The organism is Aquabacterium sp., assembly GCF_016195855.1.
In the GTDB taxonomy this organism is placed as follows: domain Bacteria; phylum Pseudomonadota; class Gammaproteobacteria; order Burkholderiales; family Burkholderiaceae_C; genus Aquabacterium.
Genome location: NZ_JACPYU010000003.1, coordinates 516,717 through 747,402, shown reverse-complemented (window position 1 = coordinate 747,402; position 230,686 = coordinate 516,717). Strand labels below are relative to the sequence as shown.

General features: G+C 64.5%; 183 protein-coding genes, 1 tRNA gene, 1 pseudogene and 1 riboswitch (2 of these 186 only partly in view). Of the genes and pseudogenes, 104 read left to right on the top strand and 81 right to left on the bottom strand.

Annotated elements, in window-relative coordinates; all coding sequences use genetic code 11:
* The 3 genes in view from prmC to hemA are tightly spaced (at most 13 nt apart) and all read right to left on the bottom strand, a layout consistent with a single transcriptional unit that may run on beyond the window.
* Positions 1–423, bottom strand: partial view of a peptide chain release factor N(5)-glutamine methyltransferase gene (gene prmC / locus HY019_RS04830; RefSeq protein WP_290688782.1) — the 5' portion only. Its footprint begins 432 nt before the window's first position; only the first 423 of its 855 coding nucleotides appear in the window; it begins with the start codon at positions 421–423; its stop codon lies beyond the left edge, outside the window.
* Positions 424–436: 13 nt separating this feature from the next.
* Positions 437–1,363, bottom strand: coding sequence for a peptide chain release factor 1 (locus HY019_RS04825; protein WP_290689171.1), 927 nt, complete (start codon positions 1,361–1,363; stop codon positions 437–439).
* 8 nt (positions 1,364–1,371) lie between these two features.
* Positions 1,372–2,745, bottom strand: coding sequence for a glutamyl-tRNA reductase (gene hemA / locus HY019_RS04820; RefSeq protein WP_290688781.1), 1,374 nt, complete (start codon positions 2,743–2,745; stop codon positions 1,372–1,374).
* 130 nt (positions 2,746–2,875) lie between these two features.
* Between hemA and HY019_RS04815 the strand changes: the two genes are divergently transcribed.
* The 5 genes from HY019_RS04815 to bioD all read left to right on the top strand — a co-directional run bounded on the left by HY019_RS04815 (position 2,876) and on the right by bioD (position 6,463).
* Positions 2,876–3,145 carry a hypothetical protein gene (locus HY019_RS04815; RefSeq protein WP_290688779.1) on the top strand — a complete coding sequence of 90 codons (270 nt, stop codon included), beginning with the start codon at positions 2,876–2,878 and terminating at the stop codon, positions 3,143–3,145.
* A gap of 1 nt (position 3,146) precedes the next feature.
* Entirely contained in the window at positions 3,147–3,809 is a 663-nt protein-coding gene (gene queE / locus HY019_RS04810) for a 7-carboxy-7-deazaguanine synthase (RefSeq protein WP_290688778.1), read from the top strand.
* A 36-nt stretch (positions 3,810–3,845) separates the two neighbouring features.
* Positions 3,846–4,217 carry a 6-carboxytetrahydropterin synthase gene (locus HY019_RS04805; RefSeq protein ID WP_290688777.1) on the top strand — a complete coding sequence of 124 codons (372 nt, stop codon included), beginning with the start codon at positions 3,846–3,848 and terminating at the stop codon, positions 4,215–4,217.
* Between the two features lie 68 nt (positions 4,218–4,285).
* Complete coding sequence (gene bioA, locus HY019_RS04800) at positions 4,286–5,677, top strand: adenosylmethionine--8-amino-7-oxononanoate transaminase (RefSeq protein WP_290688775.1); 1,392 nt, start codon at positions 4,286–4,288, stop codon at positions 5,675–5,677.
* A 33-nt stretch (positions 5,678–5,710) separates the two neighbouring features.
* Positions 5,711–6,463: a dethiobiotin synthase gene (gene bioD / locus HY019_RS04795; protein ID WP_290688774.1), complete on the top strand. Its 753-nt coding sequence runs from the start codon at positions 5,711–5,713 to the stop codon at positions 6,461–6,463.
* Here bioD and HY019_RS04790 read toward each other — a convergent pair.
* The 3 genes from HY019_RS04790 to HY019_RS04780 are packed head-to-tail and all read right to left on the bottom strand — an operon-like array spanning position 6,432 to position 8,090.
* Complete coding sequence (locus HY019_RS04790) at positions 6,432–6,896, bottom strand: OsmC family protein (RefSeq protein ID WP_290688772.1); 465 nt, start codon at positions 6,894–6,896, stop codon at positions 6,432–6,434. The genes bioD and HY019_RS04790 overlap by 32 nt on opposite strands.
* 49 nt (positions 6,897–6,945) lie before the next feature.
* The gene (locus HY019_RS04785) at positions 6,946–7,401 is read right to left on the bottom strand and encodes a GNAT family N-acetyltransferase (RefSeq protein ID WP_290688770.1); all 456 of its coding nucleotides are present in this window, start codon (positions 7,399–7,401) and stop codon (positions 6,946–6,948) included.
* Entirely contained in the window at positions 7,398–8,090 is a 693-nt protein-coding gene (locus HY019_RS04780; protein ID WP_290688768.1) for a pyridoxamine 5'-phosphate oxidase family protein, read from the bottom strand. The genes HY019_RS04785 and HY019_RS04780 overlap by 4 nt, the downstream gene beginning before the upstream one ends.
* 98 nt (positions 8,091–8,188) lie before the next feature.
* On the opposite strand from HY019_RS04780, the gene HY019_RS04775 reads away from it, so the two are divergent.
* Positions 8,189–9,685 carry a PLP-dependent aminotransferase family protein gene (locus HY019_RS04775; protein ID WP_290688766.1) on the top strand — a complete coding sequence of 499 codons (1,497 nt, stop codon included), beginning with the start codon at positions 8,189–8,191 and terminating at the stop codon, positions 9,683–9,685.
* Here HY019_RS04775 and HY019_RS04770 read toward each other — a convergent pair.
* Positions 9,673–10,959 (bottom strand): sugar ABC transporter substrate-binding protein, encoded by a 1,287-nt coding sequence (locus HY019_RS04770; protein ID WP_290689169.1) that lies wholly within the window; start codon positions 10,957–10,959, stop codon positions 9,673–9,675. The two genes, HY019_RS04775 and HY019_RS04770, sit on opposite strands and share 13 nt — an antisense overlap.
* A gap of 128 nt (positions 10,960–11,087) precedes the next feature.
* Here HY019_RS04770 and HY019_RS04765 point away from each other — a divergent pair, with 128 nt between their 5' ends.
* Positions 11,088–13,478, top strand: a complete 2,391-nt coding sequence (locus HY019_RS04765; RefSeq protein ID WP_290688764.1) for a hybrid sensor histidine kinase/response regulator — start codon at positions 11,088–11,090, stop codon at positions 13,476–13,478.
* Here HY019_RS04765 and HY019_RS04760 read toward each other — a convergent pair whose 3' ends face one another.
* Positions 13,479–15,125, bottom strand: coding sequence for a GMC oxidoreductase (locus HY019_RS04760; RefSeq protein WP_290688762.1), 1,647 nt, complete (start codon positions 15,123–15,125; stop codon positions 13,479–13,481). It abuts the gene before it with no gap.
* Between the two features lie 186 nt (positions 15,126–15,311).
* Here HY019_RS04760 and HY019_RS04755 point away from each other — a divergent pair, with 186 nt between their 5' ends.
* Complete coding sequence (locus HY019_RS04755; RefSeq protein WP_290688760.1) at positions 15,312–16,439, top strand: nitronate monooxygenase; 1,128 nt, start codon at positions 15,312–15,314, stop codon at positions 16,437–16,439.
* Between the two features lie 15 nt (positions 16,440–16,454).
* Here HY019_RS04755 and HY019_RS04750 read toward each other — a convergent pair whose 3' ends face one another.
* From HY019_RS04750 to HY019_RS04740, 3 genes are all read right to left on the bottom strand, one after another.
* Positions 16,455–17,438: a PEP-CTERM sorting domain-containing protein gene (locus tag HY019_RS04750; protein ID WP_290688758.1), complete on the bottom strand. Its 984-nt coding sequence runs from the start codon at positions 17,436–17,438 to the stop codon at positions 16,455–16,457.
* Between the two features lie 156 nt (positions 17,439–17,594).
* Positions 17,595–18,230: a Bax inhibitor-1/YccA family protein gene (locus HY019_RS04745; RefSeq protein ID WP_363302369.1), complete on the bottom strand. Its 636-nt coding sequence runs from the start codon at positions 18,228–18,230 to the stop codon at positions 17,595–17,597.
* A 97-nt stretch (positions 18,231–18,327) separates the two neighbouring features.
* Positions 18,328–18,723 (bottom strand): hypothetical protein, encoded by a 396-nt coding sequence (locus HY019_RS04740; RefSeq protein WP_290688754.1) that lies wholly within the window; start codon positions 18,721–18,723, stop codon positions 18,328–18,330.
* Positions 18,724–18,824: 101 nt separating this feature from the next.
* Here HY019_RS04740 and nhaR point away from each other — a divergent pair, with 101 nt between their 5' ends.
* Positions 18,825–19,730 carry a transcriptional activator NhaR gene (gene nhaR, locus HY019_RS04735; RefSeq protein ID WP_290688752.1) on the top strand — a complete coding sequence of 302 codons (906 nt, stop codon included), beginning with the start codon at positions 18,825–18,827 and terminating at the stop codon, positions 19,728–19,730.
* A gap of 23 nt (positions 19,731–19,753) precedes the next feature.
* Here the strand turns inward: nhaR and HY019_RS04730 are convergent, their stop codons facing one another.
* A complete protein-coding gene (locus tag HY019_RS04730) occupies positions 19,754–21,205 on the bottom strand; it encodes a PLP-dependent aminotransferase family protein (protein ID WP_290688751.1) in 1,452 nt (483 codons plus the stop codon).
* Positions 21,206–21,312: 107 nt separating this feature from the next.
* On the opposite strand from HY019_RS04730, the gene HY019_RS04725 reads away from it, so the two are divergent.
* From HY019_RS04725 to bioF, 3 genes are read left to right on the top strand one after another with little or no spacing between them, the layout of a single operon-like run.
* Entirely contained in the window at positions 21,313–22,332 is a 1,020-nt protein-coding gene (locus HY019_RS04725; protein WP_290688749.1) for a DMT family transporter, read from the top strand.
* Entirely contained in the window at positions 22,329–23,555 is a 1,227-nt protein-coding gene (locus tag HY019_RS04720; RefSeq protein ID WP_290688747.1) for a PLP-dependent aminotransferase family protein, read from the top strand. Before HY019_RS04725 ends, HY019_RS04720 begins: the two co-directional genes overlap by 4 nt.
* Before the next feature lie 35 nt (positions 23,556–23,590).
* Positions 23,591–24,823, top strand: coding sequence for an 8-amino-7-oxononanoate synthase (gene bioF / locus HY019_RS04715; RefSeq protein ID WP_290688746.1), 1,233 nt, complete (start codon positions 23,591–23,593; stop codon positions 24,821–24,823).
* On the opposite strand, the gene HY019_RS04710 is transcribed toward bioF, so the two are convergent.
* The 3 genes from HY019_RS04710 to HY019_RS04700 form a co-directional block, all read right to left on the bottom strand.
* Positions 24,808–25,926, bottom strand: coding sequence for a hypothetical protein (locus tag HY019_RS04710; protein WP_290688745.1), 1,119 nt, complete (start codon positions 25,924–25,926; stop codon positions 24,808–24,810). The two genes, bioF and HY019_RS04710, sit on opposite strands and share 16 nt — an antisense overlap.
* A gap of 126 nt (positions 25,927–26,052) precedes the next feature.
* A complete protein-coding gene (gene miaB / locus HY019_RS04705) occupies positions 26,053–27,456 on the bottom strand; it encodes a tRNA (N6-isopentenyl adenosine(37)-C2)-methylthiotransferase MiaB (RefSeq protein WP_290688744.1) in 1,404 nt (467 codons plus the stop codon).
* 30 nt (positions 27,457–27,486) lie between these two features.
* On the bottom strand, positions 27,487–27,999 hold the full coding sequence (locus HY019_RS04700) for a hypothetical protein (RefSeq protein WP_290688743.1): 513 nt from the start codon (positions 27,997–27,999) through the stop codon (positions 27,487–27,489).
* 119 nt (positions 28,000–28,118) lie between these two features.
* Between HY019_RS04700 and HY019_RS04695 the strand changes: the two genes are divergently transcribed.
* The 5 genes from HY019_RS04695 to HY019_RS04675 all read left to right on the top strand — a co-directional run bounded on the left by HY019_RS04695 (position 28,119) and on the right by HY019_RS04675 (position 34,403).
* Positions 28,119–29,153, top strand: coding sequence for an SPFH domain-containing protein (locus HY019_RS04695; RefSeq protein WP_290688741.1), 1,035 nt, complete (start codon positions 28,119–28,121; stop codon positions 29,151–29,153).
* Between the two features lie 16 nt (positions 29,154–29,169).
* A complete protein-coding gene (locus HY019_RS04690; protein ID WP_290688739.1) occupies positions 29,170–30,783 on the top strand; it encodes a DUF4178 domain-containing protein in 1,614 nt (537 codons plus the stop codon).
* A gap of 31 nt (positions 30,784–30,814) precedes the next feature.
* Positions 30,815–31,039, top strand: a complete 225-nt coding sequence (locus tag HY019_RS04685; protein WP_290688737.1) for a DUF350 domain-containing protein — start codon at positions 30,815–30,817, stop codon at positions 31,037–31,039.
* A 91-nt stretch (positions 31,040–31,130) separates the two neighbouring features.
* Positions 31,131–32,663: a polyamine aminopropyltransferase gene (locus HY019_RS04680; protein WP_290689167.1), complete on the top strand. Its 1,533-nt coding sequence runs from the start codon at positions 31,131–31,133 to the stop codon at positions 32,661–32,663.
* A gap of 9 nt (positions 32,664–32,672) precedes the next feature.
* Positions 32,673–34,403, top strand: a complete 1,731-nt coding sequence (locus tag HY019_RS04675) for an NAD(P)/FAD-dependent oxidoreductase (protein ID WP_290688736.1) — start codon at positions 32,673–32,675, stop codon at positions 34,401–34,403.
* On the opposite strand, the gene speD is transcribed toward HY019_RS04675, so the two are convergent.
* From speD to HY019_RS04655, 4 genes are all read right to left on the bottom strand, one after another.
* Entirely contained in the window at positions 34,361–34,840 is a 480-nt protein-coding gene (gene speD / locus HY019_RS04670) for an adenosylmethionine decarboxylase (protein ID WP_290688734.1), read from the bottom strand. The two genes, HY019_RS04675 and speD, sit on opposite strands and share 43 nt — an antisense overlap.
* Before the next feature lie 19 nt (positions 34,841–34,859).
* Positions 34,860–35,594, bottom strand: a complete 735-nt coding sequence (gene murU, locus HY019_RS04665; protein WP_290688733.1) for an N-acetylmuramate alpha-1-phosphate uridylyltransferase MurU — start codon at positions 35,592–35,594, stop codon at positions 34,860–34,862.
* Between the two features lie 35 nt (positions 35,595–35,629).
* Positions 35,630–36,727, bottom strand: a complete 1,098-nt coding sequence (locus HY019_RS04660) for a fatty acid desaturase (RefSeq protein WP_290688732.1) — start codon at positions 36,725–36,727, stop codon at positions 35,630–35,632.
* An 85-nt stretch (positions 36,728–36,812) separates the two neighbouring features.
* Entirely contained in the window at positions 36,813–37,874 is a 1,062-nt protein-coding gene (locus tag HY019_RS04655; protein WP_290688731.1) for an AraC family transcriptional regulator, read from the bottom strand.
* Positions 37,875–38,392: 518 nt separating this feature from the next.
* Between HY019_RS04655 and HY019_RS04650 the strand changes: the two are divergent.
* Positions 38,393–39,418: pseudogene (locus tag HY019_RS04650) on the top strand (methyl-accepting chemotaxis protein); the annotation flags it as partial.
* 313 nt (positions 39,419–39,731) lie between these two features.
* Positions 39,732–40,406, top strand: coding sequence for a hypothetical protein (locus HY019_RS04645; RefSeq protein WP_290688729.1), 675 nt, complete (start codon positions 39,732–39,734; stop codon positions 40,404–40,406).
* Positions 40,407–40,500: 94 nt separating this feature from the next.
* Here HY019_RS04645 and HY019_RS04640 read toward each other — a convergent pair whose 3' ends face one another.
* Complete coding sequence (locus HY019_RS04640; RefSeq protein ID WP_290688727.1) at positions 40,501–40,815, bottom strand: DUF4031 domain-containing protein; 315 nt, start codon at positions 40,813–40,815, stop codon at positions 40,501–40,503.
* A gap of 112 nt (positions 40,816–40,927) precedes the next feature.
* Between HY019_RS04640 and HY019_RS04635 the strand changes: the two genes are divergently transcribed.
* On the top strand, positions 40,928–41,263 hold the full coding sequence (locus tag HY019_RS04635; RefSeq protein WP_290688725.1) for a hypothetical protein: 336 nt from the start codon (positions 40,928–40,930) through the stop codon (positions 41,261–41,263).
* Here the strand turns inward: HY019_RS04635 and HY019_RS04630 are convergent.
* The 4 genes from HY019_RS04630 to HY019_RS04615 form a co-directional block, all read right to left on the bottom strand.
* Positions 41,242–41,436 carry a hypothetical protein gene (locus HY019_RS04630; protein WP_290688724.1) on the bottom strand — a complete coding sequence of 65 codons (195 nt, stop codon included), beginning with the start codon at positions 41,434–41,436 and terminating at the stop codon, positions 41,242–41,244. The genes HY019_RS04635 and HY019_RS04630 overlap by 22 nt on opposite strands.
* Positions 41,437–41,623: 187 nt before the next feature.
* Entirely contained in the window at positions 41,624–42,103 is a 480-nt protein-coding gene (locus HY019_RS04625; protein ID WP_290688722.1) for a nuclear transport factor 2 family protein, read from the bottom strand.
* Between the two features lie 45 nt (positions 42,104–42,148).
* Complete coding sequence (locus HY019_RS04620) at positions 42,149–42,403, bottom strand: hypothetical protein (protein WP_290688721.1); 255 nt, start codon at positions 42,401–42,403, stop codon at positions 42,149–42,151.
* Positions 42,404–42,895: 492 nt separating this feature from the next.
* A tRNA-Met gene (locus HY019_RS04615) sits at positions 42,896–42,972 on the bottom strand.
* Positions 42,973–43,176: 204 nt separating this feature from the next.
* Here HY019_RS04615 and htpG point away from each other — a divergent pair.
* Positions 43,177–45,066, top strand: a complete 1,890-nt coding sequence (gene htpG / locus HY019_RS04610; protein ID WP_290688719.1) for a molecular chaperone HtpG — start codon at positions 43,177–43,179, stop codon at positions 45,064–45,066.
* A gap of 8 nt (positions 45,067–45,074) precedes the next feature.
* Here htpG and HY019_RS04605 read toward each other — a convergent pair whose 3' ends face one another.
* Entirely contained in the window at positions 45,075–45,821 is a 747-nt protein-coding gene (locus tag HY019_RS04605; protein ID WP_290688717.1) for a DUF2726 domain-containing protein, read from the bottom strand.
* Positions 45,822–45,915: 94 nt separating this feature from the next.
* Entirely contained in the window at positions 45,916–46,635 is a 720-nt protein-coding gene (locus tag HY019_RS04600) for a GNAT family N-acetyltransferase (RefSeq protein ID WP_290688715.1), read from the bottom strand.
* 451 nt (positions 46,636–47,086) lie between these two features.
* Here HY019_RS04600 and rplM point away from each other — a divergent pair, with 451 nt between their 5' ends.
* Together rplM and rpsI are read left to right on the top strand one after the other, a co-directional pair.
* Entirely contained in the window at positions 47,087–47,515 is a 429-nt protein-coding gene (gene rplM, locus HY019_RS04595) for a 50S ribosomal protein L13 (protein WP_290639065.1), read from the top strand.
* Positions 47,516–47,526: 11 nt separating this feature from the next.
* Positions 47,527–47,919 carry a 30S ribosomal protein S9 gene (gene rpsI, locus HY019_RS04590; protein ID WP_290674131.1) on the top strand — a complete coding sequence of 131 codons (393 nt, stop codon included), beginning with the start codon at positions 47,527–47,529 and terminating at the stop codon, positions 47,917–47,919.
* 121 nt (positions 47,920–48,040) lie between these two features.
* Here the strand turns inward: rpsI and HY019_RS04585 are convergent, their stop codons facing one another.
* Positions 48,041–50,212, bottom strand: coding sequence for a S8 family peptidase (locus HY019_RS04585; protein WP_290688713.1), 2,172 nt, complete (start codon positions 50,210–50,212; stop codon positions 48,041–48,043).
* Between the two features lie 269 nt (positions 50,213–50,481).
* Here HY019_RS04585 and argC point away from each other — a divergent pair, with 269 nt between their 5' ends.
* The 4 genes from argC (at position 50,482) to erpA (ending at position 53,197) form a co-directional block, all read left to right on the top strand.
* Positions 50,482–51,519, top strand: a complete 1,038-nt coding sequence (gene argC, locus HY019_RS04580; protein ID WP_290688711.1) for an N-acetyl-gamma-glutamyl-phosphate reductase — start codon at positions 50,482–50,484, stop codon at positions 51,517–51,519.
* Positions 51,520–51,566: 47 nt separating this feature from the next.
* Positions 51,567–52,238: a DUF6776 family protein gene (locus HY019_RS04575; RefSeq protein WP_290688709.1), complete on the top strand. Its 672-nt coding sequence runs from the start codon at positions 51,567–51,569 to the stop codon at positions 52,236–52,238.
* A gap of 119 nt (positions 52,239–52,357) precedes the next feature.
* Positions 52,358–52,798: a polymer-forming cytoskeletal protein gene (locus HY019_RS04570; RefSeq protein ID WP_290688708.1), complete on the top strand. Its 441-nt coding sequence runs from the start codon at positions 52,358–52,360 to the stop codon at positions 52,796–52,798.
* A gap of 21 nt (positions 52,799–52,819) precedes the next feature.
* On the top strand, positions 52,820–53,197 hold the full coding sequence (gene erpA / locus HY019_RS04565) for an iron-sulfur cluster insertion protein ErpA (RefSeq protein ID WP_290688706.1): 378 nt from the start codon (positions 52,820–52,822) through the stop codon (positions 53,195–53,197).
* Between the two features lie 57 nt (positions 53,198–53,254).
* Here erpA and HY019_RS04560 read toward each other — a convergent pair whose 3' ends face one another.
* A complete protein-coding gene (locus HY019_RS04560; RefSeq protein ID WP_290688704.1) occupies positions 53,255–54,415 on the bottom strand; it encodes an anhydro-N-acetylmuramic acid kinase in 1,161 nt (386 codons plus the stop codon).
* Positions 54,416–54,444: 29 nt separating this feature from the next.
* Positions 54,445–55,863 carry a M23 family metallopeptidase gene (locus tag HY019_RS04555; protein ID WP_290688702.1) on the bottom strand — a complete coding sequence of 473 codons (1,419 nt, stop codon included), beginning with the start codon at positions 55,861–55,863 and terminating at the stop codon, positions 54,445–54,447.
* Positions 55,864–56,018: 155 nt separating this feature from the next.
* On the opposite strand from HY019_RS04555, the gene tyrS reads away from it, so the two are divergent.
* From tyrS to HY019_RS04530, 5 genes are all read left to right on the top strand, one after another.
* Positions 56,019–57,275, top strand: coding sequence for a tyrosine--tRNA ligase (tyrS, locus tag HY019_RS04550; RefSeq protein WP_290689166.1), 1,257 nt, complete (start codon positions 56,019–56,021; stop codon positions 57,273–57,275).
* 253 nt (positions 57,276–57,528) lie between these two features.
* Positions 57,529–58,275: a PEP-CTERM sorting domain-containing protein gene (locus HY019_RS04545; protein ID WP_290688700.1), complete on the top strand. Its 747-nt coding sequence runs from the start codon at positions 57,529–57,531 to the stop codon at positions 58,273–58,275.
* Positions 58,276–58,644: 369 nt separating this feature from the next.
* Complete coding sequence (locus HY019_RS04540; protein ID WP_290688697.1) at positions 58,645–59,397, top strand: PEP-CTERM sorting domain-containing protein; 753 nt, start codon at positions 58,645–58,647, stop codon at positions 59,395–59,397.
* A gap of 225 nt (positions 59,398–59,622) precedes the next feature.
* A complete protein-coding gene (locus tag HY019_RS04535) occupies positions 59,623–60,762 on the top strand; it encodes an OmpW family outer membrane protein (protein WP_290688696.1) in 1,140 nt (379 codons plus the stop codon).
* Between the two features lie 30 nt (positions 60,763–60,792).
* Positions 60,793–61,416, top strand: coding sequence for a hypothetical protein (locus HY019_RS04530; protein WP_290688694.1), 624 nt, complete (start codon positions 60,793–60,795; stop codon positions 61,414–61,416).
* 55 nt (positions 61,417–61,471) lie between these two features.
* Here HY019_RS04530 and HY019_RS04525 read toward each other — a convergent pair whose 3' ends face one another.
* On the bottom strand, positions 61,472–62,116 hold the full coding sequence (locus tag HY019_RS04525) for an NTP transferase domain-containing protein (RefSeq protein ID WP_290688693.1): 645 nt from the start codon (positions 62,114–62,116) through the stop codon (positions 61,472–61,474).
* A 168-nt stretch (positions 62,117–62,284) separates the two neighbouring features.
* Here HY019_RS04525 and pdxH point away from each other — a divergent pair, with 168 nt between their 5' ends.
* Positions 62,285–62,905, top strand: coding sequence for a pyridoxamine 5'-phosphate oxidase (pdxH, locus tag HY019_RS04520; RefSeq protein ID WP_363302264.1), 621 nt, complete (start codon positions 62,285–62,287; stop codon positions 62,903–62,905).
* Here the strand turns inward: pdxH and msrA are convergent.
* Positions 62,883–63,470: a peptide-methionine (S)-S-oxide reductase MsrA gene (gene msrA, locus HY019_RS04515; protein ID WP_290688690.1), complete on the bottom strand. Its 588-nt coding sequence runs from the start codon at positions 63,468–63,470 to the stop codon at positions 62,883–62,885. The two genes, pdxH and msrA, sit on opposite strands and share 23 nt — an antisense overlap.
* A 129-nt stretch (positions 63,471–63,599) precedes the next feature.
* Between msrA and HY019_RS04510 the strand changes: the two genes are divergently transcribed.
* Positions 63,600–64,469, top strand: coding sequence for a YdcF family protein (locus HY019_RS04510; protein WP_290688689.1), 870 nt, complete (start codon positions 63,600–63,602; stop codon positions 64,467–64,469).
* A 195-nt stretch (positions 64,470–64,664) separates the two neighbouring features.
* Here the strand turns inward: HY019_RS04510 and ubiD are convergent, their stop codons facing one another.
* A complete protein-coding gene (gene ubiD / locus HY019_RS04505; RefSeq protein WP_290688687.1) occupies positions 64,665–66,254 on the bottom strand; it encodes a 4-hydroxy-3-polyprenylbenzoate decarboxylase in 1,590 nt (529 codons plus the stop codon).
* Positions 66,255–66,744: 490 nt separating this feature from the next.
* On the opposite strand from ubiD, the gene HY019_RS04500 reads away from it, so the two are divergent.
* From HY019_RS04500 to nrdR, 3 genes are all read left to right on the top strand, one after another.
* Positions 66,745–67,611: a lytic transglycosylase domain-containing protein gene (locus tag HY019_RS04500; protein WP_290689165.1), complete on the top strand. Its 867-nt coding sequence runs from the start codon at positions 66,745–66,747 to the stop codon at positions 67,609–67,611.
* 24 nt (positions 67,612–67,635) lie between these two features.
* Positions 67,636–67,774, top strand: a riboswitch (ZMP/ZTP riboswitch).
* A 61-nt stretch (positions 67,775–67,835) separates the two neighbouring features.
* Positions 67,836–69,086, top strand: a complete 1,251-nt coding sequence (gene glyA / locus HY019_RS04495; RefSeq protein ID WP_290688685.1) for a serine hydroxymethyltransferase — start codon at positions 67,836–67,838, stop codon at positions 69,084–69,086.
* A gap of 95 nt (positions 69,087–69,181) precedes the next feature.
* A complete protein-coding gene (gene nrdR / locus HY019_RS04490) occupies positions 69,182–69,658 on the top strand; it encodes a transcriptional regulator NrdR (RefSeq protein WP_290688683.1) in 477 nt (158 codons plus the stop codon).
* 76 nt (positions 69,659–69,734) lie between these two features.
* On the opposite strand, the gene HY019_RS04485 is transcribed toward nrdR, so the two are convergent.
* The 6 genes from HY019_RS04485 to HY019_RS04460 are packed head-to-tail and all read right to left on the bottom strand — an operon-like array spanning position 69,735 to position 76,825.
* Positions 69,735–70,184, bottom strand: coding sequence for a type IV pilin protein (locus HY019_RS04485; RefSeq protein ID WP_290688681.1), 450 nt, complete (start codon positions 70,182–70,184; stop codon positions 69,735–69,737).
* A complete protein-coding gene (locus HY019_RS04480; protein ID WP_290688679.1) occupies positions 70,181–74,005 on the bottom strand; it encodes a PilC/PilY family type IV pilus protein in 3,825 nt (1,274 codons plus the stop codon). The genes HY019_RS04485 and HY019_RS04480 overlap by 4 nt, the downstream gene beginning before the upstream one ends.
* 26 nt (positions 74,006–74,031) lie before the next feature.
* Positions 74,032–74,541: a hypothetical protein gene (locus HY019_RS04475; protein ID WP_290688677.1), complete on the bottom strand. Its 510-nt coding sequence runs from the start codon at positions 74,539–74,541 to the stop codon at positions 74,032–74,034.
* Between the two features lie 6 nt (positions 74,542–74,547).
* Positions 74,548–75,510, bottom strand: a complete 963-nt coding sequence (locus tag HY019_RS04470; protein WP_290688675.1) for a PilW family protein — start codon at positions 75,508–75,510, stop codon at positions 74,548–74,550.
* Positions 75,507–76,067, bottom strand: a complete 561-nt coding sequence (gene pilV, locus HY019_RS04465; RefSeq protein ID WP_290688673.1) for a type IV pilus modification protein PilV — start codon at positions 76,065–76,067, stop codon at positions 75,507–75,509. The genes HY019_RS04470 and pilV overlap by 4 nt, the downstream gene beginning before the upstream one ends.
* Positions 76,064–76,825, bottom strand: coding sequence for a GspH/FimT family pseudopilin (locus tag HY019_RS04460; protein ID WP_290688671.1), 762 nt, complete (start codon positions 76,823–76,825; stop codon positions 76,064–76,066). The genes pilV and HY019_RS04460 overlap by 4 nt, the downstream gene beginning before the upstream one ends.
* A 7-nt stretch (positions 76,826–76,832) precedes the next feature.
* Between HY019_RS04460 and ribD the strand changes: the two genes are divergently transcribed.
* The 6 genes from ribD to HY019_RS04430 all read left to right on the top strand — a co-directional run bounded on the left by ribD (position 76,833) and on the right by HY019_RS04430 (position 82,460).
* On the top strand, positions 76,833–77,969 hold the full coding sequence (gene ribD, locus HY019_RS04455) for a bifunctional diaminohydroxyphosphoribosylaminopyrimidine deaminase/5-amino-6-(5-phosphoribosylamino)uracil reductase RibD (RefSeq protein WP_290688669.1): 1,137 nt from the start codon (positions 76,833–76,835) through the stop codon (positions 77,967–77,969).
* Positions 77,970–78,093: 124 nt separating this feature from the next.
* Positions 78,094–79,209 carry a bifunctional 3,4-dihydroxy-2-butanone-4-phosphate synthase/GTP cyclohydrolase II gene (gene ribBA, locus HY019_RS04450; RefSeq protein ID WP_290688668.1) on the top strand — a complete coding sequence of 372 codons (1,116 nt, stop codon included), beginning with the start codon at positions 78,094–78,096 and terminating at the stop codon, positions 79,207–79,209.
* A gap of 98 nt (positions 79,210–79,307) precedes the next feature.
* Positions 79,308–79,772: a 6,7-dimethyl-8-ribityllumazine synthase gene (gene ribH, locus HY019_RS04445; protein ID WP_290688667.1), complete on the top strand. Its 465-nt coding sequence runs from the start codon at positions 79,308–79,310 to the stop codon at positions 79,770–79,772.
* Between the two features lie 38 nt (positions 79,773–79,810).
* Positions 79,811–80,305 (top strand): transcription antitermination factor NusB, encoded by a 495-nt coding sequence (gene nusB, locus HY019_RS04440; protein ID WP_290689164.1) that lies wholly within the window; start codon positions 79,811–79,813, stop codon positions 80,303–80,305.
* Between the two features lie 84 nt (positions 80,306–80,389).
* Positions 80,390–81,937 (top strand): serine/threonine-protein kinase, encoded by a 1,548-nt coding sequence (locus HY019_RS04435; protein ID WP_290688665.1) that lies wholly within the window; start codon positions 80,390–80,392, stop codon positions 81,935–81,937.
* Positions 81,938–81,959: 22 nt separating this feature from the next.
* Positions 81,960–82,460, top strand: a complete 501-nt coding sequence (locus tag HY019_RS04430) for a TssQ family T6SS-associated lipoprotein (RefSeq protein ID WP_290688663.1) — start codon at positions 81,960–81,962, stop codon at positions 82,458–82,460.
* Between the two features lie 39 nt (positions 82,461–82,499).
* On the opposite strand, the gene HY019_RS04425 is transcribed toward HY019_RS04430, so the two are convergent.
* Complete coding sequence (locus HY019_RS04425; RefSeq protein ID WP_290688661.1) at positions 82,500–84,056, bottom strand: Ppx/GppA phosphatase family protein; 1,557 nt, start codon at positions 84,054–84,056, stop codon at positions 82,500–82,502.
* Positions 84,057–84,135: 79 nt separating this feature from the next.
* On the opposite strand from HY019_RS04425, the gene HY019_RS04420 reads away from it, so the two are divergent.
* A complete protein-coding gene (locus HY019_RS04420) occupies positions 84,136–84,912 on the top strand; it encodes a ZIP family metal transporter (RefSeq protein WP_290688659.1) in 777 nt (258 codons plus the stop codon).
* Positions 84,913–84,965: 53 nt separating this feature from the next.
* Here HY019_RS04420 and HY019_RS04415 read toward each other — a convergent pair whose 3' ends face one another.
* Together HY019_RS04415 and HY019_RS04410 are read right to left on the bottom strand one after the other, a co-directional pair.
* Positions 84,966–85,829, bottom strand: coding sequence for a DMT family transporter (locus HY019_RS04415; protein WP_290688658.1), 864 nt, complete (start codon positions 85,827–85,829; stop codon positions 84,966–84,968).
* A gap of 36 nt (positions 85,830–85,865) precedes the next feature.
* Entirely contained in the window at positions 85,866–86,990 is a 1,125-nt protein-coding gene (locus HY019_RS04410) for an aromatic ring-hydroxylating dioxygenase subunit alpha (RefSeq protein WP_290688657.1), read from the bottom strand.
* A gap of 401 nt (positions 86,991–87,391) precedes the next feature.
* On the opposite strand from HY019_RS04410, the gene HY019_RS04405 reads away from it, so the two are divergent.
* The 3 genes from HY019_RS04405 to dxs are packed head-to-tail and all read left to right on the top strand — an operon-like array spanning position 87,392 to position 90,493.
* A complete protein-coding gene (locus HY019_RS04405; protein WP_290688656.1) occupies positions 87,392–87,646 on the top strand; it encodes an exodeoxyribonuclease VII small subunit in 255 nt (84 codons plus the stop codon).
* Positions 87,646–88,572, top strand: coding sequence for a polyprenyl synthetase family protein (locus tag HY019_RS04400; protein WP_290688655.1), 927 nt, complete (start codon positions 87,646–87,648; stop codon positions 88,570–88,572). Before HY019_RS04405 ends, HY019_RS04400 begins: the two co-directional genes overlap by 1 nt.
* A 31-nt stretch (positions 88,573–88,603) precedes the next feature.
* Positions 88,604–90,493 (top strand): 1-deoxy-D-xylulose-5-phosphate synthase, encoded by a 1,890-nt coding sequence (dxs, locus tag HY019_RS04395; protein ID WP_290688653.1) that lies wholly within the window; start codon positions 88,604–88,606, stop codon positions 90,491–90,493.
* A gap of 82 nt (positions 90,494–90,575) precedes the next feature.
* Here the strand turns inward: dxs and HY019_RS04390 are convergent, their stop codons facing one another.
* Together HY019_RS04390 and HY019_RS04385 are read right to left on the bottom strand one after the other, a co-directional pair.
* Entirely contained in the window at positions 90,576–91,364 is a 789-nt protein-coding gene (locus HY019_RS04390; RefSeq protein WP_290688651.1) for a PEP-CTERM sorting domain-containing protein, read from the bottom strand.
* A gap of 177 nt (positions 91,365–91,541) precedes the next feature.
* Positions 91,542–92,042, bottom strand: coding sequence for a hemerythrin domain-containing protein (locus tag HY019_RS04385; RefSeq protein ID WP_290688649.1), 501 nt, complete (start codon positions 92,040–92,042; stop codon positions 91,542–91,544).
* Between the two features lie 173 nt (positions 92,043–92,215).
* Between HY019_RS04385 and HY019_RS04380 the strand changes: the two genes are divergently transcribed.
* Positions 92,216–92,611: a GtrA family protein gene (locus HY019_RS04380; RefSeq protein ID WP_290688647.1), complete on the top strand. Its 396-nt coding sequence runs from the start codon at positions 92,216–92,218 to the stop codon at positions 92,609–92,611.
* A gap of 6 nt (positions 92,612–92,617) precedes the next feature.
* Here HY019_RS04380 and argH read toward each other — a convergent pair whose 3' ends face one another.
* A complete protein-coding gene (gene argH / locus HY019_RS04375; RefSeq protein ID WP_290688645.1) occupies positions 92,618–94,033 on the bottom strand; it encodes an argininosuccinate lyase in 1,416 nt (471 codons plus the stop codon).
* An 81-nt stretch (positions 94,034–94,114) separates the two neighbouring features.
* Here argH and HY019_RS04370 point away from each other — a divergent pair, with 81 nt between their 5' ends.
* A complete protein-coding gene (locus tag HY019_RS04370; RefSeq protein WP_290688643.1) occupies positions 94,115–95,278 on the top strand; it encodes a histidine kinase in 1,164 nt (387 codons plus the stop codon).
* Complete coding sequence (locus tag HY019_RS04365; RefSeq protein ID WP_290688641.1) at positions 95,275–96,051, top strand: LytTR family DNA-binding domain-containing protein; 777 nt, start codon at positions 95,275–95,277, stop codon at positions 96,049–96,051. The genes HY019_RS04370 and HY019_RS04365 overlap by 4 nt, the downstream gene beginning before the upstream one ends.
* 40 nt (positions 96,052–96,091) lie before the next feature.
* On the opposite strand, the gene HY019_RS04360 is transcribed toward HY019_RS04365, so the two are convergent.
* The 10 genes from HY019_RS04360 to HY019_RS04315 all read right to left on the bottom strand — a co-directional run bounded on the left by HY019_RS04360 (position 96,092) and on the right by HY019_RS04315 (position 105,405).
* Positions 96,092–96,751: a protein phosphatase CheZ gene (locus HY019_RS04360; protein ID WP_290688639.1), complete on the bottom strand. Its 660-nt coding sequence runs from the start codon at positions 96,749–96,751 to the stop codon at positions 96,092–96,094.
* A 14-nt stretch (positions 96,752–96,765) separates the two neighbouring features.
* Positions 96,766–97,164: a chemotaxis response regulator CheY gene (gene cheY, locus HY019_RS04355; RefSeq protein WP_290688637.1), complete on the bottom strand. Its 399-nt coding sequence runs from the start codon at positions 97,162–97,164 to the stop codon at positions 96,766–96,768.
* A gap of 57 nt (positions 97,165–97,221) precedes the next feature.
* A complete protein-coding gene (motB, locus tag HY019_RS04350; RefSeq protein WP_290688636.1) occupies positions 97,222–98,181 on the bottom strand; it encodes a flagellar motor protein MotB in 960 nt (319 codons plus the stop codon).
* Between the two features lie 3 nt (positions 98,182–98,184).
* On the bottom strand, positions 98,185–99,042 hold the full coding sequence (gene motA, locus HY019_RS04345) for a flagellar motor stator protein MotA (RefSeq protein ID WP_290688634.1): 858 nt from the start codon (positions 99,040–99,042) through the stop codon (positions 98,185–98,187).
* A 334-nt stretch (positions 99,043–99,376) separates the two neighbouring features.
* Positions 99,377–99,913, bottom strand: a complete 537-nt coding sequence (gene flhC, locus HY019_RS04340) for a flagellar transcriptional regulator FlhC (protein WP_035035991.1) — start codon at positions 99,911–99,913, stop codon at positions 99,377–99,379.
* 54 nt (positions 99,914–99,967) lie between these two features.
* Complete coding sequence (flhD, locus tag HY019_RS04335) at positions 99,968–100,288, bottom strand: flagellar transcriptional regulator FlhD (RefSeq protein WP_290688632.1); 321 nt, start codon at positions 100,286–100,288, stop codon at positions 99,968–99,970.
* Positions 100,289–100,529: 241 nt separating this feature from the next.
* On the bottom strand, positions 100,530–101,714 hold the full coding sequence (locus tag HY019_RS04330; protein WP_290688631.1) for an acyl-CoA desaturase: 1,185 nt from the start codon (positions 101,712–101,714) through the stop codon (positions 100,530–100,532).
* Between the two features lie 141 nt (positions 101,715–101,855).
* Positions 101,856–103,010 (bottom strand): acyl-CoA desaturase, encoded by a 1,155-nt coding sequence (locus tag HY019_RS04325; RefSeq protein ID WP_290688630.1) that lies wholly within the window; start codon positions 103,008–103,010, stop codon positions 101,856–101,858.
* Between the two features lie 48 nt (positions 103,011–103,058).
* The gene (locus HY019_RS04320; protein ID WP_290688629.1) at positions 103,059–104,210 is read right to left on the bottom strand and encodes an acyl-CoA desaturase; all 1,152 of its coding nucleotides are present in this window, start codon (positions 104,208–104,210) and stop codon (positions 103,059–103,061) included.
* Between the two features lie 7 nt (positions 104,211–104,217).
* Positions 104,218–105,405, bottom strand: coding sequence for a ferredoxin reductase (locus HY019_RS04315; RefSeq protein ID WP_290688628.1), 1,188 nt, complete (start codon positions 105,403–105,405; stop codon positions 104,218–104,220).
* A gap of 308 nt (positions 105,406–105,713) precedes the next feature.
* Between HY019_RS04315 and HY019_RS04310 the strand changes: the two genes are divergently transcribed.
* From HY019_RS04310 to HY019_RS04270, 9 genes are all read left to right on the top strand, one after another.
* Positions 105,714–106,442 (top strand): transposase, encoded by a 729-nt coding sequence (locus HY019_RS04310; protein WP_290688626.1) that lies wholly within the window; start codon positions 105,714–105,716, stop codon positions 106,440–106,442.
* Positions 106,443–106,697: 255 nt separating this feature from the next.
* Positions 106,698–111,377: a glutamate synthase-related protein gene (locus HY019_RS04305; protein ID WP_290689163.1), complete on the top strand. Its 4,680-nt coding sequence runs from the start codon at positions 106,698–106,700 to the stop codon at positions 111,375–111,377.
* Between the two features lie 21 nt (positions 111,378–111,398).
* Complete coding sequence (locus HY019_RS04300) at positions 111,399–112,862, top strand: glutamate synthase subunit beta (RefSeq protein WP_290688625.1); 1,464 nt, start codon at positions 111,399–111,401, stop codon at positions 112,860–112,862.
* Positions 112,863–113,000: 138 nt separating this feature from the next.
* Complete coding sequence (locus tag HY019_RS04295; protein WP_290688624.1) at positions 113,001–113,828, top strand: ABC transporter ATP-binding protein; 828 nt, start codon at positions 113,001–113,003, stop codon at positions 113,826–113,828.
* The gene (mlaE, locus tag HY019_RS04290; protein ID WP_290688622.1) at positions 113,825–114,610 is read left to right on the top strand and encodes a lipid asymmetry maintenance ABC transporter permease subunit MlaE; all 786 of its coding nucleotides are present in this window, start codon (positions 113,825–113,827) and stop codon (positions 114,608–114,610) included. Before HY019_RS04295 ends, mlaE begins: the two co-directional genes overlap by 4 nt.
* Before the next feature lie 27 nt (positions 114,611–114,637).
* Positions 114,638–115,120, top strand: a complete 483-nt coding sequence (mlaD, locus tag HY019_RS04285) for an outer membrane lipid asymmetry maintenance protein MlaD (RefSeq protein ID WP_290688620.1) — start codon at positions 114,638–114,640, stop codon at positions 115,118–115,120.
* Complete coding sequence (locus HY019_RS04280; protein WP_290688618.1) at positions 115,120–115,983, top strand: VacJ family lipoprotein; 864 nt, start codon at positions 115,120–115,122, stop codon at positions 115,981–115,983. Before mlaD ends, HY019_RS04280 begins: the two co-directional genes overlap by 1 nt.
* Positions 115,984–116,073: 90 nt before the next feature.
* Positions 116,074–116,760, top strand: a complete 687-nt coding sequence (locus HY019_RS04275) for an ABC transporter substrate-binding protein (RefSeq protein ID WP_290688616.1) — start codon at positions 116,074–116,076, stop codon at positions 116,758–116,760.
* Between the two features lie 5 nt (positions 116,761–116,765).
* Complete coding sequence (locus HY019_RS04270) at positions 116,766–117,053, top strand: STAS domain-containing protein (RefSeq protein WP_290688614.1); 288 nt, start codon at positions 116,766–116,768, stop codon at positions 117,051–117,053.
* Between the two features lie 13 nt (positions 117,054–117,066).
* Here HY019_RS04270 and zwf read toward each other — a convergent pair whose 3' ends face one another.
* Positions 117,067–118,533: a glucose-6-phosphate dehydrogenase gene (gene zwf, locus HY019_RS04265; RefSeq protein WP_290688612.1), complete on the bottom strand. Its 1,467-nt coding sequence runs from the start codon at positions 118,531–118,533 to the stop codon at positions 117,067–117,069.
* A 200-nt stretch (positions 118,534–118,733) separates the two neighbouring features.
* Here zwf and tal point away from each other — a divergent pair, with 200 nt between their 5' ends.
* From tal to HY019_RS04250, 3 genes are read left to right on the top strand one after another with little or no spacing between them, the layout of a single operon-like run.
* Positions 118,734–119,690: a transaldolase gene (gene tal, locus HY019_RS04260; protein WP_290688610.1), complete on the top strand. Its 957-nt coding sequence runs from the start codon at positions 118,734–118,736 to the stop codon at positions 119,688–119,690.
* An 11-nt stretch (positions 119,691–119,701) separates the two neighbouring features.
* Entirely contained in the window at positions 119,702–121,342 is a 1,641-nt protein-coding gene (gene pgi, locus HY019_RS04255; protein ID WP_290688608.1) for a glucose-6-phosphate isomerase, read from the top strand.
* Positions 121,343–121,375: 33 nt separating this feature from the next.
* On the top strand, positions 121,376–122,020 hold the full coding sequence (locus HY019_RS04250; RefSeq protein ID WP_290688606.1) for an HAD family phosphatase: 645 nt from the start codon (positions 121,376–121,378) through the stop codon (positions 122,018–122,020).
* Positions 122,021–122,040: 20 nt separating this feature from the next.
* Here HY019_RS04250 and rpoH read toward each other — a convergent pair whose 3' ends face one another.
* Positions 122,041–122,967 (bottom strand): RNA polymerase sigma factor RpoH, encoded by a 927-nt coding sequence (rpoH, locus tag HY019_RS04245; RefSeq protein WP_290688604.1) that lies wholly within the window; start codon positions 122,965–122,967, stop codon positions 122,041–122,043.
* Positions 122,968–123,490: 523 nt separating this feature from the next.
* On the opposite strand from rpoH, the gene HY019_RS04240 reads away from it, so the two are divergent.
* The 7 genes from HY019_RS04240 to HY019_RS04210 all read left to right on the top strand — a co-directional run bounded on the left by HY019_RS04240 (position 123,491) and on the right by HY019_RS04210 (position 129,177).
* A complete protein-coding gene (locus HY019_RS04240) occupies positions 123,491–124,096 on the top strand; it encodes a TetR/AcrR family transcriptional regulator (RefSeq protein WP_290688602.1) in 606 nt (201 codons plus the stop codon).
* A gap of 110 nt (positions 124,097–124,206) precedes the next feature.
* The gene (locus tag HY019_RS04235) at positions 124,207–125,208 is read left to right on the top strand and encodes an NADP-dependent oxidoreductase (protein WP_290689161.1); all 1,002 of its coding nucleotides are present in this window, start codon (positions 124,207–124,209) and stop codon (positions 125,206–125,208) included.
* Between the two features lie 83 nt (positions 125,209–125,291).
* On the top strand, positions 125,292–125,996 hold the full coding sequence (locus tag HY019_RS04230) for an SDR family oxidoreductase (RefSeq protein WP_290689159.1): 705 nt from the start codon (positions 125,292–125,294) through the stop codon (positions 125,994–125,996).
* Positions 125,997–126,020: 24 nt separating this feature from the next.
* Complete coding sequence (locus tag HY019_RS04225; protein ID WP_290688600.1) at positions 126,021–126,989, top strand: alpha/beta hydrolase; 969 nt, start codon at positions 126,021–126,023, stop codon at positions 126,987–126,989.
* A gap of 41 nt (positions 126,990–127,030) precedes the next feature.
* The gene (locus HY019_RS04220) at positions 127,031–127,855 is read left to right on the top strand and encodes an SDR family oxidoreductase (RefSeq protein ID WP_290688598.1); all 825 of its coding nucleotides are present in this window, start codon (positions 127,031–127,033) and stop codon (positions 127,853–127,855) included.
* 37 nt (positions 127,856–127,892) lie between these two features.
* On the top strand, positions 127,893–128,738 hold the full coding sequence (locus HY019_RS04215) for an alpha/beta hydrolase (protein ID WP_290688596.1): 846 nt from the start codon (positions 127,893–127,895) through the stop codon (positions 128,736–128,738).
* 55 nt (positions 128,739–128,793) lie between these two features.
* Complete coding sequence (locus HY019_RS04210; protein ID WP_290688594.1) at positions 128,794–129,177, top strand: helicase; 384 nt, start codon at positions 128,794–128,796, stop codon at positions 129,175–129,177.
* Positions 129,178–129,184: 7 nt separating this feature from the next.
* Here the strand turns inward: HY019_RS04210 and HY019_RS04205 are convergent, their stop codons facing one another.
* On the bottom strand, positions 129,185–130,096 hold the full coding sequence (locus tag HY019_RS04205; protein WP_290688592.1) for a LysR family transcriptional regulator: 912 nt from the start codon (positions 130,094–130,096) through the stop codon (positions 129,185–129,187).
* Positions 130,097–130,191: 95 nt separating this feature from the next.
* Here HY019_RS04205 and HY019_RS04200 point away from each other — a divergent pair, with 95 nt between their 5' ends.
* Positions 130,192–130,521, top strand: a complete 330-nt coding sequence (locus HY019_RS04200) for a DUF962 domain-containing protein (RefSeq protein WP_290688590.1) — start codon at positions 130,192–130,194, stop codon at positions 130,519–130,521.
* A gap of 65 nt (positions 130,522–130,586) precedes the next feature.
* Here HY019_RS04200 and HY019_RS04195 read toward each other — a convergent pair whose 3' ends face one another.
* The 3 genes from HY019_RS04195 to HY019_RS04185 are packed head-to-tail and all read right to left on the bottom strand — an operon-like array spanning position 130,587 to position 136,272.
* Positions 130,587–133,685, bottom strand: coding sequence for an efflux RND transporter permease subunit (locus tag HY019_RS04195; protein ID WP_290688588.1), 3,099 nt, complete (start codon positions 133,683–133,685; stop codon positions 130,587–130,589).
* Complete coding sequence (locus HY019_RS04190) at positions 133,685–134,797, bottom strand: efflux RND transporter periplasmic adaptor subunit (protein WP_290688586.1); 1,113 nt, start codon at positions 134,795–134,797, stop codon at positions 133,685–133,687. The genes HY019_RS04195 and HY019_RS04190 overlap by 1 nt, the downstream gene beginning before the upstream one ends.
* A complete protein-coding gene (locus HY019_RS04185; RefSeq protein ID WP_290688585.1) occupies positions 134,794–136,272 on the bottom strand; it encodes a TolC family protein in 1,479 nt (492 codons plus the stop codon). Before HY019_RS04185 ends, HY019_RS04190 begins: the two co-directional genes overlap by 4 nt.
* A gap of 117 nt (positions 136,273–136,389) precedes the next feature.
* On the opposite strand from HY019_RS04185, the gene HY019_RS04180 reads away from it, so the two are divergent.
* From HY019_RS04180 to HY019_RS04145, 8 genes are all read left to right on the top strand, one after another.
* On the top strand, positions 136,390–137,022 hold the full coding sequence (locus HY019_RS04180; protein WP_290688583.1) for a TetR/AcrR family transcriptional regulator: 633 nt from the start codon (positions 136,390–136,392) through the stop codon (positions 137,020–137,022).
* 491 nt (positions 137,023–137,513) lie between these two features.
* Positions 137,514–138,458 carry a DUF2157 domain-containing protein gene (locus HY019_RS04175; RefSeq protein ID WP_290688581.1) on the top strand — a complete coding sequence of 315 codons (945 nt, stop codon included), beginning with the start codon at positions 137,514–137,516 and terminating at the stop codon, positions 138,456–138,458.
* Positions 138,455–139,390 carry a DUF4401 domain-containing protein gene (locus HY019_RS04170; RefSeq protein WP_290688579.1) on the top strand — a complete coding sequence of 312 codons (936 nt, stop codon included), beginning with the start codon at positions 138,455–138,457 and terminating at the stop codon, positions 139,388–139,390. Before HY019_RS04175 ends, HY019_RS04170 begins: the two co-directional genes overlap by 4 nt.
* Positions 139,387–139,881, top strand: a complete 495-nt coding sequence (locus tag HY019_RS04165; protein ID WP_290688577.1) for a GDYXXLXY domain-containing protein — start codon at positions 139,387–139,389, stop codon at positions 139,879–139,881. Before HY019_RS04170 ends, HY019_RS04165 begins: the two co-directional genes overlap by 4 nt.
* Positions 139,882–140,121: 240 nt before the next feature.
* Positions 140,122–141,369, top strand: coding sequence for an acyl-CoA dehydrogenase (locus tag HY019_RS04160; protein WP_290688575.1), 1,248 nt, complete (start codon positions 140,122–140,124; stop codon positions 141,367–141,369).
* 43 nt (positions 141,370–141,412) lie between these two features.
* Positions 141,413–142,528 (top strand): DUF5938 domain-containing protein, encoded by a 1,116-nt coding sequence (locus tag HY019_RS04155; protein WP_290688573.1) that lies wholly within the window; start codon positions 141,413–141,415, stop codon positions 142,526–142,528.
* A gap of 14 nt (positions 142,529–142,542) precedes the next feature.
* Entirely contained in the window at positions 142,543–143,781 is a 1,239-nt protein-coding gene (locus HY019_RS04150; RefSeq protein ID WP_290688572.1) for a thiolase family protein, read from the top strand.
* A gap of 33 nt (positions 143,782–143,814) precedes the next feature.
* Positions 143,815–145,425, top strand: coding sequence for an AMP-binding protein (locus HY019_RS04145; protein WP_290688571.1), 1,611 nt, complete (start codon positions 143,815–143,817; stop codon positions 145,423–145,425).
* 18 nt (positions 145,426–145,443) lie between these two features.
* On the opposite strand, the gene HY019_RS04140 is transcribed toward HY019_RS04145, so the two are convergent.
* Positions 145,444–148,107, bottom strand: coding sequence for a LuxR C-terminal-related transcriptional regulator (locus tag HY019_RS04140; RefSeq protein WP_290688569.1), 2,664 nt, complete (start codon positions 148,105–148,107; stop codon positions 145,444–145,446).
* A gap of 196 nt (positions 148,108–148,303) precedes the next feature.
* Between HY019_RS04140 and HY019_RS04135 the strand changes: the two genes are divergently transcribed.
* From HY019_RS04135 to HY019_RS04120, 4 genes are read left to right on the top strand one after another with little or no spacing between them, the layout of a single operon-like run.
* Positions 148,304–149,098: a hypothetical protein gene (locus HY019_RS04135; RefSeq protein WP_290688568.1), complete on the top strand. Its 795-nt coding sequence runs from the start codon at positions 148,304–148,306 to the stop codon at positions 149,096–149,098.
* A gap of 60 nt (positions 149,099–149,158) precedes the next feature.
* Positions 149,159–151,030 carry an FAD-dependent oxidoreductase gene (locus HY019_RS04130; protein WP_290688567.1) on the top strand — a complete coding sequence of 624 codons (1,872 nt, stop codon included), beginning with the start codon at positions 149,159–149,161 and terminating at the stop codon, positions 151,028–151,030.
* A gap of 20 nt (positions 151,031–151,050) precedes the next feature.
* A complete protein-coding gene (locus HY019_RS04125) occupies positions 151,051–151,890 on the top strand; it encodes an acetoacetate decarboxylase family protein (RefSeq protein ID WP_290688566.1) in 840 nt (279 codons plus the stop codon).
* A gap of 31 nt (positions 151,891–151,921) precedes the next feature.
* The gene (locus HY019_RS04120) at positions 151,922–153,289 is read left to right on the top strand and encodes an aminotransferase class V-fold PLP-dependent enzyme (protein ID WP_290688565.1); all 1,368 of its coding nucleotides are present in this window, start codon (positions 151,922–151,924) and stop codon (positions 153,287–153,289) included.
* A gap of 44 nt (positions 153,290–153,333) precedes the next feature.
* On the opposite strand, the gene HY019_RS04115 is transcribed toward HY019_RS04120, so the two are convergent.
* From HY019_RS04115 to HY019_RS04105, 3 genes are read right to left on the bottom strand one after another with little or no spacing between them, the layout of a single operon-like run.
* Complete coding sequence (locus HY019_RS04115) at positions 153,334–154,497, bottom strand: FtsX-like permease family protein (protein ID WP_290688564.1); 1,164 nt, start codon at positions 154,495–154,497, stop codon at positions 153,334–153,336.
* 22 nt (positions 154,498–154,519) lie between these two features.
* Complete coding sequence (locus tag HY019_RS04110; RefSeq protein WP_290688562.1) at positions 154,520–155,269, bottom strand: TetR/AcrR family transcriptional regulator; 750 nt, start codon at positions 155,267–155,269, stop codon at positions 154,520–154,522.
* 28 nt (positions 155,270–155,297) lie between these two features.
* Entirely contained in the window at positions 155,298–183,971 is a 28,674-nt protein-coding gene (locus HY019_RS04105; protein ID WP_290688560.1) for a non-ribosomal peptide synthetase, read from the bottom strand.
* Positions 183,972–184,254: 283 nt separating this feature from the next.
* Here HY019_RS04105 and HY019_RS04100 point away from each other — a divergent pair, with 283 nt between their 5' ends.
* The 3 genes from HY019_RS04100 to HY019_RS04090 are packed head-to-tail and all read left to right on the top strand — an operon-like array spanning position 184,255 to position 188,606.
* Positions 184,255–185,106, top strand: coding sequence for a methylated-DNA--[protein]-cysteine S-methyltransferase (locus HY019_RS04100; RefSeq protein ID WP_290688558.1), 852 nt, complete (start codon positions 184,255–184,257; stop codon positions 185,104–185,106).
* 1 nt (position 185,107) lies between these two features.
* Positions 185,108–185,869 carry a transporter substrate-binding domain-containing protein gene (locus tag HY019_RS04095; RefSeq protein ID WP_290688556.1) on the top strand — a complete coding sequence of 254 codons (762 nt, stop codon included), beginning with the start codon at positions 185,108–185,110 and terminating at the stop codon, positions 185,867–185,869.
* Between the two features lie 13 nt (positions 185,870–185,882).
* Positions 185,883–188,606, top strand: coding sequence for a response regulator (locus HY019_RS04090; protein ID WP_290688554.1), 2,724 nt, complete (start codon positions 185,883–185,885; stop codon positions 188,604–188,606).
* 40 nt (positions 188,607–188,646) lie between these two features.
* Here HY019_RS04090 and HY019_RS04085 read toward each other — a convergent pair whose 3' ends face one another.
* The 3 genes from HY019_RS04085 to HY019_RS04075 form a co-directional block, all read right to left on the bottom strand.
* The gene (locus HY019_RS04085) at positions 188,647–189,348 is read right to left on the bottom strand and encodes an START domain-containing protein (protein ID WP_290688552.1); all 702 of its coding nucleotides are present in this window, start codon (positions 189,346–189,348) and stop codon (positions 188,647–188,649) included.
* A gap of 153 nt (positions 189,349–189,501) precedes the next feature.
* Positions 189,502–190,254, bottom strand: a complete 753-nt coding sequence (locus tag HY019_RS04080) for a hypothetical protein (protein WP_290688550.1) — start codon at positions 190,252–190,254, stop codon at positions 189,502–189,504.
* Positions 190,255–190,369: 115 nt separating this feature from the next.
* Positions 190,370–191,248, bottom strand: coding sequence for an SDR family oxidoreductase (locus tag HY019_RS04075; RefSeq protein WP_290688548.1), 879 nt, complete (start codon positions 191,246–191,248; stop codon positions 190,370–190,372).
* Between the two features lie 165 nt (positions 191,249–191,413).
* Here HY019_RS04075 and HY019_RS04070 point away from each other — a divergent pair, with 165 nt between their 5' ends.
* Complete coding sequence (locus tag HY019_RS04070) at positions 191,414–192,568, top strand: acyl-CoA dehydrogenase family protein (RefSeq protein ID WP_290688546.1); 1,155 nt, start codon at positions 191,414–191,416, stop codon at positions 192,566–192,568.
* A gap of 124 nt (positions 192,569–192,692) precedes the next feature.
* The gene (locus tag HY019_RS04065) at positions 192,693–194,507 is read left to right on the top strand and encodes a phosphodiesterase (protein WP_290688544.1); all 1,815 of its coding nucleotides are present in this window, start codon (positions 192,693–192,695) and stop codon (positions 194,505–194,507) included.
* Between the two features lie 3 nt (positions 194,508–194,510).
* Here HY019_RS04065 and HY019_RS04060 read toward each other — a convergent pair whose 3' ends face one another.
* Positions 194,511–195,410, bottom strand: a complete 900-nt coding sequence (locus HY019_RS04060) for a DMT family transporter (protein WP_290688542.1) — start codon at positions 195,408–195,410, stop codon at positions 194,511–194,513.
* A 149-nt stretch (positions 195,411–195,559) separates the two neighbouring features.
* Here HY019_RS04060 and HY019_RS04055 point away from each other — a divergent pair, with 149 nt between their 5' ends.
* The 3 genes from HY019_RS04055 to HY019_RS04045 are packed head-to-tail and all read left to right on the top strand — an operon-like array spanning position 195,560 to position 201,083.
* Positions 195,560–198,604: a type VI secretion system Vgr family protein gene (locus HY019_RS04055; RefSeq protein WP_290688540.1), complete on the top strand. Its 3,045-nt coding sequence runs from the start codon at positions 195,560–195,562 to the stop codon at positions 198,602–198,604.
* Positions 198,601–200,034: a hypothetical protein gene (locus HY019_RS04050; RefSeq protein ID WP_290688538.1), complete on the top strand. Its 1,434-nt coding sequence runs from the start codon at positions 198,601–198,603 to the stop codon at positions 200,032–200,034. The genes HY019_RS04055 and HY019_RS04050 overlap by 4 nt, the downstream gene beginning before the upstream one ends.
* Entirely contained in the window at positions 200,031–201,083 is a 1,053-nt protein-coding gene (locus tag HY019_RS04045; protein ID WP_290688536.1) for an Imm72 family immunity protein, read from the top strand. Before HY019_RS04050 ends, HY019_RS04045 begins: the two co-directional genes overlap by 4 nt.
* 208 nt (positions 201,084–201,291) lie before the next feature.
* On the opposite strand, the gene HY019_RS04040 is transcribed toward HY019_RS04045, so the two are convergent.
* On the bottom strand, positions 201,292–203,604 hold the full coding sequence (locus HY019_RS04040) for an NADP-dependent malic enzyme (protein ID WP_290688534.1): 2,313 nt from the start codon (positions 203,602–203,604) through the stop codon (positions 201,292–201,294).
* A gap of 184 nt (positions 203,605–203,788) precedes the next feature.
* Here HY019_RS04040 and HY019_RS04035 point away from each other — a divergent pair, with 184 nt between their 5' ends.
* Together HY019_RS04035 and epsE are read left to right on the top strand one after the other, a co-directional pair.
* The gene (locus tag HY019_RS04035) at positions 203,789–206,161 is read left to right on the top strand and encodes an EAL domain-containing protein (RefSeq protein WP_290688532.1); all 2,373 of its coding nucleotides are present in this window, start codon (positions 203,789–203,791) and stop codon (positions 206,159–206,161) included.
* A 180-nt stretch (positions 206,162–206,341) separates the two neighbouring features.
* Positions 206,342–207,160, top strand: a complete 819-nt coding sequence (gene epsE / locus HY019_RS04030; RefSeq protein WP_290688530.1) for a polysaccharide export protein EpsE — start codon at positions 206,342–206,344, stop codon at positions 207,158–207,160.
* A gap of 30 nt (positions 207,161–207,190) precedes the next feature.
* Here the strand turns inward: epsE and HY019_RS04025 are convergent, their stop codons facing one another.
* A complete protein-coding gene (locus HY019_RS04025; RefSeq protein ID WP_290688528.1) occupies positions 207,191–208,456 on the bottom strand; it encodes an RsmB/NOP family class I SAM-dependent RNA methyltransferase in 1,266 nt (421 codons plus the stop codon).
* Positions 208,410–209,372 (bottom strand): sterol desaturase family protein, encoded by a 963-nt coding sequence (locus HY019_RS04020; protein ID WP_290688526.1) that lies wholly within the window; start codon positions 209,370–209,372, stop codon positions 208,410–208,412. The genes HY019_RS04025 and HY019_RS04020 overlap by 47 nt, the downstream gene beginning before the upstream one ends.
* Positions 209,373–209,551: 179 nt before the next feature.
* Here HY019_RS04020 and HY019_RS04015 point away from each other — a divergent pair, with 179 nt between their 5' ends.
* The 4 genes from HY019_RS04015 (at position 209,552) to HY019_RS04000 (ending at position 213,476) form a co-directional block, all read left to right on the top strand.
* Positions 209,552–210,550 (top strand): AraC family transcriptional regulator, encoded by a 999-nt coding sequence (locus HY019_RS04015; protein WP_290688524.1) that lies wholly within the window; start codon positions 209,552–209,554, stop codon positions 210,548–210,550.
* Positions 210,547–211,566 carry a DUF2804 domain-containing protein gene (locus HY019_RS04010; RefSeq protein WP_290688522.1) on the top strand — a complete coding sequence of 340 codons (1,020 nt, stop codon included), beginning with the start codon at positions 210,547–210,549 and terminating at the stop codon, positions 211,564–211,566. The genes HY019_RS04015 and HY019_RS04010 overlap by 4 nt, the downstream gene beginning before the upstream one ends.
* Before the next feature lie 126 nt (positions 211,567–211,692).
* Positions 211,693–212,262: a hypothetical protein gene (locus HY019_RS04005; protein ID WP_290688520.1), complete on the top strand. Its 570-nt coding sequence runs from the start codon at positions 211,693–211,695 to the stop codon at positions 212,260–212,262.
* Between the two features lie 20 nt (positions 212,263–212,282).
* Positions 212,283–213,476 (top strand): glycosyltransferase, encoded by a 1,194-nt coding sequence (locus HY019_RS04000; protein WP_290688518.1) that lies wholly within the window; start codon positions 212,283–212,285, stop codon positions 213,474–213,476.
* Positions 213,477–213,495: 19 nt separating this feature from the next.
* Here HY019_RS04000 and HY019_RS03995 read toward each other — a convergent pair whose 3' ends face one another.
* Positions 213,496–214,536 (bottom strand): aliphatic amidase, encoded by a 1,041-nt coding sequence (locus tag HY019_RS03995; protein WP_290688516.1) that lies wholly within the window; start codon positions 214,534–214,536, stop codon positions 213,496–213,498.
* A 107-nt stretch (positions 214,537–214,643) separates the two neighbouring features.
* Positions 214,644–215,684, bottom strand: a complete 1,041-nt coding sequence (locus tag HY019_RS03990; protein WP_290688515.1) for an AraC family transcriptional regulator — start codon at positions 215,682–215,684, stop codon at positions 214,644–214,646.
* Positions 215,685–215,846: 162 nt separating this feature from the next.
* Here HY019_RS03990 and HY019_RS03985 point away from each other — a divergent pair, with 162 nt between their 5' ends.
* Positions 215,847–217,523, top strand: a complete 1,677-nt coding sequence (locus HY019_RS03985) for a carboxylesterase/lipase family protein (RefSeq protein ID WP_290688513.1) — start codon at positions 215,847–215,849, stop codon at positions 217,521–217,523.
* A 22-nt stretch (positions 217,524–217,545) separates the two neighbouring features.
* On the opposite strand, the gene HY019_RS03980 is transcribed toward HY019_RS03985, so the two are convergent.
* From HY019_RS03980 to HY019_RS03965, 4 genes are all read right to left on the bottom strand, one after another.
* Complete coding sequence (locus tag HY019_RS03980) at positions 217,546–218,151, bottom strand: glutathione S-transferase (RefSeq protein WP_290688511.1); 606 nt, start codon at positions 218,149–218,151, stop codon at positions 217,546–217,548.
* Positions 218,152–218,240: 89 nt separating this feature from the next.
* Positions 218,241–219,473 carry a GGDEF domain-containing protein gene (locus HY019_RS03975; RefSeq protein WP_290688509.1) on the bottom strand — a complete coding sequence of 411 codons (1,233 nt, stop codon included), beginning with the start codon at positions 219,471–219,473 and terminating at the stop codon, positions 218,241–218,243.
* Between the two features lie 157 nt (positions 219,474–219,630).
* Positions 219,631–220,761, bottom strand: a complete 1,131-nt coding sequence (locus HY019_RS03970; RefSeq protein ID WP_290688507.1) for an NAD(P)/FAD-dependent oxidoreductase — start codon at positions 220,759–220,761, stop codon at positions 219,631–219,633.
* Between the two features lie 2 nt (positions 220,762–220,763).
* Positions 220,764–222,254, bottom strand: coding sequence for an NAD(P)/FAD-dependent oxidoreductase (locus HY019_RS03965; protein WP_290688505.1), 1,491 nt, complete (start codon positions 222,252–222,254; stop codon positions 220,764–220,766).
* Between the two features lie 272 nt (positions 222,255–222,526).
* Here HY019_RS03965 and HY019_RS03960 point away from each other — a divergent pair, with 272 nt between their 5' ends.
* The 7 genes from HY019_RS03960 (at position 222,527) to HY019_RS03930 (ending at position 227,584) form a co-directional block, all read left to right on the top strand.
* Positions 222,527–223,792 (top strand): pectin acetylesterase-family hydrolase, encoded by a 1,266-nt coding sequence (locus HY019_RS03960; RefSeq protein ID WP_290688504.1) that lies wholly within the window; start codon positions 222,527–222,529, stop codon positions 223,790–223,792.
* A gap of 30 nt (positions 223,793–223,822) precedes the next feature.
* A complete protein-coding gene (locus tag HY019_RS03955) occupies positions 223,823–224,569 on the top strand; it encodes a hypothetical protein (protein WP_290688503.1) in 747 nt (248 codons plus the stop codon).
* 162 nt (positions 224,570–224,731) lie between these two features.
* On the top strand, positions 224,732–225,304 hold the full coding sequence (locus tag HY019_RS03950) for a hypothetical protein (protein WP_290688502.1): 573 nt from the start codon (positions 224,732–224,734) through the stop codon (positions 225,302–225,304).
* Positions 225,305–225,398: 94 nt separating this feature from the next.
* Positions 225,399–225,851: a hypothetical protein gene (locus HY019_RS03945; protein WP_290688500.1), complete on the top strand. Its 453-nt coding sequence runs from the start codon at positions 225,399–225,401 to the stop codon at positions 225,849–225,851.
* A gap of 64 nt (positions 225,852–225,915) precedes the next feature.
* Positions 225,916–226,494 (top strand): HD domain-containing protein, encoded by a 579-nt coding sequence (locus tag HY019_RS03940; protein WP_290688499.1) that lies wholly within the window; start codon positions 225,916–225,918, stop codon positions 226,492–226,494.
* 102 nt (positions 226,495–226,596) lie between these two features.
* Complete coding sequence (locus tag HY019_RS03935; RefSeq protein WP_290688498.1) at positions 226,597–227,109, top strand: DUF1269 domain-containing protein; 513 nt, start codon at positions 226,597–226,599, stop codon at positions 227,107–227,109.
* 31 nt (positions 227,110–227,140) lie between these two features.
* The gene (locus HY019_RS03930) at positions 227,141–227,584 is read left to right on the top strand and encodes a CBS domain-containing protein (protein ID WP_290688497.1); all 444 of its coding nucleotides are present in this window, start codon (positions 227,141–227,143) and stop codon (positions 227,582–227,584) included.
* Between the two features lie 27 nt (positions 227,585–227,611).
* Here HY019_RS03930 and HY019_RS03925 read toward each other — a convergent pair whose 3' ends face one another.
* The 4 genes from HY019_RS03925 to urtD all read right to left on the bottom strand — a co-directional run.
* Positions 227,612–227,965: a zinc ribbon domain-containing protein gene (locus HY019_RS03925; protein WP_290688496.1), complete on the bottom strand. Its 354-nt coding sequence runs from the start codon at positions 227,963–227,965 to the stop codon at positions 227,612–227,614.
* Positions 227,966–227,982: 17 nt separating this feature from the next.
* The gene (fmdA, locus tag HY019_RS03920; protein WP_290688494.1) at positions 227,983–229,212 is read right to left on the bottom strand and encodes a formamidase; all 1,230 of its coding nucleotides are present in this window, start codon (positions 229,210–229,212) and stop codon (positions 227,983–227,985) included.
* 105 nt (positions 229,213–229,317) lie between these two features.
* Positions 229,318–230,007: an urea ABC transporter ATP-binding subunit UrtE gene (gene urtE, locus HY019_RS03915; protein WP_290688493.1), complete on the bottom strand. Its 690-nt coding sequence runs from the start codon at positions 230,005–230,007 to the stop codon at positions 229,318–229,320.
* An 11-nt stretch (positions 230,008–230,018) separates the two neighbouring features.
* Positions 230,019–230,686, bottom strand: partial view of an urea ABC transporter ATP-binding protein UrtD gene (urtD, locus tag HY019_RS03910; RefSeq protein WP_290688492.1) — the 3' portion only. Its footprint extends 91 nt past the window's final position; only the last 668 of its 759 coding nucleotides appear in the window; its start codon lies beyond the right edge, outside the window; it ends in the stop codon at positions 230,019–230,021.

The following is a 230,686-nucleotide window of genomic DNA, read 5'->3' as shown; positions in this document are numbered from 1 at the left end:
GCGCTGGTGCTGGATGGCCAGGGCGATGGCGCCGCTGCCCGTGCCCAGGTCCAGCACCGTGGTGATCACTTGTTCAGGAATCAGCTCGAGCGCCCATTCGACCAGGGTTTCAGTATCGGGCCGGGGGATGAGCACGTCGGGTGACACGGCCAGGGTCAGGCCAAAGAAGGCCTTGTCGCCCAGGATGTAGGCCAGGGGCTCGCCGGTCGTGCGGCGTGCCAGCCCGCTGAGAAAACGGGTTTGTTGCGCGGGGGGCAGCACGTCGCCGCCATGCGCCAGCAACCAGGCATGGCTTTGTTGCACAGCGTCGCACAGCAGCAGTTGGGCGTCCAGGCGGTCCAGGCCTTGTTGGCGCGCGTGCTGCATGGCTTGCGCAACCGTCAGGGGTGTGTTCAGGGGCTCAGTCGCCTGCGTGAGGGGCATGTGGGGGCTGGCGTCAGACACCGGTGGCCGCTTCCAGTTCGGCCAGCTGGTCGGCGGCCTGGGCGCTCAGGAGGGCCGCTACCACGTCATCCAGCTCACCTTCCATGATGGCCAGAAGCTTGTAGAGCGTGAGGTTGATGCGGTGGTCGGTCAGGCGGCCCTGGGGGAAGTTGTAGGTGCGGATGCGGTCGGAGCGGTCGCCGGAGCCCACCAGGCTCTTGCGCAGCGCCGCTTCCTTGGTGGCACGGAAGGTGTCGATGCGCAGGTCGGCCGGGTTGAGCTTGATGGCCTCGGTTTCGTCTGGCTCGGGCATCACGGCCACGGTGCAGGCGCTGGTGTGGATGCGGCCTTGCGTTTCGGTGGCCGGCACGCGCTGGACGCGGTGGCCGCCGGACTCGAACTTGAGCCGGCCGTAGACGTTGTTGCCTTCAAAGCGCAGCACGACTTCCTTGTAGCCGCCCAGGTCGGACTCACTGGCCGACATGATCTCGGTCGTCCAGCCCATGCGTTCGGCATAGCGGGTGTACATGCGGGCGAGGTCACCCGCAAACAGGGCGGATTCATCGCCGCCCGTGCCGGCGCGGATTTCGACAAAGGCGTTGCGGGCATCGTCGGGGTCCTTGGGCAGCAGGGCGGTCTGCAACTGCGTTTCCAGCTGGGTCAGGTCGGCTTCGGCCTGGGCGATTTCTTCCTGGGCCATGGCGCGCATGTCGGCGTCGTCACCGGCTTCGTCCAGCATCTGTTTTGCCCCGGCCAGGTCCTGCTGGCGGCGGGTGTGGCGCTGGGCCAGGTCGCACACGCTGCTGACTTCGGCGTGCTCGCGTGACAGATCCCGAAAGCGCTTGTTGTCCGCGGCGATGACCGGGTCGGACAGGGCTGCATCCAGCTCTTGCAGGCGGCGGGCCAGGCGGTCGAGCGAAGAGGCAAGGGAGGGCGCCAGACCGGCGCTCACGCCTTGTCCCCCTGGGGATCATGCCGATTGGCTTGCCCCGGCTCGGCCTTGTCGGGCGGGCTGCTGGCCGTGGTGTTGCGCCCGGGAACCAGCTCGCCGCGCAGGAACAGGCGCGACAGGGCCGCGGCCACCTGCGGGCGCTGGCCGGCGTCGGCGCTGTGCAGCTCGGCCATGGCGCCGTGCAGCATCTTTTGCGTGAGGCCACGCGACATGGCTTCCAGCACGGCTTCGATGTCTTCGCCCTTGGCCAGCAGCTTGCGGGCGCGGGCCATCTCGGCGGTGCGCCAGGCGTCGGCCTGACTGTGCAGGGCCTGGATCAGGGGCACGGTGGTGCGCTGGTCCAGCCAGTGCACAAAGCCTTGCACGCCGGTTTCGATGATGGCTTCGGCCTGGGCGACGGCGGCCTGGCGCTTCTCGCCAGCGGTCTGCACCATGGTGGACAGGTCGTCCACGGTGTAGAGGTAGACGTCATCCAGGCGTGCGACCTCGGGTTCGATGTCGCGCGGCACGGCCAGGTCGACCATGAAGATGGGGCGGCGCTTGCGGGCCTTCAGCGCTCGCTCGACGGCACCCAGGCCGATGATGGGCAGGGTGCTGGCCGTGCAGGACACGACGATGTCGAACTCGTGCAGGCGCTGGGGCAGGTCGGCCAGGCGCATGGCTTGCGCGCCCAGGTGGGTGGCGAGCTTTTCGCCGCGCTCCAGCGTGCGGTTGGCCACGGCCATGGTGCGCGGGTTGCGGGCGGCAAAGTGCGTGGCGGTGAGCTCGATCATCTCGCCGGCGCCCACGAACAGCACCTTGGTGCGGCCCAGGTCTTCAAACAACTGCGAGGCCAGGCGCACGGCCGCGGCGGCCATGCTGATGGAGTGCGCGCCGATCTCGGTGGAAGTGCGCACCTCCTTGGCCACGGCAAAGCTGCGCTGGAAGAGCTGGTGCAGGGTTGTGCCCAGCGTGCCGGCGGTGTCAGCCTCGCGCACGGCCTGCTTCATCTGGCCCAGGATCTGGGGTTCGCCCAGCACCATCGAATCCAGCCCACTGGCGACGCGGAAGGCGTGGCGCGCCGCCTGGCCGCCTTCCAGCACATAGGTGTGGCGCATCAGCTCTTCGCTGGAGACGCCGCCGATGCCGGACAACCAGTCCACCGCCGCATGGCGCAGGGCGTGCACCGGGCCGCCCAGACCGCCTGCGGCGCAGTACAACTCGGTGCGGTTGCAGGTGGACAGCAGGGCCACTTCAGCGTGCGGGGAGCCGGTCAGGCGCTGGTGGACCGTCTTGAGGGTGGGGGCCAGTTGGTCCACCGCAAACGCGAATCGGCCACGCAGGTCGACAGCGGCGGTGGTGTGGTTCAAGCCCAGGGTCAAGACAGTCATATCAGAAGATTATAAAATCCTACCCTTTGCCTGGGTTGACGCGGGAAATGCGACTTCTCCAGATTTGATGCAGCGCAAGGCCGGCAAAGCTCGCAAAAGCAACGGTATCACGCGCTGCCTGAGGAGCCCCATGGGTTTTCTGGACGGCTTGAACCACGCTTTGAACTTCTTTTTGCCTGCTTTGGGCATGGCTTTGCTGGTGCCCAGCCTGGCCCGCCTGATGTGGTGGAGGGCTTTGAGCAGTGCGGGCTGGTTGCGCCAGGTGAAATGGGCTTCGATCGTCAATGCCGCCGTGTTGATCGTCGGGTTGTTGATAACCGGCCGGGATGGTGCCATGTTGACCTACACAGGTCTGGTGCTGGCCTCGGCCTTGACGGTTTGGTGGACAGGACTGCGTTGACATGACTTACAGCGTCAAAGAGATTTTCTATACCCTGCAAGGCGAGGGCACCCATGCCGGGCGCCCGGCCGTGTTCTGCCGCTTTGCGGGCTGCAACCTGTGGACGGGCCGCGAGGCCGACCGGGCCACGGCTGTCTGCCAGTTCTGCGACACCGACTTCGTGGGCACCGATGGATTGGGTGGTGGCAAGTTCGACACGGCGCAAGCTCTGGCCGAGCGCATCGCCTCGTTCTGGCCAGCCACCGAGGCAGGCGCCCAGGGCCCCCGTTTTGTCGTGATGACCGGTGGCGAACCGCTCTTGCAGGTGGACGCGGCCTTGATCGACGCCCTGCATGCGCAAGGGTTCGAGCTGGCTGTGGAGACCAATGGCACGATCGCCGCGCCGGCCGGCCTGGACTGGGTCTGCGTGAGCCCCAAGGCCGGCTCGACGCTGGTTCAGCAATCGGGGCATGAGTTGAAGGTGGTGGTGCCGCAAGCCGGGTTCACCGAGGCCGACTTGCTGGCCTTCGAGAAGCTGGACTTCAAGCAGCTGCGTGTGCAGGCCATGGACAGTGCCCAGCCGCAGGACCGGAAAAAAGCCATGGAATGGGCCGTTCAATGGTGCCTGGACCACCCGCGCTGGTTGCTCAGCGTACAGACCCATAAGACACTGGGTATTCGCTGAAAGAAGCGCTGAAAGAGCGCTGAAGGATCGTTGTTGATGTTCGAGTTGAGCCAGACCTTTTCATTTGATGCCGCGCACACGCTCAAGCGCAAGGTGTCTGCCGAGGAAGCCGCGGGCAGCCGCCGCATCCATGGCCACACCTACTCGGCCGAGATCTTCGTGCGTGGCGAGCGCCAGCCCGAATCGGGCATGGTGGTGGACCTGGCCGTGCTGCGCGAGGTGATCGCCGGCATCCGCAGCCAGCTGGACCATCACTTCCTGGACGAAGTGAGCGGCCTGGGTGCGCCCACCCTGGAGAACCTCTGCGTGTTCATCTACGCGCAGGCTCGCCTGCACATCCCGCAGGTGTCGAGCGTGGCGGTGTCGCGTGCCGCCGGTGACCGCTGCGTCTATCGGCCCACGGCTTGATGCCCCGCTTTCGGCCGCTTTTGATTGCGTGACGTCGCGCTGAGCCGCTCGCGGCATACTTGCGCCCCATGACTTCTCCAAACTGGGCCGAGCGCAGCCGCCAGGCCGTCTGGCATCCGTGCACACAGATGAAGGTGCACGAGCATTTTCCGCCGCGTGCCATCGTGTCCGCCGAGGGCCCCTGGCTGATCGATGATCAGGGCAAGCGCATTCTGGATGCGGTGTCCTCATGGTGGGTCAACCTGTTTGGCCACAACTTCGGCCCGATCCGCGACGCGATCACGGACCAGCTGGGCAAGCTCGATCACATCATGCTGGCGGGGTTGACGCACCCGCCGGTGGTCGAGCTGTCCGAGCGCCTGTCGGCCTTGACCGGCCTGGGCCATGCGTTTTACGCCAGCGATGGGGCCAGCGCCACCGAGATCGCGCTGAAGATGAGCGTGCACAGCTGGCGCAACCGCGGCCGCGCGCAGAAGAACCAGTTCATCGGCCTGCAAGGTGGTTACCACGGTGAAACGGCCGGTGCCTTGTCCGTGACGGACATCCCGCTGTTCCGCGAAGCCTATGCGCCCTTGCTGCGCCTGAGTGCCACGCTGCCATCACCCGACCCGCGCCATGCGGCGCCCGGTGTGTCGGCCCAGGCGCACACGCAAGCTGCCATTGACGCGCTCGCCGCTTACCTGGCCGAGCACCATGCGCACACCGCAGCCTTGATCCTGGAGCCCTTGGTGCAAGGCGCCGCAGGCATGGCCATGTACGCGCCAGACTACCTGCTGGCCGTGCGCCGCCTGTGCGATCAATACGAGGTGCACTGGATCGCCGACGAGATTGCCGTGGGCTTTGGCCGCACCGGCAAGCTGTTTGCGCACCAGCATGCCGTGCTGCCCGATGGTGGCCACGTCCGGCCCGATTTCATCTGCCTGAGCAAGGGCCTGACCGGTGGTGTCTTGCCCCTGTCTGCCGTGCTGACGACGGACGATGTGTACGCCGCCTTCTGGGACGACCGCGTGGTGCATGGCTTCCTGCATTCGCACTCGTACACGGGCAACCCGCTGGCCTGCCGTGCGGCGCTGGCTGTGCTCGACACCTTTGCCGCGCGCGACGCGCAGGGCCTGGATGTGCTGGCGCGCAACCGCGTGGCCGCCGAGCGCTTCACCCAACTGGCCGAGCCTTTGACGCGCCACCCGCGCATCAAGGCATCGCGCCACATCGGCATGATCTGGGCCTGGGACGTGGACACGCCAGAGCCCACGTTCGCCTCGCGCTACCACCGTGCAGCCATGGAGGCGGGCTTGCTGTTGCGCCCCATTGGTTCTACCCTGTACGTGATGCCGCCCTATGTGCTGGGCGAGCCGGAGCAGCGCTTCCTGGCCGAAGGTGCCTTGCGGGTGCTGGATGCGGTGCTGGCCGACATCGACCGCTTGCCTGCATCGCCTGCGCCCATCGTGCCCGTGCCCTGATGCCTTTTTCCTGCGCCTGATCCACGTCGTCTCATGTCCGCCTATTTCATCACCGGTACCGATACAGGCGTGGGCAAGACCCGCGTCAGCACCACCTTGATCCATGCCTTGCGCAATGCAGGCTACAACCGGGTGGTGGGCATGAAGCCCGTGGCCGCGGGCTGTGACTGGGTGGAGGGGGCCAATGGCCACGATGGTGAATGGCTTAACGAGGACGTGGCGGCCTTGCGCGCAGCATCCAGCCTGCATGTGCCCTCGTCGTTCGACAACCCCTATGCCTTGCCGGCCGCCGTGTCGCCGCACATCGCGGCGAAGCTGGCCGACACCGTGATCGACCTGTCCCACATCGAAGCGAGCTTCCATGCCTTGCAGCAGCATGCGGACGCGGTGGTGGTGGAAGGGGCCGGGGGCTTCATCGTGCCGCTGTGCGAGCAGGCCGGTGTGTTCGAGACCAGTGCCGATCTGGCGCAGCGCCTGTGGCTGCCGGTGATCATGGTGGTGGGTTTGCGCCTGGGCTGCCTCAACCATGCGCTGTTGACGCAGGAGGCCATCCTGGCCCGTGGCCTGACCCTGGCCGGTTGGGTGGCCAATGTGGTGGACCCGCAGATGCCCGAGCAGGCGGCCAATCTGGCCACCTTGCAGGCCCATCTGCAGGCACCCATGCTGGCCCATTGGGGTTGGGATGCCAGGCCACGCCCGAGCAACTGGCCAGCTCGCTGCGCCTGCCCTGACACGGGGGCGCACCAGCGCGACGTCAGCGCGGTTCGACCACGATCTCGGTCTTGACCGAGTTGGCGATGAAGCAGGCTTCATGCGCCTCATGGTGCATGGTGGTGATCTCATCCGCCGTGGGGAGCCGGATGCCCGAGAACACGATCTGTGGCCGCAGCGTGACGTGCGTGACCGCCACCTTGCCTTGCGCATTGCGCTTCATGAGGCCTTCGGCCTGGTCGTGATAGCGGTCGACCACATGGCCGCGTTCGGCGGCCATGCTCAGGAACCACAGCATGTGGCAGCTGGAGATGGCCGAGACAAAGGCCTCTTCCGGGTCGACGGCGGCCTCAATGGACATGGGCAAGGGCACCACCTGCGGTGAGGCCGACCCCGGCACCTCGATGCCGCCATCAAAACGCAGCAGGTGCTGGCGGCTATAACGGTTGTCACTGAAGGCCTGATCGCCTCGTTCCCAGATGGTTTCGGCCGTGTAGAGGTGTGCCATGGTGGTGTCCTGTAGCGGGTGCCCGGTCAGTGAGCACGTTGGCGGGGTGTCAAAGGGTTGTGGGCAGGTGGTAGACGAAGAACTGCTCATCGCGCTGCCAGCCATTGGCCGCATAGGTGGACTGTGCCACGGTGTTGCCCTTGGCGGTGCTCAGGCTCAGCCGGATGGCGCCCAGTGTTTGCGCATGGGCCTTGGCTGCTGCCATCAAGGCGCTGCCCACGCCGCGCTGGCGATGGGTCGCGGCTACGAACAGGTCGTTGAGGATGACGGTGCGCGCCAGCGACACCGATGAGAACGAGGGGTAGAGCTGCGTGAAGCCGATGCCGGTGTCACCATCGTGCGCGATGAACAGGATGGATTGCCCATGTTCGAAACGCGCCAGCAGGAAGGCCCGGGCAGCAGGCAGGTCGCTGTCACGCCCGTAGAACTGGCGGTAGGCGTCGAACAGGGGCGTCAGCGCGTCCAGATCGACCAGGGTGGCCTGGCGAACAGTCAGTTGGCTCATGGTGTGGTGATGGCTGTCTGGATTTGGTCTTGGTCTTTGGTTTGCGGCTGAGACCAGCTTTGCGCATAGGCCGGCAGCGGGCCCTCGTGCCCGGGCTCGCTGATGGCGGGCAAATGCTGTTGCCGCAAGGGCAGCACGCCTGCCCAGAAGGGCAGGGCCAGGTCTTCTTCGCTGTCCTTGGGGCCCCAGTTGCGGATCTTGGCGGAGGCCTCGTGCAAGGAGATGCCCAGCACGGTGGTGGCCTTGAGTTCGTTGGCATCGGGTGGGCGCGAGTCCTGCGCGCGCCCTTTGGCGATGTGCTCCATCAAGGCGGCGAGCACGGCGGGCTTGGCGTCGTCGGCCACCGCGGTGAAGCCACCATGGATGACCACCGATCGGAAGTTCATCGAGTGCGAAAACGCCGAGCGCGCCATGACCAGGCCGTCCAGGTGCGTGATGGCCACGCAGGCCGGGGCGCCGCTGGCCAGGTGCTTCATCATGCGGCTGCCGTTGGAGCCATGGATGTAGAGCTGGTCGCCCACGCGCCAGCAGGCCGTGGGCAGGCACAGCACGTCGGGGCAGGCAAAGGCCACGTGGCAGAGCCAGGCATCGTCCACGATGGCGCGGATGGTGGCTGCGTCGTAATGCCCCCGATCAGCCGAGTGCCGGATGCGGGCGCGTTCGCTGGGTGGCTTGTTGTGGTCTTGCATGGTGGGGCCTCGTGATTGAGTCGAATGCGGTAACGATAGAGAAGTTCTGGCACCATGAACAGAACCACGATGAAAACATTTCATGGAGCCACGAATTCATGGCCGATCTTCACTTTCTGCTGGATGCCAGGCGCTTGAAGGCGATGGCCAAGGCGCGCGGGCAAGCCTTGCAACGCACGCTGTATCAGGCCTTGCAAGAGGCCATTGCACAGGGGCGTTTGCAGGCAGGGGCCGTGCTGCCCTCCAGCCGCGATCTGGCGCGTGACCTGGGTATGGGGCGCAATGGGGTCATCCATGCGTATGAGCAACTGGCCGCTGAAGGCTATGTGCAACCCAACCGGCAAGGCACGGTGGTGGCGGCGTTTGCCGCCGTGTCTTCGGCCTCCACGCCGCACAGCCAGCGTGCGGTGCCATCCAACGCCACAGTGTCGCAGCGTGTGGCCGGCTGTGATCGCCGCCGCACGCCAGAGGACGACCTGCGGCCCTTCATGCCAGGCATGCCCGCACTGGACGCCTTTCCCTTTGCCACCTGGCAGCGCTTGTGCGACAAGGCCTTGAAGCAGGGCAGCACGCTGGATCTGGGTTACCGGCATGCTGTGGGCGAGCCGGAGTTGCGGCAAGCCATCGCCACCTATCTGCGCGCTGCGCGGGGCGTGCGTTGCGATGCCGATCAGGTCACGGTGACCGATGGCACGCAGCACAGCCTGGAGTTGTGCGCCCACATCCTGGCTGATGTGGGGGACACCGCCTGGATCGAGCACCCCGGTTATGGCGGGGCCAGAACGGCCTTGCAGCAAGCGGGGCTCCTGGTGGTGCCGGTGACCGTGGATGCCGATGGCATCGCGCCGCCTGAGGCCTGGTGGCATGACAAGCCACCCAGGATGATCTACACCACGCCATCTCACCAGTACCCCTTGGGCTCGGTGCTGAGCCTGCCGCGCCGCCTGCGCCTGATCGAGCAGGCCCGCCAATGCGGCGCCTGGATTCTGGAGGATGACTACGACAGCGAGTTTCGCCATGAAGGGCCACCGCTGGCCGCCATGCAGGGGCAGGTGGACGACGCGCCCGTGGTCTATCTGGGGACCTTCAGCAAGTCCATGTTCCCGGCCTTGCGCCTGGGCTTCATCGTGTGGCCACAGGCGCTGGCCGACCGCGCGCTGGGCGTGGTCGGCGACCTGGTGCGGCGTGGTCGACCGTTCGAGCAGCGCGCCCTGGCCGCCTTCATCGACGAGGGGCATTTCACCCGGCACCTGCGCAAGATGCGCAAGCTCTATGCCTTGCGGCAGGCGGCCTTGCGTGAGGCGATCTCAAGCCAATGGCCGCTGCCCGGTGAGGTCCTGGGCGGCCAGGCTGGCATGCACCTGGTGCTCAGCCTGCCTGCAAGCGGCCCGCATGCGGTGCTGGACATGGCGCTGGCCCGGTGCGCGTATGAGCAGGGTGTCAGCCCCCGGCCGCTGAGCATGTATGGCACCGGCGGCATCGCAGGCTTCAACGGTCTGGTCATGGGTTACGCCAACACGCATGAAGACCGCATGGCCCCCGCCCTGGGCCAGGTGGTGAACGCCTTGAGCCAGCTGAAGGCTCAGCGCAAGTAGCCGGCCTCGCGCATCTTGCGCTCGCTGATCTGCTGGGATTTGTCCAGCACCTCGCTGACGCTCACAGGCTCCTGCAACAGGCGGCTGATCTGCTGCCCGACCGCCGTGCCAATGGCCTGGAACTCCGGTATCGAGGCCCACTGGATACCGGTGTAAGGCGATTTGGGCAAGGTGGCGTCATGCGGGTTGGCTGTGGCAATGGCCATGCGCTCGACACTGGCGTGGGCGTTGGCCTGCTTGAAGGCGGGCTCTGCATAGGTCGATTCACGGGTGCCGGAGGGCACGGCGGCCCAGCCCTCGCGCTTGGCCACCAGCTGGATGTAGGCCTTGGACGTGGCCCATTCGATGAAGACCTGAGCGGCTGCGGCTTTCTGCGAGCTCACGGGGATGGCCAAGGCCCAGGTCCACAGCCAGTGCGCACCCTTGGGTGTCGATCCCGTTGGCGCTTGCAGGAAGCCGACCTTGCCCGCGACCTTGGATTGATCGGCCTGGTTCACGAAGGAGCCCGCCACCGTGGCGTCAACCCAGATGGCGCAACGCCCGGCCATGAACAAGGCCAGGTTCTCGTTGTAGCCATTGGCCACGGCCCCGGGCGGCCCCGCGTACTTGAGCAGATCCGCATACAGCGACACGGCACGGTGCCATGCGGGCGTGGTCAGCTGGGGCTTCCAGTCCATGTTGAACCACTGCCCGCCAAAGGTGTTGACCATGGTGGAGATCAAGGCCATGTTCTCGCCCCAGCCGGGCTTGCCCCGCAGGCAGATGCCATAGACGTCCTTCTCCGGTGCGTGCAGGCGTTCGGCGGCGTTCCGGATCTGCTCCCAGCTGGGGGTGGGGCCCAGTCGGATGCCGGCCGCCTTGAGCAAGTCGGTCCTGACCATGGTCATGGAGCTTTCGCCGTAAAAAGGCAGGGCATAGAGTTGCCTGTTCACGCTCAGCGACTGGCGGATCGAGGGCAGCAGGTCGGCCACCTCGTACGACGGGCCGGGCGTGATCGGCCGCAGCCAGCCCAGCTTGCCCCAGATCGGCGCTTCGTACGCGCCGATGGTCATCACATCGAACTGCCCGGCCTTGGTGGCCACATCGCGGCTGACCTGTTGCCGCAGCTTGCCTTCTTCCAGCGTGATCCACTTCAGCTCGATGTCGGGGTGCTGACGTTCGAACTCGCCCGACAGCTTCTGCAGGGTGATCATGTGGCCGTTGTTCACCGTGGCGATCACCAGCTCTTCAGCCATGCAAGTCAAGGGGACGAGCAATCCGGCACAAGCGGCCATGGTGGAAAGACGACGCGCAGACATGCACAGGCTCCGAGTGTTTATGATGGGCTTGAGCTACCTTACCCCTGGTTTGATCTCAGCATAGCGGATGGCCATACGTCGTCATGACAGCCCTTGAACGTTTGATGCCTTTGTTGCCACATCGCAGTGTGCGTGCACGTTTTGCCTGGGCGACCGGGCTCAGCGGGGTGCTGTTTGCCATTGTGTTCTCGGTCTGGCTTGCGCAAGACCAGCGGCAGCAATTGCAACAAGCTGTGAGTGATGCGGCAAGGCGTGAGGCCAACGTACTGGGTCAGATCGTGTCCATGGCCCTGGCCGAGCGCCAGAGGGATATCCAGCAGTTGGCCGCGCAGCCCGATGTGGCCAGTGGCCTGGTCGATGCCGGGGCCATGCGCCTGGCGCTGGAGCGCATCCGGGTCAGCCATCCTGAATTTGAATGGCTGGCCCTGACCAATGCCCGCGGCGTGGTGACGACGGCCACCGGGGCCCGTCTGGAGGGGCAGGATTTCTCAGCGCAGCCCTGGTTCGTGTCGGGCATGCTGGCACCCTGGCTGGGCAAGCCCCAGACCGCAGGCCCGCTGGCGCGCTTCCTGCCCCGCGATGTAGACGGCAGGCCGGTGCAACTCATCGACATGGCGGTCCCCGTGGTGGACTATGAAGGCCACAAGGTTGGTGTGATCGTGGGCATGCTCAACTGGCGCTGGATCAAGGACATCCACAGCACGATGGTGGCGCAGGACGACAGCCTGCTGCACACCTTGCTGCTGACGCCCTCGGGCGAGGTCACGGTCGGCCCGCCAGGCCTGCTGGGCCGGACGCTTAACCCTTTGGGCTTCGAGGAATTGCGCCAGGGCGGCTCGGCCCAGGTCATCGCCTGGCCGGACCTGGGTGACCAGTTGACGGCGGTGGCGCCCGTGAGGTGGTTCGAGCGCGAAGGCAAACCCCCTTTGCTGATGGTGCTGCGCCAGGACCCGGACGGGGTCTACGGCCCGGCCAACAAGCTCTGGCACCGCATGCTGTTTCTGGGCATGCTGGCATCAGGGTTGTTCGTGGCGCTGAGCTGGTGGCTGGCTGGCCGCATCACCCGGCCTTTGCACCATCTGGCCCGGGCCGCGGCCACCTTGCGTGAAGGCGAGCCTTCGCCGTTCGACCTGGGGCCCAGCCAGACCGACGAGATCGGCGCGCTGTCGCAGGCCCTGCACGACATGCACACCCGCCTGCAGGCGCGCTTGAGCGAGCTGGCCACCTACCGCGATCACCTGGAAGAAACGGTCGGGCAACGCACCGAGCAGTTGCAGGCCGCGCGTGACAAGGCCGAAGCCGCGACGCGGGCCAAGAGCGCCTTCATCGCCAACATGAGCCACGAGATCCGCACGCCCATGAACGCCATCATGGGCGTGAACTACCTCATCCAGCAAGGGCCCTTGTTGCCGGGTCAGGCCGAGCGGCTGCGTACCGTGCAGGAGGCCGCCGAGCACCTGCTGGACATCATCAACAACGTGCTGGACCTGTCCAAGATCGAAGCGGGCATGTTCACCTTGTCGCCCGCTGATTTCGATTTGCCGGAGCTGCTGCACAAGGCCATGGCACTGGTGGCCGACAAGGCCCGCGAGAAGAACCTGTCCTTGGTGGTGGACGACCAGGGCTGCCCATCACGCCTGCATGGCGATGCCATGCGCCTGTCGCAGATCCTGATCAACTTGCTGAGCAACGCCGTCAAGTTCACCGAGCAAGGGCAGGTGACGCTGAAGGTGCGGGCAGAGCCGCGTACCGATCACGAGGTGCAGCTGCACATCGAGGTGCAGGACACCGGCGTGGGCATCTCATCCGAGCAGGCGAGCAAGCTGTTCAACGCTTTTGTGCAGGCCGATGACTCCACCACCCGCCGCTTTGGTGGCACGGGCCTGGGCCTGGCCATCACACGCAGCCTGGTCGAGTTGATGGGCGGGCGCATCGGGGTGCGCAGCCAGGCGGGTCATGGCAGCGTGTTCTGGTGCCTGTTGCCCCTGCATGTGGCCGAGGCGGCGCCACAAGCCCAAGCCGTACCGGATGTGCCGGCCTTGTCAGCCGAAGAGGCTGCAGTCAGGCTGCGGCAGGAGCATGCCGGCGCCAAGGTGCTGCTGGCTGAAGACAACGCCATCAACAGCCTGCTGGCCATGGAATTGCTGGCCATGGCCGGTGTGGAGACGACGCCCGCCAGGAACGGCGCGGAGGCCGTGTCCCTGGTGCAGCAGCAGCCCTTTGATCTGGTCCTCATGGACATGCACATGCCCGAGATGGACGGCCTGCAGGCCACCCGCCTGATCCGGCAGATGCCCGATCAGCGTGACCTGCCCATCGTGGCCATGACCGCCAGCGTGCTGCAGGAAGAGAAAGACGCCTGCATGGCCGCTGGCATGAACGGCCACCTGTCCAAGCCTGTTGATACCCAGGCCCTGTACATGGCGCTCCTGAAATGGTTCAAGGTGCGCCATGCGGGGCAGGCTCGGCAGGACGCCACCGCCGATCAGGCCTGATCAGGCAAAGTCCTGCGCCAGCACGCGCTCGATGTTGCGCTCGGCCAGTGCCGTGATGGTGACAAAGGGGTTGACGCCGATGCTGCCGGGGATCAAGGCGCTGTCGGTCACGTACAGGCCCTTGTAGCCATTGACGCGCCCCACGTTGTCGGTGGCCACGTCCAGCACGCAGCCGCCCAGCGGGTGGTAGCAGAAGTCATCGGCAAAGGCCTTGCCACCGCCAAACAGGTCGGTGCGGTACACGGTGCCTTGCTGCTGGTTGATCTTGTCGAACATCATCTTGGCCGAGTTGACCGTGATGGTGTTCTGGGCGCGTGTCCAGCGCAGCTTGGCGGTGTCGGTGGCCGCGTCGTACTCGAAGTGGCCGCGCTCGGGGTTGCGCGTGATGGCCAGGTACATGCTCACCCAGTTCTCAAAGCCCGTCGGCAAGGGCGTGATCTCGGCAAACACCGGGTTGACCGGGTTGGACCAATCGTTGATGCCCATGGCCGGCATGGTGGACTGCACCGCGCCCGTGGGGTTCCACAGGTGGTTGGCGCGCGCCGTCATGACGTTGCCGTTGTGGCCCCAGCCCTGGCCCACTTGCGCAGACAGTTTGGGCAGCGTGCCCGTATCGCGGGCGCGCACCAGCAACTCGGTCGTGCCCAGGCTGCCTGCGCCCAGGAAGAGCTTGCCGCAACTGACCTGGAAGGTGCCCAGCACATTGCCGACTTCATCGATCTGGCGCACGGTCAGCAGGTAATCGCCATTGGCCTGCTGCTCGATGCGGCGCACCTCATGCAGCGTGTAGATGGTGACGCGGCCCGTGCCCACGGCATCGGCCAGGTAGGTCTTGTCCAGGCTGAGCTTGCCGGCGTTGTTACCGTAGATCACCTCTTGCGCCAGAGCCGAGCGGGGCACGGTGTTGGCCTGCTCGGCCTCCATGTACTTGGCGTTGTACACACTGGGCACGAACACGGTCTTGAAGCCCGCCTGGTTGGCAGACGCACGCGAGACACGGGCGTAGCGGTAGCAGGCGGCCGTTTCGAACCAGGCCGGGTCCACCTGGTTGACGCCCAGTTGGGTATTGGCACGCGGGAAGTAGGTGCCGTACATCTCGCTGGCACTGACGCCGGGCAGCATCTGCTCGAAATACCAGCGCGGTGGCGTCACCGCCATGGCGCCATTGACCAGCGAGCCGCCGCCCACACCACGGCCCACATAGACCGACATCTCGTCGTAGTTGACGCGGTCGAGCACGCCGGCATAACGCGGGATCTTCTTGTTGATCACATCCAGCCCGAGGAAGGTCTTGAGCGGGGCCTCGGTCTTGTCCTTGAACCACATGGCCCGGCCGTCGGGCGACAGGGTCTTGGTGAAGACCTTGCCATCGCTGCCTGGCTGGGTCCATAGGCGGCCCATTTCCAGCATGACCACGGGCACGCCGGCTTCGGCCAGGCGCAGCGCCGTCACGGCGCCACCATAACCCGTGCCGATCACGATGGCGGGCACACGGCCCAGCTGGCCCAATGCGGCCTTGGGCAGGGCCATCGCGTCGTTGAAGCTGCGGGCCCCGGTAGCGCGGCTGGGCAACGAGATGCAGGACAAGCCCAGTGCGGCCGCGGACTGCAGGGCGGCGGTCCCCAGGAAACGGCGACGAGACAGCATGGAAAACGACTCCTTGTGTGGTGTATGGATTGTGTAAAACGAAGCGCGGGGAATGGGGTTTGGTAATCCCGGTGTGCCCCTCAAGCAGGGGGCTGCGCATTGTGGTTCACGTCAAGCTGTTGACGAGCCGGCTGGCCTGCTGCGCGCGCCAAACCCCCTTGATTCAGGGTTGCACCCAGGTGGCCGGTGTTAGAGTCCGGCCGATTCTGGTGGGCGTGCTGCCCGCCCGCTTGCCCCTGTTCCATTCCGCTTCCATTCCGCTCTCAAGACGCCGCCATGCAAACCCGCCTGACCCGACTGCTGGGCATCGACCACCCCATCGTCCTGCCCGGGATGACCTACATCGCCGTGCCCTCGCTGGTGGCGGCCGTGTGCAACGCAGGCGGGCTGGGCATCCTGGCTTCGGGGGCCTTGTCGCCTGAGGAATGCCGCGCGGCCATCCGCGAGATCCGCAGCCTGACCGACAAGCCTTTTGGCGTGGGTTGCAGCCTCATGCTGCCCGGTGCGGCCGACTGCGCCAGGGTCGCACTGCAAGAGCAGGTGCCCCTGATCAATGTGTCCATGGGCAAGGGCGAGTGGGTGATCGAGGGCGCGCACGCCTACGGTGGCAAGGTGATCGCCACCATCTCCAACGAAAAGCACGCACGCTCGGCCATCGAGTCGGGTGTGGATGGCCTGATCGTGACGGGGCACGAGGCCGCGGCGCACGGCGGCAAGGTCACCTCCATGGTGCTGATCCCGGCCGTGCGCGACATGACCGACCTGCCCATCATCGCGGCCGGTGGTTTTGCCGATGGACGCGGGCTGGTGGCCGCCTTGGCATTGGGTGCCGACGCGGTGGCCATGGGCACGCGCTTCGCCAGCTCGAAAGAAAGCCCGGTGCACGCGGACACCAAGCAGCTGATCGTCGAGAAGGAAGCCGAAGAGACGATCTATTCAAGCAACTTCGACACCTTCCCGTGCCGCGTGATGCGCACGCCCGGTGGCCGCCGCTTCACGGCCCGCAAGCTCAGCCCGCCGGTGGCCCTCAGCCGTTCGCTGGCGGCCGCGCGTGAACTCAATACGCCTTTGGCCTCACTGGCCAAGGACGCCATGGGGCAGGGCCTGGTGGGGGCGGTGAAGGTGGCCTACTTCGGTGCTGCCACCCTGGCCATGCGCAAAGCCATCCACGAGGCGAACCATGTGGATGGCGTGCAGTTGATCGGGCAGTCGCAAGGCCTCGTGCATGACGTGGCCAGCGTGGCCGAGATCATCGAGCGGGTGATGGCTCAGGCCAAGGCGGTGACGGCGGGTGTGTCAGCTGCCTTGAGCTGAAGGCCCACAAAAGGCTCAGTTCGACATCTTGCGGCGAACGGCGCCCATGGCCAGCAAGCCCAGGGCCATGAGCAGGTAGCTCGATGGCTCAGGCACCGCCGAGGCGAAGGCCACGAACACGCCATCGGTCTTGAAGCTGGTCCAGTTTTTCAGCCCGGTGTCCACCAGGAAGACTTCACCAAAGCGCGTGCCCAGCACCAGCTCGGTGCCATCGGCGATGATGTCCACGTCCGTGAAGTTGCAACCACTCGGGCTGCCGCTCCAGGAGCAGGTGGGGCTGAGGCTGCCAAGCAGCTTGCCATTGGCGTCCAGGTGCTCGATGAGGCCGCTGCTGTTGGCCAGGAAGATGTCGCCCTTCTGATCGACAGCCAGGGCCTTGTGCTCGTTCCAGCCCAGGTTCTGGGTCAGGTCGATGGTCTGGATGTGGGCCAGTGTGTCGGGGTTGTAGACGTCCAGTGTCCGCCCATCAGGGCTGCCGCCAGGCGACAGCGCATAGAGCAGGCCATTGTTGCCCAGGCTCAGATCGATGGGCTCGATGTTGGTGGCAAAACGGGTGGCCGTGTTCGTGCTGCGGTCAATGGCCACGATGCCCTGGGCTTCCCCGCCGCTGTAGGTCATCATGTCTGCGACGAAGATGGTCTTGGCCGAGGCCGCGATGCCGCCGTAGCTGACGGCATTGACCGAGCTCAGGCCGGGCACGCTGACATTGCTCCAGCTGGCGCTGCCCACGTCGTACCGGCTCACATAGGGCTGGAAGGTGCCGTTGAACAGGTAAAGCGAGTTGGTGTCCGGCACGGCCAGATCACGGGCGTATTCGGTGGCCGGGTAGCCGCCAGGGTAGGCCGTGGCGATGCTTTGAACCAGGTCACCTTGCGTGGTGTACTCCGTGATCGCGCTGCCGTTGCTGACCAGGATGTTGCCGGACGTGAAGCCCGCCGCCTGCACGGATGTGGCGCCAAGGGCCGCCAGCAGCGCTGTGGCCGAGATGAGCGTTTTCATGTGTCTGCCCCGTACTGTTTGATGTGGTGTGAGGGAGCCTGGCTCCAGAGAGCCCATGCTCGCTCACACCGATGAGGCAGGTCAACCGGGGTTTCGCGCTGAAACCCACATTGACCGCGTGCTTGCGAGGCACGCGGCTTCCGTTTAACGCGAACTTTACTCGTCGTTACCACCCACACCAAACAGCATCAGCAGGCTGGTGAACAGGTTGTAGACCGATACGTACAGGCTCACGGTGGCCAGCAGGTAGTTGGTTTCGCCGCCGTTGACGATGCGGCTGGTCTCGAACAGGATCATGCCGCTCATCAGGAGCACGAACAGGCCCGACACCACCAGGCTCAGCGCGGGGATCTGGAAGAAGATGGCGCCCAGGCCCAGCACAAAGGCCACCAGCGTGCCCACCATCAAAAAGCCGCCCATGAAGCTGAAGTCACGCTTGCTGGTCAAGGCCACGGCAGACAAGCCCAGGAAGGCTGCCGCGGTGGCGCCCAGCGCATTCGTGATCACGGCCGCGCCATGCGGCATGGCCAGCACCTTGCTGAGCAGGGGCCCCAGGGTGTAGCCCATGAAGCCGGTCAGGGCGAACACGGCCACCACGCCCCAGGCGCTGTTGGACAGCTTGTTTACCGCGAACATCAGGCCGAAGAAACCCGCCAGCGTGAGCAACATGCCCGGCGAGGGCAGGTTCAGGCTCATGGCCGTGCCGGCCACACCTGCGCTGAAGGCCAGGGTCATGCCCAGCAGGGCATAGGTGTTGCGCAGGACGCGTCGGCTGGAGGCCGAGCCGGCCATGCGGTCTGCCAGCGCAGGCAGGGCCAGGGCGCGGGCAGGCTGACGGTTGTTGGGATACATGATGGGTCCTTCGTTGATGTCAGTGGGGGTTGGGCGCTCAGGCGCCTTCAGGCAGCGCGCCCATGGCGCGCGCCATGCGGCGGTTGCGACCGGGTGTGCGGCCTTTGCCCAAGTGCGGCGCGCGCAGCGGGCGTTCGCGGATGCGTTCGATCTGCTTGCTGATCGTGTGGGCGGCGCGGTGCAGGGCGCGGTCCACCAGCGCACGGATCTGGCTGCCCCGGTCGTGCACCACGGCGGTGGTGTCTTCGAGCTCGATCACCAGCTGGCAGTCCTTGTCGACACCGCCGCGTGGGCCGTTGATGTCCTTGAGGTGCAGCGAGGCGCCAATGGCCTTGTCTCCGAAGCGGCCCAGCAGTTGACGCAGACGCTGGCGGATGTGCTCGCTGTCTTCTTGAGACAGGTTGAGGCCCTGGGTCTGAATGAACACGCGCATGATGAGGTCCTTGCTTGTGGGTGGATGACGACTTGAATGTACGCAAGCCCATACTTCGCGTAAATTCGAATTTCTGATTCAAACAGTTCGACAAAACCGATATGAACTACAAGCACCTGCAGTATTTCTGGGCCGTGGCCCGACTGGGTGGCGTGGTCAAGGCCAGCGAGCACCTGCACGTCACGCCGCAGACGATCAGTGGGCAGATCCAGCTGCTGGAGGGTCATTTCGGGCGCCCGCTGTTTCAGAAGAAGGGCCGCAAGCTGGAGCTCACCGAGACGGGGCAACTGGCCTTCAGCTACGCCAAGGACATCTTCAACCTGGGCGAGGAGCTGGACCAGGTGGTGCGCCAGCCGCGCGGCACGCCCCGGCCCCTGGAGCTGCGTGTGGGCATTGCCGATGCCGTGCCCAAGCCGGTGGCCTGCCTGCTGCTGGAGCCCGCGTTGAAACACAGCCAGCCGTTCAAGGTGATCTGCCGCGAATGGAAGCTCGACAGCTTGCTGGCCGAGCTGGCCGTGCACCGGCTGGATCTGGTCTTGTCCGACCGGCCTTTGCCGGCCGACATGAGTGTGCAGGCCTTCAACCACCGCCTGGGTGGCTCCAGCGTGGGCTTTTATGCGAGCAAGGACCTGGCCGGGCGGCTCCCCAAGGGCTTCCCGGCATGCCTGGATGGGGCGCCTTTGCTGGCGCCTGCGTCAGATTCCGCGCTGGGCATGCGGCTGGGCCAGTGGCTGGGTGCGCACAAGCTCAAGCCCCACATCGTGGGCGAGTTCGATGACAACGCTTTGCCCATGGCCCTGGGGCATCTGGGCAACGGGGTGTTCATGGCGCCCATGGTGCTGGACGCCACCATCCGGGCGCAATACGGTGTCAAGCGCCTGGGCGAGGCCATCGACCTGATCGAGTCCTTCTACGTGATCACGGTCGAGCGGCGCATCAAGCACCCCGGCGTGGCGGCCATCACGCAGGCCGCGCGTGACGGGCTGTTTGCAGACTGGAAGCTCTGAGCATGGCTTTTGCTGCAGCCTGCTCAGCGTTTGCGCTGGGCCTGCAGCGCGCGCCAGAACTTGGCGTCTTGTGATGAGGCGAAGTTGATGCGCATCAGCGTGGAGGGCCGGCGCTGCGCATGAAAAAGCGCACCCGGCGCGATCAGCCAGCCCGCGTCCAGCATGGGCATGGTCAGGCGTTCGGTGTCCATGCCGGTGTCGACCCAGCCAAACAGGCCTTGCGGCTCGAACACGAACTCGCAGCCGGCCTGGCGTGCAAGCTGCACGGTGCGCGCACGTGCCGCATCCAGCTGCTGCGTGACGCGGTCGCAAAAGCGCCGCAACTGGCCTTGCTCCAGGCACAAGGCCAGGGTCTGCTCCAGCATGGGCGCGGTGGTCAGCGAGGTCAGCAGCTTGGTGTTGGTGATGCGTTCCACCAATTGGCGAGGGGCGACGATGTAGCCCACGCGCCAGCTGGGCGTGAGGATCTTGGAGAAGCTGCCGACCATGATGGTGCGTTGCAGGTTGTCCAGCACGCTCAGGCGGGTGGCATGCAGGGGTGCGAGGAAGCCGTAGATGTCGTCTTCGAGGATGTGAAAGCCGTGGGTCTCGGCCAGGCGCAGCACCTGATGGGCATGCCCCGGCGAGAGCATGGTGCTGGTGGGGTTGTGCAGCACGGACACGGTCACATACAGCTTGGGGTGGTGCTCTCGGGCGAGTTTTTGCATCACGGCCAGGTCGGGGCCATCTACCCCGCGTGGCACGGGCAGGACGCGCATGCCCAACTGAGCCAGGCGCGCGAACTCGACGGGCCAGGCGGGCTCGTCCACCAGCACGGCGTCGCCCGGTTGGAGCAGGGCGCGGGTGACCAGGTCCAGCGCGTGCGTGGCGCCCACGGTGGTGATGAGCTGATCGGCGTCGGCCTTGAGGCCGTACTCGGCCAGGCGCAGGCTCATGGCTCGCCGAAAGCGGGCATCACCAGCGGGCTCGCCGTAATGCAGGGTCAGCGGGATGAGCTTGTCACCTTGCGTGACACGGCGCAGCGCCGAGCCCAGCATGCCCGCGTCCAGCCAGGCCGGCGGCAGGGTGCCCAGGCCGGGCATGGGGCGCGCACCAGGTTCATGGAACATGCCGCGGATCAGCGTGGTGGCGTCAATGGGCGTGCTGGGCTGGAAGGGGTGAGGTTTGCTGTCCGCGCTGGTGGCGTGGGTGGTCTGACGGGGCGCCTGCCGCACGAAGTAGCCCCGCTGGCTGCGGGCTTCGATCAGGCCTTGCGCCAGCAACTGGTCGTAAGCGGCCACCACGGTGTAGGAACTGACCTGGTGGGTGCGGGCGCATTCGCGCACCGAAGGCAGGCGGCTGCCCGGTGCCAGCCAGTTCTGGCGGATGCGGTCGGCAAAGCGCTGAGCCAGTTGCTCGGTCAGCGTCTGGTCGCTGTCGCGGCTCAGTGCCTTGCCCGGTGAGGAGGGCGGGGCCGTGTCGTGGTGGCGGTCCATCGTGAGGTCTGGTGGCGCTGTACTGGTCAGATGGCCAATACAGTGTGTTGGCTGATGTGCTGAACTGTGTTGGTGCTGTATTGGTGTTGGTCTCTACATTGCCATACATGGACACCTCTTTGCAAGCACCCCCATCGCTCAGCCAGCACCCCTGGTGGCCCCGCGCCATTGGCCTGATGGCCGTGCTGGTGTTCGCGATGACGATCCCCATGACCCGCCTGGCCAATGGGTCTTTGACCGAGCCGCAGTGGCCGCCGCTGTTCGTGGCCAGCGCGCGTGCGGCCCTGGCGGGTGTGCTGGCCGTGCTGCATCTGCTGTGGGTGCGTGCCGCGTGGCCCGCTGCGGCCCATCGCCGCTGGTTGCTGGCCATCGTGCTGGGCGGGGTGATGGGTTTTCCGCTGGGCATGGGCTGGGCCGTGCGCATCGTGCCGGCTTCGCATGCGGCCGTGATCACGGGGTTGCTGCCCTTGTGCACGGCAGCTTTGTCGGCCTGGTGGCTGGGGCATCGGCCGCGCCTGGGTTTCTGGCTGGCCAGCGCGGCGGGCGCGGGTTTGATGGCGGTGTTCGCCTGGTCTTCGTCGGCGCATCACGTGGCCGGTGCCGGCCTGTCGCTGGCGGCGGATGGCACCATGTTGCTGGGCATGGTCGGCGCATCGGTGGCCTATGTGGCCGGGGCCCGTTTGAGCCGTGAGATGCCATCCTCGCAGGTCATGTCCTGGTCGCTGGTGCTGGCCTGGCCCGTGACCGTGGCCTTGTCGGTGTACTGGTGGCCGCAAGGCATCCACAGCCTGGCGCAGGCGCGCGCTCAGATCCAGCCTGCAGCCTGGTGGGGCCTGGCCTATGTGGCCGTGTGCTCGACCTGGCTGGGCTTCTTCCTCTGGTACGCCGCCTTGGCCCGCGATGCCATGCGGGTGAGCCAGCTGCAACTGTTGCAACCGCTGCTGGCCATGCTGATCTCGGCGGCCTTGCTCGGCGAGGCCGTGCCCGTGAAAGCCTGGGTGTTTGCGCTGGCCGTCCTGGCGGTGGTGGTGTTGGGGCAGCGCTTGGCGCGGGCCTCTCCAGTGCCTGCCGCATCCCATTCTCCTGCCCTGCCGCCCGTGCGGCACCTTGAAACGAGTCCCACATGAGCATCCAGCTGGCTGACCGCACGCGGCACATGACCTCATCGGCCATCCGCGACATCCTCAAGCTCACCGAACGGCCCGGCGTCCTGTCGCTGGCGGGTGGCTTGCCCTCACCCGAAGGCTTCCCCCTCGCAGCCTTGCGCCAGGCCAGCGAGCGTGTGTGGCAGACGCAAGGCGCGCAAGCGATGCAGTACGCCAACAGCGAAGGCCTGATGCCGCTGCGCGAGTGGATGGCGCGTCGCATCAGCCGGCCAGGCTGGGCCGTGAGCGCCGAGCAGGTGCTGGTGACCACGGGCTCGCAACAGGGGCTGGACCTGCTGGGCAAGGTGCTGTTGGACCCAGGCAGCCGCTTGCTGGTCGAGCAGCCCACTTACCTTGGCGCCTTGCAGGCTTTCTCGGTGTACGGGCCGGTGTTGACGCCGTGGCCCGGCGATGAACAAGGACTTGAACAGGGGCCTGATCCCCAAGCCCTGCTGGACGCGGCGCAGCCCATGCCGCAGGCGGCCTACCTGGTGCCCAGCTATCAGAACCCGACGGGTGCGTGCCTGAGCGAGGCGCGGCGGCGGGCGCTGGCACACGCGCTCAAGGCAGGGCACACCACCCTGATCGAAGACAACCCTTATGGCGAGCTCTGGTACGACGCGCCACCGCCAGACCCAATCGCCGTGCACGCACCGCATCACACGGTCTACCTGGGCTCTTTGTCGAAGGTGCTGGCGCCGGGCTTGCGTTTGGGCTTTGTGGTCACGCCGCCCGATGAGGCGCCTGGCGCCCAGGCCTTGCGCACCCGCTTGCTGCAGGCCAAGCAGGCCACGGACTTGCACACACCGGGCTTCAACCAGCGCCTGGTGCTGCAGTTGCTGCAAGATGGTTTTGATCTGGATGCGCATGTGAGCAAGGTGCGCCAGGCGTACAAGGCCCAGCGCGATGCCATGGCGGCGGCCTTGCAGCGGCATTTGCCCGAGGGCTGTGTGTGGCAGGTGCCGCAAGGCGGCATGTTCTTCTGGGTGCAAGGCCCTGAAGGCTTTGATGCGGCAGCCACCTTGCCGGCTGCGGTGGAAAGCGGTGTGGCCTATGTGCCGGGCGCGGCCTTTTATACAGAGGGCCATGCCAGCAAGGGGCGGCAGATGCGCTTGTCCTTCGTGACCTTGTCGCCCGATCAGCTTGAAGAGGCGGTGAGCAGGCTGGCGGCGCACATGAAGGTGGCGCTGGTACAGGCCTCTTGAATGGGCCTGTTAAGCGGGCCTGTTAACCTTGCGGGATGACTGCACTGTTTGAACAAGAGCTGGCGCGCTTGCGTGCGGCTCACCTGGCGCGCAAGCGGCGTCAAGTGGCGCCCTTGATCGCGCCCGCAGAACTCGCCTTGACCGACGAGGCCCTGCGCGGCACCACCTACCTGATCGATGGCCAGCCCCGCCTCTCATTTGGCAGCAATGACTACCTGGGCCTGTCGCAACACCCAGCCTTGATCGCCGCGGCCCAACAGGCGGCAGCACGTTACGGCGTGGGCGCCACGGCGTCGCCACTGGTGTGTGGCCACAGCCCCGCGCACGAGGCGCTGGAGCAGGAACTGGCCACCATGGTTGGCTTGCCGCGTGCGCTGTATTTCTACGCGGGTTATGCGGCCAATGTAGGCGCCATTCCCGCACTGGTCGGCAAGGGTGACGCGGTGTTTTCCGATGCGCTCAACCACGCCTGCCTGATTGATGGCATCCGTTTGTCGCGTGCTGAGTCGCATGTGTTGCCGCATGCTGATCTGGCCGCGCTGGAAGCGGCCTTGCAAGCCAGCACGGCACGCCGCAAGCTGGTGGTGACCGACGCCGTGTTCAGCATGGACGGCAATGTGGCCGATGTGCCTGCGCTGCTGGCGCTGTGCGAGCGCTACGACGCCTGGTTGATGATCGACGACGCCCATGGTTTTGGTGTGTTGGGCGAGCGGGGCGAGGGCACCTTGTCCTACCACGGCATCGCGGGCGTGCAGGGCGTGGCGCCAGCCTGGCAAGGGCGCCTGGACCGGCTCATCTACATGGCCACCTTGGGCAAGGCTGCAGGCGTGGCTGGTGCCTTCATCGCGGGTGAGCCCAGCATGGTCGAGTGGGTCATGCAAAAGGCCCGCACCTACATGTTCGCCACGGCGGCGCCGGCCATCGTGGCCGAGTCATTGCGTGCGGCCTTGCAGGTCATGCATGACGAGCCCCAGCGGCGCCAGCACCTGCGTGCGCTTCAAGCGCGTTTGCAGGCCGGCGTGAGCGCGGCGAACTTGCCCTGGACGCTGCTGCCCTCTGATACGGCCATTCAGCCCTTGATCATCGGCAGCAATGAAGACGCGCTGGCCGTGATGGCTCGCCTGGATGAGCGTGGAGTGTGGGTGCCCGCGATCCGGCCTCCAACCGTGCCAGAAGGCACAGCGCGCCTGCGCATTTCCTTGTCAGCCGCGCACACGATCGAGCACGTCGATCAGCTGTGCAAAGCCCTGGCTCAGGCCGTGGCGTAACCGTAGAGCTTCTGGCGGTTGAGTTGCATCAGCACATTGCCACGGGGCACGGCGGCCACGACCTTGAACTCCGGCTTGCCGGTATCGCGTGGCCGTGAGTCGGGGAAGACCCAGCCATCCGAGCTGATCAGGCTGTGCACCAGCGGGGCACCCGCGTTCTCGCCGCGCCTGACCACCACCGCGGTGTCGCCATTGGCCAGCTTCACGAAAGAGCCGGGCGGGAACATGCCCATCTCCTTGATGATGGCCGCGGCATAAGGGTTGTTGGCGCCTGCGGCCTTGAGGAACAGTTCGCGCGCGGCGATGTTCACGGCCATGGCCGGGCGGTTGGCACGCGGTGCGAGGCGGGCCAGGTACACGTCGGCGTAGTGGATCAGGCAGGCCAGCGGGCTGAAGCTGCCGTGGCCTTCAGGCAGCGCGCCCCCATCGGGCGTGACGTGGTGTTGTTCGACCGTCTTGAGCCAGTCCTGATCCGTGACGCCCGCTGCCTCCAGGATGGCCCGGCTTCTTTCAGGATGTGCCGCGATGTCGGCCTTCTGTTGAGGCGTGGGCGGCGTGGACTGGTGCGTCAGCGTATTTTGCAGATCCAGCATGCCGATGTTCATGGTCAGCGCGGCGCGGATCAGGGTGGTGCGGTCGTTGTCGGTCCAGCCGAAGCGATCGGCGGCCAGGCAGGCCACGAAGGCCGTTTGCAGCGAGTGCGACACGGCGTAGCCGGTGGGGTCACCGTGGACCATCTCGAAGGTGCCGGCCTCGACATCTTCTTTCATGGCCATCTGGATGTGGCCAGACAAGGTGCCGACTTCCTGCGCGAACTGAGGGTTCTCTTTGTGGGTGCGCAGCAGGTGCCCCGTGCGCTTGAGGATGACGGACCACATGGCAAAAGGGTCCCGGCGCGTGCGGGTGGACTGCACCTCGCGCTGATGCCGTTCGTACTCTTCCTGGTCCACGTACACGCCGCGCTCGATCAGCGTGTCGATCTGGGCCTGTTCAGTCAGCATGAAGCCTTTGCCCAAAAGCAAATGCCCTGGCTCGTTGCGCACGTTCCAGGGCAAGGGCTCATTGAGCTTGATCTGATGGAGACACAAACGCAAGAGCTTCATGTTGGTCCGATGACTGCTGACTACATGGCTTTCATTTCGACCACAAAGTCAAAAAGTGAAAGAACTTGAAGCGCAGATTTCGGGCCCTTGCGCCAAACCTGTCACGGTTTGTCTTGAAGTGTCCCTTCAGATTTGGTCTTTCAGGATCACTTCAGCTCGCAAGGAGTGGGCAAAAGCCTTGGTGATGTTCACGTCGATCAACTGGCCGATCAGGCGCTCACGGATCTGCTGGCTCGGGCCGGCCGCAAAGTTCACGATGCGGTTGCACTCGGTGCGGCCCATCAGCTCGGACGGGTCCTTGCGGCTGGGGCCTTCGACCAGGATCTTCTGTGTCTTGCCGACCAGCGCTTCGCTGTAGCGCAGCACATTGGTTTCCAGATAGGCCTGCAGGGTTTGCAGGCGCTGGAGCTTGACCTCGTGCGGCGTCGTGTCTTCCAGCGCGGCAGCGGGGGTGCCAGGGCGCGCGCTGAAGATGAAGCTGTAGGAGGCGTCGAACTCAAGGTCCGTGGCCAGCTTCATGAGCTTGTCGAAGTCTTCATCCGTCTCGCCGGGGAAGCCGACGATGAAGTCGGTCGACAGGCGGATGTCAGGGCGCACGGCGCGCAGCTTGCGGATGGTGCTCTTGTATTCAAGTACCGTGTAGCCGCGCTTCATGGCCATGAGGATGCGGTCCGAGCCGTGCTGCACGGGCAGGTGCACGTGGTTGACCAGCTTGTCGGTCTTGCCGTAGACATCGATCAGGCGCTGGCCGAACTCGTTGGGGTGGCTGGTGGTGAAGCGGATGCGCTCCAGGCCGGGCATCTCGGCGATGTACTCGACCAGGGTGGCGAAGTCGGCGATCTCAGCCGTGTCACCCATCTTGCCGCGGTAGCCGTTCACGTTCTGGCCCAGCAAGGTGATTTCCTTGACGCCCTGGTCGACCAGGTCGGCCACTTCGGTCAGCACGTCGTCAAAGGGGCGCGAGACCTCTTCGCCACGGGTGTAGGGCACCACGCAGTAGCTGCAGTACTTCGAGCAACCTTCCATGATGGACACGAAGGCCGAGGCGCCTTCCTTGCGCGGCGGGGGCAGGTGGTCGAACTTCTCGATCTCGGGGAAGCTGATGTCCACCTGCGGGCGCCTGGTGCGCTGGCGCTTTTCCAGCATGGCCGGCAGGCGGTGCAGGGTTTGCGGGCCAAACACCACGTCCACATAAGGCGCGCGCTCGATGATGGAGGCACCTTCCTGGCTGGCCAAGCAGCCGCCTACACCGATCATCACGCCCTTGGCCTTGAGGTGCTTGACGCGGCCCAGATCGCTGAAGACCTTCTCTTGCGCCTTCTCGCGGATCGAGCAGGTGTTGAACAGGATCAGGTCGGCCTGCTCGGGGTCGTCCGTGGGCGTGTAGCCCTTGGCGGCGTTCATGACGTCGGACATCTTGTCCGAGTCGTATTCGTTCATCTGGCAGCCATAGGTCTTGATGTAGACCTTCTTGGTTGTGGGGGCCTCAGCGGTGGCTTCGGTAACGGGGGCTTGCGGTGCGGTGCTCATGGCGGGAACTTCTCGGGATCGGGGCGTGGATCAGGGCTTGGACCAGGTCTGGCTGACGGGGTCCCAGATCCAGGTGGCGGCTTCGGTGGGCGTGGTGGGCCACAGCTTGGCGGCCTCGTCGGCCTTGAGGATCCACACGTTCATCAACAGGCCCAGGGTGTCAACCGTGTAGTTGACCTTGTACTTCTGCCCGACCAGGTTGCCCGACAGCACCAGGCGGTTGTCCAGGTCACGGATGCGGGCGCCAGGTGCCAGGCGGGCCGCGTTGCCATTGAGCGTGACCTCGGGTGGCTGGCCGAACAGGATCTCGCCACGCAACGACTGCTTGAGGATGGGGGTGGCGCGGCCAATGGGCGTGTCCGGGTTGGACAGCGGGGTGCTGGACGTGGCCGTGGTCGTGCCGGACGTGCTTTGGGAGGCGCTGCTAGCGGCACCCAGAACGGTGCCAACCACGGCACCGACAACGGCAGCGCTTTGAGCAAAAACCAGCGCAGGCGCAGCCAGGGCCAGAGCGGCCGTGACCGACTTGAGACAGCGGGGCATGGTGTAGATCCAGGGGCTGTTGATCGGAGTGGGGATTCTACGGCAAGGGTGTCCGCCGTTGTGGGTAATATGCGGGCTGCCGGGTGCCCGAAGGAGGTACCCCGATCCGGGAGAAACACATGGGTTTGGTCGATTTCATCAAGAAACAGTTCATCGACGTCATCGAGTGGACAGAGTCCACCGACGGCGTGCTGGCCTGGCGCTACCCCTTCGAGGACCGCGAAATCCAGAACGGCGCGATGCTGGTGGTGCGTGAGTCGCAGATGGCCCTGTTCGTCAACGAGGGCAAGGTGGCCGACCTGTTCGGGCCCGGCACGCACAAGCTGACGACGCAAACCCTGCCCCTGCTGACCAACCTCAAGAACTGGGACAAGCTGTTTGCCTCGCCCTTCAAGAGCGATGTGTACTTTTTCAGCACGCGCCAGCAACTGGACCTGCGCTGGGGCACCAGCCAGCCCATCACCCTGCGCGACAAGGATTTCGGCGCCGTGCGCGTGCGCGCCTTTGGCAACTACGCCGTGCGCATGGCCGACCCGCGCAAGTTCCACACCGAGGTGTCGGGCACGCGCGAGGCCTACACCGTGGCCGATCTGGACGGGCAACTGCGCGGCCTCTTGCTGCAGCACCTGAGCGATGCCGTGGCGCAAAGCGGCATCCCCTTCCTGGACCTGGCGGCCAACCAGATCGAGTTCGCCAAGGCACTGACCGAGGCCGTGGCCCCTTCGTTTGAAGCGCTGGGGCTGAAGATCGAAGGCTTGACCGTGCAAAACGTGTCGCTGCCCGAAGAGCTGCAAAAGATCCTCGACCAGAAGATCGGCATGGGCATGGTCGGCCAGAACATGGGCCAGTTCGTGCAGTACCAAGCGGCGCAGGCCCTGCCCGTGATTGCGGCTGCATCGGGGCAGGGTGGGGGGGGCGTGGCCGGTGATGCCGCCGGCTTGGGCGCAGGGCTGGCCTTGGGCCAGGTCATGGCGCAATCCATCCAGCAAGGCATGCAGAGCGCAACGGCTGCCACGGGCGCGGCACCCGCCGGCATCAAGCCTGACGAGATCATGGCCACCATCGAGAAGCTGGCGGACCTGAAGGCCAAGGGCATCCTGACCGAAGACGAGTTCAGCGCCAAGAAGGCCGAGCTGCTCAAGAAACTCGTCTGAACGGCGGGTTGTTGTCATGAGTGATCAAGGCGCCGGGCCAGGCGCTGGTGGTGGTGCGCAACGCGCCTGGCGCGCGGCATGCACGTTCTGTGGTGCGCCGGTCGAGTTCCGATCGGCGGCCTCGCCCCTGGCCGTTTGCAGCTTCTGCAAGAGCACGCTGGTGCGTGACGGCGAATCGCTGCGCCGCATCGGCCAGAGTGCCGCCCTGTTCGACGACCACAGCCCGCTGGCGCTGGGCGCACGCGGCCAGCATCAGGGCGAAGCCTTCACGCTGATTGGCCGGCTGCAACGGGCCTACAAGGACGATGCGGGCGAAGAAGGCCGCTGGACCGAGTGGCACGCGCTGTTCGACAACGGGCGCAGCGGCGCGCTCAGCGAAGACAACGGCGCCTATGTCATGTCGTTCGCGCTGCAGCCCTCACAAGCGCTGCCCTTGCGCGAGTTGATGCAAGCGGCCATCGGCCAAAGCGTGGTCATCGACAGCCGGCCCTGGGTGCTGTCCTCGTGCGTGCAAGCGCACACCCATGCGGCTGAAGGCGAGCTGGCCGTCAAGCCCGATTTCACGCGTGAATTCCCGGTGCTGGAGCTGCGCAACACGGCCGGCGAGGTCCTGTCCATCGAGCCCGAAGCGCAGCCGGTTCAGCTGGATGTGGGGCGCTCGGTGCAACTGGCCGATCTGCGCCTGTCCGGCATCCCGGATGCCAAGCAGGTGGCCGAGGGCAAGCTGCAGGCCAAGGGCATCGAGTGCCCCCACTGCGGCACCTCGCTCACCCCCACGCTGGACAGCGCCCAATCCATTGTCTGCACCAGCTGCAAGTCCGTCATCGACATCAGCAAGGGGCTGGGCAGCGACCTTGCCTACTACCGCCAGGACAACACGCTGGAGCCCCTGATCCCGCTGGGCAAGGTCGGCACGCTCAAGGTGGGTGGCAAAGCCGAAAACTGGCAGGTGGTGGGCTACCAGGAGCGCTGCGACGTCCCTGAAGACGCCCATGAAGAGCAGACCTTCTGGCGCGAGTACCTCCTGTACAACCGCCTGCAGGGCTTTGCCTTCCTGGTCGATGCCGAGGATGGCTGGAGCATCGTGCGCCCCGTTACCGGCGTGCCGGCCATGAAGGGCGACACCCTGGTCTACCAGGGCAAGACCTACCGCAAGCGCTATACCTACCCGGCCAAGACCACCTATGTGCTGGGCGAGTTCTACTGGCCTGTGCGCAAGGAACAGCGCACGCTCAACACCGACTTCGCGGGCCAGGGCAGCAACAGCTCACTGCGGCTCAACCGCGAGCAAACGGGCAACGAGGTCACCTGGTCGGCTGGCGAGACCATCGAGGCCCAGGCCGTGATGAGCGCCTTCCAGATCGCCAAGCAGTCCATGGGGGCCTTCAAGCGCGACGCCACCCCCATGTCGGCCGAGAGCAAGAAGTGGCTGACGCAGCTGATGTGGATCCTGCTCTTTCTGTTCATCGTCATCCTGCTCGAAAAGTGCAGCGATGACTGCAGCGATATACGCAGCAACTATGGCGAGTACAGCACCGAGTACCAGCAATGCCGGGCCAGCCAGGGCAGCGGCAGCAGCAGTCACGGTGGTTCATATGGCGGCTACAACAGTGGCGGCTTTCACAAGTAGCAACGCAGCAAGCAGTGTTTAGGAGATCAACATGATCGATATCGAATGGCTCAAGCCCGGCGTGTTCCTGGGGTCCATCGCCTTTGCCTTGATCGGCGTGGCGATCTTCTGGCTTTGCTTCGTCATCGTCGACAAGCTCACCCCCTATGACCTGTGGGGCGAGATCGTCGAGAAGAAGAACGTGGCCCTGGCCATCGTGGTGGCGGCCATGTGCCTGGCCATCGGGCAGATCGTCGCCGCGGCGGTGCATGGCTGAACCAGGCAACGGGCAGGCAGTGCCAGCCCTGGCCGAGACAGGCCACCGCGAACCGGGCCATGGCGAGCGAGGCCCTATCGAGCGAGGCCACATGGCGCCGGCCGAGCTGGCCTTGCTGGCCTCGGTCTTCGTGGTCGCGGCCTGCGGGCTGGTGTACGAGCTGGCGGCCGGTGCCCTGGCCAGCTACCTGCTGGGGGACTCCATCCTCCAGTTCTCCACCGTCATTGGCACCTACCTGTTTGCCATGGGCGTGGGCTCGTGGTTGTCGCGCTACCTGGAGCGGCAACTGGTGGCGCACTTTCTGCGCATCGAGTTGATGGTGGGCCTGTTCGGTGGGCTGATGCCGGCGGTGCTCTTCGTGGCCAACAGCCTCTTGCCCGCCTGGGCCTCGGCACCGTTTCGCGCCTTGCTCTATGGCATGGTGACGTTGATCGGCGTGCTCGTGGGCCTGGAGATCCCGCTGGTGATGCGCATCCTCAAGCGCCACTTTGCGCACCGCTATGCGCTCAAGGACCTGGTCTCCGGGGTGCTCACCTTCGATTACCTGGGTGCGCTGGTGGTGTCGCTGGCCTTCCCGCTGCTGCTGGTGCCGCACCTGGGCATCGTGCGCACGGGTGTGTTCTTCGGCCTGCTCAATGTGCTGGTGGCCGTGTGGGCACTGCACCTGTTTCGCAGTGAACTGCGCGCCTGGCACCGCCATGCCTGGGCTTGCGCGGCCGTCATCGTCATCCTGGCCGCGGCCATGGTGGGCGCGCCGCCCCTGACCACCTGGGCCGAAGACCGCTTCTATGGCGAAGGCGTGGTGCTGAGGCAGGACACACCGTATCAACGCATCGTCATCACCCAGGGCCATGGTGGCACGCGCCTCTTCCTCAATGGCAACCTGCAGTTCGCCTCGCGTGATGAGTACCGCTACCACGAGGCCCTGGTCCACCCCGCCATGAGCGCACAAGGCGCACCCAAGCGTGTGCTGGTGCTGGGTGGTGGCGACGGCATGGCCGTGCGCGAAATCCTCAAGTACCCCAGCGTGCAACAGGTCACCCTGGTGGGGCTGGACCCGGCCATGACCACCCTGTTCAGCCGCGACCCGCGCCTGACCGCCTTGAACAAAGGCTCGCTCAAGGCGCCCAAGGTGAAGGTGGTCAACGCGGATGCCTTCACCTGGCTGGCCTCGCACGACGAGGTGTACGACGTCATCGTGGTGGACTTCCCCGACCCCACCAACCACGCCATCGGCAAGCTCTACACCACCACCTTCTACGCCTTGCTGGACCAGCACCTGTCTGCCAGCGGCTATGCCGTCATCCAGACCACCTCGCCTTTGATCGCGCGGCAAAGCTTCTGGACCGTGGTCAGCACGCTCGAAGCCGTGGGCCTGCAGACCACGCCTTACCACGCGCATGTGCCCAGCTTTGGCGAGTGGGGCTTTGTGCTGGCCCACCACCGGCCCTGGCGCATGCCGCAGCAACTACCGCAGGGCATGCGCTTTGTCACCCCTACCAGCCTGCCGGCCTTGTTCGACTTCCCGCCCGACATGGCCCGCGTGGCCGCCGAGCCCAATCGCCTGAGCAACCAGGTGCTGGTGCAGACCTTCGAGGCCGAATGGGGCCGTGTGCACCAATGAAGTTCCACCATGTCTGCCCATGAGCCCGGCCTGAACAGCGCGCGCCGCCGTTGGCTGAGCGCCGCCGGCATGGGCGTGGCCACCGGCTTGCTGCCCGGCTTGAGCTCCTGCCACCGCACCGTGCCCGTCAGTTTGCGCCCCGATGTGCAAGGCGGCTGGGTGGGTGCCCATGTTGACCGTGGCCACGCCTGGCGCGATGCCCAAACCCCGGCAGCCCTGTGCGCGCCGCCCCGCCGTGTGCACACCCTCATCATTGGTGCCGGCGTGGCGGGCCTGTCTGCGGCACGCACCTTGATGCGCGCGGGCCTGGATGATCTGGCCGTGCTGGACCTGGAAGATGAACCCGGCGGCAATGCCCGTGGCCACCGGATGCGCGGCCTGCCTTGCCCCTTGGGTGCGCATTACCTGCCCATGCCGGGGCCTGATGCCACCGAGGTGGCGCAGTGGCTGGAGGAGCTGGGCCTGATCCGCCAGGAGCATGGGCGCTGGGTGGGCGATGAACGCCACCTCTGCCACAGCCCGCAAGAGCGCCTGTTCATCCCGGATGCGACGCAGGACAAGCCCGGCCTGTGGCGCGGCCAATGGCGAGAGGGGCTCTTGCTGCAACAAGGCCTGAGCGCCGACGACCTGGCGCAATACCGCCGCTTCTCGCAGGATGTGAGCACAGCCTCGCGCGACTTGGGCTTTGCCATGCCCACCACAAAGCGTGCCTGGCATGCCGGCCTGGCAGCCTTGGACCAAGTGACCTTTGCGCAATGGCTGCGCAACAAGGGCTACACATCCAAACCCTTGTTGTGGCTGCTGGACTATGCCTGCCGTGATGACTATGGCGCGGGCCTGGGCCGTGTCTCGGCCTGGGCCGGCTTGCATTACTTCGCCAGCCGACACGGCTTCGAGCTGCCGGGCCAGGGTGAGGCCCACGATGCCGTGCTGACCTGGCCTGAGGGCAATGGCTGGTTGACCCGGCAACTGGCACGCGATCTGGGTGAACGTGTTCAAACCGGGCAGGTGGCCTTGCAGGTAGAGGCCAGCCGCCACGAGGTGGCCGTGCAGAGCTGGCACGCAGGGCACCAATGCAGGCAGACCTGGCTGGCGCAGCAGGTGATCCTGTGCGTGCCGCTGTTCGTGGCCCAGCGCCTGTTGCGTATGCCTTTGCCACCCTTGCAGGAGATGGCGCCACGCATGGCGTATGCGCCCTGGCTGGTCAGCAATGTGCTCCTGTCCAAGGCCTTCACCGATCGGCCCGGCATGCCCTTGTCATGGGACAACGTGCCCTATACCACCGAGGGCGTGGCCGGCGTGCCCATGCCGGCGCTGGGTTATGTCGATGCCCGCCATCAAAGCCTGGCACAGGTGACAGGCCCCATGCTGCTCACGCACTACTGGGCACTGGGCGGGCAGGATGCGGCACAAGGGCAGGCCATGCGGTCGGCCTTGCTCAAAGGGGCCTGGTCAGACTGGGCCCAGCATGTGCTGGCCGACTTGTCTCGCATCCACCCGGACTTGCCTGGGCTGGTGCAGCAGATGGACCTCATGCGTTATGGCCACGCCATGAGCATCCCGGCGCCTGGCATCAGGGGCCATGCGGCGCTGGCGGCCTTGGGCGCGCCGCAAGGGCGACTGCACTTTGCGCACAGCGACCTGTCTGCCTACTCGGTGTTGGAAGAGGCTTTCACGCAGGGCGTGCGCGCGGCCCGTCAGGTGCTGGCGGCATCCGGTATGGCACGGCAGATGGCCTGACGCGCCTGTTGCAGCGGGGCGAACCCCGCCACCAACTGGTCGAGCAGCGTCTGCGCACGCTCGGCGTTGTCACTGAGCAGGTTGCACACGAACACATCGAGCGTGACCACGCCCAGCTCGGGCCAGGTGTGCACCGCCAGGTGGGATTCGGCCAGCAGCACCACGCCGGTCACCCCGGCGGTCTGCTGCCCTTGGGCTGGTTCAAAGCCATGGAAGCGATCGCCTACGGTCTGCAAGCCTGCCTGGGCCACGGCCTGCAGGCAGGCGGCGCGCAAGGCCTCGGGCTGGCACATCCACGGGTGGCCGGCAGCACAGCCGGCCAGATCTGCCGTCAGGTGGGTACCTTGCTGGCGCAGCTTGATGGCCTCGTGCGATACCGTGGGTTCTGAAGCCGGCGCTGAATCCGACAAGGTGATCGACACGGGCGTGTTCTGCATGCGGGACATCCGTGGCGCGTCAAGCCGAAGGCGCAGCGCTTGCCGCAGGCGCTTCACCGTTCAACTCGGCCAGGCGCTGGGGTGTGCCCACGTCAACCCAGGGCCCCGTGTACAAACGGCCCGCCAGCTTGCCCGCGTCAATCGCGCGCTCCAGGCTGGGCCGCAAGGCGGCCTTCTCGCCCGCTTGGATGCCCGCCACCATCGCAGGCCGGTACAGGCCAATGGTGGAGTAGGTGTAGGCCGATGTGCCTGCGGGTGCCTGGTCCTTGCGCATCACGCGGCCGTCGGCATTCAAGGCGAAGTCGCCTTGCGGCACATGCGCGGGGTTGGGCACCAGCCACATCTGCCCCCAGTCCTCGCCTTGCACAAAGGCTTCGGCGGCAGCCGCGTCAAAGCGAAAGCCCGGCACGTACACGTCACCGGCCAGCACCCAGAAGGCCTCGCCCAGCAAGGGCAGGGCCTTGGCCATGCCGCCAGCGGTTTCCAGCGCCCCGCCGTGGTCGCGGCCTTCCATCGAGTAATGAAGGCGCAAGCCCCAGCGAGCCCCATCGCCCAGCGCAGCCGGGAACTGGTCTTCCAGGTGCGCCGTGTTGATCACCACATCCCGCACACCATCACGCGCCAGCGCCTCCAGGTGCCACACGATCAAGGGCTTGCCCTGCACGCGGAGCAAAGGCTTGGGGGTGGTGTCGGTCAAGGGCCGCATGCGTTCGCCGCGGCCGGCGGCCAGGATCAGGGCAGTAAGCTGGGTCATGTCAGGAGGCTGCTTTCGCGTTCAGCCTCCCATTGTCATGCAGAGCGCACTTGCGGCCGGGCGGCCTGTGGTGTCAGGTGGAAGCGGTTGGCCCGCTTGAACGTACCGAAGTCATTGAAACGCACGCCCATCTCGCGCATCACCTGGTGGGCAATGCCCGCGTTCCACTGGCGCACATAGAAGGGCTCCTTCACCGCAAAGTGGTGGATGGCATGTGTGCTGCCAAAGTTGAAGCAGAACAACTGCAGTGGCATCAGCCACCAGGGGTTGAGCACCTGGCATTGCTGCATGGCGTTGCGCGCCTCTACATCGCCGTAGTAGTGCATGTTCGAGCTGATGAACTGGATGCTGAAGGTGCGCAGCAGGCTGGGCAGCATGTAGACCACGGCGAACACATCCAGGCGCTGCAAGGTGCTGGCGATCCAGTCCGGCCCGTGCAGGCCCACCAGGGGCATGCACCACATGGCCACATGCAGCACGATCCAGGCGTGGAACACGAAGTAGTACACCGTGCCCAAGGGGAAGAAGGCCGAAGCTTGCTCACGCAGCATCTGCGCAAATTCCTGCTTGCTGGCGGGTTGCTGGGCCTTCACGTAGGCGACCACGGCCTGGCGCATGGTCTTGGGGCGCAGCATCACACCCAGGATGTTGTCCGCCGTCATCAAGAGGCGGCGCAGGCCCCAGGTTTCACCGTTGGTGATGCCGCGCTCCTCCAGGTCCGACTCCGTGCCCGACACCTTGTGGTGGTGCAGGTGCAGCTTGCGGCGCACAAAGGGGTTGACCGTGCTGGCCCGCGCCAGCCAGCCCACCATCAGCATCAGGCTGTTGGCCCATGGCTTGCTGCGGAAGTACATCTGGTGGATGAGGTCGTGCTCCAGCTCGTGGATGAAGGACGCGAAGATGGCCGTGACCGGCACGCACAGCCACCACGGGATCTGGCCGTCGATGTAGAGCCAGCCGCTGGCGATCATGCCCAGCAGGGACACGACCATGATGGTGGCGCCGATGGCATCCTGGTGTCGCAACCAGGTGTGGCGCTGGCGCAGGTCGACACCTGCCTGCAACACCACCGAGCGGATGTGCTCTGACTTCTGCGCATCGCTCATGCGATCGGGGTTGATTCTTTTGCTCATGCTCTCCTCGTTGTACGCAATCGTGAACCACGAGCGTAACGAGCAGAGCCTCACATACGTGAGGGGCGATCAGGCCGAAAACCTGTCAATTCAGGCCAGGCTCTTGAGGGCGCTGCTGCGGGCGTTGGCGCTGGCGCCATTCACGTGGTGAAATCCCCGTCCACTTGGCAAAGGCCCGCGCGAAATTGGCGGGGTCCGTGTAACCCACGGCCTCGGCCACCTGCTTGATCGCCAGTGCCGGGTTGCCCAGCAGGCGCAGGCTGTCCTGGTGGCGGGCCTGGTCCAGCAAGGCTTGGAAGCTGCAGCCTTCGTCCTGCAAGCGGCGCTTGAGCGTGCGCTCCGACAGCAGCAGCTTTTGCGCCATGGCCGCCACATCGGGGTAGCGGCCATCCTTGCAGACCAGGTGGTGGCGCACCAGATCGGCCGTGGTCTGTTGTGCGGCCTTCTTGGCCATCTCCTGCTCGCAGCGGTCGATGGCCAGCTGCACGCTGACCGGGTCGGCTGAAGGGATGGGCTCATCCAGCATGCGCGCCGGGAAGCGGATCTGCACGGCCTGCTGCGCAAACTTGAAACGGGGCAGGCGGCCCTTGTAGCGCGCGTAGGCGACCGGTTCGGGGTAGGGCACCCAGATCTCGCTGGTCCAGCCTGAGGCGTTCGTGTCCGTGCCCATCACCTTGGCAAACAGGCTGCACAGCTCGACCAGCACCATGTCCAGAATCAGCGGCCGCGGGGGCCCCAGCGGCACGGTCTCATGCAGCTCGATCACCACCTGGTCGCCCTTGATGGACATGTCACTGCGGAACACCGATACCCGCGCCTGGAAGTAGCGCTCGCTGAACTCGATGGCCTCGCGCAAGGTGGCGCAACTGATCAAACCAAAGCCCACGAAGCCGTGCTTGGTCACCTGGCTGCGCAGGCCCAGTTCATAAGCCAGGCCGGCATCGCCGCCAAGGCGCAGGGCGTTGTTGAGCATGACCACGTACTGCCAGCCGCCGATCTGGGCGTGCTGATCCTGCAGCTGTGCCCGGCTGAGCTCGCTGCCGGCCAGGATGTCGTCCGCGGTATGGCCGCGCTCCGTCATCAAGGACAGCAGCGACAGCCCATAAGAGGCGGGGATCGTGGCGAGCCTGGGGGAGGGCAGTGACATGGGTGGTGATGCGGGGCGTACAACACAAACAGCTTCGCATTCTGTGGCATCCGGCCGCTGGCTGTGCACTCCATCACGAACGGCGGGGGTGAGCCTGCCATTGCAGCCCCTGAAATTCAAGTTGCGGGCCTGGGCGCCGATAGAAAGTCGCTGCCTGAGTGCGGCCGCTGATTCAAGTGGTCTTGCCGCAGCCTTTGATCATGTCAAGTTGAAGGACGTCGTTCATGAAACTCACAACCCAAGTCAAGGTTCTCACCGGCGGCATGCTGTCCGGCGTGATCGGGGTTTGCGCGCTGGCCTTGTCGCAATCGAATGGTGCAAGCCAGGGTGGCACGGCCACCGCCCTCGTCGTGCTGAGTACGGTGGTAGGCATCGGTGGTGTGTTCGGTGGCTTCCTGATCGTGCGCAACCTGGCGACCCGGCTGGCCTTTGCCAAGGCACAAGCGGATGAACTGGCCGCCCTGAACCTCACCGGCAGCCACAGCGGCGATCAAGGCAATGACGAGGTGGGCGAATTCGTCGCCGCACTGGATCGCATGCGCAACGAGATGTCCCATGTGGTCAGCACCGTGCGCCGCAACTCCGACAGCGTGGCCACGGCCAGCTCGCAGATTGCACAAGGCAACCAGGACCTGTCTGGCCGCACGGAACAGCAAGCCTCGTCGCTGCAGCAAACCGCTTCGTCCATGGAGCAGTTGGGCTCCACCGTGCGCCAGAACGCCGACAACGCCCGCCAGGCCAACCAGCTGGCGCAGGGCGCCTCCAGCGTGGCCGCACGCGGTGGCGAGGTGGTGTCCCAGGTGGTGGACACCATGAAGGGCATCAACGAAAGCTCGCGCAAGATCGCCGACATCATCAGCGTGATCGACGGCATCGCCTTCCAGACCAACATCCTGGCGCTGAACGCCGCGGTGGAAGCGGCCCGCGCAGGTGAACAAGGCCGAGGCTTTGCTGTGGTGGCCGGCGAAGTGCGCAACCTCGCGCAACGCAGCGCCGAGGCGGCCAAGGAAATCAAGAGCCTGATCAGCACCAGCGTGGACCGTGTCGAGCAAGGCACCGAACTGGTCGACCAGGCCGGCTCCACCATGCAGGAGATCGTGGCATCGATCAAGCGCGTGTCCGACATCATTGGCGAGATCAGCGCGGCCAGTGCCGAGCAAAGCAGCGGTGTGGCCCAGGTGGGTAACGCCGTCAGCCAGATGGACCAGGCCACGCAGCAGAACGCCGCGCTCGTTGAGCAAAGTGCCGCTGCGGCCGAGAGCCTCAAGCAGCAGGCGCAGCAACTGGTGCAGGCGGTGTCCGTGTTCAAGGTGGACCACGGCATGAGCCACGCCGCCAAGCCTTTCGTGACACCGGTGACACCCACGGCCACACCCAGCTTTGGCGGGCAAGAGCGCCGTGCTGGCAGCCGCGCGCCGCAGTTCAAGGCCGCTGCACCCAAGGCCATTGCGGCCCCGCGCGCCGAGCCCTACACGCCGCCGCCGGCCATCGAGGCCAAGAGCGAGCCTTCCAAGGGCGCCAGCGACGACTGGGAAACCTTCTGATCTGCCGCCATCGGCCTTGGGCCTGGCACCAAACCAACCCGGCTTCATGCCGGGTTTTTTCATGCCTGACGCGACCTGTCAATGGCCACCTGAAGCGGTTAGGTGTTACTGCTGATGCTTGGTGAAACCCCGCAAAACACCCCCCTTGATTTACTAAAGGCTAACCCTTGAAACAGGCCGTTTCTCCACGTTTTTACTGACCCGGTATGAGGGTAAGGGGTAGTGATCAAAACAGCGCACTGGGGCACCATTCTTACTACACCAACACGCTTTGCATGACGCAAGCACCCTGAGTCAACTAAGGAGTCTTGAGATGCGGTTTACCTCTATGTCCATTCGCTCGGTGACCCTTGCAGCGGCCATGCTGGCTGTCGGCGCTGCACACGCCAACCTGACGATCCCCACCAACGCCCTCGTGGCCAACTCGGTGCAGGCCTTCTCCTCCGAAGCAACGGATGCGTTTGCTGCTGGTGGCGTTGAAATCGCTGCACAGGGCAATGCCACGAACCCGACGGAAGGCAGCTACAGCTTCCCCATCACCTCGATCTCGATCGGCAGCGGCCTGAAGATCGCTGGTGGCCAAGCCAGTGGTTCGGCACTGCAATTGAGCCGTCTGGCCAAGGGCGCCGGCACCGTGGGCGTGACCATCGCCAACTTCACGATCAACTACAACACCAAGCAGGTGCTGGCAGACACCACCCCGATGGGCGGCACCACAGCCAAGCAGGCCCCCCTGTACAACTTCAACACGGCCACCCCGCTGGGCATCAAGTACAAGTTCCCGTTGAGCATCACCGCGCACGAGGTGCTGGACAACCTGACCCTGACGCCCGAGATGAACGCCACCATGAAGTCGGCCCTCAAGCTGACGCCTGCACTGGCTGCTGCGCTGGACTCCATCACCACCTTCGGCACGCTGACTCAGGACATCGTGGTGGCCTTCCGTCCGAAGCCTGTGTCGGCCACGCCTTACGTGCCCGCACCCTGATCGACCTTGCGCTTTGACCGATGGCCGCCATCGGTTCAGTGAGAAGCCCGCCCGTTCACCCGGCGCGGGCTTCGTGCTTTTTCGGGCACGCAGATCAAGCGCGGCCCCGTGTCAAAGCCACATGGGCCCGCAGCCACTGCACCGCGTCATGCGGGGACCCCAGGAAGCCCAGTTGCTTGCGCCGGCTGTGCATCGAGCCTGCCTGGCGCATGGATACCTCAACGGCACCCAGGGCCACGGCGCGGGCACGCTGCCCCCATGAAATATCGTAGTGATCGCCTTGATAGCGGTAGCGCGGCTGCCCGATGGCATCGGCCATCGCGTGCAGTTCGGCTTCGGTGTCGGCGATCATGTGGCAAAGCACATGGGGTCCCACCTGCGCGCGCATGTTGTCAACGTAAACAGTCACCACAGTCCTTCAACAAGTTGATGCGGTTCAGGTACTGTGCACTGCTCGTGAAGGCCATGACAAGATGTCGGGTAGCCACCAGCCTGCCCGATTGATCACTGCGCTTCACGCCATGCCACCCCGTCAAGCCCGACACCATCACCACGTCTACGTCGTCGAACTGGCCGACCAGGTCTGGAACGAGCCGAGCTTTCGCAAGGCCAACCCGGACTATCAACTGGGCAAACCATTTGTGTACGTCGGGATGACGGGGCTGGATCCGGATATCCGCTTTGATCGGCACAAGGCCGGCATCCAGTCCAACCGCTTTGTCACCCAGTACGGCCTGCGCCTGCTGCCAAGGCTGTACGAGGTCTTCAACCCCATGCCCTATGAAGCCGCCAGGGACATGGAGGTGGAGCTCGCCATTGGCTTGCGCGAAGAGGGTTATGGGGTGTGGCAGGCCTGAGGCAGGCCCAGCAGGGACGTCATCGACAGGGGGCTGGTGTACGTCGTGTGTCTGGGCATGCGCACGGCCGCTGTGCGCCGCTGGCCGTGTTGATCGGTGTAGAGCACCTTGAAAAGGTAGCTGGACGCATCGGTGTCCGACAACGCGATCTCGGTGATGTGATCGAGTGGCACTTGCCACTGCTTTGCAGCAAGCCTCAGCCCTTCTTCCGCAGCAGCCCGCCAGTGCGTCTCATCAAGCTGGGATGGCTTCTTGCTGCCAAGCGGTTTTGTCGTGTCGCGCGTATGGGAGTGACGATCAGGCATCCCGAGAACATCGGCATGGCTGCTGAACTACTTGAGCGCGCGGTTGCACTGGCGGTTATGCGCCGCCAGCATAGAAGAACTCTTCACGCACGATCTTGCCGTTCTCGACGGTGTACAGCGCGGCCTCTTCCATCTTGATCCTTTGACCTGATGGCTTGTGCGTCACGTCGTACTGAAAACCGACGATGAAGCGGTTGCCATGTGGCCAGGGCCCGGTCACCACAGCCGAATGAATTTCGTGGTTGTCCCTCCACCACTTGCTCTTGGCCTGCAACGCGGCGAGGCCCTTGACTTCTGTTTGGCCGCCCGGTGGTGCGAAGGCCTCGATACTGACTATTTCCTCGGAATACAGCACCTTGGCGTCGGCGTTTTTGCCCTGCTTGCACAGGTCAACCAGCTTGTTTGCGATGTCGAGCGTGCTCATGGACGGCCCTTTCAATTGGGCGTTGGCGGCGAAGGCCAACAGCAAAGTGCAGATCTGGGTGGGACTGTTGGGCTTGACGGCATTGGCTGCACCATTCTGGATGCCAGTCACGAATGCGTAAGCCTCACACCGATGCGGGATCTCCCCGCATGCTGGTCAACTGTCAATTTTCTTGGTTTGCTTCGGAGGCACCTTTGTGCCCGGCTTATGAGGCTTCAGATCAGTGATCACGGTGTCGCGTACAGAAGCACTGCCGCCCGAACAAAAGGTTCCGGAAAAACCGGGGCGGCCTGAATTGGTGTCCAGCGTTGGCGTCCCACCAGCGGCGGCGCATTGAGTACGCGTTGTTGCCAACGATGTTGTTGCGCCAACGATGGCGATGAGAAGAAGAGCAAGTTGCTTGGTCTGCATGTGGACTCCCTTGAGGTGTACTTTGCATTTTGGGCGCCCACTGTGGCGATGCCAGACCTAACCTTAGGGGCTGCTCATCCCAGAATCAGACACGGGCGTCTTGCCTGAAGACTCCCGGCCGAATGACTGTCAACGAAGAAACCCGCCTCATCTGGTGCAGGCGGGTTTCAGGTCGTTGCGATGGCGGCCATCAGCAGGACAAGGGCGAGTCTGCGCGCGCAATGTGTCTGATTGGTTGCTGCAGGTCTCGCACTCACGTAAAGTGCATGACGCACGCCATTGGCGGAAGTGCCGCCGATTGGTGGGATTTGCCGAGGGTGAGCGCCGTATGTAGTCAGGCCAGTGAGTCCTCTGCCTGGCCAGCAGTCCGAACGAGTACGCGCCGCTTTGGTTTCAAGGATGACCACATCCAAAACCGGCTGTTCTGTAGAACAGAGCCTGGATGTAGAAAAGCCCCGTGCACTGAAACCAGCGTACGGGGCCTTTGAATACTGGTGGCGCTTCAGGGATTCGAACCCCGGACCTGCGGATTATGATTCCGTCGCTCTAACCGGCTGAGCTAAAGCGCCATCGAGACCAAGATTCTATGACAGATTTTTGGCCTTGTGCAAGCCCCGGCAAAAAATTTCAATCAAACAAGTCCGCCTCTTGAAATCGTGCACGATGGCCATCACATGTCAGGCGCCGGCCTGACGCGGCCACCGCGCGGGCCCGGGCTTTTTTTTCAGAGCCAAGCTTTCCCTGCAACCCTTTGTTTGCCAATAGAACACGCCATGACCAAGCAAACCCACACCTTCCAGGCCGAGGTCAAGCAATTGCTGCACCTCGTGACGCACGCGCTGTACTCCAACAAGGAGATCTTCCTGCGCGAGCTGATCTCCAACGCCTCGGACGCCTGTGACAAGCTGCGCTTTGAAGCGCTGGACAACAGCGGCCTGTATGAAGACGCGCCCAATCTGGAAGTGCGCATCCTGGTCGACAAGGCCAACAAGACGCTGACCATCCGCGACAACGGCATTGGCATGAGCGCGGCCGAGGCCATCGACCACCTGGGCACCATCGCCAAGAGCGGCACCAAGGAGTTCATGGGCCGCCTCTCGGGTGACCAGCAAAAGGACGCGCAGCTCATCGGCCAGTTCGGCGTGGGCTTTTACAGCGGCTACATCGTGGCCGACCGCATCACCGTGGAGTCGCGCCGCGCCGGCCTGCCCGCCGCAGAAGGCGTGCGCTGGAGCAGCGAAGGCACGGGTGATTTCGAGGTCGACACCATCGACAAGCCCACCCGCGGCACCGACATCATCCTGCACCTGCGCGATGGCGAAGAAGAGTTCCTCACCGCCTGGAAGCTGCGCGGCATCATCGGCAAATACTCCGACCACATCTCCCTGCCCATCCTCATGCAAAAGGAAGAGTGGGACGCTGAAAAGAGCGAGCAAGTCACCAAAGACGAGTGGGAAACCGTCAACCAGGCTGCCGCCTTGTGGAGCCGCTCCAAGAGCGACATCACCGAAGAGCAATACAACGAGTTCTACAAGCAGATCAGCCACGACAGCGAGGCCCCGCTGGCCTACACGCACAACCGCGTCGAAGGTCGCAGCGAGTACACGCAGCTGCTGTACGTGCCTGCCAAGGCACCGTACGACATGTGGAACCGCGACAAGCGTGGTGGCCTCAAGCTCTACGTCAAGCGCGTCTTCATCATGGACGACGCCGAAGCCCTGCTGCCCAGCTACCTGCGCTTCGTCAAGGGCGTGGTTGACAGCGCGGACCTGCCACTCAACGTCAGCCGCGAGATCCTGCAAGAGAGCCGTGACGTCAAGGCCATCCGCGAAGGCTGCACCAAGCGCATCCTGTCCATGCTCGAAGACATGGCCCACCACGATGACGCCGCCATGCGCGACAAGTACGCCGCCTTCTACAAGGAGTTCGGCACCGTGCTCAAGGAAGGCATCGGTGAAGACTTCGCCAATCGCGAGCGCCTGGCCAAGCTCTTCCGCTTTGCGTCCACGCAGGCTGATGAGGGTGTGTCACTGGCCGACTACGTCAGCCGCATGAAGGAAGGCCAGGATGCCATCTACGTGATCACGGCCGATTCACTGGCCACCGCCAAGAACAGCCCGCAGCTTGAGATCTTCAAGAAGAAGGGCATCGAGGTGCTGCTGCTGACCGACCGTGTCGACGAGTGGCTGCTCTCGCACCTGTACGAGTTCGAAGGCAAGCCGCTGCAAAGCGTGGCCAAGGGCGCCGTGGACCTGGGCAAGCTGCAAGACGACGAAGAAAAGAAGAAGGCCGAAGAAGCCGCCGAGCAGTTCAAGCCCCTGCTGGAGCGCCTGCAGGCTTCGCTCAAGGACGTGGCCAAGGAAGTGCGCGTCACCACGCGCCTGGTGGACTCGCCGGCCTGCCTGGTCACGGGTGAGGGCGATGTGTCCGGTCACCTGGCGCGCCTGCTCAAGCAAGCTGGCCAGAACTCCCCCGACACCAAGCCCACGCTGGAGATCAACCCGGAGCACGCCCTGGTCAAGAAGCTCGACACCAGCGAGCACTTTGATGACCTGGCTCATATCCTGTTTGACCAGGCCTTGCTGGCCGAAGGTGGGCAACTGGAAGACCCGGCCGCCTATGTGCGCCGCGTCAACGCCTTGCTGGCGACCGCGTCGGTCTGATCGGCGGGTCAGCCCCGCTGATGGGCCATCTTGGGATGGTGGCCCATCTCATCGGGCTTGTGGGGCTCGCTGTCTGACGATGACTGGGGGTTGGGCATGCCGTCAAAGCGGCTGTCCATCGCAAAGAAGGAGTCCTGCGCGAAGCTGGACTCTGCCCAGCGCGCGGCCCGTTCCGCACGCCGCTCCTTGAGCTTGCGTGCGAGTTGGTCGCCCGCATCGTGCAGGCGCTCCGGCGAAAACTGGGCTTGCTCTGCACTGGTGCCCATGGGGCCCAGTGCCCAGCCCGCCATCAGGTGGGCCGATGGCCATTGGCCGGGCAGGCAGCGCACATAACGCACACGGCAGGCTTCCAGCACGGCTTCCTTGAGCTTCTGGGATTTGCGTGTGGCCTTGCCCGGGTTGGTTTCAATGTCGATGACCGACACGACAACGCCATTGGGTGAGCACACGGCCATGGACACGTGCAAGGCCTGCAGGCGCTCGTACCAGGCTTTGGCATCACTGGCATCGGCAGACTGGCAAAAGCGCAGCAGGCTGACCTTGGCCAGGATGACGTGGTGGGGCAGGGCGGCGCGCAACTCGCGGTAAAGCGCGCGCTCATGCACACTGAACAGCGGCCTGGCGTTCAGATTCCAGCGTGCTGGCCAGCGGCGGCGTGCAGCGCGGGTGGCGAACTGCTGCCAGGCGCGGCCCAGAAAGATGCCGCCAGCCAGGGCGGACAGCACAATGCCCCAGAAGATCGGATCGGACCCCATGTCACCCCCTAAACAAGTGTGGGGATATTACGGGGTTTTGTCACGAAAACAATCCCCAGGCGGAGGGCGCTCAATCAGGGGGCACGCAGCGTCGCTAGTTTGGCGCGATCAGCATCTTCACCCAGTCACTGATGTGCATCACGCGGTATTTGACGCGGTAAATCACCTCGGCAGCCAGGGATTGCAGCGAACTGTCCAAGTGGGTGCCCACGGTGTCGGGTGGCAACTTCAGCCACGCTTCGGCGTCCGGGCCGTCCCGCTCGACGATGGCGCCGGCTTTGGCGGCAATGCGCAGCATGGGGGCGTTTTCTGTCAGCGCATGGATCATCATGTGGCTGGCATGCTGGTTGCGCGCGTGGGTGATGGCGTGCATGAACAGGCGCATGCCCAGGCCTCGGCCGCGTCCTTCCGGCAGCACCGACACGCCAAACTCCATGGCACGGCCGCGAGAGGACTGGTCGCCGTTCGGGCCCTTGCCGGGCATGGCGGCCAGGTGGGCCACGGCCACCAGTTGCAGCTTGCGGTTGAAGATGCCAAACACCTCGTCGCGCTTGAAGTCGATCGAGGCCACGTACTTGTTGAGCTGGTCGGACGTCACCGGCGAGCCAAAGCGCAGGTAGCGGTCGTGCTCGTCCAGGTGCAGCAGGTGATCCAGGATGCGGTGGCGGTGCCGTGCATGCAGGTCACGGATGGGGATCCAGCCCTCAGGCGTGCCGGCCTTCGGCGGCGGCGCTTCCTGTGGGCGGATGGTCAGGTCCTTGGCGCTCAGGCCGAACCTGTCCGGGTGTTGATCATGTGGCTTCACTGCGGTCATCTCTGACCCCTTTCTGAACCCTCAGCGACTGACGTTGTTTTCAGTATGTGCGATTCGTCTCTCTGTCAAAGCCGAAGTAGCGATACAAACCTAGGGTTACTACTTAATTTCGGCAACTATACAGCTTACTAAAAGGCCGTGGGTTTGGTGGGCCTGATGTGCGTCAACTCTTGCACGGCCGCTGCAACTTTGTGTTGCCGGTTTGGGCCACTTGCAGCAAGGGTTGAAAGCCGGCTATACTCTGCGGTTCCCGACATGGTTGCCGGGAGGGTTTCGTTTGTGCCTGCAGGTTTCTTGCAGCGCGTTGCGAGGCCTGGGGCGGTTGGCGGTAGAGCCTGCGTTGTTTTTGCAGGTGATGCGCCATCAGTGCCCTGTTGTCTGAGAGGCCACCACATCCTAAGAAGTGGCACCAATGACAGCAGTCAACCAGCTTTACCACTTAGGAAATCTCATGAAGACCTTCAGCGCCAAGCCGGCCGAGGTAGTGCACGAGTGGTTTGTGATCGACGCCACCGATAAGGTGCTCGGACGAGTAGCCAGCGAAGTTGCTCTCCGTTTGCGTGGAAAACACAAGGCCATCTACACGCCTCACGTAGACACCGGTGACTTCATCGTCATCGTCAACGCAGACAAGATTCGCGTCACTGGCACCAAGGCCAATGACAAGGTGTACTACCGTCACTCGGGCTTCCCCGGCGGTATCTACGCCACGAAGTTCAAGGACATGCAAGCCAAGCACCCTGGCCGCGCCATCGAAAAGGCCGTCAAGGGCATGCTGCCCAAGGGTCCCCTGGGCTACGCCATGATCAAGAAGCTGAAGGTCTATGCAGGCGGTGAGCATCCTCACGCAGCCCAGCAGCCCAAGGCCCTGGAAATCTAAGGAGCGGCCACATGATTGGTAACTGGAACTATGGCACCGGCCGTCGCAAGTCGTCCGTCGCTCGCGTCTTCATCAAGAAGGGCACTGGCCAGATCATCGTCAACGGTAAGCCTGTCGAACAATACTTCGGCCGTCAAACCTCGATCATGGTCGTCAAGCAACCTCTGGTGCTGACCAACAACGTCGAACTGTTCGACGTCAAGGTCAACGTGCACGGTGGTGGCGAATCCGGTCAAGCCGGCGCTGTGCGCCACGGCGTGACCCGCGCTCTGATCGACTTCGACGCCACGTTGAAGCCTGAACTGAGCCGCGCTGGTTTCGTGACCCGCGATGCCCGTGAAGTCGAACGTAAGAAGGTCGGTCTGCACGGCGCTCGTCGCAGGAAGCAGTTCAGCAAGCGCTGATCCTTCCCTTTTTGCTGGCCGGTGCGTGCATCGGCTGCAAAAACCAAAAGCCCGCCATTGGCTCTGCCTGGCGGGCTTTTGCATTGGGTGCTTGATCTGGCTGTGCGCCGTGTGGTGCTGCTCAGAAGGCCTGGTTGAAGCGCACACCCAAAGCCAGTTGTGATGGTGCGTTGCCATCGTGATCCGGGTGTACGCGCAGGGCAGCCACAGCGCTCACCGAGGTGGTGGTGCTCAGGCGGGTCACGTAGCGCGTTTCGGCGGTCCACTCGCGCGCTGTGGGCGACAGGTTCACGGTGTGGGTGCCGTAGATGGGGTCGCCTGTTGCCTCATTCACGCCGGTGACCACGCTGTAGGTCAGGGTGCCGCTGCGCGCGCGCAAAGGCGCGTTGAGCGTGAAGCTCAGCCGGTCGTCGGCGCGCCAGTTGTCCTGGCGAACCAGGCCAATGCCGTAGCCATCGGCGCGCACATCGGTGCCGGCCATCAGCATGCCGCTGGCGCTGGGCGCGGCTGTACGCGTGCGGCTGACGGCGCCCGTCAAGGTCCAGTTGGCGTTCAAGGCCCAGGCACCGCTGACGGTGATGCCGCTCGTGCCTGTTTGCTGGTTCAGGCCCAACTGGCGCTTCGAGTAGCCGCCCAGCATGCCCTGTTCGGTCAGTTGGCCCGCTGAGACGTTCAAGGCTTGTGTGCCGTTCTCGTAGCTCAACTCCATCAGGTTCACATCACCAGAAGCCGCGTCATAAGACTTGGACCGCGCAGCGGCCACACGCCCTGTCCAGTGGCGGCCCAAAGGCAGTGCCATGGCTGCAAACTGATGATTGGGCGCAAAGCCCAGCAAGGGGTTGCCCAGCGCGCTGTCGGTGCCGCTCAGGCGCGAGGCCAGGCTGCTGCCCATCAGGCCCAGGCTCATGCCGGACAGCCCGCCGTCGCCGGCGCTCAGGCTCAGGCCGGAGGCCTGGCGCAGCATCACCACGGAGGCGTCTGTGCGCTGCACATGGTTCCAGGGCTCGCCGCTCTGGTTGTGGGCGCTCACACGCAGCGACTGCTGCACCTCGGTCTGGCGCGATTGCAGCCGGGTCAGCCGGCTGCCGGAGCTCAGCACCTGCTCGGCGGCATCCAGCATGCGGTCGGGGCGGCCCAGCACGCTGTTGAGGGTCATCACGCTGCGCCCGCTCAGGGCTGCGCCTTCATCGCTGGTGTAGTTGCGGCCGTATTCGTCGAACACCTCGGTCTTCAGGCCCTGAAAGGCGGACGGGGTGCTCACGCTCGGGCGTGTGCTGACCACACCCGTGGTGTTCAGCGACACGGTGGTGCGGCTGCCATTGGCGGTGCGGTAGGTGTAGCTCCCAATGGGCGAGAGCGCGCGGTTCACATTGAGCATGCCCCGGCCATAGACGGCGTCCACGCCAGGCGCGCCCAGGTCATCGGCCGTGTTGAGCATGATGGCGGCCACCTGGTTGGCCCGCAGATAGGGCCAGTAGCCCGTGATCAAGGCAGCAGCGCCCGACACGGCCGGTGCCGCCATGGAGGTGCCCGTCAGGTAGGCATAGCCCGTGCCATACGCGGAGATGATGTTGACGCCGGGCGCGACCAGGTAGTACTGGGCCGTGTCCCCCGCCTTGTTTGAAAAGGACGCCAGGCGTTTGTTGCCGTCCACCGCGCCGACCACGATCATGGTGCCGTTGGTCCAGCTTTCCCTGGCGTAGCGGCTCGGCCAGTTGGGGTTGCTCGCGCTGTCGTTGCCGGCGGCGACCACCATCACGGCATTGTTGCTGGCGGCCACGGCGCGCAAGGAGGCGTCGCCCGTGGGGCTGGTGGCGCCCAGGCTGAGGTTGATCACGCGCGCGCCGTTGGCTGCAGCGTAATCGATGCCCCGGTTGATGGCCGATGCCGCAGCCGTGCCACCGTTGAACACCTTGATCATCAGGACGCTGGCCTGTGGCGCCACACCGTACATGCCCGTGCCATTGCCGGGTGCGGCCAGGATGCCGGTGGTGTGGGTGCCGTGGTTGAGGTTGTCGGCAACGTCGCTGCTGCCGTCCACCGCGTTGTAGCCGCGCAGGATGTGGCTGTTGTTGCTGAACTCGGGGTTGGCCAGGTTCAGGCCGGTGTCCAGCATGGCCACGATCACGCCCTCACCCAGGATGCCCTGGTTGTGGATGTTGCGCATGCCCAGTTGGTTGACCGTGGTGGACCAGTTGTATTCGCTCGTCGTCGGCGCAAAGGTCTGGGCGGCTGCCAGCTGGCAAGCGCTGGCCAGTGCCGTCATGAGGAAGAAGTGGTGCAGTTTGCGCATGGCCGACAGCGAAGTTGATGACGGTGGAAAGGGGCCCACCGATCCCGTGGCTGCCCATGGTTTCGGATGTCGGAAGCGGAACTTGATCAAGTGACGTGAAGGAATGCACACTGCAGGACACTTTGTGATCGATGTCACAACTGAGCGGGCAAACAAGGTGGTCTTTCCATGGCAGTTACATGGATCAGCGCAAGGATCAGGGCGAGAAGCCGCCGTGCGTCCCTAAAATGGCGGCTTTCCCCGATCGGGACGTACCAAGAGGATTTCAGATGATCAAAGTCGGCATCGTGGGTGGCACGGGCTATACCGGTGTGGAGTTGCTGCGCCTGCTGGCCCGGCACCCCCAGGTCCAGTTGCAGGCCATTACCTCTCGCAAGGAGGCTGGCATGCCCGTGGCGGACATGTACCCCAGCCTGCGAGGCCATGTCGATCTGGCTTTCGTGACGCCCGACGACGCCAGGCTCACCGAGTGCAATGTGGTCTTCTTCGCGACACCCCATGGCGTGGCCATGGCCCAGGCGCGCGAGCTGGTCAATGCCGGTGTCAAGGTCATCGACCTGGCCGCCGACTTCCGTCTGAAGGACACCGCCGTGTTCGAGCAGTGGTACGGCATGCCCCACAGCTGCCCTGATCTGCTGGAAGAAGCCGTGTATGGCCTGCCCGAGCTGAACCGCGAGGCCATCAAGAAGGCCCGCATCATCGGCAACCCGGGTTGCTACCCCACGTCCGTGCAACTGGGCCTGGCACCGCTGCTCAAGCACAAGCTGGTCGAGCCCACGCACCTGATCGCCAATTGCGCCTCGGGCGTGTCCGGCGCGGGCCGCAAGGCCGAGGTGCACACCCTGCTGGCCGAGGCTGCCGACAACTTCAAGGCCTATGGCGTCAAGGGCCATCGCCACGGCCCCGAGATCAATCAGCAGTTGCGCACCATCGCTGGTGACAGCTCGGTCAACTGCCTGTTCGTGCCGCACCTGCTGCCCATCATCCGCGGCATCCACTCCACGCTGTATGGCCGCCTCACAGCCGAAGGGCAGGCCGCTGATCTGCAGGCCGTGTTCGAGGCCCACTACAAGGGCGAGCGTTTTGTGGACGTGCTGCCCGCTGGCAGCGCCCCCGAAACCCGCAGCGTGCGCGCCAGCAATACCGTGCGCATCGCGGTGCACAAGCCCGAGCCCGATACCGTCATGGTGCTGGTGGTGGAAGACAACCTCACCAAGGGCGCTTCCGGGCAGGCCGTGCAGTGCATGAACCTGATGTTCGGTCTGGATGAGCAGATGGGGCTGGATCTGGTTCCGGTTCTGCCCTGATGCGTTGGCGGCTGATCCGGCGGCGCCTGTCGATCGCGTCGCCGCGCATGGCTGTACGCAGCCACATGGCCTGGCCTTTGCGCTGGGCCGTGGCGGCGCTGATGCTGGGCTTTTCTGCTGCGCTGGCCCTGTGGGCCTTCGAGTTCGGCCGCAACATTGCCGGTCTCAATCAGGACGGCGGCAAGTCGGCCGACCTGGTGGCCCAACTGCGCCAGCAACTGGACGACGCGCGCCGTGATCGTGATGCGGCCCAGGCCGTGGCCAACTCCGCCGACAGCCTGCTCAAGGCCGAGCGCGTGACCCAGCAGCGCCTGGCCGAGCAGGTCAAGTCGCTGGAAACCGAGAACCTCGCGCTCAAGGATGACCTGGGCTTTTTCGAGCGCCTGCTGCCGGCCACTGGCGGCGGTTTGTCGGTGCGAGGCTTGCAGGTTGAAACGTCCGCACCGGGGCAGGTGCGCTTCCAGTTGCTGATCATGCAGCAGGGCGGGCGCAACCAGCCCGAGTTCAAGGGGCGTGTCGAGGTGCTGCTCAGCGGCGCACGTGATGGGCGCCCCTGGGCAGACAGCGCGCCCACCTTCACCCAGCCACTGGCGTTCAAGCAATACCGCCGTGTCGAAGGGCAGGTGAACTTGCCTGCCAACAGCACGGTCAAACAGGTGCAGGTGCGTGTGCTCGATGAGTCAGGCCAGGTGCGCGCAGGGCAAGTTCAGGCACTTTGAACGTTACGTGCGCGAAGCTGCTTCATACTGTGAAAAACCTCCGTGCAAGGCATTGACCTGCGCGGGCAACCGTGTAACCTCGGGCCCTTCGCCCACCCCCTTTTGATGAGGAACCCGTGATGTTCGGCTGGAAGAAAACCCCTCCCATTCGTACCCTGATCGGCGAAGGCACCGTGATCTCGGGCGAGATCCGCTTCAGCGATGGCCTGCGCATTGACGGCGAGGTCCAGGGTAATGTGACGTCCACAGGCGATGCCCGCTCTCTGCTGGTCATCAGCGAAAAAGCCCGTGTCCATGGCAAGGTCAGGGCCGGGCATGTCATCATTAATGGGCTGATCGAAGGCCCGGTGATGGCCGAAGACCTGCTTGAGTTGCAACCCAAGGCGCGCATCGTGGGTGATGTGCGCTACGAAGCCCTGGAAATGCACCAGGGCGCCACGATAGACGGCGAACTGCGCCCCTTGAAAACCGATGACAAGCCGGCACTGAAGCTGGCAGCCAGCTCAAACACCGGTGTGACCACCGTGCAGCCCGTCATCGCGCAGTCGCAAAAGAACTGATTTTTGATCCCGGAGATTTACATGACCGTTGTTGCCCAAACCACTGCCGACACCTTTGCTGCAGACGTTCCGGCGCCCATCATCTTCACCGACGCTGCGGCGTCCAAGGTGGCCGAGCTGGTCGCTGAAGAAGGCAATCCGGAGCTGAAGCTGCGCGTGTTCGTGCAAGGCGGCGGCTGCTCGGGCTTCCAGTATGGTTTCACCTTCGACGAGCTGAGCAACGAAGACGACACCAAGATGGAAAAGAACGGCGTCACGCTGTTGATCGACGCCATGAGCCTGCAGTACCTGGTGGGCGCCGAGATCGACTACAAGGACGACCTCGAAGGCGCCCAGTTCGTGATCCGCAACCCCAACGCCCAGACCACCTGCGGCTGCGGCTCCAGCTTCTCGGTCTGATCCATGCTGCTGATCCAGGCCGGATCGGCGCTTTAACGGGCAGGTTGGCGGACCCGGTTAACGGGCGGGGTAAAGCCCGCCCAGCACGCGGGGCCCTCGTGCCCCGGTCACCGCCGGCACATTGCCAGCCAGCCGATTGACGTGGGTCCAGGCCAGCCAGGCAAAGGCCGCGGCTTCCACCTGCATCACGTCCAGGCCGTGGGTGTCTGATCGGCCCACGCGCACGCCGGGCAGTTGCTCGCCCAGGCGCCGCATCAGGTCGCCATTGAGCGCACCGCCCCCACACACCACCACTTCGGCCGCGTCTGGCGCGTGTTCGCGCAAAGCCATGGCGGCACTGCGTGCCGTCAGCTCGCACAGCGTGGCCTGCACATCGCGGGCAAGGTCGGCGTCGGCCAGGGGGCCATCGGTCAGGCCATGAGGGGCCAGCCAGCGGTTGAGCCACTCGGCGTTGAACAGGTCACGCCCGGTGCTTTTCGGCGGGGCCAGGCTGAAGAAGGGCTCCTGCAGGGCATCACCCAGCCAGTCCTCCATCACATTACCCATGGCGCCAAATTCGCCGTTGGCGTCGTAGGCGTGGCCGGTCTGCCATTGGCACCACATGTCCAGCAGGGCATTGCCCGGGCCGCAGTCAAAGCCAAGCGGGACTTGTTCGGGGCGCAGGATGCTCAGGTTGGCCATGCCGCCAATATTGAGCACGGCCACAGTCTGGTCCGGCACGCCAAAGATGGCCTGGTGGAAGGCCGGCACCAGGGGCGCGCCCTGGCCGCCTGCGGCCACATCGCGGCTGCGGAAGTCCGACACCACGTCAATGCCTGTCATCTCGGCCAGCAAGGCTGGGTTGTTGAGCTGGATGGTGTAGGCCAGATCTGGCCGGTGGCGCACGGTTTGCCCGTGTGCGCCGATGGCCTGGACCTCCGTGGGCAGCACATCGGCCGCCTCGCAAATGGCCTGCACCACGGTGGCATACAGCACGGCCAAGGCTTGCGAGGCCACGGCGCTGCGATGCAGTTCATCCTCGCCTGGCGTGTTCAGGTCCAGCAGCGCCTGGCGCAAGGTCGGGGGCAGGGGGCGGTGGGCATGCGCCAGCATCCGCCAGCTGTCCTGCTCGCGCTGCAGCAAGACGCCATCGACCCCATCCAGCGAGGTGCCCGACATCAGCCCGATGTACAGCTCAGAAAAAAGCCCGCTGGGGCGGGCTGAGGGGAGGAGGTCCAACCCCTGTGTCAACACGTTGACGGACGCGCTCATTCGAATCGCGGGCCGGACTGTGCGCCAGCGGTCTGCCATTGGCCGGCCGCCTGGATGGTCTGGGCCACGTCCACGGTGCGCTGGCGGAACTGGGCCAATGCCTGCGGCGACAGCACCTGGCTGTCAGAGGCGCGTGCGATCGTCATCGGGTCCACCTGGTGGCCGCTGAGCTTGAACTCGAAGTGCAGATGGGGCCCGGTTGCCCAACCCGTGGCGCCGACCGCACCAATGCGCGCCCCTTGCTCCACATGCTGGCCGTTGCGAACGTCGATGCGGCTCAGGTGCGCATACACCGTCATGCGGTTGCCGCTGTGCTGGACCTGGATCACATTGCCATAGCCATTTTGCTGGCCGGCAAAGGTCACGACGCCATCACCCACGGTGCGAACCGGTGTGCCGGTGGGGGCGCCAAAGTCCACGCCCAGGTGGGCGCGCCACTTCTGCAGGATCGGGTGAAAGCGCATGGCAAAGCCCGAGGTCACCCGCGAGAAGGCCAACGGCGAAGCCAGGAAGGCGCGTGTCTTGCTGCGGCCGTTGAGGTCGTAGTACGCACCTTTCTTGCCTGGCTCCTGGAACCAGACGGCGTCGTGGTGTTTGTCCTGGTTGATGAAGCGCGCGGCCAGCACGCGGCCAGCCGAGCCGCCCCAGGTGATGGGTTCGCCGTCGGCCGTGTGGGCCTCGTACAGCACGCTGAAGGCATCGCCCTTGCGCAATTCACGGCGGAAGTCGATGTCGTTGCCAAAGATTTCAGCCAGCTGGTTGGTGACGCCATCCGGCACGTGTGCGTCGTCAGCCGCTGCGTACAGCGACGACTGGATGGTGCCCGAAGCCAGTTGCGGCACGGTTTCCAGCGGCACGAGTTCCTTGCGCACATCCCAGCGAGCCGGGGTGCTGCCCTGGGCCTTCACGCGGGTGATGGTCAGGCGGCTGAAGTGGGTGTCCAGGTCATTGGTCGTGTCGGCCGGGCCGCGCACGATCAGTTGCTGCAACTGCCCGTCTTCCACCGATGCCTTGACCGACTTGCCTGTGCGGCCCTGCAGGATGGTGCCCGCCACAGGGTCATTGCGGATGAACTGGGCCGTGTCCATGTCGTCCACGCCCAGGCGGGCCAGCAGGCTGTCCACGGTGTCGGCGGGGCGGGTGACATCGCTGCGGTATAGCGTCAGCGCCTGGTCACCCAGGTTGGCGAGCTGCGCAGGCAGTTCCGGCGCGGCCACGGTTTCATGAATTTGCGCGATGTGGGGCTGCACGCCTTGGGGGAGGGCGGTCAGCGGGGCCACACCGAACGCCGCAACGGCCGATCCGGCCAGAAGGGCCACCACGGCAGCGCTGACGCGGCGGGGGTGACGGTGTGCGGCGGCTTGAAAAGACTGCGCGCCAGACTGCAAGGCCTCGATCAATTTAGATGTCGTCAAAACTGAAATCCCATCCAGATGCGGTGGCGGGGGAAGCTGTCCCCTAAAATCAGCCCGCGTTGCACACATGGCACACGCCTGGGCGCCCACAATTTCCGGAGTATATCCCCCGGAATAGGGTGGTCCTCATGCTGATTTTCACCCATTGGTTCCCCATGTCTCATACCGAAAAAGCCCCAGAAGCCAAGCCAGAACATCCCGTCACCGACCGTGTGCGCGAGGCCCTGGCGGTCACCCAGCGTGGCGTTGACGAACTGCTGCCCGAAGGCGACTGGATTAAAAAGCTGGCTCGGTCAGAAGCCACCGGTGTCCCATTGCGCATCAAGCTGGGCCTGGACCCCACGGCCCCGGACATCCACCTGGGCCACACGGTCGTGCTCAACAAGCTGCGCCAATTGCAGGATATCGGTCATACCGTGATTTTCTTGATCGGCGATTTCACATCGCTGATTGGCGACCCTTCTGGCCGCAACACCACGCGCCCGCCGCTCACGGCCGAGCAGATCAAGCACAACGCCGAGACCTATTACAAGCAGGCCAGCCTGGTGCTGGACCCGGGCAAGACCGAGACCCGCTACAACAGCGAGTGGTGCGACGCCCTGGGCGCGCGCGGCATGATCCAGCTGGCCAGCCGCTACACCGTGGCCCGCATGATGGAGCGCAATGACTTCCACGACCGCTTCCATGCCGGCACCTCGATCAGCGTGCACGAGTTCCTCTACCCGCTAATGCAGGGCTACGACTCGGTCGCCCTCAAGTCCGATCTGGAGCTGGGTGGCACCGACCAGAAGTTCAACCTGTTGATGGGGCGTCACCTGCAGGCCGAGTACAACCAGGAGCCCCAGTGCATCCTGACCATGCCGCTGCTGGAAGGCCTGGATGGCGTCGAGAAGATGTCCAAGTCCAAGAACAACTACATCGGCATCAGCGAAGCGCCCAACGAGATGTTCGGCAAGCTCATGAGCATCAGCGACGACCTGATGTGGAAGTACTTCACCTTGCTGAGCTTCCGGGCGATGGACGACATTGCGCGCCTCAAGGCCGAATGCGAGGCCGGTCGCAACCCCCGCGATGCCAAGGTCATGCTCGGCCAGGAGATCGTGGCGCGCTTCCACAGCGTGCAAGCCTCCGAAGACGCGCTGGCGGATTTCGTCAACCGATCCAAGGGTGGCGTGCCGGATGACATCCCTGAAGTGACACTAACCTTGCCCGAAGGTGGCTTGGCCATTGGCCAATTGCTCAAACAGGCAGGCCTGGTCCCCTCCACCAGTGAAGCCCTGCGCATGATCGACCAGGGCGGGGTGCGCCTTGACGGCGTCGCCATCAGCGACCGGGGCCTCAAGCTGGGGCTGGGCGTCTACGTGGCGCAGGTGGGCAAGCGCAAATTTGCCAAAGTGACCTTGCAAAGCTGATTTCACCCGTTTCGGGGGTAACCCCCCCACCTGAACAAGGGGGTGAGTTCCCCACTCTTTGCCGACCCTGCGCATTAGTTCACACCAGGTAGAGCGACCCACCGTTGTGCCTCATCTGAGCGGCCGATAAGCTTCGTAACAACAGAGATCGAAAGATCGATGCAGTCAAAGGAAGTACCGGACGCCAGTTGATTGCAAGCCAGTTTGTGTTGCCAAGGTCCGTTGCAAAGTGGAGATCAATATGAAATTTGCCTTGAAAAGTATCGTCGCCGCCACCGCCTTCGTTGCAGCCGGCATGGCCAGCGCTGCCAGCGTGACCGTTCCCGCCAACACGGCCTACAACGGCCTGAGCTTTTCGGGTTCTGGTTCACTGTCGTTCAGTGCTGACCTGCTGGGCGCTCTGGACACCGGCAAAGTGGCTGTGGCCGGTTACGGCGCTGCGACCGCGACCGTGATCAAGGATTCCGACGGGTTCTACACCCAGGCATCCGCTGCGGCCCCGATCACGTCGCTGACGATTGATTCTTCGACCTACAACGTGCTGAGCGCGGCCACCACCGGTGGTGCCACCCAGACGGCCCCGGTGCTCAAGAGCGTGTCCAGCGGCGGCTCGCTGACCGTGACCGACCTGAATGTCGACATCGCCAACAAGAAGGTCTATGCCACCATCATCGGCGGCAACGGCGTGGGCACCCTGAACAACTTCTACCTCTGGGACATCGGCAGCATCACAGGTGCGACGTCGGTGACAGGCGCAGGCTCCTTCACGACGTCCATGACAGGTCTGTCGATCACCACGGCCGGCTTCAACACCTTCGTGCAGTCCTTGGGCCTGCTGACACTGGGCAAGAGCGCACTGTCTGGCGTGACCGACTTCGGCACCATCACCTCGACCATCGTCGCCAAAACCGTGACAGCGGTGCCTGAGCCCTCCACTTATGCCCTGATGGCCCTGGGCCTGGTGGGTGTGAGCGTGGTGGCACGCCGCCGCAGCAAGTAACGGGGCTGTATCAGGGGTTGCCAACCCCGCCCAACGGGTTACATATGCAAGCCGCTCTGACCGGAAGGTCGGGCGGCTTTTTTTGCGACAAATTTGACGCGCGCACACCCTCTCTCCCAGGCGTGGCCCAAACCCGTCTCGGGGGTAACCCCTACACCCGAATGCGGGGGAATCCGGTCGGAACTGGTGTTTTCCTGACCCTGCGTGTACGTGTTTGAGGGGCAACAGCCGTTGTGTCCGTGAACTATTGCCCGGTATGCTTGTGACGAACAGACATCGCAAGAACAGTCTGTGCTCGTCAAAGGAAGACGCGGATGCCTTCTGACAGCTGAGAAGTTTCAAAGGGCCGCTTTAAAGTGGAGAAAAGACATGAAATTTGCAATGAAGAGCATCGTCGCTGCAGCAGCATTTGTGGCAGCCGGCGTCGCTAGCGCCGCCGCCATCACTGTGCCTGCTGGCGTCATCTCGCCGGACTTCAACGGCATGACGTTCACTGGCGCCGGCTCGCTGTCGTTCAGCGCTGACCTGCTGGGCGCTCTGGACACCGGTAAGGTCTCCGTGGCCGGTTACGGTGCTGCTACCGCTACCGTTTCCAAGGATTCCGACGGCTTCTACATCGAAGCTTCGGCCTCGGCTCCCATCACTTCGCTGACCATCGACTCCGTCACCAAGCAAGTGCTGTCGGCTGCTACCACCGGTGGCGCTACCCAGACTGCCCCCGTGCTGAAGAGCGTGTCCAGCGGCGGTTCGCTGACCGTGACCGACCTGAACGTTGACCTGGCTAACAAGAAGGTCTACGCCACCATCATCGGCGGCAACGGCGTTGGCACCCTGACCAACTTCTACCTGTGGGACATCGCCAGCATCACTGGCGCCACGGCAGTTGCTGGCAACGGCACCTACACCACCTCGCTGACTGGTCTGTCGATCACCACCGAAGGCTTCAACACCTTCGTGAAGTCGCTGGGTCTGCTGACGCTGGGCAAGAGCGCCCTGTCCGGCGTGACCGACTTCGGCACGATCACTTCCACGATCACGGCTGTGCCTGAGCCTTCGACCTACGCTCTGATGGGTCTGGGTCTGGCTGGTATGGGCCTGGTGGCTCGCCGCCGCGCCAAGTAATTGGTTGTCTGAATCAGGGTGTACTTCCGGTGCATCCTGATTTCAGTCAAGGGCCGCTCACGCTCTGCGCCGGGCGGCTTTTTCTTTGGTGTTGTAGCTAGATATTTACATCGATTGACTTTTACGGCCCTGCTGGTACAAAGTCACGGGTTCTGCCTGTCCAGGCTATTTGATCAAAATTACTGCCACCGAGCACGGTGGGGTGTGGTTAATTGAGGAGACGACATGAAATTTTCAGCCTTGTCGCGAACGGGGTTCGCGGTGGCTTTGTCTGCAGTGCTGGCTTCCATGATGGCCCCGGCTCAGGCCGAGACTGTGGACAGTATTTTCGCGAAGGTGTCGCCCTCTGTTCGTGATCGGATGTTTTTCCGGTTGAACTATGTTCTAGCGAATGTCAAGACTTCGTCTGGCGAAGCTCGCGATGTCACAGGGCCAGTAATGGGCAAGAATGACATTGCAGATTATCTCCGGACACCTAATTACACGTCTGCATATTTCACGAGATCCGATCTCGCTGTTAACTTTAAAACAAAATATTTTCAATTGGACCAGGTCGCTGGCGCCATTGATGATGATCTTACTCATGGTTTTGATAATGAGGCCGGTGGTCTAGGAACGCCTAAGGGTATCAAGGCTAAAGGACAGGATACGGTTGGAACTCCTGTGTTGAGTGTTGGCTACTTTTTGAGTGAAGATTACTCTTGGTTTCTTGAGGCTATGGTGTTGGCTGCGCCACTTAAAGTGACCGTTAAGGGTGATGGTGTTAATGGTAGCGGCCTTCCAAATGGGATAAATGGCAAGGATATTATTAAGTTGAAGATGCTGCCTCCAATTGGCATACTTGGTTATTATTTTGGTGAGAAGGGTGACGTAATTCGCCCGTTCGCGGGATTGGGGGCTTCTTATGCAATGTTTTTCGACGTTCGGGCAACCGAAACTTTGAATGCCTATCAAGGTGGTTTGAATAGCGGCGATACGACCATTAACCTCAAAAACTCATTCGGCGTGGGGCCGTTTTTGGGTGTTAAGGCAGAAGTGACGGATGCGTGGCATATCGGTGTGAGTCTCGGCAAATTGCGCTACAAGACTGAAGCGACGATTACAACACGGAATACCACAATTACTTCGGCTGCCGGGGTGCTTTTGGATTATGGTCCTGCTGTGGTTGATGCCATTAATGTCGGACGAAACATGGCGGCATTCGATGCAAATGGAGTGCGCACAGATGGTGTCACGGCGTTGATGTGTGATTTGGCTGCCGCAAAGGGTATATCGAATACCTGCAATTACGGCACTTACGTTCGTAAGCAAAGCACCGTTATGGATACGACGATGCTCATGCTTAGTATTGGGCGCTCATTCTGAACGTAAGTCTTAGAGTTGATTGGAATGATTATGAAAAAGCTGGTTCTTGTGCTGGTCGCGGCGGTGCCTGGTTTTGCTGTTCATGCTCAAGGGTATGTGGGGGCTGTGGCTGCTTTGACATCAATTGGTGGTGGATGTCCTTCCGGAAATACAGAATGTGATAAAAAAGGTTTTGGTTTGCATTTGTATGCAGGCTCCACCTTATCTAAAGCAAAGCAAATTGATTTTGGTGTAGGTAGGCTTGAATCAGTTGAAGTTGGTTTGATGACCTTTGGTAAAGGTGATTCGAACGGGGTTAAGCAAATTCCCATTCCCTACGATACAGCCACTACTGAAGTTCCTACGTCTGCCGTTGCAACTGCTAATGCGTTGACGTTTGCTGCTGTGTCTCGTGTTCCATTGATGGATGGCGTGGCTATCGGAATTAAAACAGGGATTGCATTCGTTTCATCGACCATGCGTTATTCGATAGGTGGCGTGCAAGACGGTAGTGAAACTGCTAGTAAGTTGAAGCCGTATCTGGCGTTAACCGTTGAGTATGCCCCGATGTCAAATCTAAAAATTGTTTGGTCATACGATTGGACGAGGTTTGACGTTGCTGGGCAGAAGGGTAGCTTGGGTGCGCTTGGGCTTGGTGCCGAAGTTGGGTTCTAAATAATTTCCACAAGATTAACGCCCCAGTTGATGGGGCGTTTCTGTTTTTAATAACTTAGTGCGAAGTTTTTGATGTTGATATCCGAGTGTGTTGGGGGTGATTGATGTGACCAGGTATTTGGGCTGCTAGAAGAATGCCCGGATCATCCACATCCAAAGCCATCGCCGGATATCGACTCATTATTCGACTAAGGTCCCGCTCCGATTGCATGCGAACGAGTTCCGAAAAGAACTCGGCGGAGAACGCCACAGGGCGGCCCTGCTGAAGTTTATATTGAGGATAGACAATGGCCTGGCAGGCCAGCGCCCCTGCAATCTTTTGCAATGTCTCTGCCTTCAACATATGGGTATGCCCTGGCAAGATAAGCCAGCCGTTTGCGTTGGCGCACGCCAGAACGCCACTGGCCACAGCCATGGCAAAGTCATCTTTGGGCTCGCCATCCAATGAGGTGGGGTCTTGCGGTAACTCAACCACGCAATTACCCGGCAAAATATCACGAGCTTGTTCTGCGACCAGTTTGGGCGCAATGAACACCACAGGCAGGCCGCTTTCAAGGGCCATCTGCAAGGTGCAGCGCAAGTTACTGAACAACTGCATGGCTGCGTCCTGATGGGCAGAAAGCTGGCCAGTGGTGGGGCTGTCATCTTCCTTTTGAGTCGAAGGCTCAGCCACAATCAGCAAAGTAGGCAAACGGTCCATGATCGTCCCCGGATGTTGCAACAAAGTGTGAGCCGTTTTGCTGCATTGCACCACCGAGGCTTCACCTAGGGGCATACCCGCGCGCGGATTTGATCTCCGTCATTTCAGGTGGGAATCGAACTGGTCGATACTGCAACTATGGACAAGACACCGCACGATCTGGCGCAAATGCGCAAAAGCTATGAACAGGCTGAACTCGATGAGTCGCATGTTCGTCCGCAACCCATAGACCAGTTTCATCATTGGTTCGATGAGGCCGTGCGCGCCAAGGCCTTGGAGCCCAATGCGATGACATTGGCCACGGTCAACGCCGAAGGACGCCCCTCCACGCGGGTGCTACTGCTTAAGGGGGCTGACGCAAGTGGGTTGGTGTGGTTCACCAATTACGGCAGCCGCAAGGGGCAGGACTTGGCAAGCAACACCATGGCTGCCATGCAGTTCTTCTGGCCTGAACTGGAGCGTGTGGTGCGCATCGAGGGCCGGGTAGAGCGGGTGTCGGAGGCCGATTCAGATGCCTACTACCACAGCCGCCCGGTCGGCTCGCGCATTGGCGCCTGGGCTTCACCCCAGAGCCAGGTGTTGTCGTCTCGTGCCGTGCTGGAAGCTGCCTGGAAGGATCAGCAGGCCAAGCTGGGTGACAACCCGCCTCGGCCGGCGCACTGGGGCGGCTATCGCCTCGTGCCAGACCACTGGGAGTTCTGGCAAGGGCGCCACTCGCGCTTGCATGACCGCATCGCCTACAACCTGCAGGCAGACGGCCACTGGCTCATTCAGCGCCTGGCGCCTTGAGCAGTTCCGCAAACGTCTTGCGGAATTTCTCGATCTTGGGGCCGATGACCACGGCGCAGTAGCCCTGTGAAGGGTTCTGCTCGAAGTAGCGCTGGTGGTAGGCCTCGGCCGGGTGGTAGTTGGCCACGGGCATCACTTCCGTGACGATCGGGTCACGGAAGACACGGCTGGTGGCCAACTCTTCAACCATGTCTCTGGCCAGCGCAGTCTGCTGGGTGTTGTGCGTGTAGATGCCCGAGCGGTACTGCGTGCCCACGTCGTTGCCCTGTCGATTGAGCGTGGTGGGGTCGTGGATGGCAAAAAAGACCTCCAGCAGTTGCTGGTAGCTCACCTGCTTGGGGTCAAAGCGCACGCGCACCACCTCGGTATGGCCTGTGCGGCCACCGCAAACCGCCTCGTAGGTCGGGTTGGGGTGCTGCCCATTGCTGTAGCCTGATTCGGCCTCGATCACGCCGCGCAGCTGGTTGAACACGGTTTCAATGCACCAGAAGCAGCCGCCACCAAAGGTGGCCTCTTCCCAACTCTCTTTCCGGTCGGCGGCATCAGTGGGGCTGTGTGCGCTCATCGCGTGCTTTCTTTGCTTAGACTGGGACATTATCCAAACGAAGCGCCATCCGTGTGTGTCACGGGCCCATATCAGGGGCCTGTTGGCGGCAAAGCTTGGCGTTGATGAAACAGAAGTGGGGTTTTCTGCATGGCAGATTGGGCGTCTTACAAGCCGTTGTTGACGGCGCTGGCTTTGCCGCCAGTGCCGTTTCTGGTGTTGATCCTGGTGGGGGCTCGCTTGATCCTGCCGCGGCGCGGCTTGGGCTATTTCGTGCTTTTGCTGGGCGTGGCGGGGATCTGGTTCAGTTGTTGCCAGGTGACGGCCCAGGCCTTGCAAGACCATGTCCTGAAGCCGCCAGGCCCGTTGCAGGGTGCTGAGCTTGCCAGGCTGGAGGCCTCGGGGCGGGCTTATGTCCAGCAGGTTGCCCTTGCGCGGCGATCCGGTCGTGGGGCGGCGGTGACGCCCCCGGCGGCGGTGGTGGCGCTCGGTGCCGGGCGTGAGGCGCTGGCACCGGAGTACGGCGTATCCGATCTGACGCACTTTTCGGCCGAGCGCTTGCGCTACGCCATTTGGCTGGGGCAGCGCACGGGTTTGCCCATTGGTTTCAGCGGTGGCATTGGTTGGGGGCAGCAAGGGGATGTCGGCGCTTCGGAGGCGGAAACCGCTGCGCGCGTGGCCCAGCAGTTCTATGGTGTGACCATGCGTTGGACGGAGACCCGCTCGGCAGACACGCGGCAGAACGCCATGCTGACTGTGGCGATGCTGGCCGAGCAACACGTCCGGGAGGTGGTGGTGGTGACCGATGCCTTCCACATGCCCAGGGCCTTGCGCCTGTTCAAGGAGGCGGCCAAGCATGAGGCGGCATTGCACCCTGACCGGCCTGTCCTGACCGTGACACCCGCAGCCACGCACTATTGGAGCCGTGAAGGCGCATTGGACTGGCTGCCATCTGTGGGTGGAACGGCCAATGTGCGCATTGCCTTGAAGGAAGCGCTGGCCAAATTGACGGGCGTATAAAAGAGAAACCCCCGGACGAAGCCGGGGGTTGGAGCGGCACGCGGGCCGTCCGAGGAAAGGGCAAAGATGTTGGTTTGCCACATCCCAAGACGCAGTGACTGCGTCTTATTGAGTTGCCTGCTTGCAGCAGACGTTTGAAGATTAGATCAAGCGCTCAGGCAAAGCAAGCCCGTTTGTCGGATAGGCGGGTGCTTGTCACGGCTTTTGAAGAATCCGCGAGACGATGTCGTCCACGCGGGCGTTCACCTGCTCGGGCATGGTGATGGTGCGGCCCCATTCGCGGTTGGTTTCACCGGGCCACTTGTTGGTGGCGTCCAGCCCCATCTTGCCGCCCAGACCGCTGACAGGCGAGGCAAAGTCCAGGTAGTCGATCGGGGTGTTTTCGACCAGGGTGGTGTCGCGTGCCGGGTCCATGCGGGTGGTGATGGCCCAGATCACTTCCTGCCAGTCCCGGATGTTGACGTCTTCGTCGCAGACCACGATGAACTTGGTGTACATGAACTGGCGCAGGAAGCTCCACAGCCCGAACATCAGGCGCTTGGCGTGGCCGGGGTAGGCCTTCTTCATGCTGATGATGGCCATGCGGTAGCTGCAGCCTTCGGGTGGCAGGTAGAAGTCCACGATCTCGGGGAACTGCTTTTGCAGGATGGGCACGAAGACTTCATTGAGCGCCACGCCCAGCACGGCGGGCTCGTCAGGTGGCTTGCCTGTATAAGTAGAGTGGTAGACCGGGTCCTTGCGGTTGGTCATGCGCTGGACTTCGAAGACGGGGAACCAGTCTTGCTCGTTGTAATAGCCGGTGTGGTCGCCAAACGGGCCCTCCAGCGCGTGCAGGTAGCCGCCACGCTCCATCAGCGGCACGCCATGCTCACTGGTGCCTTTATATCCAGCAGGGGCGGTGGGGATATGGCCTTCCAGAACGAACTCGGCGCTGGCGGGTACCTGCAGGTACTGGTCACTTTCACCCACGGCTGTATTGACCACTTCCGTTCGGCTGCCACGCAGCAGGCCGGCGAACTGGTACTCGCTCAGTGAGTCAGGCACCGGGGTGACGGCGCCCAGGATGGTGGCCGGGTCGGCGCCCAGGGCCACGGCAATGGGGAAGGGCTGGCCGGGGTTGGCCAGCGCGAATTCGCGGAAGTCCAGCGCACCGCCTCGGTGGGCCAGCCAGCGCATGATCAACTGACGCTTGCCGATGAGTTGTTGCCGGTAGATGCCCAGGTTCTGTCTGCTGCGTGGGTTGGGCACGTTCTGCGGCCCGCGTGTGACGACCAGGCCCCAGGTCAGCAGGGGGGCCGCGTCGTCCGGCCAGCAATGCTGGATGGGTAGCTCGGTCAGGTCCACGTCGCTGCCTTCGCGCACCTCTGCCTGACAAGGTGCGCTGCGTGAGGTCGAGGGCTTCATGTCCCACAGGGCCTTGGCCATTTGCAGCAGCTTGCCCGCGTCCTTCAGCCCTCTGGGGGGCTCTGGTTCCTTGAGGCTGGCCAGGACGCGGCCAATATCACGAAGCTCGCTCACGTCATCGGCGCCCATGCCCAAAGCCACACGCCGAGGTGTGCCAAACAGGTTGGCCAGCACCGGTACTTTGCAACGGATTGCGTTAGCCGACCCACCTCTTTGAGGGGGTACAGGGTGCTCAAACCACAAAGCGGGACCACCTGCGCGGAGTACGCGATCGCTGAGCGCGGTCATCTCCAGGTAGGTAGATACGGGCTCTTGGACGCGTTTGAGCTCACCAAGCCGCTCCAGGCCTGCCACGAAGTCGCGCAAATCACGGTATTTCATCTTCTGAAGTTATAAAGAATGAGTTCTATATGCTTGACTGGTTATTACAGGCTTGCCTAGAATCCGCCCCGACGTACCCGGTTACGCATTTTTACCGGGTTTTCCCTTGTGTACTCCTACGGGAGTGCCACGCTGCCAGCCCTGGCAGTTCAACGGGTCTGCGGAAGTCTTGCAGGCCTTGTCGATGGCCATCGAGCACTGCACCGCTCGCGCCTTCGATCCAAGCCGGGGCCATTATCACTGGCGCTTGGGGGTGACTGGGTGTGAGGCCTTCTGGCCCGCCCATTGCCCCCGGCGACGTGAGGAAAGGAGAAGCATGACAGCGTTTGACTGTGCCGCGACCAGCCCTGAGGGCGTCGCGCCTGGTGCCGATGAAGTGGAGGCGGTGCGCAAGCCCGCCCGTGGGGTGAAGCGTCTGCGCTCGCCCGCCGTGTTGTTCGTGCTGGATGTGATCGAAGGTGTGCGTTTTGTCAGCCACAACGCCCTGGCCATGCTGGGCCTGGTTGCCGTGGTGGGGACCTTGTTCCTGATGGGGCGTGCCGACGTGCGCGCCACCCTGGAGACGCAAACCTTGAGCTGGCTGATGGAGCGTGCCAACCTGCGCGCCAGCGCATCGGTTGACGCCGATGGCGACGATGGCCAGTTGCTGGCCATGGCCGAGCCCGAGGCCATCCAGCGTGCCACGGCCACGAACCCGGCTGAGCTGAACCGCCAGCAGGCATATGTGGCCTATTGGATCTCGCGCCGCTACAACGTGGCGCCTGAGCCCATCAGCCGCCTGGTTCAGGAGGCCTGGACCGTGGGCCACCACATGAACCTGGAGCCGACGCTGGTGCTGGCCGTGATGGCCATCGAATCGGGCTTCAACCCGTTCGCGCAGAGCCATGTGGGCGCGCAAGGCCTGATGCAGGTGATGACCCGTGTGCACCAGGACAAGTACGAGATCTTTGGTGGCCAGAACGCCGCTTTTGACCCGGTGACCAATCTGCGCGTGGGCGTGCAGGTCCTGAAGGATTGCATCCGCAAGGCGGGCAGCCTGGAAGGTGGCCTGAAGTACTACGTGGGCGCGGCCAATCTGGTGGACGACGGTGGTTATGCCGCCAAGGTGCTGGCCGAGCAGGCTTATCTGCGGCAGGTGGCCAATGGCGTCAAGCTGCCGGTGACGGTGTCCTTGCCGCAGGCGGTGGTCCAGGCTGAAGTGCCTGCTGCGCCGGCTGTGGCCGCCAAGGCAGGGGCGGCTGCGGCCAGCCCGGCCGGTGTCCAGCCTGCTGCACCTGTGGCCAGCGAGCCCGCACCCGTGCAGACCGCACCTGCCCGCCGTGTCGAGCAGGTGGCGATGTTGACTGGCATCCGCTAAAGGCGCGCTCTCCGATACAATCCGATTTCGCCGCGCAACTGGCGATACATGGCCGGGGGTTCTTGAACACCTTGGTCTGAGGTGGTGAACCACCGGGAAGCGCGGCCAGCCCAAGCGGCTTTTTGAGCCCGGGCTGTGTCAGCCGTTCGCCTGGGCAGCCCTCACACTTGGCTTTTGTCGAGCCAATGTGGTGGGTCTTCAACCTAGAAGAGGACTGCCAAGTCATGTTTGACCGTGCCCAACACACCATTGCCAACGTCGACGCCGAGCTGTGGGCGGCCATCCAGGCCGAAAACCAGCGTCAGGAAGATCACATCGAGCTGATCGCCTCCGAGAACTACACCTCGCCCGCCGTGATGCAGGCGCAGGGTTCTCAGCTGACCAACAAGTACGCCGAAGGCTATCCAGGCAAGCGCTACTACGGTGGCTGCGAGTACGTGGACGTGGTCGAGCAACTGGCCATTGACCGCCTCAAGCAGTTGTTCGGCGCCGAGTACGCCAACGTGCAACCCAACTCTGGCTCGCAAGCCAACCAGGCCGTGTTCTTCGGCCTGCTGCAGCCTGGCGACACCATCATGGGCCTGAGCCTGGCTGAAGGCGGCCACCTGACGCACGGCATGCCCCTGAACATGTCGGGCAAGTGGTTCAAGGTCGTGTCCTACGGCCTGGACGCCAAGGAAGACATCGACTACGACGCCATGGAGCGTCTGGCGCGCGAGCACAAGCCCAAGCTGATCATCGCGGGTGCTTCCGCTTTCGCCCTGCGCATCGACTTCGAGCGTTTCGCCAAGATCGCCAAGGAAATCGGTGCTTACTTCATGGTGGACATGGCCCACTATGCGGGCCTGATCGCCGCGGGCGTGTACCCCAACCCCGTGCCGCACGCTGACGTGGTCACCTCGACCACCCACAAGAGCCTGCGTGGCCCCCGTGGCGGCATCATCCTGATGCGCGGCGAAGAGATCGCCAAGAAGATCAACAGCGCCATCTTCCCTGGTATCCAGGGTGGCCCGCTGATGCACGTGATCGCCGGCAAGGCCGTGGCTTTCAAGGAGGCCCTGTCGCCCGAGTTCAAGGCTTACCAGCAGCAAGTGGTCAAGAACGCCGCCGCGCTGGCTGACACCCTGACCAAGCGCGGCCTGCGCATCGTGTCGGGCCGTACGGAAAGCCACGTGATGCTGGTGGACCTGCGCCCCAAGAACCTGACGGGCAAGGAAGCCGAAGCCATCCTGGGTGCAGCGCACATGACCTGCAACAAGAACGGCATCCCCAATGACCCGCAAAAGCCGATGGTCACCAGCGGCATCCGTCTGGGCTCGCCGGCTTTCACGACGCGTGGCTTCAAGGAAGAGCAAGCCGTGCAAGTGGGCAACCTGATCGCCGACGTGCTGGACAACCCGCACGACGAGGCCACCCTGGCGCGTGTGCGCGAGCAGGTCGCCGCGCTGACCCGTCAGTTCCCGGTTTACCGTTGATCTGATTGCGCTGATGCGTGACTGACAAACCCGGCTAGGATCAAGGTCCGAAGCCGGGTTTTTTACTTCGTTCTTTGCAGGGAGTTGAAGACACGATGCGTTGCCCTTTTTGCGGTCATCACGACACACAAGTCGTCGAGACACGGGATTCTGATGAAGGGGACTCGACCCGCCGCCGTCGCAAGTGCAATGGCTGCGACAAGCGTTTCACCACGTATGAGCGCGCTGAAATCGAATTGCCGGCCATCGTCAAGCGTGATGGGCGCCGGACGGATTACGACCGCGCCAAGCTCAAGGGCTCGATGATGATCGCGCTGCGCAAGCGGCCGGTCAGCGCCGAGGCCATGGAGAGCGCGATCGAGGCCATCGAGGCGCGCCTGCGCCAGAGCGGCGAGAAGGAAGTGGACTCCACCCAGCTGGGTGAGTGGGTCATGCGCGAGCTGCGCAAGCTCGACAAGGTGGCCTATGTGCGCTTTGCCTCGGTGTACCGCAGCTTTGATGACGTCAGCGAGTTCGTGGCGGCCATCAAGGAGACGGGGAACAAGCGGGGCAAGGCGGCAGCGGACGAGTGAGCCCGCGATGCGATCAAGAAAAAGGCCCCGGCAATTTGCGGGGCCTTTTTATTTGCTTGAAGGTTGCAGGGGCTGTTCAGCGCCAGCACTCGCCTGCGGTCTTGTTGCTGCTTTCCAGAGAGCGCCTGCCGCTGGATTCCAGCACGAAGGTGCCGCATTCGTCTCTGGCCATGAGGCCTGTGCTGCTGGGCGTGGCCTTGATGGTGTAGCCCTGCTGATTAGCAGCGGTGACGGCCACGTCATAGACGATGCCGCCTGAGCTCTGTCTGGTGGTGGTCAAGGTGCCTGGCAGCGTTGGCGGCTGGCCGTTGCTGTCAGCGTAGCTGTTGTTGGCCACGTAATAGCGCTGCATGAACTGGCTGGCTTCCAGCAGGGCCTTTTGCGCGTCTGCGCGACGGCCTCGAGCCACGTTGTTGGTGTACGAAGGATAGGCCAGGGCGCCCAGGATGCCGATGATCGCGATGACGATCATCAGCTCGACCAGGGTGAAGCCGCGTGAAGGGCATGTTGGAACTGCTTTGTTCATGGTTGTGGAGGGGTCAGGATTTGGCGCCAGATGCGGCTGTTGATCTTGGAGCAGGCACCGCTCCGCTTGGCCAGACTCTGGCTTTCGTTGACGCCCACGTCAAAAAGCTCCAGCGATTTCTGTCCGCATGGCGTATTGGGTGTATCTGTGCCCCCACCTGCCGGTGTCGGGAGTTCAGTCTTGCGACGGCCATCCGCACCCGTGGAGTAAACCGAGGCTATGGCATCAGCGGCGTTTACCACGCCATCCCCGTTGGTGTCGACCGTCTGGGTCTTGGTGTAGCGGCCATCCATCAAGGCGGGCAGGAAGAACGAGTACCCCTTGCCATTGGCGCTGCTGCAACTGGGCGTGTCACTGGCCTTGGCTGGCACCACTGTGTTCATGAGGACGAAGTCGTCCACGACCGTAGAAGGGTAGACCAGGCGCTGGCCAGCACCCAGTAACAGGTCGATGAACCAGCCGCGTTTGGCTTTGTAGTCCACCGTGGTGTAGTTGATGTCGTAGTAGGACTGCCCATTGGCGTTCTTGGCCACGGCATTGAGCACGATCTTTTGCTCGACCAGCATGTCGCGGTTGATGTTGGAGGTGGGCAGGCCCGCAGACACGGACAAGGGGGCATCCCACACACCGTAGAGGCTTTGCGTGGTGACGCTGTCAGGGTCGGTATCGTCAAACAGTTTGCCGGTGCCGAACAGGACCATGTAGCCACCGAGAGGGTGGGACACGATGCCTGGCGCAGCTGTGATGGGCTGGCCCGTGGGGGCCACAAACAGGGGTTGCCCCTCCAGGCCTTTGCTGACAGCACCTGATCCATTGACATCAAAGCGCCACATGCGGCCCAGCAGGTCTCCAGCATAAATGGCCACGACTTGCTGGTTGCTGTTCTTGACCAGTTGCACTGCACCCAGGCCATTGTTCTTCTCGTCGCTGGCTGAGACGTCCAGCTTGGTTGTCTTGCCTGAGAACAAATCGATCATCATCAGCACAGCATGGCCATTGGTGCTGTAAGGGCCGTTGCCAACGAACACTTTCCAGGTGCCATCGGGCAGCATGCCTACTTGAGCGTCGCCGAGCATGTAGCCAAAGTCGGGGTCGTCGGTACTGGAGCGCTCCCACATGACTGCATTGGCGTCCAGCGTCTTGCCCGGGGTGACGTCCAGCGCGAAGATGGACCGACCACCAGCCCCCGTGGTGCCGATCAGCACATTTCGCCAAGCGCTGCCATCATAGGCATCGCTTTCGGTCAGTGGGCCATCGACGAAGAAGCGGTGCGGGTTGCCGGCTGTTCCGTAGTCACGGCGAGCGAGGTTGCCTAGCCCCGCCATGGCAGCTTGAGGTACGAAGGCAAAGACTTCCTGGCCGCGTGCTTTGGATGGGTTGGCGCTGTCTCCGTTGGTGCCGTCATAGTCGGCAAAGGCGTGCAGCATGCCGCCGTTGCCGCCCACAAAGAGCAGAGGGGGGCGAGCCGCCTTTCGGTCCCTGAATGCGGCGTAGCTGGATTGCCCCGGGGCCGTGGTCGGCAGTTTGTCGTATTGCAGGTCCACATTGCCCTTGAGTAGCGTGGGGGGGCTGTTGATGAAGTCGCCCAGCAGTGCGTCACGTTGCCTGAAAAGATTCAGCTTTTGTGCAGCATCTTCCTGGCTGGTGTCGCCACGGATGTAGTTGATCAACTGGGCTTCGGTTGCGCCCTCGGGCAGATTGGCCGTGAGTGTGGCATCGTTGGTTGCTCCCACGCTGCCGCTTTGGAACTTGCCGCCTGCTGTGCCTGTCCAGGTCACGATGTTGCGGTCGGCATGGGCCGGCAGTTTTTCCAGTGCGCTCCAGGTGGGTGAGCTTTTTGGGGCCCAATTGTTGACACTGGTGGACTCGTAAGCCTTCACGTCGCCGATCCATTGCTCGGACGTGTACTCGGGCACGTATTTGACGTTGATGGCGTTGACGTACTGCGTTTGCAGCGCCACCCCAGCCTGGGTCATGCCTTCCTGGCGGCCGGCACGGCTCAAGGCTGTGGTCAGGGCGTTGGTCAGCTGGACGGGTGTTTTGACGCTGAAGTACTGGCCACGCGAGTTGATGGCGGCATGCAGCAAATCGTCTACCAGCTTGGGGTCGTTGCCCGAGACGCTGCAACTGTTGTTGGCTTTGGGGTCGGTTGCACTGGGCCACCAGCCTTTTTCTCCGGTGGTCAACTTGTCCAACTGGTTGGCCAGGTCGTTGTAGGGGATGTTGCCTGACACGCCCAGGCCAATGTTGAACTGGACGAGGTGTTGCCAGAACGCAGGATTCTGGGTGAGGTTGTCTTTGCCGGCGGGGACATTGTTGGGCATGTCCTTGATCAGGTCGTTCTTCCAGTAGTACATGGCCACGTCTGCCATGGTGCCTGGGCAGCCGTCCATGTAGGGCGCACGCGGGGTGTACTTGTAGCTCTTGGCGTTGGCGGGGGCCGTGATGGTGGCGGTGCTGGCGGTGCCGTCTTCGTTGCCGATGGTTGTGGTGGAGCCGTTGACCGTGGATTTGGGGTTGCTGCCGGCGTCCGTGTAGTAGCCATCGGTGATCAACAGGTTGTAAGAGCGGCGGCAACTCAGCGAGTTCTCGACCTTGACCGTACCGCCGTCCGGGTCGTCAGCCCAAGGGCTTCGCGAGTCAGTACGCAAGAAATAATCACCCACCCCCGTGATGGCAGAAAGCAGCGGCGTGCCTCCGCGCAGTTTGGGGTCTGCCGTGCTGTTTGTGACTTTGTCGTCACTTTTGAAGGCGCGAATCCACTCGACCAGCGCTTGTTTGCGGCTGGCTTCCATCTTGCGTACACCACTGATCACGTTGCGAGTGCTGACACCATCCACATCGATGGCGCCACTGTGGATGGTGGCCCATCCAGTGCGCAACTTGTTGTCCTTCAACTGCAGGAAGGTTTCAGGCAGGGATGCCTGCGCAATGTGCAGGCGCGTGCGATAGTAAACAAACCAGTTGGCGAAATTCAGCCTCTCGTCAGTGACTGTACAGGTGCTGCCCGCGCAGTCCGTGCGGGTGCTGTATTTCTTGAACGTGGCGCTGCTGTTGATGTCGAATTTGGTGTAGCAACGTACGTCGTTCGGGTCGGGGGCTCCGCCGATTTTTTTGCATGTGGTGCTGGCACCATCCAGGCGGTAGTAGAGGCCCGGGTTGAACGATTTGGCCGACGACGCGCAAGAGAGTTTGTCGCCCGAATTGGCGGGGCCATTGACGCACCATGTGGCGGTCTTGGCAGTGTCTACCTGGGTCAGGTTGGCAAAAGCGCCTGTGGGCTTGTCGGGGTCGAACAAGGCCTTGGTCGGGTCGGCGGCAGGGTAGCGCTTGTATTCGCCCGTGACGGCGTCCTTGCTTGGGAGGATCCAGGGTTTGTAGGTGACGGCGGGGTCGTAGTAGAGGCTGTTGACGTCCGGCGAGCGCATCTGCATCTGGAAAACGCCGGCTGCCGCCGTGTTGTCGCCAGGGATGGCGCCCCCGTCACCCTTGGTGGGCCCTTGGTCTATGGCATGCCGGGTGTCGTTCGGGTGCATGATCACCGAGGTGAAGCCGGGGAACTTGACGATGCCCCCCGCCAGATTCACGTCACCTTCAGGCATGTAGGGAAAGATCATCGACCATGAGGTGTCGAGCGTCACCATCATGTTGGGTGGCACCGCGTTGCCCTGGCTGATCAGTGGGTTCTGCGATGGGGCCGTGGGCGCGGCACTTTGGGCCCAGGCGGGCATCAAAGACTGAGCCTGCAGGCTGACGATGAGCGCTGCAGCAAGGTAACGGGGCCACCGTACGGATCGAGCTGGCGTGTGGAAGAGGGGCATGATCTTGTCCTGATTTCTTGTTGGCTTCAGCTTTGCAGCGAAACGATGGACTGCAGCCAAATCACGGAACCGCTCGCGGTTTCACCGTTGTTCTGGGCCGTGTAGTCGGGGCTGAAACCTCGGGATGTGATGATGATCACGTTGCTGCCCAGGGGGCTGTACTCGGCCATGCATTGCGGCAACTGCCTGGGCAGAGGCATGTTTTCGTTGGACTGCAGGAACGTTTCGGGAACCGTGGTGGCCCGCCCGTTGGTTTGCCAGTTGGCGAAGGTGTTCCAGGCTGGTGACGCCGCATTGGCCGCTTGCACCGTCAGCGTGGAGCCGGCCTTGATGACCTCTGATTCGCAATAGCGCAGGCCGGCTTCGGCAGCTTGTTTGGCCAGTTGTTCCAGCCGGCTGTTGTTGGCAACCATGTCTGCATTGGCGGCGCGGCGCATGGCTGATACGGACACCAGGCCGATTACCACCAACATGACCATGACCACCAGCAGGGTCACACCTTGCTGGCTTTGGCGAGAGCGAGCGTTGCTGTGCATGATGAGTTACTCCAGAGACTGCTGAGCGCGGTTGTGCAGGACAACCGTTGAGGTGAACAGGCGGCGGCTACGCAAGTCGGGTTTGGCTTGCGCGGCGTTGAGTGGCGTCCAGGAGGTCGGTGTGACGGTGTTGCCGTGACAGTCCCGGTATGGCGTGATCTGATCGAGCGCGTTGTCTTCGCTCTGCACGACCACACACAGGCGTACGGACACCACGTTGTTCCAGTTGGTGTCGGCCTGAGCGCCCAGTTCACCGGCTGTCAGGTAATGCTTGGCAAAGGTGCCGGGAACGGCGGTGCCGCCACTGTTGTTGTCTTCGGCCACGCCGTACATCACGGAGAAGTCGGCGATGTTGTCCACCACGGGCTGGGGAACGCCCGGTGCACCCGTTGCGGTACCGTTGCCGCGACATAGCAGGCTACCGTTGGCGGACAAGTAGAAGCGGTTCTCAGCCAGGTAGTAGTTGCCTTTGGGATCGGTGGTGATCAGTGGAACGCCATTGCCCAAACAATCGGTGCCTTGGTTGGCCGCGGTCGGGATGGTGTTGCTGGTGTCGGCTTCGTACAGGACGATCAGCGTGTCGTTGGCGGATGGTGCGCCAGCTTCGCAGGTGAGTACCGCGCCTTTGCTGATCGCCTGCGAAGTCGAAGTGCTGCTCAGGCCGTTCTGACACCCAAAGATCGCTTGTCCGCTGTAGAGCTTGGTCAACCCTGTGCTGGTCGTGCCGATCGGCCGGCTATAGCCGGCCATGGCGACATGGGTGCGCAACAAGCTCAAGGCGGCGTTGGCATCTTCACTCATTTGTGCGATCTGGCTGCCGCTGCGGCTGCTGGAGCCGGAGCTGGCGTACATCGCCAGGCTGGCGCCAATCACGCTCAGCCCCACGACCATGGCCACCAGCAACTCGACCAGTGTCAGGCCCGTTTGCCGCAGGCTGGTACGGCGATGAAAGTCGAAGGCGGCGTTCATAGGACAACGTGGAAGTACATGCAGCGAACTTGCGCAGGCTGCTTGAAGGAAGTGGGGCAGGTGTCCACCGCGGGCGTGTTTTCCGTACCGCTGGCACTGGAGGGGTCGGTCCAGGCAATCCAGATGTCGGCGGCGTCCCGTTTGGACGCATTGGCCTCGACGCTCACGTAGGCCGTGCCCTCGGGCAACTGGTCGTATACGTTGCGACGCCATTGCGCGAGGTCATAGGCAGCCATTTGATCAAAGGTGCACTTTGTGGTGCCCGTGCAGGCCGTCTGTGCATCTGCGGGGGCCTGCGTTGGGCGGCTGTAGGCGTCGGTCAGGTTGTAGGCCTTCATGTCAGCGCTAGCAGGGTGGTTGGCGCGCATGCGGTCAGCCAGGTCATTGGCGAGCAAGGTGGCGAGCGATCGGAACTCGGAGGTCTTGCCGAATTGCACGGCATTGGCCTGCATGGCCGCCATCGCCAGCACGCCCAGTGCCAGCAGGAGGATGGACACGAGCACTTCGATCAGGGTTGCGCCACGTTGACGGCGCATGGGGCGGAGGAACGTCATCATGTTGAGCAAAGGCCCTTGTTGTCAGGTTTCGAGATGCGGGCTCGCCCTGTGGATCCGACCGATACGCAGCGGATGATGTCTGCCAGCGCGTCGGGCTTGCTGTTGGAGTCCGGCATCACGGTGAATGTGCCGTTGTTGACAGGAAAGAGCATGCCGTTGGCCCGGAAGGTGAGGACCGCATTGTCCGCATTGCCCTTGTAGGTCAAGGTGCCGCTAGCGCGAAAAGGTGCTTGCACCTTCAGCAACTGTTCGCCGGCATTGAATTGACCGAGGCTGCCGTTGTGGTCAACAAAGACGAGCCACCCTGTGGCCCAGTTGCTTGCTCCACCGTTGAGGCATTGAGGTTGAGCCGCTTCCGGGTTGGCGCTGGCGCAAATGGTGACTGGCTGGCCCCGTTTGATGGATTCGGAGCGGGCCAAGCGCAAACCAGCACCGAGGGCTTCGGCCTGGCTGGTCACGGTTCGCTTGAGCAGCATGGTACGCAGGCCTGGCGTGGCCAGCGTGGCCAGAATGGCCATGATCGCAAGGGTGAACATGAGTTCGATCAGCGTGAAGCCTTTGCGCCGCACGCCTGTCTGCTTGCCCACCCTGGAAAATCGGTAATTGTTCATGTTTTGATTATGTTCAGCCTGCGTGGTTTGTGGCAGCAGGCAGCCCGACGAGTGGTTGCTGCGCGAGGATGGGCGGCAACGATGCTTCAGAATGTGTGGTTTTCCCCCTGTTTTGAGGGGTGGGTGATTCCGGATGGTGAACAGCAACGCGCACGTGGATGACCAATTTCTGCATCAGGCCGTGAGCCTGGCCAGGCAGGCCATTGGCCTGTCCGAACCCAACCCGCGGGTGGGGTGCGTGCTGGTGTCGCCCAGTGGGCAGGTGCTGGGCCAGGGCCACACGCAGCAAGCCGGTGGGCCGCATGCCGAGGTCATGGCCCTGCGCGATGCCCAGGCGCAAGGCGCCTCGGTCGCAGGTGCCACGGCTTATGTGACGCTGGAGCCCTGCTCGCACCACGGGCGCACGCCGCCCTGTGCGGATGCGCTGGTCAAGGCCGGTGTGGCCCGTGTGGTGGTGGCCTTGCTCGATCCCAATCCCCTGGTGGGCGGGCAGGGTGTGACACGTCTGCAGGAGGCGGGTATCCAGGTGGATGTGGTGCCACCCGATCACGCCAGCGCCGTGGCGGCGCGTGAGTTGAACATCGGCTTCTTGTCTCGCATGGTGCGCCAGCGCCCCTGGGTGCGCATGAAGATGGCGGGCTCGCTCGATGGCCGCACGGCGCTGGGCAATGGCCAGAGCAAGTGGATCACCGGCGAGGCGGCGCGTGCCGATGGGCAGGTATGGCGCGCACGGGCCGGCGCGGTGTTGACAGGCATCGGTACGGTGCTGGCCGATGATCCGCGGCTGGATGTGCGGGCCATCGAGACGCGTTGCCAGCCCCTGCGTGTGGTGCTGGATTCGCATTGGCGCACGCCGCCGGCTGCGCGCCTGTGGGCCGAGCCCGGTGAGGCGCTGGTCTGTGGCTTGGCCGCTTCGCATCTGGACGAAGCGGGGCAGGTACGCCGCCAGGTTCTGGAGGACGCGGGCCGTTCGGTGCTGGAGGTGGCGGCAGACGCCAGCGGATCGCATCCGGATCTGGGTGTGGTCTTGTCGGCCCTGGCCCGGCATGGCGTCAATGAGCTGCATGTGGAGGCCGGGGCACGCTTGAACGCGGCCCTGATCGCGGACGGCTGGGTGGACGAGTACCTGGTCTACCTGGCGCCCAAGTTGATCGGGCCGGGCAGGGCCCTGGCCGATTTGCCTGCACTGGACGACCTGTCCGGGGTGGTGGACCTGCGCTTCCATGATGTGCAATTGGTGGGCGAGGACCTGCGCGTGCTGGCCAGGCCGCCCGGGCGCGCCGCCTTCTAAGGGGCTGTCGGCGGGGCGGCAGGCGCCACAAAGGCAGGTCTAACGCACGCTTGCCCCCTGATTCGTTTGCGGCTACTTGGTGTTTTCCCCCGAAACCGGCCCTGGGCCCGCCTACAATCGTGGGATGCCCATTTCACCCATCCCCGAGCTGATTGCCGAACTCGCCGCTGGCCGCATGGTCATCCTGGTCGATGAAGAGGACCGCGAGAACGAAGGCGATCTTGTGCTGGCGTCTGACCACGTCACGCCCGAAGCGATCAATTTCATGGCCAAGTATGGCCGTGGCCTGATCTGTCTGACTTTGACGCGCGATCGCTGCGAGCGGCTGCAATTGCCGCCCATGGCCACCCGCAATGGCACCAAGCATGGCACGGCCTTCACCGTGTCCATTGAGGCTGTTGAAGGTGTGACCACGGGGATCTCGGCGGCCGACCGCGCCCGCACCGTGCAGGCCGCCGTGGCGCGTGACGCCAAGGCCTCCGACCTGGTGCAGCCCGGCCACATCTTCCCGCTGCAGGCGCAAGACGGCGGCGTGCTGATGCGCGCAGGCCATACCGAAGCCGGTTGTGATCTGGCTGGCATGGCCGGCCTGACGCCTTCGTCGGTGATCTGCGAGATCATGAACGACGACGGCACCATGGCCCGTCTGCCTGATCTTGAAATCTTCGCCAAGGAACATGGCATCAAGATCGGCACCATTGCCGATCTGATCCAGTACCGCAGCCGCAACGAGTCACTGATCACGAACCTGGGCAAGCGCACGATGAACACGCCTGAAGGCGCGTTCGAGGCCACCGTGTTCCGTGACCGGACTGGCGCGCTGCACCTGGCCTTGAGCCTGGGCGCCTGGACGCCAGAAGACGAGGTGCTGGTGCGCGTGCACGAGCCCCTGTCCGTGCTGGATTGGCTGGATGCCGGCAGCCGCATGCACTCGTGGCCGCTGCCCAAGGCGCTGGCCGCCGTGCGTGAGGCCGGCCGTGGCGTGTTGGTGCTGCTCAATGCCGGTGACGACACCGAGCGCCTGGCCGAACGCCTGCTGCCCTCGACGCCCGAGCAAGCGCCCAAGACCCCTGTCGATTTGCGCACCTACGGTGTGGGTGCCCAGATCCTCAAAACCCTGGGTGTGCACCGCATGCGCCTGATGGGCAACCAGCAGCGTCTGCCCAGCATGGTCGGCTACGGCCTGGAGGTCACCGGCTTCCTGACCTCCGATGGCGTCACTCTGGCCCCCACGCATTGATTTTCCTGGTGTGATCTGCAGCGTATTTCGCCATGTGACGCGCGCTTCTTTCGCTCTTTATCTCTGAACACTTCGCTCTTTTATCTGGAACACACACTATGCAAGGCGCTGAAAAAGGACAAGCCGGCCGCATGGACGGCAACGACCTGCGGGTCGGCATCGTTCAGGCTCGCTTCAACGACGAACTGACCTCCCGCATGGCCACGCTCTGCATCGACGAGCTGGTCAAGCTGGGCGTGTCGCCCAAGCACATCCAGCACGTGACGGTGCCCGGTGCCCTGGAAGTGCCGGTGGCCCTGCAGGCCATGGCCGACAGCGAGCGTTTTGACGCCCTGGTGGCGCTGGGTTGCATCATCCGCGGTGAGACCTACCACTTCGAGCTGGTGTCCAACGAAAGCGGTGCGGGCGTGACCCGTGTCAGCCTGGACCACCATGTGCCCATCGCCAACGCCATCCTGACGGTTGAGAACCAGGAGCAGGCCGAAGCCCGTGTCGAAGAAAAAAGCCGTGACGCCGCCCGTGTGGCCGTCGAAATGGCCAACTTGCTGGATGACCTGCTGTGAGCCAAACGCCTGATTCTTCTTCCAAGCCGGCTGCGCCGCTGGAAGGCCGCCCCGCTCGCAAATCGGCCGCTGGCGGCCCGCTGCGGGACCGTGCCAAGTCCTCGCGCCGCCGTGCGCGCGAGTTCGCGCTTCAGGGCCTGTACGAGTGGCAGATCAACACCCGTGAAGCAGGCAGTATCGACGCTCACATCCGGGAACAAGACGAGTTTGCCAAGTGTGACCGGGCTCATTACGATGCCCTGCTGCACGGCTGCATCGACCAGAAAGTGCAACTGGATGCAGCATTGCTCAAGTTTCTGGATCGACCTGTCGAAGAATTGTCGCCAGTCGAGCACGCCGTGCTCTGGATTGGTGCGTACGAACTGACGCACTGTCTGGACGTGCCATACAAGGTCGCCATCAACGAGGCGGTCGAGTTGGCCAAGAGCTTCGGCGGAACCGACGGGCATAAATACGTCAATGGCGTGCTGGACCACCTGGCCCCCAGCCTGCGCCCTGATGAGGTCAAAGCGGCGCGCCCTGGCAAAAAGTAAGGCGCGCCTTTTCCGGGTGCCTGATACGTGTCGACGCCAACTCAACCCGCGGTAACGCAGCCTTATGAAGAGGAGGCTGACCGCTTGGCGGACGACATCGACACGATCGCTGAAACCCGCCCGCTGCCCCCTGAGCCCGAGACCGTCGAGGTCGGGCGTGGCCGCCCTGAACTGCTGCCCAGCATCGGCCACATTGGCCGTTATGCGCTGAAGTACAAGATCGGCGAGGGCGGCCTGGGCACGGTGTTTGCGGCCCATGACCCGCTGCTGTCGCGCCTGATCGCGATCAAGACCTTGCATGTGGACCTGCCGCTGTCTGACCGCGAGCAGTTCAATGCCTTGTTCCTCAATGAGGCCAAGGCCGCCGGCAGCCTGAACCACCCGCACATCGTCACGATGTACGACGCGGGCACGAGCGAGCAGGGCACCTATATCGCCATGGAGTTGCTACGCGGCAAGGACCTGCGTCAGCTGCTGGCCATGGGCTGGAAGCCGACGCCGGCGCAGTCCGCGATGATCGTGCGCCGCGTGGCCGATGCGCTGTCTTACGCGCATCACAAGGGCGTGATCCACCGCGACATCAAGCCTGCCAACATCTTCATGGTCGGGCGCACGCAGCCGCGTGTGCTGGACTTCGGCATCGCCCGCATCCGCCAGGCCGAGTCGCTGGCGCAGCGTGACGACCCGCAAAGCCGCTTTCAGGAAATCGTGGGTGGCTCGCCTTATTACATGGCTCCCGAGCAGGTCGAGCGCAAGCCGGTGGACCGCCGTGTGGACGTGTACGCCCTGGGTGTGGTGCTGTATGAGCTGCTGACCTTCAAGCGCGCCTTCAGTGGCAACAGCCTGGAAGAGATCGCCGAGGCGGTGTTGAGCAAGCCCGTGCCCCTGGTGCATGAGGTCAACCCGGATGTGCCGACGGTGCTGTCCGAGATCGTGGCGCGCGCCATGCACCGCGACCCCGAACAGCGCACGCGCTCGGCCAGGCGTTTGTCGGCCGAGTTGCGCGGCTGGCTTGACAGCCTGGATGGCCAGCAGGGGCGCGAGGCGGCCAGGAGCCCGGCCAAGATGCCCCGCGTGGCCCGCCCCGGTTTGTGGACGGTGGCCGCCGCCGGCTGGATCGCCGCGTTGGTGGGCGTGGCTTGGTTTGTCTGGCAGTCACGTGCAGCGCATGTGGCTTCATCCTCATCGGCTGTGCCAGCCCTGGTGGAGGCCACGCCTCGGGCTGCCTTGCCCAAGACCTCGTCCAAAGTGGATCTCAAAGCGGAGCCCGCTGCGCAGGTGGTGGCCGCTCAGGCCCCCGTGGCGCAGGCTCCGAAGTCCGCCGCCCCTGCTGTTCCGTCTGCGGCGTTGCCGGCGTCGGTTACGGTGGCCGGTGCGTCAGTGCCCGCTCAGGCCGCTGCTGAAGCGGCTTCTGCGGTGGCCACGGCTCACGGCACCCTCAAGCTGGCCATCAGCCCTTGGGGCGAGGTGCTGGTGGATGGCCGCGCCATGGGCGTGGCGCCACCACTGAACCAGCTCAATCTGCCTGCCGGTCAGCACGTGATCACCATTCGCAATGGCGATGCACCGGATTTCCGTCAGACAATTGAAGTGCGGCCAGGCAAGGCCGTGTATGTCAAACATCGATTTTAAAAATACGGAAGACGCTCAAGTCATGAAGTCAACAAGCGTTCCCCGCAAGGGTTGGGAGAAGTCCACGGTGCTGTCGTCGTGGGCTGTGTTGGTCGCCGTGGGCATGTTGTCTGCCTGCTCGTCCATGAAGCACAAAGAGGCTGATCAGTCGGCGGCCGTGTCGGCTGCGCCACCGGTGGTGGTCGCGCCTGCACCCGTGGTGGTGGAAGAGCCTGCGCTCAAGAAACCGACGGCGGCCGAGATGTCCTTGGCCGATGGCGTGAAGGCCTACCAGGGCGGGCAGTACCGCATGGCTGAAACCCAGTTGAAGACGGCTCTGCAGGCCGGCTTGACGGCCCCGGCCGACGTCGCCAATGCCCACAAGCACCTGGCCTTCATCTACTGCACCAGCAAGCGCGACACGCCTTGCCTGGCTGCGTTCAAGGCAGCCAAGGCGGCAGACCCGAGCTTTGCCCTGAGCAAGGCCGAGGCCGGCCACCCGATGTGGGCCAAGACCTACAAGAAGGCGCTGGGCCTCAAGTAAGCCGGACCCTGGGCCTGACCTTGAGGCTTGGGTTCAGCCTCAGGCCATCACGATGTCGAGCTGGCGGTCGCCCTGACCGGCCCAGCGGCGTGTTTCCTCTTCAAGCAAGTGCAGCGTGCGTGGGTGCATGCTCGCCCACTTGCGCTCCAGCACTAGCCGGGCTTTGCCCCGTGCGCGTTGCAGGGTGGCCACCTTGGGCGGCAGTTCAATGCGGGCGTGGTGCAGGATGAGGGCCAGACGCAGGCACAGCACCTGGGACATCAAGGCGGTGTCATGCAGGTGTTCGGCCAGCTTGATGAGCTCGCCACGTTGACCCAGCACGAGTGACGCCAGGCGCCGCAACTGCGATTGCGAAAAGCCCGATGCATCCACATGGCCCAGCAGGTAGGCGCTGTGCCGGTGGTGGTCGTGGTGCGACACCATCATGCCGATCTCGTGCAGCGTGGCGGCCCAGCCCAGTTCGCGGGCGTCTTCGCCATCGGCACTGGCAGCGGGCTCTTGCAGGCTTTGCCACAGTGACAGGGCGCGGTTGCGCACGCGGTTGGCCTGGGCCTGATCCACGCGGAAGCGTTGTTGCAGCTCGCGCACGGAGGTGTCGCGCGGATCGGGCAGGCGGTGGTTGCGTGCGGCTTCCAGGCGCTCTTCCAGATCGAAGATCACGCCCTGGCGCAGGGCCCCCTTGGCAGGCCGCAGGGCCTCGATGTCGAAGTGCTGGGACAGCGTGTAGAGGATGGACAGCCCGCCGCCCAGCACAGCCTTGCGTTCGGGCTTGAGGCCCGGCAGGTTGAGGGCTTCGGTCGAGCCGGCCGCCAGGCATTGTTCGATACACCAGCGCAAGCCTTCGGGCGTGATGTTGCCGTCGGTGATGCTGTTGGCCACCAGGATCTGGGATACGGCACCCACCGTGCCCGATGAGCCCAGCGCCTCTTGCCACTGCTGTCGGCCAAACAGGGTGAGGGCTTCTTCCAGCTCGGCCCCCGCGGCGATCTGGGCAGCGCGGAAGTACTCGGCGGTGTAGCGGCCTTGCGGGAAGTGCTGGATGGACAGGCTCACGCTGCCCACCCCGAAGGATTCGGCACGCTGCGGGGTGCGCCCGTGGCCCAGGATCATCTCGGTGGAGCGCCCACCGATGTCGATGACCAGCCGGGGCAGTTCGCTGGGTTGCAGGCGGGACACGCCCTGGTAAATCAGGCGGGCTTCTTCTCGGCCGGAGATCACCTCGATGGGGTGGCCCAGCACGCGGTCGGCGCGCTGCAGGAAGGCGTCGCGGTTGCGGGCTTCACGCAGGGTCTGAGTGGCCACCGCACGCACCTGCCAGGGGGCAAAGCCCTTGAGCCGCTGGGCAAAACGGGCCAGGCAGGCCAGGCCGCGCTGGGTGGCCTCTTCGGTCAGCAGGCCGTGGCTGTCCAGCCCGGCACCCAGGCGCACGGTCTCCTTGAGGTAGTCCACGCGTTTGTAGCGGCCCTTGGACAGCTCGGCAATCTCCAGCCGGAAGCTGTTGGACCCCATGTCGATGGCCGCCAGCAGATGGGGGTGGCTGCTGTTGTCCAGGCCAGGCGCCTGGGGCTTGCTTGTCTTGGCGATGAGCTTGTCCATGGCTGGTATTGTCCCTGCTTTGCATGACAGCGCGACCCTGCTCGGCAGGTGTGGTTGACAGGATTGCTAAGATCGACGCATGACTTTGACTTATATCGTGACCGCGACCTTTGTTGGCGGTCTGATCTCGGTGCTGCTGGCTGCGGCCCTGTCAGCACCTTTGCTGGGCCTGATCGTTCGCCATCTGGTGAGCCTGTCCACCGGCGTGCTGCTGGGTACGGCCTTGCTGCATGTGCTGCCCGAGGCCTTCGAGTCATCCAAGCCACCGCAAGGTTTGTTTCTGACTTTGCTGGGTGGGCTGCTGTTCTTCTTCCTGCTGGAGAAGGCCGAGCTGTATCGCCACGGCCACCACCATGAGCACGATGGCCACCATCACCACCATCATTTCGATCGTGAGCAGGCAGGCCGAGGTGGCTGGAGCGTGCTGGTGGGCGACAGCATCCACAACTTCTGCGATGGCGTGCTGATCGCCGCGTCCTTCCTGGCCGATCCGCACCTGGGCTTCGTGACCTCGCTGGCCATCATTGCCCACGAGATCCCGCAAGAGGTGGGTGACTACATCGTGCTGATCAATGCGGGCTTCTCGCGCATGCGGGCCCTGGTCTACAACATGATCTCGGGCATGGCCGCCGTGGTGGGGGGCGTGCTGGGCTACTTCCTGATCGTGCCGTTCCAGGAATACCTGCCCTACATGATGGTGGTGGCGGCCAGCAGCTTTGTGTATGTGGCCGTGGCCGACCTCATCCCCCAGTTGCAGAAGCGGCTCAATGGCCGTGACACCGTGCTGCAGATCTTCTGGCTGGCCGTGGGGCTGGTGATGATCGCTTCGATCGTGCATGGCATCCACGATCATTGATGGGCTGCTGATGGCCCATTGATTCGCTTGTGGCAAGCACCAGCCCGCTGAGGTCAGGCAGGCTTGTCGGTGGGCTTGAGCCGCGTGGACACGATGCCTGCGCCGATGATGAGCAGCATGCCCACGATGCCATCGGCGCTCAGGCGCTCGACAAACAGCAGCATGCCCAGCACGCTGGCATGCACGATCCCCAGGTACTGCAGGCTGGCATTGACCAGCATGCGGCCTTGCGCATAGGCGCGGGTCATCAGCAACTGGGCAATGGTGGCGAACGCACCCACACCCGTGAGGGCCGCCCAGGCGGTCCATGGCAGCTGCGCCAGCGGTGTCGGGTTGGCCAGGCCGGGGATCAGCCAGCTCATGGCCCCCAGCACGGTGCCGGTCAGCGAGAAGTAGAAGACGACGCGGACCTCGGGCTCGCCAGCACGGCCCAGTGCGGTCACCTGCACATAGGCCATGGCGGCCAGCATGCCTGAGATGACGCCGAGGATGCCTGCGACGATCTGCTCACGCGCCAGGGTAGGGTGCAGCACCAGCCCCACACCGACAAAGCCCACCACGACGGCCAGCACCAGCCTGCGGTCCACGCGCGCGCCGCCCAGCAGGCCTGAGCGGATCAGCAGGTACACCGCGAGCCACACCGAGGACATGTAGTTGAGCGTGACGGCCGTGGCCAGCGGCAGGCGGCCAATGCAGTAGAACCACAGCGACAGCGCGAACACACCGGCCAGGCCACGCTTGAGGTGCATCATCGGCACCTTGGTCTGCAGGCTGCTGCCCGTGCCCCAAGCGATCATGGCCATCATCACAGCGCCCACCAGGCCACGTGCGCTGACCACCGCGGCGGTACCGAAGTGCGCGGACGCCAGCTTGACGCACACGCCCATGCAGGCGAACAGCAAGGTCGCCAACACCATCTGGACGTAGGGTGAGACGCGTGGTTTCAGGGCCTGTCAGTCCTTGAAGGTCATGACGCGCCGATACCACTCGTGGAAGTGCTGCATGCCGTCTTCCATCGGGCTCTGGTAGGGGCCAACTTCGTTGTCGCCACGCGCATACAAGGCCTTGCGGCCAGCGTCCATGCGCTCACCGATCTCGTCGTCCTCGATGCAGGTCTCCATGTAGGCGGCCTGCTGGGCTTCGACGAACTCGCGCTCGAAGGCGGCGATCTCTTCGGGGTAGTAGAACTCCACCACGTTGAGCGTCTTCTGCGGCCCTTGCGGGTACATGTTGGACACCACCAGCACGTGCGGGTACCACTCCACCATCATCGTGGGGTAGTAGGTCAGCCACACGGCACCCTGGTTGGGCTTTTCGCCGCCACGGTAGTTGAGCAGCACTTCGCGCCACTTCTTGTAGATGTCCGAGCCCGGCTTGTCGAAGGTCTTGGCCACGCCCACGGTCTGCACCGAGTACTCCTTGGCCATGTCCCAGCTCAGGTCGTCGCAGGTCACGAAGTTGCCCAGGCCAGGGTGGAAGGGGCCAACGTGGTAGTCCTCCAGATAGACCTCGATGAAGGTCTTCCAGTTGTAGTTGCACTCGTGCAGCTCGACCTTGTCGAGCACGTAGCCCGAGAAATCCAGGTCGCCACCGGGCTTGAAGCGCGTGTCGATGCCTGCCAGGTCCGCGGCAATGTCGCGGCCGTTGTCCTCGAACAGCAGGCCGTTCCAGTTGCGAACCTTGTAGTTGTTCAGGTTCAGGCAGGGATCGTGGTCGAAGTGCGGCGCACCGATCAGCTCGCCCTGGTGGCTGTAGGTCCAGCGGTGCAAGGGGCAGACGATGTTGTTGCGGCTGTTGCCACGGCCCTTGAGCATGACCGCCTGGCGGTGGCGGCACACGTTCGAGATCAGCTCGATGCCTTGGGGCGAGCGCACCAGGGCACGGCCTTCGTTTTCTTGCGGCAGGGCATAGAAATCGCCAACCTCGGGCACGCTCAGCGCGTGGCCCAGGTAGCGAGGACCGGACTGGAAGATGCGCTCAAGCTCCTGTTGGTGTAGCAACTCGTCAAAGTAGACGGACACGGGCAGCTGTGTGTGACTGCGGCTGAGGGCGTTGAGTGCGGTACTCAGGTCGGACATGATCCCCAGGATCTCCAAAAACCAATGTCAACCCCCCTTAGGTCTTGAGGACCAAGGGCTTTGAACTATCCCTGGCACGGCGCCAGGGGCCTGGTGTTTCCCGCAACGAAACGCAAACACAAGATGCACAAACACAAGATACGAAAGGCAAATGCAGGGCCTGACCGGGTTGAAACCCAAGAGGCCGGTCATGTGCGTGCTGTGTACGGGAAAGCCCGAAATTGTACCCTCAGGGGGGAGCGAGGACCAATCCCGGGTACTGTGGCAGGTCAAAAGGTGGGGCTGGCCACCCAGACCGGGGGGCTGCCGCCCAGGGCGCTTCGTGTCACGTGGTGAACGCAAGCGCGGCGGCAGGAAATAGAATACGCGTTTGCCCGTATTCGGGCCCCTCAGGCGACACCATGGCCAGAACAGCCAAATCAACCGCAGCCACTGCAGACACCCCACCCATGCCCGCCAGCTACGAAGAAGCCCTGGCCGAGCTGGAGCAGCTTGTCGGCAAGATGGAAGCGGGCGCCTTGCCGCTGGACCAGCTGCTGGCCAGCTACCAGCGCGGGGCCCAGTTGCTGCAGTTCTGCCGGACGCGCCTGGAGGCGGTCGAAGAGCAGGTCAAGCTGCTGGAAGACGGGCAACTCAAACCCTGGGATGCTGCCTGATGCCCCCTGATGTGTTCAAGGACTGGTCGGCCCAGGTGCTGGCCCGTGTGGAGTTGGCCCTGAGCGAATGGGTGCCGGCCTCGGCCCCTGCCGGCCTGGGCGAAGCCATGCGTTATGCCGTGCTCGATGGCGGCAAGCGGCTGCGCGCGCTGTTGGTTCAGGCCGCGGCCGAAGCGTCTGGCGCTTGCGCCACGCCTGATGGTGCCGAAGCCGCTTTGCGTGCTGCTTGCGCGGTCGAGTTGATCCACGCCTATTCGCTGGTGCACGACGACATGCCCTGCATGGACAACGACGTGCTGCGCCGGGGCAAGCCCACGGTGCACGTGCAGTTCGGCGAAGCCCAGGCCATGCTGGCCGGAGATGCTATGCAGGCCCTGGCCTTCGAGGTGCTGGTGCCTGATGCAGGCGAGGGCGCTGGTGTGGCGCCGGCCTTGCAGGCCCGCTTGTGCCGCCTGCTGGCCCACGCTTCTGGTCAGGCCGGCATGGCCGGTGGCCAGGCCATTGACCTGGCCAGTGTGGGCCAGGCACTGGACGAGACCACCTTGCGCGACATGCACCAGCGCAAGACCGGCGCCTTGCTGCGCGCCAGCGTGCAGATGGGCGCGGCCTGCGGTGGCCTGCAGCCCGAGGGCGCTGCATGGCAGGCCCTGACCGACTATGGCCATGCCATGGGCTTGGCTTTCCAGATCGTTGATGATGTGCTGGACGCGACCCAGGGCTCTGAAGTCCTGGGCAAGACGGCGGGCAAGGACGCCGACGCCAACAAACCCACTTATGTGAGCCTGCTGGGCCTGCAAGGCGCCCGCGACGAAGCGGCCGGCCTGCTGCAGCAGTCGCTGGCCGCCTTGGCCCGCAGCGGCCTGGGTGCCCAGGCGACAGCGCCGCTGGCCGCGCTGGCCGAGCGCATCGTGCACCGCGATCACTGACTACAAGAAATCCACCCAAGGACGCCCCAACATGAGCTACCCCCTGCTGTCCAGGATCGACAAGCCTGCCGATATCCGGCACCTTTCCCGGTCCGAGCTCAAACAGCTGGCGTACGAGTTGCGCGACTACCTGCTGCACAGCGTGTCCCGCACGGGCGGCCACCTGTCGTCCAACCTGGGTACGGTCGAGCTGACCATCGCGCTCCACTATGTGTTCAACACGCCCGATGACCGCCTGGTGTGGGACGTGGGCCACCAGACCTATCCGCACAAGATCCTGACCGGTCGCCGTGACCGCATGGCCACGCTGCGCCAGCTGGGCGGCATGAGCGGCTTCCCGCGTCGCGACGAGAGCGAGTACGACACCTTCGGCACCGCCCACTCGTCCACCTCGATTTCGGCGGCGCTGGGCATGGCCCTGGGCGCGCAACTGCGCGGTGAAGCCCGCAAGTCGGTGGCCATCATCGGCGACGGCGCGATGACCGCCGGCATGGCCTTCGAGGCCCTGAACAACGCAGGTGTGCCGCATGCCGGCAAGATGGCCGATGTGCTGGTGGTGCTCAACGACAACGACATGTCGATCTCACCGCCGGTGGGGGCGCTCAATCGTTATCTCGCTCGCCTGATGTCCGGCCGCTTCTACACGGCCGCACGCGAAAGCGCCAAGCAGATGCTGCGCAATGCACCGCCCCTGTTCGAGCTGGCCAAGAAGCTGGAAGAACACGCCAAGGGCATGGTGGTGCCTGCCACCATCTTTGAAGAGTTCGGCTTCAACTACGTGGGCCCCATTGATGGCCACGACCTGGACTCGCTCATCCCCACGCTGGAAAACCTGCGTGACCTGGGCGGCCCGCAGTTCCTGCACGTGGTGACCAAGAAGGGCTATGGCTACAAGCTGGCCGAGGCCGACCCCATCGCGTACCACGGCCCCGGCAAGTTCGACCCGGCTGTGGGCCTGGTCAAGGCTCCGGTCACGGACACGCCGCCCAAGCCCACCTTCACGCAGGTCTTTGGCCAATGGCTGTGCGACATGGCAGCGGCCGATCCGCGTCTGGTGGGCATCACGCCGGCCATGCGGGAGGGCTCGGGCATGGTGGAGTTCCACCAGAAGTTCCCGGGGCGCTATTTCGACGTCGGCATTGCCGAGCAGCACGCCGTGACCTTCGCGGGTGGCCTGGCCTGCGAAGGCCTCAAGCCCGTGGTCGCGATCTACTCGACCTTCCTGCAGCGCGCCTACGACCAGTTGATCCATGATGTGGCCATCCAGAACCTGCCCGTGGTGTTCGCGCTGGACCGTGCGGGCATCGTGGGGGCGGACGGTGCCACGCACATGGGCGCGTTCGACATCGCCTTCGTGCGCTGCATCCCCAATATGAGCGTGCTGGCGCCGGCCGACGAGGCCGAGTGCCGCCAGGCCTTGAGCGCGGCCTATGCGCAGAACCACCCCGTGGCCGTGCGTTATCCGCGTGGTGCAGGGGCGGGTGTGCCTGTGCCTACGAGCCTGGACGCCATGCCATGGGGCAAGGGCGAAGTGCGCCTGCAAGGCACGCAGACGGCGGCGGGGCAACGCGTGGCCATCCTCGCGTTTGGCACCTTGCTGCAGCCCGCCTTGAAGGCCGGTGCGGCCCTGGGCGCCACCGTGGCCAACATGCGCTTCATCAAGCCACTGGACACCGAACTGGTGGCGCAACTGGCCAAGGACCACGACCTGCTGGTGACGGTGGAAGAGGGCTGTGTGCAAGGCGGTGCCGGTGCCGCCGTGGCCGAGGCACTGGCTGCTGCCGGCTTGAGCAAGTCCATGATGATGCTGGGGCTGCCAGACCAGTTCGTCGAGCACGGTGAGCCAGGCAAGTTGCTGGCCATGTGCGGGCTGGATGCGGCGGGGATCGAGCAGTCGATACGGGCACGGCTCCCGCAGTGATCCATTGCGACTGGGCTTAGGCGGCCACCCTGACCAGAAGCGCTGAAGAGGCCGGTGAGGCCTCTTCCCTCCGGTGAGCAAATCAGCCTAGGTGATCGTCTTGTTGTGAGCGCCGAACACGTACGGCCGCCACGATACCCATGAGCCCGAGTGACAGTAAGGCGGCATTGGAGGGTTCGGGCACGGACGCGATCATGAATGTGCCGGCTCGGATAGTGCTATCCAGTTGGCGGTAGCTGTAAAGCGGATCAAAGGGGATGTCCGACCAAGTTGTCCCCATTGATTTTCCGGTCAAGGTGCTCGGATAGTTGCCAGGCGCGAACTTGGCAACGAGTTCAGATGAGCTGGCAATTTCCGCGGAGCTTTGGTAATAGATGTTCGTGGTGCAGCCACTACCGTAATTGTGAGAAAAGCTGCAACTGGAGAAGCCCGTGCTTCCGCGCTCAAGCAGACCCATTGCGTTACCCGATCCGCCATCTTGCAACCAGGCGGCGACGACGGATGGGGCATTCCAGTAGTCGTTTTTCGCTTTGGACGCCAAACCCCATCCAAAGTCGATGCTGGGCGCATTGAATGAATATGTGCCATTGGCGTAGGTGTTGGCACCCGTGGTCAAGTCATAAACCGATGTGGTGCCATTGCGAAGAAGCCAATTCGAATCAGCCAGCAACTGCTTGAAGTCATCAACCGTGGCCCTGCGGTAACCCTGCGCCTCGCCATCCAACACGTGGTCGAAGATCTGCCAGACTTGGCCTGTTATCGGATCGGTTTGGGTGGTGCCGGCGTGCGCACTCAGTGCCGTGGTGGCCAGTGCGGCGGCTATGAAGGCCAGCGCCCGCATGCGTGGCAAGACCTGAATGTGATGGTTCATCGCTTCCTCCTTGTTTTATGGTGGAAGCAATCTAGCAGCCATGATGGGGGGCTGCAATGGCTAACGTGCACCGCCTGGCGCAAGGCTTGAAAGAAGTGCTACGGTGTGTGACCGGGGTATGACAGCAGTCGCCCAGGGTGGGGCGCTTGTTATCTCAACAGGCCTGGAGCTGGGTGCTCAGGTTGCCACTGCGGGCTCGGTGCTATCCGTGCTGCTGCAGCTTCCTCCGCAACCAGCGATTGCCTCTTCAGGCAACTTCTCCGGGTTGCTGAGCTCGCCCGTTTCCGGGTCATAGCCCATGCTCTTGAGGTGCAGGGCCAGGCCGAAGTCCATGTTCTGTGCGTGATGCGGGAACCAGATGGTTAACTCATGCGCCATCTGCCGAATCGGCGCCAGGTCTCCCGCGGCGCCGAACGCTGCCCCTTCGCGCAACACCTTGAGCACCACCGCGTGTTGCGAGCTGTGGCAGTTGCCCGGCGCAAAGCCGGTGTCCACCATCCATTTGTCTTCGCGCGCGAAGTGCTCGTCGGTGTGCTCGATCAGGGCCTGCCATTTCTGCAACAGCGAGGTGTCATCGGCGGCTTCGACCTTGGCCAGCAGGTCCACGAACTCCTGGTGGGTGGTGTCCATCACGGGCATGGACAAGGACAGGGCATCGGACCAGACAAGGGTGGACATGACGGTGGGTTCCTCAAAGGCGGCTCGGCAGCGGCCGCGGGTCAATGAGGGGCGAGCGTACCGGGTCGGGGCCTTGGCGGTTTTGCGCTGGCGCAAGCCGCTTGCAAGGTTGGCCCACGAGTCTTGCCAACAGGGCAGGCTAAGATGGCCGCCGTTTCACCATGAGGTCGGCCTTGTTGCAGCGTTTTCGGTCTTTGATCCTGTTTTGTGTGTCGGGCGGCCTGGCGCTGTTCGTCGACATCGGCGTGCTGGCACTCACCCGCCCCTGGTTGGGCAACTATGGGGGGCGGGCCGTGTCATTTCTGGCCGCGGCGACCTTCACCTGGCTGTTCAACCGCAACATCACCTTCCGCGGCCCCAAGGAAGGCAGTGTGCTCAAGGAGTACCTGAGCTATCTGTCGTCGATGCTGGTGGGCGGGGCCATCAACTACGGGGCTTATGCCGCCAGCCTGCAGGCCTTTGAGGCCGTGCGTGCACAGCCCGCCTGGGGCGTGGCCATCGGCAGCCTGGTGGGGCTGGCGTTCAACTACCTGTCGGCCCGCCACATCATGAAGGGCGCGAAAGCCTGAGCCAGATCAGGCCAGGCGAGCGCGGTGGCGCGCCACCTGCGCACGCACCTGTGCCGGCGCCGTGCCACCCAGGGTATTGCGTGCGTTCAGGGACCCGCGCAGGCTCAGCACCTCGTACACATCCTGTTCGATCGCGGGGTTGTAGCCCTTGAGCTTGTCCAGTGGCAGCTCGGACAGGTCCACGCCAGCGGCGATGGCGTCCTTCACGGCGTGGGCCACGACCTCATGCGCATCACGGAAGGGCAGGCCCTTCTTGACCAGGTAGTCGGCCAGGTCGGTGGCGGTGGCGTAGCCCTTCTTGGCGGCGCGCTCCATCGCTTCGGGCTTGACAGTGATGCCGGCGGCCATCTCGGCGAAGATGCGCAGCGTGTCCTTCAAGGTGTCGACCGTGTCGAACAAGGGTTCCTTGTCTTCCTGGTTGTCCTTGTTGTAGGCCAGGGGCTGGCCTTTCATCAAGGTGATCAGGCCCATCAGGTGGCCGACCACTCGGCCGGTCTTGCCACGCGCCAGTTCGGGCACGTCAGGGTTCTTCTTCTGGGGCATGATCGACGAGCCCGTGCAGAAGCGGTCGGCCAGGTCGATGAAGCCGAAGCTCTGGCTCATCCACAGGATCAGCTCTTCAGACAGGCGCGAGACGTGCACCATCAGCAGCGAGGCGGCCGAGGTGAACTCGATGGCGAAGTCGCGGTCGGAGACGCCGTCCAGGCTGTTCTGGCAGACGGCGGGCAAGCCGGTTTCGTCCACCATGCCCAGGGTGCGGGCCACGCGTTCGCGGTCCAGCGGGTAGCTGGTACCGGCCAGTGCGGCAGAGCCCAGGGGCAGGCGGTTGACGCGCTTGCGCAGGTCAATCATGCGCTCGGCGTCGCGTGCAAACATCTCGACATAGGCCAGCAGGTGGTGGCCAAAGGCCACGGGCTGGGCCACTTGCAGGTGGGTGAAGCCCGGCAGGATGGTCTCGGCGTTCTGCTCGGCCACGTCCACCAGGGCTTTTTGCAGTTCGGTCAGCAGCACGCCGATTTCGTCGATTTCACCGCGCAGCCACAGGCGCACATCGGTGGCGACCTGGTCGTTGCGCGAGCGGCCGGTGTGCAGGCGCTTGCCGGCATCACCCACGAGCTGGGTCAGGCGGGCCTCGATATTGAGGTGCACGTCCTCCAGGTCGAGCTTCCACTCGAAGGCACCGGATTCGATCTCGGCGGTGATCTGGGCCATGCCCTTCTGGATGGAGGCCCAATCGTCCGCGCTCAGCAAGCCCTGGGCGTGCAGCATGTCAGCATGTGCAAGCGAGCCCTGGATGTCGGCCTGCCACAGGCGTTTGTCGAAGAAGACGCTGGCGGTGTAGCGCTTGACCAGCTCGCTCATCGGCTCTGAAAACAGGGCCGACCAGGCCTGGGACTTCTTGTCGAGTTGGTTGGTGCTCATGGGATTGGATCCTGGGGCGCGGGCTACGGTGGGATTTCACGGCGGCCCGGCATCGCGCTCTTCGCGCAGAATGTGCAAACCATGGATTCTACTGAGCCCAAGGCCTTCGGCGCCAGCCCGGCCTCACAACCTGCCGCCTGGGAGACCTCGACCCAGTTTGCGCCAACCCAGTTCGGGCCCGGCGCGGAAGGGGGGCGCCCGCCACCGCCATCGCCTTTTGACGTGTGCCACGTGGGCGTGGTGCTGCGCGTCGTGATGGGCGTGCAACTGGTGGTGGCCCTGGGCGTGTCCTTTCTGGCGGCCTCGCCGCTGGATGCGGCGTCCCGTTGGGCGCAGACCATGGTGGCGTCCTTGCCCGCCAGCCTGTTGTGGCTCGTCGTGGCGTGTGCGTGCCGCCGCTGGTTGACGCGCGCCAGTGAGGCGGCGCAGTGGGGCTTTGCCGCCGCGCTGGGCGCCGTGTGCGCGGGGCTGGGCCAGTGGCAATCTTCCTGGCTGGACCTGGCCTTGAGCGGGCAGCAGATGGTCTGGGGCTGGCCGCAGGTGCCGCCCATGCTGACGGGCGCCGCCATGGCCTGCGTGGGCCTGGCCTGGCTCAGGCACCGCGCGCGCAGCGAGTTGCCGGCCCACGCTTCGGCCCGCCTGGCGGAGTTGCAGGCCCGCATCCGCCCGCATTTCCTGTTCAACACGCTCAACACGGCCATCGCCCTGGTGCAGATCGACCCGCAGCGGGCCGAGTCCGTGCTGGAGGACCTGGCCGAGCTGTTTCGCCAGGCACTGGCTTCACCCACGATGCGCACAACGCTGAACGCCGAGATCGACCTGGCGCAGCGCTACCTGAGCATCGAGCAATTGCGGTTTGGCGAGCGGGTGACCGTGCGCTGGGAGCTCGATGACGACGCGGGCCGCGCCGAGGTGCCCGCCCTGATCTTGCAGCCGTTGGTGGAAAACGCGGTGCGCCATGGCATCGAGGCCTCGCCCCAGGGCGGCTGGATCGTGGTGCGCACCAAGGTGCAATCGGGCCGGGCGGTGCTGACGGTGAGCAACTCGGTGCCGGCCGAAACCCCCACACATTCCACAGCCGGCCATGGCATCGCCTTGCGCAATGTGCGCCAGCGCCTGAAACTGATGCACGATGTGGAGTCGGATTTCGAGGCTGGCTTGCAAGCCAGCAGCGATGCGCGCCAACCGCCGGTGTACGTGGTGCGCGTGGCCGTACCCATGCCGCGCAAGGAGAGTTCACGATGAGTTCGCTCAAGGTCGCCATCATTGACGATGAGTCGTTGGCCCGCCTGCGCATCAAGTCCCTGCTGGCGCAGGCGAGCGTGGCCAACGAGGTCGTCGCCGAATTCGGCGAGCCGGTGAACGGCTTGCAGTGGCTGCAGGCGCAAGATCAGGCCGGCACCTCGCCCGACATGCTGCTGCTGGACATCCAGATGCCCGGGCTGGATGGCATGGTGCTGGCAGCCCGTCTGCGTGAGTTGCGCCAGCCACCGGTGGTGGCCTTTGTGACGGCGCATGCCGAACACGCCCTGCGTGCCTTCGATCTGGCTGCGGCCGACTACCTGACCAAGCCCGTGCGGCTGGAGCGGCTCAATGCCACGCTGGACCGCGTGCTCAAGCTCAAGGCCGCGCGCCAGCCGGAGCCCGCAGTCGATGCGGTCGACAACAGTGCCGATGTCTTTGTGGTGCAGGACCGTGGCCGCCTGGAGCGCATCGCCTTGTCCCAGATCCTGTATTTCAAGGCCGAGCAGAAGTACGTCACCTTGCGCACGGCCGAACACAGCCATGTGCTGGCCGATTCCTTGACCGAGCTGGAAGGGCGGGTGGGGGAGCGCTTCATCCGTGTGCACCGCAATGCCCTGGTCTCCAGGCAGGCCATGAAGGCGCTGGAGCGGCGTGCAGACGATGCGGAGGGCGGGGAAACCTGGGCGGTGCAGGTTGCACCGACGATGGAGTGGTTGTCGGTGTCACGCCGTCAGGTGACGGCGGTACGCGAGGCCATGGCCGCTCAGGGCTGAGCCTCGCGCTTTCAGGTAGCAAGGGCGCGCAGGACGGGCTTCAGAAGCCCAGGCTGGCCAGCAGGTCGTCGACCTCGCCCTGGTTGGAGACCACGTCAGAGCGGCCTTCTGCGTTGACCACAGGGCCTTCCAGCACCACTTCTTCGACGGTGGTGTGGCCATGTGCCGTGAGCGCCGCTTCCACTTTCTGAGCCTGCTCGGGGGGGGCGGCCTGCACCAGGACCTTGACCAGTTGGGCTTCCAGGTCGTTGGCCAGCTTGACCACCTTGGCCACCACCTGGCCGGTCAGGTCATGGAAGTCCTGGGCCATCATGATGTCGGTGAGGTGGCCGTCCACGCGGTGCGTGACTTTCTCCACGTCCTGAACAAAGTTGAACACCGCGCCACTGGCCACCGCCTTGACGGGGTCTGCGGTGATCAGGGCGGCCAGCCTGCGCGTTTCCGCGGCGATGTGCTGCTGGTCGTCCTTGGCCTTGTCCACCAGGTTGAGGACCTTCTCGGCTGCATCGGCTGTCTTGGTGGCGATGTAGCTCAGGCGGCTGCGCGCATCGGGCAGGTCGTCGACCGTGTTCTTGAGCCCCGGCAGCACACCCAGCATATTGAGCGTGTCATGCAGTTGCCGCGTCAGGGTGCCGAGCTGTTGAAAGATCTCGGGCGACGCCGCAGGCATCTGCATGTTGTCTGGAAGGTCCATTTTCATGATGAACCTCCTGATCAGGCCGTGGTGGCCAGCTTCTGCATGATCTTCTGGACCTTCTCTTCCAAGGTGGCCTTGGTGAAAGGTTTGACGATGTAGCCGGCAGCACCGGTCTGGGCGGCCAGCACGATGTCTTCCTTGCGGGCTTCGGCGGTCACCATCAACACGGGTAGGTGCTTGAGGGTGTCGTCGGCCTTGATGGCCTTGAGCAGCTCGAAGCCGTTCATGTTGGGCATGTTGATGTCGCTGACGACGAAATCAAACTTGGCGTTCTTCAGCATGTTCAATGCAGCGGCGCCGTCTTCGGCCTCTTCTGCATTGTTGTAGCCAATCTCCTTGAGCAGGCCCCGGACGATCCGGCGCATGGTGGAGAAGTCATCCACGATGAGAAATTTCATGTCTGCGGGGGTGCTCATGGCTCATCCTTGTTTCAAATTGGCGGCGCCCAGTGTTATGCCGCACTCGCTAGAGGCTTATCGACCGCTGCCAGTCGGCCTTGAGGGTTTTGTATCGGCCTGCTCACCGTCATCGACGGCCTCAGGTGGAACGGATTCCGCTCGTGCCGAATCGAAGAAGCGGTCTTCGGCTTCACGGTTCATCACGATGATGCTGATGCGCCGGTTCATCGGGCTGTCCGGGTCGTCTTTCTCGAAAGGCACGCTGGACGACAGGCCCTGGACCCGCAGCACCTTGGTGCCTGGCAGGCCGCCCGCAATCAGTTCACGCCTGGAGGCATTGGCCCGGTCGGCGGACAGCTCCCAGTTGCTGTAGCCGCGCTCACCGGAGCTGAAGGCCTTGGCATCGGTGTGCCCTTCGATGGTCAATTTGTTGGGCACCTCTTCCAGCACGTGGCCGATGGCCCGCAGGATGTCGCGCATGTAAACGTTCACCTCGGCCGAGCCGCTGTCGAACATGGGCCGGTTGAGGTCGTCCACGATCTGGATGCGCAGGCCCTCGGCGGTCAGGTCCAGCCGGATCTGGCTTTTGTATTTGGCCAGGCGATCGTCGTTGGCGAGCACCTCTTCGACTTTGCTCTTGAGGGCGCGCAGGCGCTCGGCCTCTGCCTTGGCCTGTTCCTGGCGGATGGCCTTTTTGCGGGCCTTGTCCATGGCCACCTCGGTGGTGCGGCCCTTTTTCATCTGGCCGACCGACTCGGTCAGGTTGTTGCCACCGCCCTTGATGACGGAGCTGGCGTCACCCGCGCCCGAGCCGCCAAAGAAGGCGACCTTGAGCGGCGAGTTGAAGTAGTCGGCAATGCCCTTTTTATCGCCCTCTGTCGTGGAGCCCAGCAGCCACATCAGCAGGAAGAAGGCCATCATGGCGGTCACGAAGTCGGCGTAAGCGATCTTCCAGGCGCCACCATGGGCAGTGTGGCCGCCCTTCTTGATGCGCTTGATGATGATCGGCTGGACCTTCTTCGAATCTCCTGCCATGGCTTATTTCTTCTTCACGTGGGTTTCGAGCTCGATGAAGGTGGGGCGCTCGGTGGAGTACAGCACCTTGCGGCCGAATTCGATGGCCACTTGCGGCGCATAGCCCTGCATGCTGGCCAGCAGCACGGTCTTGACGACCTGGAATTCCTTGGTGGCCTCGTCGAGCTTTTGCTCCATCAGGCCGCCCAGCGGCTCCACCACGCCATAAGCGAGCAAGATGCCCAGGAAGGTACCGACCAGCGCGGAGCCGATCATGCCGCCCAGCACGGCAGGCGGCTGGCCCACCGAGCCCATGGTGTTGACCACGCCCAGCACGGCCGCCACGATACCGAAGGCGGGCAGGGCGCCGGCGAGGCGGGCCACGGCGGCCACAGGCGCGTGGCCTTCGTGGTGGTGGGTGTCGATCTCGTTGTCCATCAGGGCTTCGATCTCGTGGGCATTGAGGTTGCCCGAGACCATCATGCGCAGGTAGTCGGTGACGAACTCGATCACGTGGTGATCGCTGCCCACCGTGGGGTATTTCTTGAACAGGGCGGAGTTGTGCGGCTCTTCGACGTCCTTTTCAATGGACATCAGGCCTTCCTTGCGCACCTTCTGCAAGATCTCATAGAGCATGGCCATGAGCTCCATGTAGCGCGCCTTGGTGTACTTGGAGCCCTTGAACAAAGGGCCGAACTGGCCCAGCACGGCCTTGACGGTCTTGGGCTGGTTGTTCACCAGGAAGGCGCCAATGGAGCCTCCTCCAATGGCCATCATTTCCGTCGGAATGGCGTGGATGATCACGGCCATGTTACCGCCGTGAATGATGTAGGCGCCGAAGATGCAGCCTAGGCAGACAACGTAGCCAATGAGGACGAACATGGTGTGTCGCGTTCGGGTCGAATCATGTATGCATCTTCGGCTGTTGCCGGAGATTTGATGATGTGAACAACGCCACGGCTCGGGCTTTTTTCACGCTCAGGTCTCACCAGATGGAAATAGCAGCCGTCGGCTCGCCAGTCAAAAAAAGCGGACCCGATCAGGGGTCCGCATGAAAGCACTTGTTCGGTGCTAGGAGGAGACAAGCAAGGACGCTTCGCTTCCAAACCGTCCGTCTGTTGTTACGGCCGATCCCCGCGGTTCTTGAGCATCTGGTGCGCAAAGTGCCAGGAATCCGTGAAATGTTCACGCAGACGGAGGGCGGAAATTCAATGAATCAGTGCATGTGCAGGCCGCCGGCCGACTTGCCTTTGCCGGCACGTGCAGGCGGGTTGCACAGGCCACACACAAAGTGGCGGGCGATTTCATGCGGGTGGGTCACGAAGTGGCCACCACACTTGGAGCAGGGGGTCAGGGTCAGCATGCCGTTGTCGATGAACTTCACCAGGCGCCAGGCGCGGGTGACGGACAACAGCGGCTCCAGGCCTTGGGATTCGGTCTGCTCCAGGTACAACTGGTAGGCCTTGATCACGACATCGATCTCGTCGATCTCGGCGGCCTTGTTCAGGTACTCATGGATATTGAGGAACAGGCTGGAGTGGATGTTGGGCTGCCAGGTCATGAACCAGTCGGTCGAGAAGGGCAACTGGCCTTTGGAGGGCGACTTGCCGGCCACTTCCTTGTACAGGCGCAGCAGGCGCTCATACGACAGGTCCGTTTCAGATTCCAGCACTTGCAGGCGGGCACCCAGGTTGATCAGGGTGACAGCGCGGTCGATTTGCTTGGCTTCGGTCAACAGGCTCTTGGTACGCATGGTGCAACTCCTACAGACTCGTCTAAAGGGATACGTGGCGGCGGGCGATCTGGATCAGGCCGCTTCTTGATGACGGCCGGCCATCAGGATGTTGGCGTGCAGGCGGGTCACGCTGTCGTTGCTGGCCTTGCCGTGGTTGGTCAGCAGGCCCCACACCAGGTCGTCTTCCATGCGCATGCGGCACAGCAGGTTGCTGCCAGAGGCCAGCTTTATGATCTGGGCCGGGGTCAGTACGGCCAGCATGGCGGCGGTGTCTTCCGAGATGCCCAGGCGGAACAGGGCTTGTTCGCGGTCCGTGCGGATCAGGCTCTGGGCCAGCATCAGGTAGGACAGGTTGGCTTCGCGGATTTCGTTCAGGATTTGATCGGCGGTCATGTCGTTGTCCTTTGAATCAGTTTGGAAGGGCGGTTTGCTGAAGCTTTTGTTTGCGCCGGTTTTGTATCTCGTCGGCATGGATTGAATTCTGGTTGTCACCCTTCGATTTCTGAATAGGCAGGGTGCTGTAAGGCGCGTCGGATCGGCGCTGAGTGTCCTGTCAGGCAAATTCCTACAGGATTGCCCTAGCTTGCCCCGCTTATCTCGCGATCACGGGCACGCGCCCGCTGGCCGGTGGGGCTCAGCGCGTGGGCAGGGCCACGGCCTGGCGGGCGCGTTGGCCGCCCGGGAAGGTGTAGCGCAGGATGCGCCAGGCCACGGAGGGCCACAGGCTCAGCAGGCCGCCTTCGTTGTAGCGCACACCGTGGCGCTGGCAGATGTCCCGCACGCGCGGAGCGATGTCCACATAACGCCGCGAGGGCATGTCCGGGAAGAGGTGGTGCTCGATCTGGTGGCTCAGGTGGCCCGTCAGCATCTGCATCACGAAGCCGCCGCGGATGTTGACCGAGCCCATGACCTGTCGCAGGTACCATTGGCCTCTGGTTTCGCCGGCGATGTCTTCGCGCTCGAACGTGGCCACGCCATCCGGGAAATGGCCACAGAAGATCACGATGAAGTTCCAGATGTTGCGCATCACATTGGCCATGGCATGGCCCAGCAGGATGGCCAGCCACCCTTGCGCGAACCCCGCGCCAAGCGCCCAGGACACGAGGCCGCCCACCACGGGCCACAGCAGGTAGTCCTTCTTCACCTGGCGCCAGATCTTGGTGCGGTAGTTGGGCCACAGGGCCTTGATGCGGGCTTTGACTTGTGCCCGTGTGGCGGCATCTCGCTCGATCAGCAGGCGCTCCAGCTCCATGTTGTAGACGCCGATGGCCCACTCGAACACGAAGGCCCCGATCAGCGCGTAGGGCAGCTGGATCAGGTGGCGTGGCTCCCAGGGGACGTCGGCCGACAGGCGGATGGCGCCATAGCCGAAGTCCCGGTCCAGGCCAATCACATTGGTGTAATGGTGGTGCAGGAAGTTGTGCGAATGGCGCCAGTCTTCCTTGGTGCAGGCCAGGTCCCAATCGTGGGTCTTGCCCTCAAAGCGCGGGTCGTTCATCCAGTCGTACTGGCCGTGCATCACGTTGTGGGCGAACTCGCCGCTTTGCAGTACCTTGGAGACGCTCAGGATGGCCGCGCCCAGCCACCACGTTGGCCACCACGGCGCGCCCAGCAGCAGGATGCGCCCCAGGGTTTCCAGGCCGCGTATGGCCCACAACAGGGCCACGACGTAACGGGCATCGCGTTCGCCGACCTGGGCCATCGTCTCGGTTTTGAGCGCATCGAGTTCGGCTGCAAAGGCTGCCAGCCGCATGTCGGCGTTGACGGCCGCATCGCCCATGCGGGGTGCAGGCAGCATGGCGTGGGAGGCGGGGGCCATGGGAAGTATCCAACCTGGGGCTTTTGTGGGGACGGGGCCTGATCGAGCAGGCCCTCTCGCATTGTAGGGACCCCGCCTGCGGGCGCCTTCCCCCTTATGGGGCCGTTGGCAGGCTGTCAACGGGCCCTTCAGTGTGGCGCTTCAGTGCGGCACTACTGGGCGTTGCAGCGCGGTCAGCGTGCGCTCACCCCCTGGGAAACTGTGGCGCACGATGCGCACCGCCACCGTGGCCAGTTGCTTGAGCATGCCGCCCGTGTTGTAAGGCACGCCATGGCGCTGGCAGATGGCGCGCACACGCGGCGCCACTTCGGCATAACGGCGCGCCGGCATGTCGGGGTAGAGGTGGTGCTCGATCTGGTGGCTCAGGTTGCCCGTCATGATGTGGAACAGCTTGCCACCCGAGATGTTGCTGGAGCCCAGGATCTGGCGCAGATACCAGTGCCCCTTGTGCTCGCCTTGCACCAGTGCCGCGTCAAAGGTGTGCACCCCCGCCGTGAAGTGTCCGCAGAAGATCACCACGAAAGTCCAGACATTGCGGATCACATTGGCCAGCACATTGCCCAGCAGCACGGCCAGCAGGCCCTTGAGCAGGCCGGCGCCCAGGACCAGGGACACCAGGCCACCCAGCAGGGGCCACAGCACGTAGTCCTTCTTGATCTGCAGCCACATCTTGGCCTTCACATTGGGCCACAGCGCGCGGATGCGGGCCTGCGTGGCCTCGCGCTTGGTGCGCAGTTGCTCGAACTCCATGTTGTGGATGGCGATCGCCCATTCGAACAGCATCGCCACGATGATGGCGTAGGGCGCCTGTGTCAGGAAGCGCGGCTCCCAGGGCTGCTCGGCCGACAGGCGCAGCATGCCGTAGCCGAAGTCGCGGTCCAGCTCCAGCACATTGGTGTAGTGGTGGTGCATGTAGTTGTGGAAGTGGCGCCAGTCTTCCTTGCTGCAGGTGCTGTCCCACTCGTGGGACTTGCCATCAAAGCGCGGGTCGTTCATCCAGTCATATTGACCGTGCATGACGTTGTGCCCGAACTCCATGTTCTGCAGGCACTTGGACAGGCCCAGCAGCGCCGCGCCCAGCCAGAAGGTGGGCAACCAGGGTGTGGTCAGCAGCAGCGCGCGCCCGGCCGCCTCGATGCCACGTATCACCCACAGCAGGCGGGTGATGTAGCGGGCGTCCTCCAGACCGACACGGGCCATGGTGTCGCGTCGGACCGCGTCCAATTCGGCCGCGAAGGAGTCCAGGGCCTCGGTGGTTTGCGGGCCAACGCCGGGTTGACCGGTGGTGCTTGTCATGGGGTACCGATCAACTGCCAGGCATCAGGCCGGCTTACTGGTAGGCGTTCAGGCGCGCTCGGGCAGGATCGACGCCACCTCGATGTGCACGGCTTTTTGCGGGCCGCCAGGCAGGCTGTAGCGGGCAATGCGCTTGAACACCGTGCCCAGCTGCCAGGCGAAGTTGCCCGTGTTGTAGGGGATGCCGTATTTGGCGCACACCGCGCGCACCTTGGGGGCCATCTCGATGTAGCGGTTGGCCGGGATGTCCGGGTAGAGGTGGTGCTCGACCTGGTGCGACAGGTTGCCGCTCATCAGGTGCAGCAGCTTGCCGCCGGAGATGTTGCTGGAGCCCAGGATCTGGCGCAGGTACCACTGGCCCTTGGTCTCGCCCTCGATCGATTCACGGCTGAAGGTGTAGATGTCTTCGGTGAAGTGGCCGCAGAAGATGATAGCCCAGGCCCACACATTGCGGATCAGGTTGCTCACCACATGGCCCATCAGCACGGCCAGGCCGGTGTCTGCCGCGTGGCCGAACAAGGCGCCCACCGCCATGCCGACCAGCGGCCAGCCGATGTAGTCGCGGCAGATCACCTTCCAGATCTTGGCGCGCACCAGCAGCCATTGCGGGCGCACGTCCGACCACTTCTTGCGGCCGATCACGACCTTGTCCATCTGCATGTCGTGGATGGCCACGAACCATTCGAAGAACAGGGCCAGCAGGGCGGTCAGCAGCAACTGGAAGGGGTGCAGCAGGCTCCAGCGCAGGTCGGACGACAGGCGCAGCAGGCCGTAGCCGAAATCGCGGTCCTTGCCGATCACGTTGGTGTAGGTGTGGTGCACGAAGTTGTGCGAGTGGCGCCATTCCTCCTTCGGGCAGGTGTTGTCCCACTCGAAGGTGTCGCCATGAAAGCGCGGGTCGTTCATGAAGTTGAACTGGCCGTGCATCACGTTGTGGCCCAGCTCCATGTTGTCGATGATCTTGGCCATGCCCAGCAGGAAGGTGCCCAGCAGCCAGGTGGGTGGGAACCAGCCGAACATCATCAGGCCGCGGCCGGCGATCTCCAGGATGCGCACGGCGCGCAGGATGCCCTTGATGTAGCGGGCATCGCGCTCGCCCAGGGTCTGGCGCTCAGCGGCGCCGATGGCATCGAGTTCCTTCTCGAAGGCTTGCAGCTCTTCGAAGGTCTTGGGGCCAATTTGCATGGTCTTGGTATTCATGGCGCGATCAATTCAGGGATTCAAGATCAAGGTCGCTCATGGCGCTGCTCACGCACAGGCGAATGGGCTGGCCTTCACCGTCGATGCGTTCGCCCGAGGTCAGGTCGCGCACCGAGCCATGGTTGAGCCGGCAGGTGCATTCGTGGCAGATGCCCTGGCGGCAGCCGTGCTTGATGGACAGGCCGGCTGTTTCGCCTGCAATCAGCAAGGTCTGGTCGCCAGCGGCTTGAAAGGATTTCGTCTCGGCATCGCGCACGATGCGCACTTCGTGGCGCGCATGCGGGTCACCGCTGGGCTTGGCTGGGGCAAAAGCCTCCAGATGCAGGCGGGCGGCAATGCCGGTGTTCTTCCAGTTGGTGCTGCCGGCTTGGTGCCAGATCGCGCGGGCGGCGTCCATCAGGGGCGCGGGGCCGCAGCAATAGGCAGGGATCTTCGTCCAGTTGGGCACCACGCGGTCCAGCAGTTCGGCATCGAGCACCTGCTGGCTGGCAGCGGCCTGTGTGGTGGCCGACGTGCGGCCCGAGCCATCGTTGGGCGTGTTGGCCACGCTGTCGATGGCCACGTACTGGAAGCCCGACCACGTGGCGGCGAGCTTGTCCAGCGCCTTGGCGAAGATGCGGTCGTCGCGGCTGCGCGCAAAGTAGATCAGCGTGGCCTTGGTTTTGGAGAAGTGGCGCTGCAGGTGCTCCAGCATGGCCATGCTGGGCGTGATGCCACTGCCACCGGCAATCAGCAGGACCTCGGCAGGCAAGGGCGAGGGCAGGGTGAATTCACCGCCGGCTTGTTCGATCTCGATGAACTGGCCCACGCGGGCGTGCTCGTTGAGGTGGTTGGACACCAGCCCGCCGGGTTGGCGTTGCACGGTGATGGCAAAGCGGTTGGCGTGGCCTTCGACGGTGCGGGGCGAGTAGGCGCGGCGGTGGCGCACGCCGTTGATCGTCACGCCGATCATCACGAACTGACCGGGCTTGAGCCCCTTGAAGGCGGGGCCGGCCTGCAGCACCAAGGTGGTGGCGGTGCCGGTTTCAACCTGGCGGGCCACGATGCGGGCATGCAGGCGATGGACGGTCAGCAGCGGGTTGATCAGGCTGAGCGTGTCGTCAAAAGCCAGTGGACTGATGCCCAGGTGGCTCAGCCAGCCTGACAGGCGGGCCGCCGCCATGGTGGGCAGGGGGACGGTTGACGATGCGGCCATTCAAAACTCTCCGGTACTGCGGTACGCGCCGGGCCTCGGGCTTGGACGAGGCCTGTGCAATGTGTGTCGATATCTTTGGGCTCAAGGTTACCCAGCGTTGGGTGGGGCTCACAACGGGGGAAGTCCTTGAAACAGGCTGCTGACCCCGTGAATGAGGGGCGTTGAACTGGTCTTGAATGACGTGCATCAACATGCTTATCGGACAGCCGCCAGCTGCACGGAAGAACTTGCGTCAGCTTGGGATGTGGCGATCGCCGGGCCGGCTGCGTGGATAATTGGGGACACATCAACGTCTCCAAGGGGTTTGCATGGCGCGTCTTCCTCGCCTGGGCATCGCGGGCTGGCCGCATCTGGTGGTGCAGCGCGTGCACGATGGCCAATTGCTTGCCCGTGATGACCAGGACCGGCAGGCCATTCTTGACGCGCTCAAGGAGGCCAGTCGCCAGCACGGCCTGTCGATCCATGCCTACTGCCTGGCCGCCGACCACCTCCATCTGCTGGCCACCCCGGCCAGTGACGAGTCGCTCAGCCTGGTCATGCAGTCGCTGGGGCGCCGCTATGTGGCGGCCTACAACCGCCGGCACGCCCGTTCGGGCGGTCTGTGGTCCGGGCGGTATCGCGCTACGGTGCTGGAGCCGGCGCAGTATTTGCTTGATGCCATGGTGTTCGTGGAGTCCCACGCCTGGCGCACCGGGCAGTTCCCCCGAGTAGAGGACGATGTGTGGAGCAGCGTGCGTCACCACCTTGGCATGAGGACGGACCCCCTGGTGTCCGATCACGCCCTGTTCTGGGGCTTGGGTAACACCCCGTTTGAGCGCGAAGCCGCCTGGCGCCGTCGCCTGGAGGCGGGTTTGTCCATGGCGCAACTGCAGGCATTGACCCAGGCCATGCGCAGCGGCTGGGCGCTCATGCCGGAGGTGGCGGCGGCCAAGTTGGCGGTGTCGGCCGGGCGACGCCTGACGCCCAGGCCTCGGGGGCGTCCACGCAAAAGCCCGGTGAAGCCCGAGGACAGTGCGAAGCCTGTGGGCGGAAAGTGATGTGTCCCTATTTATTTGACGTGAAATTGTGCCGCGTAGGATTAATGCGATCTGACCCTAATTATTAATGCTTGAAAACCCTGGGGAAGGGGCGTATCCTTGCCGCTCCCCGCGTTGTTTTTCCACACTAACTTCTGGAGCGCCCTCATGAGCCAGGCGACTTCGGGAACCTCGTTCCCCATCAAACCCGTGTCTGACGCTGCAACCACCTCGGTGGCCACCGCGCAGGAAATCAAGGCCGCCGCCGATCTGGGCATGTACGCCAACGCCGAGCACGACGCTTGCGGCGTGGGCTTCGTGGCGCACATCAAGGGCCAGAAGGCGCACAGCATCGTGCAGCAGGGTCTGAAGATCCTGGAAAACATCGACCACCGCGGTGCCGTGGGCGCTGACCCGCTGATGGGTGACGGTGCCGGTCTGCTGATCCAGATCCCCGACGAGTTCTACCGCGCCGAAATGGCCAAGCAGGGCGTGGACCTGCCCCCTCCCGGCGAGTACGGCGTGGGCATGATCTTCCTGCCCAAGGAAAGCGCTTCCCGCCAGGCCTGCGAGCAGGAGCTCGAGCGCGCCATCAAGGCCGAAGGCCAGGTGCTGCTGGGCTGGCGTGACGTGCCCGTGGATGCCGACATGCCCATGTCGCCCACCGTGCGCGAAAAAGAGCCGGTCATCCGCCAGGTCTTCGTCGGTCGTGGCCACGACATCCTCGTGCCCGATGCTCTGGAGCGCAAGCTCTACGTCATCCGCAAGTCGGCGTCCACCAAGATCCAGAGCCTGAACCTGACCCACGGTTCCGAGTACTACGTGCCCAGCATGTCGTGCCGCACCATCATCTACAAGGGCCTGCTACTGGCTGACCAGGTTGGCAAGTACTACCTGGATCTGGCCGACGAGCGCGTCACCTCGGCCCTGGCCCTGGTGCACCAGCGCTTCTCGACCAACACCTTCCCTGAATGGCCGCTGGCTCACCCTTACCGCATGGTCGCCCACAACGGCGAAATCAACACGGTCAAGGGTAACTTCAACTGGATGCGCGCCCGCGAAGGCGTGATGAAGTCGCCCGTGCTGGGCGATGACCTGCGCAAGCTGTACCCCATCAGCCTGGACGGCCAGTCCGACACGGCCACGTTCGACAACGCGCTCGAACTGTTGACCATGTCCGGCTACCCGCTGGCCCAAGCCGCCATGATGATGATCCCGGAAGCCTGGGAACAGCACGCCACCATGGACGAGCGCCGCCGCGCCTTCTATGAATACCACGCTGCCATGATGGAGCCGTGGGACGGCCCCGCCGCCATGGTCTTCACCGACGGCCGCCAGATCGGCGCCACGCTGGACCGCAATGGCCTGCGTCCCGCCCGTTTCATCATCACCGATGACGACCTGGTCGTGCTGGCCTCCGAATCCGGCGTGCTGCCCATTCCCGAAAACAAGATCATCAAGAAGTGGCGCCTGCAGCCCGGCAAGATGTTCCTGATCGACTTCGAGCAGGGCCGCATCATCGAAGACGAAGAGCTCAAGGCTCAGTACGCTTCGGCCAAGCCCTATCGCCAGTGGATCGAGAACGTCCGCATCAAGCTGGACACGATCGACACCGCCGGTACCGTGGGTGAGTTCACCGAGTCCCTGCTGGACCGTCAACAGGCGTTCGGCTTCACCCAGGAAGACACCAAGTTCCTGATGGCCCCGATGGCCACCAATGGTGAAGAAGCCACAGGCTCCATGGGCAATGACTCGCCCCTGGCCGTGCTGTCTGACAAGAACAAGCCGCTGTACAACTACTTCAAGCAGTTGTTCGCCCAGGTGACCAACCCCCCCATCGACCCGATCCGCGAAGCCGTGGTGATGTCGCTGGTGTCCTTCATTGGTCCCAAGCCCAACCTGCTCGACATCAACGCGGTGAACCCGCCGATGCGCCTCGAAGTGTCCCAGCCCGTGCTGGACTTCGACGACATGGCCCGCCTGCGCAGCATCGAGAAGCACACCGGTGGCAAGTTCAAGCCTTACGAAGTGGACATCACCTACCCGGCCGCATGGGGCCAGGAAGGTGTGGAAGCCCGCCTGGCTTCGCTGTGCGCTGAAGCCGTTGAGGCCATCCAGTCTGGCCACAACATCCTGATCATCACCGACCGCAAGATGGACCGCGCCAACATCGCGATCCCCGCCTTGCTGGCGCTGTCGGCCATCCACCATCACCTGGTCCGCAAGGGCCTGCGTACCTCGGCCGGCCTGGTCGTGGAAACCGGCTCGGCCCGTGAAGTGCACCACTTCGCCGTGCTGGCAGGTTATGGCGCCGAAGCCGTTCACCCCTACCTGGCGCTGGAAACCTTGACCGACATGGCCAAGGACCTGCCTGGCGAGTTGTCGGCTGACAAGGCCATCTACAACTACGTCAAGGCCATCGGCAAGGGTCTGTCCAAGATCATGTCGAAGATGGGCATCAGCACGTACATGTCGTACTGTGGCGCCCAGATCTTCGAAGCCATCGGTCTGAACAAGGAGCTGATCGACAAGTACTTCCGTGGCACCCCCACGCAAGTGGGCGGCATCGGTGTGTTCGAAGTGGCTGAAGAAGCCATCCGCAACCACAAGGCGGCCTTCGGCAATGACCCCGTGCTGGCCAACATGCTGGACGCTGGTGGTGAGTACGCCTGGCGTACCCGCGGTGAAGAGCACATGTGGACGCCTGACGCGATCGCCAAGCTGCAGCACGCCACCCGTGCCGGCAAGTTCGACACGTACAAGGAATACGCCCAGATCATCAACGACCAGTCCAAGCGCCACCTGACGCTGCGCGGCCTGTTCGAGTTCAAGATCGATCCGACCAAGGCGATCCCGCTGGAGGAAGTTGAATCGGCTTCCGAAATCGTCAAGCGCTTCGCTACCGGCGCCATGTCGCTGGGCTCCATCTCCACCGAAGCTCACTCGACCCTGGCCCTGGCCATGAACCGCATCGGCGGCAAGAGCAACACCGGCGAAGGTGGCGAAGACGAGAACCGTTATCGCAACGAGCTCAAGGGCATCAAGATCGCGGCGGGCACCAAGGTGTCGGACGTGATCGGTGCCTCGCGCATCGAAGCCGACTACGAGATGAAGGACGGCGACAGCCTGCGCTCGAAGATCAAGCAAGTGGCTTCCGGCCGCTTTGGCGTGACGACCGAGTACCTGGTGTCGGCCGACCAGATCCAGATCAAGATGGCTCAGGGCGCCAAGCCTGGTGAAGGCGGTCAGCTGCCTGGTGGCAAGGTGTCCGACTACATCGGCAAGCTGCGTCACTCGGTGCCGGGCGTGGGTCTGATCTCGCCTCCTCCTCACCATGACATCTACTCGATCGAAGACCTGGCTCAGCTGATCCACGATCTGAAGAACGTCAACCCCAAGGCCGACATCTCCGTCAAGCTGGTGTCTGAAGTGGGTGTGGGCACCGTGGCCACCGGCGTGGCCAAGGCCAAGGCCGACCACATCGTGATCGCGGGTCACGACGGCGGCACGGGCGCTTCGCCCTGGTCGTCGATCAAGCACTGCGGCACGCCGTGGGAGCTGGGCCTGGCTGAAACGCAGCAGACCCTGGTGCTGAACCGCCTGCGCGGTCGTGTTCGTGTGCAGACCGACGGCCAGCTCAAGACCGGCCGTGACGTGGTGATCGGTGGCCTGTTGGGCGCCGATGAATTCGGCTTCGCGACCGCACCGCTGGTTGTCGAGGGCTGCATCATGATGCGCAAGTGCCACCTCAACACCTGCCCGGTGGGCGTGGCCACGCAAGACCCCGTCCTGCGCAAGAAGTTCTCGGGCAAGCCCGAGCACGTCGTGAACTACTTCTTCTTCGTTGCCGAAGAAGCCCGTCAGATCATGGCCCAGTTGGGCATCCGCAAGTTCGACGAGCTGATCGGCCGCGCCGACCTGCTGGACACGCGCAAGGGTGTGGAACACTGGAAGGCGCAAGGCTTGGACTTCAGCCGCGTCTTCGCGCTGCCCCCGGTCCCCGCCGAAGTGCCTCGCCTGCACGTGTCGACGCAAGACCACGGCCTGGACAAGGCCCTGGACGTGCGCCTCATCGAGAAGGCCCAGCCCGCTATCCAGCGTGGCGAGAAGGTCCAGTTCATGGAAGAGGCCCGCAACGTCAACCGCACCGTCGGCGCCATGCTGTCGGGCGAGCTGATCAAGCACCATCCGGATGGCCTGCCTGACCAGACCGTGTTCATCCAGATGGAAGGCACGGGCGGCCAGTCCTTTGGTGCCTTCCTGGCCAAGGGCATCACCCTGTACCTGATCGGTGAAGCCAACGACTACACCGGCAAGGGCTTGTCGGGTGGCCGCGTGGTCGTGCGTCCGAGCATCGACTTCCGTGGCAACGCCACCGACAACATCATCGTCGGCAACACCGTGCTCTACGGTGCGACCGAAGGTGAGGCCTTCTTCCGCGGTGTGGGCGGCGAGCGCTTCGGCGTGCGTCTGTCCGGCGCGACGGCAGTGGTCGAAGGCACGGGTGACCACGGTTGCGAATACATGACCGGTGGTACGGTCGTGGTGCTGGGCAAGACCGGCCGCAACTTCGCTGCCGGCATGTCCGGTGGCGTGGCTTACGTCTACGATGAAGACGGTCAGTTCGCCAAGCGCGTCAACACCGCCCAGGTCGCCCTGGAGAAGGTGCTGCCCGCTGCTGAGCAGGCAGATGCCGGCATCCCGATGCACAAGGGTGTGGCCGACGAAGCCGCGCTCAAGAAGCTCATCGAAGACCACCACCGTTGGACCGGTTCTCTGCGTGCCCGCGAGATCCTGGACAACTGGTCTGCCGCCATGGCCAAGTTCGTCAAGGTCTTCCCGCACGAGTACCGTCGTGCGCTGACCGAAATGGGCGCCAAGCAAGAAGCAACCGCCACCATCGCCAAGGCAAAGAGCGATGACGGCAAGTCGAAGTCCGGCAAGGCCAAGGCCTGAACCGACGTGGAGTGAATTGAAATGGGAAAAGTCACTGGCTTTCTGGAATTCGAACGTCTGGAAGAGGGCTACGAGCCCGTTGAAAAGCGCGTCAAGAACTACAAGGAATTCGTCATCGGTCTGAGCACCGAGCAGGCGAAGATCCAGGGCGCGCGTTGCATGGACTGCGGCACACCGTTTTGCAACAACGGCTGCCCGGTCAACAACATCATTCCGGACTTCAACGATCTGGTGTACCGCAACGACTGGAAGAACGCGATCGAGGTCCTGCACTCGACCAACAACTTCCCCGACTTCACCGGTCGTGTCTGCCCGGCACCTTGTGAAGCCGCTTGCGTGCTGAACATCAACAACGACCCGGTCGGCATCAAGTCGATCGAGCACGCGATCGTTGACCGCGCCTGGCAAGAGGGCTGGATCAAGCCCCAGCCTGCCGCCGTCAAGACGGGCAAGAAGGTGGCTGTCGTGGGCTCCGGCCCTGCCGGCATGGCCGCGGCTCAGCAACTGGCTCGCGCCGGTCATGCCGTGACCGTGTTCGAGAAGAACGACACCATCGGTGGCCTGCTGCGTTTTGGCATCCCCGACTTCAAGTTCGACAAGTCGCACATCGACAAGCGCGTCAAGCAGATGGAAGCCGAAGGCGTGGTCTTCAAGACCAACACCATCGTCGGCGATCTGCCCAAGGGTTCCAAGGTCACCAACTGGGCCAAGGACACCGTCACGCCTGAGCAGCTCAACAAAGAGTTCGATGCCGTGATCCTGGCTGGTGGCGCCGAGCAATCGCGTGACCTGCCTGTGCCTGGTCGTGACCTGGCTGGCATCCACTTCGCGATGGAGTTCCTGCCCCAGCAGAACCGCATCAACGCGGGCGGCAAGGTCAAGGACCAGATCATGGCCACCGGCAAGAACGTGATCGTGATCGGCGGCGGTGACACCGGCTCTGACTGCGTGGGCACGTCCAACCGCCATGGCGCCAAGAGCGTGATCCAGTTCGAGCTGATGCCTCAGCCCCCCGAGCAGGAAAACAAGGAACTGACCTGGCCTTACTGGCCGATCAAGATGCGCACGTCGTCGAGCCACGAAGAAGGCTGCGAGCGTGAGTTCGCCATCGCCACGAAGGAATTCATCGGCGAAAACGGCAAGGTCACCGCGGTCAAGACCGTGCGCGTCGAGTTCAAGGACGGCAAGTTCATCGAAGTGGCTGGCTCCGAGCAGGTCCTCAAGGCCGATCTGGTGCTGCTGGCCATGGGCTTTACCAATCCTGTGGAAACTTTGCTGAGCGGTTTCGGCGTTGACAAGGACGCACGCGGCAACGCCAAGGCTTCGACCGACATCGGTGGCTACCGCACCAATGTGGGCAAGGTTTTTGCTGCAGGTGACGTGCGCCGTGGCCAATCGCTGGTGGTGTGGGCCATCCGCGAAGGCCGCCAGGCTGCCCGCGAAGTGGACGGCTTCCTGATGGGATCGACGACCTTGCCCCGATAAGCACGGCTTATTGGCCTTTTGCCTGTTGTGCCCACCCATCGGGGTGGCCGGCAGGCGGGGCGTGGATACCCTATCATCGGAGGGGCCGGCACCATGCCGGCCCTTTTTCATTTCTCATCCACCCCCCAGTCACATCAGATGTCAGATTCGGACGCGTCCACGCCGTTGCCAGAAACCGCCGTCGAGTTGCGCGCCGTGACTTTCGGGTATGGCGATCGGGTGATCCTGGAGAACATCAGCCTGGTGGTGCCACGAGGCCGTGTCGTCGCGCTGATGGGCACCTCGGGCGGTGGCAAGACCACCGTGCTGCGCCTGATCGGGCGCCAGATCAAACCTTCGTCGGGCCAGGTGCTGGTCAATGGCCAGGACATCGCCACACTGGATGCCGATGGCCTGCAGGCTGCGCGTCGCCGCATGGGCATGCTGTTCCAGTTCGGCGCCTTGTTCACTGATCTGAGCGTGTTCGAGAACGTGGCCTTCCCGCTGCGCGAACACACGCAGCTGCCCGAGTCCATCCTGCGGGACCTCGTGTTGATGAAGCTCAATGCCGTGGGCCTGCGCGGTGCGCGCGACCTGATGCCCAGCGAGGTCTCGGGCGGCATGTCCCGGCGTGTGGCGCTGGCCCGTGCCATGGCGCTGGACCCCGAACTGATGCTGTACGACGAGCCCTTCGCCGGCCTGGACCCGATCTCGATGGGCATTGCCGCGCGCCTGATTCGCGAGTTGAACGACACCATGGGTCTGACCAGCATCGTGGTCTCGCACGATGTCGAAGAAACCTTCCTGATTGCGGACCACGTGGTGCTGCTGGCCAATGGCCGCATCGTGGCCCAGGGCACGCCGGCTGAAATGCGTGTCAGCGAAGACCCATTGGTCAAGCAGTTCGTGCACGCCGCTCCCGATGGCCCGGTGCGTTTCCACTACCCTGCGGCTGAAGCAGGTCATGATTTCGGGGTGCGCGGATGATCAAGTGGCTCAATCCGGTTGTGGTCGGGCAGGCCACCCGCATGAAGCTGGCCGACATGGGTTACAGCGCGCGCCTGTTCCTGCGCCTGCTGTCCACGCTGGGCCCGACCTTGCGCCGCCCGCGCCTGCTGTCCGAGCAGATCTTCTTCCTGGGCAACTATTCGCTGGCCATCATCGTGGTGTCCGGCTTGTTCGTGGGCTTCGTGCTGGGCCTGCAGGGTTACTACATCCTGCAGCGTTACGGCTCCAGCGAGGCCCTGGGCCTGATGGTGGCGCTGTCCCTGGTGCGTGAGCTGGGGCCGGTCGTGTCGGCCCTGTTGTTTGCCGGGCGTGCGGGCACGGCCCTGACCGCCGGTATCGGCCTGATGAAGGCCGGCGAGCAACTTACCGCCATGGAGATGATGGCCGTGGACCCGATCCAGCGCGTGCTGGCCCCGCGTTTTTGGGGCGGTGTGATCGCCATGCCCCTGCTGGGTGCGGTTTTCTCGGCAGTCGGTATCCTCGGTGGCTGGCTGGTGGGTGTGGTCATGATCGGCGTTGACGAAGGGGCCTTCTGGTCCCAGATGCAAAACGGCGTGGAAGTCTGGGCCGACGTCGGCAACGGCATGCTCAAGAGCGTGGTCTTCGGCTTGACCGTGACCTTTGTGGCACTGCTGCAAGGTTATGAATGCCAGCCCACGCCCGAAGGTGTATCACTGGCCACGACGCGTACCGTGGTGATGGCCTCGCTGGCCGTGCTGGCGTTCGACTTTGTGTTGACAGCCATGATGTTCTCGATCTGATCGAGCAGGGTTGCAAGGAAAAACAAGATGCAAAAATCAAAACATGATGTATGGGTTGGCCTGTTCGTGCTGATTGGCGCGGCCGCCATCCTGTTCCTCGCCCTCAAGGCCGGCAACCTGCTGACCTTGTCGTTTGACACTGGTTACACCGTCGTCGCACGCTTTGACAACATCGGCGGCCTCAAGCGCCAGGCTGCGGTCAAGAGCGCCGGTGTGGTGGTGGGCCGCGTGCAGTCCATCACGTTTGACACCAAGAGCTACCAGGCTCAGGTCGAGTTGGCACTCAACAAGGGCGTGGCTTTTCCGAAAGATACCTCAGCCAAGATCCTCACTGCTGGCCTGCTGGGCGAGCAGTACATCGGTCTGGAGCCTGGCTACGGTGAGACCAATCTGGTGGCTGGCGACACGATCAAGAGCACCCAATCGGCCATCGTCCTCGAAAACCTGATCAGCCAGTTCCTCTACAGCAAGGCTGCTGAAGGGAGCGGTGGCAAGGAGGGCCAGAAATGATGAGTCACTCGTCACGCCGCCCGGTGAGCCGCCTGGCCATCGTGCTGGCCACAGGCATGCTGATGGCCGCCCTGCAAGGGTGCGCCACGCGGCAGAACCCTGACCCGCTGGAGCCCTGGAACCGCAAGGTGTTCGCCTTCAACGAAACGGTGGACACCTACGTGCTCAAGCCAGTGGCCGAAGGCTACAAGACGGTCACGCCTGAGCCGGTGCGCAACGCGTTCACCAATTTCACCAGCAACATCAAGGACATCTGGTCTACCGCCAACCTGTTCCTGCAAGGGCGCTTCAAGGACGGCACGCTCGGCGTGATCCGCGTCACGGTCAACACCACCTTTGGCCTGGCTGGCTTGATCGACATCGCCACGCCCATGCAGCTGGACAAGCCCAACGAGGATTTTGGCCAGACGCTGGGTGTGTGGGGCGTCAAGCCCGGTGCTTACATCGTGTGGCCGCTTCTGGGCCCCTCCACGCTGCGGGACTCCCTGAGCCTGCCGGGCGACATGTATTTCTCGGCCTCCACCGTGGGCACGTATCCGCGTGAATCCAACCTGCTGATGGCTTGGCAATTGATCAACACGCGCGCCAATTTGCTGGATGCCGGCAACCTGGTTGACGACGTGGCATTGGACAAATACGCCTTCATCCGGGATGCCTATTTGCAGCGCAGGCAAAATCTGATTTATGAAGGTGACCCGCCCGAAGAGGACGAGCCGCCCGAACCCCAGCGTCAGGATCTGCCCGAGGCGCCGGCAAGCCCTGCCGCGCCAGCGTCTGGCGCCTCTGCCCCCGTGAGCGAGGCTGCGGCCCCGGTGGTGGTGGCTGACGCTGGACAAGAGTCCGCCTGGGCCATGTTTCCCTGAGGCGGGTTCACACAACACTACGTTCAACCTGGTCCACCGGCTGGCAGCCTGCCGCGTTAGATGACCTGGATGATCTCCGAAAGGATCTCAATGCAATCCGCCCATTCCTACAAGCTGTCCTGCACCAGCCGTTTGCTGGCTTCCCTGGCCCTGTCGCTGGCCGTCCTGTCCAGCGCCACGGCGGCAGCCGAGTCCGTGGTGCCGGCAGCCGCTGCGGCCACCGCGCAAACGCCTGACGCCTTCATCAAGACCATCACGGCCGAGGTGTTTGCCACAGTCAAGGCCGACAAGGCCATTCAGTCTGGTGACATCCGCAAGGTGATCCAGGTGGTGGACACCAAGATCATGCCCAATGTGAACTTCCAGCGCATGACCGCCTCGGCCGTGGGCCGCGGTTGGCGTCAGGCCACGCCCGAGCAGCAAAAGCGCCTGCAGGACGAGTTCAAGACGCTGCTGGTCTACACCTACGCCGGTGCCGTGTCGCAGATCAAGGATCAGACCATCGAGTACAAGCCCATGCGCAACCGCCCGGAAGACACCGATGTGGTGGTGCGCACCGTGGTGCGTGGCAAGGGTGACCCGGTCCAGCTGGACTACCGTCTGGAAAAGGCCGGCGACGGCTGGAAGATCTACGACGTCAACGTGCTGGGTGCCTGGTTGGTGCAAACCTACCAGAGCAGCTTTGCCCAGGAGGTCAATGCCTCCGGGATCGACGGCCTGATCGGCAAGCTGGTCGAGCGCAACAAGCAGCTGGCTGCCAAGAAAGTGGCGGGCTGATCGCCATGTTGCTGCTGCCTGCCGTCATCACGCACGCTGAAGTGCCGCATGTGCTGAGCCTGTTCAAGCAGACGCTGGACAAGGCCGCGGCCGCAGGCAATGTGGACGCGGCCATGCTGACCGTGGACGGCTCGGCCTTGCAGCGCTTTGACTCCAGTGCCTTGGCCGTGCTGCTGGAATGCCAGCGCATGGCGCGCGCCAAGGGGCGTGCTTTTGCGGTGCAGTCCCTGCCGCCGCGTTTGAGTGAGCTGGCGCGCCTGTACGGCGTGGATGGCTTGCTGCAGTCGGCCTGACCTAAGGTCCTGATCAGGCCTCTTCAGGCCAGGCAAACCCATCTCGCGCCACCAGGGCGCTGGCGGCCGGCGGCCCCCAGGTGCCTGCGGTGTAGCCGCGCACGGTGCTGCTGTCGTGGGCCCAGTTGTCCAGGATTGGCTCCACCCATCGCCAGGCCTGCTCCTGCTCGTCCGAGCGCACGAACAGGTTGAGCCGGCCCGCCAGTGCGTCCAGCAGCATGCGTTCGTAGGCGCCCACCCGGTCGGTGGGGAAAGCCTTGTCGAAATCCAGGTCCAGCGACACGGGTGACAAGGTCTCTGGCATGGCGCCCGCACCGGCAGACGACACCGAGCCCTTGGCTGCCAGCAGGTGCAGCTCCAGGCCGTCCTCCGGCTGCAGCTTGATCACCAGCTTGTTGGCGTTGTGCGCCCCCGGGAAGATCGGGTGCGGCGTGGGGCGGAAGTTCACGACGATGTCGGCATGGCGGTCGGCCATGCGCTTGCCCGTGCGCAGGTAGAAGGGCACACCGGCCCAGCGCCAGTTCTGCACCTCGCAGCGCAAGGCCACGAAGGTCTCGGTGCGGCTGTCGGGGGGTACCTTGTCCTCGTCCAGATAGCCCTTGGCGAACTGGCCATTGACCGTGCCACCCCGGTATTGCCCCCGCACCACATCGCGCGCCACCGAGGCGGCGTCAAAGGGTTTGAGCGAGCGCAGCACCTTGAGCTTCTCGTCGCGGATGGCGTCGGCGTCGGCGCTGGAGGGGGGCTCCATGGCGACCATGGTCAGCAGCTGCAGCGCGTGGTTCTGGATCATGTCGCGCAGGGCGCCGGTGCGGTCGTAGAAGTCGCCGCGCGTGCCCACCCCCAGGCTTTCGGCCAGGGTGATCTGGATGTTGGCGATGCTCTCGCGGCGCCACAGCGGCTCGAACAGCACATTGCCAAAGCGCAAGGCCATGAGGTTCTGGACGGAGGGCTTGCCCAGGTAGTGGTCGATGCGCAGGGCCTGGCGCTCGCTGAACACGGCGCGCACGGCCTGGTTGATCTGCTGGGCGCTGGCCAGATCGTGCCCCAGCGGCTTTTCCAGCACCACGCGGATGCCTTCGTGGTTCAGCCCGCAGGCGCCCAGTTGCCCGCAAATGGTGGGAAACAGGTGGGGGCTGGTGGCCAGGTAGATGACGGTGTTGTCCGTGCGGCGGGTTTCCAGCCAGGCCTTGAGGCGCAGGTAATCGGCGGGCTGCGACAGGTCCATGCGCAGGTAATGGATCAGCGCGGCGAACTGCCGGTATTCGTCTTCCGTGGGGCGTTTGGCGCTGTCAGCGGCCTGCAGGCGCTCGTGCAGCCAGCTGCGGTAGCTCTCGTCGTCGCGGTCATCGCGGGCCACGGCCAGGATGCGGCCATCGGCGGGCAATTTGCCATGTCGCCAGGCCTGAAACAGCGACGGCATGAGCTTGCGCCACGTCAGATCGCCGGTGCCACCGAAAAATACGAGGTCAAAAGACATGCCGAGTTGCAAAAAATGATCAGGCCGACTATCTGCTTGAGGGGCGGTCTGAACTTTGTCATCAAATTGGATTCAGAATAAAGGCAACAATAAGGCAATTCCACGGCGGCAGTCTGATTATTCAGCATGGGTTTCGCCGGTGTATTTTTGTCACGCCAACAAGAAACAAACCGAATCCGGTTTCCAGATTCGACACCAACATGACCTCGCAACTCGATCAGCTCAAGGCCTGCACCACCGTGGTGGCCGACACCGGCGACTTCAAGCAACTGGCCCAGTTCACCCCGCAGGACGCGACGACCAACCCCTCGCTGATCCTCAAGGCGGTTCAAAAGCCTGACTACGCCCCCTTGCTGGCCGACACCGTGGCGGCCCACCGCAGCGAGTCGCTCACCGCCATCGTGGACCGGGTGCTGGTTCGGTTTGGCCTGGAAATCCTCAAGGTGGTGCCGGGCCGCGTGTCCACCGAGGTGGACGCTCGCCTGAGTTTCGATACCCCCGCCACGATCGAGCGTGCGCGCCACATCATCGGTTTGTACGAGGCCGCCGGTATCGCGCGCGGCCGCGTGCTGATCAAGATCGCGGCAACCTGGGAGGGCATCCAGGCCGCCCGGGTGCTGGAGCAGGAAGGCATCCACTGCAACCTGACGCTGCTGTTCGCATTTGCCCAGGCGCGTGCCTGTGGCGATGCCCAGGTGCAGCTGATCTCGCCCTTTGTTGGCCGCATTTACGACTGGTACAAGAAGTCCGCCGGCGCGCAGTGGGAAGAAGCCGCCAATGCCGGCGTGAACGACCCCGGCGTGAAGTCCGTGGCGCGCATTTACGACTACTACAAGCAGCACGGCGTGCGCACCGAAGTCATGGGCGCGAGCTTTCGCAATGTGGGCCAGATCCTGGCGCTGGCGGGTTGCGATCTGTTGACCATCAGCCCCGATCTGCTGGCACAACTGCAAGCTGCCGATGGCGCGGCTCAACCCGTGGTGCGCCGCCTGCTGCCGGCCACCAGCGTGGTGGCGCCCGAAGCGCCGCTGAGCGAGGCCGCCTTCCGCTACGCCCTCAATGAAGACGCCATGGCCAGCGACAAGCTGGCCGAGGGCATCCGCCTGTTCGCGGTAGACGCGGGCAAGCTGGACGCCCTCATCGAGGCGCAGCGTTGAGCCAAGGCACCATGGCTTTTCCCCGTTGTGATCAGACCGTGGCCTGGTCGGCCCTGAGCGGCCATTTCGAGGCCCATGGCCGCGATCTGGATCTGCGCCAGGTGTTTGCCGACAACCCTGACCGCGTGCAGCGCTTGGGCATCCAGGCGCCGGAGGTGTTCGGGGACCTGTCTCGTGCCCACTGGGACGTGGCCACCCTGCGCCACCTGCTGGATCTGGCCCGCGAGTGCGGCCTGGAGGCGCGGCGTGACGCCTTGATGGCCGGTGAGGTGATGAACCCGACCGAAGGCCGCTCGGTGCTGCACACGGCCTTGCGCGCCCCGCGTGGGCAAGGGCCGCACAGCCAGCAGGTGCACGATGTGCTCGACCACATGCTGGCTTTTGTCGAGGGCGTGCGCCTGACCGCGGGTGGCACGGCGCCGGGGCAGATCACCGATGTGGTCAACATCGGCATTGGCGGCTCCGATCTGGGGCCGCAGATGGTGGTGCCCGCGCTGGATGCCTTTGTGCACCCGGGCCTGAACTTCCATTTCGTGTCCAACGCCGATGGGCAGGACCTGGCCAGCGTGCTGCGCCGGGTGCACCCACAGCACACGCTGTTCGTGATCGCGTCCAAGACCTTCACGACGCAGGAGACCATGGCCAATGCCATGGCGGCGCGCCAGTGGTTCCTGGATCATGGCGGCCGGGATATCGCCCGCCATTTCGTGGCCACGACCACCAATGTCGAGGCTGCAGCCGCCTTTGGCATCACGCAGACCTTCGGGTTCTGGGATTGGGTGGGCGGGCGCTTTTCGATGTGGTCGGCCATTGGCCTGCCCATTGCCCTGGCGCTGGGCAGCAGCAATTTCCACGCGATGCTGGCCGGTGGCCACGACATGGACGCGCATTTCGCGCAAACCCCGCTGGCGCACAACCTGCCGGTGTTGCTGGGCCTGATGGACGTGTGGTACCGCAACTTCAAGGGCTACAGCAGCCGTTGTGTGGTGCCTTACCACCACGGCCTGCGCCGCCTGCCCGCCTACCTGCAGCAACTGGTGATGGAGAGCAACGGCAAGCGCGTGGACGCCCAAGGCGAGCCACTGCCGTTCGGCACCAGCGACGTGCTGTGGGGCGAGCCTGGCACCAATGGCCAGCATGCCTTCTTCCAGATGCTGCACCAGGGCACGGACGTCATCCCGGTCGAGTTCCTGCTCGTGCGGCAGGCCAGTTACCGTGCGCCGGGCAGCATGACGCCGGCCTTGCGCGCCTTGCTGGATCAGCAGCACCACATGCTGCTGGCCAATGGCCTGGCGCAGGCACAGGCGCTCATGTGGGGCAAGACCGCGGAAGAAGCGCTGCGCGAAACCGTGCCCACGGCCGCCCCCGACATGGCGCCCGAGGCCATCGCCAAGCACCGTACCTTCCCCGGCAACCGCCCGAGCCTGACGCTGCTGCTCGACGAGGTGACGCCACGCTCGCTGGGCTCCCTGGTGGCCTTGTACGAGCACCGCACCTTCGTGAGCGGCGCCCTGTGGGGCATCAACTCCTTCGACCAGTGGGGCGTGGAGTTGGGCAAGGCCCTGTGCAAGGACTTGCTGCCGCGCCTGTGCTCTGGCGACACAGCGGGGGTCGATGCGGCCACCGCGGCCATGATCGCGCGCCTGCGCTGATTACCACTTTTCCAAGCGTTCGAAAGGTCTGCCATGGCGCAAGACAAGGTCCCGCCTCAGGCCGTGGTGTTTGACTTCGGCGGGGTGCTGTTCAACTGGCAGCCCGCCCGCCTGATCCAATCGGTGCTGCCCCAACTGGCCCGCACAGACGAGCAGGCGCTGGGCCTGGCCGCAGAGGTATTCCAGTCCTTCGTGCCGGGCAGTGACTGGTCCGAGTTCGACCGCGGTGCACTCAGCTGGGACGAGACCCGGGACCGGATCGCCACGCGCACCGGCCTGCCGGCCCAGGCTGTGCACAGCCTGATGGCCGCCATCCCGCCGCACCTCGCCCCCATGGCCGACACCGTGGCCTGGCTGAACGAGCTGGCCGAATCGGGCATGCCGCTGTATTTCCTGTCCAACATGCCGCGCCCGTACGCCGAGTTTCTCCAGCGTGAGCACGCCTTCCTGGATCGCTTCATTTCGGGGGTGTTCTCGTGCGATGTCAGCCAGATCAAGCCCAATGCGGACATTTTCGAGACGGCAGCGCGCCAGTTCGGCATCGCGCCCGAGCGCACGGTGTTCATCGACGACAACGTGCACAACATCAAAACGGCCCGCTCACTGGGGTGGCGGGCCGTGCAATTTCAGGATGCGGGGCAGTGCCAGGCTGAACTGGCGGAACTGGGCTGGTTGTGAACCCCAGCCCGGGCCTGTGATCAGGCCTCGACCGTCTCGCTCAGCGCCTTGCGCATCTTCTTCATGGCGGCGACTTCGATCTGGCGGATGCGCTCGGCGCTGACGCCGTAGACCGCAGCCAGGTCGTGCAGGGTCATGCCGCCGGAGCCGTCGTCATTGACCTTGAGCCAGCGCTCTTCCACGATGCGGCGGCTGCGTTCGTCCAGCTGGTCCAGGGCCATGCTGATGCCGTCGCTGGCCAGCCAGTCGCGGCGATGCGCCTCGATCACCCGGGTGGGTTCATGCACCTCGTCGGCCAGGTAGGTCAGCGGCGAGATGATGCCTTCATGCTCTTCATCTGCCGGGGCTTCCAGGGCCACGTCGCCGCCTGCCATGCGGGTTTCCATCTCGATGACGTCCTCGGGGCGCACATCCAACTCCTGCGCAACGCGGTGGATTTCCGCCTCGCTCAGGCCGGCGCGGCCCACGTGGTCATTGCCTTCTTCGCCCTTGAGCTGGTGCTTCATCGAGCGCAGGTTGAAGAAGAGCTTGCGCTGGGCCTTGGTCGTGGCGACCTTGACCATGCGCCAGTTCTTGAGGATGTATTCGTGGATTTCGGCCTTGATCCAGTGCAGGGCGTAGCTCACCAGACGCACGCCCTGATCGGGGTCGAAGCGCTTGACGGCCTTCATCAAACCGACATTGCCTTCCTGGATCAGGTCGCCTTGTGGCAGGCCGTAGCCCAGGTACTGGCGCGAGATGGACACGACCAGGCGCAGGTGCGAGAGCACCAGCCGGGAGGCCGCCTGCAGATCCTGCTGGTCACGCAGACGACGGGCCAGCGCCTGCTCCTCCGAGGCCTCCAGCATGGGGATGGCCTGCACGGAACGGATGTAAGCGTCCAGATTGCCCAGCGAGGGCACCACACTCCAGGGGTCACGGGTGGCGATGGCAGTGGTCAAGGTCATGGTGGTCCTTTCGTGCATCCTTCTCAAAACATATTAGCACTCTTGCTCAGAGAGTGCTAAGACCGAAAAGTTCCTGTGGATTTGAGGATTTTGGGACTTTGAATTGATGTGCTCTCGGCTGTGGTGTCGAACGCCGATCATTCTTGAACTCTCCCTGAGGCTCCCTGGGGAGACTCTGCCTTTGGCGAGGCTAGGCAGCGGATCAGCATGACGTGAAGACCCTTCATCTGCCGTTGTGATCTGGGATTCGCAAGGTGGAATTTCCGAAATGCCATGCTCAGATTACTGCTTGCTGCTACGAGCGGAAGGTCGTTTGGTCGGCGCCAATGCCCGGTGAAGGCTGATTGCTGCCCTAAGGGATTCGGCACTGAATGTCGGTCCTTACCAAAAGCTGACATGGCTGGCCACCTCTGGTGTAGGTCGTGTCTACGCTGGGGCCTGAGTGATGTTTCATGCTCCGTTCTTGGGCAGGGCCATACTGGCCCGATTCAAAGGATCATTGCACCGAGTTCAAACTCAATGTATGATGATCATCATGCGAAGTGCAAAGACAAACATCCGATCCGCTGCCAAAGAAGCCTCCCACGAGCGCATCTTGCAGGCTGCCGCTCGCGCCATTCGGCGCAGTGGCTACGACGGGACGGGGGTCGCTGACATCATGAAGGAAGCGGGTTTGACCCATGGCGCCTTCTACGCTCATTTCGAATCCCGCGAAGCCATGTTGGCCGCGGCGGCAGACCGCGCGGGGGCGGAGGCCAACGCCGTCGCAGCAAAGGTCATTGCTGCCGTGCCGCCAGAGCAGTCCTTGCAGGCGTTGATGCAGACCTATCTCTCCAAAGAGCATGTGGCGAACATCGAAACAGGGTGTCCTGTTTCCGCCCTGGGTTCGGAGATGCCCCGCCAATCGCCCGAAGTGCGCCGAGCGGCCACGAGGCGCATCAAAGAGATGATCGACCTGGTCGCCCGCCAGTCGCCGGATTGGGGTCAGCCTGGCTGCCATGAACGGGCGCTGGTGACCGTGGCCACCATGGTGGGCACCTTGATGCTGGCCCGCGCCGTCGATGATCCTGCGTTGTCGGAATCGCTGTGCAGCGCAGCATTGAAAAGCCAGTTCCCTTCCGGGACTTGACCGGTGGATTGATTTTTTTTGCCAACAAATATGATGATCATCATGCCAGTTTCGATAACGGCGCGAGCCGCTGGATTCATCCCTTGCACTTTTTGGGAAAAGGAAAAGCCATGAAAGCATTCGTTGTTGATCGCTACGGCAAAAAGGAGCGTTTGCGCGCAGCCGATGTGCCCGCACCCGCGTTGCGCGAAGACGAGGTGCTGATCGAGGTTCACGCAGCAGCAGTCAACCTGGTGGACGCCAAGATCCGCAACGGCGAGTTCAAGCTCATCCTGCCGTATCGCACGCCTTTCGTTCTGGGGCATGACGTGGCCGGCGTGGTGGTTCGTGTGGGGCCACGCGTGCGTCAGTTCACCGTTGGCGACGAGGTCTATGCCAGGCCCGATGACCTGCGGATCGGGACGTTCGCCGAATTCGTGGCTGTCAAGGAAAGCTCGGTCGCGCTCAAGCCCCGTAACCTCACCATGGAAGAAGCCGCATCCATCCCGCTGGTCGGCTTGACGGCATGGCAGGCGCTAGTTGAGAGAGCCAGAGTCGAAAAAGGCCAAAGGGTGTTCATCCAGGCGGGCTCCGGGGGCGTGGGCACATTCGCCATCCAGTTGGCCAAGCACCTGGGCGCAACGGTCGCCACGACCGCCAGCGCAGGCAACGCTGCCCTGGTCAAGCGCCTGGGCGCAGACGTCGTCATCGACTACAAAAAGGATGACTTTGAAGCGCACCTGAGCGGCTATGACGTGGTGCTGAACAGCCAGGATGGCCAGACACTGGAGAAGTCCTTGGGCGTGCTCAAACCAGGCGGGCGTCTCATCTCCATTTCCGGGCCACCCGACCCTCGGTTCGCTGACGACATCAAGGCCCCATGGCCGGTGAAGCAGGTCATGCGAGCACTGAGTTTTGGTGTCCGCAGGAAGGCCCAACGGCTCCAGGTTGGCTACTCATTCCTGTTCATGAGGGCCAGCGGCAGCCAGTTGCGGCAGATCACGGCGCTGATCGAATCGGGTGCCATACGTCCGGTGATCGACAAAGTCTTCCCCTTCGAATCCACCAACGATGCCTTGGCCTATGTCGAAAGCGGCCGAGCCAAAGGCAAGGTGGTCATCAAGGTTCGATGACCGTTTCCCCCTGAGTGTTTTCGCACGCCCTCATATATGACGGTTGTCATGCGAACACCCCATCCAGCTATTGGAGCCTCAAAATGAAACTTGAAAATTCTGTTGTCCTCGTCACCGGCGCGAACCGTGGCATCGGCCTGGCATTTGCGCGCGAACTGCTCGCACGCGGTGCACGCAAGGTCTACGCCGCCGCACGCGATCCCGCCACCGTCACCTTGCCAGGGGTCGAGGCATTACGTCTTGATGTCACCAAGCCTGAAGAAGTCGCTGCCGCGGTGCAACTGGCCTCAGACGTGACGCTGGTGATCAACAACGCGGGGATTGCCCAGCCAGGTGGCTTCCTGGCAGCGGACAGCGACGCGGTGGCGCGCCGCATATTCGAGACCAACTTCTTTGGTGTGCTGAACATGAGCAAGGCTTTTGCGCCTGTGCTCAAAGTCAATGGCGGAGGCGCACTGCTGAATGTTTTGTCTGTCGCGTCGTGGGTGAACGGTGGTGAGCTGGGAGCCTATTCGGCGAGCAAGTCGGCGGCCTGGTCCTTGACCAACGCATTGCGCCACGAGTTGGCCGGACAGAAGACCCAGGTGTTGGGCTTGCACATGGCGTATGTCGACACCGACCTCACACGGGGATTCGAGGTTCCCAAAAGCAGCGCCGAAGAGATCGTGCAGCGTGCGCTCGACGGGCTGGAGGCGGGCGCCGACGAGGTGTTGGCCGATGTCCTCACTCAGCAAGTCAGGCAAGGCCTGACTGCGCCACGCCCCGTCTACCTTCCCCAGGCTCATTGAGCTCAAGCCCTCTGGAGACCCACCATGAAACAGATACTCAAATTGACCCTGCTGGGCATGGCCCTGTCGACATCGTTCCTGACGTCAACGGCTGTCGCGGCAGAACCTGTCCGCATGGAGGCAGCCGAAAGCCGGCCATCCACGGGGCAAGCCTCTGATGTCACTTGGAAGAACGTCCCAACCCAAACCATCTCGGCTGGCGGCGTTAATTTTGCGTACCGAGAGTTGGGCAAGCAAAACGGCGGAACCCCTGTGGTGTTCCTGGTCCATCTGGCAGCGGTCCTGGACAACTGGGACCCTCGGGTCATGGATGGCATCGCGGCCAAGCACCACGTCATCGCCTTCGACAACCGCGGTATCGGCGCATCCAGTGGCACACCGTCGAATTCGATGGAGCAGATGTCCGACGATGCGGTTGCTTTCATCAAGGCCATGGGGCTGCAGCAGGTGGACCTGCTGGGCTTTTCGATGGGGGGCATGGTTGCCCAGGAAATCGCGCTGAAGGAGCCGCAACTTGTGCGCAAGATGGTGCTCGCAGGCACGGGCCCGGCTGGTGGAGAAGGCATCAGTTCGGTGGCGTGGGTGACCTTCTACGACATGCTGCGGGGTCTCTTGACGGGCCAGGATGCCAAGCAGTTCTTGTTCTTCACGCGCACGCCTGCTGGCATCGAAGCCGGCAAGGCCTTTCTGGAGCGCTTGAAGGCGCGCACACAGGAGCGCGACAAGGAGATCACCGTGAGCGCCTTCATGGCCCAGTTGCGGGCCTTGCACGCCTGGGGGAACAAAACGCCCGCCGATCTCTCCGTGATCAAGCAGCCGGTGCTGGTGGTCAATGGTGACGATGACCGGATGGTCCCCACGGCCAACTCACATGATCTGGCGAGGCGCTTGCCGAACAGCCAACTGATCATCTATCCCGATGCCGGTCATGGTGGCCTCTTCCAGTTCCATGCCGAGTTCGTGCACAGCACGCTCGAATTTCTGTCCCGCTGAGGGCGCTGACGAAGCGCTTCAACCTCACACAGGAGAACGATTTGAAGACCTACACTTCCAATTTGAAAGGCAAGCGCGCGCTGGTAACCGGTGCATCCAGCGGCATTGGAGCAGCCATCGCGCGTGAACTCGCGACACTTGGCGTTGACCTCGTGTTGACGGCGCGGCGTCGCGATGCACTCGAAGCGGTCGCCGCCACCTGCAAGGGCGTGAAGGTCGAGATCGTTACCGCCGATCTCGGTCAACCCGATGCCGCGCGCACGCTGTGGGATGCGGCGCTTGTCAATGGCCCGATCGACATCCTGATCAACAACGCCGGGTTCGGCTATTTCCGCCGATTCGACGAAGTCGACTGGGCACGCGACGCGGAACTCATCCAGCTCAATATGACCTCGCTCGTGGCGCTTGCGCGGTGCTTTGTCGATACGCGCAAGGCCAAGACCGGGCCTGCGTACATGGTGAACATTGCTTCGACGGGCGCGTACCAGTCCGTGCCCAACATGGCCTTGTATGCAGCATCGAAGGCCTTCGTGCGCAATTTCAGCGAGGCACTCCATGACGAGCACCAAGGCACGCCCTTGTCGGTGACCTGTGTCTGCCCTGGCGGCACCGAAACCGCGTTCCACGCCGCGTCTGGTGGTGGCGACTATTCATGGATCGCCAATGTCTCGACCAAGCGCCCCGAGTTCGTGGCACATGCCGCGATCCTCGCGATGCTGCGTGGCCAACGCACCGTGGTGCCCGGCCTGTTCAACCAGTTGTCCACCTTCGGTGTGCGCTTGCTGACGCGGCGATTCGCGTCACGGGTGGCTACCCAGGTGCTCGGCCAGCCCAGGTTTGAACTGCCTGCGCGCAGCACAACTTGAACGCCCATCTCGTCTCTATTCAATGAAAGACGTCAACATGAGCGATACCCACCTCACCGCCGCCACCCGCTTCGTCGAAGTCAATGGCGACCAGTTCGCCTATCGCCGCTGGGGCCATACCGAGACAGACCAGCCGCCGCTGTTTTTCCTCCAGCACTTCCGTGGGGGCATGGACCATTGGGACCCGTTCATGACCGATGGCTTGGCCGCCGGGCGCGAGGTGATCTTGTTCAACGGTCGGGGCGTGGCCTCTTCCGCTGGCGCGCCACGCACCCGTATCGAGGACATGGCCGACGACGCGGCGGCGGTGATCCGCACCTTGGGGATTCACAAGGTGGATGTGTTGGGTTTTTCTCTGGGTGGGTTTCAGGCCCAAGACCTGACACGGCGCCATCCTGACCTGGTTCGCAAGCTCATGCTGCTCGGCACGGGTCCACGCGGCGGCAACCCCGAATCCGATCCGGGGGTGCTGGAGGCTGCACCGCGCCCCGTGCCCACCCTCGACGACTTCCTGTTCCTGTTCTTTGGCCGTTCCGAGGGCGCGAAACAGGCTGGGCATGAATTCTGGGAGCGCCGTCACCAACGCGTGGACCAGGACCCACCGAGCTCGCCAGCCGTGATACAGGCGCAGATCGAAGCCAACATGTACTACCTGGCCAAGCTGGACCCCAAGGCGCCATTCGCCCACCTGCGCGAGATCCAGCAGCCAACGTTCATTCTGAATGGCGTGAACGACGTGATGATTCCGACCATCAACTCCTGGCACATGGCCCAGAACATCCCGAACGCGCAACTGTTCATCTATCCGGATGCCGGTCACGCCGCCCAGTTCCAGTACCCAGAGCGCTTCCTGAAGCATGCCGTTCAGTTCCTGGGCGAATAGGGCATCAGCGCATCAGTGAGTAGCGCGACACCCACTTGAAGAAAGCCATATCACCATGCTGAAGTTCAGATTCCTGTTGTGGGCCTTGACGAAACTGCTGCAGCGAGCGGTCAAGAAGAACGCCGCGTGCGCCAGGTACATCCATGAAAAGAGGCTGGTGTTTCAGATACAGACGGCCGACGGTACAGGCCGCCACTTCTCCATTGCAGACGGCAAGGTGAGGTCAAGCGCGGGGCTCACGCCAAACCCAAGCTTCACCATGACGTTCAGAAATGCGCAGAGAGGATTTGCCGTCTTGTCAGCCAAAGAAGGAACAGACGCCTTTCTATCGTCCTTGCGCGATCAGGATCTGGTGATCCGTGGTGACTTCGTCGAGGTGATGTGGTTTCAGGGGCTGACAGCGTATCTGCAAGCTGACAAGGCGCTGGATCCACATTGATCATTGATCATTGATCTGACATGGTGGCCGCCATCTCTTGGCGGTGCTCGCGCAACAGCTGGATGGCCCGATCGGCCAGAGGCGACACATACCCGCGTCCCATGAAGATCGCGATTTGTCGCTGCAGGATGGATCCAGGTAGTGGCTTCATCACCAGGCCGTGTGGCAGGTTATGCAAGGGCGTGCTCGTGGGGATCAAGGTCACCAATCGCGACGTGGCCGTTGCAAACAGCAGCGCCTCCAGCGTGTCGGCCTCCACGACGACCCGTGGCGACCTCAGCCCAAGCGCGCGCAGGGCTTTCTCTGCGACTTGGCGTGCAGGCTCCTCGGGCCCGGGCGCTGCGACGTCCAGCCCCTCAAGATCGGCCGCCGTCACATCCTTCTGCGCGGCCAATGGGTGATCCTGGCTGTACACCAGCGCAAAACCTTCTTCGTAGAGCACCTCTTGCGCCAAGTCATCGGGCGGGTTGGGAGGGACAGGCCCGACGGCGAAACTCAGCTCCTGCTGCCGCAGCCGTGCGAAGAGCTCGTCGCCGAAGGCGGTCGTGATCTTCAAAACTGCGGCAGGCCGTTCGCGTCGCAACCTGGGGAAAAGCGCGCCCAATACGAAATGTGACGTGGCCGGCGTCATACCCAGGCGAAGCAGTCCTGCATGACCGCCGCCTATATCGCGAGCAGCCTGCAAGCCGTCCTCAAGATTCGCGGCTGCCAGACAAGCGCGTTCATAAAGCGCTCGGCCAGCGTCTGTGAGCGCCATGCCTCGCGGCAAGCGCGTGAACAGCTGCGTGCCGGACTGCCGTTCAAGGCGAGCGATGGCCTTGCTGAGCGCAGGCTGACTCAGTCCGAGCGCTTCAGCCGCGCGACCGATCCCACTGGCCCGGGCAACTTCTATGAAGTACAAGACGTCCGTCGACAGCATGACATGCGTCCAGGTTATGGAAGATCATTGTTTCAGGTATTTGATGTTATGTCAGAAAGAAGAGATGCTTGCTCATCTACCGTTTGGGAGTCCCCATGAAACACTTCGCATCTTTCCGTGAGTTCTATTCCTTCTACCTCATACAACATGCAAACAGCACCTGTCGCTATTTGCATGTCGTGGGCTCACTTCTGGGGTTGGCGATGGCGATTTACGCCATCCTGACGACGATGTGGTGGTTGGTTCCCGCCGGCGTCGTGGTGGGATATGCCTTTTCATGGACCGGCCACTTTGTCTTTGAGAAAAACAAGCCTGCGACCTTCAACTGGCCCTGGTACAGCTTCTTGGGTGATTGGGTGATGGCGTGGGAAACCATCACCGGGCATCGGCCAACATCATTGACATCGTCCAACAAAGCCCATTGACGGGCATTGTTGGGGCAACTTGCGCAAACGCCTGGATGTGCCGGCTGGTTCTCCGGGCACCGCTCTCAGGTCAGCGACACCGACGGCACTGCTTGGGCTTGCAGCTCGCCAGGTCCAGATGGCTTCATCCAGACCATGTACAGCGCTGGCACGAACACCAGTGTCAGCACTGTGGCGGCAATGAGCCCGCCCATGATGGCCATCGCCATCGGTCCCCAGAAGATGCTGCCGGTCAAGGGCACCATGGCGAGCACCGCAGCGGCGGCCGTCAGCACCACCGGGCGTGAGCGACGCACCGTCGCTTCGACCACGGCCTGCGCCTGCGGCATGCCCGAGGCAATGTCGCTGTCGATCTGGTCCACGAGGATCACGGCATTGCGCATGATCATGCCGCCGAGCGCGATCACGCCCAGCAAGGCCACGAAGCCAAAGGGCGCGTTGAAGATCAGCAGGGCCGGCACCACGCCGATGAGCCCCAGCGGTGCGGTCATGAACACCATCCACATCCGGGCGAAGCTCTGCAACTGCACCATCAGGATCAGCAGCATGACCACCAGCATCAGCGGGAAGACAGCGAACAGAGCCACGTTGGATTTGTCGCTTTCTTCGATGGCGCCGCCTTGCTCGATGCGGTAGCCGGGTGGCAGCTTGTCGATGATCGGCTTGAGCGACGGCCAGATCTTCATCGTGGCCGACGGACCCTGCACGCCATCACGCACATCGCTACGCACGGTGAGCACCATGTCGCGGTTGCGACGCCACAGCACGGGCTCCTCGAAGGTGGGCACCAGCGTGGCCACCTGCGACAAGGGCACCACGGCGCCGCTGCGGGTGAACAGGCTCACGTCGCCCAGTTGCTCTAGTGCCAGCCTCTCTTTGGGGGCGGCGCGCACGGTCACGTCGATCAAGTCTTCGCCACGACGAATCTGCGTGGCGGGCGCCCCGCTCAGCACAGTCTGCATCATGGCTGAGACATCGGCGCTGGTGATGCCCAGCAGGCGCGCCTTGTCCTGGTCAAGCTGCACGCGCAAGGACCTCACCTGTTCGTTCCAGTCGAGCTGGGTGTCACGCACCAGGGGGCTCTGCCGCACGGCATCGCGCACCTGGTAGGCGATCTCGCGGACCTTGGCCGTGTCCGGGCCCACCACGCGGAACTGCACCGGGAAGCCAACGGGCGGGCCGAACTCGAAGCGCGTGACGCGCCCCCGCAGGTCAGGGAAGGCCCGCTCGGCGGCGAACAGGTCGAGCAGACGGCGACGCACAGCTTCACGATCGGCCACATTGGCCGTCTTGATGACGATCTGCGCGTAGCTCGGGTTGGGCAGCTCGATGGGCAGCGACAGGAAGAAGCGCGGCGCTCCGGCGCCCGTGTAGGCGCTGAAGTGCTGGACCTGAGCGTCGCTTTTGAGCACCTGCTCGAAACGCTTGACCTGGGCCTCGGTGGCCGTGAATGATGCGCCTTCGCGCAAGCGCAGGTCGACGATGAGTTCCAGGCGCGAGGCAGTCGGGAAGAACTGCTGCTGCACCAGGCCCATGCCGGCGATCGCGGCGACGAAGAGCAAGGCCGTCGTGGCCAGCACCATCACGCGGTGTGCCATGCACCACTGCAACAGGCGGCGCAAGCGTTGGTAGAGCGGGGTCGCATAGAGGTCCTGCCCCTCGCCACCGTGCGCCTTCATGGTCTTGGGCAGGAGCACGATGCCCAGGTAGGGCGTGAACACCACGGCCACGAACCACGATGCGATCAGGGCCACGCCCACCACCCAGAAGATGCCGCCCGCGTACTCGCCGCTGATCGACTTGGCAAAGCCCACCGGCATGAAGCCGGCCACCGTAACCAGGGTGCCGGTCAGCATGGGGAACGCGGTGGACGTGTAGGCGAAGGTCGCTGCGCTGACGCGGTCCCAGCCCTGCTCGATCTTCACGACCATCATCTCGACGGCGATGATGGCGTCATCCACCAGCAGGCCCAGGGCAATGATCAGCGCGCCCAGCGAGATGCGGTCCAGGCTCCAGCCTGCAGCCAGCATCACGATGGCCACAATGGCCAGCACCAAGGGCACGGACGCGGCCACCACGATGCCCGTGCGCCAGCCCAGAAAGAGGAAACACACGGCCAGCACGATGGCCAGGGCCTCCAGGAAGGATCGCTCGAACTCCCACACGGACTCTTCGACGATGTTGGGCTGGTCGGCCACCTTGTCCACCACCACGCCCAAGGGCAGGCTGGCCTTGAGCGTCTGCATGTGCGATTCAAGCTCGCGGCCGAGCGTCAGGATGTTGCCGTGTCGGTCGAAGGTGATGGCGAGCATCAGCACCGGCTTGCCGTCATGCCGCACGGTGAACGAGGGAGGATCTTCCAGGCCCGATGTGACCTTGGCCACATCGCCCAGGCGCAGCAGCTTGCCACCAGCGGTGATGGACACATTGGCCACGTCGCGCGCATCGCGCAGGGTGCCATCGACCCGCACGAACACCTGGTCGTTGCGGCCCTCGGTTGCCCCTGAGGGACTGACCATGTTCTGGCGCACCAGCGCCTCGATCACGGTCTGGGGGCTGATGCCCAGAGAGGCCAGGCGCTGGCTCGAGAACTCGACGTGGACCTTCTCGGTCTGCCGCCCGAACACGTCAACCTTGATCACGCCTGGCTGAGCCTGCACCTGCCGCTTGATGTCTTCTGTCAGCACCTGCAGTTCGGGCCAGCTCAGGTCAGGGGCGCTGATGGCGTACATCACGCTGTAGACATCGCTGAACTCGTCATTGAAGATGGGCCCCAGGACGCCTTCGGGGAACTGTTGACGAACATCGCCGATCTTCTTGCGGGCCTGGTACCAGGCCCTCTCCAGTTCGGCCTTGGACGTGCCGCCCTTCATCCACAGGTTGACCGCGCCATAACCCTGGCGCGAGAAGCTGCGGATGAAGTCGACGCCTTCGATCTTTTGCAGTTCGCGCTCCATGCGGTTGAGCACTTGGTCCTGCACCTGCTGGGCCGAGGCGCCCGGCCAGGCCACCACGGCCGTCATCGTGGGCACCATGAACTGAGGGTCCTCCAGCCGGCCCAGCCGCGTGAAGGCGAAGACCCCCACCAGCAGGCTGCCGATGATCATGAACAGCACCATGGCCCGGTGCGTGACGGCCCACTCGGAGAGATTGAAGGACTTCATCACAGGCTCCCGGGGCGCATGACGGCCTGCACCTTCATGCCCGCATCGAGCTTCTGCGCGCCCGCTGATACCACCAGCGCACCGTCGGGCAAGCCGGTCACACGCACCTGGTCGGTGGATTGCGACCGCAGCGTCACGGTTTGCAGCGTCAAGGTGCCCGCCTTGTCATTGACCAGCCAGACCGACGGGGTCTTGTTGGTCGTGAGCAGTGCGCCCGATGGCAGTTGAGCTGATGGCGCGGCGTCTTTTCCTGCCAGTTGTACATTGGCCGTCACGCCCATGCGCAGCCCGGGCGGTGGTGAGGCCATGGTGTAGCGCGCCCGAAACGTGCGGGTCTGCGCCGAGGCACTGGGGGCCAGTTCACGCAGCTTGAGCTTCACCGGATCCGGTATGCCAGCGATGTGTGCCTGGGCCACTTGCTCGCGTAAACCTGTGGCCAGCGCCTCGGGCGCATCGACCAGGACTTCCAGCTCGCCGGGCTTGGCCAGCACCACCACGGGCTGCCCTTCGGCCACCATCTGCCCCACCTCGATCAGCGAGCCGGTCACTACGCCATCGAAGGGGGCCGTGAGCACCGCATAGCCCGTCCTGTTGCGCAGCGCCTCCAGTTGCCGTTCGGCCTGCACGAGGCGTGCGGCGGCGGCATCCGAGCGGGCCTGCTGCCGCTCATGGTCGGCAGCGCCAACGGAGCCATCAAGCAGCAGGCGCTTGAAGCGCGCCGCATCGCTGGCCGCCTGAGTGGCGTCCACCTGGGCCGCACGCAGTTGCTCGGCAGCGGCGTCTGCAGCCAGTTGGTAGTCGGTCGCGTCGATGCGCGCCAGTGCTTGGCCGGCACGCACGGCCTGGCCGATCTCCACCAGGCGGGCCGTGACCTTGCCCCCGGCTCGGAAGGCCAGATCGCTCTCGATGCGCGGGCGGACGGTGCCGCTCAGGATCCGCACGTCTTCGCCCTGATCATTGTGAACGGGCGTGACGTAGACCGCCGGGATCGAGGGCGCTTTTTGAGTGGCAGGCGAGCAGGCGGTGAGAAGCGCCAGGCCGCTGATGACCAGGCCAGCGCGGGCCAGGGTATGGGCGAACTTCATCAATCGAAAGTCAGAGGAATCCATCATGGCAAGCTTTCAGGAGCAGGGCTGGAGGGCGATGTGCTGGTCGTGGCGGGGGAGGGCGTGTCCTGCCATCCACCTCCCAGGGCCGTGGCCAGTTGGACGGTGTTCAGCGCCAACTGGGCCTGGCCATCAATGGCCGACAGCTCAGCGGCGAGCACGGCACGCTGCGCATCGAGCAGTTGCAACAGATCAATCTGGCCCTCGCGGTAGAGCGATTCGGCATGACGCAGGCCCGTGCGCCGTTGCTGGGTGGTGGCGTCCAGGGCGGCTGAGCGATCTCGCTCCTGGGCCAGGGCCACCAGGCTGTCGTCGACGTCCTTGACGGCGCCGAGCACGGCCTTCTCGTACTGCAAAGTGGCCATGCGCTCTTTGGCGGACTGCCGCTCAACGGCCGCGCGCAAGCGACCCGCGTCGAACAGCGGCATCGTGAACGCCAGCGCCGCGGTGCTGTACCGCACGGGTGACAGGTCCAGCGCATTGAGGCGCAATTCCTCGCGCCCGAACGCCGCTGCCAGGAAGAACTTGGGCCACCGGTTGGCTTGGGCCTCGCGCAGGCGGGCGGCCTCGGCCATGAACTGTTTTTGCGCCACGCGCAGATCGGGGCGCCGCATCAACAGATCGACAGGCTGCCTGGCCGACAAGCGTGGCGGGGTGGGCAGCCATGGCGCGGTGGCGGCATTCAACTCGGGCAATGGCTGGTTGGGATTGGCGCCCACCAGCACGGCCAACTGGGTCTCGGTCACGGCGACCAGGGTCCGCAAGGGGGGAAGCTGTGCGGCGAGAGATTGCACCTCACCGGCGGCCCGAGCCACGTCAAAGCGGCTGGCAAGTCCTCCTGCCTCCCTGCTGCGAGTCAGCCGTTCGGTGTCACCTTGAGCCTTCAGCAGGGCATCGAGTTTGGCCAGCCGCAGCCGCGCGCTTTGCCACACGATGTACTGCCGAGCCACTTCGCTGCTCACCAGCCAGCGCGCGGCGTCCAAGCCCTCTTCGGCGGTCAACGCATCCAGTTCGGCGGCATCGGCGCCGGCGCGCGCGGCACCGAACACGTCAAGCTCCCATCCCAGGTCCAGTGCACCCCGATAGGCCCGCGTGTCAGGCTTGCCTTGCTTGACCTGATCGGGCAGCCCGCTGCGCTCGTCGGAGGCCGACCCGGTGAGCGATACGGTCGGCCAGAGCCTCGACGCCATCGCTGTTTGCCCCGCGCGAGCTTGCCGCACGCGCTGCACGGCGATGCGGACATCGTGGTTGGCCGATTGGGCGCGCTGAACCAGGGCCATGAGCGCGGCGTCGTCAAAGCCTCGCCACCAGCTTGCATCGTCCGGGGGCGTTGGGCCCGGCGCCTGCCGGAAGGTCGCGTCTTCGGTGGCCGACACATTGGGCGGCTCAGGTTGGGGCGAGGCACAAGCCGACAGCAGTACAGCCAGGCACACGGCTAGCAAGCGCGGAATTTGCTGGAGCCGCGATGGCGGAAATGACATGATTTCGCTTCGTTGGTTGACAGTGTCTACCATTTTGCTTTAAAAGGTAGACACTGTCAACAAAGAGTCTTTGAGTGCTAGCCTCGTGCCTCGGATCTCATCGCTAAACTCATCCATATGCCCAAGAAGACCCCATTGCCTGCGGCGCCCCTCGACCTGCGCGAGGCGTGCGTCATCGCCGCTCAAGAAGTCATCGCCGAAAAAGGTGTGGAGAACCTGAGCCTGCGGGATGTGGCTCGCAAGTTGGGTGTTTCACACCAGGCGCCTTACAAGCACTATCCCAGCCGCGACCATCTGCTGGCTGAAGTGATGCGACGCTGTTTCCAGAGGTTTGCCGAGCACCTCGATGCGCGAGGACAATTCGACAAGCCACAAGAGGATCTGGCAGCGCTTGGGCGCCAGTACCTCAGCTATGCAAGGGATCACGCCCTGGAATACCGGCTGATGTTCGATACCCAGTGGCCAGAATCAGCGGAGCACCCCGACCTCATCAGAGACGCAGTTCACACATACGACATCCTGCGCAAGGTGTTGCGCCGACTGCATGGCGACACTGCGGCCGCGAGCGACAGAGTGGACCTGGATGCCCTCTTTATTTGGTCTACCGTGCATGGCATGGCTGGCGTGTTGAATGGCAACTGCATCGACAAGTTGAATCTGAAGCGCAGGGTCCTCGAGCAGGCCATCGAACACGCCATCGTGATGGTGGAGCTCGGTTTATCGCGCTCTCAGATGCAGGCGGATGGATGACGCTCACGTCCAAGCCAGCGGCGCAAGGCCTAGAACCTGGCGGGGAGCCGCCCCGATTCCGATCCGGGTATGCTGAAAGCGCCACCGCTCCCGTGCAGATGGAGCCTGCCTGTAGACGCGCCGCCAAACGACCGCCATGTTGCCAATACCGTGAACTCGGTGTTGTATCGGCCAATCCCAGCAATCGCTGCAGAGCAGTCCCCCATGTGGCGCAACCGAACTGCCGCTTCGGATCGGTAGTTGAATTACGTGGCGCTATGTCCTCGTTGGGGCGCCAAGGTCAGGTGCCGGGGAACGTGGCCATGTATTCCCGGAGAACGCCACATTGGGAGCCGAAGCGCTGGTCGCTTTCGCAAAGTTCAAGAATGAACGAACAAATGGTTCCGACATGAATGAGCAAAACGTCGGTATGGAACCGGCTCGCGCCAAGTTACTTTGCGGGCCCCTTTTAGAGGGGGTGAGCTGCGTGCATTCGTCGATATGCTCGTGCCATGGATACATTCGCACCGATGCGCCACGATGACCGCCCCACGCCTGCCGAATGGCGTGTCTTTGGGGCGCGTCTGCTTCAGGCTGCGGGCCTGGGCTCGCTTGGGGCGGGCGTCATATTTTTCGTCGCCGCCAATTGGCATGCCTGGGGCCTCGCCGGCCGTTTCGGACTGTTGGAGGCCGGGCTGATGCTTTGCGTCGTTGTTGCGCTGTGGCAGCCGCCCCCTTTGCGCGCTGGCCAGGCTGCGCTGTTGCTTGCAACGCTCTTGACTGGCGCGTTGCTTGCGCTGTTCGGCCAAAGCTACCAGACCGGTGCAGACGTCCACGAGCTTTTCTTCACCTGGGCGCTGCTCGCGCTGCCCTTTGCTGTCGCAGCGCTGTCAGGTGCCGTCTGGGCCGTTTGGTGGGTTGTGCTCAATGTCGGCCTGGCCTTGCTGTGCAACAGGCTGGCGCTCGGGCACTTCTTTTGGCTGGTTCTCGACGACTGGAGCCGTGACCCCGCCACATTACTCATGCTGGCGTGCCTGGTGAACCTGCTTGGCGCCGGCTTCTTCCAGATGCTCAGGCACTCGCGCTTTGTAGAGGCAACGCCGTTGTGGTTGGTCCGTTTTCTGCTGAGCATCGGTTTGGGCTACGGCGTCGCGGCGTCCTTGCCGCACATGACTGACCACAGCGGGGGCGTCGTCGGTTTGTACGCGCTGATCTCGATCGGGATTGCCGGCGCAACCCTGGCTCGCCATCGGGATGTCTTCCCGCTCACCGTACTTGCCGGTTGCTGGATCACGATATCCACGGCTTGGCTCGCACACTCGATGCGACTGGATGACATCGGCCAAACCTTCATCCTCGCGGTCTGGGTGGTCAGCAGCTCCGCTGCGGCTGGCAAGCTGCTGATCCACTTGGTGCATCAATGGCGTGGTTCAACTGAAGACGGAGTAGCGTCATGAGCGCTCTCGCAACCAAGAAGGCGGCGTCTAACCGACCTCTGGCGATCAGTCTGCTGCTCGGTGTCAGCGGCTGGGTCGCTGGCGGTTTCACCTTGATGCTCGTGGAACTGATGTTCCGCCCGGCCACCAGCGGCCACGAGGCCTTCTCCGGTTTGCTCCTGCTGGGCATGGCTTGGGGGCTATTCAAGACCGATCGCGATGGTGAGCGGGTCTTCATCGCCCAACTTGCACTGGCGTTGTCGATCGCCGGGCAATGCCTTGTGCTGTTTGCCATGACAAAAAATGCACACGGCATCGGCCCCATCGCCAGTGCCGCGCTGTTACTGCAAGTCGCACTGGCACTTGTGATGCCGAACCGTCTGCACCGCACACTGTCTACGTTCTTCGCCCTGGTCGCATGGGCGCTCACCGTGCGCTTTGTATTGTTCGGTGAGCCTGAAGACTGGTACCGCAGTGGCTCGCCGTACAGCGCTTCGCTGCCAGCAGCACTCGCGGGTTGGATGCTGGCCTGGGGGCCTGTGGCCACCATCCTCTGGTTGGTGATCCGCAGAGAGGCGATGTGGGCTGGGCGCAGTTGGGCCCCTGCGTTGTCCTCGATCGTCACGGGGCTGATCGGTGGCCTCGCCTTTGCCACGCTCGCTTCGCACCCGTTCGAGTCGTTCCGCTGGTTCGGTGGGGGAGGGGCAAACCTTGGCTACCTTGCGTTGTGGCCGCTCCTCTCGGCGCTGGCCTCACTCGGTGCGCTGGCTGTGGCCTTTGAGCTCCGCCGGCGCGGGCTGATGGCCCTGTGCGCGGTCGCGGCGCTGCTTCACGTCGGCCACTTTTACTACGCGCTTGGCACGAGCCTGCTGGTCAAGTCGTTGTTGATGTTGATGATGGGGGCCGCGTTCCTCGCCGTGGCTCATGTCTTGCGCTCGAAGGAGGCCGCATGAAGTCGGTGGGATGGCGTGGGCTGATCGTGTTGGGGGTGCTGCTCGTGCTCGGCACAGTCAATGTCGCCATTGTTGGCAAGGAGCGCACCAAGCGTGACGGTGAGATTGTCTACTTGCCGCTGGCGCCGGTCGATCCTCGGTCTCTCGTTCAGGGCGACTACATGGCGTTGCGCTTCGCCATGGCGGATGAAATTGAACGCCGCAACACGGTTGAAAAGCGCCTCCTGCGCAACGGCGAGGTGGCCTTTGCTTGGGTCAAGCTTGACGATCGGCGAATCGCCTCCCTAAGCGATGATCCCGCTGTGGCCTCGATCAAGTTCCGCTACCGCATCCGCAACGGTCACGTTTGGCTTGGCACCAACGCCTTCTTCTTTGAAGAAGGCACGGGGGAGCGTTTTCGTGGTGCGACTTACGGCGAATTTCGCGTTGATCGCAAGTCGGGTGAGGCTGTGCTGGTCGGCTTGCGTAGCGACACGCTCACGGCGCTGTAAGCCACTGTGCCGCGCGGTGCGGAGGTGTCGATGGGCACCTGCGTGCGCCCCCATGCTCGTCACCGAAACGCTCACCCATCGCCTCCCCCTTGGCATCCCCCATCGAAACGCGAGCGTGCCCTGCAACGGGTGATGGCGCGCAGGCGGGGTCATTTCTAAAGTTCCTTCAGCAGTGGGGCGCACCGCCCACGCTGGTCGCCCTGGGCGGTCAGCCTTTTCACACACTTGAAGGAGCCCGCCATGGCCAATGCCATTCCCCATGTGCCTTTGACGCCGCTGGGCGCCGAGCCCGCGTTTGCCGACATGGCCGCCGCTGTTCAGGCCACGGTCAGGCGCTTTGCCCAGGAGGTTCTTCGCCCGGTCGGGCGCCAGCTTGATCGCCTGAGCCCCGACGAAGTCATTGCCTCTGGCTCGCCCTTGTGGCCCGTGTACCGGCAGTTCGCCGAGCTGGGCTTTGGCATCGACACCTTGTTGTCCCTGCCGCCGGCCGAGCGTGCCCGCATCATGGGCATCCTGTTCGAGGAGCTGGGCTGGGGTGACGCCGGGCTGGCCATCTCCATAGGGGCCGGGCTGATACCGGCCATGATCAGTGCCTTGCTGGGCAATGGCTTTTGTCGCGGTATCGCCAGCGATGACAAGCTGGGCTGCTGGATGATCACGGAGCCGGACCATGGCACCGACATGCTGGACCCCAACCGGATGATCTTTCACCCGCAGGGCAGCTACGGCCGGCCCAACTGTGTCGTGACCATCGAGGACGATGGCCTGGTGATCAAGGGGCAGAAGGCGGCCTGGGTCTCCAACGGCACGATCGCGCAGGTGGGCATCCTGTATGCGGCGGCCGACACGGGCCATGGCCCCGATGCGCAGCATGGCGCCGTGGTCATCGTGCCGATGGACACCCCGGGCATCACGCGGGGCAAGCCGCTGGACAAGATGGGGCAGCGGGCGCTCAACCAGGGCGAGGTCTATTTCGACAATGTGCGCTTGCCCAAGGCGCATTTGCTGGCGGGCCCTGAGCAGTATCAGCAGGCCACCTACCTCGTGCACACCTTGGCCAATGGCCTGATGTCGGCCGTCTTCACCGGTTGTGCGCGCTCGGCTTACGACCTGGCCTTGGCTTATGCGCATGAGCGCAAGGCCGGGGGCGTGCCCATCATCCGGCACCAGTCGGTGGCGCAGCGCTTGTTCCACATGTTCCGCAAGGTGGAGGCCTCATGCGCCTTGTCGCGCAGGGTGCTGCACTACAACTTTGATGCGCCCGAGATGGCACTTCATGCGGCCATGGCGGCGAAGGTGACGGCCACGCAGACCGCGTTCGAGATGGCCAGCGAGTCGGTGCAGATGCACGGCGGCAACGGCATGGCCCGTGACTACCCGGTGGAAAAGATGTTCCGTGATGCGCGTGCCTCGCTGATCGAGGACGGCTGCAACGAGATCCTGGCCATCAAGGGTGGGTATTACCTCGCCCAGCCCGAACTGCTCTGAGGGCGCATACACGCCTTCTCATCACCCAACGGAGACATCGATCATGGCAACTTCATATCAGGTCGTGGTGTATGGCGCCAGCGGCTACACCGGCAAGCTCGTGGCATGGAAGCTGGCCAAGCGCGACATCCCCTTCATCGCCGCTGGGCGCAATGCCGAGCGCTTGCAGGCCGAGATGGCAGCGATCCCCGAGCTGGCCGGCCACGATTACCAGTGCGTCGGCGTGCAGCATGACCTGGCCTCGCTGACGGCGCTGTTCAAGGGCAAGCAGGTGGTGCTCAACATCGTCGGCCCCTTCATGCAACTGGGCCAGCCGGTGGTGCAGGCAGCGCTGGAGGCCGGTTGCCACTACTTCGATACCACCGGTGAGACGGACTGGATGCTGTACCTGAAGCAGGAGTACGCGGCGGCCTTTGCCAGCAAGGAGCTCGCGCTGTGCCCCGCCAATTCGTACATGTGGACCGAGGGCGCGATCGCCGCCGAGATCGCGCTGGAAACGCCGGGTATCGACACCCTGGACCTGCTGTACTACGGGGACTCCCAGATCAGCGTGGCCTCCACCATGTCCTTCCTGCGGATGTGCACCAAACCCATGTACCACCTCAAGGGCGGGCAACTGGTTCAGTGGCCCTGGGCGACCACCTATGACGTGGCTGTGCCGGGTGTGCACCGGATACTGAAGGCCATGCCTTGGGGCGGCGCGGGGGAGCCCGTCTGGTATCAGGGCGATGCCCGCGTTCGGAACTGCTCGGTGCTGTTCGCCCTGGGCAACCAGGAGATGTTCATGCAGATCGCGGGCCTGCTGCAGCAGTTTGAAGCCGAGCACCGCCACCTGGATGCCGCGGCGCAAGAGGCGGTGACCAACGCGATCGGCCAGCAGGTGACGCAAGTGGAGCCGCCGCGCGAAACACCGGAAGTCCACCGCGCGCAGGTCTCGTGCCTGGCGCGGGGCTACACGCAGTCGGTGAGCGTGGTGCTGCGTGGCAGTTGCGCGTATTCGCAGACTGGGGTCTTCGCGGCAGAGGCCGCCATACGCGTGTTGCACAGGCAGCTCAAGGCCGTTGGCTTCGGCTCGGGTGCGGCCATTCTGGGGGCACGCCAGCTGCTGGCTGCGCAGGCCGACGAAGGTTATCTCTCGTACGAGATCACACCTCATTGAGATGGGAGATGGCCATGAGCCCAATCTATGTGGCCGGGGTGGGCATGACCCCCTTTGACAAGCACCCCTCATCGAGCATCAAGGACCTGACGCGCCAGGCTGTTGAAGCCGCGCTGCGTGATGCCGGTTGCGACAAGGCCCAGGTGCAGGCCGCGTACTTTGCCAATGCCACGCAAGGGCACATGGACGGGCAGCACATGATCCGCGGGCAGCTGGCCCTGCGTGCCATGGGCTTGGAAGGCATCCCGGTGGTGAACGTCGAGAACGCGTGTGCCAGCGCGAGCACGGCTTTTTACCTCGCGCTCAACCATGTCCGCTCGGGTGCGGCCGACATCGTGCTGGTGGTGGGTGCTGAAAAGATGGTTGCCGATGACAAGGCCCGCATGTTTGCCGCCTTCGATGGCGCCTGGGATGTGCACGACACGGAGGCGGCCAAGGCCCGGCTGCTGCAGATGGGGCAGGGCGTGAGCGTGCCGCCGGGCAGCCAGTCCACCCGGCCTTACAGCGTGTTCATGGACATCTATGCCGCCATGGGGCGCATGCACATGCGCGAGTTCGGCACCACGCAGCGGCAGTTCGCCGCCGTCGCGGCCAAGAACCATGCGCATTCGGTGCACAACCCCCTGGCCCAGTATCGCGAGGCGTGCAGCATCGAGCAGGTGCTGGCCGCGCCGCCGATCAGCTACCCACTGACGCTGCCCATGTGCTCGCCGGTGAGCGATGGGGCCGCTGCGGCGCTGGTCTGCAGCGAAACCGGCTTGAAGGCGCTGCAGGGCTCGCAAGGCCGCGCCATGCGCGTGCTGGCCTGTGTGCTGCAGACGGGCAGCGAGCGCGCCCCGGCAGACCTGGCGCACCACCTGGTCCGCATTGCTGCAGAGAAACTGTACGCACAAGCGGGCATCGGGCCGCAAGACGTGAGCGTGGCCGAGGTGCATGACGCCACGGCGATTGGCGAAGTCCTGCAGTCCGAGTTGCTGGGGCTGGTGCCCATGGGGCAGGGCGGGCCGGCGGCAGAGCGCGGTGAGACGGCGATCGGGGGGCGCATCCCGATCAACCCGTCGGGGGGGCTCGAATCCAAGGGGCATCCCATTGGTGCGACCGGGCTGGCTCAGCTCTTTGAGCTGGTCACGCAATTGCGTGGCGAGGCGGGCGCACGGCAGGTGCCGCAGGCGCGCATCGCCTTGGCCGAAAACGGCGGCGGCTTGGCAGGGGTGGAAGAGGCGGTGGCCTGCCTGACCCTGCTGGGGCGATGAGCCTGCGAACCAAGAAGGCAAGGGAGCACCAGCATGACGACAGCAACAGCCCTGCACCTGGCCGCCCTGGTGGCCCAGCGTGCGGATGAATCGCCGGATTTCGATGTCCTGACGATCGAGGGCGGTGGGGTGCGCCCCGATGAGGTCCGCACCTACCGCATGCTGTGGGACAACGGCCGGCGCATGGCGCAGCGGATGCGGGACCTGGGTGTGCAGCCGGGCGAGCGCATTGCGCTGCTGATGGCCAACCACGCCGAGTTTGTCGAGGCCATGGTGGCCGCCAGTGTGCTGGGCGCGGTGGTGGTGCCCATCGACCCGCGAACCCGTGGCGACAAGCTGCACTTCATGCTCGGCCATGCCCAGTGCTGCGCTGCGCTGGTGGCCGACTATGCGCTGGCCCACCTGCAGCCCTTGCGCGCCTCGTTGCCCGGCCTGCGCTGGGTGATGGGCTTTGCCACCGATGAAGACACGCAGCCCTTGAGCGACCACGCGGACGTGGTGGATTGGGCGGCCACGCCGCTGGCCGTGCCTGATCTGCCCATCCACATGGCCGACCCCGACAGCGCGCTGGAGCTGATCTTCACATCGGGCACCACGGGCGACCCCAAAGGCATCGTGATGACGCACCGGCGCTATTGCGACACATCGCTGCTGGCCATGCGCCTGTTTGGCTACCGTGAGGATGACAGGCTGTACTCCGGCCTGTCGCTGACCCATGCCAATGCCCAACTCATCACCCTGGGTGCGGCCTTGGCCTGCCGCCTGCGTTGCGTGTTGTCGCGCCGCTTTACGAAGTCACGCCTGTGGGACATCACACGCCAATATGGCGCCACGACCTTCACCTTGCTGGGGGGCATGACCACGGCGGTGTACGCGCAACCGCCAAGCCCCGACGATGCCGACAACCCCGTTCGTCTGGTCGTGTCTGCTGGGATGCCCGACGCCATCTGGGAGAAGTTCGCGCACCGCTTCGGCGTGCAGATACTGGAGTTCTACGGCGCGGCAGAGGGTGGCCTGACCCTCAACCCACCCGGGCTGGGGCCGGTTGGCAGCATCGGCAAGCCTGCCCCCACCTTGCAGTACCGCATCGTCGATGAGCACGATGTGGACGTGCCCGTCGGCACGCCGAGCGAGCTGGTGTTTCGCCACGTGAATGGCGATCCGTTCCAGGTGGCCTACCACGGCAACGAGGCGGCATCGCGCCAGAAGTGCGAGGGTGGCTGGTTGCGCATGGGCGACGTGGTGCATGCGGACGCGCAGGGCTGGTTGTACTTTCACTACCGCAAGGGTGGCGGGATCCGGCGCAATGGGGAGTTCATCAGTGCCGCCTTCATCGAGAAGGTGATCGCCGAGTCTGGCCTGGTCGATGATGTCTACGTCTATGGCCTGCCCAGCGCCAGCCTGGCCGCAGGTGAGAAGGACGTGGTGGCCGCCGTGGTGCCCAAGTCCTTGGCGGCGTTTGACGCGCAGCGCCTGTTCATGGTGTGCAAGGCCCAGCTGGATGCCAACGCCGTTCCCCGCTTCATCCAGGTGCTGGCGCAGATCCCCAAGACGGCCTCTGAGAAGCCTCTGGAGCGCAGCCTTGTGCAAGCCTTCGAGGCCATGCCCCACATGGTCCACCGCGTTGACCCGCCTGCACGCTGAGCCAGCCGGCCTGCTCGTCTAACCCGCTGTTCCCTCTTCGATTGCCAGCATCAGCCCGTGTCCTTGGGTGATCAAGGCGGCGGCATGGGTGCGGCTGCTCACGCCCAGTTTGCCGAAGATGTTCTTCATGTGCGTCTTGATCGTCTCGGGAGAGACGCCCAGGGCTTTGGCGATCTCCTTGTTGGATTGCCCGCGGGCCACACCTTGCAGGATCAGGCGCTCTTTCACGGTCAGGCCATGCAGGGTGTCCATCCTGACGGGCTCGGCGAGCGCGTCTTCGCGCCAGCGCGATGGCAGGGATTCGAGCAAGGCCGATGCACCGGCCTGTCGCACGGCGCCTTGCCATTGAGCAAGCCGCCACTCTGCCGTGGCCGTGTCGCCGAGGCGCAGGTGCACGTTCACCATCGCGATCTGCAAGGCCATCTGCGACAGCCGCATGTGGGCAGCGCCTTGCGCAGCGGCCAGCGTTTCGGCATCGGCCAGCAGCGTGGTGGGGCATTCGCCGGTGACGGCGGCCAGCTCCAGTTCGGCCAGCACGCAGGCATGGGCCACACTGTCCACGCCAGGGGGCAAGGCGCGTTCGTGGCGCAGCTGACGCAGGCGTTGGCCGCAGGCGCGGGCTTCTTCGAGCTTGGACTCCTGAAGGCTGATGCGGCTGCGCTCCAGCAGGGCCTGGGCCAGCAGGCGCGGCCAGTGGCGGTGATGGGCCAGGGTCTCGATCTCGACGACGCGCTGGCGTGCCAGCGCCAGGTTGCCTTGTTGGCGCAACAAGGTGGCACTGCTGCCCAGCGCCGCCTCGATGGAGTCCAGGAAGCCGCAGGTGCGCACGAACTCCAGGCTGTCGGCGAGCAGGGCCGTGGCCTCGCTGGTGCGCCCTTGCAGCAAGCGCACACGCGCCAGCAGGGCCGCAGGCAGGGCGCGCAGCACGGGGCTGGTGGCGCCGCTTTCGGCCAGATCCATGAAGGCGCCTTCCAGCCGCGCTGCAGCGCCGGCCAGATGGGCTTGCTGCACGTCGGCCAGGGCCTCCATGCAGTGCTGGTACAGGCGGTTGAAGGTGTAGCGTGTGCGCGATAAGGGTTGCGATTGCAAGGGCGGCAGGCTGTAGAGGCTCTGCCATTGGCCCGCCTGCAAGAGCCCATAACGCTGCACATTGGTCAGCACATTGCAGATCCAGGGGCGATTGCCCAGATGCGGCATGCAGGTGGTGGCCAGTGCTGCCCCTTCGTCTGCCCGGTCGTCCAGGGCCAGCAGCATGGCGCGCAGTGCGCGCAGCTCCCAGACATGGACATCGCCGTTCTCGGGGAGCTCGTCCAGCAGTTGTTGTGCTTCGTCGTGCTGCATGGCCAGCGCGGCGGCCCAGGCCAAGGCCAGGCGCATGGGGGCCGGGAAGCTGGGCAGGTGCTCTCGCAAGCGACGCTGCCATTGCAGCAGGACGAGGAAGTCGCCTTGCTCCACCAGGTCCATGGCGCAACAGCGGATCCAGCTTTGGGCCTGGGTGGTGTCCCCCGCGGCCAGTGCCAGCGAGATGGCCTGGCTCCACCAGCCTTGGGCAGCCAGCCAGTCGGCCGCACGGATTCTGAAGTCCTGTGCCTGTTGGGGATCGTCGCGTTCCAGCAAGCGGGTCAGGTGGTCGCGCAGCAGGGGGTGCAGGCTGAACCATTCGCCTTCGGCGCCGTGGGTGCTCAGGAAGAGTTGCCGCCGCTCCAGCGTGTCGATGAAGGCGTCGGCGCCGGGGCCCTGGCAGTGCGTCAGCATGGGCGCATTGAAGGTCTCCAGCAGCCCCAGTGGCAGCAGGCGTTGACGGAAGTCGGCATCCAGGCCCATCAGCATGTCGTCAAAGAGCAGGCCCAGGGTGCGCGGCAAGGTGGCCAGCCCACCGCGGGGGTGGTTGCTGGCGGACAGCAGGTAGGCCCGCAGCGCGGTGCTCCAGCCACCTGTGGCCTCTTGCACGCTGGCCAGCTGCGTGGCCGTGGGTGTCTGGCCGGCGCGCGTCAGCAGGGCCTGTGTCTCTTCGGGCATGAAGCGCAGGTGTTCCGCATCGATGGCCAGCACCAGGCCGCCGCGCACCTGCTGCAAGACGGTGGCAGGCAGGTCGTGGCGGCTGATGAGCAGCAGATGCAGTTGCGGTGGGGCATGCCGCAGCAGCAAGTGCAGGGCCGTGTCCAGCGTGGCTTCGCTCACGCGGTGGCAATCGTCCAGCACCATCAGCAGGTGATCGGGCTGGCTGTGGATGTCGTTGGCCAGCAGTGTGGCAATGGTGTCGGCCGGTAGAAAGGGCCAGGCCTTTTCCAGTGCGAGCACATCCAGCCCCAGCGCCGGTATGGCCCTTTGCAAGGCCGCGGCCATGCAATAGAGCAGGCCGGACGGGGTGTCATCGCTGTCGTCCAGTGTGAGCCAGGCGCTGGGCACATCGCGTGCCGTCAAGGCTTCCACCCAGGCCGCGGCCAGCGTGGTCTTGCCGAATCCGGGCGGGGCCTTGATGACGGTCAAGGTCTGCTCCAGCAACCTGGGCGAGAGGTCTTCCAGACGCGGACGCGGCAGCACACCACGGCCACGGCGTGGTGGATGAAGGCGCGTGGTCAACAAGGGTGGTGTCTGTGCCGAAGTGCTGTCTCCGGTCTCGGCCACCTTGCCCCCCGCGCTTCCCCAAACGGGGGATGAATCTTGCAGGAGGGGCTTCATACCATTGTCTCCATACCGTGTTGAAGGCTCTCCTTGCGCCACGGTATAGCGAGAGCGGACGCGCGGCCTTGACGAGCGACAAGCCAAGGCACGAGGGCCTACCCCGAAATGGGGGCGCACCGAGCATGACCAGGGTCAAAACCCCACTTCCATCAACTGTCAATCATCCAGCTGTGGAAAACCGAGGAGAAGAGACATGAACACCAAAGCAGCCGTTCCACAACGCGTCTATCGCCGCCCGGCCGATTGGACGCTCATGTACCCCATCTTTGGCAGCCATGTGCGGCGCATCGGTTGGTTGCGCACCCTGGCCGGTGGCCTGCCGATGTACCTGTGCATCCCCTTGTTGATCGTGATGCACGTCACCGTGTGCGTGGCGGCCTATCAGTGGCTGCTGCGCCCGCTGTTCGGCATACCGCGTGTGCGTTGGGCCGATCACGTGATCATCGATCGCCACCGCATTGAGGGCATGAGCTGGTTCGACAAGTTCAACTGCATGTTCTGCAGCTACGCCAATGGCCTGACCACCATGGCCAATATGGAGCTGGATCACCTGGCCCGCGTGGACCACGCCTTGCCGCTGTGGAAGAAGGGGGTGGTGGCCATGGTGGCCTTGCTGCTGGCCCCCTTGATGGTGGTGTTCGAGCTGGGCGTGCAGATCATCTACAACCTGCTGGTGTCCCGCCCCCTGGGCATGCACCGCGTGTCCATGGCCGAAGCCTGGCGCGTGATGGCCAAGGACGGCTATGCCGCGTCTTACCCCTGGCTGGGCCGGGTGCCGCTGCGCTGCGCCAAGAGTGTTGTGTTGCGCTTCTCCATGGGGCTGGAGCAGATCGAATCCTCCTGGTGCCCGCTCAAGCACTTCGAGACCCGTGAAGGCATCGTCTACCCCAAGCACCACGACAAGTTCTTTGGCCAGCATGAGATCGAACAGATGCGCGCGGTGCTGTCCACGGTGGGCACGGTGTCGAACCGTCACCCCAGGTGGTGAGCTGACACGTCACCTCACGTCCACTTGCAGGCCGGATGCGGCGTTGTTCAGGAGCAGTACATGATCAAAGAAGACAAGGTCAGCCGTCGCGGCTTCATCAAAGGTGCGGCCGTGGTCACGGGGGCCACAGTGGGGGCGGCGGCGCTGGCCGTGCCGATGTCACGCCACCCGGAGGTGGATGCCGAGTACCCCGAGGTGCCGGAGAACAAGGTCGAGTTGCCACCCCATGGCAAGAGCGTGCTCATCATCGGTGGCGGCCTGTCGGGCTTGCAGGCCGGGGTGGAGTTGTCGGCGCGGGGCTTCAAGGTGATCATCCTGGAGCGCTCGGGCACACCGGGCGGCAAGCTCAAGTCCTGGCGTGACCGGCACTTCGGGCCGACGGACGACCCGGCCAAGAGCGACCCGGCCTTCCCGGGCTACATCCGCGAGCATGGTGTCCATGCGGTCTGGGGCTTCTACAACAACCTGCGCGAGTTCCTGGGGCGCCACGGCTGGCGCCTGTCGGACATGCCCAACGACGCGTCCATCTACAACTTCCTGGACAAGGACGGCACCGAGAGCCACCTGCGCAATTGCAACTGGCCCAAGCCTTACGACAAGCTCCAGCTGCTGTTGAATGCACGCGAGGTGAAGCACCTGCCGGAATCCGAGCGCAACGACTTCGTGCGCCTGGCCATGCGCCTGATGAGCTTCGACTACGCGGACCCCAAGCAGCGCGCCTACATGGACGGCATGTCCTTCCTGGACTACGGGCGCAAGCTGGGCGTGTCGGAGCCTTTGATCCACAAGATCTGCGACAGCCTGCTGGAGATGGCCTACTTCGACAACGTGGACAAGGTATCGGCCTTGACGCTGGCCAACATCTTCCAGCTCGTGGCCGGTGCGGCCGACGACATGAAGGTCAACCTCTACATGAACCCGGTGGGCGAGACCTTCTTGCAGCCCATGGTGGACTACATCCGCTCGCACGGCGGTGAGATCCACTACAACACCGAGGTGAGCGGCTTCGAGATGAACGGCAAGCGCATCACGCGTGTGCTGGCGGCGGCCGTGCCCTCGGCGCCAGCCAAGGTGCGCCGCTGCTCGATCTGCGGCAACCTGATCTACGACGGCATGGAGGTGGGCCATGAGTGCCCCTTCTGCGGGGCCCACACCGACATGATCCGCGACATGAGCGAGGCCGATCGCGGGGCGCGTTCATGGCAGGCTGATTACTACATCTCGGCGCTGGACATACCGGGGGCGCAGCGCCTGGTGGGTGCCAATCTGCAGACGCTGGGTGATGTGCCCTACTTCCGCAACATCCTGGACCTGCATGCCAAAGCGGTGTTCGTCACCAACCTGTGGTTCGATGGCAAGGGCTATTGGGAGCGCAAGATCAAGGATGCAGACGGGCGCCCGGCCGTGTGCTTCTTCGCCACGGGCTTCCAGCACCTGGGCATCACGGTCAACCGCTCGCTGCGCGTGCCTTTCCCTGATTGCAAGCTGATGTCCTGGTCCATGGAGTACCCCGACCGCAACGTGACGGTGATCGAGACCCAGATCGCCAAGACCGATCTGGTGGAGGGCAAGAGCACCAATGAGATTGCAGCCTTGTGCTATCAGGAGCTCAAGGCGGTGATCCCTGATCTGCCCCCGCCACGCAGCGCCTATGTGAACCGCTGGCACACCTACACGGGCTACCACGTGGGGGATGAGCAGCGCCGCCCGCCTGTGCAGTCGCCCATCGACAACATGCTGTTCATCGGGGACTTGTCCTTCGTGCCGCACCCGGCCGTGTTCATGGAAAAGACCAATGTCACCGCCAAGTGGGCCACCAACCTGATCCTGGAGAAAGCCGGCATCAAGGAGGGCCACATCAAGATCCTGATGTCAGGCACGCCCAGCCTGTTCACGGACCTGATGCAGTCCACGACCCAAGTGCAAGTGTGAAACACAAAGGAGACACCAAGATGAGCGTACAAGTGATCACCGCACGAACTGCACCCACCGCACCCATGGCCGATCGCGAGCCGCAGCGCCAGCCCAGTGACTTCCTCAAAGGCATTGTGCAAAGCGAGTTCCCGATGGAGCTGTTTGACCGTGTCGGCAAGCTGCCCGTCTTCTACTACGACAACTCGTCCATGACGGCTGTCTTCACGGCGTCCACCAGGCAGGTGCGTGCACTCTTGCCCGACCCGCAGATGCACCCCATCGAGCTGATGCCGGGTCGATGCGTGGTGGCCTTCAGCGCGTTCGAGTACCGCGACACCGACATCGACCCCTACAACGAGTTCAGCATCTCCTTCCTGATGAGCTACGGGCGTCGCACGGTGCCAGGCATGCACTTGTTGCGAGGCCTGGCTTCACGCTGCTTCGAGGCCTATGTGTGGAAGCTGCCCGTCACCACGGAGATCGCGCGCTGGGGTGGGGTCGAGCTTTACGGCTACCCCAAGTTCCTGGCCGACATCGACTTCAAACGGGATGCAGCGCACACGACGTGCACCTTGTCGGAGGACGGCCGCCACATCCTGACGCTGCAAGGGCAGGCGCTGAAGGGTGAGGCGGCCAAGTTGCTGCGCTACCGCGCCTATTCGATGAAGAACGGCGTGCCGCTGTGCGCCAACGTCTACACCAACCCGCTGCAGTACGCGCAGACCATGTCGCCTAGTGCGGCCAGTCTGGTACTGGGTGACCACGACATCGCCCGGCAGTTGCGGGCCCTGGACTTGTCATCGTCACCGCTCATGTACCAGTACTGCCCGCGCAATGAGCTGGTGCTGTTCGGGCCGCGCAACCTGATGGACAACTGACACGGCTTGCCGCGCCAGGGACCACAGGGTCATGCGGGACTTGCACACGGACTTCGTCGGGTTGCAGACGCCCTGGACGACGGCGGTCGGCCGCACCGGGCCGCGCACCTACCTGGACTCTGCCGCCACGACCCTGGCCATGCGTTCTGCGCTGGCCCGGCGCGAGCAGTTGCTGTTGCATTACGGCAGCCCGCACACCGCGCTCAATGCGGCCTCCAACCTGTGTGTGGAGGCCTTGCGGCGGGCTCAGGAAACGGTGCTACGCTTTTTCGGCTTCCCGCCCGACGACTACCACTGCGTCTTTGTGGGGTCGGGGGCGACGGCGGCGCTCAACCGGGCTGCCGCGATGCTGTCGCGCCTGCACCGCGATCGGCCGGGCGTGGCCCTGTCCATGATGGAGCACCACTCCAATGACTTGCCCCACCGCCAGGCGTGCGAGACGGTGTGCCACATTCCCCTGATGCCCGATGGGGGCGTGGACCTGGCCGCGCTGGAGCGCGAGCTGGCGCAGCAGCGCGCAGGTTATGTCGCGTTGACCGCTTGCAGCAACGTGACGGGCGCGCTCACTCCGATCACCGACGTGGCGGCGCTGGTTCACCGCCATGGCGCGCACCTGCTGGTGGACGGCTCGCAGCTGGCCGTGCACCGGCGGCTGGAGGCCCCCACCGCCATTGACGCCTTCGTGTTCTGTGGCCACAAGGCTTATGCGCCGGGCACGCCAGGTGTGCTCATCGTGCGCAAGGCCCTGCATGATGGGGCCGGCCCGATCGAGCTCGGTGGTGGCATGGTTCACCGCGTCAGCCAGCATGGCTTCGAGCTGGCCACCGACATGGCACAGCGCACGCATGCCGGCACCCCGGACGTGCTGGGGGCTTTCCAGATCGCCATGGTGCTGAGCCGTCTGCAAGCCCATGGTTTTGACCAGGTGATCGCGCACGAGCAAGCATTGACCCGCCGCTTGCTGGAGCGCTTCAAGGCGATGCCCGATGCGCTCGTCGTGTATGGCGACCCGGACCCGGGCAAGCGGGTGGGGGTGGTGTCGTTCAACCTGCGTGGGCTGGAGCACCCCCTTGTGGCCTGGGCCTTGGCCCATTGCTTCAACATCACCGTGCGCCACGGTTGCTTCTGTGCGCAGCCCTACGTCCGCGAACTGCTGGGGGTGGGGCAGGCACTGAATGAGCCGGGCGATGAGGCTGCACAACCTGGCATGGTGCGGGCCAGCATTGGCGCCTACACCACGGCGCAAGACATCGACACGCTGGTGGGTGCGTTGTCAGACATCAGCGCGCGCCCCGATCACTATGCACGCTGGTTTCGGGCCAGCCTTGCGGAAGACGCGCAGGGGCGGGGCCGCCATCGGCTGGTCGGGCAACTGAATGCCATCTGCAGCATGGACTGAGGCCTTGGTGTGATGGCGCGATGAGGTGGGGGTGCACGCCCGCGTCAGGCCCGCACGCTGCCCAGCGCCTGGGCCACATTGACGCGGGACATCCGCCAGGCAGGGATCGCGGCCGCCAGGAGGCCCACCACCAGCGCGATGCTGGCTTGCATGCGCAAGGTGCCTGGTGACACGGTGAAGCCGTCGACCAGGCTGCCAACGGACGACACGAAGAGGGCCGAGGCCGGGTAGGTGAGGGCGATGCCGGCCAGCACGGCCAGGCAGGCGATCACCATGCTTTCGCACAGCAGCAGCGTGGCCACATAAGCCGGCGAGAAGCCCAGGGCCTTGAGGGTGGCGTACTCGCGCAGGCGCTCGGAGGCCGACATGGTGATGGCATTGGTCAGCACCAGGAGGCTGATGACGACCAGGCCCATGCTGACGATGCGCAGCCACAGCAGCACGTTGTGGCTCATGGCGACGATGGACAGCTGGTAAGCCCGCTCACTCTGCGTCTTGGTGCCGGCCGCGGAGTCCTGGAACAGGGCGTCGATGCGCGCGGAGACCGCGGGTACGAGGGCCGGGTCATCGACCCCGACCACATAGACGCCCACCACGTCGGGCACACCGCTGCCCAGTCTGGCCTTGAGTGTTTCTGACAGCAGCTTCCAGTGCACGAGCATGAGCGCATCGTCTGCCTTGTGGTCACGTGGCTGGTAGATGCCGCGGACGGTGAAGGCCCAGGCGCCGGGGTATTTGTCGCCTCGGATGGGCAGGGTGTCGCCGATCTTGAGGCCAAGAGATGCCGCGAGTTTGGGGCCGATGACCGCGCCTTGCCGGTCTTGCTGGAAGGCGCGCCGCTGGGCGTCGCTGAGCTGGTATTCGGGGTAGAGGTCGAAGTAGCTGTTGGCATCGACGGCCAGCTTGGTGAAGGGCTGGCGGTTGTCACCATGGATGCCGCCAAACCAGGTGAGCCAGGTCAGCCCAGACACGCCCGGCACGCTGCGTATCTGCGGCGCCTGGGTGATAGGCAGGGGGTGGGTGAAGGAGATGGCCGAGCGCGTGATCAGGCGCGTGCTGGAGCTGGCATCGGCGCTGGCGTACCAGGCTTCGATCACCGTGTTGATCAAGCCGCAGGCCATGGTGGCCACGGCCAGGCCCAGCACGGTCAGCAAGGTTCTGAGCCGGTGCCGCAAGGCGTTGCGGATGGCGAGTTGAAAAAGGCCCATGTGCGCAATGGTGCGAGTGCGCTCAAGGCGTGTCGGGGGCTTTGGGCTTGGTGCTGCGGGTGACGCGGGGCGCGCGGGGTGCCGTCGGCACGCTGCTCAGCTTGGGCTTGGCCCCGCTGGTGCTGGTTTGCGTCAACCAGCTTTGCAAGCCGCGCCAGGCGTACAGGTTGTAGTTCAGCACCTCGTCCACCGGGCGGCGCATGCCGTCGGCGATCCACATGGCGCCCACTTGAATGGCCAGGCTCAACAGGCCCCCGGCCAGCCATTCGACGTCCAGGTTCCGGCGTATGGCAGGCGGCACGATGTCATCGGCCAGGTGCTCCATCAGGACCACGTACTCCTTCAAGGCGCCGCGTGAGCGTTCCAGGCTGAGCTGGTTGGCGCTGACGGCGTCGATCAGCATGATCTTGCCGCGTCGGGGGTCTTCCTGGATGAATGTGTAGAAGGCGCGCAGCCCGTCGCGGGCCAGGCTTTCGATGTCTTTGGGGGCGGCGAGCAGGGCGGCGCTGACGCGCTTGACCAGCTCGGTCTTGAGCAGGGCGTAGACCTGGTCGAAGGCGTGTTCGGTGCTGCTGAAGGATTCGTAGAAGTAGCGCTCGGTCAGGCGGGCGCCGGCGCAGATGTCGCGCATGGTGGTTTTGGCGATGCCGTGCTGGGTGAAGGCGTCCAGCGCGGCTTCCAGCAACCGCTCGCGGCGTTGCTGGCGGCGGTCGTCGGCGGATTCGCCGCGCCAGGGGCGGGTCACATTGGGGGCCGAGCTGCGCTGATTCATGGTCTTGACTGCCTCAGGTTTGGCTGCTTTACAGGCTGATCGCACTGGCCGATGGGGCGCCGTGACCTTGGTCTCGCGCAGGCTGCGTGAGGTGGGGCTGGCGCAGCCTTGCAGCGACTATATCAATGTGAGGTTGCTGCAGCATCGTCATGTGGTTGCCGGAGATGGTGTGGATGCGGGCACGCGGGGTGAACGGCTGCCAAGGCGTGGCGCGGTCCTGGCTGCCGGCATGGGCCGGGTTGGGGGGCGTGTCCTTGGCGCAGACGATGAGGGTGTCGACGTCCAGCTCGGCCAGCGGCATGTAGCGTGTATTGAGGTTGGCGTGGAAGACACGCACCAGATCGGCCAGGCTGCTGGCCTGGCTGGATGAGCCCAGCAGCCTGGCCTGGACCATGGCGCGGTGCAGGGCGGCTATCTGCGCGTCGTCATGCAGGGCGGCGAGGTCCGCGCGGTGCAGTTTCAGCGGTTGGTCGGCCTGTTCGGCCTGTTGCGAGAGCAGTCGTGCCAGCTCCACGATGGCGTCCAGGCGATCGAACTGGCGGCCCGCGGCACCCTGGGCGGAAGGCGGCCTGCTGTCGAGCAGGACCAGGGTTTGAACAGCTTGGCCCGCCTTGCGCAATTGCCTGGCCATCTCGAACGCGATCCAGCCACCAAAGGAGTGGCCCACCAGGGTGATGGGGCGCGTCAGCTCCAGCGCCAGCAGGGCTTGCACGTGGTGCGCGGCGGCGTCTTCCACCGTTGCGAAGGGCTCGGCCTGCCCGTCCAGGCCTCGGGGTTGCATGCCCAGGACCGGGACGTGCGGGCCCAGTGCCTGCGTCAGGGGCACGAAGCAGGTGACGTGGGCACCCGCACCGGGGATGCAGACCACGGGGTTCTCTGAAGTGGCACCCGCCTGGATGACGACCACGGGAGAGGCACCGCTTACTGGGTACGTGGGGGCTGTGGCTGGTGGTGCCGATGTGAAAGCGGCTGGCGCTGACGTCGCCGGCTCCGACTTGAGCGCCTGGTTCATGTGCAACGCGAGCTGGCCGACCGCCGGGGCACGCAGGATGGACCAGTGGTCGGCTTCGATGGGGTGCACGGTGAGCTGACCTGGCAGGGCCTCGTGCCATTGCTGGACTTGTTCTGGTGAACCTGAGGAGGCAGCGTAGTAGTGAAGTGGTGTGCTCAGGTGGAGGGGCGGCAGCGCCTCGTGCTGGATGGCGTGGGCCAGCACGCTGGCCTGTGCGAGCAAGGGCCGGATGGCGTCGATGTCCAGGTGGGCGGGCAGCAGGCCGGCCTGATGGGCCTCATCGACGATGTGCTCGATGGTGGGCGTGAGGCGGGTGTCGGCCCAGCGTTGCAGTTGTGTGCGGCGCTGTGGGTCTTCCAGGTCGGTGGTGGTGGCCAGGTAGGCCAGCAGCACCTCGCGTGGGGTATGGGGTGTGGCCGTGGTGGGGCTGGCGAGTGGGGCCGTGTGGGCTTGCACCGGGCAGGGCGCATCAATGAGGCCCAGGTAGGCCACTTGCTCGCCGAGCTCGGTGAGCCGAGCCGCCGTGGCATAGGCCAGCACACCACCGGCCGACCAACCTGCCAGGTGGTAAGGCCCGTGGGGCTGCACGCGCTGGATGGTCTGGGCATGCAGCGCGGCCAGTTGGGCCAGCGAGCTGAAAGCCGGTTTGCGATCGGGTGTGAGGTCGAGCACGTTGTCGGGCAGGGTGAGCGCATGAACCGGTCTGTCTGCGTCGATCAGGCGGCTGAGCGCCAAGTAGGGCAGGCCCGAGCCAGCCAGATCGTGCAACAGGAACAGGGGCGGCCGGTGGCCTTGCGCACGCAAGGGCAGTGTGGGGGCGGCGTCCTGCTGGGTGCGTTCATGGATGCCGGTGTTGGCGGCGGATGCCAGCAGCGCCGGGGTCGGACTCTGGAAGAGCTGGGCCAGCGGCAGGCGGATGCCCAGCGCTTGCACGCGGCTCATCAGCCGGGCCGCAGACAGGGAGTGGCCGCCCAAGGCAAAGAAGTCGGCATGGCGGCCGCAAGGCGCCTCCAGGCCCAGGGTATCCTGCCACAGCAGGCACAGGGCGCGCTCAAGGTCGTTGCGAGGTGCGTCGTCTGCTGTGCGTATGACGCTGGCCTGGCGTGCTTGCTGGCTGTTGGCCAGCAGGGCGTTGCGGTCTACCTTGCCGTTGGGTGTGAGCGGCAGCTCGGCGATGCTCAGTATCGCACCGGGCAGCATGTGGGTGGGCAGGGTCTGGCGCAGGGCATCGTGCAGGGCTTGATGCCGTGGATCGTGCAACTCAGCGGTGTCGGCCTGCGTGTGAGGGACCACGAAGGCGACGAGCGTTTGATCCGCCGGCATGCCGTCTGCCAGCGAGGCCGGCGATGCGGGCTGAGCCAGCACCACCGCGTCGCGCACATCGGGGTGTTGGCGCAGGCAGGCCTCGATCTCGCCCAGCTCGATCCGCAGGCCGCGCAGCTTGACCTGGTGGTCGTTGCGGCCCAGGTAGATGAGCGCGCCGTCGCTGCGCCAGCAGGCCAGGTCACCGGTGCGGTAAAGGCGGGCGCCGGGCTGGGAGGCAAAGGGATCGGGCACGAAGCGTTCGGCGTCGAGTTCAGGCCGCTTGAGATAGCCGTGTGCCACGCCGATGCCACCGATGTGGAGCTCACCGGCCACGCCCATGGCCTGGGGCTGGCCGTGGCGGTCGAGCACATGGGCTTGCATGCCCGTGATGGGCTGGCCGATGGGCACCGGGCCACCGTGCGTGTCAGCGTCGCAGGCATGGACCGTGGCGCAGATCGTGGTCTCGGTCGGGCCATAGGCGTTGATGAAGCGGCGGCCTTGAGACCAGGTGGCCAGGACGCTGGAGGGGCAGGCCTCACCGGCCACGATCAGGGTGTGCAGATCGGGCAGCAAGGGCCTGCCGTGTAAGGTGGCCGCGTGAGCCTGGTCTGCCATGGCGCTGAGTGCGACGGGGGGCAGCGTGGCATGGGTGATGCGTTGCGCGCGCAGGGTGTCGTACAGCGCTTCGCCGGGCATGAGTGCCTCGCGTGTGGCCAGGCACAGGGTGGCGCCGTGGCACAAGGCCATGATCCATTCCCAGGTGCAGGCGTCAAAGCTGAAGGAAGCAAATTGCAGGACGCGGCTGCCCGGGCCCACCTTGAAATACTGCTGTTGCCAGCTGGCAAGGTTCTGCAGGCCACCATGGGTCAACACCACGCCCTTGGGTTGGCCGGTGGAGCCGGAGGTGTAGATGACGTAGGCCGCGTCATTGGGCCCTGGGCGGCTGGGTGGCGTTGCTTGTGATGTGGTCACCGTTGCGGGCGCGGCGGACAGCACCACGATGTTGTCGTGATCAGTGTGATCGGCTTGTATCGGCCTGTGGCCGGGTGCCATGTCCTGGGCCAGTTCGCGCAGCGAGTCGTGTGTCAGCAGCAGTTGTGGCTGCGCGTCGTCCAGCATAAAGCGCAGGCGTGCTGCCGGGTAGCTGGGGTCCATGGGCAGGTAGGCGGCGCCAGCCTTGAGCGTGCCCAGCACGGCCACCAGCATCTCGATGCCGCGCGGCAGCAGCACGGCCACGATGCGGTCGGCTTGTGCGCCTTGTGCGCGCAGCGATTGGGCCAGGGTGTCGCTGCGGCGTTGCAGCTCGGCGTAGCTGATGGCCTGGCCATCAAAGGTGAGGGCACAGGCCAGGGGGTGTTGACGTGCCTGGTGGTCAAAGCGTTCGTGTACCAGCAAGTCAAGTGGGCTGGCCGTGTGCTCGGCGTGGTCTGGGCCTTGTGCCAAGCGGTGCAACTGCTGTTGGTCTGCCTGATCCAGCCAGGCCAGGGCGTGGCAAGGTTGATCGGGCGTGGCCTGGCCGATGGCTTGCAGCAACACGGTCCAGTGTTTCAACCAGCGCTGGATGGTGTCGGCGTTGAACAGCTCGCTCGCGTATTCCAGCGCGCCGACGACATCGCCATCGTGTTCTTGCAGGCTGAGGGCCAGATCGAACTGGGTGTGTTGGGCGTCCACCTCCAGCGGGCTGACGCTCAGGCCCTCCAGGCTGCCGGATGCAGGCGGCGTGTTGTTCAGGCTGAACAGCACCTGGAAGACCGGCGCGTGGGCCAGGCTGCGCGGCGGCTGTATGGCATCGACGATCTGGTCAAAGGGCAGGTCCTGATGGGCATAGGCAGCCAGGGCACGGGTGCGCACGGTGCCCAGCCAGTTGCCCAGCGTGGCCTCATCCTGCAGTGGCACACGCAAGGGCAAGGTGTTGACGAAGAAGCCCACCAGCCCCTCCAGCTCTTGTCGAGGGCGGTTGGCCACGGGGGTGCCAATGACCACATCGTCCTGCCCGCTCAGGCGGCCCATGAGCAGGGCCCAGCTCGACAACAGCAGCATGTGCAGCGTCACGCCATGGCGTTGCGCCGCCTGCTGGAGCGCGGTGCGCAAGACCGGGCCGAGCGCAACGGCGGCGCGTTGGGCAACATGGCTGGGTTGGGCGGGGCGGGGTCTGTCCGTGGGCAGGGCCAGCAGCGCGGGGGCACCTGTCAGCGCCTCGCGCCAGAAGGTGGCCTGCTTGCTCAGGGTGTCGCCGCGGATGGAGCTGCGTTGCCAGGCTGCATAGTCGGCGTACTGGATGGGCAAGGGGGGCAGTGCGGCAGGCAGGCCTTGATGCTGCATGGCATACAGCTGCACCAGTTCGCGTACCACCACGCCCATGGACCAGCCGTCCGAGATGATGTGGTGCATGGCCACGAACAGCAGATGATGCTGTGGGCTCAGGCGGACCACGCAGCCACGCACCAGGGGGCCCTTGGCGAGATCGAATGGCTTGCTCAGCACGGCCTCGCGTGCCAGCCGCTCGGCTTGTTGCGCCTTGGTTTGCGGGTCGGTCGCCGCATCGGTGGCTTCATGTGGCGTAAGGCGTGGCGTCAGGTCCATGATGGCCAAGTCCAGGCCTGTGGCGGGCATCACACGCTGGGTGGCCTGGCCATCCACTGTGGGGAAAACCGTGCGCAGGGTTTCGTGCCGCTGGATCAGCGCGTCGAAAGCGGCTTGCAGGGCAGCCAGGTCCAGCTCGCCCTGCAGGCGCAGTGCCACCGGGATCACATAGGCAGAAGCCAGCCCCTCGATCTGATCGAGGAACCACAGGCGCTGCTGTGCCAGTGACAAGGGCAGGGGCTGCTGTCGATCAGCCTGCGGGATGAGGTCTGGCTGGGCCTTGTGCCAGGCCTCATTCCCTGCTTCATTCAGGCGCAGCTCGGCCACGGCCTGTGCCAGGCCGGCCAGCGTGGGCGCTTCGAAGACGCGGCGCAGTGGCAGCGCCACGCCCCATTGGTCACGTACACGGTTGACCAGTTGCACCGCCAGCAGGGAATGCCCACCCAGGTCGAAGAAGTGGTCGTCACGGCTCAGGCCACTGCGGTTGAGCAGGCTGGACCAGATGGCGGCCATGGCCTGCTCGATGCCTTCATGCGGGGCCTCGTGCGCCTGTTGTGCTGCACCAGTGCAATCAGGTGCGGGCAGGGCACGGCGGTCAAGCTTGCCGTTGGGGGTGAGTGGCCATGCGTTGATGGCGGCGATGGCGCTGGGCACCATGTACTCGGGCAGGCTGGTTTTGAGGTGGGCGCGCAGCGCGCTGGTGTCCGGCTCGGCCATGGGCGGCGTGCCGGACCAGGTCACATAGGCGACCAGGCGGCGTTGGCCGGGCTGGTCTTCGCGGGCGATGACCACGGCTTCCTTCACGCCGGGGTGCAGCAGCAGGCAGGCCTCGATGTCGCCGGGCTCAATGCGGAAGCCGCGGATCTTCACCTGCTGGTCATTGCGGCCCATGTAGTCGAGCACGCCCGGTGCGCGCCAGCGGCCCATGTCGCCCGTGCGATAGAGGGTGTGGCCGTCAACGGTCACAAAGCGTTCGCGGCTCAGGTCGGGACGATTCAGGTAGCCCAGGGCCACACCGGTGCCGCCGATGCAGATCTCGCCGACCACCCCCATGGGCAGGGGGCGCATGGCGTCATCCAGCACATGGATGTGGGTGCCGGCGATGGCATGGCCAATGGGCACGGTGGTGTCGGCATCGTCCACTGAATGGATCTCGTGGGCGGTGGCGAAGGTGGTGGTTTCGGTGGGGCCGTAGACGTGCAGCAGGTGGCGTGGCCGGCCATGTTGCAGGACATGCCGCACGGGGCCGGGGTCCAGGGTTTCGCCACCGAAGAGCAGGTAGTTCAAGCGTGCAAAGGCCGGCGCCAGCGTCTGCGCATGCAGGCTGAACAAGGCCGTGGTCATGAACATGACCGAGACACCGCTGTCCATCAGGGTGTGGCACAAGGCGGCTGGATTCAGGACGGTGTCGGCGTCGATCACGACCAGGCCCGCGCCATTGAGCAGGGCACCCCAGACCTCGAAGGTGGCGGCGTCGAAGGCGGGGTTGCTGATGTGAGCCACGCGGTCCTGCGGGCCGATGTGGGCATAGCCGTTGTCCACCGCCACGCGGGTGACACCGCGGTGCGGCACGACCACTCCCTTGGGTTGACCGGTGGAGCCGGAGGTGTACATCACGTAAGCGATGGCCTCGGTGCTGGACAGAGGACGCGGCTGGATCGAGCTTGGGCTGGCATCCATCGGGTGCTGTGCCAGGTGCGCCGCATGCCCGGCCATGTCGATCACCTCGCAGCCTGCCAGCACGGTATCTGGTGCGGGGTGGCTGGCAAGCACGATGCGTGCGCCGCAGTCACGCAGTATGAAGCGGGCGCGCTCGGCCGGGGTGTCCGTGGCGATGGGCACGTAGTAGGCCCCGGCCTTGAGCGTGGCCAGTTCGGCCACGACCATGTCCATGCCGCGCCCCATCCAGAGCGCGACGGCTTGCCCGGCGAACAGGCCCCGGCTTTGCAGGTGGTGTGCGAGCTGGTTGGCACGTGTGTCCAGCTCGGCATAGCTGTACTGGCGCGTGCCTTCGATGAGGGCGGTGGCTTGCGGGTGCAAGCGGGCTTGATGCTCGAACAGGGTGTGGATGGGCTGTTGATGCCGGCCCGTGGTGGCGGGGCCCTGGCCGGCCTGTTGCAGCCCTTGCTGATCGGCTTGGGACAGCACGGCCAGCGCGGCGGCGGGCGTATCCGGGGCTTGCGCAAGGGCTTGAGTGAGCGAGGCTAGCGCCTGCGACATGAAGGCCAGCAGGCGCTCGGCCAGGGTCTCGGCCATGGGCAGGTCCGCGGAGGGCTGTGCCTGCAGTGTCAAACGGAAGTCCTGCCCCAGGTCGTCCACTGACAGCGCAAAGGGGTAGTTGGTGCGCTCCTGGCTGGAGACCAGCTCGATGCCCTGCAGGGCCGAAGCGCCCGCCCCCAAGGGGGCTGCTGCGCTGTGGCGGTAGTTCATCACCGCAGTGAACAGGGGCAGGGTGCCGGGCACGCCGCTGCAACCCTGGGCCAGGGTGAGCGGGGCTTGTTCGTGGGCCAGCAGGGCCAGCAGCTCGGTGTGCACGGCTTGAACCAAGGAGGTGGCGCTGGCATGGGCCAGTTGCACGCGCAGGGGCAAGGTGTTGATGAACATGCCGATCACGCGGTCGGCGCCGGCGACACCTTGCAGGCGACCCGAGAGGATGCTGCCCAACACCAGGTCCTGACGGTTGCTGCAACGTGCGATCACCAGGCTCCACGCAGCGTGCATCAGCGCAGCGGGTCTGACCTGGCAGGCGAGGGCCTGTTCCCTGATCAGCCTGGCCAGTGGGGCAGGCAGTTGTTGTCGCGCCTCCTGCGGGCCCGCGTGGTGCGATGCGCTGGCGTGCACATCGGTGTGCCCGAACGGGGCGGTCGGCTCGTCCACATCGTGCAGCCTGTCGGTGAAGTAGCGGCGGGCTGCCTCTTGATGCGCCGGCTGCAGGGCGTGGGCAATGAAGTGGCGGTAGGGAACGGGTTTGGGCAAGCTCGCGGCCTGGCCGGCCAGATGGGCCTGCACCTCTTGCAGCACGATGTCTTGTGAAACGTGGTCGCTGACGATGTGGTGGACCTGGATGGCGACGTAGCACGGTGCGTCGGGCTTGTCGGGCGCATCGGGTGCCGCAGCGGCCAGCCAGATGCGCAACAAGGGCGCCTGCTCCAGGTCCATGTGCTGGGGGCTGCTCAGGGCTTGTTGCAGACGGGGCAGTGCATCCTCACCTGGGGCCAGGGGCAACGCGCACACGGGCAGGTCGGCATGGCGCCAGACGACCTGGACCGCGATGAGTGCTTTGTCGCCTGCCTGCGCCGGGGCACCTTGAGCGTCGGTGGCATCACGCAGAGCACGCCAGACGATGGCGGTGCGCAGCACGTCATGGCGCGCGATCACGCCCCGCAAGGCGCCGAGCAGGGCGTCCAGGTGGGCGCGGCTGTCCAGCTTCAGGATGGAGGGCAGGATGTAGGGGTCTTCCTGGGGTGCGGCTTCACCTGGTGTGCTCGCATACAGGTGATGAAAGAGGATGCCTTCCTGCAGGGGGGCCAGGGGGTAGATGTCCTGCACATTGGCGGCACCGCCCGGCACGGTGGCCACGATGCGGTCAATCTGTTGCTGCTGGAGCGCACACAGGTCGAGCATGTCCGGCGTGATGGCCTGGGCACCGAGGGGGATGAGACTGGTGCTGCTTTCAGTGCTGAACACGGGCCTGTCTGGCAGCGCTTGCAGGGCCACCGCCAGATCCGCCAGGCGCGCATGCTCGAACACCCGGCGCAAGGGCACCGCCCAGCCGGCCTGGCGCAGGCGCTCGATCAACTGCATCACCAGCAGGGAGTGGCCACCCAATGCAAAGAAGCTGTCCTGGCGGCCAACCGCATGACTGGGAGGCAGATGCAGCAAATCGGCCCAGATGCTGGCCAGCAGCTGTTCGCGTTCGTCGTGGGGCGCTTCAAACTGGTGGCTTGCAAAGGCCTGTGCATCAGGGGCGGGCAATGCACGCCGGTCGACCTTGCCGTTGGGTGACAAGGGCAGCACCGGCAGGAGGACCAGGGCGTGGGGCTGCATGTAGTCAGGCAGGCTACTGGCCAGCTCGGCCCGCAGCTTGTGCCGCACCTGTGCCGCGTCGCTTTGTTGGGCCCTTGGCACGACATAGGCCACCAGCTGGGATTCGCCTTCACCATCACCATTGGCGTTACCCAGGCGGCGCAAGGCGACAACCGCTTCGCGTACGCCCGGTGCCTGCATCAGGCGTGCTTCGATGTCGCCCAGCTCGATGCGGAAGCCCCGCAGCTTGACCTGGTCGTCGTTGCGCCCCAGGTGCTCGACGTCGCCTTGTGCGGTCCAGCGGCCCAGGTCGCCGGTGCGGTAGAGGCGCCTTTCGGGGCTATTGGCGCTGTTGGGGCTGCTGGGGTTGCCGGGGCTGGCGAGCGGGTCCACGATGAAGCGCGCGGCACTCAGCTCGGGCTGGCCCAGATAGCCTCGACCAAGCTGGGCGCCACCGATGTGGATCTCGCCCACGACGCCGATGGGCACGGGCCGCTGGTGTGCGTCGAGGATGCGGATGGTGGTGCCGGCAAGGGGCCGGCCGATGCTCACGGCATCGTGCGGCTGACGGCCCGCAGCGTTGGTGCTGTAGCGCGCGGGGACTTCGGCCACCGTGGCCACCACGGTGGTTTCGGTCGGGCCGTAGCTGTTGAGCAGCCTGGCGTGTTGGCCAAAGCGTGCTTGCCAGCGCTGCAGGGCCTGGGGCGTGGCAGCCTCACCGCCAATGACGACAAGGCGCCAGGGGGGCGCCACGCCAGTGTCAGGCGGATTGGCCGCGCCCAAGGGGGAGAGCAACTCGTCATCGCTGGCGGTGGCCAGCACGCGCCAATACGCTGTGGGCAGGGGCAGCACGCTCAAGCGATGTTGCACGCAGGCGGCCATGAAGTGGCGTGGCGAGGCCAGCATGTCCTCGCTGCGCAGGACCACGGTGGCGCCAACCGACAAGGGGGCAAAGATCTCTTCAACCGCGGCGTCGAAGCTGATGGAGGCAAACTGCAGCACCCGGTCTTGCGCACGAAGGCCATAGGCCTTGGCCGCTGCGTGCACGTAGGCCGAGAGGTTGCGGTGCTCGATCATCACCCCCTTGGGTTGCCCGGTGGAGCCCGAGGTGAAGATCACATAAGCCAGTTGCGCACCTTGAACCGGCGCGTGGGGCAGTGCGGGCTTGATGGCCGGAGCGGGGCTGCGCTGGTCGTGCAAGGCGATGAGTTGTGTGCCCAGCGCGCCCTGCTGGATCAACTGGGCCATGCGGTCTTGCGAACCCTGGTCGACCAGCATCCAGCGCGGGCGGGCTTGCATCAGCATCTGGCCCAGGCGTTGATCCGGATAGGCCGCATCCAGCGGGAGGTAGGCCCCACCGGCTTTGAGGATGGCCAGCAGCGCCACGATGAGCTGGGGTCTGCGCGCCACGCTCAGGCCCACGATCTGCTCGGGGCCGACGCCTGCTGCACGCAAGCGCGCGGCCAGTTGTTCGGCACGCTGGTCGAGTTCGCGGTAGCTCAGCGATGCGGTGGCCTGCTCGTCTGTGGCAGCGCTGACGGCCGGCGCGTCGGGCTGCAGCCTGGCCATGGCGGCGATCTGCTCATGGACCGGCACAAACGGGCTGGTCTGGGTGGGGGCCTGGAGCAGCAACTGCCGTTCTGCAATGGGGAGGATGTCGATGGCGGGCAGGGCGGTGCTGGTGCCGTGGCTGGCGTGCTTTTCCAGTGCCTGCGTCAACCCGGAGAGTGCGCTGACCATGTAGGCATTGAGCCGGCTTGCCTGCGGGGGCTGCTGCACTTCGGCAGACAAGGTGAAGCCTTGGCCCGTGTCGTCCACCGACAGTGACACAGGGTAGTGGCTGCGCTCCTGGCTGGCCAGCACCTCGATGCCGGCCCATGAGGGCGCCGCGTCAGCCGCCGTGCTGTGCCGGTAGTTGAGCATGGCCGTGAACAGGGGGGAGCCGGCTGGCACGCCGCTGCAGCGTTGTACGAGCGACAGAGGCGTTTGCTCGAAGCGCACGAGATCCAGCAGGGTGCGGTGGACCTGTTGAAGGGCATCGTGCACCGTGCCGCGAGAGGCCTCGGCCGTCAGCCTCATGGGCAGGGTGTTGACGAACAGGCCCAGCGTGCGCTGGGCACCCGCGCTGGTGGCCGCGTCATTGAGGCGCCCTGACATCACGCTGCCAAAGACCACGTCTTCGCGCGCGCTGCAGCGGCCCAGCACCAAGGCCCAGGCCAGATGGAAGAGGGCCGCCGGGCTCACGCCGTGGGTCTGGGCCGTCTGGCGCAAGCTGGCGGCCAGGGCCTCGTCCAGCGGGAGGGTGTGCTCGTTGATGGGGGCACCATGGCCTTGTGTGTCGAGCAGGCCAAAAGGCGCGCTGCACTCGGTGAAGTCACCCAGGCGAGACTGGAAGAAGGCCTGAGCCGCTGCCTCGTCGTCTTGCTGAAGGCTGTGGGCCACAAAGGCCTTGAACGAGGTGGGTGCAGGCAGCATCTCGCCTTGATTCGTCATCAGCGCGGCCACTTCGCTCAGCACCACCTCAAGCGAGATGTGGTCGCAGACGATGTGATGCAGTTGCAGCAGCAGGTAGCGCGGGCCTGCTTCGCCCGATGTGGTTTGCAGTTGCTGCAGCTTGATCAAGGGGGCCTGACGCAGGTCCATGTGCAGGCGCTCGACGGCCATGCAGGAAGCGATCTGATCAGGCAAGGGTGCTGGCGCGTTCAGGTGCACCTGCTCGATGGCCAGGGATGCCTGGCGCCAGACAACCTGCATGGCCTGGGGCAGGTCTTGCCAGGCCATGGCGGTGCGCAGGGCCTCGTGGCGGTTGACCACCGCTTGCAGGGCCACGAAGAATCGATCGAGCGTAGCCTGGTCGTGCAGCTTCAGGGCCACGGGCAGGATGTAGGCATCACCCGTGTCGGCGCTGAGCTGGTGATGAAAGAGCATGCCTTCCTGCAGGGCCGTCAGCGGGTAGATGTCCTGCACATTGGCTGCACCACCCGGCACACTGGCCACCAGCGTGTCAATCTGGGCCTGGCTGAGTGCGGTCAGCGGCAGCATGTCAGGTGTGATGCGGGTGCTGCCACCGGGGATGGCGCGCAGCAGGCCGGGTGGCAAGGCGTGCGAGCCCGCGTCATGCGCTTGCGTGGCCATGGCCTGTGCCAGTTCGCGCAGGCTGGGCGAGGCAAACACCATGTGCACGCTGGCCCGCAGGCCCAGGCGGCCCAGGGCCTCGATCATCTGCATCACCAGCAGGGAGTGGCCACCCAGGTCGAAGAAGCTGTCGTGGCGGCTGATGTGCTCGCGCTCCAGCAGCGTGCCCCATACCTTGGCCAGGGCGATCTCGATCTGGCCTTCGGGGGCTTCAAAGGTGGACGGGGTGTCTGCCGTGTCCAGGGGCGCGGGTGGCGGCAAGGCCTGGCGGTCCAGCTTGCCGTTGGGGGTGTGAGGCAACTGGTCCAGCACGACGATGGCGGCGGGCAGCATGTGCTCGGGCAGCATGGTCTTGAGTTGCTGGCGAAGGGTGTCGGGCCCATATGGCGCGCCCTCGTCAAGATCCCTTGTTGCGTCTGCGACATAAGCGACATAGGCCACGAGCCGCTTCTGGCCGGGCCGGTCTTCCCGCACCAGCACGGCGGCTTCACGCACGCCATTGCAACGCAGCAGCTGGCCTTCGATCTCACCCAACTCGATGCGAAAGCCCCGCAGCTTGACCTGGTCGTCACACCGGCCCTTGTAGTCCAGGCTGCCATCGGCTCGCCAGCAGGCCAGGTCACCGGTGCGGTACAAGCGCTCCGGCCAGGCTTGAGGTGAGCCGGTGACGAAGCGTTCGGCGGTCAGGGCCTCACGCCCCAGGTAGCCGCGCGCCAGCCCGATGCCACCGATGTAGATCTCGCCCACAACCCCCATGGCCACAGGGCGTAAGGCCTCATCGAGTACATGCAGGCGGGTATTGCGCAAGGGGTGGCCGATGCTGAGGGTGGTGGGCGCAAGCGCTGCATCTACCGGCTCTGGCGGCAAGGTGCAGGTGTGCAGCGTGACGCACACCGAGGCTTCGGTGGGGCCATAGGCGTTGACCACGCGCAAACCGGCGCGCAGGTAGGGCTCGATCACCGCGGCCTGACAGGCTTCGCCTCCGACGATCAGGGTCTGCAGCTGATCGCCGCCGCGGCCCAGGGGGGCAGCCGCCAGTGCCGAGGGCGACAGCAGGACATGGGTGATGCCACGCGCCTGCAGCGTGGCCTGAAGAGGGGCCCCAGGCAAAAGGGCTTCCCGGCTGGCCAGGTGCAGGCTGGCACCGGTGGTGAGCGCCATGATCCATTCCCAGGCGCAGGCGTCGAAGCTCGGTGAGGCGAATTGCAGCACACGGCTGTCGGGCGTCAAGCCCAGCGGTTCGATCGAGGCGTGCGCCAGGTTGCACAGGCCACGGTGGCTCACCATCACACCCTTGGGCTTGCCGGTCGATCCCGAGGTGTAGATCACGTAGGCGAGCTCGTCTTCGGACCGGCGTGGTGTGGCTTGATCAGCGGGCGAACAGGGGGTGGGCTCGGCGGGCTGCGTGTTGTCATCAAGCAGCAGGACCTGGGCGGCCTTGCCTGCGTCCACACCCTCGAGCAGGTGCCGCAGGCTGTGCTGCGTGACGATGACCTGCGGTTGCGCATCCGACACCATATAGGCCAGGCGTGCGGCAGGGTAGGCCGGGTCCAGCGGCAGATAAGCGGCACCGGCCTTGAGTGCGGCCAGCACGGCCACGAACACCTCGGGGCGGCGCTCCAGCAGGATGGCCACCAGGCCTTGCGCTGCCAGGCCCTGTTGCCGCAGGGACGCGGCCATGGCCGTGGCGAGCGCATCCAGTTCGGCATAGCTCAGTGTGCCTTCGTCAGACACCAGCGCGGGTGCATGGGGGGTTCGCCTGACCTGGGCCTCGAACAGTTGCTCCAGACGGGCTGGGGGCAGGGCGAGTGGCGGTGCATTGAAGGCCCGCAGTTGTTCAAGCTGCGTAGGAGACAGCCAGGCCAGCGCGCGCCAGCTCAAGTTGCTGTGCGGATCACGCTGATCATGAAAGGTGATGTCGTCGAGCAGCGTCAGGAAACTGTCGATCCAGCGTTGGATGGTGCCGGGCTCGAACAAGGTGGTGGCGTACTCGACGGCGCCGACCAGGGCACCGCGTTCTTCACGCAGGGTCAGGTTCAGGTCAAAGGGGGAGCCCAGGCGGGGCAGGTCGATGGTGCTCAAGGTGAGCTCGCCCAGCTTGAGCGCGGCGTGCGGGGTGTTCTGGAGGTTGAGCGTGGTCTGGAAGACCGGGCTATGGCTGAGGCTGCGCGTGGGTGTGATGGCTTCCACGACGCGGTCAAAGGGCAGGTCCTGATGGGCCAGCGCGGCCAGTGTCTGGCTGCGTGCCTGGGCCAGCACGGCACCCAGGTTGTCGTGCGGTGTGAGTTGCAGGCGCAAGGCCAGCATGTTGACAAAGCAGCCCACCACGCCTTCCAGCTCAGGGTGCGATCGGTTGGCCACCGGTGTGCCGACGAGCACATCACGCTGGCCGCTCAGGCGGGACATCAGCATGGCCCATGCCGCCAGCAGCACCATGTACAGCGTGGCGTCGTGGCGCGTCGCCAGCGCTTGCAGCTTCGCGGTGAGCGGGGCGGGCACCACCAGGCTGATCAGGTCACCCGCATGGCTTTGAACGGCGGGGCGAGGGTGGTCTGTTGGCAGGTCCAGCAGGGCCGGGGCGCCGGCCAGTGCGGCTTGCCAGAAGGCCAGTTGCTCGGCCATGAGCGCGTCGGCCTGCATGCCCTGTTGCCAGTGGGCATAGTCTGCGTACTGGATGCGCAAGGGGGGCAGGGCGGCCTGTTCACCCGCCAGCGCGGCGGCGTACAACTGGGCCAGCTCGCGCGTCAGCACACCCAGTGACCAGCCGTCTGCCACGATGTGGTGCATGGCCAGAAGCAGGACGTGCTCCGTGCCGGAGACCTCGATCAGGCGGGCGCGCACGAGCGGCCCATGGGCCAGATCGAACGGGGCCTGGATGGCTGGGCCATGCAGGCTCAGCAGTTGGGCCAGATCAGGCTGATCCTGCCCGGCCTGCACGTGCTCGATGTGCAGAGAAGCGGGCGCGGCCAGGTGTTGAACCGGCACGCCATCCACCATGGTGAAGCGGGCGCGCAGGGCTTCGTGGCGTGTCAACAAGGCATCCAGGCTGGCCTGCAAGGCCGCATCTTGCGTGGCACCCCAAGGGCCCTGCATGTGCAGCGCCAGTGGCAGCACATAAGCGGCAGCGGCGCCAGGGAACTGATCGAGGAACCACATGCGCTGTTGTGACCAGGACAGCGGCATGGCCTCGCTTCTGCCCATGGGCTCGATGGTGGGGGCCTGGATGATCGGGTCTGACGTGGTTGATGGTGAGCCAGGCTGTGCGTCGATGTGCGCGTCGATCCAGGCCGCCATGGCCTCCAGCGTGGGCGTATCAAAGACCTGCCTCAAAGGCATGGCCAGGCCAAAGTGCTGGCGCACACGGGCCACGAGCTGCACCGTGCGCAGCGAATGGCCACCCAGATCAAAGAAGTGCGCCTGCCTGCCCGCTTGCAGCTCGGGTGCCAGGGCCAGCACGTCTGTCCACAGCGTGAACAAGCGGGTTTCAGTCGGGGTCAGGGGCGTGTTGTCGTGACCGGTGGCGCCGCCGTGCAGATGGGGCGCGGGCAAGGCCCGGCGGTCCACTTTGCCGTTGGGGGTCAGCGGCCAGGCAGGCAAGGCCATGACGAGGGCCGGCACCATGTAGGCCGGCAGCTCGGCACGCAGGGCATCGCGCAAGGCGGCGGTGTCGGGCAGGGGGGCGCCGGGTGGGGCGGTGACATAGGCCACCAGTTGCGGGTCTTGGCGTGCGTCCCGGTGCAGAAGGACCAGGCTTTCGTGCACATGGGGGCACTGCGTCAGGCGGAACTCGATTTCGCCCAACTCGATGCGAAAGCCCCGCAGCTTGACCTGTTGGTCGAGGCGGCCCAGGAATTCAAGCTGGCCGTCCGGCCGCCAGCGGCCCAGGTCGCCGCTGCGGTAGAGCCGTTGGCCACCTCGTGTCGGGGCGCGCACGAAGCGCTCGGCGCTCAAGTCTTCACGCCCCAGATAGCCCAGGGCCACGCCTTCGCCGCCGATGCAGATTTCACCGGCCACCCCGATGGGCACGGGCTGCAAGTGGGCGTCCAGCACGTGGATCTGCGTGTTGGCAATCGGCTGGCCGATGGGCACCGTGGCCAGAGGCCTGGTGCCAGCAGATGCCGGCTGCCAGGTGTGCATGCTGGCACAGACGGTGGCTTCGCTGGGCCCATAGGCATTGATGAAGCACCGACCCGTGGCCCAGCGCTGGGCCAGCGCGGGGGGGCAGGCCTCACCGGCCACGATGACGGTTTGCAGATCAGGCAGGGGGGCGTCGGCGTCCATGGCCGCAAGGGCCACGGGTGGCAAGGTGACGTGGCTGATGGCCTGTTGACGCAGCAGCGTCTGCAGTGGCTCACCGGGCATGACCTCGTCCTGCGTGGCCAGGTGCAGCGTGGCGCCATGCGTGAGCGCCATCACCCATTCCCAGGCACAGGCATCAAAGCCATAGGCCGCGAACTGCAGCACCCGGTGGCCGGGGCCGATCTGGAGCGCCTGCCCTTGTGCGGCCGACAGGTTGCACAGCCCGCGGTGGGTGACCATGACCCCCTTGGGCCGGCCGGTGGAGCCCGATGTGTAGACGATGTAGGCGAGCTGATCGGGGGTGGGGCGTGTGCGTGGTGACGAGGGGCCAGTGGCCCTGGGCGATGCACCAAGGGCATCGACCCAGAACGTTTGCCATGCCGTGTTGGTGCTGTGGGCTGCGGCCTCATCCAGGCGCGATGCCAGGCTGCATTGGCTGATCACGATGCCGGGTTGGGCATCCTCCAGCATCAGGCCCATGCGTGATGCGGGGTAGCTCGGGTCGATGGCCAGGTAGGCTGCGCCGGCCTTGAGCACGGCCAGCTTGGTGATGAAGGCCTCGGGGCCACGGGCCAGCAGGAGGCCGACCACGGCCGGTACGTCGCTTGCCAGTGCATCGAGCGCAGGCCGCAGTGCGCGGGCCAGTTCATCTGCCCGCGTATTGAGCTGGGCGTAACTCAGGCACTGCGCGCCGAAGCGCAGCGCAGGTGCGTCGGGTGTGCGTGTGGCCTGCTCCTCGAACAGCTCGTGGATCAGCGCCTGATCCCGGTAGGGCGAAGGCGGCGGGTTGAAGGCCTGCAGTTGCTGGCGTTCGGCCTCGGGCAGCACGGACGCATGCGGCAGGTTGGCCGCATCGCCTTTCAGCGTGTCGTTTAGCGTGTCGTTCAGCCCATCGATCAGATTCTGCAGGGCGGTGAGCATGTAGCCGGCCATGCGCGCGGGTGCCACACCGTCGAGCGCATCGGGGGTGCTGGGCACACGGGTCTGGGTACTCAGCATGAAGCCCTCGCCCAGGTCGTCCACCAGCAGGGCCAGGGGGTAGTTGCTGCGCTCTTCGCTGCGCAGCAAGCTCATGCCACCCAGGCGTGGGGCCAGCACCGCCTCCAGGGTGTGGCGGTAGTTCAGCACGGCGCTGAACAGGGGGGTGCCAGCAGGCAGGGCCGAACAGCGCAGGGCCTCGACCAGCGGCGTCTGCTCATGGGGCAGGAGCGCCAGCAGTTGCTGATGCACAGCGTGCACCAGCGCGGCCGCCGAGGGCTGCTGGCCAAGCGCCATGCGCAAGGGCAGGGTGTTGATGAACAGGCCCATGGCGCGGTCCACGCCCGCCACGGCATGCGGGGTGTGCAGCCCTTGCAGGCGCCCGGACAGCACGGTGCCCAAGCTCACGTCGTCACGGCCGCTGCAGGCCCCGATCACCCAGGCCCAGGCGGCATGGAACAAGGCGGCGGGCGTCACACCCAGACGGCGGGCGTGTGCGCGCAAGGCCCTGGCCATGGGGGCGTCTAGCGCCACGCGGTGTTCTTCAATGCGGCCCTCGTCACCTGGCATCAGGCTCAGGCCAAAGGGCAGGGTGGCTTCGTCGATGTCGCCCAATGTGTGGCGGAAGAAGTCGTGTGCGCCTTCGTCGCCTTGCAAGGCCCTCGCCTGTGCCACAAAGCCCCGATAGGGTACAGCCGGGGGCAGTGTGGCGGCCGCTTCGTGCAAAGGCTTGTCTGCGTCAGCCAGCAAGGTCTGCAGCTCCTGCAGCAGGATCTCTTGCGAGACGTGGTCGCAGATGAGGTGGTGCATCTGCAGGACGACGCGCCAGCGCGCTTCGCAGTCGTTGCCGGCGGGGTTCTGCTCGTCCAGGTGCGCGCAATCTGGCGGCAAAGCGGTGTGGGGTGGCACAAGCCGCGCACGGCCCAATGGGGCGCGGTCCAGTGGCAGCAGGCCGGGGTCCATGGCGGATGCGTAGACCGGCAGCCGCGCGGCACGCCAGACCACCTGCATGGGCTGAGGCAAGCCCTGCCAGACGATGGCGGTGCGCAGCACGTCGTGCCGATCGACCAGGACCTGAACGGCGTCCAGGAAGCGGTCGAGCTGGGCCCGGCTGTCTGCCGCGAAGACCATGGGCAGGAGGTAGCCGTCGCGAGCCTGAGCGTGTGCGCCGTGTGCTTCGCCATCCATCAAGCGGTGAAAGAGCAGACCTTCCTGCAAGGGGGCGAGCGGGTAGATGTCCTGCACCTGCGTTGCCCCGCCTGGCACGGCCGATACGATCACATCAAGATCGGACTGTGTGAGCCCCGCCGCGCTGGCCAGTGGCACCATGTCCGGCGTGATGCGGGTGCACGCCATCGGCACCAGGCTGAGGGACAGGTCCGTGCTGGGGGCGCTTGCGATGGGGCTCGCTGTGCGGGCCAGATCGGCGAGGGTGTGGGCGGCCAGCACATCCCGCACCTGCACGGACCAGCCTTGCTGCCGCAGGCGTTCGGCCATCTGCACCACCAGCAGCGAATGGCCACCCAGATCAAAGAAGCGATCGTGGCGGCTGATGTGCGCCACACCCAGCAGGGACGACCAGATGGCTGCCAGAGCCTGTTCAACAGGGCCGATCGGGGACTCAAAGCCTGCGTCGGATGCGCCTGCATGGCCCATCGAATCGGCAGGGTGATCACCTTGTGACAAGAGCGGCGCCAGGGCTTTGCGGTCCACCTTGCCGCTCGCGCTCAGGGGCAGGCCATCCAGCAGGACGATGGACGAGGGCACCATGTGCTCGGGCAAGCTCTGCTTGAGTTGGGCCTTCAGGCTGTGGGCGTCTTGTGGCGCAGTGAACCCGGGCGGGTGAAGCGCCACAAAGGCCACCAGGCGCTGTTGGCCGTTCGCACCTTTGTCTGCCAGCACGGTGGCTTCACGCACACCAGGCAGGGCGCGCAGGGCTGTTTCGATTTCACCGGGTTCGATGCGAAAGCCGCGCACCTTGACTTGCTGGTCATTGCGGCCCAGGTAGTCGATGCTGCCGTCTGCGCGCCAACGGCCCAGATCGCCTGTGCGATACAGGCGGGCGCCTGGTTGTGGCGCATCGGGGTCGGGCACAAAGCGCTCGGCGGTGAGCTCAGGGCGGTTGAGGTAGCCGCGCGCCACGCCGATGCCACCGATGCAGATTTCACCGGCCACCCCTGGCGGGACCGGGCGCATGCGTTCATCCAGGATGCGCACGCGTGTGCCAGGCAAGGGGCGCCCAATGGGCAAGGCCGCTGCGCCAGGCTCCGCGTGGTTCGCTTCGCCGGCCAGTACATGCACGCTGACACACACGGATGCTTCCGTCGGCCCGTAGGCATTGACGAAACGGGGCACGTGGGCGTACTGGCGTGCCAGCTCGACGGGGCAGACATCACCGCCGGCGATCAGCGTTTGAAGGCTGGCCGCAGCTTCGCCCAGAGGCCAGGCGCTCATCACGGCAGGCGAGAGCAACACGTGTGTGATGGCCAGCCGGCGCAAGGTGTGCTGCAGCGGCGCGCCAGGCAGCAGCTCGGCCTGCTCGGCCAGGTGCAGGCTGGCGCCGGTGCCTAGTGCCATCAGCCACTCCCACACCGAGGCGTCGAAGCTGAAGGACGCGTACTGCAGCACGCGTGCGTGGTCATGCAGACCCAGCGGTGCCAGCGAGGCGCGTAACAGATTGCATGCGCCGCGGTGTTCGATCATCACCCCCTTGGGCTGGCCGGTCGAGCCAGAGGTGTAGATCACATAGGCCAGGTTGGAGGGCTGGACGCCGGTCTCTTCGGCCCGGAGCGCGCGCGCGTCTTGCGATGCCAGGGCTTCAAGGGTGGCCGTGTCATCGAGGTTCACGATGCGGCAGTTGGGCCGCTTGGGCATGGTGTCGGGCAAGGCCGCACTCAAGGCCACGGTACTTTGGCTCAAGAGCAGCACCGCAGGGCAGGCATCTTGCAGCATGTAGCTGATGCGCTCGACCGGGTAGGTGGGGTCGATGGGCAGGTAGGCGCCACCGGCCTTGAGGGTGGCAAGCAGGCCGATCACCATGTCGGGGCCACGCTCTACCGCGATGGCCACCAGGCAGTCGGGCCGCACACCCTGCTCGCGCAGCAGGCGGGCCAGGCGGTTGGCCTGTGCATCCAGCTCGCCATAACACCAGCTGCGTTCGCCATGTGTCAGCGCCAGCGCGTGGGGGCGGCGGCGCGCCTGGACTTCAAACCAGCCATGCGTCAGCCAGGGTGTGAGGCTGTGCTGTGCCAGATGAGACTGGGCCGAGGGCCGGCCTTCCGACCAGCTTTGCAGCAGCGCGTGCATGGTGGGTGGCAGGATGTCCAGCTCGTCCGCGTACAGGGCGTAATGCGTCCCATCCAGGGCGTTCAACAGCACCTCGATGGCTTGCTCGAAGCAGGCGTTGACGTGCGCTGCATCGGCAGGTGAACGGGTCTGGGTGCTCAGGCTGATGCCGCTTTGGCCGTAGTCGTCAACCGACACGGTCAGTGGGTAGTTGGTGCGCTCCTGGCTGGCGATCACGCGCATGCCGTCCAGCGCGGCCAGGCCCTCGACCTCGCCCGCGCTGTGTCGGTAGTTCAGCACCGCGCTGAACAGCGGCTGGTCCGGCGGCAGGGCGCTGCAGCGTTGGGCCAGTGCCAAAGAGGCGTGTTCGTGCGTGACCAGCTCGAGCAGGTCAGCGTGTGTTTGGCGCACCAGCGTGTGCACATCCTGATCGACCATGTTCACGCGCACGGGCAAGGTGTTCACGAACAGGCCCAGGGCGTGGGCTGCCGAGCCCGCTTGAAGCCGGCCGGACAGCACACTGCCAAAGACCACATCACCCCTTTGGGCACGGCTGCCACCCGCGCAGCGGGCCACGACCAGTGCCCAGGCCACATGCACCAGCGCCGCCACACCTACGCCGAGTGAGCGTGCCTGCTGGCGCAATTGGGTTACGCGGGCATCGGGCAACTGCAGGCGCGCTTCACTGAGCCCCACGCCATCGCCGTGCACATCGGCCAGCTCAAAGGGTGTGCAGGGTTCGTCCACCTCACCCAGGCGCCGGCGGAAATAGGCTTGTGCCGCGGCTTCGTGGGTGGGCGAGCGGGTCTGGGCCACAAAGGCGCTGTAGGCCATGGCCTGCGGCAAGGTGTGGCCAAGGCCTGCCATGCAGGTGGCGACCTCGCGCAGCACCAACTCCAGCGAGACGTGGTCGCACACGATGTGGTGCACGCTGAGCAACAGGATGCTGGGGCCCGAGGTGGCCGCGCCATCGGCGTGCCACTGCGCTGGTGCGGCTTGCAGGCGCATCAGAGGGGCCTGGTCCAGCGCGATGCGCGTGGCAGCCGGGTCCATCAGGGCCCGCATCTGATCGATCCCGCTCTGCCCACATTCATGCGGCGACTGGATGGCGGCTTGCTCCAGCACCAGCGGCGCTTCACGCCACACCACCTGAACGGGCTCGGGCAGATCGGACCAGGCCAGCGCCGTGCGCAGCACATCGTGCCTGGCCACCACCTCACGCAGCGCATCCACAAAAGCAAGCAGGCGCGTGGGTGTGTCGAAGCTCAGGAGCAGGGGCAGGACGTAGGCGTCACCGGCATCGGGGTGCAGCAAACGGTGGAACAGCATGCCCTGCTGCACGGGCACCAGCGGGTAGATATGCTGCACATTGGCAGCGCCGCCGGGCACGCGCTCGACCAGCGTGTCGATCTGGGCCTGTTGCCAGGACAGCAGGGGCTGCAGCCTGTCTGGCGTGATGTGCGTGCAGCCCGCAGGAATGGGGGCGCTGGCCACCTGGTGGGCGTCAAGGTGTGGCGTGGTGATGCACTCGGCCAGCTCAGCCAGATCGCGTGCGGCAAAGATGCTGCGCACCTCAACGGCCATCTGCATCGCACGCAGGCGGTCCATCATCTGCACGACCAGCAGCGAATGCCCGCCCAGGTCGAAGAAGTTGTCGTGACGTTGGATGTGCGGGATGTGCAGCAGATCGGCCCAGATCGCGGCCAGTGCGGTTTCCACCGGGCCCAGAGGCGATCCTGCCTGGTCACGCGCCGCGCCTTGCACCGCAGGCAGCCGCGTGCGATCGAGTTTGCCATTAGGGGTCAGGGGCAGGGCATCCAGCACGATCACACCGGATGGCAGCATGTGCTCGGGCAAGTCGGCACGCAGGGCCTTCTTGAGCGCACCGGCGTCCAAGGCGGTATGCCCGGTGACATAGGCCAGCAAGCGCGGGGGGCGGGCCTCGTCATCCACCAGCGCCACGGCCTCCCGCACACCGGCTTGCTTCATCAGCGCCGCCTGGACTTCACCCAGTTCGATGCGGAACCCGCGCAGCTTGACCTGGTGGTCATTGCGGCCCAGGTACACGATGCTGCCGTCTTCGCGCCAGCGGCCAAGGTCCCCTGTGCGGTACAGGTGGCTGCCCGCGGCGCCAAAGGGATGGGGCACAAAGCGTTCGGCTGTGAGGCCCGGGCGGTGCAGGTAGCCCAGCGCCACACCCGCGCCGCCAATGTAGATCTCGCCGCAGATGCCCAGGCCAGCGGGCCGCAGGTGGGCGTCCAGGATGTAGAGCTGTGTGTGCGGCAGTGGCCGGCCAATGGGCACCAGGCCCGCCTCGTGCGGCTGGCACTCATGGCTGGTGGCGCACACGGTGGCCTCGGTGGGGCCGTACAGGTTGACCAGCCGACGCCTACGCGCCGGATCGGCCCACAGGCGCGCCAGCCCAGGCGGGCAGGCTTCGCCGCCGACGCACAGGACGCGCAGGGCATCCAGCCCTTCGTGTGTGGGCATCATGCTCACGGCCACGGGGGGCAAGAGTGCATGGGTGATGCGGCCAGTCTGCAAGGTGTTGTACAGCACCTGACCGGGCAGCAGGGCTTCACGCTCTGCCAGCACCAGGCAGGCACCGGCACCCCAGGCCAGCAGGCATTCCCAGATGCTGGCGTCAAAGCTGATGGAGGCAAATTGCAGCACCCGGCTTTCAGGCGTGGCGCCCAGATCGGCTTGCTGAACGGTGGCCAGATTGGCCAGGCTGGCATGGCTCACCAGCACGCCCTTGGGGGTGCCGGTGGAGCCCGAGGTGTAGATGGCGTAGGCCGGATCAGTGCCTGACAGGCCGAGCGCGTGTGCATCGAGGTTGTGGTCCGGGCAGGCGGCCCACGCCGCCTGACAGGCGTCCACATCGAGCACTGGCACATCCGAGGCCCAGGCCTGCAGTTGCAAGCCCTGCGCCGTGAGGATCAGGCGCATGCGGCTGTCGCTCACCATGTGCGCCAGGCGCTGGTCGGGGTAGGCCGGGTCCAGCGGGACATAGGCTGCGCCGGCTTTCAGGATGGCCAGCAGCCCGATCACCATTGCGGGGCTGCGCGGCATGCACAGGCCGACCACGTCACCACGTGCCACGCCTTGTTGACGCAGGAGGTGCGCCCATTGGTTGGTCTGCTGATTGAGTTGGCCGTAGCTCAGGCGCTGGCCGCCCATGTCAAGGGCGGGCGCCTCAGGCCTGATCACGGCCTGCTCCTCCACGAGTTGATGAACCAGGATCTGACGTGACGCAGGTGCCGGGCAGGCGTTGAATTGCCGGAGCACGCGCGCGGACTCTTCATCTGGCAGTGCGCTGAGCGTGCTCATTGGCGCCAGCGGCGTGTTGTCGAGCGCCTGTGTCAACACATCCAGGGCATGGGCCATCCAGCGGTTGCAGCGCGCAGCGAGCTCATCGTGCCCGTTGGGCGTGTTGGGCGTGTTGGCGCTGGCCTGCGCACGCAGCACAAAGTCACCCCCCAGGTCATCCACGGACATGACCAGCGGGTAGTTGCTGCGCTCCTGCGCCGACAGCACCGTGATGCCCGGTGCCAGTTCGGTGTTGGCCTCGATGGCGCCTTGCACCTGTTGATGGCGCACATTGAGCACCGAGGTGAACAGGGGGGTGCCAGCGGGGATTGCGCTGCAGCGCTGGGCGAGGGCCAGCGGGGCATGGTCGTGCGCAAGCAGGGCCAGCAGCTCCTTTTGCACACCGGCCACCGCCTCAGGTGCGGTGATGCCCGACAGGCGCAGGCGAAGCGGCAAGGTGTTGATGAACGCCCCCACCGTGCTGGCCGCAGCCTGGCCATGCAGGCGCCCACTGAGCACGGTGCCAAAGACCACGTCATCGCGCCCACTGGCTTGTGCGACCACCATGCCCCAGGCCACATGCATCAAGGCGGCTGGCACCACGCTGTGGCGACGAGCCTGCTTGAGCAGGCGCTCGGACAGGGCATGCGGCAAGTGCTGCACGGCTTCCACCACATCGCTGCCATCGCCGTGCACATCCAGCAGGCCAAAGGGCGAGGTCGGCTCGTCCACATCGGCAAGCCTGGCCGTGAAGAAGGGCTCGTCCAGGCCGTTGGCGCTCAAGGCGCGTGCGCGCGCCACGAAGTCCCGGTAGGGCGTGGCAGCAGGCAATTCGGCGGCCTCGTCCTGGATGAAGGCCCGCAGTTCATCGCGCACCAGCTGCAGGGACTGGTTGTCGTCCACCAGGTGGTGCAGGTAGAGGATGGCGTAGACGGCGTGGCCAGCATCAGTGGCATCGGGCATGGTTGCCAGCTCGACCCGCATCAGCGGCGCCTGGCTCAGGTCCATGTGGAGGCGCTGTGGGGCCATGCGCGCATGCAATTGGGCCGCCACGTCCAGGTGCGGGTCCAGCACCAGCTCGTGCACCGGCAGCGTCACCTCGCGCATCACCACCTGGACGGCTTGCGGCAGCCCTTGCCAGATCACGGCCGTGCGCAGGGCGTCGTGGCGCGCGAGCACCCGCTGCAAGGCCACGAGCAGGGCCTGCTGTTGCGCGGGGCCATCCAGGCGCAACAGCATGGGCATCACATATGGGTCACCGTGCAAGGGGCGGCCGTCCTGACCGCGCGCCAGGCTGACGTGGTGAAACAGCATGCCGTCCTGCAGCGGCGCCAGCGGGTAGATGTCCTGCACGCGCGCGGCATCGCCACCAATGGCCTGGACGATGTGGTCGATGGCCTCTTGTGTCAGGTCGATCAGGGGCAGCATGCCCGGCGTGATGTGCGTGCAAGCGGGCGGGATGCCTGATGGTGGCGGGGCATGCGGCGGTGCATCTGTTTCGCGCCCGGCACGCGCTGTCAACGCTTGCGCGAATCGGGCCAGCGTGGGCGCTTCAAACACCATGCGCATGTCGGCCTGCCAGCCCATGGCCCGCAAGCGCTCGCCCAGGCGGATGGCCAGCAGCGAGTGGCCCCCCAGGTCAAAGAAGTTGTCGTGGCGCCCGACCGCGTCAACGCCCAGCAGCGCGCACCATGCCGTGGCAATCGCCCCTTCCAGGTCACCTTGCGGTGCTTCGAAGGCCTCGCGTGCGAGGTCGGCATCGGTGGGGGCGGGCAACGCCTTGCGGTCCAGCTTGCCATTGGCATTGAGTGGCAGGGCGGGCAGCAGCACCAGCGCACTGGGCACCATGTGCGCAGGCAGGGCCGTGCGCAGCATGGTGCGCAAGCCGTTCAACAAGGCTTCGCGCTGGGTGCCCGCATCGGATGCCGGCACCACATAGGCCAACAGGCGCAGGGCATCCGGCATGTCCACGTCCTGGGCGGCAGAAACCGCTTGTGCCACCACCACCGCATCGCGTACCTGCGGGTGCTTGAGCAGGTGGTGCTCGATCTCGCCCAGCTCCACACGCTGGCCACGCACCTTGACCTGGTGGTCGTTGCGGCCCAGGTAGTCGATGGCGCCATCCGCGCGCCAGCAGCCGATGTCACCGGTCTGGTAGAGCCGGGCGTCGGGCGCATCACAAAAGGGATCAGGCACAAAGCGCTCGGCGCTCAGATCGGGGCGGCCGAGGTAGCCGCGTGCCACGCCCACGCCACCAATGTGGATCTCGCCGGGGACGCCGATGGGCATGGCTTGGCCCAGGGCGTCCAGGATGTGGATGCGGATGTTGTCGATGGGCTTGCCGATGGGAACGCGTGGCACTCTCTGCACATGCGGTGCGCCGGCCTGAGGCTCGCCGGGGGTGGCCACATCCAGGCTACAGGTCCAGGCTGTCACGTCAATGGCCGCTTCTGTGGGGCCATAGAGGTTGTGCAGCTGCGCGCCGGGCAGGCGCTCCAGCGCCAGTTCCTGCAAAGCCCATGGCAGGGCCTCGCCACTGCAGATCACGCGGCGCAGGCTGGGGCAGCGCCCCGGGCCCAGTTCGGCCAGGAAGGCCTGCAGCATGGAGGGCACGAAGTGCAGCGTGGTGATCCCGCGGGCTTCGATCAGTTGCGCCAGATAGGCGGGATCCTGGTGCCCACCGGGCCTGGCCATCACCAGCTGCGCCCCGGCGATCAAGGGCCAGAAGAACTCCCACACCGACACGTCAAAGCCGTAAGGGGTCTTTTGCAGGACCAGATCATCGGCCTGCAAGGGGTAGGCCTTCTGCATCCACTGCAGGCGGTTCACCACACCGCGGTGCTCGTTCATCACGCCCTTGGGGCGGCCAGTTGAGCCGGAGGTGAAGATGACGTAGGCCAGGCTGCGCGCGTTGAATGCGCCGCTTGCCTTGTGTACGGGCCCTGCTGCCTGGTCGGCCTCCAAGGCGGGATCCAGCAGCAGCACGGGGCAGTTGCCCGCTGGCCACGTGTGAACCCATGCCGGCTGCGCCACGATCAGGTTGGGCGAGACTTCGGCGATCAGTTCGGCCAATCGCTCGCGCGGGTGATGGGGGTCTAGCGGCACGTAGGCGGCACCGGCCTTCAGCACGGCCAGCAGCGCCGTCACCATCTCGACGCTGCGCTCCATCACCAGGGCCACCAGGGTATCGGCGCGCACGCCGGCTGCCTGCATGCGGCCAGCCAGTTGCTCGGCCCGTGCATCAAGCTCGGCGTAACTCAGTTGCTGTTCATCGCAGATCAGGGCAAGGCGCTCAGGGTGCAAGGCAACACGCTGCTCGAACAACTGGTGGATGCCGACATGCGCATCAAACGGTGCGTCGGTGTCATTGAAGCGTGCCAGCAGCGCGGCTTCGTCTGGCGGGATGAGGGGCAGCTGCGCGATGGGCCCGGCGTAGCCATCCAGCACGGCGTCGCAGGCTGTCTGCATGCGGCCGATCAGCCTGGCCACCTCGCCGTCGTCCAGGTGAGCCCGGTTGAACACGCACTCGATCAGCAGGCCGTCGTCGTGGTGGTAGTCCTTGGCGGCGATGGCCAGGGGCGTGTGTTCATGGCCGTTGTGCAGCGTCCAGAAGCGCGGGCGGGCCTCGCCCATGCGCACATCCGCGTCGAAGGACTCATACGAGAAGCTCACATCGAAGAGCTGGCGCCTGCCGCTGGCGCTCAACTGCGTCACACGGTTGATGTCGGCAATGGGCAGGCGCTGGTGGCGCAGGCAATGCCGCAACTCGTCGGCCACGGCCTGCATCTGGGCGGCAAAGCTGCGGTTCAGGTCCGTGCGCACGCCAACCGGGTTCATCGAGGCGAACATGCCGATGGTCTGGCGCTGCTGCGGCGTGGTGCGGTTGTGAACGGGCACCCCGATCACGATCTCTTCAACCGCGTGCAGGCGTGACAGGCAGGTGTGAAGCAGTGCCAGCCAGAAGTGCGGCACCGTGAGGCCCAGCGCATCGGCATGGTCGGCCACGCGTTCGCAGACGGGGCGCGGCATGCGCCAGATCTGCTTGCCACTGCCCAGCGCCGAGCCATTGATAGCCATGTAACGAGGGGGCAAAAGGGCGGGGGGCAAGGCGGCATGGCGCTGTTGCCAGAAGGCCAGATCCCGCTCGTGTCGGGGTGATGCGGCATAGGCCTGCTCGGCGTCCAGCAAGGCCCGGTAGGACGGTGCGGGCGCCGTGTCCAGCGCCTGACCCGACAGCAAGCGGTTGTACGTGTCGATGATGGCGGCGCCGGCCATCGGTACACCGTAGCCATCGATGATGAGGTGGTGGTAGCGGTGCATCCACAGGTAGCCGCCATCGGCATACCGAACCAGCAACATGTCCCATGGCCGCACCCGTGCCTGCAGTGGCACGGGGCTGCCGAAGGTGTGCTGCACGAAGGCCAGCGCCTGGTCCCGTGTGGTGTGCGGGCCGCGCATGTCCACCACAGGCAGGGCCACGTCCACGGTGTCCAGCACCTGTAGACGCGGCGTGGCACCTGCCTCTGCTGGGTCCTGGCTGGGCACCATGCGCAGGGCGTCGTGGCGCTGCGCCACATGCGTCACCGCCTGCCTGAGCCGCTCGACATCCAGCTCGCCCTGGATGTCCACACACATGCCGATCTGGTAGCAGGGCAGGCCCGGGCTCACCATCTGATCCAGCCAGATGACGCGCTGCACCATCGACAAAGGGATCAAGGCGCGCGTTTCGGAACCAGCTTCCCCTGCGAAATCGACAACAAAACCATTCATAGAGATGTCAAGCGGTGACGCACCCAGCGCGGCCCGCTCAAGTACCTCAGTGGGTATGGGAGAGGCCTGTTTGAGCGCAATACTGCAATGTTGACAAACACACATGTCATCTTTTCAGAGGGTTTGTCATGATGGGTGTCGATTAACGCGTGACTGAGGGGTGGTGTTGCGACAGCCGTGGCCGGACAGGGCTGCCAGGCCGCCGTGACCTGTGCAGAAAACGGAGTGCCGGGCCTGTGGCATGTGGCTAAAGTGGCGCCATGGACAACACTTCATGACGGCCATGCGGGACATTGATACAGACATGGTGGTGGCGCTGTGCCGGCACATCGAGCGGGCCGAGGCCTCGCCGCGCCTGGACGATCTGGCCAAGCTGGCCGGCGTCAGTGCGAGCCGCTTGCTGCGGCTGTTCAAGGCCCACACCGGCCTCACACCCAGGGCCTATGCCGCCGCGCAGCGCGCCCGCCGCGTGCGCGAGCAACTGGCCGGTGGGGTGCCCGTGACTCAGGCCATGTACGACGCAGGCTACTCGTCCAGCGGGCGCTTTTATGAAGAGTCCACGGCGGTGCTGGGCATGACGCCCACAGAATTCAAGGCCGGCGGCGCGCAAAGCGAGATCCGCTTTGCCGTGGGGCAGTGCTCACTGGGGGCCGTGCTGGTGGCGGCCAGCGCGCGGGGCGTGTGCGCCATCCTGCTAGGCGACGACCCGGATGCGCTGGTGCGGGATCTGCAGGACCGTTTCAAGACCGCGCGGCTGATCGGTGCCGATGGCGCGTTCGAGCAATGGGTTGCCCAGGTGGTGGGCCTGATCGAATCCCCCAGGGTGGGGCTGGCGCTGCCGCTGGACATCCAGGGCACCGCCTTCCAGCAAAGGGTGTGGCAGGCCCTGCGGGGCATACCGGCCGGCCAGACCGTCAGCTACACCGAGTTGGCCCAGCGCATCGGCTCGCCCGGCGCGGTGCGGGCGGTGGCCGGTGCCTGTGCCGCCAACCCGCTGGCCGTGGCCATTCCCTGTCACCGTGTGGTGCGCCATGACGGTGGCCTGTCGGGTTACCGCTGGGGTGTCGAGCGAAAACGTATCTTGTTGTGTCGTGAAGAGGAGGAAAGCGCTAAAGTGGCCGATCAGGAGGCCTGAGATGGGTATTCGGACAACATGGTCGGTGCTGGCTGTAGGGGCAGGGCTGTGGACAAGCGCGATGGCGACCGAGGTCGTCACCGTGGCCGCCGAAGACGATTGGGCGCCTTATTCCTCGATGCGCGCAGACCGCTCTGGCCCCGAGGGGCTGGCGCCAGCCCTGGTCAAGGCCGCGTTCAAGACCCAGGATGTCGAGGTGCAGTTCCAGGTCGTGCCGTTTTCGCGCTGCCTGCACTATGCCGAGAAGGGCACGGTGGTGGGCTGTTTTGACACCACCCGCACCGAGGCCAACAAGGACTTGTTCTACTGGCACCCCACCCCCTTGTTCCGGGAGGAGCTGGGCATCTTTGGGCGTGCCGATGCGCCTGCCAGAGAGTTGACGCAAAAGGACCTGGAGGGCCAGACCGTCGGGGTGACCATCGGCTACACCTACCCGACCGAGTTCATGCAGAACCCGCGGATCGTCAAGCTCAGTGCAGCATCGGACGGCAATCTGGTCAAGATGCTGGTGGCCAGGCGCGTGAACTACATCCTGCTCAACACCATGCCGGGTTACTACCGCATCAAGTATGAGCCTGCCTTGAAGGGGCAGATCAAACGCGTGGGCGCTATCCGGCTGGACAGCTTCTGGGTGAGCTTTTCGCGTGCCCACCCGGATGGCAAGCGCATGTCCGAGGTGCTCGAGAAGGGCTTGCAGGCCATCAAGGCCAACGGTGAATACGACCGGATGATGCAGGCATTCAAACAGGAACTGCAGCCTTGAGGAGCCCGGCTGGATGACCTCTTCCATCACGCGCCGCATGACCGTACTGGTTCTGATGATCAGCTTGGTCATTGCCTTGCTGGCGGCGGCTTACCAGATCTATGGCGGCTACCGCGCCGGCTTGCGATCGGTGCAGGACAACCTGCGCATGATCGAGTACAGCCATGTGCCGGCGCTCACGGCCAATGTCTGGCTGCTCGATCAGCCCTTGATCGAGAAGCAGCTCGAAGGCATTGCCCAGCTGCCCGATATCACCTATGCAGGCGTGACGGGGGATCTGCCCTTTCAGGTCAAGCCCATGGGGCGTGCACAGGCACGGTCCGAGGCCGTGCGTTTCGGTGCCCCCACGCTCAGCCATACCTACGCGCTGCTCTATACCGACCCCTTGCACCCCGAGCAGCACCAGCCCATTGGTCAGTTGCGGGTGGAGGTGTCGCTGGAGGGGCTGTATGCGCGCCTGAAGGAGACGGCCGTCACCATCGTGGTGGCCGAGGTTGTGCGCACGACCATCCTTGCCTTCGCCCTCATCATGGGCATGCGCCTGCTGATCACGCGGCACCTCACGCAGATCGCCACGTTCTCCTCGCGCCTGTCCATCGACAACCTCGACACCCCCTTGATGCTCTTGCAGCGTCATTCGCACCGCCATGACGAAATCGATGCGCTGGTCGAGTCCATCAACGGCATGCGCCTGTCCCTGATGAACGAGATCGGCAAGCGGCATGAGGTCGAATCGCGCAGCCAGCAGCTCACCATCGAGAAAGAAGCGGCCGTGCTGGCCAACGAGGCCAAGAGCGAGTTCCTGGCCAACATGAGCCACGAGATCCGCACCCCCATGAACGCCATCATCGGCATGTCCGAGCTGGCCCTGCAAAGCGGGCTCAACGACAGGCAGAGCAACTACGTGCAGAAGGTGCACACCTCGGCCAAGCTGCTGCTAGGCATCATCAATGACATCCTGGATTTCTCCAAGATCGAGGCGGGCAAGCTGGACATCGAATCGGTCGAGTTCAGCCTCAACGAGCTGCTGGGCGGCCTGGCTGACCTCATCGGCCTGAAGGCAGAAGAGAAAGACCTGGAGTTGCTGATCGTGCAGTCGCCCGACGTACCCGACCGGCTGATGGGCGACCCCTTGCGCCTGCACCAGGTGCTGGTGAACCTGGCCTCCAACGCGGTGAAGTTCACGGGCCACGGCGAGGTCATCGTGGGGGTGGACGAGGTCGAGCGCGGTGCCACCTCCGTGCTCTTGCGCTTTTGGGTCAAGGACACCGGTGTGGGCATGAGCGAGGCCCAGCAGGCACGCCTGTTTACACCGTTCACGCAGGCGGAGATGTCCACCGCGCGGCGCTTTGGTGGCACGGGCCTGGGCCTGGCCATCAGCCAGCGCCTGGTGCGCATGATGGGCTCCAGCATCGAGGTGGACAGCCACGAAGGCAAGGGCAGCACCTTCTACTTCAATCTGCGCCTGGACATGGCCGCCGCGTCGACCGCGCCACACCCCGCCGCCTTGCCCTTCCCGACAGGCGGCCGGCTGCTGGTGGTGGACGACAACGCCGCGGCGCGGCAGGTGCTGGTCAACATGGCCGCGCGCATGGGCTTTCAGGTGGACGAGGCCCATGATGGCGAGCAGGCCCTGCGCATGGTCAACGACGCGCGTGATGCCGGCCGCCCCTTCCAGCTTGTCTTGCTGGACTGGAAGATGCCCGGGCTGGACGGTGTGAGCTGCGCACGCCGCCTGGCGCTGGCAGGGCACGACAGGCCCCAGGTGTTGATGGTGACGGCCTTCAGCCGCGACGAGGTGTTGCGGCGCATGCGCCAGGAGCAGGTGCAGGTGCAGGCGGTGCTGACCAAGCCGGTGACGCCTTCGTCGCTGTACGACGCCTGCCAGCGTGCCTTGCTGCCCACGGCAGACAAGGTGATGACCGTGACACGCGAGGTCAAGCTGGCCTTGCCGGATCACCGGGCACGCCTGTCCGGTGTGCGTGTGCTGCTGGCCGAAGACAATGAGATCAACCAGGAACTGGCCGTCGAGTTGCTGCAGCGCGTGGGCATCACGGTGGCCGTGGCCAAGGATGGGCACAGTGCGCTGCAGATGCTGGGCGAGCAAAGCTTCGACATGGTGCTGATGGACTGCCAGATGCCCGGCATGGACGGCTACACCGCCACCCGGCGCATCCGCGAGAACCCCGCCTGGCGCGAGTTGCCCGTGATCGCGATGACGGCCAATGCCATGCTGGGCGACCGCGAGAAGGCCCTGGCGGCCGGCATGAACGACCATGTGGCCAAGCCCATTGATGTGGAGGACCTGTACCGGGCGTTGAGCCGATGGGCCGGTGCGCGGGGCACGGACAAGGCCGGGGTGCCCGAGGACACGGTGGCGCAGGACATGATGAGCCTGCCTGGCCTGGACATGGCACTGGGCCGTGCACGCACGCTCAACAACGACGCGCTGTACATGCGCATGCTGCGGATGTTTGCGCAGCGCGAGCGGGACTTCATTCGTGACTGGCGCCTGGCTTACGAGCGTGGTGACCAGGGCACGGTTGAACGCATGCTGCACACCATGCACAGCGTGGCCGCCACCCTGGGCGCCCTGGGTGTGTCGCAGGCCTGTCAGCAATTGAGGGCGGACTTGCAGGCGCATGCCTCACGCGAGGTCATCGAGCGCGGGCTGGGTGAGTTGTCGCGCGAGATCAACCAGGTGCTCGCTGGCATCGACACCTTGGTCGCAGCCTGATGCTGCCAGGCCTCTAAGGTTGCTCAGGTCTGCAGGTGCTTCAAGGCTGCAGGTGCGATGCGGGCAAGTCGATGAGCTTGCCCGTGTGATAGTAGGTAGGCAGCTCCTGAACCGACTTGATCTGATAGCGGGCCTGGCCCACTTGCGCCTTGAGCCCCTCCAGCGTCACCAGTGGCGCCTTGGTTGACACCGCGTTGGCGAGCCAGGTGGGCACCAGGCCACCCAGGTCAACCTGCGTTTCAAATTCCACCCGCGTCCACTGGCCCTTGAGCGGCACCAGGCGGAAGGTGTTGTGCAGATAGGGCATGCGCACGAAGCCGTCTTGCGGCGGGTAGCCCTCCACCTGCTGTGAATCCACCAACACCGAGCCATCGGCTTGTTGCGTCACGGTCGAGCGGAACAGCACATCGCGGTCGGACGCGGGCCAGATGCCCTTGAAGCGCGCGTAGGTGTGGTCGGCGCTGTACTTGTCGGGCTGGACACCGCTTTGGCATTGGTACACCCAGTTGCTCAGGCCGGGGATGTCGGCCAGCAGCGCCAGCACGGTCAAGGTGGTCTGGTGCACCTCGGTCACGCCCTTGAAGGCCTTGACGGCCATGCCATCCACGCTGCGCACCCAGGTGCTGATGTCTTCACGCCCCTGGCCTTGCCGGACTGGCTCCCACTCGTTGCCAGCGTGCGCGGGCAGGGCCAGGCAGGCGAGGCTGATTGCCGAGATCATCGTGCGCAAGGTGGTGGCCATGGGGTGTCTCCATCCCGAGGGTGGGGCCCCGGGTCCGCGCAGCTTAAGTCGCGCAAGGCCCCGGGGTTTGAGCCCGCGCAAAAGGCGGCCGCTGCAGGGGGACTTTTGGCGACGCGTGCCGCATCCAGCCCCCTTGCGCCGTTTCGCAAGCCCTCAGCGGGCCTCGACGGCGATGGCCGGCAGGCGTGCGTCAGCCGGCGGCACGCCGCCATAGCTGATGCTGATGAGCTTGTAGACCTTGCTGGTGTCCGGGTCGATGATGTTGGACACGCCCTGGTAACTCAGCAGCCGCCTGGTCTTGAGGTCATAACTCAGGGCAATGGCCGGCACCACCAGACGCAGCAAGGAGTCGGGCTCGACCAGCACGCGCAGCACCGTTTGCCCATCGACCCGCTGTTCGTCCACTTTCTTCGCCCTGAATCCATAGCGGTTGGTGTGCCCCGCCACGATCAGCCCGAACTTGACGGTCTCCCCCTTGCGGATCGTGTCCAGCTGGTCTTGCAGCAACTGGTTGAAACCAGCGTCTGCGGCGACAAGGCCGTCGTCCAGCGGCAGGGCCTTGCGCTCTTCCTTGTCGCCATCGCGTTTGAACACCAGGGCCTGCGGGCTGTTGCTGCTGATGCCTTCGGCATAACGCACGGCCGGGATGTCCATGCGGTAGATGGGCACCGTGCGGTTGCTTCGGTAGTCCAGCGTCTTGCGGGCGATCTCGCGGCCCTGGGCATCGAAGTACGTGGTGACGCCGGTCTGCACGGCACCATCCGGCGCCAGGTTCTGTTCATGCACCTCGGTGTAGAGGTAGCGCTGCGTGGCGGTGTCACGCACATAGCCGATCACACGGGCGGCTTCGGCTTGTGCACACAACAGGATCAGGGCCAGGGTCAAGGCCGCCAGGCGAATCGACATGACACCCCACTGCGAAAGTCAGACAACGGTGCGACCGATTCTAGAGAGCCCGCCATTCACCTGACGGGCGTGCGGTCTTGCTGACGGCTGCCGACGGGGCGCTGGTAGCAGTCGATCACAGGTCCTGCAAGACCTTGGGCACCGACGAGCGGTGGAAGCCGTCGTAGCTGGGGGCGCCCGCGTGGTTGGCCGTGGGCATGACCGGGCTGTGCAGCGGCGCGCCGCCGTCAATGGCCACGGTGATGCCGGTGACGAAGGACGCACCCGGGCTCAACAGGAAGCAGATCACCGAGGACACTTCGGCCTCCAGCCCCAGGCGCTTGGCGGGCAGGTTGTCTTTCAGCACGCGGATCATGGGGGCCATGGCCGGGCCATAGGCGTCCATGCCGCTGGAGGCGATCCAGCCAGGCGCCACGGCATTGACGCGCACATGCGATGCCGCCCATTCGTAGGCCGCCGTCTTGGTCAGGTTGGCCATGCCGGCACGTGCTGCGCCCGAGTGCGCCATGCCGGGCATGCCGTTCCACATGTCGGCCGTCATGTTCACCACCGAGCCGCCGTGTTTGGCCATGCTCTGGTTGTAGGCCTCGCGCATCATCAAAAAACCGCCGGTCAGGTTGTTGGCCACGACCGCTTCAAAGCCGCGCTTGGAGATGGCCGACACCGGCGAGGGGAACTGCCCGCCCGCGTTGTTCACCAGGCCGTGGATCTGGCCGTGCTTGGCCACGATGGCCGCCACCGCCGCCTTGACCTGGTCTTCATCGCGGATGTCGAAGGCGGCTGAATCGGCTTTGCCGCCATCTTCGGTGATCTCGGCGACCACGCGCGCCAGCTTCTCTTCATTGCGGCCCGTGATGACCACCGTGGCGCCCAGGGACGCCAGCTCGTGCGCCACGCAACGGCCGATGCCGCTGCCGCCACCGGTGACCACATGGACCTGGCCGGCGAACAGGCCGGGGCGGAAGATGCTGTCGTAATGCTGTTGCGCGCTCATGATGGGTGTCGTCCTCGGAATCTGGATGGTATGGAAAACGGATGGTGCCGACTTTAGCGGCGCCTTACGTTTACGTCAATTGGTGGTCGTCTTGGTAAATTGATTGTAGTATTGGGCATGCAAACAGGGTTGCCCCTAGACGGCAACCGTCACAGGAGACATCCCATGAGTGCCAGCCCCTTCGTGTCGTACTTCAACGAGACCCATGACATGGCCCGCGCCACCGCGCGCCGCTTTGTCGAGCAGGAAATCAAACCCCACATTGCGCAATGGGAAGAGGACGGCACCTTCCCCCGCGAGTTGTACAAGAAGGCGGGCGACCTGGGTATCCTGGGTATCGGCCATCCGGAACACCTGGGTGGCAGCAGCCCCGATGACGTCTTCCTGAAGCTGGCTGTGAGTGAAGAGCTGATGCGCAGCACCTCGGGTGGCCTGGTGGCCAGCCTGGGCTCGCTGGACATCGGCATCCCACCTGTGTGGCGCGGCGCATCGCCCGAGGTGCAGCAGCGCGTGGTGCCCGCCGTGCTGGCCGGTGACAAGATCGCCGCGCTGGCCATCACCGAGCCAGGTGGCGGCTCCGACGTGGCCAACCTGCGTACCCGGGCCGTGCGCGATGGCGACCACTACGTCGTCAACGGCTCCAAGACTTTCATCACCTCTGGCGTGCGCGCCGACTACTACACCGTGGCCGTGCGCACGGGCGGCGAAGGTTATGCCGGCGTGTCCCTGCTGCTGATCGAAAAGGGCACGCCAGGCTTCACCGTCGGGCGCAATCTGCAGAAGATGGGCTGGTGGGCCTCGGACACCGCCGAGCTGTTCTTTGAAGATGTGCGCGTGCCTGTGGGCAACCTGATCGGCCCCGAGAACGCCGGCTTCATGCTGATCATGGCCAACTTCCAGGCCGAGCGCCTGGCCCTGGCCGTGATGGCCTACATGACCGCGCAGATGGCCCTGGAAGCCTGCATGGACTACGTCAAGGACCGCGTCGCCTTCGGCAAGCCCTTGAGCAAACACCAGGTCATCCGTCACAAGCTGGCCGAGATGGCCACCAAGGTGGACGTGGCCCGCGAATACGCCTACCGCGTGGCGGCCCGCATGCAGGCAGGCAAGACGGCCATCCAGGAGGTGTCCATGGCCAAGAACTTCGCCACTGATGTGGCCGATTTCGTGACCTATGAAGCCGTGCAGATCTTCGGCGGCATGGGCTATATGCGCGAGTCCGTGGTCGAGCGCCTGTACCGCGACAACCGCATCCTGTCGATCGGTGGCGGCACGCACGAAATCATGAACGAGATCATCTCCAAGCAGATGGGCTTGTGACCGGCTTGTGATCGGTGGGTGAGCGCTGCAGCGGGCTGTCCGCAATGCCCTGAACTGTCATAAAAAGTTCATTCAAGTGCCCGAGTGATGCCTCCGATAAGGCCGCATCACCTCGGGAGCAAGCATGACGGTTTCGGCGCATTACACAGCCTATGGGCAAGACACTGAAGGTTGCGCCGACCTTCAGTTGATGACTGTGCAGGACATCATGGCCTGCGGTCTGCTGACCACGCACTTTCAGCCACTGGGCCGTCTGCACGATGGCGAGGTGTTCGGGTACGAGGCCCTGGTCCGGGGCCCCAAGGGGCACGCGCTGGGCGCGCCTGATGCGCTGTTCGCCGCCGCCCGCGAACAAGACGTCAACTTCGATCTGGAAGTGCACTGCGTCAAGCTGGCCTTGATGAACTGGGCCAGGCAAGGCATGCAGGGGCGCCTGCTGGTCAACCTCAGCGCCAGCTCGCTGGCGGCCTTGATGGCGCACCCGGTGGCCCACGGCATTCTGGGCCTGATCAAGGACCACCGGATCGCCACCGCGCGCCTGGTGGTGGAGCTCACCGAGCACGAGCGCGTCGAGAACCTGCCTCGCCTTCAGCAAGCGGTGGGGGCCCTTCGGCAATACGGCGTGCAACTGGCACTCGACGATTTTGGTGATGGCCGATCCAGCCTGCGCCTGTGGGCCGAGCTCAAGCCGGACTACGTCAAGATCGACAAGTACTTCGCCAAGGACATCTCCTCGCACCCGGACAAGGTGCAGACCATCACCGCGCTCAAGCGCATCGCCGAGACCTTCGGCACGCAGATGGTGGCCGAGGGCCTGGAGACCCCAGAAGAGCTGCGCGTGTTGCGTGACCTCGGCATCGAGCTGGGGCAGGGCTACCTGCTGGGGCGCCCCCAGGCCGATCTGGTGTGCAGCCTGCTGCCCGCAGCCCGGGACGTGATCGCCAGCAGCGAGATATCGGTGCTGCCCAGCAAGACACGCAGCGGGCGCAGTGACTTCACGGTGGGCGAGATCATGGTGCGTGTGACGCCGCTGCACGCCGAGGCCACACACCGGCAGGTGGCCCAGCGCTTTCAGGATGACGAGACGCTCAAGGCCCTGGCTGTGGTCAAGGAAGGCAAGCCCATCGGTCTCATCAACCGGCAAGCCTTCTTCAACCACTACGCCAAGGCCTACTTCAAAGAGTTGTACGACCACAAGTCCTGCCTGCTGTTCGCCAACACGCAGCCCATGCAGCTGGAGGCGCACATCGGCCTGGATGAACTCACTGATGTGTTGACCTCGGAAGACCAGCGTTACCTGACCGAAGGCTTCATCCTCACCAAGGATGGGCTGTACCTCGGCATGGGCACCGGCGAGCGCCTGGTGCGGGCGGTGACCGAGTTGCGCATCGAGGCCGCACGCCATGCCAACCCCTTGACCTTCCTGCCCGGCAACATCCCGCTGACGATGCACATCGCGCGTTTGCTTGGCAGTGGGGCTTCGTTCGTGGCCTGCTACGCCGACCTCAACCACTTCAAGCCTTTCAACGATTACTACGGCTACTGGCGTGGTGACGAGATGATCCGCCTGCTGTCCAACACCCTGGTGGCGCATTGCGATGTGCGGCGCGATTTCATCGGCCATGTCGGCGGCGATGACTTCGTCATCCTGTTCCAGAGTGAGGACTGGTTGCCGCGCATCGAGGCCGCCGTGGCCGCTTTCAACGCCGCAGCCTGCCAGCTCTTTGACGAGGCCGCACGTGATCGCGGTGGCATCGAGGCGGAGGACCGCGATGGCGTTCAGCGCTTCTTCCCGATGACCACGCTGTCCGCGGGCGTGATGCGCGTCTCGCCTGGCGATTTCACGCGTGCCGAGTCAGTGGCAACCGCCGCCGCCGCAGCCAAGCACAAGGCCAAGCAACTGGCGACCGGGATCTACGTCGATCAGTGCGTGGGCTGAGGCCTACTTCAAGCGGGCCGACAAGAAGGCCCCGCCCGACACCAGCAGCAGACCGGCAATCAACCAGCCGGTGAGTGGCTCACCCAGCAGCGGCACGGCCCCCAGTCCCGCCATGACGGGCACCAGCGCCACCATGGCCCCTGTGCGCTCGGCACCCAGGATGGCCACCGCGCGCAAGAACAGCAGCATGGCCACGATGGTCGGCCCCAGGCCCTGATACAGCCCCTGCAACAGCAGCATCGACATCGGTACCTGGTCGAGGCCCTTGGGCAGGAAAGCCAGGTACACCGGCATGAACACCAGGCAGGACGCCAGCGCCACAAAGCGCGTGAGCAACCAGGCATCGACCGCCCACTTCTTGACCAGCACACTGTAGATCGCCCAGGCCAGCGAGCCACCCAACAGCAAGGCGTCACCCGCCAGGGTGCTCGGGCCCTCGTGGGCGCCCAGGATCTGCGGCATGGCCACGCAAGCCACGCCCGCCGCAATCGGGATCAGACCGAAAAGCCGCAAACGCGAGGGCCGGGCGCCCATCAGCAACCAGGCGAGGGCCGTGACCAGAAAGGGCTGCATGCCCGGTAGCAGGATGCCGCCATGGGCTGCCGGCGCGCGCTTGAAACCCGCATAAACCAGCACCAGAAAGATCAGGCCACCCGTCAAGGCCATGGTCCACATGCGCTTGTCGCGCCAGGTGCCTGCCGGGAAGTTGAGCGAGAAGGGCAGCAGAAACAGCGAGGCCGTGCCCAGGCGCAGCGCCACGATATCCCAGCCCGTCAGCGAGGTCTTGCCGCCCAGGCGCGAGATCAGGATGAAGCCTGCCCAGATGAACACCGTACCCAGTGCGGCCAGGTAGCCTTGCAACACAGATGGATGGGGAGACGGTTGGGTGGCTGCAGCAGACATGGCGGCCAGTCTAGCCGCCACCCTGAAGCACCGTCTGGCGTGGGGGGATACAACTGCTTGCAATATCCCCTCGCAAGCGGGGCGGGGCGGCTCGTGGGCTCCATGGACAATCAAAAGCTATACCTAAAAAGTCCGTCAGGTGAGTTGTCATGAATTTCCCGCTTTCAGGTGGCCTATCCGGCCTGGATGCTGAACTGCTGTCCCGCCTCAAAGCCGCGTTGGGCATTGGCCAGGCCACGCGCCTGATCCAGCTTGAATCCGCCATGGCATCGGGCACGCTGGTGGTCTCGCGCTTCCAGTTGACCGAGGCCGTGCACGCCGACGAGCCCCTGCACGCCGAGATCGACTGCATCAGCACCAGCGCCTTTCTGGAGCTCAAGGCCCTGACCGGCGAGCAAGTCACCCTGCGTTTGATGCAGGCCGATGGCAGCTGGCGCAACTGGCACGGTTACGCCGGCCAGGTGGCCCAACTGGGCAGCGATGGTGGCGCGGGCGCGTTCCGCATCACCCTGTACGGCTTCACGCACTGGCTCAAACAACGCCGCGACAGCCGCATCTTCCAGGATGCCACCAGCGTCGACATCATCAGCAGCGTGCTCTCGGCCTACCCCCAGGCCCACTTCAAGCTGGACGTGGCCGACCCGGGGCCGGTGCACGAGATCACCACGCAGTTCCGCGAGACCGACTGGCAGTTCGTGACCCGCCTCATGGCCCGCGAAGGCTGGAGCTGGCGCCTGGAGCATGACGGCGTGGCCGAAGGCGCCGTGGCGGGGCCGCGTGCGGCCAAACACACCTTGGTGATCTTCGACCAGAACGCACCGCGGCCTGACCTGGGCGCCTTGCGCTTTGGCAAGCCGGACCTGCGCGGTGGCGCGGGCGGCGGCTTGCTCGCCAGCGTGGCGGGTGCAGTGGGGCTCTCTGGCCTGGCTTCCGGCTTGGGGGCAGGTTTCGCGCAAGACACGATCACGGCCTGGAGCGTGGGTCAGCATGTCGGCACCAACGCCGTGACATTGGCCGCCTGGGACGAGCGCCAACTGGCCGGTGTCAGCGCGAGCAGCGGGGCTGACATCGCACTGGGCCAGCAGCCTGTGCTGGAGCACTACATCGGCCAGGGCGAGCGCCGCTTTACAGACGGCCGCGTGGGCACCGCCCAGCCCGCCAGCAGCCAGACGGCAGACGCCCGTGCCCAGGCGCTCATGGCCGCGCACCAACTGGATCAGGTGCATGCAAGCGGCCAAAGCGCCGTGCGCGCCCTGCGTCCTGCGGCCACCTTCCAGCTGACCGAACACAGCCTGTATTCGTCCAGTCTTGGCATCGGCGCAGACAACGCGTTCTGCGCCACCCGCATCACGCACGAAGCCGCCAACAACCTGGGCAGCCAGGCCGCGCAGATCCTGCAAAGCACGGACGTGGAGCAAGGCAGCTACCGCAACCGGTTTGACGCCGTGCCCGCCGTGGCCCGCCTGGTGCCCATGCCGCAGCGGCAACCCACGGCCCCCGGCCTGCAAACCGCCGTGGTCATGGCCAACGAAGGCGAACCGCTGACCACAGACCGCGATAACCGCATCCGCATCCAGTTCGCCTGGCAACGCGGCCAGGCCCCGCTGGCCGGCGCCCTCAGCGCCCCCCAGACCTTGTCTGGTGCCGACACCGGCCATGCCCCCGGCAATGCACAAAGCGGCACCTGGGTGCGCGTGGCCCAAGGCGTGGCCGGCCCCAACTGGGGCGCCGTCTTCACACCCCGTGCCGGCACCGAAGTGCTGGTGGACTGGCTTGACGGTGACATCGACCGCCCCGTGGTGGTGGGCCAGTTGCACAACGGCCAGCACGATCTGCCCTGGCCCGCAGGCGTGGACGCGGGCGCCAACCACCCTGGCACCGTCTCCGGCTGGCACCACCCGCATCTTGATGACCAAGGCGCCAACCAATGGCTGGTGGACGACGCCACTGGCCAGCTGCGCATGCGCCTGGCCAGCCACAGCGCCGCCACCGGCTGGAACGAGCTGACCCTGGGCCGCATCATCCAGCAAAGCGGGCAGGGCGGCAGTGGCAACGCCCAGCGCGGCCAGTGGCTGGGTGAAGGCTTCTACGGCCACACCGACGGCTGGGCCACGCTGCGCGCGGGCGAAGGCCTGTTCATGAGCACCACCGCCCGCAGCGGGCAAGGCGCCAGCGTCAACAGCACCCAGATGGATGCCGCCGAAGCCGTGGGCCAACTCAAGGCCGCACGCCAGCTGGGTGATGCCTTGAGCCAAAGTGCTCGCCAGCAGGGTGCCCAAGGCCTGGCCAGCCACGACGGTCAGCAAGCCTTGCAACAACACGCCGATGCCATGGACCCACAAGCCCAAGGCAAGTACAGCGGCGCCGTGCAAGGTCACGAAGCCAGGAAAGCCAAGGGCCGCACCTTGAGTGACCCCGTCGAGCGCTTCGCCAAGCCGCTGCTGCACGTGGACACCCCCGCCACCGCGGCCTTCGTGACCCCCACCAGCTTCAGCCTGTTCAGCGGCCAGGACACCAGCCTGACCACGCAAGGCGACGCCCAGCTCACCAGCACGCACACCCTCAGCAGCGTCAGCGGCCAGACCACCAGCCTCTACACCCACTCGGGCGGCATCAAGGCCATCACCGCCAACGCGGCACTGAGCCTGCGCGCCCACACCGATGCCCAGCAGATCTGGTCAGACAAGGACCTGACGGTTCAAAGCACCACGGATGAAATCCGCATCCAGGCCAGCGACAGCATCACCCTCACCGCAGGCCAGAGCCAGATCGTGATCAAGGGCGGCGACATCACCTTCACTTGCCCGGGGACGTGGACGGTAAAGGGGGCTGCGCACGCGTGGGGGAGTGGGGGCGGGGGCTCGGCTAGTTTGATGGCGTTGCCGACCGGTGCGTCCAGTATTCCTCCGCAAGATGTGATCGTGACGCGGGAGTATCACGATGGGGAGTCTGTTCAGGCTGCTAGGTATGAGGCCAAGTTGGGCGATGGCAGTGTTCGCCGTGGTGTAACGGATGCGAGCGGTAAGGTCGAGCTCAGCGCCGTTCCTCCAGGGCCAGTCGAGGTTCGCTTTGAACCTGATGGGCGCGCTTGGAGCAGGCTTGATGCTGCAGACAATCCTGCCAAGTTATCAGACCAGCCGACCGAGTCAGAACTCGATCAATTGATTGAACGCCGCAGGGGGGCTCAGGCATGAGTACGGAAGCCAAGCGCATAGCCCTGGACGTGATGGACTGGATGTGGGGCACGGTCCAAGGCGCGTTTAACGAGAAAATGGATCTCAGTCAGATCATCACGGATGCCGCCATTGGCATGGTGCCGTTGGTAGGCGATGTGACCGCCGCGCGAGACCTGATCGCCATTTCTTTGGGGTTGGCTGGTGACGAGAAAAAGCGCGAAGACAAGATGCAATGGCTGTTGCTCGTCATTTTCGTATTTGCGCTGATTCCGGTGATTGGTGGTGTTATCAAAGGTGTTGGGCGTTTGGCGCTTCGTGTGACAGCTGATGTAGCCAAAGACGCGAAGGTGTTGGAGGAGGTCATCACTTTCCTGAATCGCGTCGGACATGGCAATGCAGTGAAGTGGCTCAAAGAACTTGATGTTCTGAAGTACCAAGGCCAAGTGCTACAGCGTTTCAACGCATTTGTGGACACCATGATTGCGGTAATGGCTCGCATCAAGTTGAAGATGGGTGGCGTGCTTCCGACATCCATGGTGGCGCGATTGGATGGATGGATCGCAGGCTTCAAGAAGCTGAAGGAAGCTGGTGCCAAGAGAATCCCGGAGGGCGTCAAAGAGTTGCATGCGCGTCTTCAGCGATTGCAGCAATTGGTGTATCGCGGTGAGTGGCATACGGCTGTGCCAGGGACCAAGACGATAACTCGCGAGGCGGAAGCAAGGCTGGCTGAAGAGAGTCAAGTTTCAGCCAAGGCAAGTGCTCATGGCGGTTGGAAGCAAAACCCTGCGCGAGCTGGCGACAGAGCAACTCAAGCAGATAGAGATGCGATCGCCAGGATCTATACGTTCAAGGATGGTTATCCCGATCTGATGTATGGCAAGGGGCCTACCGCCCTGGAAAAAGAGGCCTATACCGCGATCGCTGCATATTCAGGAGCCATAAAGGCCAGCACGGTCAAGGAAGGTGAATACTTGCTGCGCATTCACTTAGAGGATTCCAAAACCATCAATGGTGCGTGGTGGGTCCGTTTGCCGCACGGCGTGACTGAGGTTAACTGGAGGGAAGTCTTGAAGAATGGCAAGCAATGGCGTGAGTTGCTTGCCGTGTTGGAGGAGTTCAGCGTCAATGGTAGATTTAGTATTTGTCGGGTCAAGCCTGGGCATGTGGTCAACGCTTGGGAGGGTAAAGCTGCCGAGCAGTTTGGAATAAAGAATTCAGGTCAGTATTTGCCCGGTGGCATGACACAACTCAACTTGGCTTCATGGTCCGACGGTTTTCAAAATGCCGTTGAATGGATTGTGCGCAGTGGTAAGACTGGCTGGACTGACTTGGAAGGTGTGGGCTATGCCGCAGGCAATGTGAAGCTTGCCGGGGCGGCTCGTGCGGAGCGCCTTGCAAACGACGAAGATCAAAGTAAACGCTATGCAGGGCAAGGCGCGAGAAAATGAAGTTCATTCCAACGCTTTTTGGTGGGACAAAGCCCCCCCTGCGACCTAATGGTCCGGCATCTTTTGTGCAGCCTGATGACGGAGAGCGTCAAGCATTGTTTTGGTGGCTCAAGCGAAATACTTCCTATACCGCTATTGCAGATAACGCACGCTTGTGGAGTGAGTTCGCGCAAGACTTTGAAGGGTGGCTTCGGTCCCAGGATAGTCCGTATGAGTCAGACATCCAAACGTACAAGTACATCGCTGACGACCAAGTCAATTACGAGCGTGGCCTGGCCGCGTTGCGTTCCGGTGACCGTAGCGTCTTCAGCCAGACCTCATCAGAAGGATGGCTGAACAAAGTCAACACCGGGCTGGTTCAGCGCCGATACGAATGGTGGGGCAAGGCAGATGAAATTGCTCGCGTGCAAGGATGGCCATTGCAGTTGGTTGAGCGCTACTACCGGGCGCACGATGCCGCGATGGCTTCAGGACACGGCGTGAGTTATTACGCGCTGCGCCAGTCTCGACCTGGTATCAGAGGTTTTCTTGCTCAGTTGCGACAGCAAGGCTTGAACACAAGTCTCCCAGAACCTTTGTGGGATGTGTATTTCTCCCAGGGTAAGCACGCTCCAAAAGATGGCATCTACGAACAAGTGGATTGCAATGGGCGAATCGTTGGCGGAATGGAGTACTTCATCAAGGGGCAAGTGCCTGTGATGAACGCGAGCCCTGAGTTTGGACCATTGGCTGCAACCCAGCAGACCATGCAAACGAGCAGCATTTTTTGGCGACTCCTGTGGGAAGACACCCGCTATCGAGATGGCTCTGTACCCGCCGAGGAGGTTTTATACCGCTTGCCGGTTGACGATGTCGAGGCTGATCAGGCCGGTGTCGCGGCCTCTCCGTCGGCGCGCCTACGCTGCCCGGCAGGTCAGCCTTGTCCACGTACGGGATGGTGGTTCACCCCAGCTGCTGAAGCACAACGCCATTTTGAGCAGGGTGAGATCATGCCTCGCGTGGAGTCAGACTACGGTGAGACCATTTGGTCATTGGACTTGCCTCAATAGATCAGGCGCTCCTGGGCGGCGCCACTGGCCGGACGCTGGGCATCTCGCGATGACTTGGGCCAGCATGTCACGTGCAACAAGGGAGATGTGCTGCCTCAATTGAATGGACAAGAGACGACTTGGGTTCACGTACCGCAAGTCTGAGCACAAAAACAAACGGCGTGACTGGCAAACCAGTTTACGCCGTTCTTGTTTCGGTCAAAGGTGCTTACTGGGCGTTGCCCTGCGTCTGCGCCCCATGCGCCACCGCCACAGCCGTCATGTTGACAATCCGTCGCACCGTGGCCGAAGGCGTCAGGATGTGAGCCGGTGCCGCCGCACCCAGCAAGATCGGCCCCACGGTCACGCCGTTGCCGCCGGTCATCTTCAGCACGTTGAACAGGATGTTGGCGGCATCCAGGTTCGGGCAGATCAGGATGTTGGCCGCGCCTTGCAGCGTGCTGTCTGGCAGCAACTTGCTGCGCACCGATTCGCTCAGGGCCGCATCGCCTTGCATCTCGCCGTCGGCGGGGATGTGGGGCATGCGCTTGACGAAGATGTCGCGGGCTTCGCGCATCTTGCGTGCTGAGGGGCGGCTGCTGGAGCCGAACATCGAGTGCGACAGGAAGGCCACGCGCGGGGGCAGGCCAAAGCGCTGGACTTCTTCCACGGCCATCACGGCAATGTCGGCCAGTTGTTCGGCCGTCGGGTCTTCGTTGACGAAGGTGTCGGCGATGAACAGGTTGTGCTGGTCGAGGATCAGGGCGTTGAGCGCAGCCAGGCCATGGGCCTCGGGGCGCGCGCCGATCACTTCCTGAACCTGGGCCAGGTGCAGGTCATAACGGCCGATGACGCCGCAGATCATGCCGTCGGCATCACCCAGCTTGAGCATCAGTGTGGCGATCAGCGAGTTGGAGCGACGCACCACCACCTTGGCCAGCTCGGGCGTGATGCCGTCACGGGCGCGCAGCTTGTGATACGTCTCGTAGTACTGTTTGAAGCGCTCGTCCTTGGCGGGGTTGACGATCTCGCAGTTCACGCCGTCTTGCAGACGCAGGCCAGCGCGCTCGATGCGCGTGGCGATCACGTCAGGGCGGCCGATCAGGATGGGTTTGGCAATGCCTTCGTCGACGGCGACCTGGGCGGCGCGCAGCACGCGCTCGTCTTCACCTTCGGCATAGGCGATGCGCTTGGGCGCGGCCTTGGCGCCCAGGAACAGCGGGCGCATGAACAGGCCCGTGTTGCTCACGAACTGCGAGAGCGAATCACGGTAGGCCTTCAGGTCGGCAATGGGGCGCTTGGCCACACCCGACGCCGCAGCCGCTTCGGCCACGGCCGGGGCAATGCGCAGGATCAGGCGCGAGTCAAACGGCGTGGGGATGAGGTAGTCCGGGCCGAAGCGCAACTCGCGCCCCGGGTAGGCTGCGGCCACTTCATCGGAGATCTCGGCCTTGGCCAGGTCGGCGATCTGGCGCACGCAGGCCAGCTTCATCTCGTCCGTGATCTTGGTGGCGCCGCAGTCGAGTGCGCCACGGAAGATGTAGGGGAAGCACAGGACGTTGTTGACCTGGTTGGGGTAGTCCGAGCGGCCCGTGGCGATGATGCAGTCCGGGCGCACGGCCTTGGCCAGCTCGGGGCGGATCTCGGGCTCGGGGTTGGCCAGGGCCAGGATGATGGGGCTGGGCGCCATCGTCTTGACCATGTCCGTGGTCAGCGTGCCGGCTGCCGAGCAGCCCAGGAACACGTCGGCGCCGTTGACCGCGTCAGCCAGGGTGCGGCCCGTGGTGGGCTGCGCGTAGCGGCGCTTGGATTCGTCCAGCTTGTCGGTGCGTTCGGTGTGGATCAGGCCCTTGGAGTCGCACACGAACACGTTTTCGCGCTTGACGCCCAGGCCCACCATCACGTCCAGGCAGGCGATGGCAGCGGCACCCGCGCCAGAGACGGCCACCTTGACCTCGCCGATCTGCTTGCCCACCAGCTCCAGGCCGTTCAGCAAAGCGGCGCTGGAGATGATGGCCGTGCCGTGCTGGTCGTCGTGGAAGACGGGGATGTTCATGCGGGCGCTGAGCTGCTTCTCGATGTAGAAACACTCGGGCGCCTTGATGTCTTCGAGGTTGATGCCGCCGAGCGTGGGCTCCAGTGCGGCAATCATGTCGATGAGCTTGTCCGGGTCGCGCTCGGCCAGCTCGATGTCGAACACGTCGACGCCGGCAAACTTCTTGAACAGGCAACCCTTGCCTTCCATCACCGGCTTGGAGGCCAGCGGGCCGATGTCGCCCAGGCCCAGCACGGCGGTGCCGTTGGTGATCACGCCGACGAGGTTGCCCCGCGAGGTGTAGTCGGCCGCCAGCTCGGGGTTCTGCTCGATGGCCAGGCAGGGGTAGGCCACGCCAGGCGAGTACGCCAGGGACAGGTCACGCTGGTTGGACAGCGGCTTCGTGGGTACAACGGCAATCTTGCCCCGGTTGGGCAGGCGGTGGTATTCGAAAGCGGCGTCGCGCAAGGCCTGTTCGGCGTCTGACAGAGGTTTGTCTGCACTCATGATGGTTTTTCGCTCAGCAAGGGCGGAGATGGTAAGCCAAATGACGCACCAAATTACTGGGACAGGTGTGTGCGATGCCGCGGAAGCCTCACGATCAGGCTGCGCCATTTCGTCTGGCGATATCAAGTTCCGGGGTTAAATGCCGATTCCCATTGGGTTATCCACATTGGATTGAATGGCGGGGATGTCTCTCTCCAAAGAAAATCTGACCCTGACGATCAGGCAGCGGCTTGACGACTTGCTCTGCGAAGTGATCCCGCGCGAGGCGGTGGATGGGCCGCAGGCTGCGTATTTCCGTGGGCGCCAGATTCAGGCGCTGATTCGCCTCTTGCCCTTGATCATGACCGGCAACGCCATCAACACCCTGGTGATCTGCTGGGTGTTCTGGGGCAAGGTCGACAAGCTGGGCCTGTCGCTGTGGAGCTTCTTCGTGATCTCCGGGCTGCCGGTGGCGGCCGTCTGGTGGCGCATGCTGCTGACCAACGGGGCCCGTGTGCTGGCGACCAAAACCGCACACCACATCATCGTCGGGCATGTGATCTTTTTTGCTGCGCTGTGGTCCGTGCTGCCGCTGGTGGTGTTCCCCAGTGCCGATCACAACGGTGCCATGCTGGTGGCCACGGTGGTGGTGGGGACCATCTGCGGCGGGGCCTTCATGCTCAGCCCCATGGTGCCGGCCGCTTTGGCCTATGTGATCACCATGTGCCTGACCTGCGTGGTCGGTCTGTTGCAGTCAAATTACGCGACCAGCCAGGCGCTGATGATCGCCCTGGTGGTCTACATGGCCATCATGAGCGGGGTGAGCTTCACCAATGGGCGCGTTTTCATGAGTCGGCTGCGTGCCGAGGCGGAAACCGAGCGTCAGAAGCAGCTGATCGACCTGCTGCTGCGTGATTTCGAAGAGCACGCCTCCGACTGGTTGTGGGAAATCTCGCCCACCGGGCACCTGCGGCACGTGTCCGCGCGCCTGGCGCAGACCTTTGGCATGCCGACCAAGCAGTTGCTGCAGCGCTCCTTCATCGAATTGGTGTCAACGATGCTGCCGCCCGATGACGAGGAGGCCAGCAAGGCCCTGGCACAGCTGACATCCTGCATCCGCATGGGGCAGCCATTTCGCGATCTGGAAATCCCGGTCGAGGTGGGGCATGAGTTGCGTTGCTGGTCGCTCACGGCCAAGCCCTTGCTGGACGAGACCGGGCGCTCGGCTGGTTGGCGCGGCGTGGGCTCGGACATCACCCACACCCGTCGTGCACGCGATGAGTTGGCCCGGCTGGCTAACTTCGATGCGCTGACCGGCCTGGCCAACCGCCACCGTTTCAGCTCCGAGTTGAGCAAGCTGGCGGCCGATCCGACCACGCCCGGCCGCCCGTGCGCGCTGCTGTTCCTGGATCTGGACAACTTCAAGAACATCAATGATTCGCTGGGCCACGGCGTGGGCGACCAGTTGCTGCGCCGCGTGGGCGCACGGCTCAAGGGCTGTGTGGTCGAGGGTGACATGCTGGCGCGCCTGGGTGGCGACGAGTTTGCGCTGTTGAGTTGGCGCTATGCCACGCACGAGGAGGCGGCGGCTTTGGCTGAGCGCTTGGTGGTGCTGCTCAGCGAGCCTTGTCAGTTGGACGATGCCATGGTCGAGGTGCGCGCCAGCATTGGCGTGGCGCTGGCCCCGCGCGATGGGCGCGACCCCCAGTCCCTGCTGCAATGTGCAGACTTGGCGCTTTACGCGGCCAAGGCGGCCGGCCGCAATACCTACCGCTTCTTCGACCTGGAGATGGCCGAGAGCGCGCGGGCCCGCGTGCGGCTGCAGCACGAGTTGGGGCAGGCCCTGACGGCCAAGCAGTTCACCTTGTACTTCCAGCCGCAAATGCGCCTGGACACGAGCGAGGTGATCGGCTTCGAGGCTCTGGTGCGCTGGCAGCACTCCGAGCGCGGTCTGATCGGCCCTGGCGAGTTCATTCCCGTGGCCGAGGAGACCGGGCAGATCGTGCTGCTGGGCAACTGGGTGCTGCGCGAGGCGTGCAAGGCCGCAGCCAAGTGGCCCTCTGGCCTGCGCGTGGCGGTCAATCTGTCGGCCGTGCAGTTCCGCAGTTCCTCGGTCATCGACCTGGTGGACGAGGCCCTGCTGGAGAGCGGCCTGGAGCCCGAGCGCCTTGAGCTGGAAATCACCGAATCCGCCCTGATCGAAGACCACGACGGGGCGCAGGCCACGCTGGTGGCACTGCGCAGCCGCGGCATCCGCGTGGCCATGGACGATTTCGGGACCGGCTATTCCTCGCTGGCCTACCTGCGCCGCTTCCCGATGGACAAGCTCAAGATCGACGGCATGTTCGTGCGCTCGCTCGACAGCGATCAAGGGGCGCAGGCGGTGGTCACGGCCATCATCAGCCTGGCCAGGGCGCTGCGCCTGGAGACCACCGCCGAGGGCATCGAGACCGCCGAGCAACTGGTCATGCTGCGGGCCCTGGGGTGTGATGATGTGCAGGGCTACCTGATCGCACGCCCCATGCCGGGTACCGACGTGCCGGCCTATCTGGACCGCACCAGCATCGCCGCGCTTTGATCGTTCAGATCAGGGCTTGCCCTGGGGAACCTTGGGCCGTCAGCCGGATCTACCGCAGCCTGTTGCATCCGTCCCCAGACTGTGACAAAGACGGTCATGCCTGGGTGATACATTGCGCAATCAGCGTTTTGCACCCCCATCCGGGGCGCGCGCCAATTTTTTACCAGAGGACCTTTTCATATGAAGTGGATGCGTGACATGGCTCGGTGGATGCTGGCCACCATGTTCCTGGCAGTCGGTTTGAACGCCCATGCGGCTCAGAACGATTACGTGCTGGGTGCGGGCGACCAGATCCGGATCTTTGTGTTCCAGAACCCGGACCTGCAACTGGATGCCCGTATCAATGAAAGCGGCACCATCTCCTACCCCTTGCTGGGCGTGATCAAGCTGGGTGGCCTGAGCGTGTCGGATGCCGAGAAAAAGCTGGCCAACGGCCTGAGGGATGGCAACTTCCTGAAGCAACCGCAGGTCTCCATCCTGGTGATGGACATGAAAGCCAACCTGGTGTCGGTGCTGGGGCAGGTCCTCAAGCCCGGTCGGTATGCGCTGGGTGCAGGCGCTGGCGGCAACAAGCTCAGTGAAGTGCTGGCGCAGGCTGGCGGCATCGTCAACGGTGGCGGCACCGACATCGTGGTGGTGACCGGCACGCGTGATGGCAAGGCCTTCCGCAAGGAAATCGACTTTCCTCGCGTTTTTGCTGCCAAGAACCCTGTGGAAGATCTGGTCCTGGCCAATGGCGACAACATCTGGGTGGACCGTGCCCCCATGATCTACATCTACGGTGAAGTGCAGCGCCCTGGCCCTCAAGCCATGCAGCGCGACATGACCTTGCTGCAGGCCCTGGCCACCGGTGGTGGCCTGACGCTGCGTGGTACGCAGCGCGGCATCCGTGTGCACCGTCGTGACGAGAACACCGGTCAGGTCAACGTCATTCAGCCCGACATGAACGACAAGATGCAGGCTGGCGACGTCATCTACGTGAAGGAAAGCATTTTCTAAATGCTTCCCTGATCAAGAAGGCCTGAAGCCTCAGGCTTTCTTCTCCCACGCCACCGCGTAGAAACCGTCGGTGGCGTGCCGGTGAGGCCACAGTCTCAAGTGGCCTGCCGCCGTGACCAGCGATTCGGCCTGCGTCACGCCAGCTTGCTCCAGCTTCTCGCGGGCATCGAGCTGCACAAAATCCTCGTGTTCCGCCGTGAAGGCATTGGCGACGACCTCGTTCTCGGCCGGCATCAGGCTGCAGGTTGCATAGACCAGCCGGCCACCAGGTTTGAGCAGGCGTGCCGCGCTGTTGAGGATGGCTTTTTGCTTGACCTGCAACTCTTCGATGGCCTTGGGGCTCTGGCGCCACTTCAGGTCGGGATTGCGACGCAGCGTGCCCAGGCCGGAGCAGGGCGCATCCACCAGCACGCGGTCGATCTTGCCGCGCAGGCGCTTGATGCGGTCGTCGTTCTCGTGGGCGATCTGCGTGGCGTACACATTGGACAGGCCGCTGCGCGCCAGGCGGGGCTTGAGGTTTTCCAGGCGGTGGCCGGAGATGTCAAAGGCGTACAGGCGGCCGGTGTTGCGCATCATGGCGCCCAGGGCCAGGGTCTTGCCGCCGGCGCCCGCACAGAAGTCCACCACCATTTCGCCGCGCTTGGCGCCGGTCAACAGGGCCAGCAACTGGCTGCCTTCGTCCTGCACTTCCACATGGCCATCCGTGTAGATCGACATCTTCTGCAGGGCAGGCTTGCCTTCGATGCGGATGCCGATGGGCGAATAAGGCGTGGGCACGGCCGGGATGCCGGCGGCCACCAGGTTCTCCAGCACGGCTTCGCGCTTGGCCTTGACGGCGTTGACGCGCAAGTCCAGCGGGGCGCCGGCCGAGAAGGTCTCGATCAGTTGCCAGAACTCCTCGGCGCCCAGTTGCTCGCGCAGGCTGTTGGAGATCCAGTCGGGCAGGTTGTGGCGCAGCTTGTCCTGCAGGGTGCTGCGGTCGATCATGGCCGTGCGCTCCAGCCACTGGCCTTCATCGGTCGTGATGCCGTTTTTCAGGACGTGGGGTTGACCCTGCCAGGCCAGCAGGGCCAGGCGGCGCTCCATGGGGCCGTGGCCGGATTGGGCCAGATGCGCCCACAGCAGGCGCTGGCGCAGCACGGCGTAGGCCGTCTCGGCCAGGGCGTGGCGTTCACGCTGGCCCAGGGCCTTGTGCTGGCGGAAAAAGTAGGAAACGATGCTGTCGGCCGGGGCGTCGAGCTTGAGAACCTCACGGACGAGTTGCGTGGTGAGGTCGAGAAGAGCGTTCGGGTGCATGGGGGGGATTATCCCGCGTACTGGTGGCCCGCTCCCACTCGGGTGGTGCCCACAAGTGCCGCAAGCGCTGATTCAGGGGGCCGGGGCGCAGCATGTCGCGGGCCATGGCCACCCATTCGTGGATGGTCAGCCAGATGGGGTTGTGGCTGTGCACCTGGCGGACCAGGCCGTAATCCGGAGTTTCGACCTCTTCCACAAAGGTGCCGAACAGGCGGTCGAACACGATCAGCGTGCCGCCGTAGTTCTTGTCGATGTAGCGCGGGTTGCGGCCGTGGTGAGCGCGGTGGTGCGAGGGCGTGTTGAAGATGAACTCGATGGGCCGGGGCAGCTTGTGGACCCACTGCGTGTGCACGAAGAACTGGTAGGCCAGGTTCAGCGACAGGGCAAACAGCACCCAGCGCGGCTCGAAGCCCAGCAGCACCATGGGCGTGTAGAACAACCAGTTGCCTGCAAAGCTGTAGAGCCAGCTCTGGCGCATGGCGGTGGTGAAGTTCATGTGCTCGGAGGCATGGTGCACCACGTGTGCACACCAGAACCAGCGGATGCGGTGGCTGGCGCGGTGGAACCAGTAGTAGCAGAACTCCACACCCAGGTAGAGCGCGGCAAACGTCCAGGGTGTGATGGCGATGGTTGTGAGGCGAAACTGATGGGCCCATTCCATGGCGGGCAGCACCAGGGCGAACACGATGAGCACGTCCAGGAAGGTGTAGACACCGCCCAGCGTCATGCTGTCCATGGAGTCCCGCAGGTCGTAGATCGGGGTGCTGCGCTGCTTGTCAGCGCGTCGAAAACGCAGCCATTCCACCAGCACGGTCAGGAAAAAAAGCGGTGACAGCAAGACCAGCGTCCAGTCCTTCAGATCGGTCTGGGCGACCCAGTTCATGGCCACGGTGCGGAAACTGTCGAGATCAGGCATGGATCAGAGGCTTGGGGAAACCGGACTGATCTTGATCCGTTTGAGGTTTTCTGGCTTGATCTTTATGGTCAGTTTCTTGACCTTTTGCGCCAAATTGACGTGTAACGGATCCCGTGTAGCCCGAATGGGCAATGTGGCCCGCGCTGGGCATCATCATGGGTCTGCTTGGTGAAGTACCCATGGCTGAAAACCGCGTCGCCGCATCGTATGCATTGCTGCTCTATGAGTACCTGGAGAACCAGGGGCTCGATCCTGTGCAGGTGCTGGGCGCCCCACGCCCCGATCAGTCCCAGCATTTCGTGCCCATGAGTGACTGGCAGACCTGGCTGCGCCGGGTGGATGCCCACGAGAAGCGGCCAGCACTGGCCTTGCGCATTGCGGAATGCATCAGCCCCCGCCACTTTGGCGTGGTCGGTTACGCCGCGCTGGCATGCGGCATATTGGCCGAGGCCTTGCAGCGGCTGGAGCGCTATCACGCCTCGGTTTACGACGTGAACCCGGCCAGGATCACGGACACGCCCGAGGGGGTGGCCATCGAGTGGGGCGTCGAGCGGGGCCGCCCCGGTGCGCTGGTGGATGAAACGGCCATTGCCTCGCTGGTGCAACTGGCGCGTGACATGACCGGGCGCTACTGGCCCGTGCAATCGGTCAGCTTCGTCAACCCCGCGCCTTTGAACACCCAGCCCTACGAGGACTTCTTCGGTGGCCACGTGGTGTTCGGCTCACCTGTCACCCGCCTGGTGTTTGCGCACGAGTACCTGGCCTTGCCTTTGCGCAAGTCCGATCCCGCCTTGCTGTCCTTGCTGGACCAGCAGGCCGAAGCCCTGTTGCAGCAGGTGGCGGCCGTGCCGGCCATCGTGGATGCCTGGCGCAAGACACTGGTGCCGCTGATCCGCGAAGGCAAGACCTCATTGGCCGCGCTGGCCCAGGCCCATCACACCAGCCCGCGCAGCTTGCAGCGGCGCCTGGCCGAGCAGGGCACGAGCTTTCAGCAACTGCTGGACAACACCCGCCAGCACCTGGCCGAGGGGCATCTGCGCGATGCCAAGCTGGATCTGGCCGAGATCGCCTTGCTGCTGGGGTACTCCGAACAAAGCGCGTTCACCCGTGCGTTCCGCTCCTGGACGGGCCTGGCGCCTGCGCAGTGGCGTCGGCATCAGCTCAAGGCCGAGGCATGACGGCTGTGGCTGCCCGCGCCCTGGCATTGCCTGGCGTGCCCCGGCGTGTGGTGGAGTCCGGAGAGCCCTTGCATGGTCGCTACGCAGGCCGCATTGACGAGATCGATTGGTCCACTCTGGACGGGGCTTACAGCCGCTCCTGCCTGTGGAAGCGCCTGCACCACAAGCGTTGGCAGTATGTGGGGATTGGCTCCGGCGAGGTCTACGTGGGCATGGCCATCGTGGATCTGGGCTGGAGCGTCACGGCCTTTGCCTATGTCTTTGACCGCTTGCGCAAGCGCGTGATGGCCGATTGGGCGCAGGATGGGCTGCCTGGCTTGTCGGGCGGGGTGTCCGATCAACCCGTGCAAGGTGCCGAGGCGCGCTTTCGGGGCCCTGGCGCCACGCTGTCGCTGCGGCACGAGGCCGGCGACATCATGAGCTTGAAGGTGAAGACGCCGGTCATGGCCATGCAGGTGGAGATGGCCCTGGGCCAATGCGCGCCTTTTCTGCTGGCGGTCGGGCCGATCGACGGCGGCGTGGTGCACGCGACCCAGAAGTCGTCTGCCTTGCCGGTGCGTGGTTGGGTGGAGGTCGAGGACGAGCGCTGGGACCTGGCACAGGCCGTGGCCTGCCTGGACAGCTCCAACGGCCTGCTGGCACGCGACACGGCGTGGCGCTGGGCTTGCGCGCACAGCCCTGAGGTGGGCTTCAACCTGCAGCAGGGCTACTTTGGTGGGCAGGAGAACGTGTTGTGGCTCAAGGGGGAGTTGATCCCTCTGGGCGCGGCACACTTCGAGTTCGATGCGCAGCAGCCACTGGCACCCTGGCACATCCGCACCGACGATGGTCTGCTGGATCTGGTCTTCCAGCCGGAGGGCGCACGCAGCGATGACCGGGACATGCTGATCGCCGCCAGCCACTATGTCCAGCCTGTGGGCACCTTCCATGGCACGGTCCGGCACACCCAGGGCAGTGCGCCCGTGCGCGTCGAGGGCCTGCTGGGTGTGACCGAGGACCACCGTTCCCGCTGGTGAGCGCGGCCACGGCTGCTATACCGTTTTTTACGTTTGGGGTGATCCGTTCGGATCATGCGCCGGCACGGCCATGCCATGGCGCGGGCGCAGCATATGGACCATGTCCAGATGGTTCCATCAAGCATCATGAAAAATCCAGAGAAGGACGGGAGGCTGCGTCGCCGTTCAAGCGACGGATGGGTGCGCCAGCTTGCCTGGGTCGCGCTCAGCCTTGTGACGGTTGGCTACCTTGACATGGTGACGGGTTACGAGGTGTCCGTCTTCCTGCTCTACACCGTGCCGGTGGCCCTGGCCACGCGGCGGTTGGGAACCGCTGCCGGCCTGTTGACGGCCGTGGCGGCCACCGCGGTGTGGGTCCTGGCGGATCTGCACAGCGGGCATGTCTACAGCCGCGCCTGGATCCTGTACGTCAATGCCTTCAACCGCATGGCGTGCTTCATTCTGGCTGTGGCAGCCATCCGTTACCTTCGGGCCAGGCAGGTGGCGCTGTTGCGCCAGATCGAGGCCTTCTCGGGACAGCTGGCGGCGTGCGGGCAGTGCCATCGCCTGGCGGGCAACGACGGCTACTGGCGCACGGTGGACGACTATCTGCGCGAGTTTGGCGGGGCCGAGCTGCATCAGAAGGTCTGCCCGGACTGCGCGCGTCGCGGCTACGCCCGAGCCGCCTATCGCTATTCGGCCGAGCAGGCCAGTTGAGTTGATGTTCATCTGAGCCCATGTCTTTTCGCATTCTTCACTGCATTTCGTCGGTCGATCCCAAAAAGGGCGGCCCCATCGAAGGACTCAAGCAGCTGTCGGCAGTCAACCAGCAACAAGGCCATGTGGTGGAGGTGTTGACGCTGGACGACCCGGCCGATCCCTGGGTCAAGGACTGCCCCCTGGTGTGCCATGCCATGGGGCCGACCTACATCGGCAACTACCAGTACAGCCCGCGCTGGGTGCCGTGGCTGAAAGCCAATGCCCATCGGTATGACGCCGTGATCGTCAATGGCATCTGGCAGTACCACGCGTTCGGCGTGTGGCGCGCCTTGCGGGGCACCAAGACACCGTACTTCGTGTTCACACACGGCATGCTGGACCCCTGGTTCAAGCGCACCTACCCGCTCAAGCACCTCAAGAAATGGTTGTTCTGGCCCTGGGCCGAGTACCGTGTGCTGCGTGATGCCACGGCCGTGATGTTCACGTGCGAGGACGAACGCAGGTTGGCGCGCCAGTCTTTCTGGCTCTACAAGTGCGATGAATTTGTCATCAGCTATGGCACCAGTGCGCCGCCGCAGCACGACGAGCGCCAGCGTCAGGCTTTCTACGAACGCTTCCCGCAACTGCAGAACAAGAAGGGCTTGCTGTTCCTCGGCCGCGTGCACGAGAAGAAGGGGCCGGATCTGTTGTTCAAGGCCTTTGCGGCGCTGCGCCAGCGTCAACCTGATCTGGTGCGCGACGTGCAACTGGTGATGGCCGGGCCTTCTGACCACGAGTATGGGCAGCGCATGCAGGCGCTGGCCCGCAGCTTGGGTGTGGATGATCAGGTGACCTGGACGGGCATGGTCAGTGGCGATGTGAAGTGGGGTGCGTTCCGCGCGGCCGAGGCCTTCATCCTGCCTTCGCATCAGGAGAACTTCGGCATCGCCGTGGCCGAGGCCATGGCGTGCGGCCTGCCGGTGCTGATCTCCAACCAGGTCAACATCTGGCGCGAGATCCAGCAGGCGGAAGGCGGCCTCATCGATGCGGACACGCAAGAGGGCACCGAGCGGCTCATCGAGCAGTGGCTGACCACGCCAGCCGACCGGTGGGCACACATGCGCGCCAATGCCAAGGCCTGCTTCAACCAGCGCTTCCTGATTGACCGCACCGCCGAGTCCTTCATCGAGGCGATGGAGGTTTTCGGCTTGCGACGCAAGCCCAGTCGCTGAAGCGTTCGGCGGCGGCGCTTTACTCGTATTTCAGCCGGGCATCGTTGGGGATGCCCTCGATCGGGCACTCGGCGGTGCCCACGGTGGGCCGGGTCAGGGCCTCGACCATCTCGCGTGTACCCTCGGGGTCCTTGATCCACTTGTCGTAGAACTCGTAGGGGCAGGTGGCCACACCCTTGTCGCCCTCGCCCGAGTTGATCATGCCGGTGTAGCCGCGGTGCAGCAGCTTGAACAGGTGGTTCTGCGATTGCCCTGTGCTGCGCGCGTCGCGGATCAGGCGCTTGCTCAGTTGCGCATACTGGATGCCGTAGTCTTCTTCGCCGCATTCGCCCAGGGTGCGGCCATCAAAGCCGATGATGGCCGAGTGGCCGAAGTAGCTGTAGACACCATCGAAGCCGGAGGCATTGGCCACGGCCACATAGGTGTTGTTGGCCCAGGCCATGGCCTTGGCCATGAGCACCTGCTGGTCCTTGGCGGGGTACATATAGCCCTGGCAACGCACGACCAGCTCGGCGCCCTTCATGGTGACATCTCGCCAGATCTCGGGGTAGTTGCCGTCGTCGCAGATGATCAGGCTGATCTTCATGCCCTTGGGGCCGTCAGACACATAGGTCTTGTCGCCCGGGTACCAGCCTTCGATCGGCGTCCACGGCATGATCTTGCGGTACTTCTGGACGATCTCGCCCTCGGGGTTCATCAGGATCAGGGTGTTGTAGGGCACCTTTTCAGGGTGCGCTTCGTGGCGCTCGCCAGTCAGCGAGAACACGCCCCAGACTTTGGCGTTGCGGCAGGCTTGCGCAAAGATGTCGGTCTCGTCGCCGGGGATGGTGGCGGCCGTGTCCATCATCTCCTGCTTGTCGTACATGATCCCGTGCGTGCTGTACTCGGGGAAGATGACCAGGTCCAGGCCGGGCAGGCCCAGCTTCATGCCTTCGATCATCTGCCGGATCTTGTGCGCGTTCTCAAGCACCTCGGCCTTGGTATGCAGGCGGGGCATCTTGTAGTTGACGACCGCGACACCAACGGTGTCGTCGCTGCTGGAGATATCGCCGTGAAGCATGGTGCGCTCCTGTGGATGAACCTGTGACGAGGCCCATTGTGGAAAGCACCGGGGCGAGGGCCAATACGTTGTTTGACGTACGGGATCAGGTCGCGCTTTTGCTTGGGTCAGGTGCGGCTGGCCTGTGCCTTGCCGTACTGGGCCGGGCTCACGCCCGCTCTGGCCTTGAAGGCGCGGATGAAGTTGGCCGGGTTCGTGTAGCCCAGCAGGTCGGCCACGTCGGCCACGCGCAACTGGCCTTCTTGCAGCCACTGGCAGGCGCGTTCGTGTCGGATCTCGTTGGTCAGGTCTCGAAAGCTCGTGTCCTGGGCCGCCAGGTGGCGCGCCAGCGTGCTGGCGGACAGGTTCACGATGGCGGCGAGTTCGTCCTGCGTGGGCTGGTGGCCTTGTGCTTCCTTGAGCATCATGGTGACCCAGGCTTTCCAGTCCCGCTGATCCTGCTTGAGGTGGTGAAGCAGCTTGAGGTCCAGGCGCCGCTGGATGTCGGCCAGGTCGCTGGCGTGGGCCATGGGCATGGGTGTGCGCGACAGCACCTCGGCATCAATGAGGATGCGCAAGCTGGGCAGCCCCTCTTGCCCGAAATGGCAGCGTGCCGGCTTGAGCGCGTTGTAGCGATGTTGATCTGCCGGGGCCGATGAGAACAGGTAGGCGTCATAGCCAGGCATGTCGTCGCGCAACAGGCTGTGCATGCGGGTGTGAAAGTTCATCAAGGTCAGGTCATAGGCCATGACCATCACATCGTAGGGGACGGCCTGGATGGGTTGCCAGCACAGCTCGTAGAGCGACCCCAGCATGCGGGTGCGCAGGGAGAAGCTGGGGGTCACCAGCACGTAGTAGCGGGCGCACAGGTCCAGGCTGTCCTTGATGTTGGCGCAACTCAGCATGGCCAGGCCCAGCTCCCCCAACTGACCTGGGCCCATCAGGGCGCCGATGCGCATGCCCAGGTCGCGTTGGCCGCCACTGGCCTCGGTCAGCAGGCGCGTGGCCGAGACGATCTGATCCGACGGCAGTTGGGCATCGATGTGGCGCAGGCTCGCACGGGTGATCCCGGCCTGGGCCAGCGCTTGCGTGCAATCGGTGCCTTGCGCTTCCAGATGCTGGACCAGCAGCGCGACATAGCGGGCCGGGACCTTGGGGGTTTTGCTCATGTCTTGGATGCTGTCGTGGGCAGTGCGATGAAGGCTTAGGGGCTTTCACCAGGGGCGTGTTCGGCTGCTGAAAAATGATAGTTGGACGCAAGGAAATGACAACCCGAGCTTGCCCGCAGCTGCCCACAATGCGCCCATCAACAGCACCAGGAGACAGCAGGCATGCAGCAAGATCAAGCGATGAAGCCATATGGGTTGTGGCGCCAGGCGCGCCTGGCAACGAAGGCCTGCGTGGCCACTGTGATGATGGCCACGGCAGGCTGGATAGGTGCTGCCCAGGCCGCGCCTGCCTCGGTGCAGACGGAGGCGGGTTGGGTGCAGGGCGTGGCCGGGCAGGACGGGGGCATGGTTTACAAGGGCCTGCCGTTTGCCCAGCCGCCCATTGGTGACCTGCGCTGGAAGGCGCCCGCGCCTGTTCAGCCTTGGGGCGGCGTGCGCGTCGCTGATCAGGCCGGGCAGGCGTGCAAGCAGGATGGGGCGCTGCCACCAGCGGGTGTGCCGAATTCCAGCGAAGACTGCCTCTACCTCAATGTCAACGTGCCGCCGGGCGTCCAGCCTGGCAGTGCCGTGCCGGTGATGGTGTGGATCCATGGCGGGGCCTTTGTGACGGGGGCCGGATCGCAATACGATGGCAGCCGCCTGGCGCAAAGCACCGGCGCCATCGTGGTGACCATCAATTACCGCCTGGGCATCTTCGGCTTGTTGGCACTGGATGCCTTGAGCGCCGAGAGCCAGGCCGGCAACTATGCCTTGCAGGACCAGCAAGCAGCCTTGCGCTGGGTGCAGCACAACATCGCGGGCTTTGGGGGCGATCCTCGGCGCGTGACCATCTTTGGTCAGTCCGCAGGCAGCATCAGCGTCTGCCAGCAGCTGGTGTCACCCTCGGCTGCGGGACTGTTCCAGCGCGCCATCATGCAAAGTGGACCGTGTACGGCCGGCACCTTGACCCGTGCCAAGGCCTTGGCCACAGGCAATGCACTGGCGCAGAAGCTGGGCTGTGCTGCGGGCCCCTCGCAGTTGACCTGCCTGCGCAGCAAGTCCTCGGACGAGGTCTTCAACGCCGCGCCTTCCATCGATTTCACTGACCCGAGCAGCCTGCTGGCGCTGTCGCCCTGGGTGGATGGGGTGATCCTGCCCGCCGCGCCCAAGGACCTGGTCAAACAAGGTAAGTTCAACCGCGTGCCCATGATGGTGGGCAATACGAAGGACGAGGGCCGGCTGTTCATCGCGCTGGCGTATGACCTGCATCGTGGTGCACCCTTGACCGAAGCCGAGTACCAGGCCCTGGTCACCGGCATTGCGGGCAATGCGGCGGTGGCGTCCATCATCACCCTGGACTATTCCAGCAAGCGCCTGGGCTCGCCCGATCTGGCCGCTTCGGCCTTGATGACCGATGCCCTGTTTGCCTGCGGCTCGCAGATGTCGGCGCGCAGCCTGTCTGCCTATGTGTCGACTTATGCCTACGAGTTCCAGGAAGAGCAGGTGCCGCCGCTGGTGGCTGATCCCTTCATGGCGTGGGGCGCCTATCACGCGTCCGAGCTGCCTTTCCTGTTCCAGTCGCGCATTGCGACAACGCCAGCCAGCCCTGATCCCAACGATGTGGCCACGCCTGCGCAACTCGCCCTGTCGGCGAGGATGGTGCAGTACTGGGGGCGCTTTGCCGCAACCGGTGACCCCAATGGCGGCGGACAACTGAACTGGCCGCGTTTCAACAGCGTGATCGCGGCCACGCAGCAGCTGTCGGCAGCCAAGGTGTCGACCAACTACCTGGGGGGCATCTACAGCAAGCATCAGTGCCTGCTGTGGGACACGGCCACGGCCTTGGGGCTGGGCTTGTGAGCCTCTGTCGGCGAACTGGCCTTCAGGCGCGCGCCATGACGGCCTGAAACAGCGCACTGTCGGTCAACTGGTCCAGCCATCGGGCCAGGGCCGGCAGCTTGGCGGCTTCGTCCCACCAGGCCCGGTCGACCTGGGCAAATTGCCGCACGAAGGGCAGCAGGGCCATGTCAGCCAGGCTGATGCGGTCGGCCAGCAGGTAAGGGTGGGTTTGCAGCCGCGACTCCAGTGGCATCAGCAGCGCGTCCACGGCGCGCGCACGCCAGGCCTCGCGTGATTGTTCGGGGTGGCGCTCGGCGTATTTGTAGCGGTCCAGCAAGGGCTTGAAGCGCAGGTCGTTGGCATCGATCAGTGCCTGCATGGCCTCGGCCGGCGCCGCGCTCAACCAGCCATCCGGGTCGCGCTGTGCCAGCGCCCACAGCATGATGTCCAGGCTTTGTTCCAGCACGCGGCCATCTGGCAGGTGCAGCACGGGCACCGTGCCTTTGGGTGACAAGGCCAGCATCTCGGCCGGCTTGTCGCGCAGGGCCACTTCCTTGAGCTCATACGGTACCTGGGCGTAACGCAAGGCCAGGCGCGCGCGGATGGCGTAAGGGCAGCGTCGAAACGAGTACAGAACGGGCAGGCTCATGCGGGGCCAGGGGAAGGGATGGCGTGTTCAGCGGGCGTGCCATGTTAGAGCGATTTCCAGCACGCCACAGCCCGAGCCCGCAGGCCTGATCACAAGATGGCGTCGTCGGTCTCGGCAGGTTGCAAGCTGGCCTCCTGCGTGGCGGGCAGGGTCCACCCCTGGCAGCGGTTGCGCCCGCTTGTCTTGGCCCCGTAGAGCGCCTGGTCGGCCTGCCGGACCATGTCGTCCGCGTCCAGCTCATGTCCAGGCACGAGGCAGGCATAGCCCACGCTGCAGGTGATGTGGATGGTGCTGGATGGCAAGGCGATCTCGAGCTTCTCGACCTGGGTGCGCAGGCGTTCGGCCACAACCTGGGCCCCTTCTTCCGTGATCTCGGGCAGCAGCACGATGAACTCTTCACCACCATAGCGGGCCAGCACATCACATGGGCGCATGATGGCCGCGCTCATGGCCTTGGCGGCTTCCTGCAGGACGATGTCCCCGGCTGGGTGGCCATGTTCGTCGTTGACGCGCTTGAAGTGATCCAGGTCCACGATCATCACCGCGATGCGGGTGTTCAACCTGCAGGCGCGGCGCCATTCGATCTGGTATTGCCGCTCGAAGTGCAGGCGGTTGGGCACCTGGGTCAGCGGGTCGGTCAGGCTGGCGTGCTCCAGCGCGCGAAAGGCCTCCTGCGCCCGCCAGTAGTCCTGGCTCACGGTTCGGGCCGAGTGCATCACGTACACGGTGTAGACCACCATCAGGCAGGCCAGCATGAAGTTGCTGTCCGAGGCGTGGGTGGCGGTGGCGATGGCCACCGGGGCGATCACCGAGACGGGGAACCACACCTTGAGTGTCGGGTTGATGGCCATGGCCACGGTGCCGCCAGAACTCAGCCCCACACTGACCAGCAGCATGGATGTCCGGATGGGTTCGAACGAGGGGATTTGGACGCTGGCGGCCGTCAGCAAGCCCCAGGTCAGGCCGTTGACCAGCACCAGGCCCACGGTGAGGCGGTGCGCCAGGGCAGGGCTGTGGTCCAGCAGGCTGTGGAGCTGGTGCGCGACCAGGGCACGCGTTGCCGCGATCGCACCCAGCCAGATGGTGGTGCCCCATACCAGTTGCGGATGCGTCTTCTGCAAGCCCGCGACGAGCGTGATCACCAGCCACAGGGCCAGGTAGACGTACATCGCACCCATGATGCGGGAGGTGGTGTCGATCAGGGCCTGGTTGAGCGATTGCTGCGAGCCTTGCGGCGCCTTGGTGCCAAGCGGCTGCGCGGGGGGCGATGCCGTCTCGGTCAGCAGAGGCGCATGAGGCTGTGGATTCGGGGCAGAAAGCATGTAGACGACCAGACCAAAGCAGGGCAGCGCAAGGGCAGGGCGCCGAGGCGCCGACCTTTTCCTGTTTGTCGGTCTGGCCGCTTGATTCTTGATGCCGGCCAGCACACCGATCTGCCGATGAGCGACTTTTCTCTCGATTCGGCTCGGTATCTGGCCATTAAGCCGCCCTGGCAATGTCCTGGGCGATGTCCTTGGCCTCCATGGCGATCTCGCGCAGCATGCCGGTGGGTGAAATGTAGAAGCCGCAGAAGTACAGGTTCTGGCCTGCCACCACCTGCCCGCTGAACCGGGGCGTGCCGTGTTCGTCCACCGCGTCGCGCGTGGTGTGCAGCCAGTGGTGCACCGCAGGCCGAAAGCCCGTGGCCAGCACCACCGCGTCCACCTTTTGCTGGCGGCCGTCGACGAACATCACACCATCAGGCGTGAAGCACTCGATGTTGGGGTAGACGGTGACGTGCCCCTGCTTGATCAGCTGGATGGTGCCGACGTCGATGAAAGGCACGCGCCCTTGCTCGCGGATCTGGGTGATGGGCCCTTCAGCGGGGCGGCGCAGCCCATAAGGCCGCAGGTCCCCGATGATGGCATTGGTGATGGGCGCGTTGAGCTTGTCCACCAGGCGTGCGGGCATGTTGCGCTGCAAGATGCCCATGGTGAGAAAGGGCACGCCCATGACCTCGCGCGGGATCACGTTGACGGGACTGCGCACGGCGATGCAGGGACGGGCGCCGTGCTCGTGCAGGTCGATCAGCATCTCGCCGCCCGAGTTGCCCAGGCCAACCACCAGCACGTCCTTGCCCTTGAAGGCTGAGCCATTGCGGTAGTGCTTGCTGTGCAGGATCTGGCCCTGGTATTGCGCCTGCCCAGGCCAGGTCGGGATCTGCGGCTCATTGTTGTAGCCGCTGGCCACCACCAGCGAGCGTGCCTGATAGCGCCCCTGGCTCGTGGTGACATCCCAGTGCGAGCCAAGCCTGCGTGCGTCCAGGGCGGCTTCATCGCAACGCGGGTGCAGGTTGAAGTGCCGCGCATAGGCTTCAAGGTAGTCCACCACCTGCTGGCGCGAGGGGTAGCGTGGGTAATGCGGTGGCAGCTTGAAGTGGGGCAGGGACGAGTGCGCCTTGTCCGTGTGCAGATGCAGGCGGTCGTAATGCGTGCGCCAGGCGTGGCCCAACTGGGCCTGGCGCTCCACCATCACGAAGGACCGGCCCTCGCGCTTGAGGCAGGCTGCCACCGCCAGGCCTGCAGGCCCCGCGCCGACGATGAACGTGTCGGTTTGCTCCGGTGCCTGCATGGTCAACGCCCCAGGATCTCGTTGGCCGCACGCTCACCCGAGCGCACGGCGCCATCCATGTAGCCGGCCCAGATGGTGGATGTCTCGGTGCCGGCCCAATGCAGGCGGCCGATGGGCGCGCGCAATGCGGCGCCAAAGCCGGTCAGCACGCCGGGCGGGAAGACGCCAGTGGGCCCGCCGCCGCTGAGGTTCTCCGATTGCCAGTTGTTCTCGGTGTAGGCCAGCGGGGTGGCGGCTTGCGGGCCGAAGTAGACGCTCATGGCCTTGAGCACATTCGCTTTGCGGGCCTCGGGTGTCATCAGCACGGCGTCGCGGGCGTCCTGGCCGTCGATGAAGCCCATCAGCACACCGGGTGCACCGGCTTCTGGCGGCGTGTTGTCGAACACGACCTTGGGCAGGTAGGCGTCGCTGGTGACCTGGCCGCTCAGGCCGGCATCACGCCAGAAGGGCTTGTCGTAGACGCAGTGCACCTTCCAGATCGAGCCCATGGGCACGCGCTGCATCATCTGCATGCGGTATTGCGTGGGGCCGTCCAGCGGTTCGTAACTCAGGCGCGAGGCCATCCAGGGCGACATGGCCATCACGGCATGCTGCGCGCGCACCGTGAAGCCATCGCCGGACACCGCGATGCCATAGGCATCCTGCTTGATCTGCCTGGCCGGTGAGTTGTAGAGGATGCGCGTGCCCAGTTCACGGGCCATGCCCAGTGCGATGGACTGGGAGCCCCCCACGATGCGGTCCTGCTGGGCGCCACCCGCTGTGCTGAGCATGGTGGTGAGCCCGCCGCCTGCATGGATGTAGAACAGCATGTAGAGCATGGAGATATCGCGCGGTTCGGCCGACAGCAGGGCCAGCACGGCCAGGCGCAAGAGGGACTTGGCATCGGCCGTCAGCAGGTTGGCGTCCATCCAGGTCTGCACGCTCTGGCTGTCCCACTGCACGGCCTTGCTGGCGTTCCAGGGCGCATCCAGTGGCACGGTCTTGGCCAGGTCGTCGATGCGCAGCATGGCGATGCCGATCTCGGCGGTGGAGAACAGGCCCGTCCAGGGCAGCACGCCGCTGTAGGTCGCGCGCTTGCCGTTCACGTAGTTGACCTGCTTGCCCGTGTTGTAGGCCGCAAAGGTCTGGAGGCCCAACTGCTGCACCAGGCTGTACATGCGGTCTTGCGTGGGGCCGATGAACTCGGCGCCGCCTTCGACCACGTATTGGTTGAAGGGCGCGGGCAGGGGCTGGTTCACGCAGCGCCCCCCGACGCGTTCGCGTGCCTCCAGCAGGAGGACTTGCTTGCCCGCGGCCACCAGGCTGCGCGCGCAGGCCAGGCCCGAGTAGCCGCCGCCCACCACGACCACATCGGTGCTGTAGTCACCCACTGCACCCGAGCCCGTGGCCGCTTGCGCCAGGTTGTCTCTGCCCGCAGGCAACAAGGTGGCGGCGGCGGTGGCGGTCAGGCCGCTCAGCAGTCGGCGGCGTGATGGGGTGCTGGGTTGACTCATGGTGACATCCTGAAACGTTGATTTGAAAAATAACAACGTTTTTCAGGCTAATGATCTGGAAGCCCTGTGTTTATTGAAGAAAACCCCTAGTAGATGCTGTTCTCCTGGGGGAAACGGTGCGGAATGTAAGTCGTCTGACACTTGTTTCTCCCCTGTTTGAGTGCTGGTGATAACCCGTTCGGGTTAGTCCTTGTTGGCCACCTGGAGGGCCTTGCGCAGACTGCGCTTCGCACCAGACCCCAACAACCAAGACAACACACAAGAGGTTCCAGATGAGAGCAAGTCGTTTTTCGCTTCTGGCCGTCAAGGCCGTGGTCGGCAGCCTGATCGGTGGGCTGGCCCATGCGGGCTACTTCCAGTGGGACACGGTGACCGCGCCAACCGGTGGCGGGGCCACCTGTGGCAACGGCACACCCTACCGCTTCTTCGTCAACCGCACGCCCTTCACCAGCAAGACGGTCATCATGTTCGAAGGCGGCGGCGCCTGCTGGGATGGTGTCAGCTGCAAGGGCGGCAGCATGCTGGCCGCCGTCAACCCCGATGGTGTGCCATCGAACTACATGTCGGACTTCAACCGCCAGGCGCACCTGGGCCTGGTCACGCCTTTCACGGCGCGCGTGGACCCGCTGCAGGCCGTGAAGACGCAAAGCTGGAACATCATCTACGTGCCTTATTGCACCGGTGACGTGCAGACCGGCAACAAGACCGTGGTCTACAACCCCGAGGACCCGGCCAAGGCCTATGCCTTCGAGCACAAGGGCCTGAACAACATGAAGTACGTGGCCAACTGGATGGCCGTGAACATGGGCTCGCCCGCACAGTTGCTGGTCACGGGCTTCTCGGCTGGTGGGGTGGCCTCGTCGGCGCACTACGCCATGTTCCGTGAGGCCCTGCGCCCCAAGAAGTCGGCCTTGCTGTCTGATGCCGGCCCCTTGATGGTGGCACCGCGCAATGGCGATCCGGCGCAATACCCCTCCGTGCCCTTGCACAACAAGATCCGCGACGCCTGGGGGCTGGATGGCCCCAAGGGCATGGTCACCGAGATCGTGGCCAAGTACCCCGGCGTGGGTGACCCCAACAACCTGGGCACGCTGCAAGGCAATCTGGGCAAGCTGTTCCCGCAAGACCGCCTTGGCTACACCCTGTTCCAGGAGGATGGTGTCTTCTCGGCCTTCTCGTACCAGAAGTTCTTCCCCGAGATTGCCAATGCGCCCAGCGATGCCGCGCGCCTGAAGCTGCTCAACCAGAAGTGGCGTCAGGACCTCAAGCCCTGGCTGGCTGCATTGAGTGCCTACCCGAACGTGGGCTACTACATCCCCAACTGGCGCAAGTTCAACCAGGCGCATTGCGCCACGATTCTGACCTTTGGCGGCTCCAGCATCGCGGAGCGGGGCTACCAGTCCCTGGGCGTCTTCCTGGACAACCTGCTGGACGGCAGTGGCCCCGTGCTGCGTGCCGAAGAGCTGAATCCGCCGGCACAGAGGGTTTACCTCAGTGACGTCATTGCGGATGGTTTGTCGGATCTGATTCCGCTCTAATGTGCTGGTCCGTTGTTTGTGATCTGATCCATGTCTACCACCCTGGTCCCCAAATCCCCATCCAAACTCTGGCTGCTGGCACTGGCTGTGCTCGCGGTTGGCGTCTATATCTGGTTGCGGCATGGTCAGGCACAGGCGGAGCAGGATCAGCATCAGAAGGCACTGGCACCCGCCCCCAATGGCATGTGGCCTTCTGCGGGGGCGGCCGGCGCCAGCGAGGGCCAAGGCTTCATCCCCAAGGGCCCGGTGGGCGAGACCCGGCCGACTGACTTCAGCCAGGAAGACTGGGATGCGCTCAACAAGGCCCTGGAGAACGAGCCCAACAAGGCGAGAGAGCGCAACCGGCTGGTGGCCTACCTGCGCTTTCAGCGTGCAGTGAGCAAGTGGAGCGAGATGAAAGACGGCCCCAATGTGGTCGAGCGCCAGGGGCTGGCGCATGAACTGGTGCAGCAACTGCCCAGCCATGTCGCCAATGGTGAAATCAACTCGGGTGAAGCCACGCTGTTGCTGACGGCGGTGGCCGCCGACCTGGAGGCAGACCCGGCCAAGCGCCAGGCCTGGGTGGAAGCCCAGCGTACGCAGCTGCAAGGCACACAGAGCCCGGAGCAGGCCAAGGCCTTGCAGGAAGAACAGCGCAAGAACGAGGACTTCGCCCGACAGCAGGCCGAGGTGGTCGCCCGTTGGCAGAAGTCACCCGTGGCCGAGCAAGACCCCGCCACGCTGGAGCGCCAGCTTCAGGCCTTGCGCGAGAAGGTCTACGGCGGTGATGCCCGTTGACGGTTGAGGTGCGGCTTTGCCGTGATGCCGGGCGATTTGACGACATTGCCAAGCGCGCCTAACGCGTTTGCGGGGCAGGCAATCCCTGAAGCCTGAGCGGTGAGGCTGGTGAGATCATGGCTTTTGAACTTGATCTCCCCCCTCTCTCCCAACCGCATCGTCATGAAGCTTTTCACATCCCTGTCCATGGGCGCTGTCTGCGCGTTGGTGGCCTGCGCCACTGGCTCCGCTGCTGCCGCCGAAAGCACCGCTTTTGTCCCACCGGCCCACATGGTCGAGAACTGGTCCTTGTTTGCTGACCAGCTTGTCACCGGTCGCATTCGCAAGGTCGATCCCTGGAAGAAACACGAGCGCTTTGCACCCTGTGTGGCTGATGCAAATGTGTGCCAACTGCTTGCGCAACACCTGCTGGTGCTGACTGTGGACGTGGCCAAGTCCGGCCGTGGCGATGTGCTGTGGGCGGTGTCCGTGCCGGACGACCAGCAACCCAAGGTGGGCCACTACGTGCAGTTCACCTTGCCCACGACCGCCAAGGAGCTGGGGGCGGGCGTCTACGATAAAACAGGCAAGCTGGTGACCCAGCCTTGCAAATGGGGCAAGGCCGACGGCGGCGCCATGGCCAGCGAGGGCGTGGTTTGCGCCAAGTGGAATTACAGCCAGTTGAAATTCCTGGCGGATGCACCGGCCCAGCCTGCGGCTGCCACACCGTCGGCCCCTGCCGCCTCGCGCCCCTGAGCAGCCACCCCCCTGCCTGAGGCACCTGCTCCAGCGCCAATGGGGGGCGCTTGCCGGTAAGCTATCGCGGTTTCAAAAAAGGGAGAACCGCGTCATGTTTGCCAAAAAATACCTGCTGGGCGTGCTGCTCGCGTTCGGGCTTGTGCTGGCCTGGAAGTACCAGGCCTCAGGTGCCCTGAGCCGTTTGGGCAAGGCCGATACGCCCGCCCCCACCATCAAGTTCGACAACGACCCACCGCCCTCTGCCGGCAATGCCCAGGCCGAAGAAGGGGAACCCCAGCAGGTGTCCCGCAAGGCCACCTCGGGCATCCACAAGTGCAAGGTGGGTGGCAGCGTCATCTACACCGACGCCCCTTGTGAGAAGCCCGGCTCCGAGCAGGCCCTGGGCGGTGGCTCGGTCACGGTGGTCAAGGGGCAGCGCCCCAGTGCTTCGCCCGCGTCCGACACCGGCAGCCAGCCCAATGTGCGCGACATGCTGGTGGGACGGCCCAACCCCAATGAGCCGTCGCTGAAAGATCAGCAGATGGACCGGGTCATCGGGCGTTGAGCGGGCGGGCTGCGCGGCGGTGATCACCGCTTAAGATGGGCTTCGACCCAATCCGGAGCCCCCCATGAGCGAACGCGCCACCTTCACGAGAATGGACGACAGCACCCAGGCTGACTGGGCGCTGATCATGCCCGAGGCCATGAAGATGGCCCGCGCCTTGCCGCAGCGTGTGCTGGCGCACCTGCAACTGCTGGACGGTGACTTTGGTGGCTTCCCCATCGACCGCCTGAGCCACTGCCTGCAGGCCGCGACCTTGGCCCACCGCGACGGGCGCGATGAAGAGTACGTGGTTTGTGCGCTGCTGCACGACATCGGCGACACCCTGGGCAGCTACAACCACCCCGACATCGCCGCGGCCATCCTCAAGCCTTTTGTCAGCGAGGCCAACCACTGGATGGTGCAGCACCATGGCATCTTCCAGGGTTACAACTTCTTCCACCACATCGGGCTGGACCGCAACATGCGCGACCAGTTCAAGGACCATCCGCATTACGCGCACACCGCCACCTTTGTGGAACGTTATGACAACCCGGCGTTTGATGCCAAGGGCGAGATCCTGCCCCTGAGCTTTTTCGAGCCCATGGTGCAGCGCGTGATGGCCTCGCCCCGCCAGTCGGTCTACAAGGCGGCGCTGGACAAGTAACCACCCTGGCCGCCTCATGGCTATTCTTGCCGGCGCGCTGACGCAGGCGTAGAAGCGAAGTGCGGCGTGGCGTGCGTGTGCCTGCGCCGACAGGAGGTCACCATGCGCCACAGAATCTACTGGCTGTTGCCCGACCTGGCGAGTGCGCGCCGTGCGATGGACGAGTTGTTATTGGCCCGCATCGAGCACCGCCACCTGCATTTCCATGCCCGTGAGGGCACGGATCTGGGGAGCCTGCACAAGGCCAGCCCTCTGCAATCGTCCGATCTCATTGGCTCTGCACAAAGGGGGCTGTGTATCGGTGCGGCGCTGGGGGCGGCGGCGGGCGCCATCTTCGCGGTGTCACCCATGCTGGCCGAGGCCAGCAAACCGGCCCTGGTGGGCCTGCTCGCCGGGGCAGGGGCCTTGTTTGGCGCCTGGACAGCGAGCATGATCGGGGCATCGGTTCCCAGTCGGCGCCTGGCGCGCTTTGCACCCGCACTCGCGCACGGCAAGATCCTGTTGATGGCGGACATCCCGCATCACCGGGTCAGGGAGATCGAGGCCTTGCTGCATGCCAGCAACCCGGAGGCGGATTTCGAAGGGCATGAGCCCAACGTGCCAGCCTTCCCGTGACGGTGTGCAGCGATCTTTCTGGAGCATGGCCGTGACCACAGTCGCAGAAGTCCTCAGAGGCAAACAAAGCCAGACCGTCTACACCATCTCGCCCACGGCCTCGGTGTATGACGCGCTGGTATTGATGGCGGAGAAGGGCATCGGCGCCCTGCTGGTGATGGATGGCGGGCATGTGGTGGGCATCGTCACCGAGCGGGACTACGCGCGCAAGATCGCGCTCATGTCCCGCCTGTCCCGCGAGACCGAGGTGCGCGAGATCATGACCTCGGCGGTGATGTATGTGCGGCCCAGCCAGACCAGCGACGAGTGCATGGCGCTGATGACGGAAAACCGCCTGCGCCACTTGCCCGTCATGGAAAACGGCCAGCTGCTGGGCATGATCTCCATCGGGGACCTGGTCAAGGGCATCATCTCCGAGCAGCAGTTCATCATCGAGCAACTGGAGCACTACATCACGGGTGTGCGTGCTGCCTGAGTTGCCGAGTTGCCCGATTGGGGACCGTCAATGGCTGATCATCCAGGGCCGTTTGGATGGGAACATCTTGTTCCCGTTGGCCGCCTTGACGGTGGCGCTGCGCTTGGCCCCTGGCGCGCAGCATCCACAGCCCGAAGGGTGCTTGAGCCGTTGATACCCTCCGTATTCCTTGGATGACATGGGCGCGTGTTGCGCGCGCTCATTGGTCTCCATGGCCGTGCGTGTGTCGCTGCTCACACAGGCCAGCCGCGGCGCGCTCACGAACACGCGTGCCGAGTCCGTGCCGCAGTCGGGGCAGGCGCAAGGGTCATTGCGTTGGGCCAGGCTGCGAAAGGCGTCGAAGCCACCGCAGCTCGGGCACGCATAGTCATAGGTGGGCATAGGCGTGCTCCTGGCGCTTACTTGAGGTCAGGCGAGATCGGCATGTCGATGCTGCCATCCAGGAACTTCGTGGGCCCGGCGGCCGTCGGGTTGATGTCGAAGTCGAAGATCTCGGTGGGCAGCCACAAGGTGGCGCAGGCATTGGGCACGTCGACCACGCCGCTGATGTGGCCCTGCACCGGTGCCGTGCCCAGGATGGAGTAGGCCTGCGCGCCGCTGTAGCCGAACTTCTTGAGGTACTCGATGGCGTTGAGGCAGGCCTGGCGGTAGGCCACGTTCACATCCAGGTAGAGCTGCTTGCCTTGCTCGTCCACCGAGATGCCTTCAAAGATCAGGTAGTCGTTGTAGACGGGCTTGATGGGGCTGGGCTTGAAGATGGGGTTCTTGATGCCGTACTTGGCCATGCCGCCCTTGATCAGCGTGACCTTCATGTGTACCCAGCCGGCCATCTCGATGGCCCCGCAGAAGGTGATCTCGCCATCGCCCTGGCTGAAGTGCAGGTCACCGACGGACAGGCCCGCCCCATCCACATACACGGGGAAGTAGACCTTGGAGCCGCGTGACAGGTCCTTGATGTCGCAGTTGCCGCCGTGTTCGCGCGGGGGCACAGTGCGGGCGGCAGTGGCGGCGGCCTTTTCCTTGGCTTCACCAGTGAGCTTGCCCATGTGGGCGGTGCCGGCAAAGGGAGGGTTGGCCAGGCCCGTGACATCGGGCGCCGAGTCGATCAGCTCTTGCTCGCGCGTGTTCCACATCTCCAGCATCTTGTGGTCGGGCAGGCAGCCGATGAGGCCCGGGTGGATCAGGCCCGCGTAACTCACACCGGGTACATGGCGGCTCTTGGTGAACATGCCATGGATGTCCCAGATGGACTTCTGCGCCAGGGGGAAGTGCTCGGTCAGGAATCCTCCGCCATTCTGCTTGCTGAAGAAACCGTTGAAGCCCCACAGGCTGTCCTGCTTGGCGCCGATGTCCAGCAGGTCCACCACCAGCAGGTCGCCAGGCTCGGCACCTTTCACACCCACGGGGCCGCTGAGGTAGTGCACGGTGCTCAGGTCGATGTCGCGCACGTCATCGGCCGAGTCGTTGTTCTTGATGAAGCCGCCCGTCCAGTCGAAGGTCTCCAGGATGAATTCGTCGCCGGGGTTCACCCAGCAGGCCATCGGGATGTCCGGGTGCCAGCGGTTGTGGATGTTCTCGTTCAGGGTGGGCGATTGGGTCAGGTCGACTTTGATCAGGGTGTCAGCCATGAAAAACTCCTAGTGTCAGTAAGTGCTGAAAGGTCTGGCGCCGGGCCGCCCCAAGCCAGACGGGGGGGTAGCGAAGGCGCGAAGCGACAAGCTGGGGGGCCTGGTTCATACAGACAGGTATGCCTTGATGCGGTCGGCATCGGTGTTGGTGCGGGTTGTTTCATGCACCAGTCGGCCGCCTTCGATCACGAAGAGCCGATCGGCCACGTCCATCGCAAAGGACAGCACCTGCTCGGACACCACGATCGTGATCTCGCGCAGCTTGCGGATCTCGTTGAGCGCCTTGGCGATGTCCTTGATGATCGAAGGCTGGATGCCTTCGGTGGGCTCGTCCAGCAGCAGCACCTTGGGGTTGGTGACCAGTGCTCGCGCAATGGCCAGTTGCTGTTGCTGGCCGCCCGACAGGTTGCCGCCCTTGCGGCCGCGCATGTCGAACAGCACGGGAAAGAGGGCGTAGATCTCATCGGGGATCTTCTTGCTCTTGCTGTTCTCCAGGCCGGTCTGGATGTTCTCTTCCACCGTCAAAGTGGGGAAGATCATGCGGCCTTGGGGCACATAGGCAAGCCCCGAGGCCACGCGCTTGTAGCTCTCGTCCTTGGCCACACTGTGGCCCGCCACGCTGATCTCGCCGGACTTGGTGGGCAGCACGCCCATCAGGCTCTTGAACAGCGTGGTCTTGCCCATGCCATTGCGGCCCATGATGGCCACGGTTTCATTCTTGTTGGCCTCGAATGAGATGCCGTGCAGCGCCTCGCTCTGGCCATAACTCACGAACAGGTCTTTGACTTCCAGCATGTTGATCCCCTTCAGTGGCCGAGATAGACGTCAATGACTTTCGGATCACTCTGGACCTGGTCCATCGTCCCCTCGGCCAGGATCTTTCCCTGGTGCATCACCGTCACCTTCGAGGCGATCTGCGCCACGAAAGCCATGTCGTGTTCGATCACGATCATCGAGCGGTTCTTGCAGATGCGCTTGAGCAGCTCGGCAGTCTGCTCGCGCTCCTTGGCGCTCATGCCGGCGATGGGTTCGTCCAGCATCAGCAGCTCGGGCTCCTGCATCAGCAACATGCCGATCTCCAGCCATTGCTTCTGGCCGTGCGACAGCAAGCCTGCTTCGGTATCCAGCTTGTCAGCCAGGCCGATCTCCTCGGCCACCACCTGCACGCGGGCCTTGACCTCGTCGGTGCACTTGAAGCCCAGTGCACCCAGCACGCTGCGGCCACGCGGGAAAGACACCTCCAGGTTCTGGAAGACGCTGAGGTTCTCGTAGATGGAGGGTGTCTGGAACTTGCGGCCCACACCCGAGCGCACGATCTGGTGCTCGGGCTTTTTGGTCAGCTCTTCGTCCTTGAACTTGATGCTGCCGTTGCTGGCCTTGGTCTTGCCGCAGATCAGATCGAGCAGGGTGGTCTTGCCGGCGCCGTTGGGGCCAATGATCACGCGCAGCTCGTTCTTGTCCACATACAGGTTCA

Excerpts from the sequence above, each read along its gene's own strand:
- HY019_RS04080 (WP_290688550.1), bottom strand. The coding sequence starts at position 190,254 with ATGTCGATTCGCCTGGCGGCCTTGACCCTGGCCCTGATCCTGTTGTGT.
- HY019_RS04815 (WP_290688779.1), top strand. The coding sequence starts at position 2,876 with ATGGGTTTTCTGGACGGCTTGAACCACGCTTTGAACTTCTTTTTGCCT.
- HY019_RS04675 (WP_290688736.1), top strand. The coding sequence starts at position 32,673 with ATGTCTGCCCATGAGCCCGGCCTGAACAGCGCGCGCCGCCGTTGGCTG.
- HY019_RS03965 (WP_290688505.1), bottom strand. The coding sequence starts at position 222,254 with ATGAGTCAACCCAGCACCCCATCACGCCGCCGACTGCTGAGCGGCCTG.
- speD (WP_290688734.1), bottom strand. The coding sequence starts at position 34,840 with ATGCAGAACACGCCCGTGTCGATCACCTTGTCGGATTCAGCGCCGGCT.
- msrA (WP_290688690.1), bottom strand. The coding sequence starts at position 63,470 with ATGAGCGCACACAGCCCCACTGATGCCGCCGACCGGAAAGAGAGTTGG.
- HY019_RS04185 (WP_290688585.1), bottom strand. The coding sequence starts at position 136,272 with ATGTCATTTCCGCCATCGCGGCTCCAGCAAATTCCGCGCTTGCTAGCC.
- HY019_RS04570 (WP_290688708.1), top strand. The coding sequence starts at position 52,358 with ATGTTCGGCTGGAAGAAAACCCCTCCCATTCGTACCCTGATCGGCGAA.
- HY019_RS04140 (WP_290688569.1), bottom strand. The coding sequence starts at position 148,107 with ATGAAGCCCCTCCTGCAAGATTCATCCCCCGTTTGGGGAAGCGCGGGG.
- HY019_RS04690 (WP_290688739.1), top strand. The coding sequence starts at position 29,170 with ATGAGTGATCAAGGCGCCGGGCCAGGCGCTGGTGGTGGTGCGCAACGC.
- HY019_RS04645 (WP_290688729.1), top strand. The coding sequence starts at position 39,732 with ATGCGGTTTACCTCTATGTCCATTCGCTCGGTGACCCTTGCAGCGGCC.
- HY019_RS04540 (WP_290688697.1), top strand. The coding sequence starts at position 58,645 with ATGAAATTTGCAATGAAGAGCATCGTCGCTGCAGCAGCATTTGTGGCA.
- HY019_RS04025 (WP_290688528.1), bottom strand. The coding sequence starts at position 208,456 with ATGCACCCGAACGCTCTTCTCGACCTCACCACGCAACTCGTCCGTGAG.
- HY019_RS04150 (WP_290688572.1), top strand. The coding sequence starts at position 142,543 with ATGAGCCCAATCTATGTGGCCGGGGTGGGCATGACCCCCTTTGACAAG.
- HY019_RS04040 (WP_290688534.1), bottom strand. The coding sequence starts at position 203,604 with ATGAGTGCAGACAAACCTCTGTCAGACGCCGAACAGGCCTTGCGCGAC.
- HY019_RS04330 (WP_290688631.1), bottom strand. The coding sequence starts at position 101,714 with ATGGCCCCCGCCTCCCACGCCATGCTGCCTGCACCCCGCATGGGCGAT.
- HY019_RS04190 (WP_290688586.1), bottom strand. The coding sequence starts at position 134,797 with ATGATGGATTCCTCTGACTTTCGATTGATGAAGTTCGCCCATACCCTG.
- HY019_RS04230 (WP_290689159.1), top strand. The coding sequence starts at position 125,292 with ATGAAACTTGAAAATTCTGTTGTCCTCGTCACCGGCGCGAACCGTGGC.
- rplM (WP_290639065.1), top strand. The coding sequence starts at position 47,087 with ATGAAGACCTTCAGCGCCAAGCCGGCCGAGGTAGTGCACGAGTGGTTT.
- HY019_RS04110 (WP_290688562.1), bottom strand. The coding sequence starts at position 155,269 with ATGAATCAGCGCAGCTCGGCCCCCAATGTGACCCGCCCCTGGCGCGGC.
- argH (WP_290688645.1), bottom strand. The coding sequence starts at position 94,033 with ATGAGCACCAACCAACTCGACAAGAAGTCCCAGGCCTGGTCGGCCCTG.
- HY019_RS04170 (WP_290688579.1), top strand. The coding sequence starts at position 138,455 with ATGAGCGCTCTCGCAACCAAGAAGGCGGCGTCTAACCGACCTCTGGCG.
- HY019_RS04045 (WP_290688536.1), top strand. The coding sequence starts at position 200,031 with ATGAAGTTCATTCCAACGCTTTTTGGTGGGACAAAGCCCCCCCTGCGA.
- HY019_RS04270 (WP_290688614.1), top strand. The coding sequence starts at position 116,766 with ATGTTGCTGCTGCCTGCCGTCATCACGCACGCTGAAGTGCCGCATGTG.
- HY019_RS04785 (WP_290688770.1), bottom strand. The coding sequence starts at position 7,401 with ATGAGCCAACTGACTGTTCGCCAGGCCACCCTGGTCGATCTGGACGCG.
- HY019_RS04050 (WP_290688538.1), top strand. The coding sequence starts at position 198,601 with ATGAGTACGGAAGCCAAGCGCATAGCCCTGGACGTGATGGACTGGATG.
- HY019_RS04485 (WP_290688681.1), bottom strand. The coding sequence starts at position 70,184 with ATGAACAAAGCAGTTCCAACATGCCCTTCACGCGGCTTCACCCTGGTC.
- HY019_RS04035 (WP_290688532.1), top strand. The coding sequence starts at position 203,789 with ATGTCTCTCTCCAAAGAAAATCTGACCCTGACGATCAGGCAGCGGCTT.
- HY019_RS04280 (WP_290688618.1), top strand. The coding sequence starts at position 115,120 with ATGAGTCACTCGTCACGCCGCCCGGTGAGCCGCCTGGCCATCGTGCTG.
- motB (WP_290688636.1), bottom strand. The coding sequence starts at position 98,181 with ATGGCAGGAGATTCGAAGAAGGTCCAGCCGATCATCATCAAGCGCATC.
- HY019_RS04130 (WP_290688567.1), top strand. The coding sequence starts at position 149,159 with ATGATCAAAGAAGACAAGGTCAGCCGTCGCGGCTTCATCAAAGGTGCG.
- ribBA (WP_290688668.1), top strand. The coding sequence starts at position 78,094 with ATGCCCATTTCACCCATCCCCGAGCTGATTGCCGAACTCGCCGCTGGC.
- HY019_RS04695 (WP_290688741.1), top strand. The coding sequence starts at position 28,119 with ATGGGTTTGGTCGATTTCATCAAGAAACAGTTCATCGACGTCATCGAG.
- htpG (WP_290688719.1), top strand. The coding sequence starts at position 43,177 with ATGACCAAGCAAACCCACACCTTCCAGGCCGAGGTCAAGCAATTGCTG.
- HY019_RS03985 (WP_290688513.1), top strand. The coding sequence starts at position 215,847 with ATGCAGCAAGATCAAGCGATGAAGCCATATGGGTTGTGGCGCCAGGCG.
- HY019_RS03935 (WP_290688498.1), top strand. The coding sequence starts at position 226,597 with ATGCGCCACAGAATCTACTGGCTGTTGCCCGACCTGGCGAGTGCGCGC.
- erpA (WP_290688706.1), top strand. The coding sequence starts at position 52,820 with ATGACCGTTGTTGCCCAAACCACTGCCGACACCTTTGCTGCAGACGTT.
- epsE (WP_290688530.1), top strand. The coding sequence starts at position 206,342 with ATGAAGTGGATGCGTGACATGGCTCGGTGGATGCTGGCCACCATGTTC.
- HY019_RS04010 (WP_290688522.1), top strand. The coding sequence starts at position 210,547 with ATGACGGCTGTGGCTGCCCGCGCCCTGGCATTGCCTGGCGTGCCCCGG.
- HY019_RS04310 (WP_290688626.1), top strand. The coding sequence starts at position 105,714 with ATGGCGCGTCTTCCTCGCCTGGGCATCGCGGGCTGGCCGCATCTGGTG.
- HY019_RS04250 (WP_290688606.1), top strand. The coding sequence starts at position 121,376 with ATGGCGCAAGACAAGGTCCCGCCTCAGGCCGTGGTGTTTGACTTCGGC.
- HY019_RS04385 (WP_290688649.1), bottom strand. The coding sequence starts at position 92,042 with ATGTCCACCCTTGTCTGGTCCGATGCCCTGTCCTTGTCCATGCCCGTG.
- HY019_RS03925 (WP_290688496.1), bottom strand. The coding sequence starts at position 227,965 with ATGCCCACCTATGACTATGCGTGCCCGAGCTGCGGTGGCTTCGACGCC.
- HY019_RS03955 (WP_290688503.1), top strand. The coding sequence starts at position 223,823 with ATGTCTACCACCCTGGTCCCCAAATCCCCATCCAAACTCTGGCTGCTG.
- HY019_RS04215 (WP_290688596.1), top strand. The coding sequence starts at position 127,893 with ATGAGCGATACCCACCTCACCGCCGCCACCCGCTTCGTCGAAGTCAAT.
- zwf (WP_290688612.1), bottom strand. The coding sequence starts at position 118,533 with ATGTCTTTTGACCTCGTATTTTTCGGTGGCACCGGCGATCTGACGTGG.
- HY019_RS04425 (WP_290688661.1), bottom strand. The coding sequence starts at position 84,056 with ATGGACAAGCTCATCGCCAAGACAAGCAAGCCCCAGGCGCCTGGCCTG.
- HY019_RS04240 (WP_290688602.1), top strand. The coding sequence starts at position 123,491 with ATGATGATCATCATGCGAAGTGCAAAGACAAACATCCGATCCGCTGCC.
- HY019_RS04740 (WP_290688754.1), bottom strand. The coding sequence starts at position 18,723 with ATGCGCGTGTTCATTCAGACCCAGGGCCTCAACCTGTCTCAAGAAGAC.
- HY019_RS04480 (WP_290688679.1), bottom strand. The coding sequence starts at position 74,005 with ATGCCCCTCTTCCACACGCCAGCTCGATCCGTACGGTGGCCCCGTTAC.
- HY019_RS04055 (WP_290688540.1), top strand. The coding sequence starts at position 195,560 with ATGAATTTCCCGCTTTCAGGTGGCCTATCCGGCCTGGATGCTGAACTG.
- HY019_RS04095 (WP_290688556.1), top strand. The coding sequence starts at position 185,108 with ATGGGTATTCGGACAACATGGTCGGTGCTGGCTGTAGGGGCAGGGCTG.
- HY019_RS04125 (WP_290688566.1), top strand. The coding sequence starts at position 151,051 with ATGAGCGTACAAGTGATCACCGCACGAACTGCACCCACCGCACCCATG.
- HY019_RS04415 (WP_290688658.1), bottom strand. The coding sequence starts at position 85,829 with ATGGTGTTGGCGACCTTGCTGTTCGCCTGCATGGGCGTGTGCGTCAAG.
- HY019_RS04805 (WP_290688777.1), top strand. The coding sequence starts at position 3,846 with ATGTTCGAGTTGAGCCAGACCTTTTCATTTGATGCCGCGCACACGCTC.
- ubiD (WP_290688687.1), bottom strand. The coding sequence starts at position 66,254 with ATGAAATACCGTGATTTGCGCGACTTCGTGGCAGGCCTGGAGCGGCTT.
- HY019_RS04390 (WP_290688651.1), bottom strand. The coding sequence starts at position 91,364 with ATGAACCATCACATTCAGGTCTTGCCACGCATGCGGGCGCTGGCCTTC.
- HY019_RS04065 (WP_290688544.1), top strand. The coding sequence starts at position 192,693 with ATGACGGTTTCGGCGCATTACACAGCCTATGGGCAAGACACTGAAGGT.
- HY019_RS04365 (WP_290688641.1), top strand. The coding sequence starts at position 95,275 with ATGAGTTCGCTCAAGGTCGCCATCATTGACGATGAGTCGTTGGCCCGC.
- HY019_RS04535 (WP_290688696.1), top strand. The coding sequence starts at position 59,623 with ATGAAATTTTCAGCCTTGTCGCGAACGGGGTTCGCGGTGGCTTTGTCT.
- HY019_RS04075 (WP_290688548.1), bottom strand. The coding sequence starts at position 191,248 with ATGAGCGCGCAACAGCATTACGACAGCATCTTCCGCCCCGGCCTGTTC.
- HY019_RS04745 (WP_363302369.1), bottom strand. The coding sequence starts at position 18,230 with ATGGCCGGCTCGGCCTCCAGCCGACGCGTCCTGCGCAACACCTATGCC.
- HY019_RS04115 (WP_290688564.1), bottom strand. The coding sequence starts at position 154,497 with ATGGGCCTTTTTCAACTCGCCATCCGCAACGCCTTGCGGCACCGGCTC.
- HY019_RS04530 (WP_290688694.1), top strand. The coding sequence starts at position 60,793 with ATGAAAAAGCTGGTTCTTGTGCTGGTCGCGGCGGTGCCTGGTTTTGCT.
- HY019_RS04510 (WP_290688689.1), top strand. The coding sequence starts at position 63,600 with ATGGCAGATTGGGCGTCTTACAAGCCGTTGTTGACGGCGCTGGCTTTG.
- HY019_RS04750 (WP_290688758.1), bottom strand. The coding sequence starts at position 17,438 with ATGAAAACGCTCATCTCGGCCACAGCGCTGCTGGCGGCCCTTGGCGCC.
- HY019_RS04710 (WP_290688745.1), bottom strand. The coding sequence starts at position 25,926 with ATGAAGCTCTTGCGTTTGTGTCTCCATCAGATCAAGCTCAATGAGCCC.
- HY019_RS04500 (WP_290689165.1), top strand. The coding sequence starts at position 66,745 with ATGCTGGGCCTGGTTGCCGTGGTGGGGACCTTGTTCCTGATGGGGCGT.
- HY019_RS04275 (WP_290688616.1), top strand. The coding sequence starts at position 116,074 with ATGCAATCCGCCCATTCCTACAAGCTGTCCTGCACCAGCCGTTTGCTG.
- HY019_RS04210 (WP_290688594.1), top strand. The coding sequence starts at position 128,794 with ATGCTGAAGTTCAGATTCCTGTTGTGGGCCTTGACGAAACTGCTGCAG.
- queE (WP_290688778.1), top strand. The coding sequence starts at position 3,147 with ATGACTTACAGCGTCAAAGAGATTTTCTATACCCTGCAAGGCGAGGGC.
- ribH (WP_290688667.1), top strand. The coding sequence starts at position 79,308 with ATGCAAGGCGCTGAAAAAGGACAAGCCGGCCGCATGGACGGCAACGAC.
- HY019_RS04200 (WP_290688590.1), top strand. The coding sequence starts at position 130,192 with ATGAAACACTTCGCATCTTTCCGTGAGTTCTATTCCTTCTACCTCATA.
- HY019_RS04005 (WP_290688520.1), top strand. The coding sequence starts at position 211,693 with ATGAAAAATCCAGAGAAGGACGGGAGGCTGCGTCGCCGTTCAAGCGAC.
- HY019_RS04410 (WP_290688657.1), bottom strand. The coding sequence starts at position 86,990 with ATGTCCGACCTGAGTACCGCACTCAACGCCCTCAGCCGCAGTCACACA.
- HY019_RS04575 (WP_290688709.1), top strand. The coding sequence starts at position 51,567 with ATGGCTGTACGCAGCCACATGGCCTGGCCTTTGCGCTGGGCCGTGGCG.
- HY019_RS03960 (WP_290688504.1), top strand. The coding sequence starts at position 222,527 with ATGAGAGCAAGTCGTTTTTCGCTTCTGGCCGTCAAGGCCGTGGTCGGC.
- HY019_RS04685 (WP_290688737.1), top strand. The coding sequence starts at position 30,815 with ATGATCGATATCGAATGGCTCAAGCCCGGCGTGTTCCTGGGGTCCATC.
- tyrS (WP_290689166.1), top strand. The coding sequence starts at position 56,019 with ATGTCTCATACCGAAAAAGCCCCAGAAGCCAAGCCAGAACATCCCGTC.
- HY019_RS03995 (WP_290688516.1), bottom strand. The coding sequence starts at position 214,536 with ATGCTTCACGGCGATATCTCCAGCAGCGACGACACCGTTGGTGTCGCG.
- HY019_RS04725 (WP_290688749.1), top strand. The coding sequence starts at position 21,313 with ATGGACACCTCTTTGCAAGCACCCCCATCGCTCAGCCAGCACCCCTGG.
- HY019_RS04015 (WP_290688524.1), top strand. The coding sequence starts at position 209,552 with ATGGCTGAAAACCGCGTCGCCGCATCGTATGCATTGCTGCTCTATGAG.
- HY019_RS04135 (WP_290688568.1), top strand. The coding sequence starts at position 148,304 with ATGAACACCAAAGCAGCCGTTCCACAACGCGTCTATCGCCGCCCGGCC.
- rpsI (WP_290674131.1), top strand. The coding sequence starts at position 47,527 with ATGATTGGTAACTGGAACTATGGCACCGGCCGTCGCAAGTCGTCCGTC.
- HY019_RS03990 (WP_290688515.1), bottom strand. The coding sequence starts at position 215,684 with ATGAGCAAAACCCCCAAGGTCCCGGCCCGCTATGTCGCGCTGCTGGTC.
- rpoH (WP_290688604.1), bottom strand. The coding sequence starts at position 122,967 with ATGACCTTGACCACTGCCATCGCCACCCGTGACCCCTGGAGTGTGGTG.
- HY019_RS04655 (WP_290688731.1), bottom strand. The coding sequence starts at position 37,874 with ATGTCACTGCCCTCCCCCAGGCTCGCCACGATCCCCGCCTCTTATGGG.
- HY019_RS04180 (WP_290688583.1), top strand. The coding sequence starts at position 136,390 with ATGCCCAAGAAGACCCCATTGCCTGCGGCGCCCCTCGACCTGCGCGAG.
- bioF (WP_290688746.1), top strand. The coding sequence starts at position 23,591 with ATGACTGCACTGTTTGAACAAGAGCTGGCGCGCTTGCGTGCGGCTCAC.
- pdxH (WP_363302264.1), top strand. The coding sequence starts at position 62,285 with ATGCGCAAAAGCTATGAACAGGCTGAACTCGATGAGTCGCATGTTCGT.
- HY019_RS04420 (WP_290688659.1), top strand. The coding sequence starts at position 84,136 with ATGACTTTGACTTATATCGTGACCGCGACCTTTGTTGGCGGTCTGATC.
- HY019_RS04305 (WP_290689163.1), top strand. The coding sequence starts at position 106,698 with ATGTACGCCAACGCCGAGCACGACGCTTGCGGCGTGGGCTTCGTGGCG.
- HY019_RS03940 (WP_290688499.1), top strand. The coding sequence starts at position 225,916 with ATGAGCGAACGCGCCACCTTCACGAGAATGGACGACAGCACCCAGGCT.
- HY019_RS04600 (WP_290688715.1), bottom strand. The coding sequence starts at position 46,635 with ATGACCGCAGTGAAGCCACATGATCAACACCCGGACAGGTTCGGCCTG.
- HY019_RS04090 (WP_290688554.1), top strand. The coding sequence starts at position 185,883 with ATGACCTCTTCCATCACGCGCCGCATGACCGTACTGGTTCTGATGATC.
- HY019_RS04160 (WP_290688575.1), top strand. The coding sequence starts at position 140,122 with ATGGCCAATGCCATTCCCCATGTGCCTTTGACGCCGCTGGGCGCCGAG.
- HY019_RS04760 (WP_290688762.1), bottom strand. The coding sequence starts at position 15,125 with ATGCTGTCTCGTCGCCGTTTCCTGGGGACCGCCGCCCTGCAGTCCGCG.
- HY019_RS04000 (WP_290688518.1), top strand. The coding sequence starts at position 212,283 with ATGTCTTTTCGCATTCTTCACTGCATTTCGTCGGTCGATCCCAAAAAG.
- HY019_RS04225 (WP_290688600.1), top strand. The coding sequence starts at position 126,021 with ATGAAACAGATACTCAAATTGACCCTGCTGGGCATGGCCCTGTCGACA.
- hemA (WP_290688781.1), bottom strand. The coding sequence starts at position 2,745 with ATGACTGTCTTGACCCTGGGCTTGAACCACACCACCGCCGCTGTCGAC.
- HY019_RS03950 (WP_290688502.1), top strand. The coding sequence starts at position 224,732 with ATGAAGCTTTTCACATCCCTGTCCATGGGCGCTGTCTGCGCGTTGGTG.
- HY019_RS03970 (WP_290688507.1), bottom strand. The coding sequence starts at position 220,761 with ATGCAGGCACCGGAGCAAACCGACACGTTCATCGTCGGCGCGGGGCCT.
- HY019_RS04325 (WP_290688630.1), bottom strand. The coding sequence starts at position 103,010 with ATGACAAGCACCACCGGTCAACCCGGCGTTGGCCCGCAAACCACCGAG.
- argC (WP_290688711.1), top strand. The coding sequence starts at position 50,482 with ATGATCAAAGTCGGCATCGTGGGTGGCACGGGCTATACCGGTGTGGAG.
- HY019_RS04360 (WP_290688639.1), bottom strand. The coding sequence starts at position 96,751 with ATGAAAATGGACCTTCCAGACAACATGCAGATGCCTGCGGCGTCGCCC.
- HY019_RS04155 (WP_290688573.1), top strand. The coding sequence starts at position 141,413 with ATGGCAACTTCATATCAGGTCGTGGTGTATGGCGCCAGCGGCTACACC.
- HY019_RS04145 (WP_290688571.1), top strand. The coding sequence starts at position 143,815 with ATGACGACAGCAACAGCCCTGCACCTGGCCGCCCTGGTGGCCCAGCGT.
- HY019_RS04165 (WP_290688577.1), top strand. The coding sequence starts at position 139,387 with ATGAAGTCGGTGGGATGGCGTGGGCTGATCGTGTTGGGGGTGCTGCTC.
- mlaD (WP_290688620.1), top strand. The coding sequence starts at position 114,638 with ATGCAAAAATCAAAACATGATGTATGGGTTGGCCTGTTCGTGCTGATT.
- HY019_RS04175 (WP_290688581.1), top strand. The coding sequence starts at position 137,514 with ATGGATACATTCGCACCGATGCGCCACGATGACCGCCCCACGCCTGCC.
- mlaE (WP_290688622.1), top strand. The coding sequence starts at position 113,825 with ATGATCAAGTGGCTCAATCCGGTTGTGGTCGGGCAGGCCACCCGCATG.
- HY019_RS04790 (WP_290688772.1), bottom strand. The coding sequence starts at position 6,896 with ATGGCACACCTCTACACGGCCGAAACCATCTGGGAACGAGGCGATCAG.
- pgi (WP_290688608.1), top strand. The coding sequence starts at position 119,702 with ATGGCTTTTCCCCGTTGTGATCAGACCGTGGCCTGGTCGGCCCTGAGC.
- HY019_RS04430 (WP_290688663.1), top strand. The coding sequence starts at position 81,960 with ATGAAGTCAACAAGCGTTCCCCGCAAGGGTTGGGAGAAGTCCACGGTG.
- HY019_RS03975 (WP_290688509.1), bottom strand. The coding sequence starts at position 219,473 with ATGCTTTCTGCCCCGAATCCACAGCCTCATGCGCCTCTGCTGACCGAG.
- HY019_RS03980 (WP_290688511.1), bottom strand. The coding sequence starts at position 218,151 with ATGAGCCTGCCCGTTCTGTACTCGTTTCGACGCTGCCCTTACGCCATC.
- nhaR (WP_290688752.1), top strand. The coding sequence starts at position 18,825 with ATGAACTACAAGCACCTGCAGTATTTCTGGGCCGTGGCCCGACTGGGT.
- HY019_RS04635 (WP_290688725.1), top strand. The coding sequence starts at position 40,928 with ATGCCACCCCGTCAAGCCCGACACCATCACCACGTCTACGTCGTCGAA.
- HY019_RS04020 (WP_290688526.1), bottom strand. The coding sequence starts at position 209,372 with ATGCCTGATCTCGACAGTTTCCGCACCGTGGCCATGAACTGGGTCGCC.
- HY019_RS04660 (WP_290688732.1), bottom strand. The coding sequence starts at position 36,727 with ATGAGCAAAAGAATCAACCCCGATCGCATGAGCGATGCGCAGAAGTCA.
- HY019_RS04315 (WP_290688628.1), bottom strand. The coding sequence starts at position 105,405 with ATGGCCGCATCGTCAACCGTCCCCCTGCCCACCATGGCGGCGGCCCGC.
- HY019_RS04470 (WP_290688675.1), bottom strand. The coding sequence starts at position 75,510 with ATGAACGCCGCCTTCGACTTTCATCGCCGTACCAGCCTGCGGCAAACG.
- miaB (WP_290688744.1), bottom strand. The coding sequence starts at position 27,456 with ATGAGCACCGCACCGCAAGCCCCCGTTACCGAAGCCACCGCTGAGGCC.
- HY019_RS04120 (WP_290688565.1), top strand. The coding sequence starts at position 151,922 with ATGCGGGACTTGCACACGGACTTCGTCGGGTTGCAGACGCCCTGGACG.
- HY019_RS04060 (WP_290688542.1), bottom strand. The coding sequence starts at position 195,410 with ATGTCTGCTGCAGCCACCCAACCGTCTCCCCATCCATCTGTGTTGCAA.
- HY019_RS03945 (WP_290688500.1), top strand. The coding sequence starts at position 225,399 with ATGTTTGCCAAAAAATACCTGCTGGGCGTGCTGCTCGCGTTCGGGCTT.
- HY019_RS04720 (WP_290688747.1), top strand. The coding sequence starts at position 22,329 with ATGAGCATCCAGCTGGCTGACCGCACGCGGCACATGACCTCATCGGCC.
- urtE (WP_290688493.1), bottom strand. The coding sequence starts at position 230,007 with ATGCTGGAAGTCAAAGACCTGTTCGTGAGTTATGGCCAGAGCGAGGCG.
- HY019_RS04730 (WP_290688751.1), bottom strand. The coding sequence starts at position 21,205 with ATGGACCGCCACCACGACACGGCCCCGCCCTCCTCACCGGGCAAGGCA.
- pilV (WP_290688673.1), bottom strand. The coding sequence starts at position 76,067 with ATGATGACGTTCCTCCGCCCCATGCGCCGTCAACGTGGCGCAACCCTG.
- HY019_RS04295 (WP_290688624.1), top strand. The coding sequence starts at position 113,001 with ATGTCAGATTCGGACGCGTCCACGCCGTTGCCAGAAACCGCCGTCGAG.
- HY019_RS04100 (WP_290688558.1), top strand. The coding sequence starts at position 184,255 with ATGCGGGACATTGATACAGACATGGTGGTGGCGCTGTGCCGGCACATC.
- HY019_RS04195 (WP_290688588.1), bottom strand. The coding sequence starts at position 133,685 with ATGAAGTCCTTCAATCTCTCCGAGTGGGCCGTCACGCACCGGGCCATG.
- HY019_RS04205 (WP_290688592.1), bottom strand. The coding sequence starts at position 130,096 with ATGCTGTCGACGGACGTCTTGTACTTCATAGAAGTTGCCCGGGCCAGT.
- bioD (WP_290688774.1), top strand. The coding sequence starts at position 5,711 with ATGTCCGCCTATTTCATCACCGGTACCGATACAGGCGTGGGCAAGACC.
- HY019_RS04235 (WP_290689161.1), top strand. The coding sequence starts at position 124,207 with ATGAAAGCATTCGTTGTTGATCGCTACGGCAAAAAGGAGCGTTTGCGC.
- HY019_RS04775 (WP_290688766.1), top strand. The coding sequence starts at position 8,189 with ATGGCCGATCTTCACTTTCTGCTGGATGCCAGGCGCTTGAAGGCGATG.
- HY019_RS04105 (WP_290688560.1), bottom strand. The coding sequence starts at position 183,971 with ATGAATGGTTTTGTTGTCGATTTCGCAGGGGAAGCTGGTTCCGAAACG.
- HY019_RS04765 (WP_290688764.1), top strand. The coding sequence starts at position 11,088 with ATGCCTTTGTTGCCACATCGCAGTGTGCGTGCACGTTTTGCCTGGGCG.
- fmdA (WP_290688494.1), bottom strand. The coding sequence starts at position 229,212 with ATGGCTGACACCCTGATCAAAGTCGACCTGACCCAATCGCCCACCCTG.
- cheY (WP_290688637.1), bottom strand. The coding sequence starts at position 97,164 with ATGAGCACCCCCGCAGACATGAAATTTCTCATCGTGGATGACTTCTCC.
- HY019_RS04475 (WP_290688677.1), bottom strand. The coding sequence starts at position 74,541 with ATGCACAGCAACGCTCGCTCTCGCCAAAGCCAGCAAGGTGTGACCCTG.
- glyA (WP_290688685.1), top strand. The coding sequence starts at position 67,836 with ATGTTTGACCGTGCCCAACACACCATTGCCAACGTCGACGCCGAGCTG.
- flhC (WP_035035991.1), bottom strand. The coding sequence starts at position 99,913 with ATGCGTACCAAGAGCCTGTTGACCGAAGCCAAGCAAATCGACCGCGCT.
- HY019_RS04320 (WP_290688629.1), bottom strand. The coding sequence starts at position 104,210 with ATGAATACCAAGACCATGCAAATTGGCCCCAAGACCTTCGAAGAGCTG.
- HY019_RS04605 (WP_290688717.1), bottom strand. The coding sequence starts at position 45,821 with ATGGGGTCCGATCCGATCTTCTGGGGCATTGTGCTGTCCGCCCTGGCT.
- HY019_RS04680 (WP_290689167.1), top strand. The coding sequence starts at position 31,131 with ATGGCGCCGGCCGAGCTGGCCTTGCTGGCCTCGGTCTTCGTGGTCGCG.
- HY019_RS04700 (WP_290688743.1), bottom strand. The coding sequence starts at position 27,999 with ATGCCCCGCTGTCTCAAGTCGGTCACGGCCGCTCTGGCCCTGGCTGCG.
- HY019_RS04070 (WP_290688546.1), top strand. The coding sequence starts at position 191,414 with ATGAGTGCCAGCCCCTTCGTGTCGTACTTCAACGAGACCCATGACATG.
- flhD (WP_290688632.1), bottom strand. The coding sequence starts at position 100,288 with ATGACCGCCGATCAAATCCTGAACGAAATCCGCGAAGCCAACCTGTCC.
- motA (WP_290688634.1), bottom strand. The coding sequence starts at position 99,042 with ATGTTCGTCCTCATTGGCTACGTTGTCTGCCTAGGCTGCATCTTCGGC.
- HY019_RS04370 (WP_290688643.1), top strand. The coding sequence starts at position 94,115 with ATGGATTCTACTGAGCCCAAGGCCTTCGGCGCCAGCCCGGCCTCACAA.
- HY019_RS04405 (WP_290688656.1), top strand. The coding sequence starts at position 87,392 with ATGGCCAGAACAGCCAAATCAACCGCAGCCACTGCAGACACCCCACCC.
- HY019_RS04400 (WP_290688655.1), top strand. The coding sequence starts at position 87,646 with ATGCCCCCTGATGTGTTCAAGGACTGGTCGGCCCAGGTGCTGGCCCGT.
- HY019_RS04585 (WP_290688713.1), bottom strand. The coding sequence starts at position 50,212 with ATGCGCAAACTGCACCACTTCTTCCTCATGACGGCACTGGCCAGCGCT.
- HY019_RS04770 (WP_290689169.1), bottom strand. The coding sequence starts at position 10,959 with ATGGCCGCTTGTGCCGGATTGCTCGTCCCCTTGACTTGCATGGCTGAA.
- bioA (WP_290688775.1), top strand. The coding sequence starts at position 4,286 with ATGACTTCTCCAAACTGGGCCGAGCGCAGCCGCCAGGCCGTCTGGCAT.
- nrdR (WP_290688683.1), top strand. The coding sequence starts at position 69,182 with ATGCGTTGCCCTTTTTGCGGTCATCACGACACACAAGTCGTCGAGACA.
- HY019_RS04525 (WP_290688693.1), bottom strand. The coding sequence starts at position 62,116 with ATGGACCGTTTGCCTACTTTGCTGATTGTGGCTGAGCCTTCGACTCAA.
- tal (WP_290688610.1), top strand. The coding sequence starts at position 118,734 with ATGACCTCGCAACTCGATCAGCTCAAGGCCTGCACCACCGTGGTGGCC.
- HY019_RS04780 (WP_290688768.1), bottom strand. The coding sequence starts at position 8,090 with ATGCAAGACCACAACAAGCCACCCAGCGAACGCGCCCGCATCCGGCAC.
- dxs (WP_290688653.1), top strand. The coding sequence starts at position 88,604 with ATGAGCTACCCCCTGCTGTCCAGGATCGACAAGCCTGCCGATATCCGG.
- murU (WP_290688733.1), bottom strand. The coding sequence starts at position 35,594 with ATGACCCAGCTTACTGCCCTGATCCTGGCCGCCGGCCGCGGCGAACGC.
- HY019_RS04085 (WP_290688552.1), bottom strand. The coding sequence starts at position 189,348 with ATGGCCACCACCTTGCGCACGATGATCTCGGCAATCAGCCTCGCCTGC.
- HY019_RS04620 (WP_290688721.1), bottom strand. The coding sequence starts at position 42,403 with ATGCAGACCAAGCAACTTGCTCTTCTTCTCATCGCCATCGTTGGCGCA.
- HY019_RS04300 (WP_290688625.1), top strand. The coding sequence starts at position 111,399 with ATGGGAAAAGTCACTGGCTTTCTGGAATTCGAACGTCTGGAAGAGGGC.